Genomic DNA, 230,686 nt, shown 5'->3' on the forward strand with positions numbered 1-230,686 from the left:
ACAGGATTTGTGTGGTAGAAAGCGGCAGATCGTAGATATCGAATTTTTTCACCGAAGGTCACCAGGCTTGTGATCGAGACGAGGAGGAGCGTAGGAGGCAGGAGTAATATTCATCGATATCATCCAATAACCCTCAAAATAGTAGCGATCTTTTGTTACAGGAGTGTTACAAACCAGCCTTCCCTCCGCACCGCAAATCCACCACAAGGAGAGCAGAAGCTAGGATCTGTTAACACCTATTTCGCACCCGCGTTTTTTGTGGGCAACCCGAAGGGACGGGACGGATTTTCATCCAGCCCTTCGTTACTCACCGCTTACGGAGACCCACAGCCAACATAGCGAGTCTATTGCAGAAATATCCTCGCCTTAATCGTTTCTTGCCGAAACAGGCGAAGTGTGGGTCTCAGATCTGCTTGCTGCAGTGGGTTTGATGGTGAGCACCGGGCAGGGAGAGTGTCTGACAACATATTCCGCAATGCTTCCCATAGTTAAATGATTCCACCCCGTATAACCATGCGTACCGAGGATTAGAAGATCGGCATTCTGTTCGGCAGCCACCCGTACGATTTCTTTACCAGGGTCGCCTTCGATAAAAATGGTTTCGGTGTGTGTGCCGAACGATTCGGCGAGTGTTTTGAGCGCCTCCTTTCCTTTTTGCCGGGTGTTTTCAATACTTGCATCCACCCAATCTTCGAATCCGGGCGTGTAATAGTAGGGTGAAGGAACCATCCAGCCGCCGGGTTCAAATACATGCAGAATCTTGAGTTCCGCCGCAAGCGATCCAGATATACATTTAGCATATATGATGGCATCCTGAGAAGCCTCTGAGAAATCAGTAGCTAGAATGATTTTTTGAATGAGTGGATTCATACATCCTTCCTTTCCGGGTAAAGATCCGTCCATGGTGGTTGAAGACAATACACTGAGTAAGCCAACACAGCCTTTCTTCTGTGACTTCATCCCTTTATGTCATAGCACTACGCGAGGCGAGCAGGCCAAAACTGGCATCGAAGATGAAGCCGAAGACGAAGGTATATGCCGGAAGAGCAAGAGTAGACTTAGTTCCAGCAAAAAAGATATGCTGTCCTCGCGATCCGCTTGTGTGCCGTCACTTCGCCCCTCGCAATGCGGTTGAGGTTTGAGTTCCTTCTACTCCGTTGTTGTTGCAATAATTGCGGACGGGTGGTCAGAGTCCTTGATATAACCGGCATTGCGCCGATGGACAGGTATTCAGAGTCCTGCTACTGGACAGATGCGCAGAGTCCTAAGATGACACGTAGAAGTAGTTAATGTAGCCCAGAATGATTTATTAACTCTCTCAATTACAATTATTCCACAAAAAAACGGTAAATTGCTACCGCTATAGCAAAAAAATTGCATTCAAAGCTTCATCTTGCCTTTCGCTATCTCTGCCGTCTGCTCCTCGAAGTGCCGCAAGCAGGCAAAACGTGTAATCATTTTCTTGCGTACAAGAATGTTGCCAAACGATAACTGCTGGATGGATGGTCAGAGTCCTTGGTATAAACCGGCATTGCGCCGACGGACAGGTATTCAGAGCCCTGCTACGGACGGGTGATCAGAGTCCTAAAATGACAGGCAAACCTGTATGCTTGCTGATGCATCCGAGTTTGCCTTGCCAAGTGCAGCCTGTATCAGTTACTTCCTGTTTGTGGCATTTGGCCGCCATGAATCGCGTAATCTGGCTTAGATTGTTGCGCCATTTGGCGATGAGCCATGGCTTCCTTCATGTTGGCCCGCGCAGCTTGCTCATACTTACGTATCAAAGCTGTGGTATGCGATTTCAAATTGTGCGCTTGCCAGCCATACAGACGCGTCTGCTCATACTGTTCAAGCAGTGTCTTCTGCTCATCCGCCTTTGCCTGCATTTCGTGGGCGGCGCCTTCAAAACGCCTCGCCAAAACGCTATGCTCACTTGGGGCTGTTGCAGTCTGAATTGCTGATTCAGGAAGATTTTCTGCTTTTACGGTGCTTATGGGCGCACCCACAGCCAATAAACCAAGCAGGGATAAAACCGCAAAAGTATCTTTTGCTTTTATGCCGAGTGTCGTTGCCATTTTGATTCTCCTGTTCCATTTGATTAAAAATCAATATTGGACGGATGGTCAGAGTCCCTTTTGCTACCGGACGAATGGTCAGAGTCCTTACACTGGACGGATGGTCAGAGTCCTAAGATGTGACTTCATATTAAGTCCCTTACCATCAAAATGGTATTGGGGAAACCCTGATTCAATACTAAGGAAATTCCTGATTTTGTACTAAGTGAAACCCTTAGATAATGGATTGAATTCAAGGATCTGGACTAAGGCGCTGGAAGCAGAGAATAACAAGCATGCAGCGTTGAAGGACGCGGTCTCATGAAAGTGGTAAGCCCACAAGCCCGGCGGGAAGTGGTGGCGGGTCTTAAAGACAGCGTGGTAGTTGTCTGAGTGCTGGGCTTGTGGGCTGATGAACATTTTCACCCCCGTGTTGCGCTATCGCGCCCGGCCAGACTCGAATTGTCAGCTACGCGAGTGCATTGTCTTGCTTGCCGACAGAGGCGGCACGCCCGCTATTCTTCAGATCGATACTGATCTGACGGCGTTGAAACGCACGGATCTATGCAAAGGCTTCTTAATTCATCATGGCTTGCAATCCGCCAAGCCAGCCCGCCGCGATAGTCAGCAGCAATCCCGGAATAACCTGCAATGCGAAATGGCTGCCGCCATTGGATGCCGCCAATATCATTTTAGTCGCGGTGTTTGTGCTCATTGCGAGAAGGATGGGCAATATGGTTTGGGTCGCCTCAAGCTTACCCCCGGCTGCCAGCGACGCTACCGAGACCGCAGGGGAATGCGTATCGGCGAAACCGGCGATTGCGGTGCCTGCGATCAGCCCCGCGCTGCCCAGCCAGGCATTGAGTGCTGCCGCGACCAGAAGCACGGCCCCCATCGTCGTGGCGAGGATGAGCGCAGTGCGAAAGCTGAATGCCCTGCCCATCTCGATTGTTTCAGGGATTTTCTGCCGGAGCGCCTTCATAAAAAACCATGCTCCGTAGGCCACCGCCATGAATCCCGCCGACAGGAGTGGCACCGCCATGGCGGCAAGTGTTGCGGGATGGGTCGCGCCGAGTACGATAGCCATCTGAGTAATAGTGGCCACAGTTGAGAGAACAGCGCCCCCTACCGCCGCTGGCATGAGTTCCGGCCTCTGTTTAGCAAGCGTACCCATGGAGGCTATCGTCGCCGAACTGGATACGAACCCCGAGGCCAGTCCGGCAACAGGCAATCCATAGCGCGGACCAAACAGGCGCAAGGCGATATACCCCCCAGCGCTGATCGCCATCATCAACACCACGATGATCCACAAGGTATGCGGATTGATCGCATTGAAGGGGCCCATGTAACGGTCCGGCATCAAGGGCAGCACCACCAGCGCCGCACCGGCAAGCACCAGCGCATCGTGCAACTCGGCTTCGGTCAGGGTTTTGCGTACGAAGGTGTGGATGCGAGTTCGTGCCGCGAGCAGGAGTGCCACCGTAACGCCGAGACTGGATGCGAGCAGCGGTTCGCGCATGGCAAGCGCGCCGAGCAATAACGTCAGAAGCTGTACAAATTCGCTGGTAAGGCCCGGATCGCGTTGACTGCGTGTGCGAAAATAGCCCAATGCGATGAATCCGGCTACCGAGAGCGTCACCACTGCCAGTAACGGAATCCCTCCCAGTTCGAAAGCAAGCGCGCCAAGCAGGGCTGTGACGGCATAGGTACGAATCCCCGCCGGCGCACGGTCCCGCCCTGCGCCTTTTCTGCGCTCGCGCTCGACCCCTATCAGCAAGCCGATCCCCAACGCCACAGCGATTTTCATCCAGTTATCGGAGAGAAAGGTCATCGCGGCGATCAGTTCCTCTATTGTTATGGAGTATATGTAGGATGAAGCGTAGCGCAACCCCTCCTACGGAAGCCAGATTGGAAACCATAAAATTATTATAGTGTACTCATTACCCCTTTCCTGAATAAGGCTCCGAATGCCATTTAGACACTTTAAACATGTTTATATTGACAAAGTCATGGATGACTGATAACCTGCATTCACGTGCCGCACTTTGCCCACGCGTTTCTCTCATCGCAGTGATGAGATTCTCCAAGCAGGTGTTGTCGTATGAAAGTAATCCGATTTGTAGCGCTGCTATCCATGCTCGGTTTATTGGCGTCGTGCGCGCCGATGAGCCATCACGAGGCAATCAGTAGCCCCGCTCTCCGTAAAGCGGTTCAAAGCGCAAGAACCCGCAGCGATCATACCGCCTTATGGAAGCATTTCGAGAAGCTGGCTCTGGAAATGCGGGTAAAGGCGGAGGAGCAAAGGCAATTGCTGGAACACTATCAGGAAAAAAGCTATCTCTATGGCCGGCAAGCGCAAGACCGGCAATCGCACACATGGGCTTTGTTGAACAGATATGAACTGGCTGTGGAACAAAGCCTTGCCGAGGCGGATGCTCACCGGCAAAAAGCAGCAAGCCTCGCGCGGGAGGATCAAGGCGTCTTTGTCCGGCAAACGGCTGATACTCCCGCTATCGTAAAGTACAAGCTGCGCTCGAACGACATTACGGGTAGTAATTAACCTGAATCCGGCGGCGGATTCTATGAAGTTAGAACCATGATTAATAATGATGTTTCTTTCAATTTTGACCATTTCCGCACGTCCCGCTGCCGGATTCAGGATTGAACAGAGTAACCATTCAGAGAAAACAACTCACGGCTGATTTCTTTCGCAATTTCATCGCTGGATACGCAATCAAACCAGGCCTTGGTGCAAAGGGTGAAGTGTCCCCTTCTTTAATCTGAATCAAACAGAACATCTCAAAGGGAGTCAATGCAAATGCAGACAGATTTGGGATCGATGAAAAAAGAAGCACGCACGAAATGCGATACCGTATTGATGGAAGCCCATGCGCTGATTGACTGGGAAGGGCTTCGTACCGAGCTTATGGAGATATATAGACGCGAGATTAGTCAGGGCGAAGGACAAAAGCTCATAGACCCGCTGGTCATGTTCAAGACAGTGCTGTTGGGCCAGTGGCACAGCCTGTCGGATCCGAAGCTTGAAGAGGCACTGCGCATGCGTACCGACTTCATGGATTTTTGCGGCGGTTTCTCTGATGATGCGCCGGATGAAATCACGCTATGCCGTTTTCGAAATCGCCTGATTACATCGGGCAGGCTAGCTGGAATGCTCGCTGGCGTGAATGCGGAATTGCAAGCTCATGGCCTCATGATAAAGGACTCGCACCCTGCTGTTACTGACGACGTGCGTGCGCAATCGCCCGCTTGCCCCAAGCAAGACACGATTGATAATCCGGATACCACAGGTACGCCCGAGGCCAACGAGGTTGGCAACAAGCAAGGTGGCATTCCAGCGAAATATCCCAAACTGGTTAGCTACATTAAAATCCGGCGTCCCGAACCGGACGCTACCTGGATAAGAAGAAATAAAAAGAAGTACTTTGGCTACGTCGGTTATGTAAACGTTGCTAACGAGGATAACTATATCCGCAGGAGTGTGCAGGGTGGCCAGCAAAAGTAAAATCATTACGGCGGCTATCGTGCACCAAGGAGGTGATCTATTGGTAAAAAAATGGTTCCCACTGATACTTCTTATTGTCTTTATAGTCATCAGCGTGGCTGCGTTAAGCGGATTAGCCAGGAATCTGGCCCAGAAAACGACCGTTCTCAGTGATCCGTTATGCAAAGTGGTATGGAAAAAGAAAAAGCCGTATCAGTTTGCAAACCATGGCCCAGGCAAGGAGGTTGCAAACCACTGAGAAGCAATTCTCGATAGATTCTTCTTTATCACAGTGCTACCAGTGAGTGCGCCAGGTACACCAGGGGTACGATAAAGCAGGCAGGTGTCGGTGCCGACGGAGTCCTCATGGGGGAGGCATCAGGCTTCCCCGTCGGCGATGACAGGCTAGCGGTGATCGCTTCGGCGGCATCGCTAGCCACTTGCGCTCGTGTAGCTTATTGAGAATACTTTTCTATTCCGAAAAGAATCAGGATCAATAAGGGCACAAAACAAATTATGAAGATTGCAAGCCGCGTTCCCATCAGGTCGGGAAGCATGATTCTGCCGCGGTTGCCCCACTTCAGAATCGTCGAATCCAGGTAACCGGACAACTCCGCATAGAGATAACTACCTACCAGCAGGCCCATGATGCCAGCAATCGCATCGTAATTGCCCTGCCCCAGCGCCGCGGCGCCAGTACCCGGGCAGTAGCCCAGCAGTGCGAAGCCGATACCAAAAATCAGCCCCCCGATTATGTTTGCGGCATAGCGCGTGGGTTTCACATGCAGTTGGACAAGCCCCAGGCCATACATTGAGAAGATGCCGATCATGCCGACGGCGATCGCGGTGAGCATGATCTTCATTACCGTAAAATCAGTCAGAAAAAGTGCCCCCAGCAGTACATCGTATTTGGCAACACCGCCCTTCTGAAGCAAAAAACCGAATGCGATACCAAAGATCAGCCCGAGTACAAGTTGTTTGGGCCCATCTGCTTTTCCTGCTGATTGCTTTTTTGATGCTTCCTTTTCGTTTTTCCGCTTCTTTTGCGGGATCGGGAAAGCAACGGATGAAGGCATTTCCTGTGTTGCTGGCGTAATGGGATCCATAGCGTCCGGTGCCTTCCCTATATGCTGAACATCAGTTTTGCGGTAACAACACCGCCTGCAAAAAAACACATCAGCGCGATCCACGAACCCACCGAGAGTTGCAAGGCTCCGCTAATGCCGTGCCCGCTCGTGCATCCACCCGCGAGCCGTGCGCCAAACGCCATAACCGTGCCGCCGATAAATGCAACCCCAAGACGTAGTGCGCGACTTGAGCCAAAGTGTTCTTCCCACAAGGGCGGTATCCATTGCGCGGTAATTTCTCCCCCTGTATAAGCGGCCAGAAAAGCACCCAAAATAATGCCGACCATGAGCATGACGCCCCACTCGATCTGCGGCTTTGTTTCCTGAAAAAATTTGAGGGATTCGGTATGGCCTTTGGAAAACAGGTTTCCTATGAGCCCGGCAATACGCGCGAAAGATGTTGAAGCGCCAATCGGTTGATTGGAAAAATAGAATGTCGCCATCGAGAGCACCCCAATGAGCGCCCCGACCAGATAAGGAGACCATGCACCACCGTCATGTTCCATTGATGCCTCGCATCAAGGTTACGTCGGCCATCAAATAGGGAGCATCGTCTTTCCCGCGAAAGCGGGAATCCAGAGGTTTCCTCTAAACTATTTGATGACTGATTCCATAGCTGAGCTTACCCAGCATCGCCCGTCTTTTCCAATGGCAGGTCCAGCGCTTTCCACGCACAGAGACCTCCCAGCATGTTATAAACTTTAGAAAAACCATTCCGTTCCAGGATGCTTGCAGCCAGCCCGGCCCGATGCCCGACACTGCAGTGAACCACCAGCTCGCTGTCTTTCGGAAGTTGAGGAATACTGTCCTCAAGATGGCCCACAAAGGTATGGAGGGCGCCCGGTATGTGTTCTTTTGCCCATTCGTTATCATCCCGCACGTCGAGTACGTTCGTCTTGCGGTCCTGTATCCAGTTGGCGCATTCCTCGGCACTGATGGTGCCCAGCCCGTAAATGGGCAACCCCTGCTCCCGCCAGGCTTCCACGCCGCCCGCCAGCATGCCTTCTACTCTGTCGATGCCGATGCGCGACAGGGACGTCACCGCCTCCTGAATATGGCCCGGCTCATCGAGCACGAGAAGTATTGCCGTGTGTTCGTCCGCCACCCAGCCGCCGAAGGCCGGCAGCCCTTTCAGCCAGATGTTGTAGGACAAGGGAATATGCGCGGCCGCAAAGGTATCTGGCGAGCGGCAATCGATCACGATTGCGTCCTTCATCTTTTCCCGGAACTCTCCGGGTTGAAAGACGCGGAACTCCGCCGATAACCCGGGCGGTCTTCCCCCCATCAGATTGACCCGTTCCATATGAGAAAAATAGGGCGGGCGCGGCAGTTTCTCGGCCACCTTGTGGTCGACGAATTCCATGCGGCTCACCTTGAAGACGAGATTGGTTTCTTTTTCGATACCCAGCGTGGAGTCATCGCGCTTGGAAATATTCCCGCCACATGCCGAGCCGGACCCATGTGCGGGAAAAAGCAAAGTCTGATCACCGAGCGGGGCAATCTTTTGGTGAATGGAATCATAGAGAATGCCGGCGTTTTCACCGGTTTGGTCCGGGTCCGGCAAATCGGTGCGCCCAGTCTCGCTGACAAAAAGCGCATCGCCGGTGAAGGCACCCCAGCATTTATCCTTGGTATCCTGTGGATAGACGGCATAGCTTACGCTTTCCGGCGTATGGCCCGGCGTTGCAAGCGCTACGATACGCGTAGTACCCACCTTGAGCTCTTTTTCATCCGCAAGCTTGACATCCGAGTGGCCAAACAGCTCGTGCGTACCCGTCACGATTCGGGCGCCCGTCATCGCCGCCAGCGTTCGCGAACCGAATTCAAAATCTTCCTGACGGTGCGTTTCGAGTATATAGGCAATACTCAGATCGTTTCTCCGAGTGAGCTCCAGATATTCGTCGATATCGCGCCGCGGATCGACCACTACGGCAAGCCCTTCCCCGCACCCAAGCAGGTAAGAGTTCTGCCCCAGGCCCGAGGCTTTCAGTCTTTTGAAAAACATTCGCTACTCCCTTCCCGATTCGGCGCAATTTCGCTGGTTTTGATTGGATAAACGTACGGCCATGAAAAATAGCATATTGCCAGCGCAAAGGCTGGTCAGTGCGTTGGGACACATAATCCGGAAAGTGCGCGTAAGCCCAGGAATAAACTCGCGCGAACGACTGCCCGGTTCAATCCAGCGGAATTGCGCCCGTTTGATTGTGTTCAGGCCGATGTGCGTTTTGACTGCCCCTGTGAATAGGCTGGCATGGGGGCGAACCGGTCAGTTTGGCCTACTTGAATATCGGCAACGATTTATTGATCCCTCTCGGTAATTTTTTATAAGGCAATACGTATTGGATTTGCTATTTCTAAATATGCCGTCTATAAAAAAGTGGAGTTATACCGATGCGCCGACGGAGCCTGTAATGGGTAGATATTAAATTTCTTTTTGTAGCCATTGAACCAAAATCTGGCAGTTAACCACTCTATCTTTATCCTAACACTATGATCCACAAAGACTGTTTGCATTACTTGACCCTCACCTTTTTGGTAAGTTCGCTACAGGGCAGATTAGGTTAAAGCTCAATTAAGCCGGCATACAGCCGATCAAATGAGGAATCAGCTATGGCAACCAAGTATCTCAGCAATTATTACAGTTACAAAGTCATCCCTCAGGTTTTCGGTTTCCAGCTGACCGAAGTTGATCCGAAATTGGCGCTGGAAAAACAAGTACAGGGACATCTCGCGAATGGGCACCATTATTTTTTCCAGGACGAGTTCCAGAACGCCCTGAGCGAGTATCAGACAGCCTATGCCCTGCTGCACAAGTTCCTTCATCCCTATTTCCCGGTTGACGTTACTGCAATCACTACCTCTGTGCTCAAGCAAATGCAGTTGACCGATATGATGGTTACTGCCACTGCCCAGGTTGCAAAATACCGATCTGTCGTGGGGGAGCGTCCAATAGTATCGCTCGATAGTCCGTCGCAGGAAATCTCGTCCATCGTGCAGAAGTTCGGTGGCACGGGCAGCACCGTGGTGGCATCGCCCGCAGCCGTTCTTTATGAACAGGCTTCGACGTACCTTCAGGCTGGAGCTACTGCCGAGGCCCGACCCATTATTCGCCAGGCGCTCGAACTCAATGGCGGAAGGGACCGCGAACTGGAATCGAATCTCATGGTGGCCTCAGGCATCGCTGCCGTGCAGCAAAGCGAATTTGATAATGCCCGCGACAGTTTCGTGAAAGCATTCGAGCTTGCACAGCGCACAGGCGCGGGTATCGGGCCGGCGATCATACCCGGCGTCGTGGGTGCAGCCGGAACGCCTGGCGCAGCTGCCGCACCTGCAGCCGCAGCGCCCGGGCAATCTCCGCAAACGCCCGGACTCGGGGCGATCAGCAGCAACCTCGGGGTTGTGGCGGCCTTGACCGGGGATGCGCGCAGTTCCGGCGCCGCTTTCCAGGTGGCGGGAGACTCCGTGCCCCTGTCGTTTGGGCGCACGCTTTCGCAACCGCTCAACCCCGGTACGGCTACCGCAATGCAGAGACCGATGGGCAGCGAGGGACTCGGCCTCATTCTTAATTCGCCATCAGGTTCCAACCAGTATATGAGCCTGTCGCCCGCCGTTTCTCCATCTAGCGGCGCCCAGCAATTCGGCATCTTCAAAGGCGATCAGGTCGTCAGCGTCGATCTTCAGGTCAATGCAGCCGCAAACCTGACGGCAAGTATCTACCAGCCGCGAATCACCGCAACCTCGCTTGCGGCACTCGCGACTTTCGAGATCATCGACACCAATTTCATTGCCTATATTCCCCACACCTACGGCTTCACCATTCCGTTGAGTCTTGGCGATTGCTACCTGGAGCTGGGCGATTATGAAGAAGCCATCACCTGGTACGAAAAGGCTCGCGACTATCAATACCTGAACCAGGCCATTGAAGCGCCGATGGTCTGGTTGAAGCTGGCCAATGCATACGCCAGATGGGGTAATTTTCTGTTCGAATCCGGTGAAAAGGCCGAAGCCAGAACGAGGTACGAACAGATCGTGCGTCTCACCGATCCCATTCTGGATCCGGCTTCTGCGCTCTACAAGTCGCCGGTGTTCGACGGGCTGACAGCGCAGGTACAAGCCATTCTTGCGGCACCACAGCCGCTGGATGCCGAGGTGCACAACCCGTCCATCGCTGCCGTGGTATTGCTTGCCAAACTCAACATTCAAAACATCGAGGACGGGATCGATTTTCCATTGCTCAGCATGGCTCGCGAACAGGTTCCAGTGTTTCGCTTTGACTACTTGCAAAATACCGCGCGCTACTTCGCCGAGAATGCGATTCAGGCGGAGCGGACATACATCAATTTCAAGACCAGCGCCGAGCAGGAGCAGTTCCAGCGGTCGATGCTGGAGAATGCAGTTGACCTGGAGACCGCAAACGAACAACTCGAAATCAAGAAGGTAGAAATAGCACAAGAACAGAAGGAAGCAATCGAAGCGAACCAGGCTTATGCAAACACACAGCTTGAGAACGCCAGGGATTTGAAAACGGAATACGAGGATGTGAGCCTGGAAGAGATGGCCTTGGACTCCGAGATCACGTATGTGGGCGCTCCTACGACCGAGTACGATTTTTCCGGTTACGAGGAATATGGAATCTCGAACGGAACCCACCGTGTCGACGAAGTGCTCCGTACGTTGACACAGCGGCGCAGCGAGATCTCGCGCGAATTCGAACTCAATAACATGGATCGCCGGATCAGCGAACTGGAGGCTGCGAAGAAAGTCGCGGATGAACAGGTGGATATCGCGAACAAACAGAAAGAGGCCGCCGATATCCAGAAGAATATCGCCACGCTGCGCAAGCAGCAGGCCGAGCAGCAGTTGGCGCTGTTCGACTCGCAGGAGTTTACGCCTGATCTCTGGAATCGCCTGGCGAACGAGATTCGCCAGATTTCCAAGTCATATCTCAACCAGGCCATTGTGATAGCCCGGTTGATGGAACAGGCTTACGAGTTTGAGGTCGGCAAGGCGGTCAATATCATCAAGCCATCCTATGTCCGGAACGACCTCGCTGGTCTTCTGGGCGGCGACTTTCTACTGCGCGACATCGATTCGTTCACCTTCATGCGGATCATTCTCGGTGAGAAAAAACAGCCGATGAAGGAAATCATCTCTCTGGCGGATCGCTACCCGGTCCAGTTCCTGCGTGATTTTCAGCGGACGGGGACCATGGGTTTCCGTACCGAGCTGAGCGATTTCGACCGGAACTATCCCGGCGCCTACCTTCAGCGCATCAAGCGCGCCGAGGTACTCGTCGAGGGGTTGATCGGCCGCGGCGGAATACACGCGAGCCTGACCAACACCGGCCTCTGCCTGTCGCGAATGCGCGATGGGGGCATCCAGATGCGGCTGCTGCAACCAGAAACGCTGCTGCTGTCGCAGTACCGCATCGCTGCGGATGCCGTGATCTTCACGCCCGATGTCGAGATGCTGGCGATTTTCGAAAACAGCCCGGTCTCAACCTCATGGGTACTCGAGCTCAATCCTGCGGCAAACGACATCATCCTGAACTACATTACCGACATAAAGCTCGTGCTTTATTACGAGTCGTTCTTCGATCCGAACCTGAAGCCGAAGGTGCTGGAAGAACTCGCGGTCGAGCAGCTGAATGCCGGACGCCGCACCGTCGCACTCCGGTATGAGCTTTTCGACGAGTTCTTCGCGTTCCAGGATACCGGCGAGGTGACGTTCACGCTTCGATCGACCATGCTCCCTTTCTATCATCTGGACCCGCGCGTACGCGAACTCACGTTCCTGATCGAAACGGACGAAGGCGTAACCTCCGAGAACCTGGTCGTCAAGGTATCCACCGCCGATGGCACTGCCGCCACCCAGACCACGACCAGCGACGGCGCGCTTTCCACGGGTGGTTCGAACCCGCTCAATGCATTCATTGGCAAGCCATGGCTGCAGGAGTGGAAAATCACTGTCCCGATTGCGGAGAACCAGGCCCGGTTCGATGCCGGCTTCGAATGGTCGCAAGTGGAAAATATCGTGATGACCACGGAGTACGAGTTTACCCCCCGCCGCATACTCGGCCAGCCTTACCTGCTGCTGCTGGATCGCTTTGATGCAGATACACTCGCGAACTTTGACGTTGTTGATGATCCGCAGGCCACCGTCTCCGCGCCATCGGAGTGGGTCTTCAATGCCGAAGCGCAGCGCATCGATCAGCTGTCGGATATACACGGCGGTCCATTCGGAGCCGGCGCGACCGGACCTGAAAAACCCGGTACCTACCTCGTTCGGAAAACGACGGCCGAACTGCCGGCGGTCCAGAATTTCATCCTGGTCGTCGACGTCACTTCGGAAGATGACGATGGTATCGGTGTGGTGTTCCGCTGGCAGGATGTGGACAACTTCTATTACTTCCTGATGGACCGGCAGCGCAACTATCGCCGCATGGGCAAGAAGGTCGTCGGCATATTCCAGGAACTCGATACCGCCGCGCTGGATACGACTCGCGGATACAACGCCGGTACGAGTTATTCGTTGAAGGTACGCATCAGTGGAACGCAGCTGAACGCGTACCTGAATGACGAACTGGCATTGTCGGGGCAGGATGCGTCGCTACCCGGCGCAGGACGTGCCGGACTTTTCAGCTGGGGCAGCGCGGGAGTGCACTTCGACAACTTCCGCATCGTGGATCTCTGAAACGGAAAGAGGATAGCCTGTGGCCAATAAATCGCCTGTCAATCGCCAATCTGCCTCCAATCCTGGAGGCGGCGGCGACGTTCGCGGTCTCGGCGAAACATTTCAGCCGGACCTGAATTCCGGAGTCGGCAACTATCGGGTTCCTCTCGATCTGTTGCCGGGCATACGGAATTTCCAGCCCAGCCTCGCCCTCGGCTACAGCACCGGCGCCGGCAATGGCGCCTGGGGTCTGGGCTGGTCGCTGCCTTTTGCCGCCATCAGCCGCCGTACGTTTCGAGGCACGCCCTCCTACACGGAGGATGATACATTCCTGTTCGCCGGACAAACGGAACTCCTGCCCGTGGGCTCCGATACCTTTCGGGCATCCATCGAGAACGGATTCGAGCAATTCAGCCGCATGGCGTCCGGATGGCAGGTCACGGAAAAGTCCGGCATACGCCACACCTTCGGGACTACGGCTGAAAGCAGGGTCGAATTCGATGATAACGGGACGACCCGGGAGTTCGCCTGGCTTATCGAACGCACCGAGGATACCGCGGGAAACACCATCACATACCGGTATCGAACGGAACAAGGCCAGCGCTATATCGAGGAAATTCGCTACGCCGTCTATGCGGTCCGGTTCGAATATGAAGCCCGCCCGGACTCGTTCTCGGATTTTCGCAGCGGCTTTGAGGTGCATACCGCCCTTCGTTGCTCGCGTGTCACGCTTCATGTCGAACCGCTGGGTCCGGCCGCTGTGCGAACGTGGGCACTGGCGTACGATACGGAGCCTTACTCCGGTTTGTCGCTTCTTCGGTCGGTCACATTTTCGGGTTTCGATCCGGAGACGGGAGAGTCGGCGTCACTTCCGCCGCTGGAATTTTCTTATACCGGATTCTCCCCCTCAAGCCGCCGTCTGAGGAAGTTCGCAGCTGAAGCGGGCGCCGCGCCTCCCGGCCTCGACCAGCCGAATCTGGAACTGATCGATCTGGAGGGTCGCGGTCTGCCTGGTATTCTGTCGATTGAAAACGGTGCGGCGCGCTACTGGTCCAATACGGGCAAGCTCAGGTGGAGCCCGCCCCGCTCCTTGCCGCAGTTCCCGGCCGTCTTCTCCACAGGGGAAGACCGCGTGCAATTTGCCGACATGGATGGAAACGGTGCGGCGGATGTGCTCGTCGGCAGCGGCACGCTAAGCGGCTTCTACCGCAATGAGGGAACCGGCGCGTTCGCCGATTTCAACCGGTACGTCCGGCAACCGCAGCTCGCTTTTGAAACCGGTGGCCTGCAGTTAATGGATGTCAATGGCGACGGGCTTGTTGATGCGGTGCACGATGGCCGCACCGGTCTTCAGGTATACGACAACCTGGGTTCCGCGGGGTGGGCACCCCCACGGCTCGTCCCGCGTGACGATCTGCCGGCACCGGTGCCGAATCTTTCTTCGGGAGATCCCCGCGTCCGTCTCGCCGACATCAATGGTGACGGGCTTGCAGATGTGGTGTTATTCAGCAGCGGTTACTTCGAATACTGGCCTTCGCGGGGCGGAGGCCGCTTCTCCGAATCGCGCAAGATGACGGCCGCGCCGAGATTCACATATCCGTTCGATCCGGCGAGAGTGTTCCTCGTCGATATCAACGGAGATGGCCTGGCCGACGTCGTTTTTGTCGGCTATGACGAGGTAACCTACTGGATCAACCAGTCGGGAAATTCATTCAGCGCCCCGCAGACGATTCGCTACACGCCGCCAACCTCGCGTGCCGATACCTTGCGAATCGCGGACATGAGCGGAACCGGAACGGCAGGGATTTTGTGGACGAGCCCGTATCCGGACTATCGCTACCTCGATTTCACCGGCGATGTGAAGCCCGGCCTGCTTTCGCGCATCGATAATGGACTTGGCCGCATCACGGCCATCGAATACTCGACCTCGACCGGAGAAGCAACGCGCGACCGGGAGCAAGGGAATCCATGGGTATCATTTCTTCCGTTTCCGGTGCAGGTGGTTTCGGCCGTCACCGTCGATGACTCGATCAGCGGCCTGCACAACGTGACCCGCTATCGTTATCACGAAGGCCACTACGATGGGTATCGGCGGGAATTCGACGGATTCGGCCGATCCGAGCAGATTGAAGAAGGCGATGATTCGATTCCCTCCTGTCGAACTGTCTTTTACTATCACACCGAAGCGTCGGGCCGGCCGGCGGTTCCCGATCCGGAGCTTCGGCGCAGCCTGAAACGCAAGCTTTTCCGGGTAGAGGTATTCGGAGAAGATGGGGGTCCGCTGGCATCGGCTCCATATCGTGTGGAGGAGAGCACGTGGACCGTGCGGGTTGAGCAGACGCTTGCGGATAGCCGGCGGGTTCTGTTTCCCTTCATCGGGGAGACAGCCATATCGACATTTGAACGGACGTCCGATGCGCGTATCGAGCGGCGCCTGTTCACGTTCGATATATCCGGAAATGTGACCACCGAAGAGCGTCGCGGAGAAGGCGGATCAGGCGCACCCGGCATCGTAACGACCCACGCCGAGTATGCGCTGGACCCCGCAGGACGCGTCCGTGACCGCGTTTCCCGCATTGTCCAGCGTGACGGTGACGGCAATCTGCTCAACGAAGTGCGTCATTATTACGATGGCCCCGCATTCCAGGGATTGGCGCTCGGCCAGGTCACGAATGGACTGCTCACCCGCACCGAAAGGGTGGCGCTGCACAAGAATGCAGCCACGTCCATATACGGTGCGCATGAGCCTGATTTTTCAGCATTGCAGTATCACGATGGAGTGGATCAAGATGGCGAGCCAGCCTGGCTGTACAATCATAAACGGGTCAGTCTGGATGAGCGCGGCAACGTCCTGGTCAGCCGTGATGCACGCGGCAACGATACGACCTACGTCTTCGACGAATTCGGTCTGTTCGCCACGTCGATCACTGATGCAAAAGGCTTTGTCGCAACGGTCGAGCATGATCTCCGGGTAGCGAGGCCCAGGCGGATGGTGAACCCTAACGGCGGAGTGACCGAGTCGCGCTACGACCCCTTGGCGCGCATTGCCCTGGTAGTGGCCCCCGGCGATACGCTCGCACTCCCTACCGTCGCCTATTCATACGAAACCGCGACGCTGCCAGCGCTGCGTGCTGCCCATTATCTCGTTCTTTCGGGTGATTCCCGCACCATTTCCGTCAATGAGTACCTCGATGGGGCCGGAGCCCTCTTCCAGCGCCGCACCGAGCATGACGGCAACAGGGTATCCGTCAGTGGACAGGTCGTTTCCAATGCCCGGGGTAAGACAGCCGAAAAATTCGAGTCCTTCTATGCCGAAGGATTGGGGTTCGAGCCGTATTCAACCGATCCTTCCGCGCCACGACGCAGCTTCTTCTTCGACCCATTGGGCCGCGCGATCCGCACCTTGCATCCGGATGGCGGCCAATCCGGCGCGGAATATCGAACGTTCGACACGCTATTCTCCGATGCCGGGGATAACGACCCTGCCCTGGCGGATTCGTTCGGGACACCGCGGCGCGAGATCTACGACGCATGGTACCGTCTCGTAGGAGTGGAAGAGCGCGACCAGGCATCGATCCGCACAACAAGCTACGAGCTTGATGCCACCGGCCGTTTGCAGCAGATTACCGATCCCCGGGGAGTGATCCTTAGCCGCATCACCCGCGATCTGACGGGTCAGGAGATTTCGATCGAGCATGTGGATGCGGGCCATCGCCTGCTGGCTTATGATGCTGCAGGCAACCTCGCACTGCAGGTGGATGGGGCCGGCGAGCCCATCAATCGCAGCTTCGATGAACTGAATCGCATCACCGGGACGACTTATGGGGGTGCCGAGCCGGAAACATACTTCTACGACACCGGGACAGGCGCGAATCTGACGGGTCGTATTGCACGCACGATCGATCCCGCCGGCGAAACCACTTATAGCTACGATTCCCGCGGCAATGTCATCGAGCGCTCGCGCCTGGCGCCGGGCCAGACCGAAGCCCTGGCACTGAGCTACTCATTCGACCGCATCGGCCGTATAACCCAGCTGACCTACCCCGATGGAGCGGTTATTGATTTCGAGCACTATTCGGGATTTCTGCTTCGGTCCATTCCTGGAGTTTTGAACGCGATCGAATACACAGCCGCCGGTGTGCGAACGGGGATGGATTATCAGAACGGGGTCCGGACTGAATACAGCTATGATCCTGCCTCTCTTCGATTACGGGAAATCCGGACGTTCCGGCCCGATACGGGAGACGTATTCTTTCATACCCGTTACGACATCAATACGGTCGGGAACGTTGCGTCAATCGAGGATCTGCGGCCCGGTACGCCGGGATTTCAGCGGACGCAGGGTTTCGCATACGATGCCTTCTACAATCTGTTGGAGGCTTCCAGTCCCGATCCGGCGGCAGGATATTCGCATGTCTACGAATATGACGCGGCGGCAAATTTTATTCGCAATCCAATGATCAGCTCCAATCCGCTCTTTTATGAAAACGGCGGCAATAGTAACCGGCTGAGTGGTTACAACGATGGCATAAACCCCGTTAGCCTGTTCGGGTACGATCCGAACGGCAACGTCGTATCCATGCCGGGGCGCACCCTGACTTTTGACGCCAAGCAGCAGCTTGCGCGCGTGCAACTGGACAGCGGCGCCGATGTGGCTTTTTTCTATGACCATAAAGGTGTGCTGAGCCGGCGCGAAGCGACCGAGGCCGGTTCGACGGAGGTGACGCACTACGTTGACAACCTGTTCGAATCGGGTGATGGTTCAGACACGCGCTGGGTGTTGGCGGGAGACCTGCCAGTCGCCCGTATCTCCGAGGGGACGACTGTATTCATCCACAACGATCATCTGGGCAGTGCGGTCATCTATACCGATGCGGATGGCGGCCTTTTGACCGAGGCCGCGTTCCACCCTTTTGGAAGTGTGCTCATTGCACCGTCCGGTACCCTGCCCCCCGCATTCGCGACGAAAAAACTCGATGCGGAAATCGGCTTGTACTATTTTAACGCGCGCTGGTACTCGCCGACGATGGGCCGCTTCATTTCACCGGACCCGCTCTACCTATATCAACCGGAACAGGGGCTCCAGGAACCGAAGCGTCTGAACCCCTACGCGTACGCTGGCAATAATCCAGTGCGCTATGTCGATCCAAGCGGCCTCGGCTTCTGGGACGTGCTGGGTGCGATCGTCATCGCCATCGCCGTGGTGGTGGCCGTTGTCGCCGTTTCGGTGCTGACCTTCGGAGTCGGGACCGCGATCGGGTTCGGCACGCTCCTGGCCTATGCGGCAGTTGCGGGACTTGCGGGCGCTGCAATTGGCGCTGTCGTCGGAGGCATTGCCTATGGTAGCTGGGAAGGCGCCCTGCGCGGCGCCCTGATCGGATTTACTGCAGGCGCCAATGCCATGATCGGCGGCATGATCTTCGGGCCGATTATCGGCGCTGCGCTTGGGGTCATCACCTTCCTCTCGGTCATCCCGCCAGTGGCAAAGAGTGATGTCTATCAAGGCATACTCGGCTGGACCAGTTACCTGATGCCGATGAGCTGGCCGGGCCATGCCATTGGTCTTACCTTGTTCGCCCTGAACGTCGTCGGCTATCTGGTCACGTTCGGGCAAGTGGATGCGCTGCGGATCCGGGATATGCAGGTTGACTGGAAAACGGGAAACATTTTCACCGTGGGCGGATGGGTCGGTCAACTGGATGGGAGAGCATTCAACTTCGGCGCATTCAGTTTCGTAAACACATCCCGGTATGTCGGCGGAGAAATCATCCCCGCCACGTTCGAGCATGAATCGGGCCATATGCTGAGTAACGCGGCATTCGGCTTCTTCCAGGCAACACGCGTTTTCGAAGGAAACGGGCTGGACAGCTTCTGGGAGCGTATTGCCGAAAGCAATGTGCCTCCAGGGCTGCGCGGCAGCGACCCCGTGACACCAGAACCCGATCGTCCCAAGATCCCGCAATGGGGCTGATGTAGCCGTCTGCTGCTATCCTGGAATATGAGCTATAAGATGTGAGTTAGTGCTAATCTGCGCGTAGCAACTCAGCCGTCACTTCATTCTGGCATACCCCGCCACGCTCGAACACACTGATGTTTTGCAGAGTAGTTTGCGCAATGCTGGACAACGCTTCAGCGGTAAAGAATCCCTGATGTCCGGTAATCAGCACATTTGGAAAAGTCAGCAGGCGTTCGAATACATCATCCTGCCGCACTTGATCAGATAGATCCTTAAAGAACAAGTCGCCTTCCTGCTCATACACATCCAATCCCAGACAGCCGATTTTTGAAGATTTCAGCCCTTCAATCACCGCCAGCGTATCAATCACCGCACCCCGGCTGGTGTTGATCAGCATTACGCCGCGCTTCATGCGCGTAATCGCCACCCTATCGATTAAATGATGCGTTTGCCAGTTGAGGGGACAATGAAGGGTGATGATGTCGCTGTCCGCATAAAGTTGCTCCAGCGGAACATATTCCACACCCAGACTGATGCATTCCGGACTTTCTTGCGAATCATGGGCGACCAGGCGGCAACCGAAACCATGCAGTATTCGCGCGACTGCGGCACCGATGCGCCCTGTACCGACAATACCGGCGGTTTTGCCGCGTAATTCAAAACCGAGCAGCCCTTGCAATGCGAAGTTGCCGTTGCGCACACGATTATAGGCCTGGTGAAGATGCCGATTGAGCGCGAGCATCAGCCCCACACTATGCTCCGCTACCGAATGCGGTGAATAGGCGGGAACCCGTACTACATGAAGCCCCAGGTTATTGGCCGTCTGGATATCCACATTATTGAAGCCCGCACAGCGCAGCGCGATCAGGCGTGTGCCCTGCGCCGCCAATGTTTGCAGCACCGCTGCATTCAGCGTGTCGTTGACAAATACACACACGGCGGGAAAATCTGCCACCATCTGGCGCGTTTCCTCGCACAGGTGCGAATCAAAAAATATCAACTCGTGCCCGATGTCATGATTGGCAGCCAGCAAAAATTGACGGTCATAGGACTGTGCATTACAAACAGCGATCTTCATCTAGGCTCCTTATTAGTTCCTCTCGCCCGCACCGAACAATTAGCGCTGAATGCCTCAGCCGGACTTTGGGGGAAGGCTGCCTTATCCGCAGCAGCCCGATTGTGCCTGAACCGGCGGACATTTGACGGTCCCGAAGGAACAAAACACACAGCAGTCACCGTGATGAGGACGCAGCAGCACCTTGCAGCCGTTGCACTCATAGAAGAACAGACAGGCATCTATCGGCATTATTTCCCGTTTGGCATATCCACAGCACGGGCATGTCAGCACTGATTCAAGGAGAGGCGCATCAGGAATGCACGTGTCAGGTGGTAAGGATCGATCCTGGCGGGGATCAGCAAGTGACATGAAAAAGTCCGATGGTTGAGCCTTTAGCCTTGTTCCAGTGGTGAATGGCTTCGGGGGTGGGCCAGAGATCAACCCGGACCTCCTCTTTCTTGAAATACTCGGATGCTTCTTTAGAGAGCGTTACATTGCCATCGTGGCCTGAGCCAATGATCAGCCGTTCTGCTCCCTTTTCGAATATATGCTCAGCTTCGTCGAGTGAGATTGTATGGGATGTGCCGAACACTGCCTTGGATAGCTTTTTCTTTCTCTTCTTGATCTCCCCTGAAAGCCGGATGAGAACATCATGCTCGATATCTGACCCATCTATGGTGATGGAGCCAAATTTGGTACCGCCAATTCTAGGTTTCATGATGACTCCTTCTGTTATATGCGTCTAATGTTTAACATGAGTGGGCCGCAGAGGCCGCAGACCGAAGGAAATAGGGGATAGACCACGTTTTCCTGTTACATATTTTTCTAAGTCTTCTGAAAAATATTTGCTGCCCCTCCCCCGCCGAAGTTTTAGAATTGGAAAACATACTGTGCCTAAGATCATCGATCGTTAACATAAATATGTTACGGAGGCACATATTAGTCAGTGCGCTGGGGCACATAATTCAAAAGGTCCTGAAATAAAACTAGCGATAGTAATCGACCGCCATTAATCGAGAAACAAGCGCTACTAGCAGTAGCCCGATTGCCCCTCACATCGGTGGGCATTTGACGGTCCCGAAGAAACAAAAGACAGCAGTCGCCGGATGGAGGCGCAGCAGTGCATTACAGCCCTTATACTCATAGAAGAACTGGCATGCATCGGCTAGCATCGTTTTCTGTTTGGCATATCCGCCGCGTGGGCATGTCAACACCGATTCCAGGATTGGCACATTGTGAAATCATAAAGAACTCCAGTGAATGACATACCCGTTTTATCACGCCAATAAGACGGGGCTATGGACCTCTCCCAATCGGCAAACTGTCTCGCAACCTGCCTCGCCATCATTCCGGTCCTAATGGATTATCTGAGTTGAATAACCACACTAATCCTCAGGTGTACCTTGGTCCAATGGGCAATACATTCAATGCTTGTAAGATGTAATCACGCAAGCGATAGCGTTGGATGTTGAGTTATGGAACATAAAAATGAAAAAATTAAAACGATTGTTGGTTGAATCTTTATAGCTTCCTTAACGTCTCCCGCGCTAGATAAATAAGGATGCGGTTAAACCTTGGATTGGGGTAAGTATATGCTTAGACGCCGTATTCAAAAACCGTCTGAATCGTTTAGTTCGTTACCTCTACCTTTCAATCAGTGCTTGGCTAAGTCACGCAAAACGGATGAAAACGCAGTATTGCCCGGGCGACTGGTTCTTAGTCACTGCCAGATTGTTGGTGAAGTGGCGTGCGCGATGATGAGGCGCATGCCGATTGGCTGCGCGCGGAATTATTTCCTGTCGGCGCTGAATTGATTGCTGCTACCCATGATATCGGAAAAGGTCAGCCTGACTTTTCAGAAGAAAATCTATATCGCGCTGTCTCAAAAAGATGAGCTGTGCTTTCATCACTGAAGGGATTTAATGCCGAAGCCAAAAAATATTGGGAAGGACATGGCGGCGTCAGTCAGGCAGCAGCGCGAAGAGAAAATTTTTTGTAACAAAGAAAAACATGAAAATGGTAAATGATGGATGCGTTTAATTTAGGTAACTAGGAGAAAGTTTGATGAGAATAGCTTTCGTTGAAATTCAGAATTTTCGGAAATTGAAATCTATCAGGATTGATTTTTCCAAAGACAAAACGCTATTTGTTGGAGCCAACAACAGTGGAAAAACAACCGCAATGATTGCGCTGCGACGTTTCCTGATCGATCAGAAGCAATTTGATGCTCATGATTTCACGGTTTCAAGTTGGAAGAAAATAAACCAAATCGGACAGACGTGGGAGGCGCCCGGTGCAATTCCGTCCGATTTGGCAGAATGGGAAGGTACCCTCCCCGCAATGGACGTATGGCTGGAAGTCGAGCCGGACAAAATTCATTATGTCCGACATCTACTGCCGACACTGGACTGGAATGGTGGATTGCTGGGTGTCAGGCTGCGCCTTGAGCCTAAAGAATTGGAAGCGTTGCACAAAGAATATGTCACCGTCCGTCAACGTGCGGTAGGCACGATTGCCGCCGCTATGAAGAATAAGGATGGCCATGATTATAAGGTTTCTCTCTGGCCTTCTTCTATAAAGGACTTTTTGGAACGTGGCTTTAGCAGCAAGTTCTGTGTCCGCGCTTATATCCTAGATCCCACCAAGAAAGTCTATCCGAAAGGTGGGCTAGCACAACCGCAAACACTGTCATCAACCGCGGAATATATCGAAGGAAATCCGTTCGCGGGACTCATCCGTATTGATGAAATCAACGCACAACGGGGCTTCTCTGACGCCGGCAACAATCAGGATGCATCGTCTGAGAAGGGTGAAGAAAACACCGGGCGTGGCGATAAGCGCAAATTGTCCGATCAGCTACGATCTTATTACGCCAAGCACCTTGACCCGTCCGAAATGCCAGAGTTGAGCGACGTTGACGCACTGGAAGCCATTCACATGGCGCAGACGCTCTTCGATGAAAAGCTAGAAATCTGCTTCGCGGAAGCATTGAAAGAGATTCAAAATCTTGGCTACCCGGGCATTAGCGACCCAACACTGACGATTTCGACGCGCATAAAGCCGATGGATGGCCTCAACCATCCTTCGGCTCTGCAATACGAAGTCCTTTCCAATCGCGAAAATCCGCAAGACCTGCCGCCGAGGTTGCCAGAGCAATATAACGGTTTGGGTTATCAAAACTTGATTTCAATGGTGTTCCGTTTAATGAGTTTCCGCGACGAGTGGATGCAAGTCGGGAAAATTGGCAAGAGAGTGGTCGCCAAGACCGGCGAAACTTTCTTTCCCCCACCTTTACATCTGGTTCTTGTCGAGGAGCCTGAGGCGCACTTGCATGTGCAAGTCCAGCAAGTTTTCATTCGCCGAGCCTATGAGATACTAAGGAATCATGCAGATCTAAAAGGTAACAAGGCGCTAACGACGCAACTGGTTGTTTCGACGCATTCAAGCCATATCGCGCATGAATGCGAATTTGAATGCTTGCGGTATTTCCGACGCAAACTCGCAGTCAACGCCGGCGACGTTCCGACATCCGCGGTGATTAGCCTTTCGGAAGTTTTCGGCAAGCAGGACGACACCGCTAAATTCGTTACCCGCTATCTTCGAGCGGTGCATTGCGACTTGTTCTTTGCCGACGCCGCCATCTTTATTGAAGGCGCTGCGGAACGGATGATGATTCCTCACTTCATCCGAGAAAACTTCCCTGAACTGAACTATCGTTATCTAACCTTGTTGGAAGTCGGCGGCAGTCATGCTCACCGTTTCCGGCCACTTATCGAGCATCTTGGGCTAACGACGCTCATCATTTCCGACATTGACGCAGCGGCAAACACGAGTAACAAGCCTTCCCAGTCAATCGCGCATGGCTCAAGCCAGGTTACGCGCAATGCGACTTTGAAAACCTGGATACCGGAGAAACAAGCGATTGATGAACTTCTAGGCTTACCACCGTCTGCCAAGATAAAACATTACGCCGACGAAAATTTCTCGGTGCGTGTCGCCTACCAGTTACCAGTTAAGGTCGTCCTTGATGCCGCTGTAGGGCAAATCGATATAGCGGCCAACACTTTTGAAGATGCATTGGCATATGAGAATATCGACCTTTTCAAAACCTTAGACGGAACTGGTCTAATTAAGAAATTCAGTGAGGCTCTTAACCAGTATAAGACGCCCGCCGACCTGACAAACGATATATTCGAAGCATTGAAATCGGGGGGCAAGGCAGAATTTGCCCTTGAATTACTATTCAAAGACCCGGGTGAGTTCAAGATTCCAGCTTATATCAGTGAGGGGTTGGAGTGGTTGCAAGATCAGGCATGCAGGAAGGAAAATGAATCTCCGGGCGCGGGGCAGAAAAAAGCCAATCCACCATCGCCTCCTCAGAAGGAGGCAGCGTGCTGGAAGTCGCTCTTGCCGTAGATGATGGCAACAATATCGATGCGAAGGTAGACACTGAAATATCTACCTGCCTTGGTCAGAAACCGCCTAAAAGCTTTTTCCTGTTCGCTGGGGCGGGTTCAGGAAAAACGCGCTCTCTGGTTCAGGCGTTGCGATTTATTCAGAAAAGCCATAGTAGGCGTCTTCGCCTTCATGGGCAGCGTGTCGGGGTCATCACCTATACAAATAAAGCGTGTGGCGAGATTACGCACCGCATAGGCTTTGATCCTTTGGTGGAGGTTTCGACTATCCATAGCTTCGTCTGGACTCTAATTCAGGGATTTGATGAGGATATAAAAGCGTGGCTCAAAGTCGAATTGGAAAGCGAAATTGCCGATCTGAAAGATAAGCAGGCCAAAGGTCGCGGAGGCAAAGCCAACATTGACCGAGAGAAAAGCATTGAAGCCAAAACGAGGCGCTTGGCTACGCTGCCGGATATCCCTAAGTTTACTTACAATCCTAATGGCGACAACCGTGGTCGCGATTCACTTAACCACAGCGAAGTTGTCAAAATAGCATCAGCTTTTCTTTCCGAAAAACCCACCATGCAACGGCTTCTGATCACAAGATTTCCCATGCTCCTGATTGATGAAAGTCAGGACACAAATAAAATGTTGATGGAGGCCTTTCTATCGGTTCAGGAAAAATATTCCGCAGAATTCCAGCTCGGTTTGTTTGGTGATACGATGCAGAGAATTTATGCGGACGGCAAAGTTGATCTCGGCCATAATCTCCCCGCAGACTGGGCAACACCCACCAAGAAAATGAATCATCGTTGCCCTAAAAGGGTAATCACACTGATAAATAATCTTCGCGCCGATGTTGACAATCAAGAACAAATACCACGAACAGATGCAGAGGAAGGGATTGTTAGGTTCTTTATTTTGAGGGCCGATATAGCCGACAAAATGACTGCTGAGAAACTAATTGCAGAAAAGATGGCAACAATCGCCAATGACGCAACATGGAACAAACCAGAAGAGGTCAAAACACTTATTCTTGAACATCACATGGCGGCAAAGCGCATGGGTTTTTATGAAATGTACGAGCCGCTTTACAGGGACGATACCCTGCGTATCGGCCTTCTCGATGGTACTTTGAGTGGATTAAAATTCTTCGTGAATCGTGTCTTACCTTTGGTTGAAGCAAAAAAGGGAAACGATTCTTTTATAGTGGCGTCTATTGTAAGAAAACATTCCCCGCTTCTGAGTAAAACCACGCTCAAAGCTGCTGGTGATAAACAGTCTATGCAGATTCAAAAGGCACGAGAAGCCGTGGATGCACTTTGGAGCCTATGGAAAGAAAATAAAACTCCAAGATTTATAGACATTCTTCGCAATGTTACGGCAACTGGGCTTTTTGAAATTCCGGAAAGCTTGCAGCCTATTGCTGTTCGGAGTGATGAAGAACAAAAACTTGCTGAGGCTGAAATTGCAAGAAAAATGGCGGCAAATGACAGGGAAGACGAAACGATTTTGGATAACTGGGATCAATTCCTTCTTACTTCGTTTGAGCAAGCCAAGCCTTACGTCAATTATGTGACCGGAAAGGCGAGCTTTGATACTCACCAAGGCGTGAAGGGATTACAATTTCCAAGAGTCATGGTCATCATTGATGACAGCGCCGCAAGGGGGTTTCTTTTCTCCTATGACAAGCTTTTCGGAGTCAAAGAGAGAACAAGAAACGATTTTGACAATGAAAAATTGGGAAAAGAAACAGGCATAGCTAGGACGCGACGGCTCTTCTATGTTACTTGCAGCCGTAGCGAAGAAAGCCTGGCGATTGTGGCATATTCTGATTATCCACAAAGAGTGAGTGAAAATGTTATTAATCGGGGCTGGTTCGCAGAAAGTGAAGTCGAAATTATCTCAGTTTAGCTTTTCAAATAGGGATACTTTGTGCCCTTAATATAAAGCTAAACTTTTAAAAGTGCATCTCCCCCAGGATAAAGAAGAAAGATTTATTGATTGAAAATACGCCTCGATCAAATTACGATGCAAGGGGGTACCAGCTTGAATATTATGTTGCAGACTCACCATGCTTCAACCATTTGGCATTGCTAATCAATGTGGATTGGTAAATCTTTATTTTCGAACAACCGTCTATACGTTTGATGAGTGACCTAACTTCGGGAACCAGTGATGGATGAAGCCAAGGACTAAGGGTAATTCTGGATATGGCGGAAAGCGTAATTGGAACACCCAACGAGGATTGATTTTTATTTTTTGATTCCCATAGTAACCGCGCCTCGCGCTCAGGATAAAATGGATGACGTTTAAGGAATGGAAGTCTTTCTTTGTCGATTCTTTGCCCTTTAAGTGAATCAACAGTAAGGTATTCAACGTCCTGAAATTTTAGTTCAGGAACATTATCGATTGAGTTTCTTAGTCTATCCTCATCGAACTGTATACGTACGCCTGACGCCCCTGGCGCAAAAACACGCCAATGATGATAAGTCTCTTCCGATCGGGCGAAGCAGAGAGCAAGAACAGATTTCAGATTACACTTTTCACGATAGAACGTAATAAAGCTCGAATCGTTCTTGTCATCCCAAGAAAGTGGGTCGAGAAGTGTCAGTTCCCGACGAGTAAGTAGATGAATTAGGGAGGGTAACTCTGTATAACGATACACTATTTGGCTAGCCATGCAGGCCCCTCTGCAACATAACGCCCCCGTTCAGGTTCATGCGTCGAAAGCAACAACGATTCGTAGGTTTCAATTTTTTTGATAGCACTGCCTCAAGACTCCAAAAAATCCATGAAAAAGCCGTTTCTGCGCCACTGCACCTCAGGTGTTTTGTGGCCTCGTGCTTGGTCTTGTCGCAGTGGAAAATAGTGTGTTTCTATGTTGACCACATGCAGCCAATTCATGATTACGCCACTTCATTCAAGGGCGGAATAGTTACCAACTCCTTCATCCTGTCAGTTACAACCGATGGATAAAATACAACCCAGCATTATTCCTTGGTCTGTTCCGCCATCTGGCGATGGGATTTCGCCATACTCGTATTAGCGTCCGCTGCCTCCTGATAGAGGCGTGCCAGGGCTTGGGTATGCTCTTTCAGATCTTCAGTTTGCCGGCCATAGTAAGAACCATGTGCTTCATACTCCGCGAGCTGATTTTCTTGTGCTTTTGCCTTTGCCTGCATTTTTTGTGCCGCATCCTCATAGTGCTTCGCCAGCGCATTATGGTCTGCTTTAGTTTTGGCGTTCCGAACGGCACTTGTCATGTCCATCGGGTGATGGTCGATATTCGCACAGGATGCCAGCAAGCCTAGAGTAGCCAGTATTACGAAGACGTTTTTGACTTTCATGATGTACCTCCGTGATGGGATTGGTATGAAGAAGTAAGAATCCTAAATCCAGCAGTTGACCGCTTATCTTTCAATTTAACGCTATGATCGACAAACACCATTTTCTCTACTTGACCTTCACCTTTATGGTGGGTCGCTACAGGGTGGATTGCGCGGTTCTTGCGGCACATGGCTGCGTTGCAACTCCTTGGAATGGAATGACCATTCCGCGTCGTTGCGCCTTGCCCTGCACCCCAAAAACCGCACACTCCACCCTGTCCAACTGCTGGGTCTAGGATAATACAATGGAATTTATGACGGTATTTCATAACTTGATGCGATTAAGGCGCAAAGCATTGGTGACAACGGATACCGAGCTCATTGCCATGGCGGCGCCAGCGAACATCGGCGACAGCAGCAACCCGAAAGCCGGGTACAGCACACCGGCGGCCAGCGGGATGCCAAGCGCATTGTAGCCAAAGGCAAAGGTAAGGTTCTGCCGGATGTTGCGCATGGTGGCGCGTGACAATACGATAGCCCGTTCGATGCCGCGCAGATCACCTTTGACCAGCGTAATCCCCGCGCTTTCCATCGCCACGTCGGTACCGGTGCCCATCGCGATGCCGACTTCGGCCTGGGCTAGCGCGGGCGCATCATTGATGCCGTCGCCCGCCATCGCTACTGTGTGCCCCTCAGCCTGGAGTCGCTTCACATGACTGGCTTTGTCCTCGGGCAGCACTTCAGCCAGTACCTCATCAATGCCCAGTTGCCGCGCAACCGCATCAGCGGTGCGCCGCGAATCGCCGGTCAACATGACGATATGCACGCCCAGATTTCGGAGCCCTGCGATAGCCTCCGGCGTGCTTTCCTTGATCGGGTCGGCCACCGCGGCGATGCCGGCGGCAATACCGTTGATGGCGAAGAACACCACGGTTTTGGATTCCATGCGCCAGGTTTCCGCGCGCACTTCCCAACCCTGTGTATCAACACTATGCTGTGCAAGAAAATTGCGACTGCCGGCCAGCACGCGCTTGCCGTCGATATCGGCTTGCACGCCAAGGCCGTTGATGGCATCGAAAGCTTCCGCCGGGCGCGGTGTCAATCCACGGGCTTTTGCTCCCTCGACAATTGCAAGCCCGATCGGATGCTCGGAAGGCTGCTCCACGCTTGCGACGAGCGCGAGCGCTTCGTCGTGCGCAAACCCCTCGGCGATAAAATCGGTCAGCGCGGGGCGCCCCAGCGTCAGCGTGCCGGTCTTGTCCACTACCACAGTATCGACATCACGCATGCGTTCGATGGCGTCGGCATTGCGGAACAGGATGCCCACCCGCGCGCCCTGCGCCATCGCAACCGTCATCGAGATGGGGGTGGCAAGGCCGACGGCACAGGGGCAGGCGATGATGAGAACCGCAATGGCATTGAGAAACGCATAGGCAAATCTCGGTTCCGGGCCGAGAAACCACCATGCAAGCGCTGTGACGATTGCAATGGCGATGACAGCCTGGACGAAGTAAGCGGCAATGACATCCGCAAGCCGCTGGATGGGTGCGCGCGTACGTTGTGCTTCCCCGACCATGTGAACAATGCGCGCCAGCAGCGTATCCGCGCCCACGCGCTCGGCACGGATAATCAGCGAACCATTGCTATTCATGGTTGCGCCGGTAACCTTGTCGCCCGGTACTTTAGCCACCGGCACCGGCTCGCCGGTAATCATGGATTCATCTACCCGGCTTGAGCCTTCGAGCACCGTGCCGTCTACAGGAATTTTTTCTCCCGGTTTTACGCGCAACCGGTTGCCTGCGGTTACGGTCTCGAGCGGGACTTGTTCCTCCATCCCGTCGTCGCTCAATCGCCATGCCTGGTTGGGCGCGAGCTTCAATAATTGCTGAATTGCCCGGCTGGTCTGGCCCATCGCCCGCGTCTGCAGGTAGTCGCCGAGTGTTACCAGCGTGACGATAACCGCCGCCGCTTCGAAATAGGTGCCCACCGCGCCATCGTGCGCGCGAAATGCCTGCGGAAACCAGTCAGGCATGAGCACGGCCGCGAGACTGAAGAGATAGGCAAACCCCACTCCCAGACCAATCAGCGTATACATATTGAGTGCGCGATGCGCGAGCGAAAGCCAGAACTTGCGCAGGATCGGCCAGCCGACCCACAGCACCACGGGCGTACCCAGCGAGAATTCGACCCAGCCGCGTGAATGCGGCTGGAGTCCAAACGGTTCATGAATGCCGATCATGGGCGCCATCGCGAGCATCACCAGCGGGAGCGACAAGGCAATGCCGGCCCATAATCGGCGTGCAAGGCTACGTAGTTCGGAATCATCGGCTTCCCCGCCGCCTGTGCCTGCGACAGGCACCAGGGCCATGCCGCAGATGGGGCAATCGCCCGGGGCATCCCGCAGGATTTCGGGGTGCATGGGGCAGGTCCATTGGGCTTCCGCCATCGCCTTGGTGGGGGCTGGAGTTGCGGCATCCGTGTGCAGGTGACCACACGGCAAATGGTCGTGCCGATGGTCGTGAGCGTGTGATGGGTGGGTAGGATTCATGCCTGATTCATTTCTGAATTTCGGTGAAATCGCGTTATAAAATAGAATTTTGAGCTAATCTAATTCATATTAGACCAGCTTTTACTATTTGGACAATTTTCGGAAATTATTGTATTGCCAGCAAGTTGATGGGTTGCGCGTTGCTCCACCCATCCTACGCCTAGAGCCATCCGAGAAAATCGCCCAATCGTTTGCTGATTGATTCCACATGCGAGCCGACGTATTTCTCCAAGGTACGTTAGCGACACAGCAGCATGCTCATTTAGACATATCATATTTCCTCTTGCTTGCGCAGACTCCATTCCTTCACCAGCGCGTAGATCGCGGGGATGACGATCAGGGTAAGCAAGGTTGAGGACACCATGCCCCCGACCATGGGCGCGGCTATGCGCCGCATCACTTCGGAGCCGGTGCCGCTGCTCCACATGATTGGCAGCAGTCCTGCCATGATCGCAACCACGGTCATCATCTTTGGCCGCACGCGCTCGACCGCGCCTTCCATGACAGCAGCGTACAAATCGGTTACCAACGGCTTACTGCCCGTGGCCGCGCGTTGCTTCCTGATGGCTTCCCAGGCATGATCGAGATAGATCAGCATCACGACGCCCGTCTCGGCGGCGACGCCTGCGAGCGCAATGAAGCCTACGCCTACCGCGACGCTGAGATTGTAGCCAAGCAACCACATCAGCCAGACGCCACCCACCAGCGAAAAAGGCACCGACAGCATGACGATGAGGGTTTCGGTAAGCCGCCGGAAATTGAGGTAGAGAAGCAGAAAAATGATCGCCAAGGTAAGCGGTATGACCACTTTCAGCTTTTGCTTGGCCCGCTCCATATACTCGAACTGGCCGCTCCAGGTAGCGTAATATCCTGGCGGGAATTTCACCTGCTCTCCCACCGCCTTTTGCGCTTCGGCCACGTAACCGCCGATGTCGCGATTACGAATGTCGACGAAGATGTACGCGGACAGTAGGGCGTTTTCGGTGCGTATGCTGGGCGGTGCCTTGACTGTTTTGACGCTCGCCACCTGTCCCAGCGGGATCATGCCGCCGTTCGGGAGGGGCACCAGCACCTGGGTAGTGATGGCTAACGGGTCTTGCCTCAGTTCGCGTGGATAGCGCACGGCGACGCCGAAGCGCTCGCGGCCTTCCACCGTGGTCGTCAGCATCTCGCTACCCAGCGCCAGCGAGATCACTTCCAGCAGATCGCCGACCGCCAGGCCATGGCGGGCAAGCGCCATGCGATCAGGCTCGATATCAAGGTAGTAGCCGCCGGTCGTGCGTTCCGCATAAGCACTGGTGGTTCCCGGTACCGTTTTTACGACAGTTTCGATCTGCCTGGCGAGGTCCTCCATTTCGCCCAGATCCTTGCCGAACACTTTGATGCCGATCGGTGTGCGGATGCCGGTGGCGAGCATGTCGATCCGGTTCTTGATCGGCATGGTCCAGGCATTGCTCACCCCCGGTATTTGCAGTGCCTGGTCCAGTTCGGCAATCAGTTTGTCGATGGTCATGCCGGCGCGCCATTCATTTTCCGGTTTCAGGTTGATGACCGTTTCGGCCATCTCCAGCGGAGCCGGGTCAGTGGCCGTATTGGCGCGCCCGGCCTTGCCGAATACCGACTCGACTTCGGGGAAACTCTTGATGATCTTATCCTGGGTCTGCAATAGCTCCGCAGATTTGGTGACCGACAACGCCGGCAGCGTAATCGGCATAAACAACAGGCTTCCCTCGTTCAACACCGGCATGAACTCACTGCCCAGTTTCAGCGCTGGGAATATCGAAAGTGCAAGCGTGAGCAGGGCCATGACAACGGTAAGTTTCTTCCAGCGCATGACCCAGGCGATAACGGGGCGATAAATCCATATCAGAAAACGGTTAACGGGATTTTTCCGCTCGGGCATGATCTTGCCGCGGATGAAAAGAAACATCAGCACCGGCACCAGGGTGATCGACAATAGCGCCGCACCCGCCATCGCGAAAGTTTTGGTATAGGCCAGCGGAGCGAACATGCGCCCTTCCTGAGCCTCCAGGGTGAACACCGGCAGGAATGAAACTGTGATGATGAGCAGGCTGAAGAACAACGCGGGCCCCACCTCGCGGCATGCATCAATCATGATTTGCAGGCGCGGCGCACCTGGCGGCGCGCGCTCCAGATGCTTGTGGGCATTTTCGATCATGACGATAGCGGCATCCACCATGGCGCCGATCGCAATGGCGATACCGCCCAGGCTCATGATGTTGGAATTGAGTCCCAGCATATGCATGGCGGTGAGCGCAATGAGCACGCCGATCGGCAGCATGACGATAGCCACCAGCGCGCTCCTCGCGTGCATGAGAAATATCATGCAAACCACGCCCACCACGATACTTTCCTCGACCAGGACTCGTTTCAGATTGTCGATGGCACGATGGATCAGGTCTGAACGGTCGTAAACCGTCCGCAACGACACGCCCTCCGGCAATCCGCTGGCGATTTCCGCCATCTTGCTTTTCAGGTTGTCGATGACGTCAAGTGCGTTCTGGCCATAGCGTGCGACGGCGATCCCGGCGACCACTTCACCTTCACCATTCAATTCCGCAATCCCGCGCCGTTCGTCCGGCGCCAGTTCGACCCGCGCCACGTCGCGGATCAGCACCGGCGTGCCTTGTTCCGCCTTGAGTACCAGGTTCTCAATGTCGGCTATGCCGCGCAGGTAACCCCGGCCACGTACCACATATTCGGTTTCCGCCATCTCGATCACCCGCCCGCCTACGTCCCGATTGCTGGCGCGGATCACTGCGGCGACCGTGTTGAGAGGTATGCCGTAAGCCTGCAGCTTGCGTGGCTCCACCGTAACCTGATAGGTTTTGACGAATCCACCCACGCTCGCCACCTCTGCTACGCCCTGAGCCTTGGTCAACTGATAACGCACGAACCAGTCCTGTATGGTGCGTAGTTCCGCGAGCGTATGCTGGGCTGCGACGACCACATATTGGTAAACCCAGCCGACGCCCGTGGCATCTGGTCCAAGGGTCGGCGTAACACCACGCGGCATACGTCCCGCCGCAAAATTGAGGTATTCGAGCACCCGGCTCCGTGCCCAGTAGATATCGGTGTTGTCCTCGAAAATGACATAGATAAAGGACGCACCAAATACCGACAGGCCGCGCACTACCTTGGATTTCGGCACGGCCAGCATGGCCGTGCTGAGCGGATAGGTAACCTGATCCTCTACTACCTGCGGTGCTTGCCCTGGATACTCGGTATAGATGATGACCTGCACATCCGAGAGATCGGGAATCGCGTCCAGTGGCGTGCGAATAACGGCGTAGATGCCCACGCCGATGACAAGCGCTGTCGTCAGCAACACGAGGAACACGTTGCGTGCGGACCATTCGATTATCCGGCCCAGCATGTCAGTGCCCCCGCTGATTGCTGGGAGCGGCGTTGGCGCTCGCCGGTTGAATAGCTTGGCTGGATTGGATACGAACGATGACATATTCGCCATCCGGCCCCTCAACCATCTCGAAACCGACCTTCTGCCCGGGCTTCAATGGCCGCAGCAATGCTGGATCCCCGGCACGGAAGTCCATGGTCATTGCGGGCCAATTAAGGCTGGTAATCGGATCATGCGCAATGGTTACCGTCGCATGCGCCCAATCCATCGCTTCAATCCTGCCCTCGCCGCGATGCGTCGCCTGTGCAGATGCTGCCGCAGACGTTGCCACGGACGCGGCGCCGGACCTGGCCTGCTCATTTTCGCCAAGCGTAGAACCCGAGGGATGATGGCCGAAGCCGCCGAGCGCCGTCCCGAGGTTGCTCTCGGCATCGATCAGAAAGTTTGCGCTGACCACAACTGCGTCCCCGGCGGCAAGTCCCCCCAGCACTTCAGCGTAGCCATCGGCATGCATGCCCAGTTTTACCGTGCGCGGCTCGAAGCGGCCTTCGCCAAGAGCAACCAGCACCAGCCGTCGCGTGCCGGTGTCAAGCACTGCCGAGTCGGGCACGGTAAGCACTTTATCTTTGCGGTGGGATGAAGAGAACTCGACTCTTCCGTACATGGCTGGCTTGAGCAGACCTTCGTTATTGGATAGCTCAATACGCACTTTGGCGGTGCGGGTCTCCGGCATCACCGTGGGATAGATGAACGTCACCTCGCCGTTAAATATTTTTTCCGGATACGCATCAATCCTGATGGTGGCTGTTTGCCCGCGATGCACCATGGCCAGATCCTGTTCAAACACGTCTGCCAGCATCCATACCCTGGAGAGATCGGAAATCCGGTACAGCACCTCTCCGGGCATGAAGCGCATCCCCTGGATGGCAGGCTTTTCCAGCACCACGCCGCTCACTGGGGAACGCAAGGTAATGGTCTGTCCGATTTCACCCTTCTGCTGCAGGGTTTGCAGGTCGGACTCCGAAATGTCCCAGTTACGCAGCCTCTGCAAGGCACTCTCGGCCAGCCGTTGTATTCCACCCTGGACGTCCGGGCTACTATCCTCGACCGACTTCAATCCCTTCCTGGCGATAGAGTATTCATGTTGTGCCGTGATCAGCTCCGGACTGTACACATCCATCAACGGCTCCCCTTTTTTAACTGCCTGGCCGGTGGTATTGACGTAGAGCCGCTGGATCCAGCCCTCGAACTTGGGCGCCACGGTGTATAGCCGGCGTTCGTCCGCCTGTACTGTCGCTACGGCCCGTACGGTACGAGTGAGCTCCCGCAGCGCGGCGATCTCGGTTCTCACCCCCAGCTTTTGTATTTTTTCGGTACTGATCGTCACTACATCGGATGGGGCCGCTTCACCCTCGTACACCGGCAGGTAGTCCATCCCCATGGAGTCTTTCTTTGGCACCGGCGAAGTATCAGGGTGGCCCATCGGGTTGCGGTAGTAGAGAATCTTGCGATCGGGTATCAAGGTTTTGGGCGGATTAGCCGCTGAAGGCCCGGATTGGGTGTTACCCCACCAATAACCTGCGGCCAGGATTGCAGCGGCCAAGGCGATAACCGCCATCAATTTGGCAGTTGTTTTCATAGAGGCTCCGCTGATAGGGGTAGGCTGCCTGGTGACGGCGGTTTGCCAATGAGAAAATCGATTTCCGCAAGCGCCTTGTTGTAGCTGGCCATGGCTGTCACTAAACTGATTTCATAGTTGAACACCGTCATCTGGCTGTCGAGCAGCGTGAGGAAGTTGACGCGATTGACCCGGTATGCGGCCAATGCCGATTCAACCGTCAGCCGGGCCTGCGGCAGGATGGCGGTCTGGTAGAGCCGCGCCGATTTCAGGCTTTGCTCAGCCATCGCCGTCTGCTGGCGCAGGCTGGCGGTCACTTCATTGCGCTGCGCCTCATACAGGCTCTGGGCCTGATCGCGCTTCGCCAGGGCTTCGGCGACGCGTGGTGCGAGCTTGTTTTCGCGCCACACCGGCAAATTGATCGCTACCGTCAGGGTAACCATATCGGGGCGCCGGGTGCCGTCCAGCATGTTGTCGCGCTGGCCGTATGCCAGGCGTACGTCGAAGTCGGGGTAGTAATTTCTGCGGGCCAGGTCCAGCGCTTTTTCGTTACGTGCCACGATACTTCGCAGCGCCAGCAATTGCGGCCGCTGCGAAAGAGCGGTTTCGCGCAGCGATTCCAGCGTCAAGGTCTCTTCCCGCAGTTGCGGCGGTTCCGGTTCCGGCGCTGCAACCGCTGCGTTGCGGCCAAGCGCGCGAATGAGTTCTGCTTCGATCGTCGGCCGTTCGCGCGTGAGCCTGAGCAGTTCGTCCAGCATTCTGGATACCTGTGTCTGCGCCTTCAGTGCATCGGCCTGGTTTCCCAGGCCTACCCCGTAGTGTTTCTCGGCAATATGCAGAAGATCCTCCAGGATCAGCTTGTTTTTCTCGACCAGCCGGGTCATTTCGAGCGTAAGCCCCAGATCGAAATAAGCGATCTTGATGTCGCGTGCCACCCGGTTCATGGTTTCCTGGTAACCGTAGCCGACGCTCTGCGCGTCCTGGGCGGCGACATCCTTGCGCAAACCCCGTTTACCCGGGAATGGCAGGCGCTGGGACAGGCCAATCATTTTCATGGTCATGTCTTCGCGGTTCAAAGTCGACGATGTCAGGGGCGCGTTGACCAGCCCTGCTTCGAGTACCGGGTCATCGAGCGCTTCCGCAGGTGCAATCCGCTGGCTGGCGGCGTCGCGTTCCCGTAGCGCGGCCTGAATTTCCGGGTTGTTCTCCAGGGCTTCCGAAACCAGGGAAGTCAGGAGGGTGGACTTATGGGTACTGCTCGTTGCAGAGGCTTTTAGCGGAGCGGCAGCGAAAGTCCGTGACCCTCCTTCCGTATGGGCATACCCTGGATCTTCGGCTTGCGCATTGACTGAAATCATTGCCCCGGCAGCCAGTGCCAGTTGCAATACAGCTGAGAATGGGATATTCATCCTGACCTCTTTAAAAAATCTCGTAACACTGCACTATCGGTTTAGTTATGTTGAATAGCGGGTCCAGTGTGCCGCCTGGCGAACTTATGCAAAAAGCATGACACCGGGCGTCGGGCTAATACGGATAAGGCGATTGATTGCCCTTGCTACAGGCGGATTTCTTCTGTCGAAGAATTAAGCGAGAGGGGGATGCTGCGGTTGCTGCAGGATGGCGGAAGTAAAGCGGGAATCAAAAGCGACGGCATAAGAGGAGCCGCCGGTGGAAATCAACGAGGCGTATGTTGCGGGAAGCAGTGTGCTGAAACTTGCGTAGCAAGGGAGGCTCTCACACGGAAGATTGGAGGTCATGTTATCGGGCGCGCTGTGCGTCGTCGAAACCTCCTCGCCATCATCATGAAGGTCGCAAGGGGCAGTAACCGCTGGAATATCAAGGCTGGCACCCATTTGTTTCGCTTGCACGCACAAAGGCATGATGGCGGCGATCGCACCTTGCAGTGGGAGCCACAGCATGATTGAAACCAGTAAAAGTTTTCGTCCGGACACCATGATTGGCTCAGTATAGGTGACTTTTCCTGTGGGGGGCAAGCTGTCTGTAAGAGGGGATCGTTCTATTTTAGTTCCGGCGCCTATATTCCCTTTTAGTCATCGGGAGTACAAAATTGGATAAATACAAGATCTTGCACTATCATGGCACCCATTGTCTCACCCTCCTCCATGCCTGATATCGATTCATTTTTTGCTTCCACTGGTCCGCTTGCCAGAGCTGTACCAGGCTATCGCATGCGCACGCAGCAACTCGAAATGGCACAGGCCATCGCGGGCACCATCGCCACCAATACCATCCTGGTTGCCGAAGCGGGTACCGGTACAGGTAAAACCTTTGCCTATCTGGTGCCGGCGTTGCTAGCGGGGGGCAAGGTGATTATTTCCACCGGCACCAAAAACCTGCAAGACCAGCTGTTCAATCGCGATATTCCCACCGTGCGGGCTGCGCTCAAGGCACCTGTCACCGTGGCGTTATTGAAGGGGCGAGCCAACTATGTCTGCCACTATCATCTGGAGCGCACATTGCAGGATGGGCGCGCAAGCTTCGCCAGCCGCGAGGAAGCGAAGTATTTGAAGCTGATCGAGCGTTACGCGGGTGTTACCCGAAGCGGCGATAAAAGCGGTTTGAGCGAAGTGCCTGAAAACGCGGAGGTCTGGCAACGGGTGACTTCAACGCGCGACAATTGTCTCGGTTCCGATTGCCCAAACTATAAAAATTGCTTCGTCATGGAGGCGCGCAAACAGGCGCTTGCGGCGGATGTGGTGGTCGTCAACCATCATCTCTTTTTCGCCGATGTGATGTTGCGTGATGAAGGATTGTCGGAACTACTGCCCGCCTGCAACACGGTGATATTCGACGAAGCTCACCAGTTGCCCGAAACCGCCAGCCTGTTTTTCGGCGAATCGGTGAGCACCAGTCAATTGCTGGAGCTTGCTCGCGACACGGAGGCCGAAGCGTTGTTGGGCGCGAAGGATTTCACCGCCCTGCCCCCGGCCATTGCGGTAATGGAGAAAGCGGCGCGTGATTTGCGCCTGACTATCGAAGGCGAGAATACACGCATGCCGCTGGCTGTGGTGATGCAAAACGCGAAATTTGGTGGCGCGTTGAATGAGTTGCTGGATAAGCTGGATGCGCTGGCGGCAATGCTGGAAAGCCAGGCGGAGCGCTCGGAGGGGTTGGAAAATTGCTGGCAACGCGCGCGTGAAATCGCCGGCAATATAAAGCGCTGGCGCGATCAGGCCGAATCCGAAGGGTTCGTGCGCTGGGTGGAAGTATTCAGCCACGCGCTGCAACTCAATGCCACCCCGCTCTCCATCGCGGAAATATTCAACAAGCAGCTGAGCGGTTCACCACGCGCCTGGGTTTTTACCTCAGCCACGTTATCGGTGAAAGGTGATTTCTCGCATTACAACAATGAAATGGGTTTGAGCACGGCGTCGAATGCCGCGCAATCCGCCTGCTGGGAAAGCCCGTTCGATTTTGCAAATCAGGCCCTGCTTTATGTGCCAGCAGGTTTGCCAGAACCGAGCAGCCGGGAATATACGCAAGAAGTGGTGAAGGCGGCTCTGCCGGTATTGAAAGCGAGCCGGGGTCGCGCATTTTTCCTGTGCACCAGTCTGCGAGCGATGCAGCGCGTGCACGAATTGCTGATGGCGGCATTCGAACGCGAGAAACTTGATTATCCGATACTGCTGCAAGGCCAGGGTTCGCGCTCCCATATGCTGGAACGCTTCCGCAAGATGGGCAATGCCGTATTGATCGGCAGCCAGTCTTTCTGGGAAGGTGTGGATGTGCGCGGTGAGGCGTTGTCGCTGGTGGTGATCGACAAACTGCCTTTTGCTCCCCCGGATGACCCCGTACTCTCCGCGCGCATCGAAAAAATCAACAAGGAAGGACGCAACGCCTTCATGGAGTACCAACTGCCGCGCGCCGTCATCAACCTCAAACAGGGAGCGGGACGGTTGATCCGCGATGAGACCGACCGTGGCGTGCTGATGATCTGCGACCCGCGTCTCATCACCAAAGCCTACGGCAAAAGGATCTGGCAAAGCTTGCCACCGATGAAGCGTACACGCGAGTTGCTGGAGGTGGAGGAATTCTTTACGAGAAGTGATGAGTTCGCTCGAAGTGAATGACCAATGCAAACTCGAACTGACCGTAGACCGCTCATTTATTAGAATGGCGTCATGATCCACACAGACTTCTTGGGTCACGTCACCTTTACCTTTAATAATGAGTTCGTTACAGGCTGGATTTAGGATAAACTTGGCAACTTAGTACTCTCGCGACGATGCTTTGGTGAACGAGACCAGCGGATGATTGCGGTTGCGACCATGGGCCGGGCGAAAAACATCAGATTGATCGAACGATAAAAATCCTCAATGGCCTGCAAAGATAAAAGCTCCACAGACGCGGTCCGTCCTGCGACAGAAGAGCCTGCAAGCGCGGGTCAGGCACTGCGCGAGCGTCTCAAGGAGATCACCTGTCTCTATGAGATTCGCCGTGGCATGGGGTTGGAATTATCGGTGGAGATTGTCTGCCAGAACATTTTCGAACACCTGATACCTGCCATGCAGTTTCCGGAGATTGCCACCGCCATGATCGAGCTCGATGGCAGGCGCTTTACCTCCGAGAATCATGGTCAGGGCCTTACGCACGAGCTGCAGTCGAAGATTAGCGCCAACGACGAATTACGCGGTCAATTACGCGTGTTCTATCCCGAAGACAAGCCATTCCTGGTGCCGGAAGAGCAGCGGCTTATCGACACTGTCGCGAGCGATCTGGAAAAGTGGCTTGAGCGCAAACAGATCGATGGGGCGCTGCGTGAGCGCCTGAAGGAAATCACCTGTCTCTACGAGATTCGCCGTGGCATGGGGCTGGAATTATCGGTGGAGAATGTCTGCCAGAATATTTTCGAACACCTCATACCCGCCATGCAGTTCCCGGAAATTGCCACCGCCATGATCGAACTCGATGGCAAGCGCTTCACTTCCGAAAATCACGGCCAGGGCCTTACGCATGAGCTACAGTCGAAGATTAGCGTCAACCACAAAACCTGCGGGCAGTTGCGCGTGTTCTATCCCGAAGACAAGCCGTTCCTGGTGCCCGAAGAGCAGCGGCTCATCGACGCGGTCGCAAGCGATCTGGAAAAATGGCTTGAGCGCAAACAGATCGATGAGGCGCTGCATGAGCGTCTGAAGGAAATCACCTGTCTCTACGAGATTCGCCGTGGCATGGGGCTGGAATTATCGGTGGATAATGCTTGCCGGTATATTTTTGAATACCTGATACCCGCCATGCAATTCCCGGAAATTGCCACCGCCATGATCGAACTCGATGGCAGGCGTTTCACCTCGGAGAACCATGGCCAGGGCCTTACGCACGAGCTGCAGGCGAAAATTAGCGCCAATAATAAACCCTGCGGGCAGTTGCGCGTGTTCTATCCCGAAGACAAGCCATTCCTGGTGCCCGAAGAGCAGCGGCTCATCGACGCGGTCGCGAGCGATCTGGAGCGATGGCTCGAGCGCAAACGCCTGGAGCAAGCACTGGTTTCCATAGCGGAAGAACAGCAGCGGCTGATCGGGCAGGAATTGCACGATAATCTCGGGCAGCAGATCGCGGCGATCAGCTATCAAGCCAAGGCCCTGGAAAAAAAAATAGCCACATCGTCGTGTGAGGATGCGGCAACGGTCGCCGCTTCCATCGCGACACAGGCACAGGTCGCCGTGATGCAATGCAAACAGATCGCACAAGGGTTGCTTCCGTTTGAACTGGAGACCAATGGCCTGACGGCCGCGTTGCGGGCATTTGCATCGAGAATCGCAATTACCTATAAGATTACTTGTGATTTTGTATGCGAAAATAAAGTCCTTATCAAGGATAAGGACCTTGCGCTCAATCTTTACCGGATTGTCCAGGAGGCCACCAACAATGCAATACGTCATGGTGGCGCGCAACATGTGGCAATTTTGCTGGCCGTCGAAGAAGAGATGCTCCACCTGTCGATAAGCGATAATGGCAGCGGCTTTGCCGGTACGGACACAAAACATGGAGTGACGCCGGGGATGGGTATTAAAATTATGCAATATCGCGCCAGACAGCATGGCGCGATGCTGGAATTCCTGTCGCGTGCGGAAGGGGGAGTGGAAGTCCGGCTGGAAATGCGAATAGTTTAGGAGTTTCTCAGTATGTTGGCCTTGAAAGCACAAGTAATGCTGGTGGACGATCATGCCATGTTGCGGCATGGCATGGCGATGCTCATTAATCTTGAGCCGGATATGGAGGTATTTGCCGAGGCCGGCGATGGAGACGAAGCGCTGGCCACACTTAAAGCAGGGCATCATGCCGATATCGTTTTAATGGATGTGTCTCTCAAGACCCTCTCCGGTTTTGAAGTCATAAAAAGTATGCACAACCTGATCCCCGCACTACCCGTACTCGTCGTCTCCATGCATGACGAAGGCGCATATGCGGAACGTGCTTTGCGGGCCGGTGCGCGGGGCTATGTGATGAAGCAAGAGCCGGGTGAAGTGCTGGTATCCGCTATCCGCGAGGTATTAAAGGGAAATGTTTATCTGAGCAAGCAGATGCACGCCAGGCTGTTGAACCGGGTCGCGACCGGAAATTCGGAGCCTGAGCCGTTGATCAACAGCCTGACCCCCAGTGAGTTTGAAGTGCTGCATTTGATCGGATCCGGGCATAGCAGTCAGGAAATTGCCAGATTGCTTAGCCGCAGTATCAAAACTATTGAAACGCATCGCTTCAATATTCGTACCAAACTGAATTTGAGAGATGGTGCCGATTTGATACGTTACGCCACTCACTGGATTTCCGAGGCACAATAACAGCAGTGCCATTGCCTCAGCTACAGGCTGAACCCGTATTTTTCACGGGGTCTGATTTATTTCAGGGCGGCAGGAAGTCCGGCTGGTTTTCCTCATAGCGTGCCTACATTTACATTAGTCACTTTTTCCATGAAAATGTGACCTAAGGGTTTCCCCTAGTATAAAACCAGGGTTTCCCTAATTACTCAATAGTGTGGACTGAGTTAGGATAATTTTAATTCTATCCGGGTTCATTACTATCATGAAAACAAGGTTAGGAACATTTATTGCGGTCCTGTCCACGTTGGGTCTATTGGCTTCCTGCGCACAGATGGGGCCTCTCGAAAAGCAGAGTGATGATATTAACAAGGCTGCACAGAATGCCAGAACCTATGCCGATCATGAAAATTTGGCAAAGCAATATGCAAATACGGCCAAAGAAATACAGGTAAAAGCGGAAGAGCAAAAGAAATTGCTGCAGCATTATGAAGAAAAAAGCTATCTCTATGGTAGACAGGCGCAAGATATCCAATCACGTACCTGGGCCTTGCTGAACAAATATCAGCAAGCCGCGGAGGAAAACATACATCAGGCTGCTTTTCACCAGAGAATGGCATCCGAGCTTGCGAAGCGCGATTACGCCGCTCCCGCGGAAACACCGGGCCAGCGGAATCGGGAAAACAAGGCCAAGGTCGGATCAGATCCTAAAGACCGAATTTAACTAATTCGGCGGTTGACCACACTGATCAGACAATCTCGTACTATTTGACTCTCACCTTCCGGGTGAGGCAGCTACGAGATGAATTGTACAGTTTTTGTGGTACATGATTTCGTTGCTCACAACGCCTTGAAATGGAATGGGCATTCCGTGACATCGCACCTTTCCCTGTACCCCAAAAAATCACACACCTGCTTCACCCTGCCCAATTCCCGAAGTTAGGGTTTGCGGAGGAAATCACACTGCATCGCAGAATATATTGCCATGCGAAGAAGTGCCGTTATTTCTTTTCTGAGCACGATACCCGCAAAGCGTATTCATTTCGACAAAATTCGATAAATGCTTGCGCAGCGGGTCAGCGTCTTGAAGTGAGGCGAGCAGTTTTTCCACCGCGCTTTGCTTTTTAAATTCGTATTCATTAGCCCTGAGTGCTTCACCCCGCAGATGGTAAAATTTCGCGGCTGTGGCATATGCGCGCCAGGCAGCAAGCGGAATTTCCGTGCTCTCCACAATAGCGAGTGCCTCCGCAATTTGTGAATCCGCTTCATCCAGCACATTTTCCTTTATGGCGATTTCGGCAAAAAGGGAATAGCTGAGCGCGAGATATGTGTTCTCTGGCGCGCCAGCTGAAAGGTCGTGCAGCCGCTGGGCGTAATAACGCGCTTTTCCGAATTCTCCCAGTGATAGCCACGCTTCACAGGCTCCCTGACAAGCTGGGAAGGAGTAGTTGCGGGACAGGGGCAACGATTCGTTTTTCTCCGCCTGAAAAAAAATTTCAAAACATCGAATCGCTCCCTTGTAGTCTCCAAGTCCGAGTAATGCCCTTCCCCGTATGGCCGAAAAATGAGCCGAGATATAGGTAGCCCAAGGTCCGGAATTCTCCGATGGGGCTTCTTCACAATAGGTTTTGGCACCTGCAAAATCGCAGGCCTCTACATGCAGCCAGGCCATCATGATCTGACGATGCAAACGGAGCGGTAAGTTTGCATCGTTGCAGTTGGATTCGAATGCACGCCTGCTCTCCTCCGCAACCTTGCGCAATTTTTGCCATTCACCCAGATGCAGCAAAGCCAATCCGCAGTAGTAGTGTCCAACTATAAACATGTAACCATCACCCAGTGTGCGCGATAACGCCAGGGCTTCTTCAGCTGTTGCCCAGGCACTCCTGTAACGCGAAGCCAGCAATTCGATATAGATATGCTGTGTCAGCCGGGCGTGCAGTAACTGAGGATTTGCGCTGGCCCGGGCGACATCCATGGCTTCGCGGCACGCGCTTGCACAGTCGTCGCGCCATTGACCAAATAATAAATTCAGTCCACCCCACATGCCCTTGACCACCGATTGAAGAATCTTGTCATCAAGATCTTTACTACGCACCAATGCTTGTTCCGCCAATTCCAGACATTGACGGCGGTCCAGCCATACCAGCACACGGCTCAGTTCGATAAGTGCCAGAACCTCTGCCCGGGAACTTCCCGAGGTTCTGGCCGTGGCAAGCATATTTTCCAGGTCGGCTTTAGCGCCGGCCATATCACCCAGCGAGCGTCTTATTGCTGACGATTGCTTCAGGAGGTCTATGCGTGTTTCCACCTGCTGTCCTGCCGGCAACTGGTCAATCATGCCCAACGCACGCACCAGGTAGTCATAGGCCTGGTGATTGGCGAAACGATGCGCGGCGTTAGCGGCTGATAACGTCAGATAGTGAACCGCTCGAATCCAATCCCACCCTTTTTCAAAATGCAAGGCCAATTCTGCGGCATGTTTCAGGTTCAGCCTGCCATGCACCTTCTCCAGACATTCACCAATACGCAAATGTAATCGGATGATCTGGCCAGGAGCAAACCGCTGATAGAGCACTTCGACGTACAAGGCATGGCGGAACGCATAGTGGCCGACAACATCGCCCTGCGAATCCTGCTCCATGCCGTCTGGAATCAGGATCTGGCCGCGCCTGACCAAGGCATCGCAGCAGCGGTCTACGTCGGTAATCTCCATATCGAGCACCGCACCGAGCAATATCACCGAAAAGTGCGACCCTATCACGCTGGCGACATCCAGCACACGCCGTTCATCAGGGCTTAATCGTTCAATTTCGCGTTCGATCACACGCCGGATAGTATCCGGGAGTGCCTTATCCACCATTAGCTCTCGTGCAGAAGGCCAATGCTGGTGCTGATTTACCAGATATTCGATCAGATTGGAAACGAATAGCGGATGCCCGCCCGTCCTGACAAAAAGGGCCTGACTCACCGAGTCGGGCATTTCCATGGCGGGGAAACGCCGGGTAAGAAAGTCTTTAACCTCGTCCGCAGAGAACGGATCAATGGCAATCTCATAACTCATCTCCCGTAACTGCAATTCACGATGGACCAATGCGACGGAATGTGCCTGCAAGGCAGCATCGACCGGCCGATAGCTCGCCAATACCAGCAGGGCTGCGGACTCGCTTCGCCGTGCCAGCAAACCGAGAAAGTCCAATGTTGCGTGATCGCTCCAATGGAGATCCTCCAGCACGAGAATCAAGGGAGCATCCTTGCTCAAGGTTTCCAGTAGCTCGCATCCCTCGCGTATCATGCGCTCCCGGCTCGCGCCAAAGATTTCACGTTGAAGAGCTTCTCGTTCTTCGGGTTGCAGTACCGATGGCAGCTGTGCAAGCCAGATCGGCGCATGACGATGCAATAGCTCGATCATTTTGACGCCTTCCGGTGCGCGACAATGCTTTTCGATGGCTTCAATCATTGGAAGCAGTGCCTCACCCTGACCAAAATGTTCCACGCAGCGCATGCGTAAAACCAGCGGGGCATCATTGCTTATCTCGTTGAGAAACATCTCGATCAGGGTCGTTTTGCCGATTCCCGGTTCGCCTGTCAGGAAAGCAATCTGGCGCAGACCCTTCAGCGAATGCTGCCAGATAGCCAGCAATTGGGCCTGAGCCGTTTCACGGCCGATCCACCAGTTTGCTCTGTTACCTGGCGGAGTTGCGCGGCGAATGCCGGCAGGGGATTTTTCTGCAAATTCTCCCGTTTTTTCTGATGGGTTGATCTTGGTAACGGGGGCGATGAAGCGGTAGCCACGTCGTGCCACCGTTACGAGATAGACTGGCGCACGGGCATCGTCTCCGAGGGCCTGTCGCAACTCATTGATGCACACTTTCAGCACCGATTCGCCGACATGGCGATGCTGCCACACGCTATCCAGCAACTCGTCCTTCGTCACCAGTTGCCCATGCCGCTCAATCAGGTAGCATAACGCGGCAAAATTCTTGGGCCGCAAGGGCACGACTTGATCATCATGCCAAAGTATGGCGTTGGCCTTATCCAGCTTGAAGGAATGGAACTTCCAATAGCTTGTCTGAATTCCGGTATCCATATGGGTATTATCCTAAATCCGGCAGTTGACCGCTTATTTACTAGGTTAGTAGTTTGATTAATAACAATACTTTTTGATATCTGACCCCTATCTTCGGGATGAGCCCTACTACAGCTACTGGATTTTGCATGGTTTCTCTCCCAATGACTGGCAGAAATTTAACCAATATTTAACTGTTCTTTTACGACTCCCCGCGTGAGTTTAGGTATTGTTCGGTCATACCTGTGGTGGTCCGAATGATCATTTCAGGTCAAGCATTGAACGTTTATCTATCCTGGCGGCACTTCAAGGAAATGGATAATGAAAAAATCAGAATTGATAGATATGTTCGGCTTAAGGGGTGATTCATCAAGTAATGATCAACTGGATGATCTACTTTTTCGCCTTGAATCAGACATTCCAAATGTACTTGAAACACACTCGAAAGTCACCTGCTTGTCATCCCTTACGACGATAACCATTGCAAGTTTCGGGTCCGATGATGTTCTTGCCATTCCTGAAAGACGGAACAGAGTGGCATGTCCCGAGAAAGCCGGAGGTTTGTTGTATGAATCTCTATCGACCTCGATGAGACTGACGGTAGCGTCGTGATGATCTGCAACCCTAATCGAACAATCATTGAGCGGTTCCCGCCGCTTCAGGCGATTCCATCGGCCGAACTTCCTGGCCATTCAGCATCGATACAAATGCTGATTGAAATGAGTGGTGTGCATGCCACGGATACCGTGCTTGACGTTGCCTGCGGTCCCGGCCTGGTTGCATGCGAGTTCGCTGCCCATGCCCGGTTTGTAACCGGTATGGATATTACATCCAGGATGATCGCAGCAGCCAGGGAAAGACAGGCTGAAAAACAACTCCATAATCTTGCCTGGCAAATTGGAGACGTTTCTCTTCTACCTTTTTCATCGAATAGTTTTGACATCGTCCTGGCTCGATACAGCTTTCACCACTTCGAGAAACCGGAAATGGTTTTGTCGGAAATGATTCGGGTTTGCAAGCCAGGAGGACGTGTTCTCGTGGCCGATGTGGTCATGCCGTCAGATAAAGCGGAGTCCTATAATCAACTCGAAAAAATTCGCGATCCATCACATGTCAAGGCGTTGGAAATATCTGAAATCGTCAGGCTCATCCATAATTCGAGGCTTCTGGATTTGAAGATCCAGCAACATAAAGTCGAGGGTGAAGTTGAGCAGCAATTAAATATTTCATCTCCTGCTCCCGGCGACGCAGACAAGATCCGTAGGTTGTTCAGATCGGATATCGATAAGGATCACTTGGGAATCAATGTCCACCTCGAAGGTGAGGCGATGCGCTTCGCCATTCCAATTGTGGTTCTCGCCGGTACAAAAGCCCGGTGCTTATACGGATTGAAACGACCGCCTGTGGCCATTCCAGATCCTTCGTTTGCCGGTTAGACGCGACGCGGTCCGCACTCCCCGCCGGATCGAGTCGCGTCCTTTCTTTAACAGAACTCTTCCCGTGGCATACTTCTTGAACCCTCATCAAATTTTGGCGCGCTGCAGGCGGATGTAAATACTCAGCCCTTCGTCCGGTTCGTTTCTTGCCATGATTTCGCCGCCATATAGCTGAACAGCGCGTTCGGCGATGGCTAACCCAAGCCCATGCCCACCGCTTAAGCGATCCCTGGCCTCCTCTACCCTTACGAATGGCTCAAACAGATGAGGCAGCATTTCTTCGGGCGCTCCGGGTCCGTGATCGCGCACCTGAACAATGATGCTGTCCGGATTTCCGGCGTCTTCTCGCATGCTTATTTCAACTGCCGTATCCCGTTTTGTGTACTTGATAGCATTGCGAATGACGTTTTCAATTGCACTGTGAAGCAGCATGGCGTTTGCTTTCACCATGACCGGAAAGGCTTTCTGCAATTTCACTTGGCAGCCCCTTGAATCCGCCTCAAATTGCGCATCCTCAATGAGGTCTTCGAGCATCTCCTGCATGTCAATCCGGTCGATATGTGCCGCGTCCACCCCCGCTTCCAGACGGGAGAGCGCGAGAAGCTGGCCAATCAACTCATTCAGGCGCTCTATTTCAAGCTCGATGCGGTCAAGCTCTTTTTCAGCCTGACCGTTTGATCGCTGCCTGGCAAGACCCAATGCGACCTGCAAGCGTGCGAGCGGGGAACGCAGTTCATGAGAGGCATCACTCAGCAATTGCCGCTGCGCGCCGAACACTTTCTCGAGCCGTTCGGCCATCTTGTCGAATGCACCTGCCAGATCGGCAATCTCATCCCGGCGGTTGCCCATGGATGGGACGACCCGCTGGGTAAGGTCTCCGGCCGCAATGTGCTGGGTGGCGCGCCGCAGCCGCTCAAGCGGAAAAGTCAGGTAGCGGCTGAGGAGCAGGCAAATCAGCGCACTTACCAGTGCTGCGACTGCCATGGGAAGCCCAATGACCCTGGGGCGTTGCAAAATCCTGAGTAAGGTAATGCTCTGAAAGTCAGGGATCATGCGGTAGGCGCTTCCATCCGGTAACCGGATAGGCTGCTGGTGAGGCGGCCTTTTTCGTTCTCCGCGTTCCGCATGCTCCCGCCTTCGATCCAGCCTTGCGATGATGTCGGCTGGAATCTCCCGTTCAAGCAGATCCTTCCCCGCCTCATCGATGAGGAAAATGGGTATGGCTTCACTGTGGTCCAGGCGATCCAGCCACTCTTTAAGGCCTTCGATACCTTTCTGTTTTGCGACTGTTTGACCCTGATTAAAATATTCCGAGAGACGTGTACGTATGCTGCCGATATCCTGTTGCGTCCGGATATGTTCGAGATAGCTCGAAGCCGCAAACATGAGCAATGCGGCAAAGATGATCAGCGTGAGCCAGAATGACAGAAATATTTTCCAGAATAGTCTGTGCACCGTTAGCAGCCTGTCGGACTTGAAGAATTGAAGCGAAAAAGTGACTGGGCGAGCATAGATTTTGACGATTTTGAAGGCCAGTAGTTGTTCTATTGGTCAAGAAAGTGGCTAGGTATTGACCGGCCAGATGCTTTTGCAGCCGATTTCCTTTAAGTCCGACAGGCTCCTAGGTCCGCGAATAAATGTAACCAACACCGCGGACAGTTTTAATCCGCTCCCGGCCATCGGATAACGTCCCCAGTTTTTTACGCAGGTTGCTGACGTGCATGTCGAGACTGCGGTCATAGCGGCTCAATTTCCGGCCAAGCGCCCGCTCGGACAGATTCGCCTTCGACACGACGTTGCCGGCTTCGCGCAGCAATATGTCCAATACGCTGAATTCCGTGCTGGTCATGGATACGGGATTATTACCGCACACTACCATACGTGAGCCCATGTGCATGACAAGATCATCCAATGCAATCTGATCGGGCCGCTCACCGCCATTTTGCAATTCGCCTTTTGTCTCCACTCTTCTCAGGATTGCGCGAATCCGTGCTACCAGTACGCGAGGACTGGATGGTTTGGCCAGATAGTCGTCCGCACCGAGCTCAAGCCCGACAATACTGTCGATGTCATCTCCGCGTGCCGTCAACATCAGCACGGGGAGTAAGGATCGCACACGCAGTTCACGCAATACGTCGAAACCGCTCCGGTTGGGCATCATGACATCCAGTATCAGTAAATCATATGGGTTGGCCAGCGCCTTGCGCAGCGCGGCATCGCCATCATGAGCCGCATCGACATCGAAGCCCTCTTTGCGGAGGTAGTCGACCAGCATATCGCTCAATTCAATGTCGTCATCTGCCAGTAGTATGCGCGCCATCCGTTTTCCAAAATCAAGTTGTTGTGAACCATCAGGTGATCCATTTGTTATGGATATTGCCAAATTACGGCAAACAAATACAGCGGGCTCTGACTTCTTTACACAAATTTACGCTTTCATCACCCACCTTGACATGGCTTGATCTTATTCTTTGCCCATATCGTGTGGGCCGTGGGGGCTCATCGCGATATTCGTAAAAACCTACTAAGAGGAATCAGCTAATGAAAATCATCACGAAAATTTCGCTAATCGGTTGCTTATTGGCAAGCAGCATTGCTCTGGCAGGCACACAAGCTGACACGGGCTCCAAAAAAGCATCGCAGGAATGCCACCATGGTGCGCATTCCAGGATGGGGCAAGGCGCGGACGGCGGGGAACGTTTCCTGAACCGGATGACGGATCGCCTCAAACTGACTACCGAGCAGCGTTCATCGGTGGAAGCCGTTTTGCAGAAATCGAAATCTCAAATGGCGAATTTAAAAGAAAAAATACAGACAAATCGCAAGGCATTACGTGAACTCAAGCAAAATGGCGGTGGTGACGGTAGCCAGGTACAAGTGCTGGCACAAGAGCGAGGTAATCTGGTGGCCGCATCAATTATTCAGCGCAGCAAGATACGCAACGAGATTCAGCTGGTGCTGACGGATACTCAGCGGGAACAAATGAAACAAATGCGCGAGGAGCATAAGCACGGGCATCACAATAAAGGGTAAAGTGCAGCTAAACAGCGGTTTGGCATATGTCAAACCGCTGTGGTGCTTTACTGTGATAATCCCGCCGGGTTCCGGTCCCAGGCACACCGGTCGTTCAGAACTTTAGCGTCCAGCCTGGATTACGTGCCTGCTCTCTGGTGTAAGCCACTCCATCCACGCGCAGGCCGCGGTCATTCAAAAGGGTAATGATTCCTCCCTTGTTGGGCAGAAAAACCGGTGGAACAAGTTGTATACGCAGCGCCTCCGCAGCCGCGATAGTCCCTGTCAGGGACATCTTGTTCTTGTCCCGATCCGCGATCATCCAGCCGTCAAGCGAGAGGGTCTCGTTGGTGGTGTTCAGAAGCGTTACGAACTCCACCTCGGGTGATTCGATGCTATTGACGAGCGCTGCGACAATGCGGATTGCCCCGTCCGGCATTTCCGGACTGGGTTGTCCCCCCGGGGTGAACGGATTTGTGACAACACTCGCATCTGATGGCGGGCCGCTGGTTTGGGTATGAATTCGATGTCCTGTCCTGTCATCGGTATGCCAGGTCTGGGACTGGAATTTCAAAAATACCCCAACCCATTGGCTGGTCCGGGGGAAATGAAACAACAGGGCCCCATCCTGGTATACCCCGTCATCGCCGGTAAAGCGTCCCACATTGCCCTGGTTCATATGGATGTCATGGACACCATTGCCGGGGATAAAGCCGAATATCTTGTCGGTCGTGTTGTTCTCCGGTCCCCAGCGCTCGCCGAAAGCATAAACATGTGCCTCTTCGTCGGCCATCGCACGTTGCACGAACTGATCGATTTTTTCGTTCAGATCATTGTCCGGACCTGGGACATTGAAGGGAAGCACGCGCATATTGCGCGGATCGAACAAGTTGCTACGAATAAAGTCCAGCGCCACGCCGCCTGGACGGGATTGCAGCGGAAGCCATCCGAGAGGTTGATCGATCAACTCCGCCAGAATCGGATGATCGAATCTTGAATCCACAAGAAATTCAAGCTCGGAAGGAGCGAGTTGTGAAGCCACGTTTACCGCGATGCGATAATGAGTCGTATCATCGACGATGTGAATCTGGTAGTGCGGATTGGAGCCCGAGCCGAGTTGGCGGTTAACAGGGCGACCCTTTAGTACGCCATAAGAATTCAGTGGCATTTTTTGCTCCTCCTATAACGGTGTATTGTTGTGGCTCCTTGAATATGGAGCTTTTTGCCTCGTCCGCTTCGTTGGGTTACGGCTTCGCCTAACCCAACCTACGAGCTCTGCTCTTGACCGGCATATTGGTGACCAGCAGTTCGCTGGGCGCACTAGCATCAACGTATCATGCCGGATGACGAATGCGGGCCGGAATCTTTTGATGCTATACGCAGCCTGATCCAACGTGGGATGCGAACATCCAGCGGAATACGCTATCGTTATTCCGCTCTGCGCAGCTAGGCAATCAGGAAATCAGTAAGCCGCCGATAGTGAAGGGAGGTAGCCCTCCAAAGAAACGGCATATGAGCTCGCCTCCTCCATTCGCCCTGCATCTCAGGTAGGCGCCCACATCCGGATCCGATTGGAAACGAAGTTGCGGTATAACTCCTCCACCCCCTTCCGAGGAAGTTCCGGCAAGAGCGGCCTTCCCGCGATATATGCCCATGGTTGGAGCAAGCGATGCCTCGGCATTAAACTGTGGTATGTTCATTTTCAAATTCTCCTCATCAAAATCTTAAAGTCCGGATGATCAAAACGCTCTGTTAATCAGGGTGCGGAGCAGGATCTCTGACTTCCTCGATATCCCGGTGACCACATGCGAATCCGCATTATGCATACCGGCTTAGGATATAGTTGCGCGGGTCAGTCCCCAGCGAAGAGTGGGACATAAGGTAGCGTCACAGCTACACGCTCCTGACGCATCGTTGCAATCACAAAACAGTGTACATCCCTGATCCACGTCTAGCGTTCTTATTCGTTGTGGCGTGACCGCGGAGGTGTTGGTCATGGAAACATCCTGCGCACTCATAAGGTAATTCTTACCTGTTTTGTAGATTGATGCTTCCGCAGTAAAACCTGGCATGTTCATGATATCTCTCCTTTTGGGTGGTTAGGTTAATGATCATAGTATGGCGACATCTTGGTGACGAGGAATGGAAACTCCTCGGTCGCATCGACGCGCACAAAAAACTTCTCGGTAAAATCCGTGTTGCGGTGGGTGTAAGAAAAAATGGCTTTAAAGATTTTCCGGGTGCTGCTTAATGATGAAGGAATAACTTCCACTCCGGTCATTGAATAGTCACCGCCATATTTCTCCGCCGCCTTGGCATAAATAGCGGGATAGCGCATGGCCAGATAATTCAATACACGGTGCTCATCGGTTGCCCCGGCGTTATCAGTCATTTGCATGATCCTGTCGAATAATTCCTCGGCCGCCGGACCGAATTGCTTGTCAGTCAATTTCTCCGGTTTCGGAATAGCCTTGATCAGTTCGTCGCGTCCGAATGAATAAATCTGATCGAAGACGATAATGGGCACCATCAAGCCGTTGCACATATCCGGCGGGGCAATGGGACCGCGCAGACCGATAACGACATCGATATCATTGGGTGCGGGCATGGGCCGGATCGCATCCACCAGCATATCGATATCCGCCGGGTCGCGCGGCTGCAGGAGGTAAGTTTCCAGCCCCTGTATGGTTAGCACCCAGCATAATTGGCGTACCAGATAGCGATTCTGACGTTGGGACAGAACCGCATGAAAAGCCTGTTGATCGGTTTTACCGGCCGTTTCTGTCCGCCCGGTTGCCTGGGCAAATTCCTTTTCCGCGGCGAGATTCGGGAAACGGGCTTCGACCCGGCCGATGGCATAGACATATGAGATCGTCGTGGCATCATTGAGATTCATGCCCCCACCCCCGTTTCCTCCACAACTACTACAGGTTCCCGCTCCCGCTTGCGGTGAGATTGCCGTGTTTGAACGAACCTCGGAATAAGGCGCGGGTGCTCGCATGTCATTCGTTTTAACCGGCTGGTCCAGCGATTGTTCCATCGTTTCAGTTTGCTCGGTCATGTTGCGCTCCTTGAGTATGAGGTTATTCATTTCGTCCACTTCGCCTGCCCTGCTGGTTTGTGCTATGCAACCTTCGTATCCGGAACTCGTAAGCTCGCTAGGCGAAGCCGTAACCCAACGAACCGGCATGCGATAAAGCTGCTGGCCCAACCTGCGAGACTTCTTACCTCGACCGCCGAGGGGTGAAAACCAGCCAGCGATTGAGCTTGGCTGCCCGGCGTTCGCAGTCTCCGCAAGGCTGGATTCCAAGATAGGAACTCGTTCGCTTGATTGCATCACCCAAGCCGATCTCATCGCCGGTGATAAATCCAGGTAGATGTACCCGATGGGGTTGTTGCCCATTTTTATCAGGCACGCTGTTCGCATCATCCGCTTTGTTCACTTTGCTTGCCCCGGTCATGCTATTCGCCTTCTTGCATTGAGTGTCAGCAGGGTTTGCCAGGCTGTGTCTGCGTCCAGCAATGGAGGAACGACCGAAGCTCGCCGTGATCCTGTTGTGAAGGCTTGCGTGATAGCGAGTTTGATTTGTGCGTCGGTTGCGGCGGGAAATTCCGACCATAGCAGTGCAATGGTCCCGGTGACAAAAGGCACCGCAACGCTCGTACCACCAAGCGTGACTGATTGGCCGTCAGCGTTCAGACTGGTAATGTTGTCACCCGGCGCGCTCAACCCTCGCGTGCCTATCGAACTGCCCAGATTCGATTCGTTTATAGGTCGGCCGCGTAAATCACAGGCCACGACCGGAATGACCCACGGGTGACGGGTAATGGCGGAACTTCCGAGCGTGCCTTGGTTGCCCGCTGCCGCAACGATCAGCACGCCGCGCCTGAGGGCCAGATTGAGTGCCTCTTCCAGGGCATGCTCCCCCTTGGTGGAAGGCTGTGCCAGGGCGAGGCTCAGGTTAACGATGCGTGCGCCTGCACCAATGCATTCAAGGATTGCCGCTGCCAGTTCCTGAGGCGTCGAGCTGGGCATGTGTTCGCGCCCGGCGGTTTTTTCGGTAAAAATGGGACGTATGAGGAGGGTACAGCCGGGACAAATGGCGGGCGCAGGGGAATTCCGTTTCGCAGATAAGATCCCGGCTATAAAGGTTCCATGCAGGCATGCTGCGCTATTGGCCTGTGTGCAGGCTGCCCCATTGTTTCCGGGAATTTCCCGGAGGTTCTCGCTTGCCAGATCAGCGTGCCGGGTAAGGACAGGGCCATCGATGAGTCCAATCCTGATGTCAGGAATACCGCTGGTGCGTTCCATCAATGCCGAGAGCCTGACCAACTCCGTAGGAAGCATAGCGCGCGTCACCCCTTGAGCCCTTGATGGCAGATTGCCGGAAAGCCTTGCATTGGTCAATGCCAATGATCAGGCCGCTTTATTTGCGGTTAATAAGTTTTTTTGATTCCCTTTGTATAGAAATACTCTTTATCCTCGAGCCGTTCGGTGCGTTACCTAACATAGCATCCTCCAATACCTCCCTGGTTCCTGTCAGGTCATTGTATTGATTTGGAATTGACATATTATTCGCCGGAATCTATTTATTTCTCGGGAATTTTGAATCCCAGATAAGTCAGGTTGCTGATTCCCATTAAGATAAGCAAAGTCTCGGGAAATTCCGGGATAGACATGCCATCCGCCACAGAACCGACGAATACCATGCCCAGGATAAGTGTCCATATGACAACTTGAAGACGGTGAAAACTCACGCCGTTGCCGTCATCGCAAATTTCCTGCCAGAATCCCCTGGATTGCCTGCGCTGCGCCTGGTTACCCAGTTGATGGGATAGTTCCTTGATTTTTTGCGAGAGGGTCGTCAACTGGCTTTCATTATCCGAAGAAAAGCCGTCCGGATTTCTTTCTTTCAACGTTTTAAGATCCTGTTCTTCCTGCCGAAGCTTCGTGACTTCGTCCTCGGCCCCGGATTTCTTGCTGTTTCCGATCAAGACTGCACTCAATCCGGTGGCGCCACTGATGCCCAGGAGGATAAGTACTTGTTGGGGAATATATTCCATAGTACCGGTCAATATCCAGATGCCGACAAATGCCAGTGCGACCATCAATCCCCAGAAGGCCATCTGGCTCTTGCCCAGGCTGTAATAGCCGGTATCTTTGTCCTTCAGCATGTTTGTCTTATTGACGATCAAATAATAGGCAACAAATAAAAACAGCAAGGAACCACTGACAGCGGCGAGTATTTCTGATGCCGGTGCGAGATAGACGAAAAACGGGTAGGTGGATTGCACCACTAATGGCAATTCGTTACCTATCCCTATGCCCACCTCGATTGGCATGACATACTCATCCTTGCTTTTGAACACCATGTCCCATGCCTCGCGGGATTCTTTAAGCGCAGGATTGCGTTCAAGATAGAAACTGAAGCGCAGCGTATTTCCGTTATCGAATTGGGATATGGCTGAAGGCAGATTGGCCATCTTGATCCCGTCAAACAACAGGAAAAATGTTCTTGAAGCGCCGGTCTTTTCCAGCTCGATTTTCAATCTTCTGGCAACATCGCCGGTTGCTTTGATATGGACTCTTTCGCCCATTTTAAAAACGAAATCTTCCTTGTTCCTGCCCTCGTTTTTTCCGACGATAAAAAGTTCGCCTTTCTGGCTTTCCTGTTGAGCCTGGCCCCTTGCTGCGTCAGGGGGTGGGACCGAGACGGGAGTAGCAACAGAAGTTTCAACGGTTGTTTCCTGCGCGAATACCTGCGGAAAACAAGCCAGCAGCGCGGCCGTGATAATGATGGCTGAATAACGCATAAGGATTTTCTCCTTCATAGAATTGATCGCCATATTGGCATGTATCTTTCGCCCCATATCGCTTGTTGTCGAATATGTCGCAAGAAGCGCCATCCATGCTTTTTCGATGCGGCGATGCGCAAATAGGAGATATTAAGAAAATCTCATTATAAGAATAGCAGAGGGATCGTTTTGCAGCGGTCAAAAATAAACAGGTATTCGCAACCCCGCAGCCTGACGTGCGACAAAAAGGCGCTTAGGACCGAATTCCTTTATTTGAGCGATTATCGGTTTTCGGGCAAGTGAAGCATGCTGAATATGCTGGGCCTCAGGCATACCGCAATCGGTAAATCCGGTGACTCCTTAATAACAGCCTTTTTTACTGTCATTCTCAACATTCATGTAATAGATCGAGCTGTTATCAGCCTAGTTCATTTATGGTGCTGCCGATGCAGGCAGACCAAACCAGCGGTCGAACATAAAGTTAAATACGAAGGTATAGACCAGGAAAAATGCTAACAGGCCTAAATCCAGCAAAAAAGCCTACCACAAGGATACCTGTCCCATCCTGCCGGTCTGCAATATTTCATTATCACCACCTGCGCATCACGACCGGCCGACTTCGAACGAAAATCGCGCGACACGCTTCGTCCAGGGCGCAAGTACCGCAAGCCTGGTATCGGCAGGTATCTCCTCATCGTGCGTCTCCAGCCACTCGCGTAGGCGTTGCCAGCCGGGTGCGTCCTCAAGCCAGGCTTGATCCATCTCCTTCATGAGCCAACCGATATCGCGCGGAGCCTCATTTAGGGGTGCGGGACCCGCTCCAGTTTCCACCGTCGCAAAGAAATTGCGTGCCAGCATGGGCGTGCCGGTATCGACCGCGAGAAGCAGCAACACGGCCTGATAGTGGCCCAGCGGATTGCCCGGCCGCGGGAATGAGCGTTCCTCCTGCGGCCCGAGCCCCGCCTTGATCAACCGGTACACATTAACGAACCGCTTGAGCGCACGCGGCGAGCGGCCGAGTACCGGCGCAAGCTTTGTCATGAAATCAAGTTCGGCGGGAATGATTTCGAGGCTCTCGAACGTCGGGTAGACGGGTTGTTGAGCGGTGGGAATCGTGGTGGCGCCAACATTGCTCCCGGCGGATGCGGAGCCAGCCGAAGCAGTTTGAGGCACCTGCTGCTGTGCTGTTTGCGCCGCCGCCGGTGCGCTTGCCCCGGATATTGGCTGCTGCGGTGTGATCGGAATCCCTGAAGACATGTCGGCGCCCGCTACGGTCGTTATTATCTTGCCAGCTGCTTTTTCCTGCTCCCCCTCTTTCGAGTCTTGATCCGGGTGCTTCACGCTCGTTCGCAGCAGCCCGCGCACCATGCGGTCACAAGCGGCGGCATCCATGGGTCTCAGCCAGAATGGAATCTGGAAAATCTTCTCGAGGTAATCGTTGGGCGTCGCCGAGCCGACGAGCAACCCCGTGTCACTTTCGTCGTTTACCGGCCTGTTGTCGACGTGAAGCAATTCGCGATAACGTGTCTGCAACGAGCGCTTGATCCAGCGCGCATCCACCCCGACGACAACGACAAAAAGCGGGAATGCCAGTAGCAGATGCACCGCTTGCAATACTTCCACCACCTTGTTTGGCGGACAGCGGTCGAGATCGTCGATATAAAGCACAATGCGATTGATGCGCTTGTCCTTGTCTTTCTCCTCTTCAGCCAGGCTCGCATACCGCTTTTGGCCATCGGTACGGGGTGGCTCGAACGGGTCTTCGGGCGATAGCGACCAATTTTCCTCTTCGATCAGCCCGGAAAGTTTCTCGAAATCGTCGCGTACCAGCGCGAGCACGCCGAGGTGCTTGCGATAGTCGCTGCTTGCGGCGCGGTCGGTGATGAAATTGGCAAGCAGGCGGCCGGCCGTCGCAGCCTTGAGCTCGGCGTCGGCGGCGGCCTCGCGCGCCTTCGCTTCCGCATGCCTCTGCAGCGCAGAATCGAGAGCCGCTGTCAGCTCGCGCAGCCTTTGCTCGGCCTGTGTGACCTTCTGCACATGCGTGGCAGTCTCCTTCGCCATCTCCTCGTCAAACTTCTTCTGCGCGGTCTCTGCTTCATCGAGCCGTTGCGACATCCACTGGGCCTGTTGCTTGAGCCAGGGAACACCTGACGCGATCAACGTCGCCAAACCGGTGGCGTAGGCGTAGATGTCGGTAACGCTCGATCCCAGCATCTGCAATACAAGGCGCACAACAATCGCCACGACCGGCGCCCCGAGAAGGCTAAAGAGTAGCCAGTTGAACCGGCGATTCCGATCCTTCGCATGCATGAGCGGGGCGAGAAATCGTTGTCCGCGGCCGAGCACGCCATGGATCTGCCGCAGCGCGCCCTCGAGCTCCACGGCGCTCCGGCCGACTGCCCCGAGATCAAGTTGTTCCAGCGCATTGACGACCGGCTGGTGGGCGCCGCTCAGCACAAAATCTTTCCGTACGTGTTCAGCATTCAGTTTGGCCAGTTCTTCCGTTTTTTCGTTGAGACTCTTCTGCGCGGCGTCCAGAGTCACCTTCGCGGCAGTCGCCGCCGCTTTCGCACTGTCGGCGGCGTTGCTTGTTGCCTGCGAGAGCGCCTTCTCCTCGGCAAGCTTTTTGATCAGCTCCTCCTGCAATGCCCGGCTGATTCTTGGGTCTTTCTTCACATACAGGTTGTCGAGGATGTGCTCGACGAGGCTCGCCCAGAGGTTGCCTTCGACATAGTGCCAGGCGTTGAACTCGATCTGTACGATGTTTTTATAAATGGGCAGGTCGCGCTGCATCCGGTTCGCCGTGCGCGCTTCCATCGCCAGGCTGTCGATAGCCGCTCGCAACTGGCGCATGAAGAACGTCTTGCCGGAGCCCCACTCGCCGAACAAGCCGATGGAGAGCGGCGGCACGACGGTTCGCGCGGCAATCAGCGCGGCGAGCGCGCGCACATCATTCTGGATATCCAGCAGATCATCGCCACCCACGCGATCGGCGATGAAGCCGCTGAAACGGCGTACCGCCGATCGCGTACCGATGAGCAGTGCCTCCCAGGCGTCATCGTCATCCCCATGGCCGCGCAACCACTCGCATAGCGCCTCACGCACGAATACGGGGTCGAGCCCCATCTCGGCGAGACGGTTGAGCGCGCCTGAGCGCTCTTTTGTTGTATCACTGTGCAATAGGGCTGCCAGGAGATGGCGTGCATGAATTTCCGGATCGTGTGCCGTGCGCTGGGCGATGTCGCGCGACCGTTCCAGCGCCGCGAACAGGTAGCCTGTCATCTCGACGGGAAGACTGCGAACCGGACTTTCCGATCGTACTTGCAGACCTCGCGATCCGCGTTTTCTGAAATAGCGGTCCCGTATTGCCTCATACTCTTTTGTGTGCTTGTCGACCAGCTCGCGCAGGAAATGTGCTGCCCATGGGCCTCCCGTATCGGTGGCTTCGGCGATCGCGAGTAGCATGAAGCTGGTGGTCACGGCAAGCGGCGGTGTTACGCCCGATGCCATCTCTGCTGCCCGATTCATCAAAAATGGAATTGAGCTCGCGGTCTTGAACTCGGAGAGCCGTGTCAGCGGTACGGTCCCGGCGTCGGGTGGGGCGGTTGATTCCGGTGGTTGAAGAGCCGCATCGGCTAATGTTTTCCGTTCAGTCTCGCGTTCGCGTGTTTCATCGCCATTACCGATATTCGAACTACTCCAGCCTTGGGCGCGTGCTATATTTTTTAATCGGGAATCAATAGCATAGCGTAGTTGATTTAACGCGTTCCAATAGAAATCTTCCGCTCCACTTTCTCTGGGTGTGGGATAGCCGGACAAGAGGGGTGCAATCGCGTTCGGCGGTTTATACCAGAACTTCGCGTCGATCTGGTGCTTGCGAATGCGATCAATATTCGGGGGAACGCCGGTCAACTCATCGTAGGGAAAAATCTCCACCACGAAAACATCGGCGGGTTTCTCAGGATCATTCGAGTGAGCCTGAATGAAATACTCCAGTTCTTTTCCGCACCATTCGGAATCGATATAATTTTGCGAGAGGATCAATACCAGTAATTTGCTGTTTTCAACTTTTTTGATCAGATCATCGCTAAATACATCGCCCGACTTGAGATGGTGGTCAATGAAGAGGTTTTTCTTAAGGACGTTGGGACCGATATTCAGATAATGGGCAAATGAAGTCACCCAGCCAGCCTGCGCTGAGTCCGGAACTTCGTTATCCGCATCAGCATAGCTAATAAAAACATCATAGCCTTGATCTATAGACACATGCTCTCCCAAGCATTATCACCATGCTTTATCAGCATAAGAGAAATTTACGGACATTCGAGTTCGACAATGCAAATGTATTTGCACGGTATTGTTTTTCTATGCACATCCGAATGAAAATACCAACACTTTGATCTGTTACTATCGAAGCGGGGGGTAATAGATTTTAATCCAGAAGATCGTCGCCGCCACACGGCAATGAAACCGCTTAAACGGCGTACCACCGATCGCTCTTCCAGCAATATGATCTGCAACACGCTCGCGATGGACTCATCGCGCACGCAAGGGGAACCAAGCAGATCATCCGAAACAAGAAAGAGCATTACAGCCACATTCTCGACTTCGTCACGAAGCGTGTCGGGTGCGCGGGCCGACTCAGCGAGATATTCGTCGCTCCACGCTTCGACGCTCAGCCCTGCCGGAAAGCGTTCCCTGTCGTTCGTACGGACAACGAGACGATCCTCCAGCCGATGCCGCCAGTCCTCATCCCGGCTGGCATAAACCAGGATGATTCTTTTACCGGGTGCCATAATCATGATGTTTTCTTATTAGATTAATGCCTTTTGGGCCATGGTTGATCCTCGGATTCAGAACCTTGCTTTGCCCGCTTCCTGATGCTTCAATTCCGTATCGAGCCCGAAGAAATTAAATTATTATTCTTTTAAATCATATTATTTAATATAATTATCTAATGTTAAATATTAATGTGAAACATTTCTTGATCAGAGCTCGAAGTCTGCCAGACCGGATGTCGCGTCATACTTATAGAATGGGCTCAAAGTATGGGAATATCCTCGGCAATGCCATTTAATTTTATGACTTCATAGGTCAGTTCCGCACCTGCCCGTCTTATCACGCGCCCCCGGCTGTGAATCTTGATACCCACGGTTTCAAACTCCTGTCGTGCATGGCCTCCCAGTTGAACTGGCGGCAGAACCAGGGCGAAATCCAGGCCGCCGGCATCGGCATTGGGTTGAAGCGTTACTGAGATAAGCGATCCCAGAATAGTTTGTTCCTGACTGATATCGTCTCCCCGAAATACAAACTGGCCTTCCGAACCATTGTATTCAAGCTGGGCATCTGACGGTGATTCGCTTATTCCCAGGGGGCCCAATGCCTTGGGGAAAAAGATGACGCGTTTGACGCCCTCGCAGTCGCTGAAGGTATAGCGGTTGGGTTGCCCGCTGCGATCGTCCAGCCAAGTGGTTATTGAGTTTTGCGCAGCGTTTACGCGCACTCCCCTGACATCCGCCGGAAAGCTGTCCCATACATAAATCGCATGGATGGGAGAGATCACTTGCGTTGCGGGTCCCTCCGGAGGATCGGCGGCGAAATCAAAATCGTAAATTCCATCCGGTGGTGCCTGAATATTGACGAAGGGGTTCAGCCGAGGGTTGGTCCAGCCCCCGGTTGGCACATTACCCGAGGCGGTAATTTGTAATTTAGGGGGAAAACTTTCCAGAACCGCAAGCCTGACTTCCGTCACTTCACGAATTGTTTTCATGGGTTGATTTATCCTCCAGGTTTTATTACGGCTGAACTCTATACACGCTAGTTTCACTTCTTTATAGTTCAGGAAACTAAAAAAATAAATAGGGTTATTTTCAAGAGGAATGTAAATGTCATGAGTGAACGCCGGATCCTGGTCATTGGGTCACAATGCCAAGCCCTGAGCCAACTTGGTTTTTTGCCGCAGGCGGCGCAGGAGCTTTACCGGGTGATGATCGATCCGGAACGGGGGGCATGTGTTTCTGCGCTCGAGGGGGAAGGATTACTCATCGATCCCACCGTCCGGGATACCAAGGATGCCATCAAGAAAGCATACCGGCGCGCGGCAAAAGATGAGGCAACACTATTCATTGCCTATATCGGTCACGGCGAGCGCGCGGACGAAGACTTCTACCTGCTCCCGCAAGATGCGGAAAATCCCCCCGACTCCGACACGGCGGTACATCTCACCAACATAATAAAAGAGGCGCACAAGAAAGCTGTGGGCCAAGTGGATGGATTGGCTGTGCTGGTCGATGCCTGTTATTCGGGTCAAGCCGGCTTCGGCGCAGCACAGTCCTGGGTGCGGGGCCTGGGAGGTACACTTCGATTCGAGGTCCTCACTGCTGCGGCCGATCGTCCGGCGGCGGATGGCTGCTTTAGCCGAAGCCTTGTTGCGTTACTGCGTGATGGGGTTGCCACGGAACCCTCCGAACACCTGCACTGCGTTAATCTGCGTCCTCTCATTAAGAAACACTGTCCGAACCAGGAAGCGCAAAACCCCGCCTATAATCCCGACGCAACGCTGTGGCTGGCGAAGAATGCGGCCAGTATCCGCGAGCCATGGGCACAGACGCCGCTGGCGGATGAAATTCAGCGGCTCACGCTCGCGTATCAGCCCACCCTTGCCCTGGATGAAATTGTGACGCGCTCGCGGGCGGAGCGCTGTGTGGCGGTGGTGGGTGATGCAGGCACGGGAAAATCGGCGCTGGCGGCGGCGCTGGCATGGCCGAAGGCCGCGCAGGGAGCCGTCCCCGCCGGCTTCGTACATGCAATCGCTCTGCTTAACGAGGCGACGACACCACGGGAGCTGGCACGCACCCTGACGGAACAGCTTGTCCGGTCCGTGCCCGGCTTCCGTGAAGCGCAGCAAGCGTTTATGCGCGATACTCCCTACGACGAGCAGCAAAAACTGGATACGCTGGAGAAGCAATTGCTCGGTCCGCTCACGTGGCTGGGGCGGCTGGAGCAGCCAAGTCAGGTCACGGCGGTACGCATCGTCGTGGATGCGCTCGATCGCCTCGCGACCGGTGCGCGCAGCTCGGTAATGGAGACGCTGAATCAGTTGGGCAAATTGGCCTTCGTGCGCCTGCTGGTTACTGCCCGGCCAGATACGGAACTTCCACCGGGAGCTTCGTCATATTCGCTTGCTTTCGCGCCGGATGAGAAAATCCATCAATATCTCGAACGGCGCGGCACTCCACCTGCGCGTCAGGGGGAAGTTGTGCAGGCAGCCGAGGGTAGCTGGCTGGTGGCCCGTGTGCTTGCCGATCTGCTTGGCGAACAGCCCAAGGCACCCATAGGTGCCGGTGGCCTCGCTCTGGGGGATGCCTATGAGGAAATGCTTTCGCGTTGCGGCGCTGCTGACGACGAGAGCCTTCGGCGCGTGCTCGAGATTCTCGCCGCCGCCGGGGCAGGCCCCCTGCTGCCGCTTCCGCTGCTATGCAAGACGAGCGAAGCGCTTGGCGGCCCGGCCTCCCCAGTATTTGTGCGCGACCAGCTAGTGCGGCTGCGCGGCCTTGCGGTGCGAAGCGCGGCGGGTACGGAGAACGAGCACGCTGGTCTTTTCCACCAGACGCTCGTCGATTACGTTGCCGCCCGCGCGCCGCAAGAAATCATTGCCGCACACAAGGCCCTTATTGTCGGCATTGAGGCGCTCGCACCTCCTGGCGCAGGTCCAACAGACTTGAATAACGCCATACAGCGTTATGCCTTCGAGCGGGAGGCAGAGCATTTATGGACGCTTGGGGAGGCTGACAGTGCCTGGGCGAGTCTTTCCGCAAGAACCTCACCCATCCCCCGCGACAACCTGCGCCGCTGGCGGCTCTGGCTGATGCGAGTGGAGGCGGTAGTTGGCTCAGATCACCCGGTTACATTCATTGTCCGCAACAATATCGCTCACTTAACCGGCGAATGCGGAGATCCGCGTGAGTCGCTGCGGTTATTTGAGGCGCTGCTCCCCGACCAGGAGCGCGTGCTGGGCCCCGATCATCCGGACACTCTCATGACCCGCAGTAATATCGCATACTCGACCAGCATGTGTGGAAACGTTCGCCAGGCACTGTGTCTGGCCGAAGCGCTGCTCCCCGACCAGGAGCGTGTGTCTGGACCCGATTACCCAGGTACGCTCACGATCCGCAATAATATCGCCCATTGGACTGGGGATTGCGGAAATCCTCGCGAGGCGCTCAGATTGTTCCAGGAACTGCTCCCCAACCAGGAGCGCATACTGGGAGCGGATCATCCGGATACGCTCAAGACTCGCAGCAACATCGCGCTCTGGACCGGCAACAGCGGAGACGCGCGCGAAGCATTGCGGCTGGCCGAAGCGCTGCTTACCGACGAGGCGCGTGTGCTGGGCCTGGGTCATCCGAACACGCTCACGCTCCGCAATAATATCGCCCATTGGACCGGAGATTGCGGAAATCCCCGCGAGGCGCTCAGGTTGTTCCAGGAACTGCTCCCCGACCAGGAGCGCATACTGGGAGCGGATCATCCGGATACGCTCAAGACTCGTAGCAACATCGCGCTCTGGACCGGCAACAGCGGAGACACGCACGAGGCATTGCGGCTGGCCGAAGCGCTGCTTAACGACGAGGAGCGCGTGCTGGGCCTGGATCACCCGAACACGCTCACGATCCGCAGCAATATTGCTCTCTGGACTGGCGAATGCGGGGACTCCCATGAAGCGCTAAGACTATTCGAAGCGCTGCTCCCCGACCAGGAGCGCATATTGGGAGCGAATCATCCGGATACGCTCAAGACTCGCAGCAATATGGCCTACTCAATCTCCCTGTGCGGAGATGCTCGCGAAGGGCTGCGACTGACTGAGGCGCTGCTCCCTGACCTGGAGCGTGTACTGGGTTCCGATCACCCGCTCACACTCGCCACCCGCAACAATATTGCCCTCTGGACTGGCGAATGCGGAGACTCCCATGAAGCACTAAGACTGTTCGAAGCACTGCTCGTCGATCAGGAGCGCATAGTGGGACCGGATCACCCGGACACGCTCAAAATTCGGGGTAATGTCGCCCACTTGATCGCACGCAACGGCGATGCGCGCGAGGCACTCCGGCTATTACAGCTGCTGCTCGCCGACCATGAGCGTGTACTCGGCCCCAATCATCCAGCCTTGCTCATAATCCGCATCAACATCGCCTACCTGACTGCCGAGTGCGGCGACGCCCGTGAAGCACTGCGACTGTTCCAGGCACTACTCCCCGACCAGGAGCGCATACTCGGCCCTGATCATCCGAATACCCTCATCATCAAGGAATCGATTGATCATTTGACCGCAAGCTGAATCCCGGTCAACCCACAGCGTTTACGGCGCTGCCACCAAAAATCTCCCCTACTTCCCTGCCAATCTGCACCTTGCCGAGATAGAAATCCGAATTGTGAGGATCGGCACCGTTGTCTACGGTGTAGCCACCCTCGAATGATGCGCTGGCGGGTATTCCTGCACGAAACAAGTCTATAAGATCCGGTTCGGCGGCGATGAAATCATCCCGGTCGGCTATATTCACCCAGCGCCGTACAGCTGGTGGGAACCTCGGCGGCTGCGGCCGCAGGCACTGATAAACGATGGTCTGGAGCCCGAGGGGGGAACCCAGCGTCAGCAGTAAAGGAAGCGGCTTATCCATAAGGTGCGCTGCCTCATAAGCAATTACAGAGCCCAGTGAGTGCCCGATCAGTACTCTGGTTTCAGGGCCGATCAGCTTGAATACCGATTTGAGGGCTGCGGAACGGATAGTGTCGTCAGTGAGATATCGCGTCACCTGGGCGAGAGAGCGATTGACGAAGCGTTCGGCAAAACCCATGCCGAACGGTGCAAACCAGGAGATTTTGCTCAAGCTTCCGATAGCGCTGCGGACAACGCTTCCCGCGCCCTGCTCCGTACCCATCTGCCTGGTTATGTAAGCCAGCTCAAGCTCACCGGTTTCCCGGGTTTTCTGCTTCGACGCTCGCTCGACGGCGTGCTTTAGCCATTCCAGCGCCAGAACCTGTGCGAACTGCGCCTCTTCGGATGTAAATTCCGCCGGATCATCGCCCTGCTGACCTGGCATAAGGAAAAGGTTGCCATAAAATGCCATTCGCGTTTCGATGCTGCCGGGTTTCCCGGCGTTACGCCAGATCCGATCCGCTACATCCGCAAACCCGGCATCCCGCACACCACCCGCCAGCGCGGGTAACCATGCGCTTTCCAGTTTATCGGCGGATTTTTGCTGCTGATCAATGCCGTGTACGAGAACAATCTCGGCCATGCTTTTCTCCTTTCAGGATGTATATCAGTATATCTCAATCAGCATAATCCTCAATCCGGCAGTTGATTACCTTTCCTTCCTTGCATTTATCCCAATCTTTACTACTTTTAATTTTAACCCAGATAATCCATTAGGCGGCTCTCCGAGCCTACGCGAGTGCTGGTGGTCAGTTTGCGGCCATTTCCGCCGCTTGCTCGGCGTCCATAGACTAGGCTATGGACTTCTCCCAACCGGCAAAACTGTCTCGCAACCTGCCTCACCATCATCTCGCGTCCTAATGGATTATCTGGGTTTAATGTTTACGACAAATAGGAGACCGGGATCATGCAAATCAGACATATCTACCTGAAAATCGAAGCGGTACCGAATTACAGCCCCGTCGCGCCAGACGATGCCGAGCATCATAAACACCGGCTTGACTGCATGAGAAACATGGAACATGAGGACGCGACCATTCCGCAATCGGAAGTTGACCGGCGCTCGCTGAATGCCCTGGTCTACCGTGAGTACCTTGATGCCGCCTACACTGTAATGAAAAACACGCCCCTCATTGCCGCGGATATCAATGAGCCGCGTGTCGAACGGCGCATTCCGGGTACGGTCATCTATACGCAGCCGGATGAACGGCTTTATGTCCATGTGCTAAATGGCGATACCGAGCCTCATAGCTTTCACGTGCATGGGCTGCACTATGGCATCGATTCGGATGGCTCATGGCCATTTGGCGTGCAGGAATACGATGGACCAAATCGCAGCGATGCAATTTGTCCAGGAGAGCAATGGTGCTACGTCTTCGATGTCAAGGAAGACGCCATCGGCGCATGGCCTTTCCACGACCATCACATGCATATCGAGGAAGTCGTGAAACGCGGGCTCTTTGGCGGCATAGTGGTTCGCGACCCCCACTGCGACAAAACGGACCTTGAGGTACCTATCTTTTTTCATCGCCTGACAGCGAATGTTGGTGCCGCGCTGTTCGACAGCGATTCGCTCAATGCGGGCGACCAATTTGACTTTACCTTCAATGAGGAAGGCACTTTTGAATACTACTGCCGTTTTCATCCGATGCAGGGGCGCGTGCGCGTCACGATGGCGGGTCCCCTCACTGCAACCATCAATATCCTGGATACACCGGCACGCTTCGAACTCGACGATATCACGGTGGGAGTGGGTGCGACCGTCACCTGGAACCATGCCGGGAATCAACCCCATACCGTAACCGAGCGCAGTGGCGCCGGTCTGGAGTCGTTCGCCATCAACGGGCGCACATTCGTGGGGAATACGCCGACTATCGTGGCGGAATATGGCACCCGCGTGCGCTGGTATGTCTTCAACCTGGACTTGAGTATGATATGGCACAACTTCCACCTGCATGGGCAGCGCTGGCGGTGGGGCAATGAATGGGTCGATACGCGCTCCCTCGGGCCCGCCGAATCGTTTGTCGCTGATACAGTCGTGCCGCCGGTTATTCTTCTCCCCTTGCCGCTCGAATGTGAATGCAAGCCTCATGAGGGGCATGAAGGTCCTCATCCCACCCTGCCCGAGGATGAAGGCGGGCATGATGCACCTCACCATGGCCGTGAGGCGCGCCCTCCCTTCCGGCCGGAAGCCAGACCTGACCACGAGCATGAACATGGACATGGACATGCTCATGAACACTTCCTCCATTCTTCCTCCTCAACGTCTGCGGGTGAGCAGGGACACCCATCGAAAGATGCCTATCCAGATCAATGCGGGGAAAAGCGCAAGAAATACCGCTTGCAGGGCGATTTCCTGATCCACTGTCATGTGGAAATGCACATGATGGAAGGCATGGCCGCGGTGCTTCGCGCTACGCAGGAAGTCGAGCTGAGCGATAAGGAGCTCGACAAGATCTGTTACCAACTGCCAACCGTGCGCGTGCATGAATGCCCCGAGGTAGAGCACCATCCTTGCGGCGGGGACGGCGAAGACAGTTGGGAATTGCTGGAACCGTCACCGATTTTTGTGGTGCATGGAGCACTGTTGAATACGGGGCATGTCTTGCTATTTTCCGGCGCAGCGGAAAGGAATTATCCGCTCGAGGCCCGTATCTGGGACCCCGCAACCAAACAGGTCATGCCCGGCGTCATTACGTTGCCGGAGGATTTTTTCTGCTGTGGACATACCTTCCTGCCTGACGGCCGCTTGCTTGTCATCGGCGGCGACACAAATGGGGCGGGACACACCAATAATCGCTGCTTCATTTTTACCCCTGATGCGGTAACCCCTGACAATGGCACGTTTGGCCCAACCGTCAGCATGGCGCACGCGCGCTGGTATCCGACAGCACTGAGTTTGAGCGATGGACGCATACTCGCGTTTTCCGGGGGGCACCCCATCGCGGCGGAAGTCGAAGTGTTCGACGGGGGGGCGTGGACGCCGGTGGCCGGAGCAAACCGTTCATTCGATGAACTGTATCCCGGCATGCATCTCCTCCCCTCGGGGGAAATTTTCTATACCCGTGCCGGGTGGGCAGGTGCAACGGGGACCCAGACTGCTTATCTGACCATGACGGGGCCGAATAATGGCAATTGGACCGACTATGGGCAGCAGCAGTTTTATGACCGCCAGGAAGGCATGAGCCTCCTCATGATTGACACGACCGTGAACCCGGAACACACGAGCCTGTATGTCTTTGGCGGCGGTGTATCCGGCCCCGCCACGGCGCGTAATAACGCTACCGCCGAGGTAATCGAATTCAGCGGCGGTATCGCAGGCTCGGCATGGGCGCGTATCGCCGATATGAATTTCGGCCGGACAAACGTCAATGCGGTGGTGTTGCCCACCGGCAGGATACTCATCATAGGCGGTCACAGCAATGGCCAGAAATGGTCACCTACCCCCGTGCTGGAAACGGAAACCTACGATCCGGCTACGAATACATGGACATTGGGCGCTCCGTTAAACTTTCCGCGCCAGTATCACTCGGTATGCATTCTGTTGGCGGATGGAAGGGTCGTGACAGCGGGCGGCGTTGCGCCGGGTACGGCGGATCCCGACCAGCATTCGGTGGAGCTATACTCGCCCGGCTATCTTAGCCTGGGTGCGCGCCCGGTGATATCGAATGCACCGCCCGCTGTCACCTATGCGAGCGCTTTTGTGATTGAAACGCCACAAGCCGCGAATATCAATGCAGTGGTGTTGATCGCGCCGATTGCGGTGACGCACCACACCGATGCCGGACAGCGATATATCAAGCTGCCGATTGGCTCCCGTACCGTCAGCACCTTGGAAACCCAGGCGCCAGCTCATGGCAATATCGCACCACCGGGTTCCTATATGCTGTTCGTGGTCGATAATCAGGGCGTGCCGTCAGAGGCGAGGTTTGTGGCGATTTCCTAGGAATCTCTAAATAGGGATTACTGAAATTGTTATGTGGTTTCATCGGGGGACTCTTTTTGCCCCCGCTTCATGCGTTTGCTGTGCCGCTGCAAATTAGCGTTCAACTGATCAATGATATCCGACGCAACATTGATGACCTGGCCTGAGCCGAAGCCCAGGCGGGTCATTTCCTTATAGAAAGATTTTGCCATGATTTTTGCGATCTGATCCGGATTATGCAAAGTGCTTCCCAGTGAATTGTTCATGTTTTTTTGGGTTTCCTGTATCAGCGCCAACTGGGCGAAACGTGAATTCAGTATGCTCTGAAGCTGTATCGTCTGAATCGATTTGCCGATGAACAGGGCAATGACATCAAGCAGATTCAGGTCGCCCGGTTTGAAGGATGCTTCGTTATCGCAACCCGTGACATTGACCACGCCTGCTATGCAAGTGTTGATTCGTATTGGCGAGCAAAGCAGACTTTTATGGGGATCATTGGTGCGCCGCGCCCGATTGGCAAACTCCGATTTATTGATATCCTCGATAAATAACGATTTTCCGGTGGCGACAACATGTCCCGCAATGCCCTCCCCCTTGCGTACGGATTCCTTGTACGCAGCTGCCGGTAGCGGACCATAGCTGGCGCAAACTCTCATGCGCGGATTCTGGGATTCGCCATCATTTAAAAGCATGATGGAACAATTGCTGGCACCAAGGATTTTAGCGGTCTTCTCTGCGAGCTGTAAAAGATTGTCGTCGAAATTCCCTTCTTCCAGAAAGCAGGATATATCCTGGAGTTTGATCAGCTGATTTTCAATATTTCCAATGATGTCCATTCACACTCCATCACTATGACTACAGCCTCTTTATAGCAGTGGGCCGGCAATATGGCAAAATTGAGAATTTTCGGGCATGTTGCGTACCGGTATCGCCAGCCCTCGATGACCCCCTCGATGTAAGCTGTGGGGGGACCGGTCGTGCTGGAATTGCGCGCACGCCCCGGGGCTCATCATGATTAAGGAACATGACACGATTATGAGAATGCCCATTCACTATTCACAAAAGACGATTGCGAAACAGCCAGGCGGCCAGGGGCAGCGTAATAGCTGAAATAATTAGCAGGGGAATCAGGTCATGGATAACGGTGAGCAGGCCGACTCCTTCCAGATAAATGCGTTGCACCAGATCGATAGCAAAGCGCAGCGGATTGGCGAGGGTGGCGATCTGGAGGATTTCAGGCATATTGCGCACCGGCGTAGCCAGCCCGGAGAGCAAAATCAGCGGCATGATCAGTACAAATGTATAGAGCATGGCCTGCTGCATGTTTGCCGAAACCGCCGAGATCGCCAGCCCGATACCGACGCTCGCAATGGCGAACAGCCCCAGCCCGGTATAGAGCGCCAGTAGCGAACCGGCCATCGGTATTTTGAACCAGAACAGCGACACCGACAGCACGATGGTGGATTGCACCATGCCGATCATGATAGTCGGGATAGCCTTGCCGATCATGATCTCGATGGGCGAGTACGGTGTCACCAGCAACTGGTCAAACGTGCCGTTTTCACGTTCACGGGCAACCGACAATGCGGACAGCATCATCATCTGGATCATGCTGAGAGACGCGATCAAGCCTGGCAACAGGTTCCATCGTGTCTCCAGATTGGGGTTGTACCAGGCCCGCGACTCGACGGTGAGCGGTGGCCCGGCACCGCTGCGCAATGTGGTGTTGTATGACTCAATGATCAATCCGAGGTAGGCGGCAGCGGAACCCGCCGTGTTGGAGTTGCGCGCATCGAGTATCAGTTGTATCGGCGCGGATTCACCCGCATTGAGCTGCTGCTCAAATCGCGGTCCGATCTGGATCACGATCAATGCTTGCTGCGAGTCGATTACCCGGGCGATATCAGCCGGCGTTTGCAGATTCGCGACGCGGTGAAATATACCCGTACCGTCCAGGCGCGCGACCAGCTCGGCCGAGATGGCCCCGCGATCCTGGTCAAGCAGGGCGTAAGGCACATCGACCAGGTCATAGGTTGCGGCGTAACCGAATAGAAAACTCTCAATCAGCGATGGAACGACGAGGATAACCCGATTGGCGGGATCCTTGAAAATGGCAAGCAACTCCTTGCGGCACAGGCTGGCGATGCGGTGCAGAAAATCGAACATGGCATCAGTCCAGCGTCTTTCGGGTAACAAACCGCGCTAGCCCCAGCAGGAGAACGGCGTAACCAGAAAGAATCGCGCAGTTCTTGAAAATCAGAGGCCACACGTTGCCTGCCAGAAACAGCGTCCTGATCAGCTCCATGAAATAGGTGGCCGGCAATATCTGACTGACAAGCTGAATGACCGGCGGCACGTTGCGCAGGTCGAACAGGAAACCCGAAAGCATCAGCGCCGGCATGAAACTTGCTAGCAGCGCGATCTGGCTGGCGAGGAACTGGTTTTTGGTCACCGAAGAAATTACCAGGCCGAGACCCAGCGCCACCAACAGGTAGAGCATTGAGCTGATCAGCAGCATCACCAGCGAGCCGTACATCGGAACCTCGAACAGAAAGTGCGCGGCGAGCAGACACAGCCCGAGGCCCACGAGGCCAACCAGGAAGTACGGTATGATTTTCGCCAGCAGGATCTCACCGGGCCGCACCGGCGAAACGAACAGTGCTTCAAGGGTACCGCGCTCCCACTCCCGCGCCATGACCATCGCGGTGAGGAAGGCACCCACCAGGGTCATGATCAGCACGATCAATCCTGGCACGAGATACCAGGTACTGGTATTGGCGGCGTTGAACCACATGCGTTCAATCACCGTAACCGTACCTGGGCGGGAAGTGCCTGTCGCTGTTCCACGGTCTGCCTGACGCTGCATCCACTGACCCACGGCACCGATGATATAGCTGCGGATAATCAGGGCGCGGCTGGCCTCGGAGCCATGCACCAGGAGTTGCACCTGCGCATCGCCTGCTGTGAGGCGGCGGGAAAAATCATTGGGTATGCGCACGATGCCATCCACCTCGCGTGCCAGCATCAGGCGCTCGGCTTCGCGCATGGAGGTGACCGTTACAGGAGAGATATAGGCGGAAAGCTCGAGGCCTGCGATCACATCGGCTGCCAAGGGCGAAGGATCTTCCAGCACAATCGCTATCGGCGCGTTCTTGACATCGAGCGAGAGGCCGTAGCCGAAAATCAGTATCAATACCATCGGCAGACCGATACCAATGGCAAGATTGCTTCTGTCGCGCAGCAGTTGGCGGATTTCCTTGCGAGTCAATGAGATCAGGCGCAGCCAGAAACCCTTATCCATCATCATCTTTCTTTTTCGGCTGGTTTGTCCCTGCCCTTGCGTTCATGGCACGATTTCCCTCGCAGCCATTTCGCTGTCTCTCCGCCGGCCTTGCTCGACGATGCTGATAAACGCTTCCTCCATATTCAACCGGCTGTCTTTTCCACCGGCTTGCGTCCGTACCTCACGCGGCGTTCCGAGCGCCAGCAGCTTCCCGGCATCCTGTATAACGATACGGTCGCAATACTCGGCTTCTTCCATGAAATGGGTCGTAATGACAATCGTTGTGCCTACTTCCGACAGCGCGGCGATACGCCGCCAGAATTCGCGGCGCCTCTGCGGATCAGTTCCACTGGTAGGTTCGTCAAGAAACAGAATATCAGGTTCGTGCAGCAGCCCTACCGCCATCGCGAGGCGCTGCTTGTAGCCGCCGGGCAATTGCTTGCTCGGTGACTTCTCTTTATCCTTCAGGCCGAATTGCCGCGTGACAATACCGATGCGCTCGCGCAAGCGCTCACCGCTCAAGCCATAGGCACTCCCGAAGAACTCCAGGTTTTCCATCACGGTGAGATCGCCATAGAGAGCAAATTTCTGTGATACGTAGCCAATCTTGCGGCGTGCGATTGCACGCGCATGGTGCAGATTAACACCAGCCACCTGAAGGAAACCGCCACTGGCCGGCAAGAGACCGCAAAGCATGCGAAAAGTCGTCGTCTTGCCCGCACCATTTGGTCCCAGCAGGCCGAAGATTTCTCCGCGCCGGACCGAAAACGAGATATGGTCCACCGCGGTAAAATCACCAAACTTGCGCACCAGATCGCGCACCTCGATAATCACGTCACCGGCATAATCTTCACCTTCCCCCTGCCTTTCACTTGCAACTACTTTCGGATGCACGGCGGTTTCCCGCGCAGTGGCATCCAGTGGATCAGCAACGTACTGTTTGCTTAGCAGCGTCATAAACCCGTCTTCCAGGCGTTCTTCTACCGCCGTAACCGGAGCCCCGTCAAGCATGGCATCAAGATGCCGCTGATCGCTTCCCGGGCGGCGAATGAAACGTACGGCCCCGCCCTGCGGAACCGCGTCGATGACGTTCTCAGTATTATCCAGCAGGCGTGTCTGCAGGAAACGCGGTGGCTGGTCTTGCGGCGGCGTCGCGACAAAACACAGGTTGCGGGCATGATGGCGGATTTCAGCCGGGGTTCCCTGGGCCACGAGTTTGCCTTCATGCAGCACGAATACCTTGGCGCAGCGCTCGGCTTCATCGAGGTAGGCGGTACTGACGAGGACGGTCAATTGCTCATCATCTATCATTTGCTGAACGATTTCCCACAACTCCCGGCGCGATAGCGGATCAACACCCACCGTCGGCTCATCCAGCAGCAGTAATTCCGGCAAACGCACTAATGTGCAGGCCAGACCCAGTTTCTGCTTCATCCCCCCGGAGAGCTTGCCCGCAAGGCGTGCGGTAAAGCGCGTCAGATTAGTCATTTCCAGAAGCCGTGCGTAGCGTTTCAGGCGCATTGCTTGCGGCACGCCATGCAGATCGGCATAGAGATCGAGGTTTTCCTGCACGCTGAGATCTTCATACAGACCAAAGCGCTGCGGCATATAGCTAATGCGATCCTGAACCGCCTGCGGGTCGGCCGCAACATCGATACCCAATACATGAAGCTGCCCTTCATCGGCTTTCATCAATCCAGCCATCATCCGCAGCAAGGTGGTTTTACCCGCGCCATCGGGACCTACCAGCGCCGTAAGCGAGCCTGCCTGTACGTCCAGCGAGACGTCGGTGACAGCGTGAACCGTCTGGCCGGATTCCTTGATCAGAAAACGCTTGTGGAGTCCGCACGCGGCTACCGCCGTCGTGTATGGGCGCGTCACTGCGCTGCTCCGGCCACATCACGATGATTTTCCAGGAATATACGAACGGTGGCGGGCATGCCCAGGCGCAAGCGGTCTTCCGCATCTTCAACAAAGACACGAACTTCATACACCAGGCTGGTGCGCAGCTCTTCAGTCTGCACCATTTTTGGAGTGAATTCGGCTACCGAAGAAATGTAACCCACGTGACCCCGAATCGACTGATCCGGATGGCTGTCAGTAGTCACGCGCGCGCTCATACCCGGTTTGATCCGCCCCAGATCCACTTCCGTGACATACGCGCGCACCCATTTCGGGTCGGTGATCGCGAGCGCATAGACCGGCCGTTGCGGTGAGGCCATATCGCCAGGCTCCAGCAGGCGTGAGCGTACAACGGCATTGATGGGCGCCTTAAGCTCGGCCAGGCTGAGCTGATGTTTGAGTAAAGCCAGTTCAGCTTTGGAAACATTCAGTTGTGCCTCAGCCTGGGCGATGTCTTCCTTGCGTGGACCGATCACCGCCAGCTTCAGTGCCTTTTTGCGATTTTTCAGCAGTGCCTTGAAAACTTGGCGGCGCGAACGCGCATGGTCCAGATCCTGCTGGCTGATCGCCTCACCAGCCGTTTTTTCCACATTCTGCAGCCGTTTGAGCTGTTGCCCGGCAAGATCCGCCTCGGCCTGGGCGGAGGCAACGTCAGCTTTGGCCTGATCCACCTCTTCGGGGCGGGTACCATTCTTCAGCCGCAACAAGACCTGCTCCTGTACCTCGATCCCCGCTTGGGCCTGGGCAATCTGCAGCGCCAGGGTACGTGTATCGAGCGTGGCCAGCACTTGTCCTGCCTCGACCCGATCGCCTTCCTGCACGCGCATTTCAGCGATCCGTTCACTGCCATTGAAAGCCAGTGAAACCTGGCGGATGTCGACGTTGCCGAACAGTTCCAGCGTATTCGTATCGCTCTCCTGGCGGAAGAAAGACCAACTCGCCAGCGTTACAACGGCGACGGCCAGCATAATGGCGACTACGATACGTCTCTTATTCATGAGTAGATGGGAAATTGTGGCATTGCGACACTGAAATCAATAATAAAGGTCTACCGGCGAACCAGCGAAAAACCGGAACGTCATTGCGAGAGTCATGAGTCTGCCAGTTTCAGATTGTCATGATTCCGAATCGGAGGATTCGACAATAGCCGCGGCGGCATCTTCCAGCGCGACGACTGCGGCGGGAATTCCCGCGACGTTGCCGGATGTCACCGCGCCGGCGAAGAGAATGAGTGCGGACGCGAGATCAAGCGCTTGTTTAAAGATTGCAATGCGCCGCATCGCCGACTTTGCTTTTTTTACGCTGGACTGCAGGCGAGCAAGCGGTGTCCTGCTCTCGGCCAGTACCAGCCCTATCGCGTTAGTATATATGCTGGACGCGGCGTTCAAAAGCGTGATTTCGCGGTCATCGAGCTCGGTCCATTGGCTTGGGGTCAGACTGGCTCGATTTTGGATGCGCCAGTTTCCGAGTGCAATTGCGGCATCGCGAAACAGGTTACCCAGCTCAAAAGCATCATCCGGCGTAAGTTTTTCCATGCCCTGTCCTTCTTTCCTTCTTTTTATCGTGAAACGTCAAGCAAGTTCCGGTAGGCGGTCCGAAGTTCGTCGATGGCTGGCTTGAACTGCCGGCCAAAATCATCCTGACCGATCCTGTTCCGGTGATCGTAAAGATATTGATGGCCTCCCGCGATTTTCTCCAGCACCGCATCATAGCGCTGCGCACTCCGGATGCGATTGTCCACGCGGTCCAATGCTTCCACCCTGGCTTCTTTTGCGAGCGCCATTGCGACAGGCTCCACGGGATTATCCGGCGCCAGCATAAAGTTATCATAGTATCGCCCGGCCAACGCAGATTCTGTCTGTAAATCAGCCACGATGCCGCTCTTCACAATCTTGCGAGTAGCCGCTATCACGTCCTGAAGGGGTTGATTGCCATCATGGATAAGTCGTTTCATTTCATGCTGCCGGTATAGTGTCGTAACAGTACGTGCGAGCAGAGTCGAGAGTGCGCCGATAGCTTCTTTCTCGTTACGGTCCAGTAATGTTGCCTCATTGAGGCTGGAGCTGAGATCGTCAAGCGATCTGTCGAAGGTTCTGATATCGCCTGCGGCAAGATTGCCTAGACCCTGCATATAGTCTGTCACGGTTTGCTGGAGTAAATTCAGGCTGGCGCGCTGTGCCTCCCGGCGAATTTTCATCGTCTCCAGATCGCCGTGGAATTTTTGCGGCTGATACTGCTTGCGTCTATCAAGCGCACCGATATAGTCTCTGGTGAGCGTCTCATAGCCGGCGGCATTCACGGAAAGTGAAGCAAACGTCCTGACTTCCTTGAAACTGGCGCATCCAGAGATGCCCGCCGTCAGTAGTACGGCGGCGACTGTGACTACGGTCAATCGGAAACCACCGCTTATCATTCGTATATGAGAGATGCTAATCATACGTCATTTTCTTGTGAGAATCATGCGAACGGCAGGCCGTGACAGCTGATGGTTATCCGCTACGCCGCAATATAGCCGGAATTCCAATGTGGGTAAACCTGCTTATGATCTCCAAGGAATCCATGCTTTTGCCAGCTGGGGCACGATGCCGCCTTGGAGGATGAGAAATCCCAAACTTGAGAGAGTGGGCGACTCGAAAGTAAGCACCGGAATAGGTAACAGTCGTGTGCTCAGCGTATATTTCCCACGCTTAAGGAACTTCACGGTAGCGCCCGATGACTTCTGATAAAGTCCCGCTCATGAAAATAATCATCAATCCGTTTCGTGGCAGCAAAGGTCGAATGGCGAAAAAACTCCTTGTGGATCATTGTCTTAAACTGAAAAATAAGCACCTGACCGCCGGATTCAGGGTGGTTGTCGCCGCGGCTTTCGCCGCAAGCTGTGCCGCTTGTATTCAGGGGACTGGCCACGCCGCTGATTTCAGTTTGAGTTATATAGGCCAGCAAATCGTACCCAACAAGACAAGTTTCCTCGATACCAGCGTCGGCGGTTTGTCGTCGCTGGATTATAACCCCTTCACCGATCGTTACCTGGCTATCAGCGATGACCGGAGCAGAACCCATCCGGCGCGTTTCTACGAGCTGTCTCTCGATCTTGCCCGGTTTCAGCGTTCCAACACGCCTGGCATGGCTGGCGTGACATTTCACGCCGTGACCACAATTCAGCGGCCCGGTGGCGGTGCGTTCGAACGCAGCTCGGTGGATCCGGAAGGCCTGCGTTTCGATATCGCGCGCAATAAGATTTATTGGAGCAATGAGGGGTACCGCGGCATTCTTGATTTTCAGAACCCTACGGTGCGTGAAATGAATCCCGATGGCAGCCACAGCCGCGATTTTGAAGTACCCGCTCGTTACTATCCGAGTGGTTCCAATATGGGATTATTTCCGGGCGACAAAGGCATTTACAACAATCTGGCGTTCGAAAGCCTGGCGCTATCGGTTGATGGCGATACTTTATACACCGCCACCGAAAACGGCTTGATCCAGGATTCCCCGCCTTCCAATATTTTCACGGGTTCGCGTGCGCGCATTCTTGCATTCGACATCGCCAGCGGAAAACCCGGTGCCGAATATATTTACGATGTCGGACCGGTTGTCTTCGCTCCCGCATCTTTCATCGGCTTTGCCACCAACGGGCTGACCGACTTTATTGCCATTGGAGACCGCCAGTTCATTACTATCGAGCGTTCCTTCACGCGTGGTGCAGCCACGCCCGGCAATACGGCGACGGGCTACACCGTCCGGCTTTATTATGCCGATGCGCGCAATGCTACCGATATTACAGGGATGGAATCCATTGCGGGTAGAAGCATCCAGCCCGTAAGAAAAATCCTGCTGCTGGATTTGTCGGATCTGAAAAACACGGATGGCTCGGCGCTGGCGGTCGGCAATATCGAAGGCATTACCCTGGGTCCGCGTTTCAATGGCAAACGTACCCTTGTGCTGGTAGCCGACAATAATTTCACCTGGAATCAGCTTACGCAGTTCATAGCGCTGGAAATCAATCACCTTCAAGGCGATTGATAGCCTTATCGAGCCGACCGTTCGACCGTTGGTGAAACATAGCCGTTCTCCAAGAGCGGCTATTATTGCCCAATCCCTCGAAAAGGTTAAATTGGCTTTAATTTCTACTCCGGCTCGTCATCGCCCTCTTCCTGCATAGAGCGGCCAACTGTTGCTGGATTTAGGTTTAATACTTTATGCTGGTCGAGCGGTGACAACCAGGATATCGCAAGAAGTCTGATCAATCGCATGCCGCGTGACGCTGCCAAGCAAAAATTCCTCGAAACGCGATTGCCCATGTTTTCCCAGCACGATCAGATCCGGCTCCATCGTCCTGGCATAGTCACAGACAACATGCCCAGGATTACCGAAAATCACCGTGCGAGAGTGCGGACGGTTTTCGATCTGAAGATCGGTTATGAATTGATTCAAATCCCGTCGGGCATTTCCATGCGCCTCGATATCATATTGGTTGATCGTATCCGTGGGAACATTTATGTATCGCATTTGCTCTTCGACCACCACGTCAAATACATGCAAAAAAATTACATGAGCATCAGGCGCGATCTTCAGTGCCATCCACGCGGCGCGCCTCGAATTTTCCGAGAAGTCGACTGGAACCAATACCAGGCGATAGGCGCGCTTGGCCTGGTTTTTTACCACCAGCAAAGGAGTTTTAGTCATACGCGCCAATTTATCAGCAGTGTTGCCGATAAATAAATCAGTAAAAAAATTGCCTCCGTGCATACCTATCACCGTTAAATCCGCAGGCAATTCATCTGCCCGGTCAATGATTTCTTCCTCGGGCTGCCCGAATTTGACGGTAGTAGTACAGGAAATTCCGTAATCGTCATGCAATTGGCCGGAGATAAGCCGCAACTCGCCCAGGGTACGCTCTACCAGCATGGACTCCGCTACTGCCGGTGTACTTTTTAGTACAAGCCCAAGCGCGTCGGGCAACCTGGCTTCCTTCACTGTCAATAGGTCGACTGTTTCGCACTTCAGTTCAGCACATAACATGGCGGCCCGTGTCGCGGCGCGGGAGGAATCACCGGAAAGATCGGTTGCGACAAGAATTTTTTTAATGTTAACCTCCGTCGTGCTTATGGGTTCAGCGTCGTGGTGATCCCAAATCCGGCAATTGACTGCTTATTTGTCAGATTAATATCATGATTAATAGCAATATTTTTTACTATTTGCGCCCTCGCCTTTTGGGTGAGCCCGCTACGGGCAGATTGCACGGCTTTTACGGCGCAGGGCGGCGTTGCGTTTTGCCCTGTACTCCAAAAACTACATATTCTGTCCCGTACAACTGCCGGATACGGGATAATCTGTGGTCAGCAGCCAGATGGCTGGAATATGAGCGAGAATGTCCGCCCGGCCAGGTTGCATCCTGCTACGTATACGTGCAAACTCCAGCAGAATTCTATATGGCATTATTATACCCTGCCGGTTAGCCAAAACCGGGGTTATCAAAGACATGCCACGCCTTTGCATTCCATTCTCTAATTCCCTTAATCATCCACTGCGATTCTATTTATGAAGCATACTTATGCCGTTATTGGACTTGGTGTCTTTGGCTCAACGATAGCCCTCGAACTTTCACGCCTGGGCAATGAGGTTATCGGCATCGATCTCAATCCCGGTCTCGTCAGTGAAATCGCCGATAGAATCACCCAGGCCGTGATAGCTGACGCGCGCGATGAGAAGGTATTGCGTGACCTCGGCGTGCATGACTGCGATGGCGTCGTAGTCGCCATCGGCGAAGACATTGAAGCCAACATTCTCGCCACCTTGATTGTAAAGGCCATGCCGAAACCCAAAGTGTGGGCAAAAGCACTTAATCCCAACCACCATCGAATCCTCGAGAAGCTGGGCACCGATCATATAGTGCACCCTGAGCATGAGATGGGCTTGCGGCTTGCCCGCGGCATGGTCTACCCTGAGGTCATGGACTACATCAGTCTCGGACATGACCAGTTTACTGTCGAGGTGCGCGCTTCGGAGCGGCTTGCGGGGCAGAACATGGATGCATTGCATTTGCCGGAGAATGATCTTCAGTGTTTGCTGGTCAAACACCTGAATGAGGTAATGGTGCCGCCCCCACCTCGATATGAATTCAAGCTCAACGATAAAATCCTGTTACTCGGCACTCTCGGCAATCTGCGTAAAATCACCAAGTATCTGTAATGCGGCCATCGTCGCTTTCGCAATGGTTTCAGCTGGCAAAGAAGCGGTTCCTCAGCCTCACGCCACCGCAAGCCCTGATCTTATCCTATGCCGGGCTAGCCATTCTCGGTACCTTGCTGTTGAAACTGCCGGGTGCCAGCCATCAGCCGACATCATGGCTGCAGGCGCTATTCACGGCTGTGTCCGCTTCGACGGTTACTGGGCTTGCCGTGGTGGACATCGGCACGCACTTTACATTGTTCGGGCACTGGATATTGCTGTTTCTGATGCAATGCGGCGGCCTGGGGTTAATGACATTTGGCATTATCGTCATTCATCTGACACGAGGTCAACTGGGCGTGAAACAGCGTGCGGCTTTGCGCGAGACATTCAGTCACACCGGCCAAGGTGATGTATGGCGCGTATTGCTATGGGCGATCGGGTTTACTGCGATCATGGAACTGCTCGGGACACTTTTGCTGGCCTTGCAGTGGGTACCGGAAATGGGCTGGGGCAAGGGACTGTTTTACAGTTTCTTTCATACCCTCTCGGCGTTTAACAGTGCCGGATTTGCGTTAGCGGCGGATAGTCTGACGACTTATGCAGGTAATCCGCTGGTGAATATTGTTATTTCTCTGCTGTTTATTTCCGGCGGCATTGGATTCGTTGTTATCGCTGACATCATAGAAAAAAGACGCTTCAGGCAATTTGCTTTGCATACCAAATTAATGCTGGTAGGCACGCTGATTATAAATGTGATCGCCATGATTGTAATTCTGGCGCTTGAATACGGCAATCCCGCTACGCTAGCCGCGCTGCCCGACTGGAGCGCGAAACTCTGGGCCGCCTGGTTCCAGGCTGTTACTCCGCGTAGCGCTGGCTTTAATACGCTGGATACGGGAGCGCTATTCCCTTCCACCGCATTTTTCATCATGGGGCTGATGTTCATTGGCGGCGGCAGCGGCTCGACGGCTGGCGGGATAAAGCTCGGCACCTTCATTGTGGCGTTGCTGGCAACATGGGCGTTCTTGCGCCAGCAGGAACGCCCCACCATATTTGGCCGCAGCATTCAACTCGATACCATCCGTAAGTCACTGGCAATCATCGTTATCTCCCTGCTTTGCGTCAATATAGGTATATTCTTGTTGACCATAACCGAAAACGGGAATTTTCTTGACTTGGCGTTTGAAGCGGTATCAGGCGCCGCCACGGTGGGATTATCGAGAGGAATAACCGCCGATTTATCCACCCCCGGACAATGCATTATCATCGTACTGATGTTGATTGGCCGGGCGGGGCCGCTGACTATCGCATTTACGCTCTCTCATGCACGCGGAGAAAGTATTCAATACTCCGCTGGCCATGTGAATATCGGGTAATACAAAAGGACCGGCCGGCCAATAACCTCACCCAGTCCCGGCTTACCTGTTCGGCGGCACATTTAATGAAACGGGTTAAAGCGGCCTGCCCATATTCCGGTTTCAAGGTATGCTTTCAGGATTTGGAGACCCCGTTTGGGAGCTGATTTACATGGAACTCAGTGCAGCTAACGGCTGCTTACCGCAGCCTAGCGGAATAGAATTTTCGCCCATCCGGGCAATGTTAATAAAAAAGCTGGATCGGCCGTTTCATTAAACAACCCTTCCACCTTGCCGCGAGTCGTTTCGTTATTACGTGTATGTCTCACCAATTTATTGGTCAAGTACGGCCACTTAAACAAGAATTCGGCTTTACGGTAGACTTCAAACTTGGGCTGGAGGGCGTCCACGCTCCGTGTGTAGGCTTGCGCCACTGCGGCACGGCCCAACTGGCATTTCGCGATAATGGCGTCCGCGGCGAGAATGCCTGTTTCCATCGCTTTCCCGATACCCTCGCCAGTAAGGGGAAATGTCGCGCCAATGCATTCCCCAATGCCAAGCAAACCGCCCTTGGCAAAACGCGTACCGGATAAACCCGTGCGAAGTGGCGCGCCTTTGAGGGGGCTAACGATCTCGCCATCACACATCAGCTCTTGCAAGAGAGGCAGCTTGGCAATAAAATTTTCATAGTTGCGGCGGGGGTTATTGTGTTTGTGCGCGGACCCGAAGAATCCTATTCCGATATTGAATACTGCGTCCGGGCCTGGGAAAATCCAGCCATAGCCGCCTTTGACGGTGGTGTCGAAAACAAATACCAGTTCATTGAAATCTTTTGCCAGCCGCTCGTTACGCACATACTGGCGAACGGCGAAACTCCTGCATTCAGCGCTCAGTAATAAACCCGCACGCTCGATCGGTGCCGGATGAGCACCTGTTGCCAGCAATACCCATGATGCACGAGTGGTGACAACTCCAAGGCCTGTATTGAATTCGATCCGGTAATATTTTCCATTCTCGTCCAACACGCGGATGAAATCATGTCCGGGTGAAAACATGGCGCCGGTTTCGATGGCGCCATTCAACAACAATTCATCCAGCTTTAGACGCTGTATGCATGCGCCGTGCGCACGGACCAGAACGTCACTGCCATCGGAGCTAATCAGGCGCATGCCGTCAACGGCATAGGATATCCCGGCTATGCGCTGGGTCAGCCCGAGTTTGCTCAGTGCGTGAAATGCATCGGGAATTAAGGCATCTCCACAGGTTTTGTCGCGGGGAAATATGGCCTTATCAAATAGGCCAACCGATAACCCAGCGCTGCACAAAGTGCGCGCAGCCGCACAACCCGCAGGACCCGCACCAATGATAATGACATCGTAAGCCTGTTCCATTTGAATTCTGTCAAACATAATCCATTAGAGCAAAGCAGTATGCGTGTTGCTCCTGCAGCAACCGGGCCATACATTATTGTATGGCAGCATGAATCATGACATTTGGCCAAATGGAGCTAGAATCCAATTTGTCCCGTCAGCCTGCGATCCAGTATCTTCGGGTTAATCTGGCCCTCCTCCTCCACCCGAGGAAAATTTTTGCAGGTATTTTTTAATAATAGTTTTGCTGGGCATCTTGTCGGCCTGATTGAGAACAATATAATTAATAAGACCATGTACCGTCATGGCGATCAGCAAGCCTTCGAAAATGCCCACTTTATAGACCAGCAACCCACAAAGGGTGGCAAGAATCATGGCGTATTGGCCGTGACTCGCTACGTGCCACAGTCCCATGATCATTTTCCAGCCGGAGAAGATCATGATGGCCGCCAGCGAAAATTTGGGAAGAAACTCAAGATACTGTGAGTTCATGACAAAGAATGCGACCACGATGCCTATGACAAGAACGGAGAATTTGGTCATGGCGCCAGCCAGTTTATTGGTGGTGCTTTTTGCCAGACCGTCCAGATTGGTCATGCCGCCGAAGAAGCTGGAACCCATATTGGCTATCCAGATAGCCAGCAAGCTGTTATTGGTGTTGCATTTGCGTTTTAGCGGATCTATTTTTTCGATGGCGGCGTTGCTCATGACCTGCTCTATCACGTCGATCACCGCCAGCATGGCAGCAAAACCTATTACGTACATCCAAGTCAATGCACTGTCGAAGTGTGGTATCGGCAGATCGAGACGAAGCTCCACATCATCCACGTGCAACATGGACATGGGCACGAATTGTGCGAGTACTATACTTGCCCCGATCAACAGGAAATAAGGGATCGCTGGTTTCGTGTCCTTGAATTTCGAAAACAGGTAGACAAACATGGCGAAACCAGCCAGCGATATAAGCGCTATCTGGATACGCGCGCCATTCCAGAATGTATCGGTTGATTCCTGATCAATAGGCAGTTCATAGGTAAATGTCAAAAACTTGAGGGCGATCTTCAAGCCAACCCCCGCCAGCAGTCCTTCGACAAGGTAGCTGGGCACCGCCAGCAGAATATATTTCTGCCAATCGAATTTCCATATCAGGCTTTGCATAAATGCAGTCAGGAAAATGACAAATGCCATATTTTCCATGCCAAAACTATGAACTCCCATCGCCAGAACCGGCGCCAGGCCCGCCGCGACGCCAGGTGCGCCAATATAGTTGCCCGGCCTGATGAAAGCATTGATCCAGCCGATAAAACAGGCGAACGCAACGGTTGCCAAAGCGACCTTGATGGGATATTCAGACATCAAGGCAATGCCCACAGTCAGGGGAATCGCCATGGCCCCGGTTATGATCCCGGCCTGGACATCGCGGGCAATATATTTAATCTGAAATGCCGCCGATGCTGATGGATCGGCTGGCGAAGAAACTCGTTCCGTTTCTTGATCGTGTGAAGGTGTGGGTGGTTCGCGATGACTGGATGACATGAATCATTGTCTCCAGGCAAGGGATACATTGGATCGCAATTCATACGACAGACTATTTAAAAACGGAATAATCATTACCTCATTCCGTAAAACTGCCCTGGCAGCCCTTCTTTGTAAAGACGGGAATTCGTTCAAAAATTCCTTAAATTTCACCATTCTTTTTCCTGCCTTTAAGATAATTTTTTGGGGATATGGCAGATTCGGAAATCCGGCGAGAGCGGGTCCTTTTCTGTTCTTCATGGTCGGTTTCAATTCCGCTGTGTGTATCCGGGGAAGCGTGCTGGTGCGGAGTACCTGGCCGTATCGTATCCACGCTTGCCCGAAACTGTATTGCATCCATCCCGCTGCCCAGAGTGAAATCCATCTGACTCGAAGGTGCAAAAGGGGCCAATGACTTCAAAGATGAGGGCATACTATTTTCACGGCCGGATCGCAATTCGGAAAACATTTCGATTATGCGCTGATGATCCGACTCCCTGTCTTGCCTGAGTTGCTGGAAAGCAGCGGCCATGCGCTCGAGCGCTGGTTCCGCGACCACCATGAATTCCGAGACGATTCCACTCATGCTTTGACCGCCCGCATCGCTAATCCTGCGCAGGAGCGCGTGCTGATGATCGGTAAGTGTGATGGTAATGCGCGGCTTTGACGTGGGCATGGCAAACACTCCTGAGGTGATGCACCTGATGCTAGTGCATCACCTCAGGAGTGTCAAGCCCGCCATAAGATCCATCCACGTGATAGGGAGATGAAACCGGCTATAACGGGGTCTGGGGAGCAATGGAACAGTGAAACGACTTAAGGATTTCCGGCAGGGCTTCGAAGCGGATGCAGCTTGCCCCGAGCGACCAAGATAGAATATTTACGCACGTTCAGGCTGCATTTCATTAATTTACGGGCGATTAGTAGGTAATTTATATTATTACTTGGTTCAGGTGGGCAAATTCCTGGGCTGGGTTCCGGAAGCGAATGAAGCCATCGCGCTGACGGTAGTTATAAATTAATCGACGCTAGTTATACATTAATCTCACTTGCGCGCGGCCTATAGACACACCTATAGTTGAAACATGCCTACTCATTGGCGACATATAGGTAAAAAAACTTGATTATGGAGACTAATAGAAACGTAGGTTCCATTACACCTATTCCTCCTCTGGTCGGGGAAACCCCCGATAAAGTCCGTCCTACCAGCGCTCTTCAGGAGTTAAGTGAGTTCTACGAATCCGGATACCTCGAAGATGATGAGGAAATCGAGGTGGGACTAATGATTCACCTAAGCGGCTTCCTCTATAACAATAGGGAGAATAAAGATTAAGATTTACAGGAAAATATTCGGGAGCGGTGCTCTCCTGACCTGCTCCCCGTAATCAGCTACATAGCGCGGCAGAATCCTAGGTTGCAAATTGATGTTGCCGTTCCAGCAGCGTGAAATTGCCAAGGGAACTATGTGGTTGTTGTGAACTGCAATCCTTTCACCGACATCATGAAGCTAATGAATGGGGCGGGTCATCAGCCTCTCCGCGTTCCATCTGGTATGTTCCACCGTCAGGCAATTTTTTGCTGATGATAATCGTTAATGGCAGTGAAAGACCTTCCGGATGGGAAGTCAACTCCTATGCGGATCGCACAGAAGGGTTTTCAGAGAAAAGGATGATATATCAACCGAATGCCAAGGAGACCGATATGAACGACACTCTTTTGTTTTGGGGAACTTTCATTCTTATCATTGTTGCTGGTTTGGGAATACCCGGAATAAATTAAATCTTTTGCAGATAAACACCTCTCCGCATGGGGCGAAAATGCGATCAAAATAGTCGTTGCAATGTTGTAAGGCAAAATTCCAGCTTATTCAAACTAAGCCAAAATATAATTGGCGGTTTTCCCGATTATTTCAAGAGAATTGGTGTCCCCTCTCTATAGCGCGGGCTGCAACTGTGATTTCCAGGCCAAAACGGCGCAGGATAGACTGCGAGCCGACTATTGGGGCAAGAGGTCCGCATCCTCATAATCACCATGGCATGACACAAACGAATGAGTCGTAACAAGGGTTTTCTTATAGCTAAGGAGTATTTTGCGTATGTAAGCCACACGAAGCGCCTCCCATCCCAACGACATACCAAGCCAATACATCCCGATACCTGTGCCAAGCAGGTTCATATCTTCATGGTCGCTCTCGATTGCCCGGAGCATCTTGAGTAACGTTTCATCCTCTTGTCTTACTGAACCCTTGTCCCCTGAGTCGTCCGACATGCTATTCTTGTGCGTCATTTTCTCTCCTCCGCATTTAGTTTTCTTGGATATTTCAAGTATCCACAGGAATTGTAGAATCCTCTTATTACACCTTGCGACGCCAACGACGGCATCTTGACCTGCTGGTCGACTTCAAGGTAGCGATTTTTAATTAGTATCCTATGACAAAACATGAATAGCGTCGGCTGCATACCCACCGCGATCTGAATTGCGCGGAAGAAGCGCGCTCATACCATGTTGGGTCTATCCATTAATTACCTCAAAAACTAACCAAAATCCAGGCAATATTACGCAATTCCTGGTCAGCATTTTCATGACCTTCCTCCATTCATGTTCCGCGGCGTCCAGTTATGAAATCATTTCATCTCATCATTCAAATATGTTGTTTTCATTTATAAGAATCTCCCTCTAGGATGCCATTGCAGTTTGGTTACTTCATGTAATTGAAATTAAGGACTGCTGCCAATTTCCACGCGGCAAACAAACGAGCCCCATCTTCCGTAGACATGATGTCCGGCATGTATTGCTGATAGCGTGTCCGGGGGCCGACTTCTTTTCCCATATTGTTCCGTTTGATGATGACTGGATATAGCTGCGTGGCATTTGCGTAAGTCAATCTATGGAGTGGAAGAAAAGAAGATTTTATTTGAGCAGTTTATTGTGTAATTAACCTGGAGAAATATGTTATGAGGGAATCATATATTTATAAAGATTTACAGACGGCGGGAATAGTGGCGGTTCTTGCTTTTGGGATCAGTTCGCAGGCTTTCGCAACTACAACTTTTACCGTCGATCCGAATGCCGCTTTTGGAGCAGCCGGCGGACCTCACCCCGGTCCCTTCCAGGCAGATCTCATCACTGGCAACTCGTCAACGCTCGTGAAACTGGATACCACTGGACCTTTTCCCGTCGGCACGACCGCTAACGGGGCAGGATGGGTCAATTTCTCGTCCTTCGTCGATGAGAATTCCAATAATGTACTTGGGTCTGTTAGCGGTTTAAATAATAATTGGCAACTGTGGGCCGAATACAGTTATACGATCGCGCTGGATAGTGGCGCCTATGCAAAGCCCAATAGCAGCTACATAGTCACTGGACTGCATGCTGATTTGTGGGTCGATCCTTCAATTGCTTCAGCTACCGCCTTCATTGCCGCGACCAACGGCGGCGCAGCCGCATCGGTCGTCCATGGTGCAGACAGCTTCAAGGTTGCCACTGTAGACTTGATCGAGGGGGTTGCGAACATTAATAGTCTAGGCGGAACCGGTTTTAACTCGACAACAAATTTCACACTTCTTGACCCTCAGGGGAGCGCCCTGTTTACGGCGCCTGTCCCGTTTTACACTGTGCAGTTCCAGAACTTTAACAATACCAGCCAGGGCATTTTCATAGCCAGCGATCATATAACGATCAATAAGGCTAGCGGCGGTGTCGATTTCCTGTCACCCGTTCCAGAGCCAGAAACCTACGCCATGCTGCTGGCTGGTTTAGGGGTAATGGGTTTCATTGCGCGTCGCAGAAGCAACACGATTAACCTGATATAACAGCGTTTCAGCCCGTTTCGCCCCAAAAGGGAACGGGCCAATGGCCCGATAGCGGCAATAATCCAATGGACTACGAATTAATAGGCAGACGAAAAATGATAGCCATTAAAAATCCTTCTTCGGAAGATCAAAATAATGCGAAGTCGTTGCTCCAAGACGACATGGGGGATAGGCGTAACATTTGCACGGCTAGGGTTAGCGGCAAGATGATCCCATTTTCCATTGACCATCTCCAGCGATATTCGCGCATTATTCAGGAAGCGATAGCGGTGCGGCGGCACCTTGACTTGCTAAGATGGTTGCAGGGAGAAGTCCAGCAATATCTGCCCCATGAAATCATGCTGGCCGCCTGGGGAAATTTTGGCGCGAATTTAATTCAGTACGACATTGTTTCCACCCTGCCCGGCGTCAGGACCGCTCATCTGGAACCCGAGCGCCTATCACCGCTGCTACGCGGCCTCTATCAGCGCTGGGGCGACATGGGCAGGATGCCTTGCGCATTTAGGAGCTGCTCCGATACCCTGTATGAAAGCAGTGGCGCGCAATGCGCCTTTGGAGGCATCCTGCAAGGCATGCGCTCATCCCTGCTGCACGGCATCCGCGATAGGCGCGAACACCATGATCGCCTTTACGTAATTTTCAGCTCGCACGATAAACTCGACTGTTCCACCCTGGGCACAATGGCAATTCTGATGCCTCATATCGACGCCGCATTTAGCCGGGTAGCACCCTTGTCCCGCGCATGCCAGCAGATATCGTTCCTGGCAAATGAACTGGCAGGTTCGGATACCGCCCGGAGCGAGAAGGAAGCCGAAATGAGGAAAGACCACGGACGGAGCAAGCACGAAGTCGCAACATGGGTTGAGTAAGATGGGCAAATCCAATACCGGAATAAACAGCACCGCTTCCAGCTATGACACATGGCCTATACGGACCAGAATTTTGGTACTTTCATGGACTGAGTGCAGTTTCGAGTAGCTTGCAAACAGGGGGTGGTGGAAATTCGGCAATCGCTGCCGTCAAGTGGGCGTGCGACCTTCCATGGGATCGATTGGCGATGCATTTGATAAGGCCATGGCGGAGAGTTTCTTTGCTAGCCTGGAGTTGAACTCATTGACCGCAAAACCTTCAAACCCGTACCGAAGCGCCTCGTAGTATTTACCTGGATCGAGAGTTGGTACAACCCCAGGCGACGTCATAGCGCGCTGGGATACGATGCGATGACTTGCATTACTAATCCAAAGGGTGTCGCTGCTTGCGGAGGATGGGCTACGAGCTGTACCACCGATCCAGTAACCGGTGAGAAGGTTTGTGGAGGGGCAAGGTAATATTCTGCATTTGATCTTCGCGAACCAGGAATGATTGCAACTGGATTTACCCTTGATAACCCGTTTCTCTTTCTGGGGAGCATGCAGAATTCGGATTGTAAAATATGTTAGTAGAGCGTAAGGTAAATAATTGCAACAACTTACAGAACTTGTTTGATACGGAATCTGGTTTAATTTTTCAATTAGCTACCTTGATGCCAGTGGGCTGTGGGCAGCAATAAAAAACCCGCCAAAGCGGGTTGATCCGGGGAAGCCCAGACGGTTTACGCTGGCCTCCTATTCATTCGGGTCATTCCAACCCTCAGGAAGCCAGCCCCACCAATGCGGCTAACAGTCCGATCAGGACCAGTTCAAGCATGTTATCATGCTTGGTGCTTTCATCCTTACTGTTTTCCGGTTTCATCTTTGCAGTTTCCATCTTACCGCTCCATATTGATTAATAGCAAAGCTTACGCTTGCCTTGTTAGGTGATTGTTAAATAGTTGTGAACTATTTGTGAAGTATATGTGAAGACCATAGCTTTGTAAAGGAGATTGATTCATGGTGGTCCTCTATTTGGGAGGACGCAGAGTTCGGGATTTAAAGTACGTTAGTAGAATGTAAAGCAAATGATCACAGTGGCTTACAAAACTTGATCGATGCTGATTCTGGTTAAATATTATATTAATCAGTATCTTGTAAAATCCTGACGTACTTTAAATTCCGAATTCTGCAAGACCACCTAAAGTGGGACTCACTAAATTACGTAGAGAAGGACAAAACCGATCAGATCAGTACTAAATGTACAAACAAGTAATGAGACTGTTATGTGCTGGTGGATTGCAACGATGTTAATATTACCCGCCCGAAGTATTTCTAGGATAGGCCGTAGTTGGTTTTCGAGCACTGCGAAGTCACCATCGACTACTGTTTCCATATCAGAACCGGCAAATGCCAACCTAGGCGTTAATCCCCATTTCCTTGTCGACCTTTACGCCATGATGAAAATTGTTCCGGTCTACTTCGAAGGTGATGCCCCCGCTGCTGAAGGAATTTCGACCCTCACCCGCAATCCCGAATCGCCCGCGGCCGTGGCCAGATGGATCCGTCCGCTATGCAGCGAGATAATTTCATGGGAAATGGCCAGTCCGAGGCCGCTGCCTTCAGTGCCAACATTGATGCCACGGTAGAAGCGTTCCAGTACTCGCTGCCGTTCCGGTGCGGGAATACCAGGCCCGTTATCGGCGATAACAAAGACCACCCATCCATCGGCCTGCTGTACATCGACATTGATCCGGCCAGCTGCTGGGGTATAGCGGATGGCGTTGTCAACCAGATTAGCAAGCATTTCACCCAAGAGTTGCCGATCCCCGCGTACCGTCGGCAAAGCGTCCGCGATATCGACGCTGATATCGATCTGCTTGCTCAAGGCGGTGGGCACGAGTCTGGCGACCACATCCTCGATCAACTCAGCGACACCGAAGCATGCTAGATCCAAGGAACCCGTGAGAGCCGCCTCGGCGCGGTTCAGGTTCAGCAATTGATTAGCGAGCCGAGCGAGGCGGATCGTAGCGGAATCCAGTTTCATGACGAGGGCGCGCAGTTGGGCTGGATTGTCGGCGCGCAAGGCCAGCTCTGTCTGAGTCCGCAGTACCGTGATCGGCGTGCGTAACTGATGCGTGGCATCGGCGATGAAGCGTCTCTGGGCCGTGATGGTCCGGCCCAAGCGGTCCATTAGGGCGTTGATGACGTGTACCTGCTCGTGGACCTCCGCCGGTAATTCCGTTTCGTCCAGGGGGCTCAAGTCCTCGTGAGTGCGCCGGGAAATGGCGTCACGAATCCGGCTCAGGGGCGCAATGCCGCGACCCACGCCATACCACACTAGGACGACGATGCAGGTGAGAAACAGGAGTTGCGAGGCCATCATGTAGACAAGAACTTCCTTGGTCAGGATTTCTCGTTTGTGCAGCGTCTCGGCCACCCGAACAAAAAGCACTTCGCTGGCCACCGTGCTTGGCACCGTGTATTCGACCAGCCGCAGGGGCTGGCCGTCCGCTTGGCCGTCGTAAAACCGGGTCTCCTTGTGCGCCCCGGCGCGGGAAAGGTTCGGCGGGAGGATACGGTTGCCGACCAACTGCTCGCCATGCGCGTTTGAAATGCTGAAATAGATGTTATCCACCTGATCAAATTCCAGCATGCGACGTGCTGCCGGTGGCAGGTTGACATTGATCTTGCCTTGCTTAATCTGTACTTGGCCGGCCAGGGTATGGACCGTATCCTCTAGCCCTCGGTCATAGGCCAGATTGGTGAAATACAAAACAATCGCGTAGGCGACCCCAATCCAGACACCGGTCAGGAGCACGATAGGCGGCAACAACCAGAGCAGCAGCCGCTGCCGGAGCGACCAGCGCTCAGAAGTTATCATGTGGTTCCAGCAGATAGCCGAGGCCATGGATGGTCCGGATGCGCACGCCACAAGGTTCCAGTTTCTTGCGCAGTCGGTGAACATAGACCTCGATGGCATTCGCCCCAATCTCTCCATCCCAGTCGCTGATCTGCTGAGCGAGCCGCGTCTTGATCACGACCTGTCCGACATGCTGCATGAGAGCCTCGAGAATGGTCATCTCACGCACCGAAATGTCCATCGGCTGGCCGTGCAGCGACAAGACGTGACCGGTCGAATCCAGTTCCAGCGGACCGTGTACCAGCCGCACCAATCCCCCCGAAGCGCGGCGAATCAACGCCCCAATGCGGGCTTCCAGTTCCGGTAAGGCGAAGGGTTTGGTCAGGTAGTCGTCGGCACCAATCTTGAGCCCTAGGATGCGCTCGTCGACGCCGTCGCGGGCCGTCAGCACAAGGACAGGTGTGCGATCCTGGCGACCACGTAATCGCCGCAACACTTGGATGCCGTCGAGATGCGGCAAGCCAAGATCCAGCACCACCAGATCATAGACACCTACCGCTAGAGCATTATCGGCAGTGCAGCCATCCGCCACAGGATCGACGCCATAACCGGCTTGGCGTAGTGCTTGGAAGAGTGTATCGCGAAGGGCGTTGTCATCCTCAACTAGGAGAATTCTCATCGTGTCTGCCTATGCTTCGAATTGATGAAAGAACTTTGTAAGAATTCCCTTGCTATGATACGCGCCCTCATAGTTTTGAGGAAAGCGGTCATTCTTTAGGTGAAATTCATTGCAAAAGATGAACAATGTACTTTGCTGGCTCGGTCGTGCCGCCGGCCACGGTGCTCGGGGCAGCATCTTGCCCGCCCCCGTTAGTAGTGTTGGGGCTAATGTCGATGCTGTGGTGCCTGGCGGTAAAGTGATTATTAACTCCTTCAATGGCATGCGCACAATGCGTGCCATTGAAGGAGCTGAAGCTCATCGAACTGGGTAGGTTAATGTTAGCCTCGATCGTACGCCTCATGCTTCGACATCGCCTGGTAGTGGTAGTGGTGTCGCTTGCGCTGTGTGCCGGAGGCATTTTTGCCGCGAAGAATCTCTCGGTCGATGCTTTTCCCGATGTGACCAACATTCAGGTGCAGGTCGCCACGGTGGCGGTCGGGCGCAGTCCGGAGGAGATCGAGCGCCTGGTTACGGTCCCCGTGGAAATCGCCATGACTGGCCTGCCTGGGCTGGTGGAGATGCGCTCCCTGAACAAGAGCGGGTTGTCGCTTATCACCCTGGTATTTACCGATAAGACCGACGTTTTCTTTGCGCGCCAACTGGTGATGGAACGCTTGATCGAGGTTTCTCCCCGGCTCATACCGGGGATTACGCCGGTGCTTGGGCCCGTATCCACCGGTCTGGGTGAGGTATACCAATACACCATCGATCATCCCAACGACGGCCAGCGCGCGCTAACCGTTGAGGAGCTGACCGAACGGCGCACGGTCCAGGATTGGGTGGTGAGGCCGCTGCTGCGCTCGGTCCAGGGTGTGGCGGAGATCAATACCATCGGTGGCTATGCCAAGGAGTACCAGGTGCTGGTCGACCCGAACCGGCTGCGTCACTATGACCTGACGCTGGCAGCGGTCGACCGGGCCATCGCCAGCAACAATGCGAATTCCAGCGGCAACATACTGCCCTTGCACGCGGAGCAATACCTGATCCGGGGCGTCGGCCTGATCCGCACACTGGACGATATCCGCAATATCGTGCTCAAAGAGCTGGACGGCATACCGGTATACGTGCGCGACGTGGCTGATGTGCAGTTCGGCGGGGAGGTACGCCAGGGAGCCGGTATAAAAGGGGGCTATACCGAGTCGGTAACCGCTATGGTGATGATGCTGCGCGGCGGCAACGCCAAGGACATCGTTGGGCGGGTGAAGGAAAAGGTTGCCGAGATCAATGAGCGCAACCTGTTGCCGGGGGGGCTCCAGATCGTGCCTTTTTATGACCGGACCGTTATGGTGGATGCCGCGCTGGAGTCCGTGTACCGTGTATTGATCGAGGCGCTGGTCTTCGTGATCCTGGTAATGATTATCTGCCTGGGTAATTGGCGCGTGAGCCTGGTGGTGTGTGCGACACTTATCATCACGCCGCTGGTCACGTTCATGATCATGAACTATCTGGAAATTCCGGCCAATCTGATGTCGCTGGGCGGGCTGACGATCGCCATCGGGCTGATGGTCGATCCCACCGTAGTCGTAGTGGAGAATATCTTTCTGCGCCTGAGCCACGCCACCGGTGACGAGCCGAAGAGCGAGACGATTGCGAAGGCAGCAGCCGAGGTGGGGGCTCCGGTCATCTACGGCATCATCATCATTGTCCTCGTGTTCCTGCCGCTGATGTCGCTGCAGGGCATGGAAGGCAAGATGTTCAGCCCGCTTGCCGTCACCATTTCCATCGCGCTGCTGGTGGCGCTGGTCGTCTCGGTGCTACTGTCGCCGGTGCTATGCGACTATGCTTTGAAAGGCGGCAGCGAGGAGGACACCAAGATTGTCTCTATTCTCAAGACTCTTTACTTGCGCCTGCTCTATTTAGCGTTGAGGAATCCCAAGGCCACTGCCATGGTATCGGTAGGCTCTCTTTTGCTGGCGGTCGGCCTGTACCCGTTTCTTGGTAAATCTTTCATTCCAATCATGCAGGAGGGCGCGGTGACGCCCGTGATTATCCGCGCACCCTCGATTTCGCTGGATAAAGCGATTGAGTTGGAAATGGAAGCAACACAATTAATTGCCAAAGTGCCGGGTGTGGTATCGGTGGTATCCAAACTCGGGCGGGGTGACTCGCCCGCCGACCCGGCGTCGCAGAATGAGTCTGACCCCATTGCGTCTCTGGACCTGGAGGGATCCGGCCGCACCCAGCAAGAGATCGAGGAGGATATCCGCAAGGCGCTGTTGGTGTTGCCTGGCGTGAATATCGCGTTGTCGCAGCCGATCGCGCAGCGGGTGGACGAGATGGTGACCGGGGTGCGCTCGCAGGTCGCGGTCAAGATCTTCGGCGACGATCTGGAAGAGTTGCGCAAGTTGTCCGAGCAGGTGGCACGGATCGTCAAGTCGACGCGCGGTGCGCGCGATCTCCGCATCGAACGCCTGTCAGGACAGCAGGAATTGACCATCGATATCGACCGCCGTGCCATTGCCCGCTACGGTCTCAATGTTGCCGATGTGAACGAGCTCATTGCAACTGCCATCGGCGGCAAGGCGGTTACCCAGGTATTCGAGGGTGAGCGGCGTTTTACGCTCCTTCTGCGTTTTCCCGAGCAATTCCGCAACGATGTGGAATCTATCCGTGCACTGTTACTGCGGTCACGGGGGAGTGCCGGGCCCGAGGGCATAATGGCGCGCGGCGGTTTATTGGTGCCGCTGAGCGCTGTGGCGGATATCCGGGTCATCGATGGCCCGGCAATCGTCTCGCGTGAGTATGCCAAGCGCCGCGTGGTGGTCGGCGCTAATGTGCATGATCGTGACCTTGGCGGTTTCGTTGCCGAACTGCAGGAGCGTACCGCGAAGGAAATCAAATTACCCTCTGGTTACTATTTTGTCTGGGGCGGGCAGTTCGAGAACATGGAGCGCGCCATGGCCACTCTTGCGGTGATCGTGCCGATTACCTTCGCCGCGATTTTCTTCCTGTTGTTCATGCTGTTTGGTTCGGTCAAGCTTGCCGCGCTTATCTTTACGGCTTTGCCATTCGCTTCCGTCGGCGGTGTTGTCGGCCTTTTTATCACCGGCGAGTATCTATCGGTACCGGCATCGGTGGGTTTCATCGCAGTATGGGGTGTAGCCATATTGAACGGTGTGGTATTGATTTCTTTTATCAAGGAACTGCGCGAACAGGGACTCAGTGTGGCCGATGCGGTGAAAACCAGTTGCGAGGCGCGCTTCCGTCCCGTGCTGATAACCGCCGCAGCCACGATACTGGGCCTGGCGCCATTCCTGATCGCTAGCGGCCTTGGTTCCGAGGTACAGAAGCCGCTGGCCATCGTGGTGATCTGCGGACTGATTACTGCGACGGTGATGACGAAGGTGGTAGTGCCCATGTTGTACCGCTATTTCGACCCGCTACCTGATGTCGCTGACAAGGATACCGCTACGCCACCAGCTGATGTACCTGACAAGGACATCGCTCAAGAGACCAGCCATCGCCCCAATTTACTCGCCAGAATACGCGCGAGATTCACGAGAAGTTCACAAGCTCCCGGCGCATGATTTGTCCCGTATTCAAGGAGCGGAGCTTTCCCGGACTGGGATTCCGCATGAATTTTAGTTAGCGTCCTAGCTATTCACCAGCTTATACATTCTGATTTCTTATCCTTTAATTACTAGACTAAATCATGCCAATTGATATTAACGCGATACTTAACGAAACCCGAGGCAAGAACTTCGAACTTTATGAAGAGTATGTGAATCCGGTATTCGTCAAGGTATTGCGGACACTCGGATTCAATCGCTCATGGGTCAGGGGAGAGGGTTCCTATCTTTGGGACGAAACGGGTACACGCTATCTTGATTTCCTTACCAATTGGGGCGTCTTCAATTTTGGTCGTCGTCATCCAGCCATTCGCGGCGCATTACAGCAAGTGCTGGACTCTGACTTTCCTGGATGGGTTGGTTTCGACGCTCCACCACTTGCCGCCGTTTTGGCTCGTGAACTCGTAAAGCGTATGCCGCCGGGGCTGGACACTGTTTATTTCAGTAACTCCGGAACTGAAGCCATCGAGGCCGCGATCAAATTCGCGCGTGCACATACCGGGCGACCTTGCACGGTTCATCTTGCAAAAGCATTCCACGGTCTGACCATGGGCGCCTTGTCACTGAATGGAGAAGCAAGTTTTCGTAGGGGTTTTGACCCGATGCTTCCCGATAGTTCAGAGGTGAAACTTGGTGATCTTGCTGGTCTTGAAGCACGTTTTGCCGTGGGCAACGTTGCTGCATTCGTCTTCGAGCCAATACAAGGCAAGGGTGTCAATATCGCCAGCAATGAATATCTTCTCGGCACACAGGAATTGTGCCGGAAGTATGGCACCCTGATGATCTGCGACGAAGTACAGACAGGCATGGGACGTACTGGGCGCTTTTTGGCCACACAGTGGATTGATGGTCTGCGCCCTGACATTATTTGTCTTTCCAAGGCATTGTCTGGCGGTTACATTCCAGTGGGTGCAACGATTACACGTCGGGCGGTATACGACAGTGTTTACGATAGCATGCACCGTGCGATCGTGCATGCTTCTACCTTTGGTATGGGTAATATGGCGATGGCCGCGGCACTGGCTTCGCTGCGTATTCTGGACGACGAGAATCTCATTGTACGTGCCAATGAACTCGGGGCACGTTTCCGTATTGGTATCGAGGCGATGATGCCACGCTTTGAATTCCTGAAGGGTGTACGCCAGCGTGGTCTCATGATCGCCATCGAATTTGGACAGCCCGAGTCAATGTCGCTAAGAGCAGCATGGGCCATGGTGAACAAGATGGATGAAAATCTCTTCGCCCAAGCCATTGTTCTCCCTCTTCTGGACGACCATCACATCCTTACCCAAGTGGCCGGTCACGCTATGCCCGTCATCAAAATTTTGCCACCCCTGAACATCAGCGAGAGCGATGTGGATTGGTTTCTGGAAGCGCTTGAGGACGTATTAGTTAAGTTACACAAATTTCCCGGACCGGCTTGGGAGGTGTTAAAGAAGCTAGGCACCCACGCCCTTACTGCGAAACGGCGCGAAGGCCGCTCTTAGATATCCCATGACCTTTCTCACGGATGATGTGGGTCGATCATGGACTGGAATTCATCAGCTGGCACTGGATGCATGGGCTCATGCCAGAGCGTGAAGCTGGCTTTTATCCAACCGGGCAAGCCCACCCAGAATGCTTATATCGAAAACTTTAATGGTCGATTCTGAGTGAGTGCCTGAACAACCGTTGGTCCTTGTATGAAGCGCGCGTTCTGATCGAAGCATGGCGAAAGGATTACAATTCAACAAGGCCGTATAGCTCGCTTGGCAATTACACGCCAGCCGAATTTGCAGCCCAACATCAATTTACAACCCAGGATTCTACTGCACCGTATAGCTAATTAGGGGGAGCAGGTCAGCGACATGTCTCACCGCAGGGGCCAGGAAGATCAGTTGAGCGCGTTGGGGCGAGTTGTAAATGTAGTCGTGTTGTGGAACACGATCTACATGGATGCTGTACTGACACAACTCCGGAAAGAGGGGCATCCCGTTCTCGATGAGGATGCTGCCAGGCTTTTACCTCTTGGTCGCGAGCATATCAACATGCTGGGTCACTACTCTTTTGCGGTTCATGATTCGGTCGCTCGGGGCGAACTGTGTCCGCTTCGAAGCCCTGCCGAGAATCATTGAGTCGGTTCACTGTTCCACTGCTCCACTGCTCCCAAGACCCCATAAACGAGGAATGAACAACGGAGCGCGTTGATGGTTTTACTTATATGCTCATAGCCCGGGGATCATGTTAATGGTGGTGAATTCACTTCCCGCTCTGAAATAGGCTAAACTCAAACCTTGCGGCACGGCGCCCGCGAGTGATGGCGAGGCAGGTTGCGAGACAGTTTTACCGGTTGGGAGAATTCATCGTTTGGTCTATGAGTGCCGGGCAAGCGGCAGAAATGGCTGCAAAACAGCCCATTAGCACTCGCGTAGCTCGGAGGGCCGTCTAATGGATTATCCGGGTTCAAATAAATTTATTCGCGCATCCACGGTAAATGAAGAAACTTTGTTCCGCCACGAATCTGATGGAAGCTCATATCATGCTTGATCTTCTCGGGCATGCGTATATAGCGGCGAGGTTATTCAATGAACATGCGCAGGGCGGTATGGGAGACATCCCGTTTACCCATGCTTATCCCGAGGTGTGGGTTGTCAACGATAGCGATTTTGCTCGGGGACAGGCGATCGTAAGTGCTTTTGAAAAAGCTCCAATCGAAACGCGCGTGGTATTTTGCCGCGCATGTGGCGAAGAGAATCCGCACAATTTTCAATTGTGCTGGCAGTGTGGCGCCGGGCTGGAGGCGATATCCTAGCAGCCTGCCGGACTGGCGGGATTGAAGCCAGGAAAATATAGCTGCACCACCTGAGCGCCGCCGCCCGCGGCCATCCCATCTAGGAGTATTGCTTAGCAATACTCCATACTAATAGAGGTCGCTTCAAGAAATGGAAATTTACGCACGCTGAGGACGCAGCACAGCAAGTAGGGGCTTTGAGGGGAAGGGACTTTATGCGCGCCGTGGCCGAATTTGACGATCTATCCCGCCTCGACCCTTGCGCCGTACGCCGCGATGGTGCGCTTCCACGCGGGTCGGGCCAGGCACCGATCTCGATACGACGCGACTCGCGGATACGGCACGATTAATCCCTCGTTCTTGATGCCCGAGAGCAGCACGTGCGCCATCAGGATGTCGGCGACCGTGAAATCTTTTGTTGCGACGAAGTCGCGGTCGGCGAACCAGCGCTCAAGGTTCGTCAACACCCGATTGATCCAGCCGATCAGGAAATCGCGGGGCTTGCTGCAACTCCCATCGGCTGTCCAGTCGTGCACCATCAGACTAAGCAGCGGCGGTTCCACCGAGTTCATCGCGGTAAAACACCAGCGTATTACCTGCGCCTCGCCCGCGTGGTCGCCGGGAATCAAGCGGCCGGACTTTTTCGCCAGGTAGACGACGATGGCGGCGGATTCGGACAGCACCAACCCGTCATCATCGATCGCCGGAATCTGTTCGAAAGGGCTCAGCCGGCGATAGGCGTCTGTGGTCAGGTCGTGTGCGGGGTGGTCCATGCCGACCAACTCGAAAGGCAGTTGCATCTCTTCGAGCGCCCACAGCACGCGCAGGTCGCGGGTGTGCCCGCGTGCGTAAGCGTTGACCTTGGAAAAACCGTAGAGCTTAAGCATCATGACGTTCCTTCGATTCGTCTGTTTTGATTACCCAACCGCGCATTCAGTTCCACATGTTGCGAGTCTTGGTGCAATTGCGCAAACGGCCGTTTGTGCAACGATACTTCACGCCAGCACGAAACCATCGACGAAACGCTATTACCGCACGTCCCGCCTCTAGGCTGGGAGCACATCAATCTGACTGGCGACTACGTTTGGCACGCCAACAGGCGGGCCGCACGAGGTGGGTTCCGTCCTTTGTGGCCAGTCAAATCGGCGTTACCAAAAGCTTAGCCTACGTAAATTTCCGGTTCTTGAGGTGACCCCTAATAGTGCTATCAATGATCGCGCACTATCTTAGAAGGTGTAAGTCGCGCTTACCCCCACCATATAATTACGCCCCGGCGCGGGCTCATAAAAGCGGCCATTGCCTTCATTGATGATCACCGATCCACTGTATTTTGTATTGGCGATATTATCCATGCGAACGAATTCAGTGAACTTCCAACCACGGAATTGATGCGAATAGGCGACGCGAATATTTGCCATCGCATACTGCTTCGCGGCTTCGGTATTGGTATCGTTGACAAAGATTTTGCCCCGGTAGATCGCCTCTACCGCCGCTGAAAAACCTGGTTGGCCACGCCGCCAGGTTAACTCCGCATAAGCCGTGTTGCGTGGCACGCCAGGCAGAAAATTGCCTTCAGCCACAGTTACCGTACGCGGCGCCGCGGTCGGGCGATAAGTATAGGCATCCTGGAAAATTGCATCGAGATAAGTGTAGGATAGAAATGCGGAAAGATCTGGCCCGAAACGTGAATCAAGCGAGAGTTCCACGCCGCGCCGTGTCGTATCGGCCGCGTTCTGGAAGGTGGCCCGGCCGCCGGAATTCGTGGCAGGCAGGATTTCACCGGTAACGAAAGCCTGGAAAAGCGCAAGATTGATGCGCGTGTTGTTCGCAGGCAGCCACTTGAGTCCCGCTTCCACGTTAAGACTCCGGCTTGGCCGCAGCGCAAAATTAAGGCCGCTGGCGCCGTCCGGCCGATAGGCGAGTTCAGCGAAGGTGGGCGTTTCGAAACCGCTGCCGGTGCTGACATACAGGTTGAGGCTGGATGTCGCCTTGTACAACAGCCCCAGCACCGGATTCACATTCTGGAAAGTGATGCCGCCGCTGTCATCGGGGTTGCCCGTACGCGTGTAGAAATCCTCGGATTTGAATTTCACCTCCGTATGGCGTACCCCGGCGGAGAGAATCCAGGATGGCACGAATTGCCACTCGGCCTGCACATACTGGCCGAAACTGGTGACCGTGTTGTTCTCGTTGCGGCGCAGATCGCCGCGCACGCCCAATGTTGCACCGATGAAGTTTTCGAAACCTTTTCGCCTTTCCTTAGAGCTATCGTAGTCGATCCCCGCCGTCAGCGTTAACGGCCGTGGGCCGCTGGTGCGATGCGTCCATCGCAAACCCAGCCCGCCAAATTGGCGATCCAGATCGACCACGCCTCCGGAACTGGTAACCGGAATCTGCGCGCCACGCGGTATGGCGAGAAATTGCAGAATCTCCCGTGTTCCCGCATAGCCGATCAGCTTGATCGTGTTCGAGGGAGAAAGTCTATGTTCATAAACCAGGCCGCCCTGCGTATTGTCGATACTTTTACGGGTATTGAAAGTGGTGGCGCTTGCGTCCGCCTGGCGTGGATCAGCGCTCATCTGGACGCGCGTCAGGCCAAGCGGGTCCTGTGTGTTGCCCTGGTGCAGTTCGTTGGTCACCAGTGTAAGCGTGGCGTCATGAGCGAACCGATAGGTCAGCTTTGCGTTTGCCTGGTAACGGGTAGCTGCACTGTGATCGCGATAGCCATGCGTCTCGAAACGGGAAATATCCACCACGTAATTGAACGGACCTGTTCCGGTTGCCTCCGTTCCGCCGAGCGTACCGCCAAGCTTGAGCTCTCCGCGAGTGGTGCCATAGCTGCCTCCCAGAAACATGGCGGATAACACTGTGCCCGGCGGGCCATCCTCGGTGAACGCCTGTATCACGCCGCCTGGGGCATTGCCATAAATAGCGGAAAAAGGCCCTCTCAACACTTCGATGCGCTGGATCGATCCCAGATTGATGGTGGCCGCCTGGCCCTGGCCGTCCGGCATGGTGGCGGGAATGTCATCGACGATCATCCGTATGCCACGAATTCCAAAAGTGGAGCGTGCACCGAAGCCGCGGCTGGATATTTGCAGATCCTGGGCGTAGTTCTGTCTATTCAGAATTACCAGGCCGGGAATACGGGTCAATGCCTCCGAAAGATTGACAAGAGGCCGCCCGTCCCGGATGACAGGCGCTTCCACCACGTCAATGGACATGGGCAGTAGAAAGCTCGACTGGTCAACGCGGGTACCCGTGACGACAACCGGGTTGAGCGTGGGCGTGGTGTTCGAGGATGAAGCCGCCACAGCCTGAGGACTTTGCTGTGAGGGAGACTGGGCTGAGGAGAAGCCGGATGCAAACGCCAAAGTAACCAGGCTCACTACCCGGCAACCATCTGGTATGGGGGTCTTCAAACCTGAATCAGGTAGTTGAATGGGGTGAAGTACGCGTTTTTCCGGGAGATGAGGCAAGGTATTGCCAGCAACGTGGCCATACGTCGTAAAAACATGCAGTCCGCCCTATTATGCTGATCCACCGGAAAGGCAAAATCCAAATGACGCGGAACATATACGTAGATCATAGCGCTACACTGAAAAACGAGCGGTCAATTGCATTCATTAACTTCCGACTTTTACTTAATCATGCGCAATGATAGCGATACTGCCGGTCATCAATCAACCTGCGCCGCATATCCGAAATATTGTCGCAGTACCGTCAGGATGAAATCTGCCAATTTCCCCTTCGATATTTGAATCCAGGCCTTTACAGTCCATCATGGTTGAGATAGGATTGATTCTCATTCACATTTATGGAGGCAACCATGACAACCTTGACGCGTGCTGATGCCCAGGTTCTTGAAGCGTATACCGATGCCTTGAGAGCGCTCGTTACCGCTCTAGGGTGGCAGATCGACCCCGTACGTTTACATTCGGACCTTCAGTCGATCGCGGGTGTCGCGCGGAAGGATGGCCAGGGCGCGTCGGCGGGGCTGATAGATGAACTTGCGCGCACTGTCGAAGCCAGGCTTCTGACAACGAAGGTAAGTATTGAGCGAACGGTCATTCCCTTTCGCTGACAGGGAGCGTTTCAGGCCCCCAACACACGATAATTTGACTGAATTGGTGATCAGTCAATCTCTGAGCGGGTCTTCCATGGAGCACATTGCTGGCAAAACCGGGGTATTCCGGAATGCTTCGGCGGCCTTTCGACTTGAAGGAAACCGGCTGCAAAAACGTCTGGCTGGCGATATTTCACCGCCCTATCGGGGCTCCCCCATTTTTAGTGCAATAACTGACGGTGCGCAAAGCTGGCAACGACACGGGGTCAGCTCGGTAAGGTATTACGCATGGATCGCCTCTTTCTTGATATCTTTCAAGGTCAGAACCTTGGCCAGCGTATTTTTAGGCTCAGTCTCAGCCATAACAAGGTCATAGTGCGTTTGGAGATTCAGCCAGTAATTGGGCGTCATGTCAAAAAAGTGGGCCAGGCGCAGGGCCGTATCAGCGGAAACGCCGCGTCGTGCTAATACAATGTCGTTCAAGCGTGTGCGGGGAACACCTATGGCATTTGCCAGGGCGTATACGCTAATACCAAATGGCTCAAGAAACTCATCCTTGAGTATCTCGCCAGGATGAGAAATCAGGTTCCTGCGGTTGTCTTTTGCGGTCATTACCTAGCTCCTAGTGATAGTCTTCGATTTTTACATCGTGCGCATCACCATCTTTCCAGATAAAACAAATGCGCCATTGTTTATTTATACGGATACTATGCTCAGCCCTCCGCTCCCCTTTCAGTTTTTCCAACTGATTGCCGGGAGGAACGAGAAGATCCTTGATATCTCCGGCGGCATGTAGCGTCTGAAGGCGGGCATAGGCTCTTATTTTAAGAGCCGATGGAAGTTTTCGGCTTTTACCTGTAAGCCAGAACTCTTCCGTTTCTTTATCTTTAAAACTAAGTAGCATAATAAGCGTAACGAAAAACGTTACGTCTGTCAAGAAAATTGGTACTCAGGCCCGGCGAAAGGCCGACTGAGCTATTTTAAGCGGCTTTCTGTTTGCTTCGGTTGCCTTCCACTAAAGCCCATGATGCCACACTGCGTGTATCGATAGGTTACTCTGTCGCCTTGAGGGTGACCCCTTGCTTTTTCAGCGTGGACATGATCTTTGATGCTGCGCGCAAGGCGGTCGATCTGCGTGACGACCAGCGTATCTTCAGGACTCAGGAAATCCAGCAGAATCTGAAGTTCAGTCCGGCCCTCCCGGCCGGCTCCACTCACTTTCTCGGCCCAGACCACTTCGCACCCGGCGACGCGCAGCGCTTGTTCCCGCAGCGCGAAGTCTTGATCGCTGGTCGAAACACGCGCATATCCGTGAAGCGCCATGGATCAGAATCCGTCTCGTTAGCCTTTAGAGCCTCAGACAATATCATACCGAAAATAACAAAAAATCCTATTGAGACACAAAAAGCGTCTCATTATGGTGACCCGACTTGGCCGGGCGGTAGGTCCAAGCTCTGCTCCGCATTCGTCTTTGCCACTCCTGGAAACAGCGCTCGCACGCCGGGGCTGGTAATCAAGGCATTTGTTGAGCCGTGTGCTTCACTCTCAAAATTTCGACGGTGCGCGCCTCATCTAGCACGCGGTAAAAAACGATGTAGTTCCGATGGGCGACTAGCTCGCGCAGGAGGGCCGGCAGGCCGGGCCTGCCAGTACGGCCGAGCTTGGGATGCTGCGCAAGCGGCAAAGTTTTGTCGCGCAGCTCTTGGCCGAACGCCTCCGCTTTGGTCGGATTGTCCTGGGCAATGTAGTCAATGATGCTGTCTAGGTCGGCCTCAGCTATCGGTCGCCAGACGATGCGATAAGGGGTTTTTGCCTTCGTCATAAGTCAGTCGGCCACCTCATGCTGCTGTAACTGCTGGTTTATGCGCGCTTCCGTCCTGCCGCCTTGTGTCGAGCAATCCGGGCATCCATCCGCGCCATGACTTCATCGTGCGGAATGCTCGGCCGGGGGTCGTCAATAGATGCCTGAATCTCGGCAGCCAGCCACTGGTTATAGGCGGCGGCTTCGTGCGCTTCACGCATGGCGTCTGCCCTGCCCCGGTTGCCTGCGTCCGGTTCCTTGTCCGCGGGGTCGTATTCGCTCGCGTCGAACTTGCCTACCGTGATGCCAATATCACGCAACACCTTCAACGCGGCCAGCGGATTGCCGAAGCGGCGCGGCTCGGTGCCGCGTGCCTTCGACAGCACGGCACCGGAACCGCTGCGGGTGGCAATCTGGACAAGAAACACCCCGCCCTGCCCCTTCAAGGTCACGCCTGACACGCCGCCGGCATTACTTGCAGCGCGTAGCTGCTCTATGGTCATGCTTTGCATGGTCGGCTCCTTGTTAATATTCCAATTAAATTGGATTTATTGTGCATGATTTCAAGGAGACATGCAACGGTAGATAAAAATAAAGGGGGCATATGCCATCTACCGGTCACCGGAACATTACCGCTGAGCGCTGGCACTTAATTATTCCTGGTCGGCCTCAATGGAATGTAGGCCGACCCGCTTGAATGCAGGTAAATGCAAGCCTGGCCGTTTTCAAATGCGAGCCGTTACACTTAAGATCTAGACTGTATGGTGGCGGAGGTGCTTAAATTACTCGCTAATTTTTTGGGGCGGTTTGGATCTGCTTGCCAACAATTAAGTTAAAGTGCGGGTTGTTCTAATTAATGGTGGTAGGAAGCCTGAAAAGGCCGCTACCGTTCTCAGGAGAAAAAGATTATTAAGATCATTTTGTGTAGCTACCAGAAACATGCGGATAAAATTCTGGATATATTTAACGATGAAATTCTTAATTCAACGGCACTCTACGAATATAAGCCGCGTACACCTGAAAGTATGGTTTCCTGGTTCAGAGCAAAACAAGAGGGAAATTTTCCAGTAATAGGACTAGAGGATGAGGGCGGCGAGCTGTTAGGGTTCGGAAGCTACGGAACCTTTCGAGAATGGCCAGCATACAAATATTCCGTGGAACATTCTGTTTACGTTCGTAAGGATCAACGTGAAAAAGGTTTCGGCCTGCTAATAATGAATAACATGATCGAAAATGCAAGGAGTCAAGGTTATCATGTTCTCATTGGGGGAATCGACGAGTCAAACATGGCAAGTATTTATATGCATACCAAGCTCGGCTTCGTTCATGCAGGAACCATCAAACATGCGGCATTCAAATTTGGACGTTGGCTTAATCTCAGCTTTTACCAACTGATACTCGATACGCCAGAGAATCCAGTTGATGGGTAACTTTATATCGGGATCCCCTCGTTTTTAGTGCAATAACTGGCGCTTGGAAAACCCTGCCCAGCCTAGAAGGGTTTGTGCAAGGCATTGAGTCTAAGAAGGTTTCTGTTTCATGATTTTATCGGCTGGAAACCTGCAGCGCCACCCATCTGCAGTGCTACAAGGATTTCTGATCGACCGACTATTCCAGGTCGGCAGGACACACGAATTTTACCCCTACTGTTGGCAGAGCCGCTCCACTGGTAGATATTGTTGCTCCAGGCATGGTCGGTCACTTCCTACGGCTGGTTGCAGGTTTAGGTCCAGTTGTTGTCCTGCGCAGTGCCCGCCAGGTTATGGGTCAGGGGATGGTCGTTGAGAACCCTCCAAATCTATACTACCCAGCCATTTTTCACTTCGGTTTCTTAAGCCGGCACGTTTCTAGTCGTAGGTGGTTAGTTGCTCGCCCGTCGGGGTGATAAGCGTGGCTAGAAGGCGCGCTGGTACGGTCCGACTGGGATTCTCCATGAACGAGTGCACCGTTCCGGGTGGTTCACTCCAACTTTGTCCGGGATGAAATTCGATTATTTCGCCGCTGTTAAGCTGCGAACGAACCGTACCCTCGAGCACATAGACAAACACCATGCCTCCATGGCGATGGCTGCCGGTTTTAGCCTCGGGTGCGAGGTTCACTACAACTGTTGTCAGAGTAGTTTTGGGATCATCCGGAAGAACCTGCGACGTGACGGGTGTAAGGGTTATCCCGGTTGATGTTACGCCGGCCCGCGCGTCGGGCGCACCGGTTATCCATCCCATCCATAGCAAACTCGCCATAAATAAAATCGAAAATACTTTAACAATATTTGGTAATAATATAATTGAATTGAATTTCACGTCATCTCCTTCGGTTGATCATTCTCGCATAAACAGATGTTTCACCCGGCACACAGCAGGCCCGGAAAACCATCTAAATGGATATTCAGCAGCATATCCGACTTGAAGAATCGAGACGAAAATGCGAGTGGGCAAGTACAGATTAAACGATTCTGAAGGCTAATAGTTATTCTATGATCGGACAAGCGGTGAAATAGGGACCCGCCTGACGCTTTGCAGCAACTTTCCTCCAAATAAAGGGTAGACCCAATGGTCATGCCACAGCCGCCATTTCCATCACAATAGAGTCAATCGTACTTCACGTCCAGAATATATTGGTTTTTGGTTCCATTGCTGTCCACGCCTTATACAATTTTTCTGATATAAAATGAAAAATATACTTGAAAATATCAAGACTATTAAATCAGCGGGAGTAGTCAGCCATGCAACAGATCCCAAAACTACACACTCAAAATCACCGTCAAGATGCTTAGAATCATACCCCCGCGTCCCGGTTGGGTGCCTGCCTGGGACATTCCCAAAGTGCAACCCCATCAGGCGGGTGACATGGTGCTATGCGAGGTGGCGCGGCGGGTGACGGAGATGCTCAGGCCTTATGATTCCTTTGGCGGTTATGGCGGAGAAGAATTACTAATTGTGTTGCCCGAATGCGATGCGACTGATGCGTTGACGATAGCAGAGAGGGTGCGATCAGGGATTGCCGATCAACCGATAACGACTAAATTTGGCTTGATACCAACCTCGATAAGCCTGGGGGTGGCAATGGCTGACAAGGAAACTTTACTTTTCGATGAACTCATTCGGCGCGCTGATGATGCACTTTACCAGGCTAAAAAAGAGGGACGCAACCGTGTGGTGTTCGTAAGCGCAAATTTGCGTGGTGAAGTAACCTAAAATCTCCCGTTCGGGGGGTAATCCCACGTGTCATTTATACCAAATCTCTTAAGTCACAATTCGACCCCGCGTGGGGGACAGCCCTGGAATAGGCCTGAACCCCGCCTCGTTGGTGCTACTGTGATCGAAATGGCGGTTTCGCGCTCGCCGTACTTCTCCTATGCGGCTGCATCCACCTTAATCCGGCGGGCAACCCGCTAGATAACGGGTTCCGCCATCGCCACGTTGAGAGACGCCGATAGCAAACGATCGAAACTTGATCTATGTTAATGAATATCCGGAGCCATGGGTCTTTTGATTAACTGATAGGCGTGAAGGAGGAGCAACCATGTGTGGCAGTGATAGATTTACCGTCATCTTGTCCCATTTAACATGCCGGTTCTGTTCCTTGACGAGGTTCCTGGTATCGGTGGCAACTCTGTTCGCTACGGCGAATGCGCTCCTGCCCATGCCCAACGCGTATGGATTCGCTTTTCTCAGCGACCAGCGAATGGTGAATCCGGATTTCGGGGCGAGGATTGGACCGAGGTTCATACCAGTCCCGGTCCACTGGACGAACGCGACCCTGATGCCGTCACCTGTTCCTGGGGCCTTCGCTCAACGTACGCTCAATATCACGTTCAACACGGCACCGGGATTCATCGTCCCTGTGACCGACCGGCCCGCGCTCGCCAACGCGGTTACTACTTGGAGCAATCGAAACCCGCTGGCTGCGAACAACATTGTTGCGAATCCCGATGGCTTTCCCGCCGGAACCCCTGTGAAGGTGTTGGGAGGGCAGAACTATGATCTCGAATCGATCCTGCTGCACGAATTGGGGCATGCCTTCGGGCTCGACCATCCAAATCTTGCAGACCGCTCGACGCCAGAGCTAGATCGCGCCACCGCGAGCACCAAGGGCAACAACGGCATATTTGACCTTGGCACGGTCGATGGCATCCCAGGGAATTTCAATGACAACCGCGGGGATGATCTATCGCTTCACCTCGTCGATCAGGATAACAACCCGTTTAGTGGCTTGCCCGCGTTGGCCGGCAAAGAAGGATTTTTTCTGGATGGCCCCTTCGTAACCGGTGGGTACGCTCAGGCACCGACCCGGGTGGTCGCCAGCGCGGGCCGCATTGCAACAGGATTCGATGCCATCGCTAATCTGGAAGCAGTCATGGTTCAGGGACTTCCAGCGCTTGAGTCCCATCGCGCGTTGGCATTAGACGATGCGCAGGGCCTGTTCTACCTGGAAACCGGCGTTGATCAGCAGAGCCGCGGTGATCGCAGGGCCACCCTTCTGGATAACTACATGTTCAACTTCGTTTTTAACCCCACGGGTGTGGCCAATGCGGGGGGTGCTCCTCCGGCGGGAACCCAGATCCTTGTAAACAACACGAGGGTGGCGCCACGACTGGGGGAGACCGTGTTCCAGCGACCACTTGCCAACGCCGTCGTCCGATACGATATTGATGCCGCGACCAATGCCGCGCTTGCGCAGACAGATATCTGGCTTGATGGGCCTATCGAGAGCTTGGGCAGCCAGATCCAGTTCGTGGATATCACTTATTATGACACCCTTGGCCCTATCGTTGCCGTCCCTGCACCTGCGACGCTCTCGCTAGTTGCCATAGGTGGCTTGTTGCTTCTTGGCGCTATTCATCGAAAGCGGGTTGATGGCCATCCAGGATCGGGGCGAGGTGCGGAATCGCGCCCGCTACCTCTCCCCACCACTGGCCAAGCAGGTCGGCAGGACTATATGTCTCCCACTTGGACTATCCAAAGTATTTTCCGATGATCATGAAATGTTCAGGCACAGCAGGATAATGTATGACGTCTTGTAATGAATGACGGCACCATCGCCGGGCAGAAACGCACAACTGTCCGCCTGCGAATAGCCTGATATTTTCCCTCTCTAAGGAGGTACCGCATGCCGCACTCTCTTTTCCTACAACATTCGATACTGGCTACTGCGCTGATCTTTGGTTTGGCAAGCGCTCATGCAGCTGACACACCGGCCGTGGATGCTGTCAAGATTGAACAGATCACAGGCCTCAAAGGTAAGTTATCTCAAGAAGAAAATGTCTTCAAGGTCTCCAAGCCGCGTACCGACGTCAAAATCCAAATCGATAAGTGGACGATGGTGCCCTTCATGGGATTGACTTCCTGGGCCGGGTTTACACCTGCCCAAAATGGGCAAGTCGTGATGATGGGCGACACGGTACTGTTCGAGGATGAAGTAAACCCGGCCATAAGTGCTGCATTCGATGCCGGCCTGGAAATCACGGCCCTGCACAACCACTTTTTCTTTGACCAACCGAAAGTGTATTTCATGCACATCGGCGGTATAGGCACTGCGTCGCAACTCGCCACCGGCATCAGGAAAATTTATGACAAAGTGACTGAAATCAGGACAGCAAGACCCGCCCCTGCGACAGAGTTTCCTAAAGCGATTGTCCAGGAAAGTAAGATTGCTGGAGGGCCATTAGAAACAATCCTTGGCATGAAAGGAGAGCTGAACAACGGCATGTTCAAGTTCACGATAGGCCGTGACGCTACCGTACATGGCGTAAAGGTCGGTAAGGAAATGGGAGTAAATACCTGGGTGGCATTTGCTGGCTCTGATACCCAGGCCGTGGTCGATGGTGATTTCGCAGTACTCGAAGACGAGCTGCAGCCTGTTCTAAAAATCCTCCGGGCGGGTGATATCAACATTGTTGCAATCCACCAGCATATGACACATGACCGGCCCCATTATTTGTTTATACATTATTGGGGCAAGGGCAGCGCAGAAGATTTAGCCAGAACTGTCAAAACCGTCTTGGATTTTCAAGTTAATTTCCGTCAATAGCATCCCTGCATTCTCCGGGAATTTCTGGCTTAGCGTTTTCCAGATGTTCAATGAAATAGGTTCGATGCCATGCCCAGGATGCCGCAACTCAGGATAACGGGTATGACTCCTACTTTAAAACGAAATAAGGCAATCAGGGCTATAGCAGTAATCAGAACAGGAAGCCAGTCCACAGGCTGATCCAAGCCCGAAGGCCAGAATACATGATAGGCGAAGAACAGGGCAAGGTTAACGATCACTCCTACCACTGCGGCAGTAATGGCTGTGAGGGGTGCTGTCAGCTTCAGATTGCCGTGTGTGGTTTCGATAAAGGGACCTCCTAGCAAAATAAAAATAAAACTGGGTAGAAAAGTAAAAAAAGTGGCGATTGCAGAGGCAACAAAGGCTGATGCAAAGATGGCATCAGGGCCAAAGACTTCCTTGGTCCAGCCGCCGACAAAACCCACAAAAGTGACCACCATGATGAGAGGACCAGGAGTGGTCTCGCCCAGAGCAAGCCCATCAATCATCTGGACCGGGGATAACCATTGGTAATTTTCCACCGCGCCTTGATAAACATAAGGCAGAACTGCGTAGGCTCCGCCGAAGGTGAGTAATGCCGCCTTGGTGAAGAACCAGCCGATCTGCGGGAAAGTACCGTCCCATCCATAACGGAACGTCAGCGCACTTATCATAGCCACCCAAAGAACCACCCCCACAGCTGTGATACGAGCCAGTTTTACCCAACTAAACAAGGCATGGGCGGGCGTGGGGGTATCGTCATCAATGAGAGCGGGACCGAATTCTTTTTGAACACTGCCATGTCCCCCGCCTGGCTTGAAGTATTGAGGAAAGATGTTTCTCCCCACAAAACCAATCAGACCAGCCGCAAGTACGATAGCGGGGAACGGCAGTTTAAAAACAAAGATCATAAAAAATGCGGCGGCAGCAATGCTCCAGGTTACGGGATTTCGTAATACCCGCGAGCCAATACGATAAGCAGCGAACAGGACAATAGCAACCACCGCCGGCTTAAAGCCGTAGAGCATGCCCGCCACTGCTGGGAGTGAGCCGTAAGCCATATATACCCATGCAAGCCCTACCAGAATAAAAAATGAAGGCAGGACAAACAATCCGCCTGCTATGATTCCGCCCCAAGTACGATGCAATAGCCAGCCAATGTAGGTAGCGAGCTGCTGAGCTTCAGGCCCAGGCAGGATCATGCAGTAATTCAATGCATGCAAGAAACGCTTTTCCGAAATCCAGCGTTTCTCTTCCACCAAATCGTGATGCATGATTGCGATTTGCCCAGCTGGGCCGCCAAAGCTGATGAATCCAAGCTTTAACCAATACAGGGCAGCTTGTGCGAGCGTGATGGGCGTAGGGGACTTCGGGATTTGTGAGGTCTTGCTATGGTTACTTCCGACGTCCATGGATTCTCCTCTGCGGGGCAATCCCCTAAGATTGGAGCAGGCCTTGGACGCAAGCGTCTTGAATGGGGAGGCTGCGAAATCCCCGATTTAGTACCGGATGTTAATTTTTTACGGTGAAAAAAACAAGAGGTCGACCAAGTCTATATGTTGCCAAGATGGTCAGAAAAAGGCGGGAAACTGTTTTTGGCATTGCTGAGTTGCTGAAGGTGGATCGCACTATCCTAAACGGTACGCTGAATTGGAGATAATAAGCCCTGGAAGTTTGGCCGCTACGGGGGCTCACTGAAGCTTATCGTACGATTTTTTCTGAATTCTGCGTGCTCCCCAAAAACCTGCGCGCTGTCTGTCACTACAAGAAAAATCTACGCAGGCCTCTCGCACGCCCCAAGACTTTTCTTGCTGCTCTATATGTTTTTTTATAATTATTTTTCAATCGCTTGTTCTTATCATAGGCGGGGTCCAAATAAGGCCAGTATGCGTTCTCGCCAGGCGTGCCATGAACCCAGGTACCGCCACCGCCACCCCAGGTTTGTGCCTCATCAGACGCGTTCAGCAGCCTGAAATATGTGGAAGAAAGCCACCATGCACCGAAACGTGCCCTCGCGAGATCCACATAGCCGCTCAGATAATAGAGTGCCCATGAGGCTGCCCATCCAATCGTTTTACGCATGATTCCTCCCCGGGTTTGGAACCTGCCCTAGGCAGGTTATCCATGGGTCATCTTACGAGCATGGCGGATATTGACAATTGGACTCAAGTACTAGCAGGACGGGGCAATACGGTACGGTGCCCTAAATCAGCCGATGCGTCCGCTTACTTGTGCAGGAGTGAGGCCGACCGTGACAGAGGATTTTCAGAAAATGCGGGGATGCGCCAAGGGGCCTCAGCGGCGGCCCGCCGCTCCTGCGGTGCCAGCGGCACCGCAGGAGTGCTGCGCCAACACAAACTCCAGATCCTCCTATCATCTGTAGTAGTCAAGATTTGATCTGACACTGGTTGTCAGGTTCGAGTTACTGGAACTTGTTGCTATCAAGAATATATCTGCTATAAATAAAATGAGATAAGTTATAACCGTCGTTATAGAGCTATTCCCTTCACCGGAGATTTCTATGAACCCGTTAAGCCGCGTCATGGTTTGTTTGTTTGCTATAGTCGCCATTGCTGGGTGCGCGTCAAGCACCGTCAAGGAACGACAGGAATACCGGGGTGGAAAGATAGCTCGGCCCGATCACATCATCGTATATAACTTCGCAGCCACCCCTGCCGATGTGCCAGCCGAGTCCCCTCTTGCCGGCCAAAATCTTGAACATAGTACGTCACAAACGGCGAACCAGACCGCTACCGGACGTCGACTGGGCGCCCAGATCGCAGCAGGTCTGGTCACGAAAATTCGTGCCATGGGACTGCCAGCGCAGCAGGCTTCGACCAAAACTTCGCCACAAGTTGGCGACCTTGTGATCAGAGGTTATCTCATTTCAATCGAAGAAGGCAGCACTGTCAAACGTGTCTCAATCGGCTTGGGGTCGGGTGCTTCCGAGTTAAAAGCAATGGCGGAGGTCTATCTGATGACAGACAGTGGACTCCAAAAACTGGGTTCCGGCCGTGTAGATTCCACTGGAGGTAAAGCACCGGGAGGAGCGATGGGGGTTGCTGCCCTCGCTGCGACAGGCAATCCAGCCGGTCTCATCATTGGCACGGGCATGAAAATGTACGGGGAGACCACTGGGAGCAGCAAAATCGAAGGCAGGGCCGAGGATATGGCCACGGAAATCGCCAATATCTTAAAGGTAAAGTTCAAAGAACAGGGCTGGATCTAATCGGGGAAAATCGGGTTGGGACCATTTACCTGGTTGTCAAAACTGACGCTTGAGTTGCAGCACTTCATTGCTTCCCCAATAAACAGACATTAGACGATACCACCGTCTGCTCTTGGGCTTTAGCGTTAGTGCGAATCTGACATTGTCTGCCTGATTAGATCCAAATTAATACACATCATCAATACCGTCGATGCCCGGCTGGTCACGATTTTCTATTTGTCATGGGGTGCTTGCGGGATATTGAAGTTCAGCGTGGCGCGGTGGCGAAATGCTTCAAATTTTTGCCCTTTAAATTCCCCTGGCTGCCTTTCCAGGTGAATAACCTCCAGAACATACTGGCCAGACCACGGCGTGGTGATGCTGACCCTGCCATTTTCGTCGGTGTGGCGCTCCTGCATCCAGAAATTTGGGGCGTAGACCATGAGCTTGGCTTTTGCGAGCGGTGCGTTCCGTAAATAAACGATGAATGCGTTAGGCGATCCACTCTCCGGCAGAATGTCGAGTACAAGTTCCGGCTTGGGCGTTGAGCGCCGCAGCAGCGGACTGAAGCGGGTATAAAACATCGGCTTTACAATGCCAATACCGTGCTCGGTCCAGTCCTTGACTTCGTAACCGAGCTCCTCGGCGATCAATGGGAATGTGCGGTTCGAGGTCATCCCCAAATCAAAGTGATTCCCCTTCCGGATCACTTTCAGCTCCTGCCGCTTGCCGTTCGCATCAAGCAGCCATGCCTGCGGTCCTTTTATCTCATCCAGCCTGCCACCGGTGACTTCTTTTTCCTGATCCTGGTATTCACCGAAATAAAGGCGCGCATGATTCATCTCATCCCGTTCTATCCAGATATAATGCGCGGCTGCGGGGAGCGTGTGGAATAACCCTGTTAAAACAAGGGACATACGGATAAGCAGCATCTTAAGCATGGTGTATTTCCTTAAAATATGAAATAACTCCGCTTGGGAAGCGGGCGCAATAGAAGCGGCAGAGAGGATGATCTCTATCGCAGTTTATCACCCCCCTATCATTTGCCGGTGGTCATTCTAGTCCATTAATCATTCCTGAATGACCCTGCCCAGCGCGGATACGGGAGTTCTGGAGAAAACATTGATGTTCTCGATTTTGGCTATTTGACCTGAAACGCAATCCACTCACCTGACGCATGGCAGACTTGTGCTGATATCCGAACGAAGCTAAAGCAGCCGCCGGGTAGCAGCTCATTTCGGCAAACACTGTACGGCAGCATACAGACGGCTATATTACGCAATGCGTATTATTATATGGCATCCCTGTATGGTATCTGCATCGTCGGCATCTCCCTTGAGATCCAGGCTTACGTGCCGCTAAAAATCCAAATGATAACGGGAATCTCAAGCAAACATGAGTTCTGAATCAGAAACCCGCAGTCCGGAAGATTGGATTCGCCAAAACCCCGTCGCCTCACCCAGGCAGACGCCAAGCACTTTCGATTGGCGCGATGTGCTGGCAATATCCGCACTATTTTTTTTCGGTATCGCCTTATGGAGCAGAGGGCTGAGCCTCTATGCCTATTATCTTCTGGTTCTGGCCTGGCTCCTGGACGGCGGCCTGGGCAGAATCAGGGAGACGATTAAAGAACCTCTTGTATTGGCAATGCTTACCCTGTGCATGGTGCTTGCGCTTGGAATTTTATGGAGTGAATATCCTAAACTTGGATTAAAGGTGTGGAATAGATACTTTGCATATTTGATCTTTATTCCCTACTTATCCCTTCTAAGTAAAACACGAGTGTCTTGGGCGATTAGCGGCGCGCTTATCGGTTATTTTGGTGTGCTCCTCATCGGCATATACCAGTGGATAGTTATAGGCGCACAGGGTATTCCCCCTCTTGGAATAACTTACCTGGACTTTTCCACAATGCTCGGGATCGGGGTCATATTGACGCTTTATCTGGCAGGCAGCAGCAACGGTAAAAAAGCAAGAACTTGGTTATGGCTTCTGGCGGTTTTTCTGCTGTTTATGCAGTTTAACCAGAATGGACGTGCACTACTTATCGCCACTCTCGTTTCATCGGTGTTTTTGCTTTTCCTGCTGCACAGAAAAGAAATCAAAAAACTCCTCGTTGCTACGGCAGCATTACTCGTTGCGATGGTATTTTTTGCATACGGCAGCGACAGTTTCCAGCAAAGGCTCGTTCAGGCCAGGAGCGATATTGAATTATCCAAGCAGGGAAAATATGACTCCAGCCTCGGATACCGCTTTGCCATCTGGGACGTCGGCCTGTATGGGATTGGGGAACGACCGGTACTGGGTCATGGCACGGGGATGGCGGCTCCCTACTTTGATAAGACCGTCGAGACCTACAAGGGAGGGCTTTACAAGGATCTACCGAATTTTCTCAAAACCTATCACTACCACAACGACTGGATCGAGATCGGAATGCAGATGGGCGCACTTGGCATGCTGACGTATGCTTTCTTCTTATGGAGCTGGCTTCGAACGCTGAAAGCATACCAGTTAGGCATTCCAGGGGCAGCCTTTACGTGTTTCATCATTCTTTTCGGATTAACGGATGTGCTTGTAATATTCAGACAAAATCTTTATCTGCTTCTTGTCATCACCGCCATTGGGGTCGCGTGGCAGAAAGCATATGCGACACGATTTCTCTCCGAATGAAGAATGTAAACCAAAAATCCATTGCTGACTAACGTCATGTATATGTCTACAATGGCATTTACGTGGAGGAGCTTACATGAAACTGGTGCGTGCACGAATTCAGAATTTCCGAAGCATTGACGATTCTGATGAGTTCAGTTTTGATGAACATATCACTTGCTTCGTCGGGAAGAATGAATCGGGCAAGACTACTCTGCTGACGGCTCTCCACCGCCTCAATCCAATCTTCGATGATGCCAGATTTGACCGGCAGAAAGACTACCCGCGCCGCCATCTATCAGATTACGAAGAACGCCACGAAGGTGAAGACGCGGCCGTGGTCACGACATGGTGGGCCATCGACCCAGCCGAGCAACAAGCGATCACCGATGTGTTTGGAGCTGGAGCACTGGCGAGCGACAAGGTGGTGGTGCAGAAGGATTACAGCAACCGGACCCGCTGGACGGTGAGCTTCGATGAAGCTGCGATCGTTCAACATCTTATCGATACCAGCGGCTTTCATGATGATGAGAAGGCGCAGATCGGTACGGTCCGCACGGTGGCGGAACTGAAGGCGCAAACGGAATCGCTTCATGAAACATCACCAGGGCGGACACATTGCCTTCATCGAATCGGGCGGGATTTTCCCGAAGGCTCGGTTTCACAGGGCATTGTGCAGCTGCTGGATTTGCCGAAATTCATGCTGTTCTCCCAGTATCAGCGGATGCAAGGTCAAGTGAGCCTTGAGCAGATCCGGGAGAGGGAATCGAGCAATACGCTTGAATCCTCCGACCAGGTGTTCATCGCGCTCTGTGACATGGCCTCCACAACGGTTGAGCAGGTTGCCTCGATCCAGGATTTCGAGAGCCTGGTTTCACGCTTCGAAGGCGCCTCCAACAAGATTTCGGCTGAGATGTTCCGTTATTGGAGCCAGAATAAATTCCTCAAGGTGATTTTCCGGCTCGACCATGCGCTGCCGGGCGACCCGTCTCCCTTCAGCAGCGGTCGCATTTTCCGGACACGCATTTTAAACAAGCTTCATGACGTGACGGTTCCATTCGACGATCGCAGCACGGGTTTCGTGTGGTTTTTCTCGTTTCTCGCGCTGTTCTCACAGGTGAAAAAGCGGAACCAGAGGAAGATAATCCTACTGCTGGATGAACCGGGGCTGAGTTTGCACGGTAAGGCGCAGGCCGACCTGCTGCGATACTTCAGGGAGCGTCTGGCGCCTGACCATCAAGTCATTTACACGACACATTCACCGTTCATGGTGCCGGCCGATGATCTTCCTTCCGTCCGCACCGTGGAGGACGTGGTGATTTATCATCAGGATGAAGCGCCTGAGGTTCGAGGCACCAAAGTGGGCGGCGATGTGCTCAGTACGGACCCGGACACGCTCTTCCCCTTGCAGCATGCGCTGGCCTACGAGATTACCCAAGCCCTTTCCGCCAATGAGCATACGCTGCTGGTGACCAGACCGTCCGACCTGCTTTATTTGAGAGCCATGTCGGAAGTATTGCGCTCGCATAAGCGCACTCCGCTCGACCCGCGCTGGACCATTTGCCCGGCCGGTGGTATCGAGAAAATTAGCGCTTTCATGAGTCTTTTCGGGGGTAATCGATTGCAGGTGGCAATACTGACGGACTTGGCTTCAGACCATGAAAAGGTCGAAGACCTGCGCCGCTGGAAAATTCTGCGTGATGGCCATATTTTCACGGCGGGCGCGTATGCCGGTCAACGCGAGGCGGATGTTGAAGACATGCTCGGCGCGGGGCTTTATGCGGAGATCGTAGGCGCAAGTTTCGGTCTCAAGGGAAAACAGGCCGTCGCCGCCCTGCCCGCCGGATCACGCATTGTAACTCACACGACAGAGCGTTTCCGGACACAGCCAGAAACGGCTCTGAATACGGCTCCGGAATTCGATCGTTACGTGCCCGCCGTCTATTTCACGGAACATCAATCCGACATCGTCAAAAAACTGTTTGGAGCGGATTTAAAAGTGACGCTTACCCGCTTTGAGCAGTTATTCAGCGACTTGAATGCGCTGTTGCCGGAAACTAGATCGGCTTCCTAGCCCGCGATCTTAATTCCGAATTCCATTGATCCGGCGAGAGATCCCACGAATTCCGTCGTTCCGGCCTGATCCCGGAAACTGGATACCGACTACCTAGCCCATACTAAACTTTAGATACTGCCCGTCGTTTTCAGTCATCTTCGAGCCCATCAAGCGTAATATCCGGAAAAATGAGATTTTCACTGCTTAAATTCTGTTCAATATCCATGTTCTGGTGCAGGATACCGATAATCTCGATTACACTTCCCGCCACCCGGTAAAAGATTATGTGGCTGCCTTCATTGAAACTGCGGTAACCTTCCTTTACTTCATCTCTTGACTTTCCAAACATTGGATTGTCTGCCAGACATCGCATCCGTTCCCGAAGGTGCGAACTATATTTATCTGTCTGGGCTTTGCCCCATTGCCGGGTTGTATATTTGCGTATATTGATAATATCCGTTTTTGCTTCTGGTGAGAGGATATAGCGTTTCATGCTTCATTTAACAGCTCGGCAAAAAATATTTCGCCGTCCACCCCTTCCCCTCTATCCAATTGCCCCTCGCCTATGGCGAGCTTTGCCCGTAACCTTTCGAGCTTCATTTGCCGGTACGCTTGCGCTGACATGACTACGGCAACCGCCCGGCCATGTTTTTCAATAGAAAGAGGTTCTCGTTGCACAGTATCCAGCATTTCCCCAAAATTATTTTTTGCATCTTTAGCGGCTATGGCTTTCATGGTGAGCCCTCCCAAAAATAGCTCTTATAGACATAGTAGCTATTATAACCACTAAATACAGACTAAAAGTGACTGATCGTTCAAATGCAGTGAGTAATCTGGCGCTGTTGCAAGAAATAAGAAGCGTGGCGCACGATTGTGTTTTTCAGGGCAGATCATCAGCGCCATATTTACATGGCACGATGCATTTTCATGCCTCTATCGTAATCAGGTAAAAAAGGGTTAACGTGCCCGTAATTTACCCAACTTACTCACAAGGTTTTACAGGAATTCTGTGGACTACCTGGCGGAAAAAAGGGTCGCGTGGCGATTATGAACTTCATATTGACGCCGGGGCGCCGTAGCGGCCCCTTTGCGGATTTCAGCAGTCGCCTGAATACGCCTCGAATGTGGTAAAAAAATCCGCAGTGCTATCAGCCACCCCATAAAAATAGAGAGCTGCAGCCTGTGCATACTGCCAAGCATCGGCATAGCCCTCTACCCTGATCATCGGGACGAAGCGCAACAACTTCTCAGGCATGCGGACAAGGCTATGTATTTTGAGACAAGGAACGATTTTCCAGTAGTCCATCCTGAAATGCCCCGCCCACCCCGATCTATCGGGAAAGCATGGAAGAAGGAAAAAACCGGATCGCCAATTCCTTCAAGTTGACATCCTGTGCAGCGCCATCCTCGAACCTGAATTTCCAGCTGCTTTGCGGATCATCCGGATTCGCTGGTATTGGATCATCCGCGAGATTTATGCCCCCCTTCTTCAGAATTGCCCTGGCGCCTTTGGCATCACCGCTTAGTAGCAAGCTCAAGGCATCGGGAATGCGCTTTTTCTTTGCTTCCCAGGCTTTGTTCATCCATGGCGCCATTTCCGCCAAGAGGCCATGTTTTTTGTAGATGCCTGCCATTCGCGTCAGTTCATCCGGGTCATCCAGGAGATTGCCGGTCAGCATGCGTCGGGCGATCATCTCGTCGGCCGACGCCGGTGCACCGGGACGGTTCTTTTGACCAGCGGATTCCTTGTGCAGGCTCATCAGGCCCGCACCATGATCCGCCGGGGCCGCGGGAATCTCCGATTGAAGCCCGCTCACTGAATCTCCCCCGGTGGATTGCCGGGAAATGGGGTTTGCCTCGAGAAGCGCATCCGGGCCGGAGCTTGGCAGACCCGGTTTAAGTATGGCGGATGGCTGCTGCATCGTTTCCTCCCAACCCGCGGCTATTTCATCATTGGCTGCTCTTAGCCGGTCGCGCGTGCCCTTATGATAAGCAGCCTTATCCATTCTTGCGCCGTGAATTTCCGCTTCGCGCTCATCCGCTCTTGCTATTCGCGCCGCCTGTTTCTGCCTGAGCGCCATATTCTGGCCGCTACGTGCGCCCTCCGCCAGCCCACCCGCAAATGCACCAAAGTTAAACATGTGTTCCTCCGTTCATGGTTCCCTTCATTCGCTATCGCACTGTTTCAGACTGGCGCTCCATCACAAATTATTTGAGCCGCTTGAATTCGCTTGCCCGCATGAGCAGTTCCAGTGTTGTTTCGAGTTTGATCACGCGCTCTGTCAGATTTTCAATCTTGTCCTGCTGGGTTTTGATTACCTCGCTTTGGCGAACGACCCTGTCCTCCAGCTTTATCATCGAGGTCAGGGCACCCCATACGCGATCCGTCACGCCCATCAGATAGCCTTGCCCATATTTCCGGATGCCTCGGCTTCCATTGCAGCTATCCGCTTGTTGCTGGCTTCCACGAACGCCAGCACTTCGTCGATTGACTCGGATGCCCGGTCCGCGGCGGCCTTGGCCTTATCGGCAAGGATACCTAATTCTTCATCCGCCGCGGCGGATTCATATGCCGTGGCACCGCGACGCATCAATTCCGCGACAGGAAGCCCCAGTTTCTTGGCCTTAAGCATGATCATTTCTTTTTCCTGGGGCGTGGCTTGCACCACAATTCTTTCAATCGCTGTTGCCATGAAAACTCCTTTAGTCTTGAATAAGCTTATCCTGTACATGTACAGTATATGTACATCTAACGGCTGTCAATGATAATCTCCAGCATGTTCTCATCTTAATGAAAAGGAGTGGGGCGTGAAAAGGCCCATTAACGGGCCGGGCGGGCATCAGCCCCTTGGTGTCCATGAGCCGGATTTTGCATGGATCCGCCAGTGGCATGTACGAATGGTAGTCCGCATTACACCGCTTTTTCACAGCTTCTTTGTGATAGCGGCCGAACCGAGCTGGCCAAGCAGGCTCCCGAGCCCCGCAGCCCCCAACGCTGAATTCTGGTTCGCTTGCCGCCACGCATCGAGTTGCCCCTGGTATTGCCCCAGCCCCAGATTGCCGGCGGACGCATTTGCGCTGGTTGCACCGCCAAACCAGTTTTGCGCGGCATTCATCCCCGCGTTGTGCAGTTCCGCGCCCGTCGCGATATTGCCGGTGGCGGAGTTGGCGGCATTAAGCGCTGCGGCATCGGCGGCAAGCCCCGTGTTCGGCATGTTGCGCCCGAATTTCGCCGCCCCTTCGCGCATTGCCATGCCCTGCAATTCCGTATCTCGCCGCGCCTTATTCATTGCGCCGGCAGTATCCCTGGCCAGCCCGAGGTTGATATCCTGCGTCAATGCCTGGAATCTGCCCGAGTTCGGGTTGACGCCCAATCGCTCCAGCGCCCGCTGGTTCGACTCCAGCGCTCCCTGATAGCCGCGCGAGACATCCGCCGCCGCTTCCCCGGCCATTCTTTCCTGGCGGCCGGGGGAGTCGAATTCGCTGGCATCCCCGACCATGCGCGCTTCCAGCGGGGCGAAAAGATCGCGATAGATTTGCCACTGCGATTCGGCACGGCCGGCATTGGCATCGCCCAGGGCAATCTGCTGGTCGACGATTTTTTCCATCAGGGGATCCTGCCTTGCGGCGCGATTTTTCTCCCAGGCCAGCTGATCGCGCGCGACCCCGGCCATTTCCCTGGCGAGTTCCGCGTTGGACATGGCGGCCTGGCCGATAAGCGGATCGGGTTTCGGCGGTTTTGCGCTACACATTTTCGACCTCCAGTATTTTGGTTAAACCATTCTCGACATGACAGTACCCGGAAGCCGGAAGAATCTTCCAGCCTTGTCCACTGTCTTCACCGAAATATTGATTTCGCTGATTCCCAGCAAAAATTCCGTATCACGCCGCGCCTTGTTCGCTGCGCCGGCGGTACTTGGCAGGCCCAGGCTGATACCCGTCTCCATGCCTGGAATCTGCCGAGTTCGGGTTGACGCCCAACCGCCCTAGTGCCCGCTGGTTCGACTCCAGCGCGCCATGAGAACCACGCGAGACATCCGCCGCCGCTTCTCCGGCCCTTCTTTCCTTGCGTTCGGCGGAGTCGAATCCGCTGGCATCCTCGACCAGCGCGCTACCAGCGGGGCGCGATTTTTCTCCGAGGCCCGCTGATCGCGCGCGACCCCGGCCATTTCCCTGACGAGTGCCGCGTTGCGCATGGCGGCCTGGCCGGTAAGGGGACCGGGTTCCGGCAGTTTTGCGCTACACTTTTCGACCTCCAGTATTTTGGTTAAACCATTTTCCACATGACGGTAGCCCAGAAGCCGGAAGAACCTTTCCGCCTTGTTCACCGTCTTCACGGAAATATTGATTTCGCTGACTCCCAGCAACCGCATTGCATTCTCGACATACGCCACAAAACAGTTTGCAACCCGGCCCTTGCGTGCCTCCGGTAACAGATAAAGCGTGTCTTCCGTGGCGATGAGTGTTTGCGTATGTGCGCTTTTGTCCAGGTACAGGGCGCAGTTACCCAATAATCGCATTTCGCTTCTCAGCGTGAAAAGCACGTAGCGCCCCGCACGCTCGTAGCGGATGAATGTGTCGTAATCCGGGTTGAAGGGCAGCTCATGCCGGTATTCTTCGGTTTCAGCCCAATGCGCCCGGTGCAGGGGTTCGATTTCATCGGTAATGCCTTCAATGCGCTCAACAGAAAAAACAAGGCCTCCGTGCCGTGCCGGTTCGATCTGTTGAATATCTTCTGCAGGTACCAAGGTGGCAAGATGGTCTGCGGCGAGACAGATGTCGGCCGCCAGTTCGGGCGTGAGAGGCAGGCCCAGGTTATCCTTAAGGAGTGCAAGCAATTGATGATTGGTCATGGTCATTAGCTATCCAGTCTCGCAAGAATATTTTCAACCGATGCACGTATATCATTGGTGTAAGCGTAAAGCGCCTCACATTCCGCCTGGGTCGGGGCTGCCGAGAAGGTTAATGTTTGAAATTCAGGCACCTCGATCGCGTTACCCCGCCGTCCGATGACAATTTCCAAAAGGGTCTTGAGCCATTCCGGCGTTCCGGCAGGTATGCCCGGCTTCTTGACACGGATGATTCTGTCCATGCCGGTCATGAGACCGGGTTCTAAAACCGTTCCGATTTGAGCGATTACACCCGTTCCGCCAGGATTCACCTGCATCGATGGCGCGGCCGCCAGATTCCCGCTGCTGAGGCTCATTGCGCCAGCCTCGCCCGGATTGGCCTGCGCGGATGCCGCTCCGGTCAGTACATGGATTTGCGTAACAGCGACAGCGGTTGATGGATTGACCTGCATCGATGCAGAAACAGCCAGCACATGGGGCTGATCTATGGCTGCCACGCTGCTGACATCGGCCTGAGCGGCGTTGGCGGCAACGAGATCATTGACTGCGCTCAGTGTGATAGCGCCGGTGCTGCCGGCATTTACCTGGATCGAACCCGCTGCGGCAAACGCATGCGCCTGGGTTATCCCCGCCGTGCCGCTGGTGTTAGCCTGGGCGGAGTTCGCACCGGATAGGCTGTGTCCGGTGGACACCGTTTCATTAACGAATGCGCCACCGGGTATCTGTGCTTGCCGCGTGCCGGTTTCGTTAACGAAAGGCCCGCCCGGTATCTGCCGTTGGGTCATCTATGCGACCGTTAAGAGCGGATCGGCGTATACCGTATAGCTTGCCTTGCCCATGCACACGTGCGCATGAAGGTAACCTTTCTCTTGCGGGGTGAATGTCACCGATAGTTTCTGTTTGTTCGGGTTTGCCAGGCCGGCCGTTGTCCATGTGACCGAACTTGACGACTGCGCAGCCGCCGAGGCCAGAACATCCGATTTTGAGTCGCTGATTATTGAACCCAGCGGGAATCCCGAGGTTCCCAAGTACTGGACTTCCAGCCACACCTCATCGTCATTCAGCGCGGCCGTGCCGTCATGGACAATCTCAACCGTTGCGGTTAGTGGACTTCCGACAGTATCGTTCCAACGCACAATCTCCGGCGTGCAAAACCGGCCCGATAAAAAATTGCAATTTGCCGTACTCGTCAGCTTCCACGACAGCGAGGTCGTGCCATCGCTCGCGCCGCCAGACCTGACTATCATCGTTTCCTGAATCAAATCTCCGGCGAAGTCTGATATCCATATCCGGTAATTCGTATCGGTTGCATCGCAGTTGTACATTGCCGCTCTGAACGTTGCCACTCTGGTACCTGTTGCGAGCAGGCCGGACCACGAAGCGGGTAGCTTGCAGTTGATAAAGATGATATCCAGACCATTCGCTATCAGGCACAGATTCGCAGTAGAGGAAAGGCCGGACAGATCAACATTCTTCACAATCGCGGTGGCGGCACTCGCGACCGCGTTCGTAAACAACGACGTTATATCCGTGCCTCCGGCAACGATGCTTCCGCCGTCCCACTCAAAGAATCCGCCATTGACGGATATTGCTTGACTCGCATGTGCGAATTTAACTGTGCAGTCTTTCCACCTCACAGTAGCAATGGTGGAACCCGAAGCGTTTACGGCATATATACGATTGCCGCTGGACGAACCCCCGAGCCGGAAACTGCAATTTTCGTAAAATTGAGAATCCCCTCCTGCATTGCCAAGACGGAAAATGGCGCTGCTGGCGCCGTTTCCCGCCGTGAAGACAATCCCGTAAAAACGGGCATGTCCACTAATATTTATGTCACTTGCACCCGTAGTGGATAGTGTTGCGGTAGCGGCTAGCGAAGCAGGCGGCTCTGCCGCATCGTTGCCGCACAGCACCTGTACCGGATTGGAGATCGTTCCTGCAAGCGTGATTGTCTGCGCGGTGGCCGGGGCTTCGGCATGCGCCTGAGACAGAAATATCCTGTCTCCAGCGGTATCCACAGCCGCAACCCCGGCGAGTGTCGCTTTGGCTAACGGCCATGTTGCGCCGCTATCCCCATCACTGCCATCGGCAGACCTGACGTAACGGTCTGTCATGCGACACCTGTCATCGCAGGGCGAGCGGCAGGCACTCCATCCGTATCCAGCCCGATAGCGGCGAGATGCTCGTGCCCATGCGCAACCCCCGGGTAACCGGTATGGCGCTCACGAGCTCGTGTGCGACCATCATCAACCTGTACCGATGACGGGATGACCCGGCTAGCTATGGTCTGCATGGCTATGTCGGCTGATTGCTGGTGTAAGTGAGTGCCGGAAAGTTGACCGTGTTGCCGCTGGTCACCACCTGATCGCTGGTTTCATCCGTCACCCAGAGCACCTTGCTCACGTTATCGGTGAAGGCAATGTGCAGGTCCGGTGTTGCGCCCGAGTTTGCGGATGCCGTGCCGCTCTTCGCGCCCGTCGTGCAGACGCGCGGGTTATTGGCCGAGCCTGACAACGTATAGTCGCCGGAAGCCATCGTGACCGTACAAACCGCATTTGCGACGACCGTGGCGTAACTGTCTCCCGCCGTATAGGCCTTGATCAGGATCATGCGGATAGCATTGTTCCTGATTGCGTTCAACCCGCCGTCAAGAACATCGGAATGTGCCCATTTAGCCATTTGAATCCCCCAATAAAAAACCGCTCGAACGAGCGGTTTGGTTAAGCATCCGGTTCATTTGTTTCTTGTGCCCGGCAGCAGGCTTGCTTCAACAACGAAAAGGAATAGCAAATTTATCAATACGCATGTTTTCGTGGAAATTTCGGTCAAGCCTGCTTCAGCCCATCCATGCTCTCAGCGAGTACCACTCCCGTCACTTTCACATTACCGGATAATGCAATCTCCACGTTATCGGACTTGTAGCCGCCCGGGAGCCGGAAAGCACGGCAGTTCTCGACCTGCCTGGTAAACTTCAGCACGCCATCCGCCCACAACTGGAATTGCAGCGAGTCAATGGAGAGGGGCGGAATCGCCTGCATTTCATCACCGTCAATCTCGTATTCGCCCAGGTAAGGATCGGCAATTCCGTCATTCATTATGCCGGCGGCAACAAGCGCCTGGTTTGCGGCAATCGCGGCGGCATATGATGCGCTGGCGGAGCCGGATTCCTCCTCCGTCATCTCGAAATCCGCATCGACCTTGGCCGCGCCGTAGTTCAGCGGCGGCTGGCTGATAAACCTCTTGCTCTTCCATTCATAGCCAAGCTTGGTGCCCGCATCCCCTTCCCATCGGTATATCTTTTTATCCGCCGCCACGTAGAGTTTGCCGGTCCATGGATCTGCCCATATGGCAGTTATTTTCTGGTTCACCTTGACGAATGACGCGTTCTCGGCCTTATCAATCACGAACATGAGCGAGCTGTCGTCAGCGGTGTAGCCAGCGTAATACCGGTTATCGGCGGATGCGGCAATGAATGTTTCGGGGTTGAGCTCAGCCCACTCTTTCTGCGTGAACAGGTCCTTGGTAACGATGTCCGTATTCATTCCGGCGATCACCAGCCCTTGCGGCGCCGGGTATCCTACGCCGAACGCGAAACTCGCCATGCCGCGCTTTGCCATGCACGGCCACGCCACGCCCAGCTTTTCCATACCGCCGCCCATGGTCATAGGCTCAACGCCGGTGATGGTGAAAGGGTTGCCCCGGGTCATGCCTACCAGGGTCGTGCCGGCGATCCCTATTGCAATGATGTCCTGATCGTAGGTTTGACGATAGGCGGCCGGCCATGCGTAAGGCTTGAACGGTTCCGAAAAATGCACCTCGTTTCCGGTGAAGCCGGCTGCAATCCCGTTTGCCAGAATGACAATGCCCTTCATGCCGGCTGGCGGCATGGCCCAGGACGCGGAGGGAAGCACTTCTCCCAGTGCGGCATTGGTATCGGAGGTCGTATCGTTGTATGTCGAGGTTATGGCAGTGAGGGTGGCAATGTAGTGGTACTCGGTGCCCGCCGGGGTCGTCAGCGTGCGGTAAATCCGCTTGTTCATCCCGATGGTATTGTGTGGCGCCATGCGTGCCCAGGTGCCGCCTGCAATAAAAGTTTGAGTGGTCGAGAGCGATACGGCTACCTTGCGTGTTGCGGGGTCCACGCTCACGAGGATGAATGTGGCGTTGAGGTCCGTCATGCCGGTCACAGCCGCAAACGTGACGGTTTCACCAGCGCGCAATCCAAAAACTGAATCAAGCGTCACCTGGGCATATCCGGCCGACGGCGTATCCTTCACCGCGGCTGATACCGCACCGGAATTCGGCGGCGCGGCATCCATGGCGGTCAGCGCCCAGGTAGCGTCAACCTTTCCGGTTGTGACAATCGAAGGGGGAGATGGCGCAGACTCTTCTCCCCATTGCGTAACGAAAGTATAAACGTAGGAGCGGGTAACACTGGCCCCCGCACCGCCGGAAGGTGTCACGGCCGCCGCGGTAACCGGGGGCGTCACCCCCAGCACATAGCAACCGGACGGATAAGGCCCGGCACCCACGGTCGCCATGTCGTAATCCGATGCACGCGGCTCGCCGTCGCCGGTGTAATAGAACCGTCTGGCGGTATTGCCGGCAACAGGGGAACGCGCCACATCCACATCCTTATCCCATGCCAGCCATTTTTCGTTACCATCCTTCTCCATGCGAAACATGGACTTTATGTCATTACCGATGACGGGCGAGAATACATGCAGCGGGCCATTCCCTGGGCGCAGGTCGCCGGATGTCAGGTTGCAGTTCGTCGCAACCTGCGCCTGATTCGGCGCAAGCAACTGCTTTGCCAGCCTTGGCACAAGCCCGGAAAACCCGGCGATTCTGAATGCGGTCATTATCCTAAATCCGGCAACTGGACGCAGCGGAGTGCAATCCGCTCAAATGAGCGGTCAGCCACTGGATTCGGAATTCATGCCACCCAATGATTGGAGCGATTTTTTCCCCTCGCATATGGCTCGTTCCTCCGCTCGTCTTTTTACCAGGCCCGGCAATACTTTCCTGCCTGGTCCGTATTTGAACGCCTCGATGCGCTTGCAGGCTTCCGCATAGTTCCCGGCGTTGATCAGATCAATCAGATTGGGCGGCTTCCCCGGCTTTGCCTTCTTGCAGAATGTGCCGACGCCGATGTTATAGGCGAGCGACACATACGCCTCATACTCATGCTGATACAGCGGCGCGGTCACGCACTTTTTCACCCCGGCTGCGTAGACGCCCTCGACTTCGTCGAGCAATCGCACCAGCGAGCGTGTGGGCGTGGTTCTGTCACCCATCCTGACACCGGCGGTCGTTCCAAAGCCGATAGTGGGCACATCGCCGGGTGCGGGGATATAGGCCTCGTCCTTGTAGTCTTCATGCAAGGCGATCCCGACGAGGGTCGACGCCGCCAGTACCATGACCGCAATCGTGGAACGAACCTGCGTGGGAGACGGATTAATCATTTGGCATTCTCCTGGAGGCAGTCAAGTTTCGCCTTTATGGTCGCCTTCAAATCGCCGGCATCGAGATTCGCGCAGGGCGAGACGTCGGATGTGGATGGCGCCACCGGCCTGGGTTTCAGCTTGCGCCCCTCGGCCCGGCTTTCCGATGCTTCGGGATTTGCCTCGGGGGTTTTCACGGGATTTGCCACCGGGGGAGTGGACTGTTCAACAGCATGATCATCTATGGGTGCAGGCGTGAATATGGTGCAGGACGCCAGAAACAGGACAGCGACGAGGTACCTCATTGTTTTCTCCCGCGAGGCCACTGCTCGATGATTCTATCGAGCTTTTCGTTAAACTCCTTCATCGTTTCCCGCTGCTCGACTCTCACGGATTTGATCTCGTCACTGAGGCGCTCATTGGTTCTCTCCTGATACAGTTCTCCGCGTTTCAAACTGGCGATATCATTCTGCACCGCGTTGTAAGTCGCCACACCGGACGCAAGCAGACTGGCTATTGCGATAATCCCGCCGAAGGATAGCGTGGAGGTGGATGGGCCGCGCCGCCGCTCGGGTTTGTGATCGCTGTCAGGATCCTGGCTTGCCATGTCAGAACAGATCCCACAAGACTACGATCACTATTACCGCAGCGACGGCGAGCAGGATCGCGCCCGTCCACTTCGAAGCCCGCAGCTTGTCGAGAAATCTGTCCGCGCCCGCATCAACCGCCGCATTTTGCTTCTCGATTTCTTCCTTGATACGCTTGCGCTGGAACTGGGTCATCATGAACCTCCAATAAAAAAGGCCGCATATGCGGCCTTGTTGAACATCGTTTAAAAAGCGTCTTTAATCTCTGCCGCGATGGGTAGTGGACGGCACAGACGGCTGCGATGCTGCTGCCCAGCGATCAACTATCCACTGGAAAGCTGTAATGGCTTCCAGAGAGGCGTTTGCCGCATTGTCGTACTCGATATGCCCGCTCTCTCCATTCCACTGTATCGCACGAATTTCCGGCGGCAATGCGGACAGATCGACCTGCCGGAACAACCCATCCACCCCGACCACGCCATCGTCCCGAATGATCGTTATTCGCATGTCTTGCCCTCCCCTTGCAATAGCTTTTGTTGTGTTGCCACGAATAATGCCTCCTGCATCTGTTGCGACTGCGCGCTCCGCTTCACCATTTCATTGCGGAATGACTCGGTGGCCGCCGCCCCCTTGCGTGATTCGTTGGCCGTATTGATCATCAACGCGGGCATCCAGGCAATGGCGCAGCCCCAGTTGCCGGTTTCCTCGCCGGTATTCATATCGACCCCGCGTACCTGCACATACCAGGGGCAGCGGTAAAGCATGGGTTTTCCCGCCTCGATCTTGATCTCCTCGCACTTTGCCCCAAGCGGACAATCGGCAATCCGGGTCTCCATTAATTCTTGCTCGCTAGGATCATGTCGATATATTGCACAGCAAGGTTAATGGCGGTACCCGTGAATGCATGATTATGGGAACCACCGCCACCGGTACCTCCATCTGTCGATGGGGTTCCCTGTACGGACCCCCCGCTACCCCCACTAGGGTTCGCCCCTGCGCCAGCAGTGTTATACACAGGCAGTCCATGCGTATGCCAGGGTATTTGGGCCGCCGTCAGTGTCGTTGCACTATTCGAACCGGTAACCGGCTGCAAGGCGAAAGCGCTGGTAAACGCCACCGATCCGCCCGATCCGCCCCCTGTCCCGCCGACGATCCGCATTGCCTTGTTGTGGTGCGTGGTTACCTGCGTCCAGCCGACGGGTGCCGCAGCCTGAAAAAATGCCATGACAGTGCCGGATGGAATCAGCGTAGCCGCGGCAGCCCCCAGCGTCGTACGCGCCGCCACCGCATCCGTATCATCCAGCAAGGTTCTGGCAAACTCGCTCAGGCTGGTCAGCGCGGCGGCGCCCGCACCGGAAAAGTACGGCAGAGTATCGGCGGATGACGCAAGCCCGCCCAGGGCGATGAGGTTGGTATTGGATAATGACTCTTCCAGCGCCGCGCGGGTGATGCCCGCTACAAAATAATCGCCTGCCGCCCAGGTTCTGGCCGTGGTGCCGTCCAGTCCGCGTCCGCCTGCGGCGATGGTGAAGCTGTCAATGCTGCGGATGTCGATTTTCACGATTTCCCGGTTACCGGAAGCATCCTTGAAGGTTCCATAGAAATAATCGCCCGCACCGAGTACCGGAAAGAAAATACCTTTACCCGCCTCCACCGTGAAGTTCAAGCCTGCCGTTCCATCTGGGGCGGAACCGACTTTCGCCTTGCCGAAATTTGAAAACTTGAGTCCCATTCCCATCCCCCGTTTTACTTATCTTCTGGCCATGATCGTGGTTCGCAGCGGAGCACGCGTGTAGCTTCTGGCCACGCGCATGCCCGCCGCCGCCGTGCTGATGCCGAATTGCCGCTGGTGGTGGGTGGCGAGTTGCGCATTGGTATAGGGCTTTTCAGGCGAAAGCATAAGCTGCGCCAAGGCGCCATGAATAATGGATTCCCGGAATTCATTGAATAACGCATCGTCGATTCCCGTGCTGCTTGCGGATGGTTTGAGGGCTACCACCATAGTCAGGATTCCGGCCGTATCGGGGATCGGCACCAGTGTGGCCGCCGTTGCACCGCCCAGAACATAGAGCGGCGTACCTGACTGATTGCGCCAGTTCCAGACGGTTATGCCGGATTCTCCCGCATGGGTCTCGATTTCCTCTCCATTCAGTACCGCATGGGTAACGCAATGCACGGCGGCGCCCGCCGGTGGAAGGAAGGCGTACTCCGCTGTTCCGGCTATTACCGGGATATCGGGATGATTAAACCGCCAGGCCAGCGATTGTTCGCAAAACACCATGGCTGATTGACGCAGGGCGTTATCAACCATCACGAACGGGCAACCCGGCAGACCCGGCATGACCAGGTCATAAAAATCACTCCATGGCTTCATATTGCCGCCCCTGAGGCAAAGAGCTGCATGAACATGGCCGCACGCCCGGCGTTAATGTATTCATCGTCAGTCATCTCAGCTCTTGCCGTGACATAATCCGCCAGGATTTGCACGTACTCGCCGGAGAGCGGGAATACATCGGTGAGCAAGTGTTCGCCGTGGGGCGGGTTGTCAAATCGACCTGCGAACAGATCCGGGCGCCGCATGAAGATTTGCAGCATTCCGTGATTGGCAAACGATAATAAAGCGGCATCCGGATACCGGTCCTTACCCGCATCGTTGAGCGGAATTCGCGCGAGATCGACGGCGGACTGATAGGTAAAGGCCATCATTCACCCCATTCAACCTGATGGTGCCTGGCAAACAGGTCGATGAGCTTGTGCCGGATAACGCCTTCATTCTGGCGTTTGTCCAATCGTTCGTTGTAATTACGCGCGGCGTACTCGACCATGGCTTTTTTGTCCATGGCATGGAAATCAACCACCGGCAGCGGCTCTTCAACCGATTTCTCCTCCGGCGCCAGTCCGATTGGTTCGTCTACTTTAAGCGCGCATGGTGCCTCTTCCTTTTCCCGCGCCCAGGTATCGGAAAACGCTAAAAGCCTTTCGGCGACCTCGGCGGTTACGTTTCTGACTTGTCCCGGTTCCCAGTGCAAACCAACGTTATTGATGCTGTCTTTTTTAACGCAGGCGCCTACGTATTTCACTTGAGGCATATCAGGCTCCATAAAAAAAGCGATCTAAAGATCGCCTCATTACTGCTGTTTGCTATTAAGGTCGCTTTTCAGCGTTGTGTGATTGCCAGATACTTCCTGGTGACCGACAAATCATCCACCGCGCCAATATTGGGCGGATTATAAAACTGCTTTCCGTAAAAATCCTTTCCTCCCACATAAGTTCCCGTCCTTTTGACGGTTACGGTCTGCGGTCGATAATGCGCGTCGACTTTCGCATTGCCGTCAAGATGGGTGTAATTTGTTGCTTTGGCATACGCGAGGACAGGGGTGGAACCAGCGGACTGTATGAGATTGTTCATTGCCACATTTTTGGTACCGAGAAGCTCTATGGCTCTCTGATGCGCCATGATCGTATTCTGCCTTGCATTAACCGTCGCACCCGATGTGCAGCCTATCCCTATCGTATTGCCACCCTGCCCCATCACAATATTGCTGTCGATATCCGCGGTACTTGTAGCACCCAGGATATAGATGCCTTTATCCCCGATGAGCTTATTCCTGCGGATCTTGACGCCAGTCACAAAATTCACCGATAACGCTCCCGCCCCTTCCGCATTGCCGATCAATTCGCAATCTTCGACAACAATATCGCTCGCAGGAATCAGAACACCTGTTCCGAGCACCATGGGCTGCTTCTGGGAATTATTTGAATGATCGAGCAGGCATCTGCGCCAGCGGGAATTAGACCTGCAATAATGATGCGCGATGCAATCGCCCAGACCTCCATTGGTATTATTGATTCTTCTGACTACGATATCTTCGCCTGTTACACTGCCGGCATGGCATATCCCATCGCCAGCGCAATCCTCAATCAGAATATTGTTATATCTCACGCCTGACCCTTGAATCCAGATTGCAGCCAGGTCATACGCATAAATATGATGAATATACAGATTCTTTAACTGGACAGCAGTTACAAAATCCGCTTTCTGATCGACGGTTCCGGTGGAGTGCCCCTCATAAATTCCATAATTCTGGCAGTTGTAAACCTCGAAGCCATCCATCAGAACGTTATAGCGATCCTGCATGTTAATGCCTATGCTATTCCCATTGCCATTGACCCTTGCCGCACCCTGAATGCCGGTGATGCGCTCACCTGTCTGGGCACGGTAAACGCCCATTATTATCGGCGCCGTAGCGCTTGCGCCATTCCTGCTGCATCCGATGGTCCCGGTAAAAGTAGTACCCTGTTTTTGCAAAAGAACATCGCTGCTGCCTGCGCCTGCAGCGGCCCACGCGCTGCTCCAGGTATTGAACGGAGAGGCAAGGCTGCCCGTACCATTCGTTGATGCTGTGGGATCTACACAGTATGTAGCCATTATTCAGTATGGTTCTGTAATTGAGGAAATACACCGCCAGTGACCTCGATTTCTTGACCCGATTTCCCGAGAAATCGAGCAAACGGAGGAGTTCCAGCAAAATCTTGCAAGAACTCCCCGTAAAAATCATATGACAGTCATTGTTGGATTCCCCGGGAGGAGCCGATTATCCCCATTGCGGGTTCAATTACTTCGTGGCAAACGATAGCTCATCCACCGCTCCGATATTGGGGGGATTGCTAAAGTCACCACCGTAATAGTCCTTTCCTCCAAGATAAACACCGGCCCCTTTCACTGCGGGCGTTTGCGGGCGGTAGAACAGATTGAGCGCGGGGTCGCCCTCGACATTGGTATAATTATTTGCTTTGGTATACGCGATAATCGGCGAAGGACCGGTAGAGTAGACGATGTTATTTTTCGCCATGTTGTTAGTCCCGGTAAGCTCTATGCCCCTTTGATGGCCGATAATAGTGTTATGCCGTGCATTGACCGTTGCCCCTAATGTGCAACCAATGCCAATGGTATTTCCACCCTGTCCGATAATGATATTGCTGTCGATATCGGCAGAACTGGTGACTCCCAGAACATAGACCCCCTTGTTCCCGGTGAATTTATTCCTGCGGATCGTAACCCCGGTTACAAAATTTACCGATACCAGCCCAGCCCCTTCCGCACTGCCAATAAATTCGCAGTCTTCAACAACAATGTCGCTCGCAGTAATCAGAACGCCAGTTCCGAGCACCATGGGCTGCTTCTGGGTATTATTGGAATGATCAAGCGAACATCTGCGCCATACGGAATTGGATCTGCAATATTGATGCGATATGCAATCACCCAGACCTCCTGCGGTATCGTTGATCCTCCGGATAGTGATGTCTTCGCCGATGGCGCTGCCGGCATGGCATATGCCATCACCGGCACAATCCTCGATCAGAATATTGTTGTATTTAACGCCTGAACCCTGGATCCAGATTGCGGCCAGATCATATGCAAATATATGATGCACATATAAATTCCTGAACTGGATAGCGGTCACATAGTCGGCCTTTTGATCCAGGGTTCCCGTGGGATGTCCTTCGTAAACCCCATAGTTCTGACAATTGTAAATCTCGAAGCCATCTATCAGTATGTTGTAGCAATTTTGCAGGCTGATGCCGATGCTACCGCCATTGCCATTGATCTTCGCTGCCCCTCTTACCCCCACGACACGTTCTCCGGTAATGGCGTTATAAACGCCAACAACAATTGGAGCGTCGGCGTTTGCGCCATTTTTACTGCATCCGACGGTGCCGGTAAAAGTCGTGCCCTGTTTTTGTAAAAGCACATCGCTGCTACCCGCACCTGCCGCGTTCCAGGCACTGCTCCAGCTATTGAAAGGTAGGGCGAAAACACCCGTGCCATTGCATGGAGCAGTCGGATCTACGTAATATGTGGCCATAATTTTTATTCCTATAAAAGAATTTAACAACGAATAATAAGCTGCCGTCCTTAACTGAATTGCATATAGACGGCTAACCTGCTCAGTCTCCCAGGAAATGCAGAGCCCGGTAGTACTCCAACACCAAACTATCCCCGCTACTCGCCCTCTGCCCGATGAGTTCGACAGTGTTGGTCAGGGAGAAATCGATTGTTGCAACTGCTGGAAAACCTGCTCCGGCAGCGAAATAACCAGAATTTGCAGAGTACGGAAGAATCTGCGAATTCAGGGAATTCCGGTTTATCATTACCCACAACGGGGCCTCCGCCATGGCGGTTGTGCGCGTCACGTTAAACAGCACGGTCCCAGCTATGGCAATTCTCAAAAACTTGTTGTTCGCGCTGCTGGTGAATGTCCATAGCGGTTCAATCTGCAGGATACTGTTAACCCCCAGCGTTCTGGCTGGAATGGGAAATGATGCGAGTACCTCATTGATACCGGCTGAAGTGCATGGTGCCGCAACCGCCGTACTGGACAATACTTCGATCGAGCGCGAGATTATCGGGTAGGTATCGCCGGCGTTTCCCACCAATCCACCGATGTCGCCGAATGAATCCTTGGTTAGCCATACGTCAGAGGCCGCCACTACCCAGGAGTCCGGATATGCCAGCAGTCTTTCCGCGTCTCCAAGGGTCATATTCCGCGTTTGGCCCGGTTCCCAGCTCATCAGCGACCCGGGTATGGAATCCACCTTACGAACCGTTCCGATATACCTTACCAGTGGCATTTCGCCTCCTTAGACGTACCAGGCAGCCTCTTTTCTGCTTTTGCATAGACGCCACCTGGTATTGTTTGCGATGATCCGACTTACTTGATTCCTGCCGCATCACCCTTGACGATTGCGGTTACCTTGCCGGCTGCGAATGTTGCCGCTGCCGCCGAAAGCGTGATGGTTAGAAATACCGGTTTCTCGAACTTGACTGGCTGAAATGCCAATGAAGTACGCCCGGCTGTATTGAGAAAGGTTTTTCCTGCCGCGGCAAAATAGTCATCGACGGCTGCAGGTCCATCCGCCGCATTGAGCGGCGCATAGCCTACCTTGCAGGCGATAGTTGGGGAAACATTCGTATCGAGATCATCATTGACGATGTCAACGTCAGTCACATCCGTGCCGGCTGGAATGATGACGGAACGGTAGATGTCACCCACGGCGCCAGCGGTCGGTGTCACCGAGCCATAAACGACGGTCGTATTGCCATATCCCCCCATGTGACGCGATTTGCTATACAAATCCGGTGCATTGAAAGTAGCCATGGTAAAAAACTCCTTGAGAATGAATGGACGTGAAGGCAGCGGAGCGTTGAAAAGACTCCGTTTATCTGTCCTGGATTAAAAAGCTGCGGGATTAAAGAGAAACGACGGAATCGACCGCAATTACGCCGAAGTCGGTCGGTACCTTCGTGCCGGTACCATCATTGATCGACAGGCGTACTTTGCCCTTGCCGCATACCCGCTCACCCATGACCTCCAGATTGCTCTCAAAGTTGTACCAGTGTTCCTTCCAGCCGAACTGCATGCCGCTGACCCCTGTTTTGCCGTAAGCCACCCCAAGTGCTTGCGCACCCAGCAAAAGGCCGCGCTCGACGGCATAACCGGCGCTCAGCGAGGCGTTGATGGCCTGGTCGGTTTCGGCTGCGGTCGCCGCATTGGCGGCGGTGACGACTTTTGTGTTTTCGCCGGGCAGAAAACGAATGGCCCGCTCGTTTTTTATTACCAGAATACCGTTCCACATGCCGGCCTCACCGGCAAACAACGGATGGCGGGTATCCAGATAGGCGGCGCGATTCACGGCATTCTGCTGGAATGCCCGCAGAGAGCCTTCGGCCAGCAATATCGAATACTGGTTCGGCGTGGCGAGAAATACCCACATTTTCGACGTCTGTGCAGCCCGGTCGCCGGCAAGCTTTACTGACTGCAAGGGCTGGTCCATGTCGTCCAACCGCTTGCGCAGATTGTCCAGATGCATCAATTTGAATTGATCGGTGGAAACGATGGACCCCAATTGCTGCCCACCGGCGGTGAGATTGGCGCCGTTCACCACGAAATGCCGGTTATAGGTCGGTGCCTTGACCGGGTTTACCATAACCGAAGCGAAATTGGCGCTGCTCTGGAGCGGTATCGCCCAATCCGTGCCGATCTGCGACCCGCGCGAGCCCGCCAGATGCACCAGCGATTCCTGCGTATCGAAGCGCGGGAAATAACCGGATAGCTGCGCCAGCGCGATCTCACGCAGGTTATGCTTGGTGCGTTGCTGCGACATGCTGCCGCCCGCATCGATCACCTTGCTCGCCAGATCGATCTTGATTTCCATCGAAGAAAATGACAGCGTGTCGCCCTTGCCTTCGCGATTGATATCTCCCATCAACGGTTCTCCGCTGACGGTATCGACCAGATCGAGCGTAACGATATCACCGGCATTTTTCATCAGATTGTCGATCCTGACGATCGGCATGCCCGGTTGCGTCTGCCCGGCGATCTTCTCCATCGCGGCGGATGGTTCCACCGGCCCAGCCAGATTCTCCATCGCCGATGCGCCCTTCAGGGTATTGGCAAAAAGTGCGGCGCTATAATGTTTCACCGCAATCGAGCTGCCGCTTGCTACATTAGTTTCAGCCATTTCATATATCCTTAGTCAAGTTCGGATCTCAAGGCTGCCGCCTGTTGCGAGGGCATCTTCATCAATTGCCTGGCCAGTTCATGCGGACTCAGGTTCTCGAGTTGCTCACGCTCGGAAGCGGGGTTTGCGCCTCCTTGAATATCCGATAGGGTTGTGGGTTTCCTGGCCGGCGCGCGCTCAAGCTTTGCTTTTGCTTCGGCTTTTGTTTGCTCGGGATCGGTTTGTTTCTTTGGTAATGAAGCTTCTGGCATAATCGCCCTGACACGCCGGACAACTTCCTCAAATCTTTCGGAATAAGGTTTTGCAGCCCACTTGCCGCTCGTTCTCAGAATCTCATCCTGTTTGATGGCTTCATCCCACGCTTGCGGATCGTTGCTTTCCCAGTACACCAGATCAGAGTTATTGTCCTTGGCCTCGGCTACCTGCTCTTCAATGCGGAGCTGTCTCGTACGATCGGATTCCTCCTTTTCGCGTTTCAGTTCCGCAAGTGTTTTTTCAAGCTTTTCGCCTTGCCTGCGGCTTCCTTCAAGAACAGCGCTAACCACCTGGTACAGCTCGGGCATGTCTTCCTTGATACGCTCCAGGTGCGCGTCGATGGCTTTATCGGCCAAGGTGATGCCGGCACCGGTTGCGTTCTCCTTTTGCTGCAGAAGCGCCTCCAGTTTTTCAGCCGCTTTATTGCTTTCCAGCCGTGCGGCCTGTAACTGTTCGCGTAGCGCCGAGTTCTCCACCCGCAGTTCCTTGTGCTTCTCATAAGGGATCACGCCTTTGCCGCTCTTGTTCAGAACGACCGGCATATCCTCCCCCACGGCGGACAGCACGCCACTGGTCGAGTCATTGAGCGCGTCCCGCTTCTCCTCCTGTCCGGGCTCGTCTTTTGCCCTGGTTTTTTCCTCCTCCTTCTGATTGTCCAGAATTTCTGAGAGACGGTCCGGGTCGCTCTCCAGCATCTCGATCTGTTCCGGCGTCAGATTTGCAATTTGTTCATCCGTAAGCTGATCTACTTCCATCGCCGTTTTCTCCTACTGCTTAACCCAGTGAGCGGGCCGCCCGGGTATGAGCGGGTTGATAAAACTTCGGTATTGCCGTAAGCGCGCTTGAGTTATCCGGAAATCCGGATAACTGAGTCTGGCAGTCCGGGAACGAAAAAGCCGCTCGAAAGCGGCTGGTATAGGCTGGATATAGGATGGGCGCGTTTGATTCTCCGGCTTGCTATCTTGAGCAGGCCCGCGGAATCCGTATCAATTGATAATCTCTTCCGCCACAGAGCCCTTTATATCGGTATCCAGTAGCGCCGCATGAAAATCCCTTCTCTTCCTGATCATAAGATAATCATTTAACATTATTAAATATCTTCATGTTTAATATAAGGTTATTCATATTTAGATCGGCATTCGGATGACTCTTTACCGCCTGAGTCATCACTTGGGGCTATTGCTGCGTGGCAGCCTGGAATGGTTGGCGCATGACGGGTGCTTGCTGGTCCTCTTCAACTACACCACCCGCCCTGCGTAACTGATCAGCCAGCTCATGCCGGTTCGGCACATCGGACAGTTCCAGCATGGCCGGATACAGCACGGCCTGGTATGCAGGCGGTGCCGCCTGCACGATCTGGGTGAAAGCTTGCAGCTGCTGTGCCCTGAAACTCGGCGTAGCCGGTATGTCTTCCAGCACGACCCTGACCTGGGCGGTCTCGATATCGTTCTCGATCACAGGGCCGGAATGGGTCATGACTTCGCGGTTGAAATAAACCGTCCTCTGTTTGTTGCCCCGCTTCACCGCTATGGCCGTCTGCCTGCCCAGTAAGTCGTACTTGATGAATGCCAGAAGCTGTTGTCCCACCAGCCGCCGGGCATAGCGGAAATTATCGTTGGGTTCCGCCAGTACGGTGGAGCCCTGCTCCACCAGATTGTTGATGGCAACACCGCTCGCGGCCTGCGTCGATGCGCCGAGCATTGCCCGGTACACGCCGCTCACCGCTTCAATCCTGTGCTTGCGCTCTTCCACCAGTTGGAACACCTGCGCGGCCAGCGCATGCTCGCGCGTCACCTTGAATCCGCCCGCATTCCTGCGCTGGGCATTCAGAACGGTCATCGAGCGCAGGCTGCTGATGTTGTGCGCAACCTCCTGATAGGTATTCTGGCTCAAATCGAGCGCATCGTTATCCACCTCGACTTTTACCGAATTCAGGACTTCATACAGCAAAATATCCAGATCGAGGATCTGATCCTGCGGCCCCCGCATATCGCGGATCAATCCATACGGTACCCGGCTGCGGTCCTTGCGGAAGCACCAGAACGGGACATAGGGAAAATCACGATGCGGCAGCGGGCTGGGTACATCCATTAATTTGTGCGGTCCCAGCCAGATTGCCACGCGCATTCTCGGCAGCATGGATCTCTGAACGTGCACCAGGCCAGCGCTGAGTGCTGCCTCATGGTAGGGATTATCTTCGCGGTATTCAATCGCCTTGCCGTCGGGCAATACCAGAACGTAGGCATCCTCGAAATGCCGGTACCACAGCTCGGATAAACGTACCATGCCCGAGTTGCGGTTGAGGTAATCCTCCTGGCTATGTCCCCACGTCTGGCCCCATGCCTGCTCGATTTCGTATGCTCTGGCCATGCCCGTATCGGCACCATCGTATACGTCCAGATTATTCCAGCCGTTCCAGCTATTACCGATAAGCGCCTGCTGTTCCGGAAACATCCTCGCAGCCTGCGCACGGTCAACCCACTTATCGCGTCGTAAATAACGCGCGTCCGATAGATCCGGCTCCTTCGACGTCCAGTCCCACCAGATTTCGTTGCGATGAATCTCCCGCACCCGGTACGGATACCTGAGCGGATCGAATTCGCGTGAGACCTCAACCCATCCGACTCCTGCCCGGATCATGCTGGAATAAGCGTCAGACATTGCCCTGTCCGCCCTGGATTCCGCTTCGACCTCCTTGATTTTCGCAGAGAGCCCCTCGGCAATCTCGGCCTGCTGCTCATCGTCGGACGTGATCTTGTAATCCGTGCGGCTGCGCGCCTCGATCCCCAGCACGGCATTGATGGTCGGCTTGATCAGATTCGAATCCTGCGGTGGAATACCCGCCTCTTTCAGGCGCCGGATTACCTCGACGCTGGTCTGCGCGCCGTCGTAATAATCGCAATCCGTATCCGAATCCAGACGCCACTTCGGCTGATTGCGAATATCCCGGCAGATCCCGCTGTATGCCTCGACTGATATGTCTGACGCTATGTCCGCCATATCCACTGTGTCCACCCTGCCGGTATCCAGGATCATGCGCGCCAGCCTTTCATGCTGATGCCGCGCGCACTACCGGCCGGCTTGTCGTCTTCGGTGGACACGGCAAAGTAGCGGAATGCGTCCGCGGCATGGCTATGGTGATCGTGCAGCGGCCTGCCACTGAGCTGCCTTGTGGCCGGATCGACATCGAACCGGTAATGCCGCAGGCTCTGCAGTCCTTCCGCACACTTCGCTTCATCGAAATAACAACGGTTGAATATCGTTCTGGCGGCATTGATGCCATCGGAAATCGAAAGATTCGGCACTATCCTCACCTTGCGCCCGGCCGCGATCATGATTTCCTCCACGCTTCGACCCGTGGCCAGCGTTTTGGCCCTGGCATCGTGCGGCAGCCAATCCATGCCATATAAATATCCCCTATCCTGCAGCACATTGATGTAATGTTGTATTGGCATCTGATTGTTGCTGTAATAATCGATTAATCTGAGTTCGCCGCCGACAGTTTGCGCAAACCATATGCTGGTGTTGTCCGCCCAGCCCAGATCGAAGAACGTATGCACCGGTTTTGCGGCGTCGTAAGGTACATGCCTGATACGGCCTTCTTCCTGGGCCAGCCTCAACTCCCTGGCGTAAATCGCACCGTCCAGCGTCACACGGCAATGACCCTCCCAGACATTCAAGTACGCGTCGGGATCCCTGATTTTCAAGTCGTCCTTCTCGCGCAGCAACGTATCCGGAAACCACGGATTGTCATTCCAGTTAATCTTTACAACAACCGCTCCCGCCGGCGGATTGATAACAAACCGCTGATGCGTTTCGTCGGTCTCCAGCTCCGGGTTGTAGGTCACCCAGATTTCCGAACCTTGCTTGCGGACAGTGGGAACAAGCGTGTCCCAGCTTGGCTTGCTTACCGCCTGAGCTTCTTCCACCCAGACCCGGTCAATGCCCTCGAACGACTTTATCCGGGTGATGTTGTTACGCAACCCGGCAAACAGGAATTCGGAGCCGTTTCTACCCAGAATGATGTTGTTCTGCACCTCGTAAAATGATTCCAGGCCGATTTCAACAATCTGGGACTGCAACAAGTGATGCACCGACTCGGTGATTGAATTCTGAAACTCACGTGCGCAGAGTATGCGCAGCGGTGCGGCGGCGGCTTGTATCAGCAATGCCCTGGCCACACTCCATGACTTTGCGCCGCCACGGCCGCCATATAAAATCTTGTACCTTGCCGCTTCGAACAGAAATCGGAGTTTTTCAGGAAATTCCGCCCTGTGCGCGGTCATGCCGCTATCGAATAGTCAGGAATCATGAGACCCAATACCTGGCTACTTGCCGGCGGCAAGCATTGCGACAAAGGCTACTTCGACCTTATGCACAATCGGCTTGCCCGTATCGCCGTCTTCTCGCGTATTCAGCAATTTGTCGCCGTATTTCTTGGGCGCGAGCCTCGCCGCATACCACTTGCGTGCGTCGATACGCAGCTGGGAGCGTGCGATAACCTCGCGGTTCATCACTTCTTTTCCCTTCTCGTCGGTATAGGTATCTTTTGACCCGTCATCCGAAATTTCTATGATTTCTTCGGCATAGGCATCCACGCAAAGCTCCTTCGCACGCAGGTATTGCTGCATGAGCGCCGCATCGCTCGCCAGCCAGTTCCATAAGACCCGTTGACTGATGCCAGTCTCCACACACATCGCCCGTGCCGATTTTCCCAGCGAAATACCGGTACAGATTGCGTCCACCAGTTCACGGGTTTTTATGGTCGGAGCCCCTCTTTTGCCGTTTGGGGCCGCGTTTATCGGTTCCTTCGCTTTTTTCCGGAGTCTATGCTCATTCATGATCTGATTCTTTTAGCGGCAGACTGTTGCACCCCTTTACCGCCGCAAGCAATTTAATCTCGCATGCCCAGCGTTCTTCTATTTCGGCACGCAGCGCACGATTAATAGTCAAGGAGTCATCCTTTGCGGATATGCGATCAACCGCGTAAGCTGATTTGCACTCTGCCGGTGTTTCAACCTGGCATAAAACGGCAACCGGCTTTTCGACCACCTGTGTCTGAATGACAGGTTTGCCTGCGCAACCACTCACCATTAATGCAAATAATGGCATCGCCACGAGGCTAATGTGATAAGTCATGGCGTTGGCGGCTTTGCACATACTGTATTTGTTCCGTATTTATCATCTCGCATTGTTTGCCAGGTGTCGCTGCCGGAACTGGCCGAAGAGAGCGTATTTTTTTTGCGTTGCCGGTATGTGTCGCCGCAGCGATTGCGGCTCCGCGCATCGCCTTGATCGCATCTTTTTCTCTTTTAGCGGTGGCTACTGTCAGTGCCTCCAGCGCCATGCGTACGGACTGAATATCAGTAGCGCATCTATCATTTGCCGCCGATAACATTGCATTGTTGGTATTAAGCCGCTGTATCTGTGCTGCCGTTCGCCAGTCGCTAAGTGCGAACCCGCCACCGAAGGCAAGCGCGGCAAGGACGGCAATCACTATTGCTGTAATCGCTGGACTAATCATTTACGTTACCTGTGAAAAGAACCCCGCTCTGGGGCAGAAATAAAAAACCCGCGCATGGCGGGGCAGACAAGGAAAACCGCACGAAGCGGTTTCTGGATACAAGGCAAAAAAATACCCGCATAAGCGGGTTTGGGTGCTACATAAACGCCCACACGGGGCAGGCAACAAAAAGCCCGTTTTGAACGGGCGGATAAGTGGATAAGCGGAAAATAAAAAACTCGCCTGAAGCGAGTTTTGAATATTGTGTTTGGACACAAAAATCCACAATATAGATGCGTATTATATAGCGTTACCGGCATTTGTCAAGCTATTTGTTGCCAAGATTTACGGTATTAATCCCATTCTGTTCAAAAATTGATTTTTCCCTCATCAATGCTATAAATAGCTGTATGTGAGCAGGCTAAGCTATAATTATTTGAAGTTGTCTCATGGTTTTGAAATTCCTGAGTATTTTTAATACTTGAGCAATTCTGTGATCAAACATTTTGCGAAATATCTCGTGACCGTACTCGGTGTGGCCTATTCGAGCTATCCAGGCTACACAGCGGCGCAGGAAGCAAGCGGCATGGACGCGAATATGGGCGCATTTCCGGCGGAGATGCACCAGGGCATGGTTCAGAACAGTCCATTCATCTCCCCGGGAACCCTCCCGAATCCTAACCCCTATACTGACAATCGTGTCCTTGGCGGCCCTACCCGCGGCGCTCAGCCCGGCGCTCCGTTAATACTATTGCCGGTACCAGCCAATAGTATGTCCGGGATCAACACTCCGTACGGAACCCAGTTCCCCGGCAGCTACATGCCTGGTGGCACCCCCCTCCATCGATACAATGGTTATGTGGTGTGCGATCCTCCAGACCTGAACAAGGGGACAGCCACCGGGGCAGCGACGGGTGCAACGGCACAGCGTATCGTCAAGATTACGACAACAAGGTCTCCCTCTGCCCCTAGTCATCAGCAGCCATGCCCCGTCTACACGGTAAATGGCGAGATCCAGCCGCCAAAAGGCTACACGACTACGACTACCACTACACCATCGATTCGAAGTGCGCCCTAATAAAAAATAATTGACTCATCAAGGAGTGCGGGAATGGTTTTCATGACGATGACAATTTCCGGAATAATAAAAAATGCCTGCTTCACATGTGTTGCCCCCCACAGCACAAGTAGCCTTTTGGTCTTGTCTGCCGCAAGCTTCATCCCACAACATTGTCGTGCTCTCGACGATGCCACTGTACAGGTGCCTTCATGACTCGCCTCTCCATTCCGCTTGAGAATCTGAAACCTCATTACGATGTTGTCGTCGTCGGTTCCGGCTACGGCGGTGCGATAACGGCCTCCCGTCTTGCACGTGCTGGAAAGCATGTTTGTCTGCTGGAACGCGGCAAGGAGTTTCAGCCGGGTGAATATCCCGATACACCCGTTGAGGCTGCTGCTGAAGTTCAGATGGATTTGCCCGGCAAGCATATAGGTAACGTGACGGGCCTGTATGATTTTCGCATCAACAGCGACATGAACGTTTTCATGGGCTGCGGTCTCGGGGGAACCTCACTCGTTAACGCCAATGTATCACTGCCGCCGGAGCCTCGTGTCATGCAGGATACCGCGTGGCCGCTGGCGCTTCGCACGGATGCCGATGAGCTGTTAGAGAAGGGTTTCGATCTTGCGCGCGAGATGCTGAAGCCGGTGCCCTACCCTGCGGATTTCCCGCCGCTCGCCAAGCTGGACGCGCTCGAGAAATCCGCGAATTCGTTTCTTCAGAATACGCCCAACGCTAAATTTTACCGTCCTCCCATCAATGTGAATTTCGACATCGACGGGATAAATCACGTGGGTGTTGAACAACATCCCTGCAAGCTCTGCGGCGACTGCGTCTCGGGTTGCAACTACAGCGCAAAGAATACGATTCTGATGAATTATCTACCCGATGCGCGCAATTTTGGTACGGACATTTTCTGTGAATGTGCCGTACGATGGGTGAAGCGCACCGGCGATAAATGGATCGTCCATTTCGACCCGATCGGCGACGGCCGCGAAAAATTTGATGCCCCGACGCTGACAGTCAGCGCGGATGTGGTCGTGATTTCCGCCGGGACGCTGGGCTCCAATGAAATCCTGCTGCGTTCGCGCGAAAAGGGTCTAAAGGTTTCCAATCGGCTGGGTGATCGCTTTACGGGCAATGGGGACGTGATGGCTTTTGGCTACAACAGCGATACGGATATCAATGGAATCGGCTACGGCCCCCTGAAGCCGGAAGGCCGCGATCCAGTGGGACCCTGCATCACCGGCATCATTGATCTGCGCGAGCAATCCCTACTGCAGGAGGGCATGGTGATCGAAGAAGGCGCCATTCCCGGCGCATTGGCATCATTGATCCCAGCCACACTGTCTGCCGCCGCGAAAGCGCTCGGCAGGGACACCGACACTGGCATCGCCGACAAAATCCGCGAAAAAGCGCGCGAGAATAGAAGTCTCATACTGGGCGCCTATCATGGCGCGACCCGCAATACCCAGACCTATCTCGTGATGGCGCATGACGACAGTGCGGGACGGCTGGAACTGGAGGATGATCGCGTGCGTGTGGTGTGGCCCGGGGCGGGAAAGCAACCCGGCCTGAAGAAGATCAACGACAATCTCGGCGAGTGCACCCATGCAAATGGCGGGACATTGGTGCCAAACCCTATCTGGAGCAAGCTGTTCGGCCACGATTTAATCACCGTGCATCCGCTTGGCGGCTGCATATTGGCCGACGACGCGGCTGAAGGCGTTGTGAATGAGCGTGGGCTGGTGTTCGCGGACACACACGGTACAGCCACCCATAAAGGATTATATGTTTCGGATGGATCGGTGATCCCGCTGCCACTCGGAGTCAATCCGTTATTGACCATTTCAGCGGTGGCTGAGCGCTGCGCCGCGCTGATTGCGAAGGATTATGGCTGGCAAATTGATTACAAGCTGCCTTCCATACCGCCGGCGGCTGGCCCGGCACCCGCCGTCGGCGTGCAATTTACTGAAACCATGCGTGGTTTTTTCTCGGTGGAGGAGAAGAACGACTACCTTCGCGCCGAGGAACAAGGACGCAAGAACAACACGCCATTCGAGTTCACGCTCACGGTCACGGCGGATGACGTCGACCTGCTGGTGACAGACGACCGCCATCCGGCCCGCATGGTTGGCACCGTGACGGCCCCTGTGCTGTCGGAGCAGCCGCTCACGGTCACGAATGGCCATTTTTCGTTACTGACCATAGACCCGGATCAGGTCAATGCGCACAAGATGAGCTATCGCATGAACATGACAGCAGAGTCTGGAAAAACCTTTCTTTTCCTTGGCTTCAAGCAGGTTCACGATGAGAAAGAGCTGGATATTTGGCCCGATACGACGACGCTTTACATTACGGTGTATGACGGAACGGATGATACCGCACCGGTGCTGGGCAAAGGCATTCTGCACATTCTGCCGGTGGATTTTGCCAGGCAAATCGCCACGATACGCGTGTTGAATGCACCTGATGCAAAAGCGCGTTTCAAGGCATTGGCAAAGTTCGCCAAATATTTTGCGGGGGTCCTGGCCGATACATATGGCGGCATTGCTGCGCGCGATAGCGTATTCGATCCCGAGGCCCCGCCGCGCAAAAAGCGCCCGTTGCGTGTGAATGAGCCTGAAGTCCACTTTTTCAATACTGACGATGGCGTGACGCTGAAGCTCACGCGCTACCGCGGCGGCGATAAAGGCCCTGTGATCCTCGCGCACGGGCTGGGTGTGAGCAGTCTGATTTTTAGCATCGATACCATCGAGACCAATCTCCTGGAGTTCCTTTTTAGTCACGGGTATGACGTATGGCTACTGGATTTTCGGGCGAGTATCGATCTGGTTTCAGCTAAGACTCAGTTCACGGGGGATGATATCGCTTTGCATGACTATCCCGCCGCTATTGCGAAGGTACGGCAACTCAGCGGCGCGCCGAGCGTGCAAATGGTAGTCCATTGCTTCGGTTCGACCACATTCTTCATGGCAATGCTTGCGGGCTTGCAGGGTGTGCGCTCGGTCGTTGCATCGCAAATTGCCGCCCACACTGTCGTCACCGGCATAAACAAGTTGAAAACGGGCCTCTATCTACCGGATCTTCTGGACAACCTGGGTATAAAGTCGCTCAACGCATACGTGGATAGTAATGCCGACTGGCAGGACAAATTATTCAATGCGGTACTGAAACTATATCCGGTGGAATTCGAGGAGCGTTCCCGCAGCCCGGTGGATAGGCGGATCATGTTCATGTATGGCGTGCTGTATGAGCATGACCAGTTGAATACGGCAACATTCGACGCATTGCATGAGATGTTCGGCATCGCCAACATGAGTTCATTCGATCACCTCGCACGTATTGCCCGCGCCGGCCATCTGGTCAATGCAAATGGCGACGAGGTTTACCTGGGGCATTTCGATCGACTCGCGCTTCCCATCACGTTCATCCATGGCGCCGAGAATGAGACGTTCCTGCCGAAAAGTACGGAGTTAACCTATAACGCACTGCGTGAAGCGAACGATCCTGATGGAGGCAAGAAACTCTACAAACGCCATGTCATTCCTGACTATGGGCATATCGACTGTATCTTTGGTAAAAACGCGGTTGATGATGTATATCCGCTTATCCTTGATCATCTGGAGTCCAATTGAACCGGAATGTGAGACAAGGGAGAAGTCAGTACAAAATAATTTCTGGGGAAGACCACAATGAATGCCGCAACGACGACAAGTAGCCGCAGTAGTTTTCGCTCCACCTGTCTTGCTGCCTGCATGGCCGGATTTCTGGCCCTGTCCGGCTGCGCCAGTTTTCAGATCACCATACCGGATTCCGATCCCATCAAGCCCAAGGGCCATACCGAGGGGTATCTGAAGAAGACCATGCACGCCTACTTCTGGGGACTGGTGCTTGATCCCCAGGTTCTTTCGGCGGAATGCGAGGGCCAGGGCATCAATGACGTTATTGTCTACCGCTCATTGGCGCATGACCTGGCGGGTGTTGTAACCCTGGGTTTATGGATGCCAACGGAGGTGTATTACCGTTGCAAGGCGCCCCCGACGAGGCCGGGTGTGCTGCCATCACCATCCAAGCGATCAAAATCACGGCACCTTTCCTGAGACAGATCATTGAATAAGGGGAAATAAATCATGCCCAATGGACACGGACGCAGTTTCTTCAGGCCGCAGACGCTCGAAACGGGGCGGCATCAATCTTATGAACAAACGCTTGAGGGAGAATACGCTTTTAACATAGACCGGGGCGGTAAGCCGCCCTTCGAAACCTACAACGATGCGACCAGGGAATTGCGGGGTATCATCCAGACCTGTATTCAGGATGGCGCGTCGCTGCGGGCGCATGGCAGCCTCTGGTCGCTGAGCACGGTCGCTGTCACGGATGGCCGCCTGATCGATACCACGGCCCTGCGGCTGGCATTCGAAGTGCCCAAGGACCTGACGAATCCCGCTTATAAGGGCGATGCAGCGAAATTGCGCTTCGTCGAGTGCGGCAACTCGGTTGCCGCATTGAACGACTATCTCTTTGCCGCCGGTTTGTCGATCAAGGGCTGCGGCTCCAACAACGGCCAGACCATTGCCGGTGCCCTGTCAACCGGGACGCATGGCGGCGCCTATAGGTTTGGCGCCATGCAGGAGATGGTCGTCGGCCTGCACCTCATCACCGGGCCGGACAAGCACGTCTACCTGGAACGAAAATCCTTCCCTGTCATGCAATCTGCCTTCGCCGAAAGTATCGGTGCCGATTTCATCCAGGACGATACGTTGTTCAATGCCGCGCTGGTTAGCTTTGGCTCATTCGGAATCATACACGGCATCATGATCGAGACGCGCGAGTTGTTCCTCCTCAATGCCATGCGCTTCCGGCACCCTTACGATGCCACACTCAAAGCGGCGATTGCCGCTTGCGATCCGACACACATTCCCCTGCCGGCGGAAGCCAATGCCGTCCCCAGGGACAAACCCTATCATTTCGAGATCTTCTTCAACCCCAACGAAGGCACGCCCCCTGACGAGGCCATCGTTCTCATCATGTATGAGGGAGTTTACGACCCGGACAACTACAATCCGCCGGAATGGAACACGGGTGAGCCAGGTTTGGGCGCATCGGGATTGGATATCATGGGAGCGGTGGTGGGCAGGATACCCAGTCCGCTCAATAAATTAGCCGTGCCATTGCTGAACAGCCAGGTGAACCAGCAGTTCGCGCCCTACTTCAAGCAGGCGCTCATTCGCGACCTCTTCCGTGGCGAAAAAACGCTGGGCAAGACCCTTGCCTGCGGCGTCGGCATGCCGGTGGCGCGCGCGGTCGAAGCAATGGAAATCGCCTTCAGGGTCTACAAGGATTCAAACACCGTTTTGCCGGTCATCCTCTCGCACCGTTTCGTCAAGGGCACCAGGGCATTGCTGGGATTCACCCGCTTCGACAACACCGCGGTCATGGAAGTGGATGCCGTCAATACACCGGAAACCCGCGCGTTCTACAACCGGATCTGGGATGATCTGGATGCGGCGGGTATCCCCTTTACGCTGCACTGGGGCAAATATAATGATTTCCTCACGCCAGAGCGCGTACGCAACCGCTATGGTGATGCCGCCGTCGCTCAATGGATCGCCAGCCGCGGAACCCTGCTGGAAAATGCGGCGGTGCGGCAGATCTTCAACAACAGCTTCACCACCCGCGTGGGGTTGGCGACCTGACTCTCAATCCCGTTTCACAGCAATCCAGGAAGTGACATCACCCGCCTTGACCCGGCCATTGCTGTGGAGAACCGTGCGTACCACGGAACCTGTTATGGCAGGACGCTGATTGATCCTCACCTAAGGGGTCCCTGCCAGATTGAAACTGAAGGAAATAAATACGATTACTGCACGGGCGTAAGCCGTATTACCCGCGGGTCGTCGGCAAACTCCAGCAGCAGGCGCCGCACACGCTCCTGCCATGCTTCGGCGAAGGCGGCACGCTGGGAATCATCAGCGCTATCCTGCAGGATGGCGGCTAAACGCCCCCCCTGCGCCGGATCGTTCGGCACCAGAGAAACATCCAGGCTCACTGCCACGCTGGCGCCGGTATCGAGGCGCTTGAAGGTAATCGCATCACCGTCGCGGTGATCGGCGAAACTGAGCAATCCTCTGCGTTTGAAACGTCCCTGGATGCCATGAAAGCCGTTATCGGCGGCCGCGCCGGTAAGCAAAGTCAGCACCTGCGCGACGACACCGGTGGTACCTTCCTTTTCCGGTGCGGGCATATGCACGGCAATGGCACCACGCTCGGCAGGTTCGTCCGGATAAAGCGCCGCCAGCGCCGCGCGTCCCATCAGAAACGCACCGGCGACGGTGGGGCAGGAATGACCAGCCAGGCGCACCGCATCCTCATAGTGATATTCAAGCACGCCATCACGGGAGGCGCCCAGCGTAGCGGCAAATGGATCATGGGTAAGTACCACCGGCGCCTGTTCATAGAAATCGGGAAAATTCATGCGGATCTCCTTGCTGAGTTGATTGAATGAGTTGAAGTTGATCGGAAACGCCGCTTAAGGATCGGCATCGGTAACACAGGGATGGGACTGTAATTGTGGAAAAAGCGTGCGTTCCTCATAGCGCACGTGTGCGCTGATAAGGTCGGCGAAGCGCCGCAGGCGCGCAGCAGGTTCAAGCGCGCACGGACCAGCGGCAAGTATACGCAGTTCGGCATGTTCAGCGAGCACACGCGTCACCGCCCGGGGGTCGAGTGTATCCTGCGCGATCCGTATCAGCCGTTCCTCCTTCTCGAAATGCGCAGCCATCAGGGTATGCCAATGCGCCTCGATGGAGGCCATCGCCGCGGTCATCGCGACCGCACGGGCCATCACGTTGTTCTCATTTTCATTAGCCGCACGCCGTGCGGTACGCGCCATGACCAGCGAGGTATGATGTTCGCGCGACAACGAAAGCAAAGCACCAGTCCGGGGCATTCAGAAATTAACCACAATGAAAGAATTCGTGGATCGGACGGCTCATTCCCTCATGGTTTTCAGCGCCTGCGCCCATTTGTACAACTCATTCAGCAACGTCGCACCCGAATTCTTGTGATGCTCGCCCGGCAGAAAATTTTCGTTGTCATCGAGGTGGCTGGAAACATTCTGTACTGTGACAGCCTCCACCATCGGCATCATTTTCAACGTGGTCAAAGTGAGTTTTTCTATCAGTGCGGAACGCATGCCGCCCGAGACTCCACCATAACTGACAATCCCGGCCGGCTTGTAGTTCCATTCCTTGTAGACGTAATTCAGTGCATTCAAAAGCGAAGGTGGCGGTCCGAAGTTGTATTCCGGCGTCACGAATACATAGGCATCGGCGGCATTGACGCTGGCGGCCCATTTCTTGGTATGCGCGTGGCGGTAGTTCTGGCGGATGGGATGTTCCGGTTCATCGTATACCGGAAGATTGAATTCGGCGAGGTCGACCAGCACGGCGTCAAACTTGCCATCCAGCATTGCGAGTTCGTGAAACCAGTTGGCGACGGGAGGTCCGACACGGCCCGGCCGCGTGCTGCAGATGATGGTATGAAGTTTAAGAGTCATGATTTTCCTTATTAAACCTGAATCTGGCGCGTTTGGACAGGGTGCTTGGTTTAACCCGCCAAATTATCTTCACCCAGTCACTTTTTCGCTTCGATTAACCCCTGAATACGATATCGAATTCCGCCACCATGAAATCGGGCTCCTCCGGCAATGGCGGGCTCAGTTTTACGATCAACGCTTTCGGATTGGGCGCGCTCTGAAGGAACGCGTCCGTCTTGTGGTAGGGATCTCCCTCGAAATACATTTGTGTTACCAATTCATCATGGCGGCCCCTGACGTCGAAATGAATGTGTGCCGGGCGCGTTCTGGTCGGCGTGATGGGATAAGGCGGCGGTTTTATGGTCTTGAACTGATAATGCCCATCGGCGCCAGTGGTCACCGCGCCGAAACCTTCGAAGTTCGGGTCGAGGGGCGCCGGGTTCGTGTCATCCGGATGGGCATAGCGCCCCACGGAATTAGCCTGCCAGATTTCGACATCCGCTCCCGCAACTGGCTTCCCGGTGGGGTCGATCACGCGGCCCTTGACTATGAGAAGCTGTCCCTTGGCGCGCCGTGAGCCTCCGGGCACCTGCGTCAGGTCTCCGGTGCGATTGGGCTTGCTCATAATGGGATAAAAAGGCCCAAGGATCTGATCCTGCGTCCGGTTCAGAACCCTCTGCGCAAAAGCGGAACCAACTAGTGGCAGTATACCCGCAGCGAGCAATGCTGCTGATGCTTTCAGAATAGTGCGGCGACCATGCATTGGTCTATCAGACTTCATATTGAGGCTCTCTTTTTAAAATCAGCCATAATATATATAATTTATTCATAAATAAAATGTTATTAATATAATCCGAGATTCTACATTAAGAATTTGAATAGATCACCGCCCAATGGTAATACCGGCGGACATACTCTTCCATCGATATCCAGCTGTGGCCTTGGTCGTCGACGAGAAGCTGGTCGCCACCGACCCGATAGGTGCCGGGGTGCATTCCGGCCAGCTTGGCGCGCTGGGAGGATAAAGATTAACTAGCTCGGTATTGATGTAGCCTGGCCCCACCGCGTTGGCGCGAATGCCCTGCCTGGCATAGTCCAACGCAATCGTCTTCGTCAGGCAATGAAGGGGGCAGGCGTTGCTCGCTCATCCGCCTAATGAATAAATTTGAATCCGGCGTTGGTGCCGTTGCCCAGAACGTATCCAAGCTGGATATTGAGATATCCTAACGCCTCAAGCTGGCGCGCGTTGGCAAGGGGACCTGCATCGACCGCATCGAATCCGATTGCCCTGCCAAAATCCAGCGCCATGCTACGGGCTTGCTGGTCATCGCTTGCGGCAAACAGAGTGAGCTGCTGCCCCAACACGCTGCCTGTATCCATATGTTGTGCAAAGACGGTATTGAAGGCTTTGACGACGCGTGCCTTCGGGGCTTTCCTTTGGAGTGCTTCAGCGCCGCTGGTTGAAAAACCCAGTGCCAGCCGCATGTCTTGAGTCAATGCATTGGTCACATCCACAACCACTTTCCCGTCAATTGCATCTGCCAGCTCATGCAGCACAGCGTCGATCGCAGTGTAGGGAACCGCGATCATCACGGCCTCGCCCCAGTTTGCGGTTTCCTTTACCGTTTCCTTGCGGCTGTTACGAACCTCATAGCCGGCCCGGACCAGGCCCCGGTTAAGTGCGCCGCCAACATTTCCACTTCCTATAATCGCGATTTTCTGTACCATATCATCCTCCTTATTGTCCGAATACGATTTGACCTGCCGTCCGGCAGGCCGGGCTAGACACCGACTCTCGTTGCCAATTCCATTGCAAGCTTCCTGAGCGTTTGGCCTTCTTCCAAGCCATCCAGGAAGCGTTGAGGAATGCCAGCCAGCCCGGTTTGGGCTCCGGCTAACGCTCCGGTCAAAATAGTGCGCGCTTGGTTTTGCCCTCCGCCATTCAGGGCGTGCAGCACAGCCGATTCAAAGTCTTGAGGGAAACGGGCAGCCAGGTAGTAGGCTGCGGGAAGCTGGTGATAGATGGCGCAAGGCATGCCGTATACAAGCGACACCTTCCACGCGGGTTCTATTGCGATGGCGGGATCTGTCGCGGCGGTGGCAACATACGATGGCGTCAGCAATGCGTCAGGTGATGCAAACCTTCCCGCGCGGGGAGGGTCCGGATCACCGGGGCGCGGCGGTTGCAGATCCGAGTGCGTCACTGCGTGAAAAGGCAGTTGGCCCGTTTTCACCAATTGCATCATTATGCCGGAGAGGTTTTTGTCGAGCTTGTGCCCCTGGACCAGAAGGCCGAGCACGGCTCCGTAAGCGACCGTCATCGATAGCACAACATCGTCGATCTGGGTAAGGCGGGCATTATTCGAAATAACGGTGGCCAGTTCATGGGGCTGCATCGCATAGCGAACGGCCAGGGCGAGCGTGCGTTCGATGGCTTCGGTTGTATCGGCATTGCCGCCTGTTTGTCCCCATGGTAGTCCTTCCTGGACGCGCTTGCGCCAGGCGTTGCGGATGGATTGGCTGGTGTATCCGCCGGGTCCGTTCGCCGGAGTGCCGTCAAGCAAGGGAAAGAGCTCTTCGTCCATCCGCCTGCAGAAATCCGCTTCGTCATAACCACCTTGATCGACGAGCGAGCGGAGCATGAGCCTGAGAATAATGCCTGCCTGCGACAACTGGCCTGCTTTCAGGCCTTCATGGTAACGGCCGGGCTCGGGATCCGTATAAGTTGTGATCCAGTCACCATAGTCACGGTGAAGCTCTTCCAGGTCATAGTACCAGTGAGGCCCAACGCCCAGGGCGTCTCCGATAAAGGCACCCATGATGGCGCCGGCAGCACGATCTTGAAGGGCGGCGTCGGTCATGTTCTGATCCTCCCAGGCAGCGCGCTTGTCACCCGCAAGACACCGGTCCACCCAGCCTTGCAGGAATATTTTGCTGCGCTCATTTCCGATATTTCCAGCTTCATCATAACGACTCTCCTAAGTTGGGGGTGATTGCAGTGCCTTAATACGTATGCACGTATGCAGACCGAAGGCATTCGAGATCGATGTCCCTGATGGGACGTATCCCAGCCAGCGCTCGGTTAGTCTGGTTTCAAGGCGAACCGGCCGCTGCCCAGAAATATGATTGCTAGCCCTGACAAAAGGAAAAACCCCTGCAACTCCAATGCCCAGCCACCCATATTTGTAAGCGTGAATATCTGCGCCCGGTGAGCCAACGCTAGCGCAAATAGCATGTTGCCGGCAATGAGCAAACCCCCAATCCGTGAATAGACTCCAAGGATAACCATCAGGGCGCCCACTACCTCGCCAAAATAAACGCCATAGGCCAGCAACGACGGCAAGCTGATGGATGCGAGCATGTTGCGGATTGAGTCGAGAGATCCGGGATTCAGTATCTTGTGTAAACCATGAAGCAGCATCAGGACGCCAACCATCATGCGTACGATCAGCTTACCTATATCATCAAAACGGGATTGATTAAGCATGGAATTCCACCTCTCTTGGTTCAGTTATAGGGAGCAAGGTTGCATCCCCTTCAATATGTAACCTTCGCACCCGTTACTTCTGGTCCACCACCAATACGTCATGCCGATCGGTACCTGTCACCAGTCCCGGCGCGTTCCGAATCAGTCAGTGGTAGATATATGCAAGGTCTCGGACAACCAAATGCGCGTCCGGCTCGCTCGCACGCCACGCGGCGACAAACTGATCGGCGAGCTGACTGGATTGGCCACCGGAAGAAAAGATGCTTGAATTGAGTTGCAGGTTTCTCATGGAATTTCTCTCCATCAATGAAAGTAATGATATTTAACTTCTTATCGATCAGATAAAAAAGTACAATAATCTGGTATAGATCATCTATTTATTAGATAGGTTACGATGGCGCCTCATATCACCCTGGAGCAATGGCGATCATTGATCGCGGTCGTGGACGCTGGCGGATACGCCCAAGCAGCGGAAACGCTGTTCAAAAGTCAATCCGCCGTTACCTATGCGGTGCAAAAAATAGAATCGCTGCTTGGGGTGAAGGCGTTCGAGATTCAAGGGCGCAAGGCGATCCTCACGCCGACCGGACAGATGCTCTACCGGCGTGCGCTGGCGCTGGTGGATGAGGCAAATGATCTGGAGCGGGCGGCCCACACGCTGTCGGCCGGCTGGGAAGTGGTCATACACATCGCTGCTGAAATCCTCTTTCCCTCTAGCCTGCTATTGGCTTGTCTGGAGCGTTTTGGCCAGGAAAGCCCCCGTACGCGGGTCGAGCTGATCGAATCCGTGATTGGCGGCACTTCGGATGCGCTACTCAAGGGGGAGGTGGATCTGGCGATTCTGCCGCAGCTGCCACCCGGATTTCTTGGCAATCTCTTGATGCGGATACGATTGCTCGCGGTGGCTCATGCCGATCATCCCTTGCATCATCATGGCCGGGAATTGACCTATCGGGACCTGCGCGCCTATCGCCATCTGGTGGTACGGGATTCGGGTGCCAAGCGCGATCAACGTGCGGTAACCGTCGAAGTGGATCAGCGCTGGACGGTGGGTCAGGTCGCCACGTCGATTCAGGCAGTCTGCATGGGATATGGCTTTGCCTGGCTGCCGGAGGAGCATATTCGCGAGGAATTGCGGACAGGAATGCTCCGGCCACTGCCGTTGCGGGAAGGTGGGACGCGCGAGGTACCGCTCTACTTGGTTCTGGCCAATCCGGACTTTGCCGGTCCCGGGGCAAGACGTCTGGTGGAGATCATCAGGAAGTCGGTAGATGAGGAATACGTATCTGAAAAATCAGAATCCTCAGTTCAGTTGTACAGAGGTTTTTTCTCGAAATAGTTTTTATAAATATTCAAGCTGAATATGAGTTTCGAGAAGGAAACTACTGTCGCTAGCTGAGATAGACCACGTATTTACGCTCTAAAACTCGCATTACAGAATGAACAGAAAGCCGCGAATCGTGTCTTCACCCCCTTTTTTCAGAATCAGGCAGCGAGAGATATAATATATTTATTAATATAATGTTACTGGAACAACCTATATTTTACATTAAGAGTGTGAAGCTATCATCGCTGCGCCTGGCGCAACTGATAATACTCGGCAGAGCGGATGGCATTCAGGACTCCGCTAAGATACCAGCCGGATAATCGGTTTGATGGTGACCCCCTTCTCGCTGTCTTCAGCCGCCTGATTGATCTGCTCCAGTGTATAGAATTTCACCAGTTTGTCGAACGGAAAACGTCCCTGCATATAAAGCGCGACCAGAGCGGGGATAAAGAGATCCGGCTTACTGTCGCCCTCGATGATCCCGATAATACGCTTGCCTGTCGTCATTACGCCATTCACATCGAAACTCGCCTCGGTCCCCAGGGCTGGTGCCCCCACGATGCCGCAGGTGCCACGTATGGCGAGCGCATCGATGGCCTGGCGCAGTACCGCCGGGCGGCCGCTCGATTCGAGCGTAAAATCGACACCGCCGCCGATTATTTCCCGTACGGCTTCAACCGGATCGGTCTCGCGGCTATTTATGGTATGGGTCGCCCCGAGTTCCATGGCCAGCGCCAGGCGAGACGGCACCACATCCACCGCGATAATGATAGCGGCACCCGCCACGCGTGCGGCCATCACGGCGCTCAATCCCACCGCGCCGCCGCCGAACGCCGCGAAACTGCTGCCTGGATTGACTTTAAGCGCGTTCATCACGGCTCCCGCGCCGGTTTGAATACCGCAGCCAAGCGGGCCGAGCAGTTCCAGCGGAGCATCCTTTGGCACCTTGATGACGTTGCGCTCGTGGATCAGCGCAAAAGTGCCAAACGATGACTGTCCGAAGAAATGGTCGTGGATCGGCTCGCTTGCATCTTGGGTGGCCGTGCTGCCGTCTTCACGGGTGCCGCCGAAATTAAGCGCATAGAAGTTTTCGCAATAGGTCAGATCGCCGCGCAAGCAGGGTTTGCAGTGGCCGCACCACATATAGGTCAGCACGACGTGATCGCCTACCGCCACTTTCTTCACGCCGCCGCCGACCTGCTCTACCACGCCCGAGCCTTCGTGTCCGAGTACGATGGGCAGAGGCACGTCATAGAGCTGGTCGCGTGCCACCATGTCCGTGTGGCACATGCCGGCTGCAACCACCCGTACCAGCACCTCGTCGGGGCGCGGCTCATCCAAACTGAGCGTCTCGATCTGGAAAGGACCGCCCTTCCGGCGTATCGTTGCCGCCTTGATTTTTCTCATCCCTGGCCTCCGATATTTGTCATTTAATTAGTTCCGGAAAATGATCTCTGGCGCGGCGCGGTCATGAGCCGTGGTACCCAATAGGTATTCGGCGGTACTCACTGGCAACAGTTCGGCGTCACCCCGAGTAAAGGAAAACTCGATAAGCGCGCGCCCCCTCTAAACCTCCAGCGGCTAAATTTCTACAGCCGAATGCCCGATTTCCCCGGAGCGAGGATTCCGTTGGGGTCCAACGCCTTTTTAAGAATCTTGTTGACGTTGCGCTGCACCGGGCCGTAGGTATCAGCCACCTTGTCCATGAACGCAGTATTGACCCGATAGATTCCGTATCCCTGCGCTGAAAACGTCGTCACCAGCTCGTCGAAGCACTGGTAGGCCGCTTTCACCTGTTTCGGGTTGGTCTTATCGTACAAGACATCGACGACATGATGCATGTCACGCATGCCGACAATGAATTCGCCGGAATAATCCAGTCCGTACTTGCCGAGAATCTGCTTGGTCAGGGACATCTGCTTGAGCGTCTCGCTGCCGCGCGCCTGGGAAACCGGCGCGAACCACATCGAGCCGCCGCCGCCGCGCCAGTTGTAGAGGGAAAATTCCGTCAGCGTCATATCCCCGCGCATGAGCTTGGCGCGGTAAACAAATGCGGGGTCCTCAGCCGCTTCTTGCTCGGTCAGGATCTTTGCTTTGCCGGATTTGCTGAATGCCTGCGTCACGATCTTCCAGTTCACGTCGATCTGTTCCTGTGTGCCGTAAAGCGCCGCATACACGTTCCAGATTCCCAGCTTGTGGTCCTTGGTGATCTTGCGCACCGCCTCGTCCGTAATCGATCCGGCCCCGCTCACATAGTCGCTGCGCCGCGCCTTCACCGGCGCTTCGTACAACGCATGGGCGATGACGACCGCGTTGGGAATCACGCCGCTGATGCGCAGCGGCCGGATGATTTCCACGATCTCCACGATGTCTTCCTCATGCTCGTACTGGATAACGAACGGCTTGAAAGCGGGTGGAGCGGGCATGAGCCAGAAACCGAATTTGGTGACAATGCCATAGTTGGACTGGGTGAAGATTCCATCCAGATAAGGACCGTATCCCCACTTGAAAACCTGCCAGGTGTTGGAGTTCGGCATCGATCCCATGCCGGTGCGCAGCACTTCGCCATTCGCCAGCACCACTTCCATGCCGCAGGCAAACATGAAATGCTCGCCATAGGGCGTATAGCCTACCCCCCGGTCCAGCGTATTGCCAACCGGTCCCGCGATCGCCGAGGGAGCCGGCATGGATAGCCATAAGCCCAGCTTGTGTTCGGCGATATGGTCGTAGAGCTGTTTATAGGTGACCCCGGGCTCGACCAGGGCATAGGCCAGGTCTTTGTCGACTTCGAGAATGCGGTTCATCCGCTTGAGATCGAGTACAACCTGGCCGCGTTCGGCCGGCGCCGCGGAACCATAACCCAGATTTTTGCCGGTTGAGATGGGCCAGACAGGTACTTTGTACTGGTTGCAGATACCCACAATCTTCTGGATCTGCTCCACCGTTGTGGCCATGAGCGCCGCGGAAGGGGCATGTTCGGAGTCCGGCACCGGCATCATGGTTTTGATGTAAGGTGCAAGCTGTTCCGCGCTGGTGAGAACGGATGCCTTGCCAAGAACACCGCGAAACGCCTTGATGGCGGCATCAAAGGTTTGTTCGGATACCCCCTTGGGCAGTGCAATATATTTACCGGCCATTATTTGTTCTCCCTGGCGCTACGCTAAATGTCGATTACGAATGAGGTGAACCGCTCTGCCGGGCCGATTGGTTCACCGCGTCCGTTCACTTTATCCTTACTTGGCCGGTGCACGAACGCGCGGCTGGAGCAGGATTCCTGAAACGCACTCGTGCCTAACGCCGCAGCCATGACGGCATAACCCACCGATTCCATCCAGCCAGCGGATTGAGGTTGCCCAGCCCCCCTCCTTGCGCCTGCTTCGCGGGTGGATACCTGCCGGGAAACAGAGGTCCATCCTCCTGCTGTGTTCCAGCCAAGCGATTCGCATCCGTCTGAAGGCGAAAGACCGGAACAATGGAGATGGATGGCATCCGGTCCATCGAGCCGGTAAGCCAGGAAGCCTGGCCAATAGGTAAAAGAACCGGGGTTAGGCCCGCTTGCCGCTATGCTATCCGCCCGCATCTGCGTGGAAGAATGCTCTGCGGAAAGAAAATTCTCTACGATGGAAAAACTGCCCTGATTCTCGATGAGCCGAGAGGCAAGAATACCTCCCGCGCTGTGCATCGGCGATGCGGCGGCCCATACGTGGCGAAGCTCGGGAATACCGGGGGAAATACCGTGCATGAAGGCGTCATCACCGGAAGACGCGTGTGAACCCAGCAAGATCAGCCTGGCGCCGGCATTGCGCGCCAGTTCCATGAAAATCGCCGCGCTGCCATCGTCCATTACGGCAATCCACCGCGTATCGCGGGATTTTTCCAGCAATCCGGTCACTCTCTCATAGTCATTGAGCAGCCCGCCTGTCAGCTTTACCACCTGGGGTGCGTCGAGTCCCGCCACCCCTGCCCCAGTTGCCCCGCTCTCCATACCATCGTATCGGGCATTGGCGGCATAGGCCGTGCGGATGCCGGCGGCAAACTCAGCATCCAGGGGCGTGTTCCCCAGCAGCAACCCGAACCTTCCGGCCCTCCCGGCGGGTGCGCTAGCAAATGCTCCCGGTGGGATGCCCAGCGCCAGCAGCGTGCCACCCGTCAATACACCTTTCATGAGATTGCGCCGGTTAACGTCCATTGATCAAGCCTTCCTTGCCAGTCTATTAATTCTTCGAAATATATTCAGCCAGTTTTATGAGCGATTCATCGTCGATTTCGGAGGAACGAAAAGCTGGCATCGCCCGGTGTCCATTCCGCACGATGGTACGGATATACGCTGCGGGAAGGCTGCGGCCACGGATCTGCGGACCGATCTGTGCATCGTGGCAATATCCGCAAACCTTGGCGTAGACTTCGGCCCCATCTTTCCAGACGAAGCCGCGAGAGGGAACGTCCTGCGGCGCTGCCCAAGCACTATTTGCCGTAATAACAATAACGGTCGCTATCGCCAGCATCAAACCGGATGTTGCGCCTCCCGGTCTTGTAGTTTTCATATCGCGCCTCCCGGAAAGATTCATAGTGAATACCATACCGCACGGTTTATCTGCCAGCGGCCAATGAGGGCTTGATAAACGGATTGATGAGTTTAATTAGATTATTACAGAATGGTGGTGTTTGTCTATCCAGGTCTCTTTATAGACGCTTCTTTTATATGGAATTATTTTCTATTTATAGTACAATGAGAATGGTTCGTATTATTGGCAACATTGGTATTGTCATTGTTATTTAATAACGGGAAAGCGGCAAGCTATCTTAAATAAATAATTGATTTAAATAATGATAATCTAATAAAACTTAGAAATTTAACCATATAAATAATTGTAATGGGAGAAGAATACTGTGTCACGCAATAGTAGATATCATTCAAAATTAGCAGACAATCGCGCCATAAAACTCAAAGAATCCGCTCTAACCAAACAAAAACACGACCGTAATTCGTTTACAAAAACGCTTAATAGTGGATTAATCTGCTTCAGTATGGGCATCGCCATGGGGCTTCCCCATAGCGTTCTGGCCGAGCCTTCCGCCGGCACCGAGATTCCTGCCGGCACCACCGTTCACGCGTACGATATTTCTTCGGGTCCACTGGAAACAGCGCTTAATCAATTTGCAAATCAGTCAGGCATCAATATTTCATTTGACGCTGCTCACGTAAGCGGAATAAGCGCCCAGGAACTGAAGGGCAGCTTTACTGCTCAAGCCGGGTTGAACCGCCTTCTGGCGGGAAGCGGTCTGGAACCGGTAGTGCAAGCGGGCGGGTATGTCGTCAGGAAACCCGTTACCACAACCAATCAGCCCGCGACGCTGTCACCGGTTAATGTAATCGCGCAGACCATCACCGACCCGACGGATGGCTATATGGCCACGAAAAGTTATAGCGCGACCAGGACCGATACACCCTTGCGCGATGTCCCGCAATCCATCACCGTGGTGACGCGGGATCTCATTAAAGACCAAAACATTCTGAGCATGAGTGACGTGGTGCGTTATGTGCCGGGTGTAGGCATATCGCAAGGGGAAGGCAATCGGGATGCGGTTATTTTCCGCGGCAACAATTCAACGGGAGATTTTTTTGTGGATGGACTGCGCGATGACGTTCAGTATTATCGCGATATCTACAACATTGACCGGGTTGAAGTTCTGAAGGGGGCCAATGGCATGATTTTTGGCCGTGGCGGAGGGGGTGGCGTGATCAATCGCGTAACCAAGGAAGCCGGTTGGACACCGATTACAGAAATTTCAGCCCAGTATGGATCTTACAGTCAGAAGCGCGTGGCGGTCGACATCGGCCGGGCCATAAACGACATAGCTGCGTTTCGTCTCAATGCCATGTATGAGCATTCGAACAGCTACCGTAACGGAGTAGACCTGGAGCGTGGCGGCGTCAATCCAACGTTGACCATCAAACCCAGCGCCCAAACCAAGATTGTTTTGGGCGGCGAATACTTTACCGACAACCGCGTAGCCGATCGCGGCGTGCCGTCATTTGGGGCCACATTCGCAAGCGGGAGCATACCTGGGCTCGTGGCTTCAGGCCGCCCCTCCGACACCCATCGATCGACATTTTTTGGCAATGCGGCGAACAGCCCGACCCATACCAACGTCTGGGCATTGAACTCGCTGTTCGAGCACGCGTTCGACAATGGGCTTACCGTCCGTAATCGCACACGCTATGCCAGTTACGACAAGTTTTATCAGAATGTTTTTGCCAACGGGCCGGCGACGGCACAGGATGCCACGGGAACGGTAGCCATAGGGGCGTATAACAATGGGACTCAGCGCGACAATATCTTTAATCAGACGGATTTCCTGTACACGCTGAATACCTGGGGAGTAAAGCATGAGTTCATGACCGGCGTGGAATATGGCCGACAGGTGACGGATAATCTGCGCAATACCGGGTTTTTCAATAATACCGCTACCAGCGTGAATGTTCCTTTTTTCAACCCTCTGGCCTCGACTCCCGTCACATTCAGACAAAGTGCCACTGATGCCAGCAATCACGGCGTGGTGGAGGTAGTAGGTGTCTATTTACAGGATCAGATTACGCTCCATCCCCAGCTCAAAGCGGTTCTGGGCTTACGCTACGATAATTTTGAGACGAATTTCCTCAACAACCGTAATGGCCAGCGAGTCCATTCCAATGATAATTTGCTCTCACCCAGGGCGGGACTGATTTACAAGCCCATCGAAACGATGTCGATTTACGGTAATTATAGCTTGGCCTATGTACCGCGCGCCGGTGACCAGCTCGCCTCGCTGACGCTGACGAATGCAGCACTCAAACCGGAACAGTTCATGAATCTGGAGCTGGGCGCCAAATGGGATATCCGCCCTGATCTGGCGCTGACCGCAGCGTTGTACCAGCTGGAGCGCAACAATGTCATCGTTCCCGTCCCCAATGATCCTACCCGAACAATGCTGGTCGACGGTCAGCGTTCCAGAGGTGCCGAAGTCGGCTTGATGGGTCGCATCACCCCGCAATGGAGCGTCATGGGGGGTTACGCCTATACGGATGCGGAGATCACCAAGACCCAATCAGTCACTGCCCAGGCGGGAGCGGTCGTGGCGCAAGTCCCCAAACATACCTTCTCGATGTGGAATCGCTATGATTTCGCGCCTTGGCTGGGTTTAGCTCTCGGGGTAGTTCATCGCAGCCACATGTACGCCGCGCTGGATAATACCGTGTTATTACCGGGTTTCACACGACTGGATTCAGCCATGTACGTTAGGCTCAACAAGACCCTCCGCGTCCAGGCGAATATCGAAAATATCGCCAATATCGATTATGTTGCGTCCGCTCACAACAACAACAACATCCTGCCGGGCGCGCCGCGCATTTATCGCTTGACGGTTGTCGCCAACTTCTAGGCTCATTCACGGCTAGAACTCGAACTGGCAACTTCCGATAGGATGGGTGGAGCATCGCTTCCCCATCCTATCGAAAACCATACAGCGGTATTTATGTAGATGATCTGCCCTGCACCTCCTCCGAATGCATGGGAAATATCACTCCTTCCTGCCGTGTTCTTCTATCAACGCCAGCAATTGTTTGAAATCGATGGGCTTTGTCATGTGGACATCGAACCCGGCCTCTCTTGCCAGTTTCTTATCCTTTTCCTGGCCCCATCCCGTGGCCGCAAACAGACGCATATTCGCACCCCAGGGTGCCGATCGAATTTGGCGCGCCACTTCATAGCCATTGAGATAAGGCATGCCGATATCCAGCAATGCGATATCGGGCAGAAATCGTGCCGCCGTCTCCAGCGCCGCACGGCCATCGTGAACGGCAGTTGTTTCATGCCCGCCGCGTTGCAGCAACATCGAGATTGCGGTGGCCGCCGACGTATTGTCGTCTGCAACAAGAATCCGGTATTTTGCCTTGAATGCATGAGCTCCAGAATCCGGAGCTGGCTGCGTCATCCCTGAAGGAGATATCTGCGCGGCGATCTCCGTCGGCTTTGCCAGCGGCAGCCCGACGCGAAAAGTACTGCCCTGCCCAAGCCCCCTACTCTCGGCACGGGCCCAGCCACCATGCAGCGCGACAATAGCGCGCACCAAGGCAAGTCCAATGCCCAATCCGGCGGTGGTTCGATCACTTGTGGATTTTCTCTGTGAAAACATACCGAATATTTCCTCGGTAAACAACGGATCGATTCCAATACCGTTGTCCGTAACGCTTACTACGATGCCTTCGGCGGCTGTATTGACATCCAGGGTGATCCTGCCTCCGGGGTTGGTATATTTCGCGGAATTGGCCAACAGATTGGTGAAAACCTGGGTAAGCCGCATCGGGTCGCCATAAACCACTACTGATGAAGGGGGCTTCGTTACCGATAATATGTGATGGGCCGTATCGATATGAGGCCGCATGACCTCCACAGCGGCGTCTATGATCGAAGCCAGCGTCACGCACTGCTTATGAAGCGTCATTCGTCCCAGCGACAAGCGCGAAATATCCAGAAGATCATCCAGGAGAACCTTCATGGCCCTGCATTGACGCTGTACGATCCGTATGGCTTTTTCGCGCTCCCTGCTGCCCAGATTGGGTGATTCCATTAACATGGCTGAGCTGTCGATCGCTGCCAAAGGATTGCGCAACTCATGTGAAAGCGTGGCAATAAACTCGTCTTTCCGCCGATCCGCCTCCTGCAGTTGCTCGGTTATGCGCAGGCGCTCGATAAAATCGGAGGCCTGCCGCGCATAGAGATCAAGCATACTCAATTCGTGTTCGGCCGGGGTGCGAGGCAAACGGAAATGTGTGGTGAGCATGCCGAGCGGCTGACCATCGCGGCTAAACAGGGGTGTGGACTGGACAGCCCTGTAACCCGCCTTATCGGCGGCTGCGCGGTAACCCGCATAGCGTTCGTCCGCCCGGACATCCTCGATCATCCACCGTTGCCGGCTGGCCAGCGCGCGGGAGCAAGCGGCGTCTCCATCCGCATCGACAGTTTTGAATTGATCGAGAAAATCCTGTTCAAAGCCGTGGTGAGCAGCAATGGTCAATAACTTGTTTACCGGGTCATACAACTGAACAACACCCATGTCGGCGCCAAGCAAGACCACGGCCGCTCCCAATATTTCTCTCAGTGCGGCCGGCAAATCGGAGGTATCAACCAGACGCGAACTGAGCTCGTGCAGACAATTAAGGGAAGAAATCTCGGCTTCAAGCTGGTTCTGGGCGTTTCGCAGCGCCTCCTCGATCTGCCCCCGTTCCCGGATTTGACGCCGCAACGTTTTATTGACATGTGACAACGCCATGGTGCGCTCGTCCACTCGCTTTTCAAGCAAGTCGCGCGCATCCATACTCTTATTAATGGAGCACATAATGTGATAAGCCGCAGAGGCAAAGCGCGACAGGCTGGTCATCAGACGAACATCTTCTCTGTCGAATTTGCGCTCGATTGAGTGCTGCATTACCCAAACGGTACCCACGGGCTTGTTCCCATCATGGAACGGCAGGATCAAAGCTTCCATTATCAGTGGGTCCATGCTCTTCAGCGGGGTGAAATAGCTGCCCGGTTCCAGAAACAGAATTGGCGAATTCTGCTCCAGGACAATACCGCACGGGCTTTCGGCATAAGGTATCCGGGCTCCCGCATTTTCCGCGAACGACCCGGCACAGGCATGCCAACGGAAGGCTTTACCGTCGGATTCGAGAATACTGATGCCGGCGGACCCGGCATGACACAGCTCAAGGGCGATCTCCGCCAGTTTCTGCAAAAGATTGCGGGGCCGGTTCGCAAGCTCATCGGCCAAGATCACGAGCGCGCGGTTTTCAGCCTCGAAATCTTTAGTACGAGATGGGCGCTTCAACAGAAAATCCATTCCGAAGGCTAGCTCCGGTGGAAACCGGGATGAATCGAGCGGCGGCAAATCACTACGATCATTGTTAATCAATTTTCACCTCCTGGCCGAATATTGCCCGTTGGGAAATACTATTTTTTACAATGTCGCCCTTTTTGTATTTTGTCAGTTTCGTTATATACCCAGGCTGAGGCTCGCTTCTGTGCGGAAGCGCGCATAATAAAAGCCGAAACGGAGAGGCAATCAAAGAAAATCTGCCTTGGCCAGATGGCTTCGGTATCTACAGCGGCGATCTGCCGGTGGGTGGTTCAGCCGACGGCAGCATTGTGATATTCGACTTCGCTACCTCTACTGCGATCGATTATTTGCGCGACATAAAACCCGATGTCATATCGATAGACGGATTATGGGATTGCAATTCGGCAATGGCACGAACCTTGGCGAGGCCGATGCATTTTATTTCGTGGTGGGGCAGGAATCTGACTAACCTGGCTATGCCGCTTGGTAGCTTTGAGCGGCGATAGACATCCGGCTGCAACATTTAATCATGCGCATGGCTTAGGTCAGTAGTATTTCGGGCTTGAAGGGTGATTAATGCGCAGCATGCCATCAATTCAATCCTAATCCCTGCTTTATCAATGGTTCTTTCTAAGGGAAACACTTAGTAAAAAACCAAGGTTTCCCTAATATACGGCGGGTATTGACTAAGCTAGGATGCAATCATATTAATCCTAATAGGATTTGCAATCATGAAAACAAAACTTGGAAATGTCTTCGCAACGTTGTCCATGATTGGTCTGCTGGTTTCGGCAAGCTCATCGGTCGTTGCAGAGCAGTCGATCGACACTCCGGAAATTCGCGCTGCCGCTCGACATTCCGTCACCCGCGGCGATCATGAATCTATTGCAAAATACTATGAGAATACCGCTGCGCAGATGCAGGCAAAGGTAAAGGAACAAAAAGCGCTGCTGGAGCAATATGAAAACAGGAGCTATCTCTACGGCCGGCAAGCTCAAGACCTTCAATCGCACACTTCGGCGTTGATCCGCGATTATGAAAAAGGCGCGGAAGACAGCATACGAGCTGCAACCCTGCATCGACAAATGGCTGCCAAGATAAATCAAAATCATGCAGCCACGCAGCTGACTGAGTCCGCTACCGGGTTGTAACACTCCGGTAGGACCAATCGATCACGCTCTTGACCCAAGAGAGATTTCCGCAAACGAGTCAATTGCCCGGTGCTTTATGCGCCGGGCAACTTTTTATGCCTGCTGCGGTACCGCATGCTCGGCTTTCTTCCTATCCTGCCTGATGCTCGCATCCCAAAACGCATTGCCTAAATATCGATTAAATCCTTGAACACCCCGAATTAAGATAGTTTAAGGGAGTTATCCACAACCTTGTCCAGCTGAGATGTGGATACTCCAAAATGGGAATTCTCACGGCTCCATATAAATCATCCATGACACGCCAAAACGGTCGGCTACCATACCGAAGCGTGGCGAATAGAAAGTTTTAGCCAACGGCATCTGCACCTGCCCGCCCTCGGCCAGCGCAGCGAATAGCCGGTTGGCCTCGGCCTCGCTGGAGACGATGAGCGACAATGAGAAACCCTGGAAGCTCGGCTTTCCCTGGCAGTGACCGTCGGAAGCCATCACCGTGGTATCACCGATGCGGAAGCTCGCATGCATTACCTTATTTTCGGAACCAGCAGGAGGCATACAGGATTCACCGGATTTTCCGGCTTCGCTGGATTCGGCTGGTGCGGGAGGCGCGTCCTTGAAGCGCATGAGCATCGTCACCTCGGCACCGAGTGCGCCACGATAGAACTCCAGTGCTTCTTCGCACCGGCCATCAAAGAATAGATAGGTTTGAACTTGCATGATGTCTCCTTTCAAGGTTGTAAGTAAACTTAGGGAACGTCCATTCAGCCGTGATGCGACTACTGTCTGCCGGCTATCTGCGCACGCATGCGCTCTTCCGACTGCCTGAGCTCGGGCGTGAATTCGTCACCGAAGTCCTCTGCCTCGAATACCTGGCGAATCTCGATCTCGGACTCCCCTTCAAGAGGATTGGGACAGCGCTTGACCCACTCGATCGCCTCCTCCTTCGATTTCACCTGGAACAGCCAGTAACCGGCAATCAGTTCTTTCGTCTCGATGAAAGGCCCGTCAATTACGGTGCGTTTGTCTCCGGAAAACTTGACACGGGCACCCTTCGAGCTCGGCTGAAGCCCTTCGCCCGCGAGCATCACACCGGCCTTCACCAGTTCCTCGTTGTACTGCCCCATGTCCGTGAGTAGCTTCTCGCTCGGCATGACGCCTGCTTCTGTGCTTTTGTCAGCTCTGATCATTACCATGAATCGCATTGTTGCACCTCCATTTGGTTTCGGGTTGGGAGCCAGGCTTCCCGGACGAACTCGGTGGGATAAACCAGGGCTCTATCTCTATGTCGAACGAGGGCCCGCGAAATCGACAAGCCGAACGGTTCTTTATTATGAATTGTCCGGGTAGAACCCTGCCATGGCTTATCGAGGCTGATTTTCACCGTCTTGCAAAGATAACTGAGTTCAGCCGCTTCTCACTTCATTTTCCGTGTCTCGACACCTGCACCAGATAATCGGCAAGATTATCAAAGGACTCGTTCCAGCCTCCCTCATGCGAATCACGATTTTCGACCGATTTGAAGATTGCTTGACGGAAGACTTGCGTTGTCTTGCCGTCGTGCTCGGTGAGACTTACCGTCACCAGCGTTTCATGATCGGGTTTGCCTTCCGCATCCTCCCAGGTATGAGTAAAGACGAGCTGCTCCGGTTCCACAATCTCCCGATAGAAACCTCGAACCCAATAATCTTTGCCCTCCGGAGAACGCATGCAGACCCGCCAGGCGCCTCCCGGCCGAATGTCCGACTGGTGGAAAGGCGTGGTGAAACCGCGCGGACAGCACCAGTGTGCGAGATGCTCAGGCTGAGTCCAGGCCTTGAAGACCAGGCTGCGTGGTGCATCGAAGATGCGAGTGATGACGAGTATTCGTTCCGCCGATGCCGCGGCGGGCTCATTTTTTTCGCTCATATTTCTCTCCTTTATCTTGCAACTCGAGTAAGTAATCGTCGAGGCGGTGAAAACTCTGCTCCCAGAAGAGCCGGTAGTGCTCGAGCCAATCTGTCGCTTCCGCGAGCGGCTTTGCCTCCAATCGGCAAGGTCGCCACTGTGCCGAGCGGCCACGAACGATCAACCGGGCGCGCTCCAGCACTTTGAGATGCTTGGAAACAGCGGGCAGGCTCATTTCGAAAGGCGCGGCCAGCTCCTTGACGGAGGCCTCACCCATGGCGAGGCGAGCCAGGATCGCCCGCCGGGTAGGATCGGCAAGCGCGGCAAAGGTATTGCTGAGTTGATCAGGCAGCATAAATATTAAACCGGATGGTTAATTAACCTGATAGTAAAATAAACTTTTGGAAAGATCTTGTCAAGCCACCATTCAAATATGCGGCATATTTGCCGGAAGGATCACTGTTTACAAAAAGGTATGAGCAGAGAGCGGGTCCCATTCCTACTTGGTCCACTCAGGGACGCGGATTAACAATACCTGTAATTTCTTACAGCTATTCAAGAAATACATTTTATTGTCCAATGGCTTGGTCGTTCAATCTCTGACTCGGCACATGGGTGGAGAGCGTGCCGATGCCGCTATCGTTTGTTTAGCTGGCTCACTCGCTTGGCTTGCTGATCGGCTTAATGGCGGCTGCGATAGTCCGGGGTGTTTGAGGTTGAAGTAGTAGTAATAGGCTTGGAGGAAGAGGAAGAACCCAAGAAGAAATAACCGGGTCATGGCCCTGCCTGGTTTTAGGCCAGACAGGGTCTTATGCCTTCCAGTTCGAATACTTGCCATGAATTTAGCCGTTATCAAATACGATACCGAAAAATATGATTTTCGCGCATGGGCTTCGTCTGTGCTGGGCTTTGAACCGCTAGAGAATATTCATGAGCGAGCCGATTTGAAAGCTTATGAGGATGTGGCCGCGCAAATCAATACTTGCCGTGACGAATTGACCAGCGGCTTTGGCCATTGCAAGCCAATTTATATGGATTTCATTCAATCGGTCATCGCACCGTTTTACGGCGGCATCAATTCATACCAGATTCCGCCGTCTTTCCGTTTTCATTTCAGCGGAAAGGGGAGTAGCGCCTTTCACCGGGATAGGGATTACGGTGTCAATCCCGGTCATCTCAACGTCTGGATACCGTTGACACAGGTCCGAGGCTCCAACAGTATCTGGATTGAAAGCGAAGAGGGTCTGAGCGACTTCTCACCAGTCGAACTTGAATATGGCCAGGCACTGATCTTCGACGGCCCCAATCTCTGTCATGGTAGCGTCTTCAATGACACCCCTTCCTCTCGTGTCAGCATGGATTTCAGATTTTCTCCATGCCGCGCTCGGGACTAAGGGAACGTCATATTTTTTGCCTATGACAAGGTGATCTATCTGTTCAGGTCGATCACTTACTGGCAGTTGGCAACACGTCTTTGGCTATCTGGAATTAAACTGCGGTTACACCAGCTCGATTTGTATTTTGCGCCCTACCAGGGTGGCGGCGCGTTGCAGGCTTGATAGCGTTACATCGCTGGCCGGATTGAGCAGGCGATCCACCTGCGAGCGGCTGGTTCTCAATAACGTGGCCATCCGGCTTTTGGTAAGCGACTGCGCCTTCATTGCCTCCACGAGTTGCCAGGCGATAACTTCTTTGATGGCTCTGGTTTGGACTTCCTCAAGAATGCCTTCCTCTTCCAGGAAATCATTGAGGGTTGATCCGATATGCGTGCTGTTCATTTTTCCAGCTCCTTACTTTCATCGATGCTCATCACCATAAGTCTTTTTCCGGATACGAAGCATAATCCGCCGCTTCCGCCATGGTCGCGCTGGCAGGCACCAATCCGTCCAAGGAAGCGGCCTCACCATCAAATTGAAGGTCAAGCGAGGGTAAAAAGTATTTGTAGATCATAACGCTAAACTAAAAATGAGTGATCAGCCGCTGGCTTCAGAACTATGAACGACAGGACTCCTAAATAAGCCATCGGACTCCGGGAATAAATTTCTGCAGAAATTTCATCGTTTAATGAAGACTTGCCGGAATGCCGGAAAAGCGTGCCATCAGTCCGTTGGCATCGATACCCGCTCTACCAGCCATATATAACGCCGCCTGGATATCAAGACTATCGGATGCGGGATGCAGGACAAGCAGATGAAGGTGATGGGCGATTGCCGACCGTGTGACAGGATCGGGAGGGCACCGCCGTTTGGCGGTAAGCCATGACAAGGCTGCTAACAGCAGACTGACCGAAGGTTTATGCTCGTCTTTGGAATTTCGCATATTCGAGTGATCTGAGGCGCATATCCACCGGTTTATCAATGGTTAAAGTCTGGCGCACGGCCAAGAACTGGGTTACGGATCATCCTGCCGTGAGACACAGATCTTCAATTATGACCCGTGAATTTATTGCCCGAACCATGCTATCAGCAATACTAAACGATAATGATAATGATTGTCAATTAGATTAATGCTGCCCAGCTCAACCCTGGATAATCCATTAGGTTGCGAAATGATGGTGAGACGGGCTGCGAGACAACTTTGCCAGTTAGGAGAAATCTATAGTTTGGACTATGGACGCCGGGCAAGCGGCAAAAATGATCGTAAACTGACCGCCAGTGCTTGCGTAGACTCGACGAAGCTGCCTGATGGATTCTCTTTGGTTGGATTCAGCCTTGGTAACTTCTTATGCTGGTTTCCGCACAGACCTGGGTATGAAGGGGAAGTATATTTTCCACTGGGGCGGACCGCTTCGCTGTCTGGCTTCTAGCGAAGCCAGACAGCGAAATCGCCAATCAATCAATAAGGAGATCCCATGAATACTGAATACGATATGCAATCATGTATTGAGGCGTGCACGAATTGCCACCAGACCTGTCTGGAAACAGCCATGAACCATTGCCTCGAAACAGGCGGCAAACACGTTGAGCCCGGGCATTTCCGTCTAATGATAAACTGCGCCGAGATTTGCCAAACCTCGGCCAATTCCATGCTGAGTGGCTCGGATTTCAGTAATCAGGTCTGTGCAGTTTGCGCGGATATCTGCGAAGCCTGTGCCGACAGCTGCGAGGAAGTCGGCGGCATGGATGACTGCGTTGCAGCCTGCCGCAAATGTGCCGGGAGTTGCCGTGAAATGTCCGGCACAAGCTGATCGGACGTAGGGCTAGGGTGATAATGCAAGGTCGCGCCAATAGGACTTTTACAGCATATCCTTTGAACATGCACGCCTAGAAAGTGAAATCGCGGGTGCCCTGCACTGCCCAAAAATCTGACTTACACAGTCCCCTAACATCGGTCAAGTGGCGCGGTCCCTCTCCCGAATGTTCGTTCGTAATGTCTTTATGCGGCGCGGACCCGATATAGGGCCTTCACCTTTTCACGAGTCTCCTGTATTTTGGTAGCATGATCTTATATTTATTTTTCGGACCTTTTTCTCTGCGTCTCGTGGGCGACGATCCCACCTTCATCACTTATCGATTCGCTGGCTGTCGGGATATTGATCTGCTTTACTTTCCAGGGAATTCTCCATGACGACTCTCAGTTTTAATCATCAATCTTGATAAGTTTGCCATTTTCACCAACCTCAATCTCCAACTCCTTACCATCGCGCCTCTTTACCTTGGCTTCGTAAACGGTCACCAATTTTCCATCTTTTGTCTCCGTTTCCTTCTCGATCTTCTCAATTTTTCCCCCACCCGCGTGTTTGGTTATTGTCTTTTGAACAGCGGCAGGAACCTGAGACCATTTTATCTTCTCCTCCTTTTTGATAAGTTTGCCATTTTCACCAACCTCAATCTCCAACTCCTTGCCATCGCGCCTCTTTACCTTGGCTTCGTAAACGGTCACCGATTTTCCATCTTTTGTCTCCGTCTCCTTCTCGATCTCCTCAATTTTTCCCCCACCCGCGTGTTTGGTTATTGTCTTTTGAACAGCGGCAGGAACCTGAGACCATTTTATCTTCTCCTCCCCGCCGGCGAAGCTGGAGGTGGCATATGCCATTGTGATCGGAAGAGCGATTAATAAAAGCGCTTTCTTCATGGCGGCCTCCTGAATAGTCAATATATGTATTAAAAAATATCTACAAGTCATGCAAAGTTGTGGCTTGTGTAATTTTTAGCGTAGCAAGCTGACAGCGCGCTGACATACTATACTATGCATCTTTCCTGACGGAGCACGGACGGTAGCGGGTGGTTCAAGCATCAATAACGCTTTACTCACTTCGCTGTTGATTTTCGATTTCTCAAAAGGTACATATACCAGGACAATGACCGCAGAGATAGCGTCTGGTGAACTCTCCTTATTTCTCTGTACGTCAGCCTCAAGTATCCATACATAACAAGGAAAAATTTAAACCAGATCTAACAAGAATGCCTCAGCGTGACTTGCTTGATTCGGCATAGTAAAGAATATTTCAAGTCAAAGCAGCAGAAGCAGCCTGTTTACGCCCTCTATGGGCTCCCCTAAGCAGAAGGGGGCAGGACGATATGTAACGAAGGAAGTTGAGAAGCAACGCTGTTCTTGCCTGCCTCAACCGGGCTGGTAACCCTACCTCAGGGACAAGGATGATCCGATCCTGGAGTCTTCCTCCCATCGCTCGGGATTTTCTAACATGATGCGGTGAAAATATCCAGGCTCGACCTTGCTACTGCCCCTATAGTGAAGCAATCAACTCCTTCAGGAGCTTGAAATCCACCGGCTTCGTCAGATGATGATCGAAGCCGGCCTCCTCAGACTGACGGCGATCTTCTTCCTGGCCCCAGCCAGTCAGGGCGATCATCTTGATATCGTCATATTGTGGTTGCTCGCGAATACGGCGCGCCACCTCGTAACCATTCATTCCCGGCATACCGATGTCCATCAGGATCACATTTGGCTGGTAATCGGAGAGCGCCGCCAGCGCCGCCAGGCCGCTATTGACAACCCGGACGTTAACGCCTATTGACTCAAGCAACATGGAAAGAACTTCGGCCGCGTCATGATTATCATCGACCACCAGTACGCGCAGGCCCTTCGGCGGAAGAGCCGCTTTCTCCGGCTCGGCACTTTTTCCGCGAGCGGATACCTCCGACAAAGGCAGACGCACAATGAATTCGCTGCCTCGATCCTTCCCTTCACTTATGGCCTCAATGGCGCCGCCGTGCATTTGCAGAAGGCGGTAGACCAGGTTGAGTCCGATACCCAGACCTTCCTGCGCACCGATACCGTTGCGGCGCTCCTGCGCAAACATATCGAACAGCCGAGGCAGCATGCCGGCCAGAATACCGATACCGTTGTCGCGCACGGATACCACGGCACTATTGCCTTCCTGGCGGGCAGTCAGCCAGATCTGTCCACCCGTTTTGGTGTAACGGACCGCGTTGTTGAGTAGATTGGTAAACACCTGCTCCAGGCGTACGATATCAGCGAGAACAATTAAAGGCGCTTCGGGAATAAATACGCTCAGTTTATGCTCCTTTTCGTTAATCAGCGGCATGCTCGCTTCCACCGCATTGCGCAGTACAACAGCCAAAGCGGTTGGTGTGGGCCGCAGCTCGATTTTTCCGCTGGTGATGCGTGATATCTCCAGCAGATCATCTACCAGCCGGATCATATAGTTGACTTGCCGGTTTATGACTGGCAGCAGGCGGGGAAGCGCCGTAATCCCGTCCGGCCGCGCGATGAGCGCCAATGCGTTGGAAATTGGCGCAAGCGGATTGCGCAGTTCATGTGCCAGCGTGGCCAGAAACTCATCCTTGCGGCGGTCGGTTTCGCGTAAGGCCGTTTCCGCATTGACGGTATCGGTGATGTCTATCGATATGCCGACATGACCCGCATACTCATCGGTAGCGGTAAACCAGGGCAGCGCGTAGGATTCCAGCCAGCGCCATTCACCCTTCGCGGTCTTGATCCGCACCCGCTGCCGAAAACGCAAGCGATCGCACAACGCCTGTTCGAACGCCGCCACATAGCCTGTTACGTCATCGGGATGAATAATCGAATGCCAGCCGGTATGCATCAAATCTTCCGCAGCGACTCCAATTATCTCCACAAACCGCTGATTAACATAAACATTATTCCCCTGCGCATCTACCTGCCAGATTAGCGCTGGCGAAGCTTCCGCCATGGCGCGAAACCGTGCTTCGCTCTCGCGCAGACTCTGTTCGACGTGCTTGCGCCTGGTTATGTCAATCACATATTCAACACCCTCATGTTTGCTGATCTGCTTCGCGGCGAGCAAGGCCCACCAGCGCGAGCCATCCTTACGGAAGAATTCCTTTTCATAGGGGGTGGTGCGCCCCGTAGCCTTGAACTCCTCGATAGCCCGCAGCGAAACCGAAATCCATTCCGGCGGTGTCATCTCATCGCAGCGCAACCGTCCCGCCCTCTCATCCTCGCGGCTGAAGCCGCTCATCGTCAGAAACGCATCATTGGCTTGGGTAATCTGGCCTTCCGTATCCAGGAAAATGATGCCGACCGTATCGATTTCCAATGCGCAGCGAGAACGTTCCTCGCTTTCACGCAATGCGTTTTCGGCGCTTTTGCGTTTTTGCACGTGTGCGGTAACGTCAATGCCATGGCCCAGAATGTACTGGCAGGCGCCATGTTCGTCGAAAAGAGGCAGGTAGCTGACGTCGACAAAGCGCTCTTCCGATTGTCCGCCCGGTGTGCGTATGACTTTCACCGGCTGTTCGAATCCCACGAATGGCTCGCCGGAGGCCATTACCTGGATGAGGCTGTGCTGGATACCGTCGTGCGCCGCCTCCGGAAGCGCTTCGAAGGCCGGGCGGCCGATCAGCTCGCGGTGGCCGACAAGTTGATAGAACGCCTCATTGGCAAACTCAAAAACGAACTCCGGCCCCTTGAGTACATACAGGAATGATGGCGCGTTACGAAATACTTCCTCGAACAACTGAATCCGTTTTGCCTGCAGCGCTCCATACAGACGGATACGCTCCGCTTCGAGCGCGCGCGTACGGACCAATTCGGTCGTCTCGTTTATCGTTACCAGCACCCCCCCCGGCATACTTGTACCCATGCCATCTCCATGATTGGAGACGTCGCCAGGGATGGGGCTGTAGGTAAGCCTGAAAAAACCCTCTTTAAGTATCCCGCTGCGTTTAACGGTGAGTGGTTGATCATCGAAAATAAACGATTCGCGCCGCTGCATCACCCCTTCGCAGATCGGCGCGAGGAAATCTCTCACTTCCGGCCAGAACTCGGTGACTGGCTGGCCCAGGCAGGCAGGATGCTCGGTACCCATCCAATCCCGGCAACGGTCGTTATAGATCTGTACGAGTTTCGGCCCTAAAAACAACATGGCGGGCGACGGTAACAACAGTACAATGTTGATCGCAAATTTGAGATTTGACGGCCATGTCTGGATCGGCCCCAGGCCTGATTCAGTCCAGTCATGGGCATGGATGATCTCGCCCATTTCGCTGCCGCGCAGCCAGTCCGGGATTTCCGGCTTATTCATGAATATTCATTCCTGTGCTTCTGATGAAAAGTTTCTGGTGATGGTTATGACACAGGAGATAATGCTTCCGTGAACCGTTCTCATTTCCTGCTCAGATTAACACAATTATACGTAATATCCCTCCTCGATCGTGCGGAGAAACGCCGGCTACGATGCCTCATTGACCGGAATGTAAATAGGGTTATACTCCGGGAAATAGTTAAGGATAGGGATGATCCTAAATCTGGTAGTTGACCGCTTATTTAAAAGATCAGTTTATGATTAATGGCAATATTTCGTATTATTTTGACTCTCGCTTTTTGGGTAGGGCCGCTACGGGGTGAACTGTACAATTCTTTGCAGCCCAGGCTGCGCCGCAACTTCTTGGGATGGAACGGCCATTCTGCGTCGTTGCGTCTTGCCCTGTACCCCAAAAACCGCGCACTTCACTCTGTCCAACTACCGGATTCAGGATGATAGACGATAACGAAGAAAAACTGCTGCGCTCCGTTGCGTTGCAAACCTGCAATACCATACTCCTCGCACGTCAACGGGCCGAGAACGAACTCAAACAAGCCAAAAAATCGCTGGAGGAGAAAGCCAGACGGCTCGATCACTCTCTATCGATCCTGCGCGCCACCATAGAATCCACCGCCGATGGAATTCTGGTGACTGACCAGGATGGCCTGGTACTTCGCTTCAACGAACTGTATCTGCAAATGTGGCAGATCCCCCGGGATATCCCAAACTTGAGCGACCACAGGCAATTGCTGAAATTTTGCTGCAAGTGTGCGAAAAATCCTCAATGGCTTATGGAAGAGATAGAAGGCATTTACACATCCTGGCCCGCGGATAGTTATGACGTACTGGAACTCGCCGATGGCAGAGTATTCGAGCAGTTTTCCAAAATTCAGTATATTGAGAATCAGAGTATTGGCCGTGTCTGGAGCTTCAGGGATATCACTGCACGCAGGCATGCTGAAGATGCGCTACGGGAAAGCGGAGAGCGGCAGCACTTCATGGCCGAATCGATGCCCCTGAAAATATTTACCGCCCGGGCTGACGGTGTTGTGGATTATTTTAACCAGCAATGGAAAGACTACACTGGACTGCCCCTTGAGCAGATGGAATGCTGGGAAAACACAAAACTCATTCATCCCGATGACCTGGATGAGAATACCCGGCGCTGGCGCCACTCTCTTGCCACGGGAGAACCTTTCCAGATGGAAATCCGCCTTCGGCAGGCGGACGGCGGCTACCGCTGGCATCTGACCCGGGCCCATGCCAAGTGCGACACACTGGGAAAGGTATCGATGTGGGTGTGTTCGAGCACCGATATCGACAGCATAAAGCGGGCGGATGAAGAAAAGAAACAGCTTCTTGAGAGCGAACGGACCGCAAGGAACGAAGCCGAGCGAGCCAACCGGATGAAGGATGAGTTTCTGGCCACACTGTCTCATGAGCTCAGAACACCGCTTAATGCGATTCTCGGATGGGCGCAGCTCATTTCGCAAGGGACAATGAATCAGGAAACCGTTCGGCGGGGGCTCGAGACCATCGAAAGAAATGCGCGCATGCAAAATAAGCTTATCGAAGACCTTCTTGAGATGAGCAGCATCATCTCCGGGAAAATAAGACTTGATGTGCAACAGCTGAATCTTGCCAGCATAGCCGAAGCGGCGTTGGAGTCGTTGGCCCCGGCGGCGGAGGCCAAGGATATTCATCTGATAAAAAAGATTGATCCCGCCGCCGGGCTGGTCTCGGGCGATTATAACCGGCTCCAGCAGATAATTTGGAACCTTCTTTCCAATGCGGTCAAGTTTACGCCAAAGGGTGGCAATATCGAGGTTATCGTTGAGCGGGTGGCTTCATATCTTGAAATTACGGTAAAAGATTCGGGCATAGGCGTAAAGCCCGAGTTCCTGGCATACATTTTTGACCGGTTCCGTCAGGCCGATTCCTCGCTTACCCGGCACTACGGCGGCCTCGGTCTGGGACTCTCCATTGTGAAGCAGCTGGTAGCGCTTCATGGAGGAACAGTCCATGCGGAAAGCGCCGGCGAGGGGTTGGGCGCATCGTTTATCGTGAGCCTGCCGCTTGCATCCGCCGGCGGCAAGAGAGATCAACCTACGGCGGCATCGGCGGCATCGGCGGCCCCGGCTCCGCGCAACCGATACATTACGCTCTCCGGCATAAAAATTCTGGTCATTGACGACGAGTCGGATTCCCGCGAGCTTATCAATGAAGTGCTGACGGAATGCGATGCCAACGTAATCACCGCCGCCAGCGCCGCGGAAGGATTGGAGCTCCTGCAGAGCAGGAGGCCGGATGTCATCATCAGTGACATCGGCATGCCGGAAAAAGATGGATACCAGCTCATTCGCGAAGTGAGGAATCTTCCCGCAGCTCACGGCGGAAAAACGCCCGCCATTGCCCTTACCGCGTTTGCCCGGTCCGAAGACCGGACCCGGGCGATGATGGCCGGATATCAGATGCATCTTTCCAAACCTGTCGAATCGCATGAACTGATTGCCACCATCGGGAGTCTGAGCAAATGGACGCGAAAGCCATGGATAGGGGGGGAAACTTGAAGCCTCGGAAATCATGATGACGATCATACCTACCGAGCCCATCGGCAGCATCCCGAGACCGCCTGAATTAATCGAGGCGTTCGCCAACGGTGACCCCATGGACCCGAAGCTGGAGTCCCTCTACGAGATCGCGATACGGGATACCATCCAAAGATTCGAGGCGACGGGGTCGCCAGTCATTACCGATGGTGAACAGAGGAAATACCACAATTTCATCACTTACTGCGTAGATGGGCTCGAAAATACGACTCCCGATGGTTTCATCATTCCGTTCGAGGCAGGCCACCACCGTCGTATGCCGCAGCTCGCATCAGGACCGTTTCGTTACCGGATCTATGCGGACCGCTTTTTGGAAAAAGCCATGCGGTACACGCGCGTTCCCGTCAAACAGGCGGTTATTTCACCTTCCGCCTTGAGCCTTATGTATCCGGCCGAAGAGATTCCCGGATATTCGCGCGCGGAGTTTATTGACGATCTTATTCGCGAGCATGAAACCGAAGTTCGTCGCTGTCTTGATAAGGGTGCGCACAAGGTTCAAATCGACTTCACCGAGGGACGGCTCGCGCTGAAACTTGATCCCACGGGGAGGCTCCTCAACAGTTTTATCGATCTGAATAACCTGGCGCTCTCGCGTTTTACCTCCGCAGAACTTACGCGGATTGGAATACATACGTGCCCGGGTAGCGACCGGGATTCGACGCACAGTGCCGATGTCGATTATGCCGAGTTGTTACCTAGTCTGTTTCAATTGAAAGCGGGAAATTTTTATATCTCGCTGGCGCGTGAGCGGGATTACGTACGGGTGCTGAAGATCATTCGCGCCCATATGAAACCGGACCATCGGATTTTTATCGGCGTCGTCGATCCCATCAATCCGCAAATCGAAAACCCGGAACAAATCCGGGATCGCATTCTCGAAGCAGCCGGATATATTCCCATCGATCAGCTAGGCACGACGGATGACTGTGGTTTCTCGCCTTTCTGCGATGACACCTCCACAAGCCGCGACACAGCCTTCGAGAAGATACAGGCGCGCGTGCTCGGCACCGCCCTCGCATCAAGGGTACTGACGAGTGGTCAACATGGCTGATGAGAAGTGGATGGTATGACGGACCCCTGCAGCAGAAGTAGATCGGGCTAGTGTAGCGTAACCCGGCCATTCACTCACTACGTGGCAAAATAAACGAGTTTATTTTGCCATCAACCCACCTCAAAACCTATGCGCCGCTGGATTCTGACCGGAGTATCCGCCTGCGTAGCCGCCATCATACTTGGCGCGATTGGCGTGGGCGAATTGCTGAGCGGCGCGGCGCCCACCGCCGTGGATTCCCTGTCCGGCCCGGTGTCGTCCGATTTTCCGGTCGAATCCGTGCAGATTCCCCTCAATGCCGGCTCCCGTGACGCCGGTTTCGGCGTGCACGGCTGGTTGAGACGCGGCGCACACGGCGGCGGCGTGATATTGCTGGTTCATTCGATCCGCAGCAATCGCGTCGAGATGCTTAGCCGGGCCAAATTCCTGAATGCGCGGGGATACAGTGTTCTTCTCATCGATCTTCAGGCGCATGGCGAGACACCCGGCGAACGGATCACCTTTGGCGCGCTTGAATCAGAGAATGTGGAGGCCGCCGTGGCCTTTCTGCGAGAGAATTTCCCGTCTGAAAGGATTGCCGCCATTGGCGTTTCGCTGGGTGCGGCCGCTATCGTGCTGGCGAGCCATCCGTTAAGGCTTGACGCCGTGGTGCTCGAATCGCTGCACCCCACTATTGAAGAAGCCGTCGAAAACCGGTTGAGACTCCACCTTGGCGAGCTGGGACCGGCGCTTTCCCCGCTCCTGCTATGGCAACTAACGTTTCGCCTGAATATTTCGCCCGAGGCGTTGAATCCCATTACCCGCATAGGCGACCTCGATACGCCTTTGCTGCTGATATCCGGCACCGATGATCGGCATACGACTGTCGCGGAAACCAGGCGGTTATTTGAGGCCGCCCGGCAACCAAAAGAAATGTGGATAGTACCGGGAGGCGGACACTTCAACATGCATGCCTATGCAGGCAGGGAATATGAAGATCGCATACTGGATTTTCTTGATTCTTATATACGTGAACGGAAGAAATAACCGTCTATCTATTCAGGATTTCCGCATATTGTTATGCTATGCTTAATTATGTGAATGTTCTGGCACCATGGGCCTGTGCGGGATGGTTAAGCATAGCGTCACCCATCGAAGCCAGTGACGCGATTCAGTTTGGAGAAGTGTGGAATTAACCAATAATGGGGTTGCATCTGCTCTATCCCATCCTACCGAAAATCGTATGGAGGCACATGGTTTATGGATATGGCATTACAATTCCTGCCTTTGATCCAGGCTTGACCTCATGAATTTCCCGGCACTACGAGGTTTTTGGGCATGAAGATATCCCTCGTGCCTCGTGCCGCGCCCAGCAGCTGTCTACGCATATGGGTTGGAATTCTTGCTTCCCAGGCGCCCTCCCTCACCTGGTTTCTTGACGGCAATCCTGTTGCCGCGGCCCGGATACACCCGCTTCGGCCGCTTGCAAGTGCCATCCCGGTGGAGTTTCGCGGTGCGCTGCCGGCGGATAATTTTACTGGCGTATTCGAGATCGATGGCCTCCAATCGGGCACCGCCTATAAAATATCCCTCAGTGCAAGCGCCCTTGGCACGACAGCGAGCGCCGAACTGCGCACGAGAACGCTTCCCTCCAGCGTTCCCAGCGTCCTTGAGAGTACGTTCAACGTCCTGCTGGCCTCATGTTTTTACCAGGGAGAAGACAAAGCCGGGCTGGCTGGTATTTTCGCGAATCAGCTGAACGGCGCGGTGCGTCCTGATTTGACGCTGCTGCTAGGCGATCAGGTTTACCTGGATTTGCCCACGCTTGCGAATTTCCCAAATAACAAGGCCGCGCTTGCACGCAGGTTTGAAAGCAGCTACCGCGCAAACTGGCAGAAAGAAGAGGGTTATTCGCAATTATTCAAGGTTGCGCCCACCGCGGCCATACCCGATGATCACGAATACTGGAATAATTTTCCGCACTCCAGTCCGTTTATACAAAATAGCTGGACACAATCCGGACGCGATAACTGGACCGCGGCTGCGGCTGCATTGTATAAGGCTTTTCAATTCTCCTACGAACCCGATACCTATCATCATGGAGGCCCGGCCGAGTTGGGCGACGCATCGGTCATCAATGTTGAGCCGCTGTCATTCTTTATGGCGGATGGAAGATCGAAGCGCGACCCCAATCTGGCTACGATACTGACGGCTAGGGCGAGAAAACAGCTTGATCATTGGATTTCCGATACGATACAGCAGCGGCGGATAGGAGTGTTCATTACCGGGCAATCGATGCTCGGTTTGCCGGTAGGGGGATTGAGAGGCAGGGTCGCCGATTACCAGTTGGCGAACTATGGCGATTTCAGTGACCTCACGAATGCGCTGGGGCGGCTTGCCGAGGCCGGTCTGCCCGTCATTATGATCACCGGCGATGTGCACTGGGGGCGGCTCGCGGCAGCCCGGGACGCACGCACCGGACGGGAGTCGATATTCGAAATTATCTCCTCTCCCACGTCGCTTGTCAGTACCGTGGCAAAAGATCAGCTGCTCGCCCTCCGGGGAACGATTGCCGGCCAAACCGAGGCGTGGCCGCGCCATTCCAGTCCAGGGCCGGTACCGGAATTTCTGTGGTTCAGCGATTTTGGTTCACGATTTGTCTGCTCTCGGGGTCACGAGCAGCGTGGCAACCATTTTGTATTGCTTTCGTTCACGCGCAGCGGTGCCGGCATAAATTTGCGCACGACTTACTATCCGATTCACCAAGACTTCAGCCAACGCAGGCCGCAAGCCGTGCGTGAAATCTCACTCATCCCCGCATAAGGAGAACAGATGCCTACATTATCTTCCAGAGCCAAGTCGATCAACAAGGAATTCAAAGAGCACAAGAGGGCACGCGGAAAAACCAACATAGACTGGTTGCGCGCTCACTGGCGAAATGACAGGGTAGCGATATTGCTGCTGGGCGGCACGGGCCTGGTTGACTTCCGTCTCAGGGTTGCGCAATCGCATTTTCGTAATGATCTGACGCCCAGCCACTGGTCGCATGTGGCATTGCTGGGGCAAGGCGAAGCCAAAGCCCTGGCCACGGCACCCTTGTATGAAATCTCCCTGATGCCCGCCGAGGGCTTTGGTTTTCCTCCGGCAAGCAATGGCGTGCAAAAAACAGTTCTCGGCCGATATGCTGATCCCAAAAGCTTTCCCAACATCGCTATTCTTTATCTTCCGGCTTCAGTGACACCGAAAAAGCTCATGGATACGCTTGAGCAATTCCAGCAACAGCGTATCGTGCTTGATGCGGTGCAACTCCTGCTGGCGTGGCTGGGATATGTATGGGGCGCGGGGCGCACGGGAAATCCGCTACTGGACGGTATGGGGATTCCCTCGGCCGCCATGCTCGAAACCGTAACCGGCGCTGAGGGATTCGACCTCACCCCGGGCCTCGAAAGCCGCGCGAGCTGCCCGGAAGCCATCTGGCAATCGGCGCGCTGGTGGCACGATTATCACAAGGAAAACAAGGAAGGCGCAATTACTGGCGCTTTTTGTACGACCCACTACCTGCCGACTTAAAAAATACAGTTTCCGGTAGGATGGGTGGAGCAAGGGGCAACCCATCATTGTGCACACTCAAACAACCACATCAAGCGCCTGAGCGATATCCTCAATGATATCGTCGATATGCTCTATGCCCACCGATATCCTGACAAGACCCTCCGACACCCCTGAGGCCCTCAGTTCATCCGGGTTCAGTTGCCGATGGGTGGTTGATGCGGGATGACAGGCGAGTGATTTTGCATCGCCAATATTAACCAGACGCAAGATCATCTTCAACGCATCAATGAACTGGCCGCCTGAGGCCGCCCCACCCCTGATCTCGAAGCTCAGTATCCCCGAGGCTTTTCCTTTGCTTAGCTTATTACACAGCTCATGATATTTGCTGCCGGGCAATCCCGCATAATTGACCCGTTCCACTTTTGGGTGGCCTTCCAGATACTGCGCGACTTTCAGGGCATTCTCACAGTGCCGTTCCATCCTCAAACCCAGCGTTTCCAGGCCTTGCAGTATTAAAAATGCGCTATGCGGTGACAAAGCCGCACCGGTATTACGCAGCGGCACGACCCGGCAGCGGCCGATAAAGGCGGCATTTTCAAATGCTTCCGTATACACCACACCGTGATACGAAGGATCGGCTTCATTCAGCAAGCGGAAGCGTGCCTTGTGCTGAACCCAATCGAATTTTCCCGAATCAACGATCATTCCTCCTACAGTCGTGCCATGCCCCCCAATATATTTCGTCAGCGAGTGCACCACTATATCCGCCCCAAACTTGAAAGGCTGGCAAAGATAGGGGGTGGAAACCGTACTATCGACGATGAGCGGCACCCCATGCCTATGCGCAATGTCCGCCAGTTTTTCGATATCGACGATATTTCCCGCGGGATTTCCGATGGACTCGCAAAAAACCGCCCGGGTATTACTGTCGATATTCCGCTCGATACCCTCATAGTCATCGTACGACACCATGCGCGACGCAATGCCTTGTCGGGGGAATGTATGCGCAAACAAATTGTAAGTACCCCCATAAAGCTGACTGGTACTCACAATATTGTCGCCGGTGCTGGCGATACATTGAATCGCATAGGTGATTGCCGCCATGCCCGAGGCCACGGCCAGCGCACCAACGCCCTCCTCCATCTCCGCGATGCGCTGCTCCAGCACCGCGTTGGTGGGATTCATGATGCGAGTATAAATATTTCCCGGCACCTTTAGATCAAATAGATCGGCGCCATGTTGCGTGTTGTCAAACGTATAGGATGTTGTCTGATAAATGGGAACCGCCGCAGCTCTCGTCGTCGGTTCGGATTTGTATCCATGGTGCAATGCCAGCGATTCCAGTTTCATACGATCCTCTCCTGTTTAACTATAGCGCGCAATACTACGAATTTCGTCATTCGGGTTTGATCCGGGATCGGGGCCAAACCAGTGGTGGGCAGGCTATGAACGCTACCGGATACTTACCTACCATTTCTCCGCGTAAGGCCGAAGGTCGAGTTCGAATGTCCAGGCTTGTTTGTCCTGCTGCGTGAGAAAGTAGACGGATTCCGCAATCCGGAAGGGTTCCATAAAGAATTCATCCAGCTTGTCAGGCATCAGCTGCCTGGTTCGCGGCAGATTCACGATCCCGTCGAGTATGACATAGCTGACGTGAATATTCTCTGGCCAGAGATATCTGGCCAGAGACTGGACGAGTCCCCGTTGACCGGCCTTCGCGGATGCGAAGGGAACAAAATGGGCTCCGCCCTTGATGGATGCGGTCGCACCGATGGCGATGATATGACCGGCTCCCGCAGCGCGCATATCGGGGAGCACCTCCTTTACCGCGAGAAACAGCCCCCTGCAATTAACTTCCCAGGCAGACTGGAAATCCGCCAGCGTGGCGTCGTCGATATTGGCAAAAGCGCCTGCACCCGCGTTGTACACAAGAACGTCAATCGAGCCAAGTTGCTGCCGGATTTGAGCAAAAACTTTGGGTGCGGCTTCGGGGTCCCGGACATCGTACCCGAATGGCCTGGACCCCTTGATAGTCGCCGCAATGTCATTCAATTTCCGTTGGTTACGCGCGCAAAGGGCTACCTGGTAACCATTGGCAGAAAACTGGCTTGCGATCGCGGCACCGTTACCCGGACCCACCCCAACAACCACGCAGACACCTTTATTCATATCAGAAGATCTCCGAATGAGTCCTCCGCGGAACGCGCTGCCATGGAATCGGGATGATCATAGGCGTTTGACACAGACGTTTGATATAGGCGGTGGAAATCGTAGCTTAGTCTACGGCGCCAGGGAGCGCAACATGGCGCGTACACCAGTTTACTGCAATTTGTATACCCCTTGCCCCTGTACGGCCCCGGTCAACCGGGGGCCGTACAGTGTTTCTTAGAATGGGGTCAGGAAAGACACTCCGCCAATACCCACTGCTGAACCATCCCACAGGCGCTGTGCAAACCGGTCTCCCTGCGTCTCGCTATCGTCGCCGAATACGCGTGCGACCCTGTTCTTATGGAAGCTTGATAATTGCTTCCAGAACGGAATGACAACCGACGTATCGTTCCCATACAGCGTCTGATGCAACGTTGGCAGCAGGTGCCAGGGCGTGGTGGGCCTGGCGTGATGCGCATTGTGATACCCGAAGTTGAGAGTGAGCAGATTCAGCCACGGATGCTTGATCGAAATCAGGTTGCTGAATGTGTGGGATTCCTCATAGTCCCGGTCGCCCCTGTGCTTGATCAGCTCCGCGCTGTCCGCAAACGCCAGGACGCCATAGTTATGCTGGAATGCATCCATGAAACGCAACACGGTCAACAGGATGGTATAAGCCAGCAGATAGCACAGATAGGCCATCGGTGAGTAGAGGAACAGCGCCAGAAGCAGGCTGAAGCGGATCACTGCTACCCGCATTATACGCAGCCGTTGATCCTTCTTTTCCTTGAAGACGAATGGAGCAAGGATAAGCACGCCATGCATGATCAATTCCACGGCGGGCACATATAGCCACTCCAATACCTCTACCATTTTGCGTTGGGCCGGATGCCTGGCAAGATAGCCTCTGTAGTCGAGCGTCCCCACATCCGCATTATCCACATGGTGCTGCATATGCGTCATACGCAAATCCGCGTACGTGCCGTAACAGCCGCCGCTAAGCCAGTTTAACGCCTTCCCCACCACGGCATTGTGACACGGCGACTTGAACAAGGTATTGTGCCCGCAGTCATGGATCAAATACGAAGCGATCACCATGCCATGCGCCATGGCGAGCGTGCCGGCCGCCATCAGGATCGGATTCAACGATAAAATAAGCCCGGCGCCGCCAAAATAAGCCAACTGGCAGTAAAACAGCGCTGAAATGTTCGGCAGCAGTCCGCCTTGATAGCGAAACCAGGTTTTCTCGATCCTATTAATCATTGTCGTCACCCCTCTTTTCCGGGTACTGCTATGGAAACTTCAGCGATCCATCCAGCAATACCCCTATAAAAGTAATTATACATGTAAAATTACATGTATAAAAGAGATATAATAATATCTACGGATAATTAAGAATTCTGCAAGGCGCAACCAAGGGATATGAGAATGAGCAAACCCGATAGACCCGCGAATGCAAGACGCCGTGAGTTTATTCAATTACTGAACAGCACGGATCAATACTGGATGGATGTCCTGGGAGACAAGCTCTTCCATGACTTGAACTACTACGATCTTTTTACGCAGATGTGGTTGCGGCTGGACGGAACGACACGAGACACTTTTTATAAATCCGAGCTGCATCAACTCATGCCGAACATCAGTCAACGCACTGCCATCAAATATATTCAGATTGCAATCGATCATGGCTTGCTCATCGAGCACATGGATCCGGAAGATCTCCGCTCCAGACAAATAACCATGTCCGCCGGTCTCAAGAAAAAAATCGAGCTTTTTCTGGATTATTCCATTTCGGTATTCGAAGTGTTCCCCTTGCCGGTTTCCCGGCGACACAATTCTTGAAGTGGGTGATGGTGATGTGCTTGAAACGCAGGTACCCGCAGGCCGAGTTAGCATAGTGCCGGCCGGCATCCGGCAAGCACCCATGACATAATCTATACATACGTATACCATAGTGCAGCGATATCGCGTGTGGCCGCTTCATTCCCAGTCAGCCGTCACAGCCCTTTGAGAATCCCATAAGCCGGGCCATATTGTCTTGCAATACTTTTCCGGTTACATTCATCAGACGCGATTCAGAAAAGTCCCTGCTTGATTTCCTGAAGATCTTTTCTATACTTGTACTCGTCACGCCGATTAATGTTGATGTCATTCCATTTCAAAAGGAGATAATCATGGCGAAGGAAAAAAGATCAGAAAACGTCACTACGCTGGTTCTGGGTGAAGAAAACATACTGACAACCAGGGCGGTGGGTGAGGAAGCGCCAATGACCACACTCGCGATAGGCGAAGAGGACAAGAGCTTGAAGGAAAAGGACCAGTTTACAACCCTGGTGCTGGGTGAGGAAAGTCCGGCCACCAAGGTTCCCAAGGGAACCAAAGCCAGGCTGCTGCCGACAACGAAACCTAAAGGTGAAGAGGGCCCAACGCCCACGACACTCGCGATAGGTGAAGAGGGGCCTACCACGCTGCTTAAAGGTGAGGAGAATCCGACTACCAGGGCAAAAGGCGAAGAAGGTCCTCAGACGACCTTCGCTCTCGGTGAGGAAGGTCCATCCACCCTCCTGAAAGGGGAAGAGAGTCCGTCGACCGGGGAAAAGGGTGAAGAAATACCCGCCCCCACTACCAAGCTAAAGGGTGAGGAAGGTCTTACAACACTGGTCGTTGGAGAGGAAGGCAAGGGTACCAAGGGAGGGCCCGGCGAGGGCAATCCGTTCGGCGAATTCTGATGCTGCTTATTTCGGGCGGGGAACATGACCCCAATATTGCGCATCTGCTCAAGATCACACGCAAGCGCAAGATACCTACCTCGAAAATCTTGTTTGGACCCAATACGCATCCCTCGATACATTGGGATATTCAAGCCAACCGGTTGCTGCTTGACGGCATGCAGCTTGAGCCGGGTGCGGCATTTCTACGCTATGACGTATTCAATCATATGGCAGACGCCCGCGAGCAAACAGCTTTTCGCGCTCATGCCTGGTACGCCGCGATTGCGGGCTGGATTGCCTCGCGGATCGATATACGCGCCTTCAACAGAAATGGAGAACCCAATGTCCTGAAGCCCGCCATTCTGCGCATGGCGTTGGAGTCAGGCATGAACGTTCCGCGTTCGCTGATATCGAATGACATTGAAAGAATTAATGAAGAAACCGGCGGTGACTTCACGAAATGGATCGGCAAGCCGGTTTGCGGGGGCGAATACACGCAGATACTGGACGATTTGATAGGGAAAGTCGCGCAGCGCGGAGGCGCGGCGGCGGCACCCGCCATTATCCAGGAGCGGCTGGTCTCGCCTGACGTCAGGATATTCCGTGTGGGCAAGGAATTCATGGCGTTCGGGATTGAATCAAAAGAAATCGATTACCGGGTGGATAGCGCCTGCAAATTGTCAATGATCGCGAGCCCGCCGAAACAACTGACCCGGCAATTGAAACGATTAACCGATCGCATCGGCCTCAATTTTGCGGCGGCAGACTATAAAACGTGTGGCGACACGGGAAAATTGAAATTTCTTGAGGTGAATACCGCGCCGATGTTCGTTGCATTCGACCGTGCGGGAAAAGGCTCAATTACGGACGCAATGTTGCATTTTCTTCTGCACCCGTAAAACATTTGATTCATGAAGCACCTGCAGGGCGGGTTAGCGTCGCGTAATACGATAATCCAGGCAGGTGGAAAACTGTTCAATAACACCTGTCTGCCCGCTTCAGCAATGCCGGCACTCCAGTATGGAAAAAAAGAACACCATGGAACAAGAAGACGACCCGCTTTGGTACAAGGACGCCATCATCTATGAGCTGCACGTCAAGACGTTCTTTGACAGCAATGGTGATGGCATTGGAGATTTTCCGGGCCTGATCTCCAAACTCGACTATCTGCAGGAGCTGGGCGTCAACACGCTCTGGCTGCTGCCGTTCTATCCCTCGCCGGGGCGCGATGACGGCTACGACATCGCCGACTATCACAACATTCATCCCGCGGTTGGCGAGATGGCGGATTTCCGCAAGTTTATCGACGAAGCGCATCTCCGCGGCTTGCGCGTGATCACCGAGCTGGTAATCAACCACACTTCGGATCAGCATCCCTGGTTCCAGGCGGCGCGGTGTTCGCCGCCGGGTTCAAGCAAGCGGGACTTCTACGTCTGGAGCGACACCGATTCCCGATACAGCGGAACCCGCATCATCTTCAATGACACGGAGAAATCCAACTGGACGTGGGATGAGGAAGCAAAGGCTTATTACTGGCATCGCTTCTTCTCGCACCAGCCGGATCTGAATTTTGCCAATCCGCATGTATTCAAGGCAATCATGCATGTGATGAGATTCTGGCTCGACGCCGGGGTGGATGGTATGCGCCTGGACGCGATGCCCTATCTATGCGAACGCGAGGGTACCAGCAACGAGAACCTGCCGGAAACCCACGCGGTAATCAGACGCATGCGCGCCGAACTGGATCAACACTACCCCAACCGCATGTTCCTGGCGGAGGCGAACCAGTGGCCGGAAGATGTACGCGAGTATTTTGGAGACGGCGACGAATGCCATATGGCCTTCCACTTTCCCCTCATGCCGCGCATGTACATGGCCATTGCGCAGGAAGACCGGCATCCGGTCGTGGAAATCATGGAGCAGACGCCGGACATCCCGGACAATTGCCAATGGGCGGTGTTCCTGCGCAATCATGACGAACTGACCCTGGAAATGGTCACCGATCGCGAACGGGACTATCTCAACCAGACTTACGCGATTAACCCTGACGCGCGCCTCAATCTGGGCATCTGCCGCCGCCTCGCGCCGCTGCTTGAAAACGATCGGCATCGTATTGAGCTGATGAGCCTGCTGCTCATGACCATGCCGGGCTCGCCGATCCTCTATTATGGCGATGAGATCGGCATGGGTGACAATTTCCTGCTTGGCGACCGCAATGGTGTCCGCACACCCATGCAGTGGCGCGGAGAGCTTAATGGCGGCTTTTCCACCGCTGAACCTGATCGTCTGTTTCAACCGCTCATTGTCGATCCTGTCTATGGCTTCGGCGCGGTAAACGTGGAGTCGCAACAGCGCAACGCTTCCTCACTGCTCAACTGGATGCGCCGGTTGATTGCCATGCGCAAGGCGCAACGCGCCTTCGGTCGCGGCACGCTCAGCTTTCTGCGGCCGGGCAATCGCAAGATACTTGCCTATCTGCGCGAATACGAAGATGAAATCATCCTGTGCGTGGCCAATCTGTCACGCGCGCCACAGGCGGTAGAACTGGATTTGAGTCCTTTCAAGGGCCGGGTGCCGGTGGAATTGATGGGCCGCAGCAAGTTTCCCCCCATCGGCCAATTGCCGTATCTGCTCACCTTGAGCGGCCACGGGTTTTATGCCTTCCGTCTGGCCACGGATGTGGAGGCGCCGGCCTGGCACGAAGAGCGCCCGGTACCCCCGGATCTGCCCGTGCTGATACTGGTAGACCTGGGATGGCACACCCTTTTTGGGCACACTGAGGACCGTGAGGGTGTGAACCAGCTGATGGTGCGCCGCGCGCGGGACCAGCTGGAGCGGCAGATCATTCCACGCTACTTCCGCTCCCAGCCATGGTTCCTGGATAAAGATGCGGCGACGGAGAAATTCGAGCTTGGCGAGATGAGTGAGTGGTCCACGGAATCCGGCAGCTGGCTGCTGGCCACCGCGGTGTTGACACTCACCAATGGTGAATCGCATCGCTACGCCATTCCGCTGGCGCTGGCGTGGGAGGATGAGGACGAGAACCGTATCAGTGCGCTGCTGCATGCTACGCTGGCTAAGGTACGGCGGCGCGCGCGCATGGGGATCCTGTTCGACGCATTCTGGGACGACGCATTCTGCCGCACGGTGGTATCGAGCATGGAGTGTGGCTCAACCGTGCCGTTTGGCGGCGGGCAGTTGCAGTTCGGGGCGACTCTTGCCTTCCCCGGCTTCGCCTATCCAGCGGATACGGCGACGGTGACGCGTACCGTATCCGAGCGCGGACGTCTGGTGGTGAACCTGGGTGATCACCTGGTGCTGAAGGGCTACCGTTGGTTGCTTCCAGGGGTGCACCCGGAGCTGGAAGTATCGCGATTCCTCACGGAGACGGCGAAGTTTACCCACATGACCCCACTGGCGGGCACGGCGGAGTACTCGGACGGCGGCGAGGGACATCGTTCAACGCTTGCGATCCTGGAGCGCTACGGCGAGAACCAGGGCAATGCCTGGACTTATACGCTGGACTACCTGGAGCGTTTCCTGGACGAGTGTCTCGCACGGCCGGAGCACCCTCCGGATGCGCGCCATGCCGTTTACATGGATCTGATCAGGACCCTGGGCCTGCGCACGGCGGAATTTCATCAGGCGCTCGCACTACCCGGCGCCGCCGGTGCTCCTGATGCCATCGATGCCATCGATGCATTTGGCAGCGAGCCCATCACAGCGGACGACATTGCCGCATGGGTGAACAGTGTGCACATACAGATGGGCGCGATGTACAAGCTGCTGGAAGCGGAATTGCCGTGGCTGCCTGAGCCGGTGCAGCCGACAGGCAACGATCTGGTGGCGGCCCGGCCCAGGCTCTACCGGCGCATCATGCACGCGGCAACCCTGCATCCCGAGGCAACTGGTGCCGCCAAGGCACGCTATCATGGTGACTACCATCTCGGCCAGGTATGGCTTTCAAGTAACGATTTCCTGATTACCAACTATGGTGGCGAACCTGGACGGGACTGGGCGCAGCGCCGCTGGAAACACACGCCGCTGCGTGATGTAGCGGGAATGCTGTATTCATTTTCGGAGGTGGCGGCAGCGGCGCTGGATCATGTGGCGGCTGATTTGCCCGAAACGGGCGTCGCGCTGCGGCAGCAAGTGGATACCTGGCAAGCGCAGGCAAGCCGGAATTTCTTCAAGAGCTATCGCAGAGCGATGAAGGGACACGCCTTGTTTCCTTCCGATACACGGATCGCGGATGCGCTGGTCACGCTGTTCATGGTGGAAAAGGCTGCCGCCGGCGTAAGTAACGCGCTCACGCAAAGTTCAAAAACAGCAGTCACCGCCATGCGGCGGCTGATCCAGCTCGGCCAGCGGAGATAGGTGGTGAAGAGAAACAGTAAAGACAGGAGCAGGCTTGCTCACACGATCCCATGATATGCCCTTCGGAGCACAGATCGCGGAACAGGGTGTCCGCTTCCGTCTGTGGGCGCCCGGTTGCGACCGGGTAGCGTTGTGCGTCACAGCCGGGCAGGACGAACGGGCATTTTCGATGGACTCGTGCGGTGGCGGCTGGTTCGAACTCATTACATCGCACGCCAGCGCAGGGACACGCTATCGCTTCGAGGTGAACGGCGGCCTGCGTGTCCCGGACCCGGCATCGCGTTTCAACCCGGACGATGTGCATGGCGCAAGCGAAGTGATCGACCCGGCGGACTTTGACTGGCGGGACGCGGCATGGCGCGGCCGCCCGTGGGAAGAAGCCGTGGTCTATGAGTTGCATGTGGGTACTTTTTCACCCGAAGGGACCTTCACGGGAGTGCTGGAACGGCTCGACTATCTGGTGGAGCTTGGCGTGACGGCGATTGAATTGATGCCGGTGGCCGATTTTCCCGGCGCGCGCAACTGGGGCTATGACGGCGTCCTACCCTACGCGCCGGACAGCCGTTACGGCCGCCCGGACGATCTCAAGGCATTGATTCGGGCTGCGCAGGCAAGAGGCCTGATGGTGTTGCTGGACGTGGTGTACAACCACTTCGGGCCGGAAGGAAATTATCTTCACGTTTATGCAAAAGAATTCTTTACCGAGCGCCACCATACCCCCTGGGGCGCGGCGATCAATTTCGACGGGCCAGGCAGCCGGGATGTGCGCGAATTTTTCATCCACAATGCACTGTACTGGCTGCACGAATATCACCTTGATGGCCTGCGCCTGGATGCGGTGCATGCGATCGTCGACGGCTCTGAACCACATATTCTCACCGAACTGGCAGAGCGCGTGCATGCAAGCATCGGCGGCAAACGCCGGGTGCACCTGATTCTGGAGAACGACGCCAACGCGGCACGCTATCTCGGACGCGGATCTTCCGCCGCCCCCTATGTCACCCCCTATCTTGCCCCGCGTGCCGCCCCGCATGTCACTCAATATGCGGCCCAATGGAATGATGACATTCATCATGCGCTGCATGTCCTCACAACCGGCGAGACAGATGGATATTACACGGACTACGCTGATGAGCCGATCCGCCACCTCGGGCGCTGCCTGGCGGAAGGATTTGCTTACCAGGGAGAAGTGTCAGCCTATCGCGGCCATGCGAAGCGCGGCGAAACGAGCGCGCACCTGCCGCCGCAAGCCTTCGTGTCTTTCCTGCAATGTCACGACCAGGTGGGCAACCGCGCTTTCGGGGAACGCATTGCACATATTGCGCCAGCGGCGGCCGTGCGCGCGGCGGCGGCTGTCTATCTGCTGGCGCCGGGCATCCCCATGCTGTTCATGGGGGAGGAGTTCGCCGCGAAATCGCCGTTCCAGTTCTTTTGCGACTTCAGCGGCGAACTGCGCGCAGCGGTGACGCAAGGCCGGCGGCGCGAATTTGCCCGGTTCGCGCGCTTCGCCGATCCGGCGATGCAGGCGGCCATACCGGACCCGAATGAGATGCAGACCTTTCTTGCGTCGAAGCTCGACTGGAGCTTGCTCAAGGATGCACAGGCGGAATGGCTGGCGCATTACCGGAACCTATTGAAGCTGCGGCGGGACGTGATTGTGCCCCGCCTGCGAGGGATGAGTGGGCGTTCGGCGAGGTTCGAAGTATTCGCGCCGGAAAGTCTGCGGGTGCAGTGGCAGCTGGGTGATGGTTCGACGCTGCGGCTGCTGGCGAATTTTTCGGGTGAGAGAATTCACGCAGACATTCCAGCCGGACAGACTGTGTTCGCCTCGTCAACAGAGGCGGGGCAAGGCATGCTCGATCCGTGGTCCGTGGTGTGGACGCTCGAAACATAGCCGGGGCCCGAAAATTATCGTAACCCGCATGAATAATGGCATTGAACCTAAATCCGGTTTGTGCCGCGTACTCTGGTGAAGTACCCGACCTAAAAGGAAATACATGAGCAATACGCTGGATCAACTATGCGACCGGTATGGTGTGCTGCCGTGGTACAGCGATATCTGGGGCAATGCCCATCACATCTCCGAAGCCGCGAAACGCGCCCTGCTCGGCGCCATGGGAATAGCGGCAAACACCGAGGAAGAAACCTCCGCGTCCTTGCAGGCTTTCGAGCGGAGCAAGTGGGAACGGCCGCTATCACCGGTACAGGTGGTGCGCGAGGCGGTGCGGCCGCACCATATCGCCATCGCCCTGCCGGTAAGCGAGGATACGCGGGCCTACCGCTGGTGTCTGCGCAGGGAATCCGGCGCCGAGGACAGGGGCGAATTCACCCCAGCCGCACTGAACGATGTGGAGTGCGCTCATTTCGGCGGCCAGGAATTCGCGCGCGGAATGCTGTCGCTGGATCTCGCTGTGGAACCGGGCTATCACTACTTCTCGATTGAGCCGGTGGATGGGCATGGCCTCACCGGTGAGATGCCCATTATTGTCGCGCCCGCCGCCTGCTATGAGCCACCGGCAATTAACGGCGAAGGACGGGTGTGGGGTTTCGCGGCACAGCTCTATGGCATCCGCTCCGAGCGTAACTATGGCATTGGAGACTTCGGCGATTTGCGCCGTCTGGTCGAATTTTGCGCCGAGGCGGGGGCAAGCACGCTGCTGCTCAATCCGCTACATGCGCTATTCCCGGATGCGCCTGAGCATGCGAGCCCGTACAGTCCTTCCAATCGTGCCTGGTTCAACATACTTTATCTGGACGTGGAAGCCATCACCGATTTTTCAGAGTGTGCAGAGGCGCGCGCGCTGGTGGCTACGCCCCGATTCCAGGCGCAGCTGCGCGCGCTTCGCGCCGCGGAACAGGTGGATTATCGCGGTGCCGCGGAGGCAAAATCGAAAGTTTGCGGGTACCTGTACCGGCATTTCCGCACTCATCACTTGACCCGCGACACCAGCCGGGCACGGGCTTTTCGCACCTTTCAGGCCGAACGCGGCGACAGCCTGCGCAAACAGGCGCTGTTCGAGGCGCTGCAGGAGCATTTTCACGCGCAGGACAGCGCAATGTGGGGCTGGCCAGCGTGGCCGGAAGCCTATCACGAGCCGCATGCACCGGAGGTGGCGGCATTTTGCGATAATCGCCTGGATCGGGTTGAGTACTTCGAATACCTGCAATGGCAGGCTTCCGCACAACTGGGCGCTATTGGCACCTGCTCGGCGGCGTTGGGGCTCGGCGTAGGCATAATGTTTGATTTGGCGGTCGGCGTAGCGGAAGGCGGCGGCGCCACGTGGGCCCGGCGCGAACTCTATGCGTTGCGTGCCAGTGCCGGCGCCCCTCCGGATGATTTCAACCGTCTTGGTCAGGACTGGGGACTGCCGCCATGGATTCCCCATCAATTGACTGCCGCCGCCTACGCACCTTTCATTGAGCTGCTGCGCGCCAATATGCGCGATTCCGGGGGGCTGCGCGCGGACCACGTAATGGGTCTGTACCGCCTGTTTTGGGTTGCGCACGGCCTGCCCGCTACGGAAGGCGCCTACGTGCGCTATCCATTCGAAGATCTGCTGGGTATTCTCGCTTTGGAGAGCCAGCGCAATCGCTGCCTGGTGGTAGGCGAAGATCTGGGTACCGTTCCGGATGAAGTGCGCCGGGCCTTGCAGCCCATGAACGTGATGTCGACGCGACTGCTGTATTTCGAGCGGCGCGGCGACGGCCGGCTGAAGCCGCCACAAGAGTATCCGGTGAATGCTGTCATAGCGGTTACGACGCACGATCTGGCAACTTTGGCTGGATTCTGGCAAGGGCTGGACATTGATCTGCGTCAGGAGCGGCATCTGTTTCCCGACGACGAGGCGCGGAATCGGCAGATCGTTGAGCGCGCCGCGGACCGCGCGCAGATATTGGTGGCACTGGAGAGAGAAGGCATGTTACCAGCAAGCGGTGGCCTGCATCAGGTTGGTTTCCCCGAGATGGCGGCGGAGCTGGCGGCGGCTGTGTATGCCTGTCTGGCGCGGGCACCGTCCAAACTGCTGCTGGTACAGATGGAAGATGGTTTCGGCGTGCGTGAGCAGCCGAATTTGCCGGGCACGGTGGAACCGGCCTACCCTAACTGGCGGCTCAAGTTGCCGCTCAACCTGGAGGAATGGCATGGCAGTGCCTTCCTGCAAGGGTTAACGCTCGCCCTGCGCCGGGAGCGGCCGGTCTCGCATGCGCCCGCCCCTGCCGGGAGCGAAATTGCAAACGGTGTGAAATTGTGGATCCCCCGGGCGACTTACCGGCTGCAATTGAATCGGGACTTCAACCTGAAGCAGGCAACGGAGCTGATTCCGTATCTGGATGAGCTGGGGATCAGCCACTGCTATCTGTCATCGCTGCTCAAGGCCCGCCCCGGCAGCCGCCACGGCTATGACATTACTGACCATCACAGTCTCAATCCGGAAATCGCCAGCCCCGAAGACTTTGAACAGTTTGTTGCCGCTTTGAAACAGCATGGGATGGGCCAGATCATGGACGTAGTGCCCAATCACATGGGCATCATGGGTGCCGACAACAATTGGTGGCTGGACGTGCTGGAAAACGGTCCGGCATCCAGATTCGCCGGCTATTTCGACATCGACTGGTATCTCATCGCCGGGGATCTGCCGGGCCGGGTATTGCTGCCGATACTCGGCGACCACTATGGCGCGATTCTGGAAAATGGTGAGCTCAAGCTTGCATTCGATGCCGCGCAAGGCGCATTCAGTGTGTTCTACTATGAGCATTGTTTCCCGGTAGATCCGCGGGAATATCCGCGCATTCTGGGTCACGGCCTGGAGCGCCTGCGAACACGGCTGGGGGATGAGCATGCAGAGCTTCTGCGGTTCCAGTCCCTGATCACGGCCTTTAGCCATTTGCCGCCGCGCGACGGCGCGTCTCCCGAGGCGGTCGGGGAGCGTGCCCGCGACAAGGAAATGCACAAGCATCACTTGGCCTCGCTATTTGCGAATAGCGCCGACATTGCCCAGTTCATTCAGGAAAATGTGGCGGCTTTCAACGGCACAGCAGCGGACACAGTGAATTTTAATCCGTTGCACGAACTGCTGGAGGCCCAGGCCTATCGTCTGGCTTTCTGGCGCGCGGCGGCGGATGAAATCAACTATCGCCGCTTCTTCGATATCAATGATCTGGCGGCGCTACGCATGGAAGATCCAGGGGTGTTCGAGCATACCCATCAACGGGTGCGCGAGTGGCTGGCGCGTGGTGATGTGAACGGGTTGCGCATCGATCATCCGGACGGTCTGTACGCGCCGAAGGAATATTTCGAGCGCTTGCAAGCGATGGCGGTGGCGCTTTCTCCCCAAACGGCGGGAGAAAACCCCAAGCCGCTGTATATGATCGTGGAAAAGATTCTCGCGTCCCACGAGCATCTTCCGGAGTCTTGGCCGGTCCATGGCACCACGGGCTATGACTTCGCGGCGGCGTGCGGCGGCCTGTTTGCCGACGGCGCCGCCGCCGATCATTTTACCCGGCTCTATCAGGGCTTCATCCGGGAACGGCCGGACCTGGACACGATCATACGGGCAAACAAGCACCTGATCATGGAAACCTCACTGGCGGGCGAACTGCAGGTGCTGGCCACCCAACTGACGCGTATCGCGAAAGGCAGCCGCCGCACCTGCGACTTTACCTTCAACAGCCTGCGTGGCGCGCTGGCCGAGATCGTGGCGAGCTTCCCGGTCTACCGTACCTATGTCGCCGATTGTGAGGCTTCAGCGGAAGACATCCGTTATGTGGATTGGGCGGTGGGCGTCGCGAAGAAGCGAAGCCAGGCGGCGGACACCAGCATTTTCGACTTCGTGCATGACGTGCTGCTGGCGCTGCATGCGCAGGGAAAGAATGAAGCGCAGCATGATGCAGTGTGCGCCTTTGCCATGAAGTTTCAACAGTACACCAGCCCGGTGATGGCCAAGGCGGTGGAAGACACAACCTTCTACCAGTACAACCGGCTGGTATCCCTGAACGAGGTCGGTGGCGAACTGCAGCGCTTCGGCACGTCGCTCGCGGCATTCCACCGGGAGAATCAGGAACGTGCACGCCGCTGGCCGCACGCCATGCTGGCTACATCAACCCACGACAACAAGCGTTCGGAGGACGTACGGGCGCGCATCAGTGCGCTCTCTGAAATACCCGACGAATGGAGTCGCGCGCTTTCCCGCTGGAGCAAACTCAACCGCGGTAACCGTCGTAAGCTGGAGATGCGGCTGGATACCGGGTACGCGCCGAGCCGCAACGACGAGTATCTACTTTACCAGACGCTGCTTGGCATATGGCCCGCCAGTCTGGCCCCACCACCCGGCCCACCGGATGCGGCGGCGTTGGCCGGGCTCTCCGAACGCGTGGAAGCCTACATGCTAAAAGCCGGGCGCGAGGCGAAGGAACATAGTTCGTGGATCAATCCGGACACCGGATATGAGGAAGCGACACGCGATTTCGTGCGCGCGCTATTGTCTCCCGAATCCACCAACCTGTTCTTGCGTGATTTTTTGCCGTTCCAGGAGCGTATTGCACGCGTGGGCACTTTCAACAGCCTGTCGCAATTGCTGCTCAAACTGACTTCACCGGGTGTGCCGGACATCTATCAAGGCAACGAAGTATGGGACTTCAGCCTGGTGGACCCGGACAACCGGCGTGCGGTGGATTACGCGGCGCGGCATGCAGCACTGCGGACGATCAAGACGATGTATGCCGAAAAGGGTGCGGCTGCGTGCGCGCAACAGCTGATCGAGAGCCCGGGGGACGGGCGGATCAAACTCTATCTCACCTGGCGGGCGCTGACATTCCGGCGCGAATGCGAACTGCTTTTCCGTGACGGCGACTACCTGCCGCTGAAAGCGCATGGCGGCCATGCGGAGCAAGTATGCGCCTTCACCCGGCATCTTGGGGACGAAACCTTGCTGGTTGTGGTACCGCGTCTGCTTGGCGGACTCATGGGAGAACATGATCGGATCCCGGCCGGCAAACTCGTGTGGGGCGACACCTGGCTCGAATTGCCGCCGGAACGCAAGCATGAGAGTTGGACTAACACCTTGACCGACAAGACCTTCAGCACGCAGGCGCTCGGCGAAGCGCATGGACTCGCGCTGGATCAACTCTTCGATACATTTCCCTATGCGCTATTGCGGGCGCACGGGACAGGGGCCGGTTCTCGACCATCATCCGGTTTTGCCCCAATGGGATGAGGGTGGCTGCACCGCGTTTGAGGCTACGATGAATTCTCTCTTACAACTGATCGAGCAATATGGCCTGACTGTCGTATTCTTCAATGTGCTCATTGAGCAATTGGGTGCCCCGCTGCCGGCTTACCCCACGTTGGTCATCACCGGCGCCTTGTTGGAGCGCAGCGGCTATTCGGCGCCTTTGCTACTGTTCATCGCCGTACTTGCCGCATTAATTGCCGATTTCACGTGGTATCTGGCGGGAAGACGTTATGGTAGAAAGGTAATGGGGATACTTTGCCGTATTTCGCTATCACCGGACTCATGCGTGAGGCAAACTGAATCGGTGTATTTGCGTTGGGGAGCTTCGTCTTTGCTGGTTGCCAAGTTTATTCCTGGCTTCGCTTCGATCGCCAGTGCGCTCGCGGGCGCCCTCGGGACAAGGCGCATTAGTTTTATTTTCTTCGACGGCGCAGGCGCTGCGCTTTGGGCTGGATCGGCGATTTATCTAGGTTCGCTATTCAGCACGACGATAGATGACCTGTTGAACGTGCTCGAGCATATGGGAACGTGGGGTTTGGTCTTGATCGGCGTAGCGCTGCTCGCGTTTATCGCGAGAAAATGGTGGCAACGTGATCGCTTTCTGAAATCGTTGTACATGGCGCGTATATCGGTCGATGAACTTCACCAGTTGCTGCAGCAAGGCGCGGCTCCCACCATCGTTGATGTGCGCTCCCCGCTCTCGCAGGATGAAGGTCGTATTCCGGGCGCGATGGCGATGTCCGTCGAAGACCTGACCCTCTCTACCCTCGACACCACGTATGACGGTGAGGTTGTTGTGTATTGCTCGTGCCCGAATGAAGCGTCTGCCGCACGGGTCGCAAAGCGGCTTATGAAAATGGGCTACAGCCACGTGCGGCCATTGGCTGGCGGCATCGATGCATGGATTGCTGCCGGATACTCTGTCGAATCAGGGAACATTAACCCCCAATGACCGGTTATGGCACGTTCGAGTCATTGATTGAGTTTAACCTCTGAAGAGTAGATTCACCCCATCAGCGCTCGAATTTGCCGCGTTTCCTTTAGTCGATCGGCCATGGCATTGCCTTCGGCATAGTGACCCCCCTCTTTGCGTCAGGCCCTGATTGGCGCCCGACTGCGTCGATATCGCGCCACCACGGTTCAACTTGTTCCGCATGCGCTGGCTCAATCGGATTTCCGAGGCGCGGCATCACCAGTTGCACGCCCGCTTTCGGTCCCAGCTCCAGCAAGGTTTCCGGGGGCTCGTCCCAGGCGTGCATCGCCAGGTTGAACGTTCCCCAGTGCACAGGCAGGAAAGGACCGCCGCCGAGCAGTTTCAGTGCCTCAAGCGCGTTTTTCGGGCCCAGGTGCATGTCGCCCCAGGCAGGATCGAAAGCACCCACTTCCAGCATCACCAGATCGAACGGCCCAAACCGTTCGTGGATAGTCTGGTATTCCGTCGTGAGGCCCGTATCGCCACTGAAGAACACCGTGTGACGGGGTGAGCGAATCACGAGCGAGGACCATAATGTGGTGTTGCGGCCGTGGAGCAGGCCGCGTCCGGAAAAGTGCTGCGACGGTGTGGCGGTCACCGTCAGTTCGCTGTTCGGCAAGCGGTGCGATTCCCACCAGTCGAGTTCGACGATGCGCTCAGGTTGCACGCCCCAGGCTTCAAGGTGCGCACCGACGCCGAGCGAAGTCACGAACGGCACGTCGCGCTTGGCAAGTTCGCGGATGGTCGGATAGTCGAGATGGTCGTAGTGGTCGTGCGAAACGATCACCAGATCTAGCGGCGGCATGGCGCGCAACGGGACTGGAACGGGCTGGAACCGCTTGGGGCCGGCAAGCCGCGATGGCGATGCGCGCAACCCCCAGACCGGGTCGGTAAGTACACGGATGCCATCGATCTCGATCAGAAGCGTGGAATGTCCGAGCCAGGTGGCGCGCAACCCGCTGGCCGGCCGCCTGGCCCAGGTATCCAGCGGGTTCATTGATGGCAGCGGCCCCCGTGGTACACGCCGTTCGCCGCCGCAGAGAAACTCGCTGAGCGTCGGCATCGCGGCGTTCGGATCCCGCAAATTCGGAATAATCGGATGTACGTTCCGGAATTGGTCGCCCGCCCATAGCAGGGATGCGCGCATACGCTCCAGCCGCGCGCCCTGCGATCTTTTGCCCAGCGATTTCATGTTGCGACCTCCGATCGCATGAAAATCATTCAGTCCTGGCGCTGCAACAGTACCATAGACCGTGGCGCCACCGTCAGCCTGGCGCCAGCCTGAAGCGGGATGGCATCTTCAACCCAGCCTTGAGTGGTATTAAGCACAGGCAGCCAGCTTTGACCCCAGCGGGCCGCAGGTAGAGTAAAGTCCAGCGCTTCGTGATGAGCATTGAAGATCAGGTAGAAACTATTGTCGGTAACCGGTTCGCCACGGGCATTGGGGTTGGGAATGGTTTCGCCATTGATGAAAATTGCCAGGCTTTTAGCGAGCCACCCACCCCATGGCTCCTCGCTCGCCTGCTCGCCTGCGGGACTGAACCAGGCAATATCGCTATAGTCCGCACCATGAATGGCCCGCCCCTGGAACCAGCGGCGGCGGCGAAAGGCCGGATGGGCATGGCGGAAAGCGACAAGGCGCCTGGTGAATTCGCATAAATCCTGGTCAATGCCGGCCCAGTCAATCCAGGAAACTTCGTTATCCTGGCAATAGGCATTGTTGTTACCCTGCTGCGTACGGCTGAATTCATCCCCGGCGAGCAGCATGGGCACGCCTTGCGACAACATGAGCGTGACCAGAAAATTGCGCTGCTGCTGGGCACGAAGAGCAAGCACCCCGGCATCGCCGGTGGCACCCTCGACACCGCAGTTCCAGGAACGATTGTCGTCGCTCCCGTCGCGGTTATCTTCGCCGTTGGCCAGATTGTGTTTGTCATTGTAAGACACCAGATCGTGAAGCGTAAAACCGTCGTGTGCCGTGATGAAATTGATGCTGGCAAAAGGATTGCGCGAATTGCCGGCGTAAAGATCCGGGCTGCCGGTGAAACGGTGCGCGAACTCGCTGAGCGTCTCTTCATGGCCGCGCCAGAAGTCGCGCAGACAATCGCGATACTTGCCGTTCCACTCCGACCAGCCCGGCGGGAAATTGCCAACCTGGTACCCCCCCTCGCCGAGATCCCAAGGTTCGGCAATCAGCTTGATCTGGCTGATGACCGGATCCTGCTGAATGAGGTCGAAGAAGGCGGACAATTTTTGCACTTCGTGCAGTTCGCGCGCCAGTGCGGAGGCCAGATCGAAACGGAAACCATCCACGTGCATTTCCAGTACCCAGTAACGCAACGAATCCATGATCAATTGCAGCACGTGAGGCTGGCGCATATTGAAGGAGTTACCGGTGCCGCTGTAGTCCCTGTAGTGGCGGCGATCATCCGCCATCAATTGGTAATAATAGGCATTGTCGATGCCCTTGAAGCACAGCACCGGCCCCAGATGACTGCCCTCGGCGGTGTGGTTGTAGACCACGTCGAGGATGACTTCCATGCCGGCCTGGTGCATGGCCTTAACCATCTGCTTGAATTCGGCGCTGGCGGCACCCGGACGTTTATCAGCCGCATAGCCGCTGTGCGGCGCGAAATAGGAAATGGAATTGTAGCCCCAGTAGTTGTGTAACCCCTGGTCGATCAAGTGTTTCTCATGCACGAAATAATGCACCGGCATCAACTCGACAGCCGTGACGCCGAGCTGTTTCAAATACCCGATCGCGGCGGGATGAGCGAGGCCCGCGTAGGTGCCTCGCAATTCAGGCGGTATGTCCGGATGCTGTGCCGTGAATCCCTTGACATGCATTTCATAGATAATGGTTTCGTGCCAGGGCCGTTGCAGCAGGCGGTCCCCCGACCAATCGAAGAAAGGCTGCTGGACGACGCACTTGGGCATGAAGGGTGCGCTGTCCTCGTCATTGCGCACATTGGGGTCTGCGAACAGGTAAGGGAATACCGCTTCGTCCCAGCGAACGTCGCCATCAATGCCCTTGGCGTAGGGATCCGCCAGGAGCTTGGCTGGATTGCACCGATTCCCTTGCTCGGGCGCCCATGGCCCATGTATGCGAAAGCCATAGCGTTGCCCCGGTCCGACATCGGGAAAGTAGCCGTGCCAGCAATGACCCGCGTTCTCAGGCAGATCGGTCCGGATTTCGCAATCCAGTTCATCGAACAGGCAAAGCTCAACACGCTCGGCAACCTCCGAAAACAGCGAGAAATTTGTTCCCGCGCCATCGTAGGTAGCGCCGAGCGGATAGGGATTTCCGGGCCAGACTTTCACCGGAAGCACCGGCTATGCGGCGATACCCTGCTCCCTACAGGCGGTTGGAGCGTATGAAGGACAGGAACGATAGGCATGGATTGAGTGAAGGAACGCAAATTTTTTCTTTTTGGGCCTGCTGTTTCTCACTCTAGCAGAAAACCGCAGTAATATGGGCTATAACTAAACCAGCGTGTTGACCAAGAGGTAAAAGGTGGACAACGATATGCGGGAAAGAAGGTGCCGGAAAAAAGTCATGGCTTTTGTCATGGCGGGCGGCGAGGGTTCACGCCTGCGGCCATTGACGGCAGATCGTTGCAAGCCGGCGGTGCCGTTCGGGAGCCGCTACCGTATCGTAGATTTCGTCCTCACCAATCTGGTGAACTCCGACATTCGTTCAATCTATCTTCTGGTGCAGTACAAGCCGCAATCTCTCATCGAGCATATCCGCAAGGCGTGGACGGTTTCCACCCTGTTTTCCGAGCAGTTCGTCACCGTGGTGCCGCCGCAGATGACATCGGAACGTGCACTCTTCGGCGGCACGTCGGATGCCGTATATCAGAGCCTGAACCTGATGGACATGCACCGGCCGGACCTGGTGGCGGTATTTGGTGCGGACCATATCTACCGCATGGATGTTCAGCAGATGGTGCGCTTCCACCGTGAGAACGACGCGGATATCAGCGTGGCCGCACTTCCCGTACCGCTGGAACAGGCTTCGAACTTCGGCATTATCGAAACCGATACGTCGGGGCGCATTACCGGCTTTCAGGAAAAGCCCGAACAAGCGCGGCCAATGCCGAATGATCCGCAACGCGCCTATGCGTCCATGGGCAATTATCTATTCAATGCGGATGTTCTGAGGGCGACGCTGGAGAATGCGCACAAGGATGGCGCGACTGATTTCGGCCATCATGTGCTTCCACGCCTGTCCCAGTCCCATCAGGTGTTCGCCTACGACTTTGCGACCAATGAAGTGCCTGATACCAAGCCCTATGAGGAAAAAGGCTACTGGCGCGATGTGGGAACACTCGATACCTATTTCGAAGCGCATCGGGACATGCTCGGCCTGGAGCCGCGCTTTGATCTTTTCAATCCGCAGTGGCCAATTTTTTCCAGCTATTACCAGGGACCGACCTCCTGGGTGACGTCTGGCGAACTCGACAATGTTCTATTGGGGGCGGCAAACATCATAAGAAACGCAAAGATACGCAATTCGATCCTCCGGCGGGAAGTCATGGTTGAGCCGGGGGCGCAGATCGAAGACTGCGTTATCATGGATTATGTACGCATCGGGCGCGGAGCGAAGCTGCGTCACGTGATCGTTGACCGGCACAATGTGATTCCCGCTGGTGCAGAGATCGGCTTCGATCTTGCACGCGATCGAGAAAAATATCACGTCACCGAAGGCGGGCTGGTAATCGTGCCGTTGGGCGACGTGCGCTATTACTCCAGGGAAGAAAGGAGGATAGGTGCCGGGTATTCCGATTAGATCTAACCCCGGCAGTTAATTTCTCATCTTGAGACTTTCACCTTATGGTGAGCTCACTATGGGGCGGATTCCGTTGAATGTGACAAGCCGGCCACGCACCATGGCTCCTGAAGTGGTAGGTTGGGTTAGCGTAGCGTAACCCAACAATTTCATCGCCGGAAAACCGCTCAAGAAAAAACGATCGATCCCGGCGAACCCAACCATGACAATTCCCCACTTCTTTGCATGTCTTGGAGCCCCCGCAGAATCATTTGCTCAAGCATTCGTCCAAACGCTTCGTTCGAAGGAAAAACCTCAATACCCTCGGGGATCTCCATATTGCCGAGCGCCGTGTGGAATGCGTGTTTTATGCCGGTTCGCCTGATCGTCTTTCCTTTTATGGTGATGGCCATTGACATGGTATAAGCGTCGGTAATGGTTTTTCCAACCATCCACAGCGGAAACCCCGAGCGAGACGCTTCCGCGGCAACGGTGCCGCTATCTGCAATATTATTCAGGACTATCCGGATGGCACCCTCCCCCTGATCGTCAGCTGCGGAGACCGCATCAATCGGGGTAATAACACCTGTATCGCCAAGTATCTTTGCGGCATAATCCCGCAAGGGAATGTCTCCCCTGGGGAAGGGATCCCCATTTCGCTGAAACTCGACAATGAGCTGCAAACGAAGCGGTATCTCTCTCTTTTTGACATCCTCATATTTCATCTTGGGTAACGAAGCGCCCAGAAAAGATCGGGGAGATGCGCATCCCATCAATACGGAGGAAACGATGACAGATGCCAGTATTACGCGGGGGCCGAGGTTCATAGAGACTCCGTATGGGTTCACGGTGGATGACATGCGCTCCAAAAAATGGTACCCAATGACTGTTTTATGACTAATTCTTTACTATTCTATGTCATCAACACCGGAATTGCTGAGGGTAGTGCATTATGCTTTACGCTGCAACCTGCAGGATGCCGTCATCTCTTGAGAATCGCCCTGTCTCTATTGGAAACCTCCATGGGAACCTATGAATGAGCGCCACGCTCCATATCTGATGGACACTAAAGCCACATTCGATTGCGCCACATTTGGATTTGACAACGCGCGAATCCAGGAGGCGCTGTCGGTACTGGGGCTGCATGCCGAACATGCCAAACTGGCGGAGCGCATACGGAGCGAAGCCACGGAGGGAGAAGCCGAGGCGCTGGTGCATTCCTGCTGCGTCGCGCTTGCGCGCGAGCGAAGTTTCGCGTTGATCGAGCGGAGTATGGGTATCGAATGCTTCACGCAAACATGGACCCGGCATTTACGGGACTACGGCCAGGACTTCGATACCCCGAAGTATTTTGGAGAACGGCTGGCCATCGCCGCCGCTTTCGTTCGCGCAAAAATTCCCCTGGGGATTCTGCAGCTACAGCATAGCCTCACGCAGCAAGCACTGATAAACAATCTATCGGTCAAATTCGCGGACGATACGGCAACCCTGCGCCCCCTCATCGACTGCATTTTGAAACTCAACTCCCTGGACGTCTACCTCAGTGCCGAAGGTTATCGTCTTCCACAAATTGACGAACTGCGAAAGGCGCTCACCAGGCTGCGCAAGGAAACATCCCACTGGCATCAGGAAGCTTCGACTGATCAACTCACGGGCTTGATGCGCTATAACACGCTGATGGAGACCCTTGATCACCATATCAATATGGCGCACAGGGGGCACGATGGCCGGAGCGGCAGCCCGCTGTGCGTGGCGATGATCGATCTCGATTTCTTCAAGAAAATTAACGATACCCACGGGCACGTGGTGGGCGACTTCGTCCTCAAGCATGTGGCGGGACGGATTCAGGCGGCGGTGCGGGACTTCGACATGGTTGGCAGATTCGGCGGGGAAGAATTCGTTATTATCATGACGAGCACCCATCTGGAATTGGCAAAGGTCATCGCGGAGCGGATACGCAAAGGGGTGATGGAAACGCCGTTGCATCTGAAGGAACTCAGCATCCCGGTAACCATCAGTGTTGGCGTGGCGATGTTGAGGCCAGGCGAGCGCAAGGAAACATTGATTGAGCGTGCGGATAAGGCAATGTACAAAGCAAAGGAAGCGGGGCGCAATCGGGTAATGCTCGCCAAAGATACCGGCGGCACTGGCGATACCGGCGATTCGGAAACGCTGCCCGAATTGTAGCTGTAAGAATACCGCCTATCCGGTACTCCCATCCAGACTCAAGCGGATCGTCCGGAGCGTGTCGGCTCTTTCGCAAGCGCTACTGGAAGCGGAGACCAGCACAACCTGATCGCCGAGTTCCGCCAGACCCTGCGAGACCAGCCACTCTCCGGCTTGAACCAGACAAGCCTGCGGCCCGGTTCCAGTGCGGGTTCCAGTACCAAATACGGCAGCGGAAAGAAGCGGCGAAACCCCGCGCACCAGCGCCAGGCTCCGATACAATCTCATGGAACTTGCCACGACGATAAGCGGCGCCTGAGGGCGGAAACGGGCAATCGCCAGCGCCGCTGCCATGGTATGGGCGGGCACGATGATGGCCCGGGCGCTGAGCCGCGCAGCAAGCTGGCAGGCGGCGAAGCTCAGGGCATTGCCCGGCTGATCCGGGGAACTGGGCATGTCCGTCGCCCGCATCCGGTCATGTGCCATGCGCAAGCTATATCCCTTCTCCGTCGCCGTGAGCACGCGGGCAAGAAACCGTACGGCGGCGATGGGAAATTGACCGATGGCTGTCTCGGCAGAGAGCATCACGGCATCCGTTCCATCGAGTACCGCGTTGGCCACGTCGGTGGCTTCGGCCCGTGTCGGATGTTCGCGCTCCACCATCGACTCGAGCATCTGCGTGGCGGTGACTACCGGGCGCCCGTGCGCATTGGCCGCCGCGATAATACGCTTCTGCACCACCGGTATCTCGGCGAGATCGGTCTCGACTCCCAGATCACCGCGCGCGACCATCACGCCGTCGGACGCTTCCACAATCGCATCGAGATCCGCGAGTGCCTGGCGCTTCTCTATCTTGGCCATCAGCAGCGGCTGCGCCCCCGGACCCGGTCCAGACGGCAGGCATGCCCGCACCCGCGCAAGATCGCCGGCCGATTGCACAAACGACACGCCGACCCATTCAATCTCTTGCGCCACCGCGAATGCGAGATGACGCCGGTCATCATCGGTAGGCACCAGCTCGCTCAGAATTGATTCGGGAACGTTGATCCCGGAGCCGGAGCGCACAGTGCCGCCGATGATCACTTCGCACTGGACGCAGGCGGCAGTCGTGGTTCTGACGCGCAGCTCGATCGAGCCATCGGCCAGAAACACCGACTCTCCCGCACGGAGCGCCTGAAGCAGCTCCGGGTCTCGCACTGGCAAAAGAGTGTTGTACTCTTCCGCACCACCGCCCTCCTCCGCGATGCCGCCTTCCGCAGTCAGCCTGACTATCGCACCTTCGGTCAGCTTGCGAAAATCATCCGGCAGATCGCCAATGCGGAATTTCGGACCCGGCAGATCAATGAGAATAGCCACCGGCTGGCCGAGCGCATGAGCTGCGTTACGCACCCGCTCAATGCGCCGCGCATGATCGGCATGATCGCCGTGCGAGGCATTCACGCGCGCAACATCCATGCCGTACTCGATCAGTTGCTCGATAACGCCGGGGGAGTCCGTCGCAGGGCCCAGCGTACATACGATCTTGGTTCGCTGCCAGCTGTGGGGAATCATATGGCTATTGTCTCTATATAATTCAACAGATTTCAGATATCGTTGTCTTTTGATTTAAATAAGGAGACACCATGCCCAAACTGACGGACTACGTCAAGATGGCGGCAGAGGATTATCTGGAAGAAACGGGGAACACCGAGCTGAATGCTCGCTGGATAGCCGAATTCTTTCAGGACGGCGGCGTGCAGGATGCCTACCCTCGACAAAATCTGGTCGCGTTCGCGGAAATGGTGCAGAAAGAGTTGACTAAACATGAAGAGCGAGCCGCCAAAAAAACGCGTTTGCTTCTGGACAAAACCATCCGCGGAATAAAGTATCCACGCAAGTCTTAGTAAGCCTGCTCACCGGTTTAGATGCTCCCGGGCAGTGACGCCTGTTATTTCCACCGTCTTGTTGGCGGAACCGGATTCATGTTGCCCGCATCCTCCATCGCTGGATGGATTTCCTCCACCATTTGGACGAGCAGGAACGCAGAACTAAAGTTTATTCTCTTCATACCTGTAAGATCTTGCAGGTAGTCACGATCTCAATTCTCCTATCTAATACTTTCATCGTTAACAACGATGAAAGGAGGCATTGGGAATGGAAGCACCGCTTGCGTAACACGGTCAAGCGCAACCCGCTTGACACATTCACACCCATCGTGGAACTGGCTCGTATACCGGCAAGTTGAGGTATCCGGGCTGGATTCTATTCATTTAGCCTGGATATTTTATGGCTTCGTGCGATCATCGCGCAGGGCTTTTGACTGGTAGAAGCTTTTGCAAGGCAGGGCACAGCAGTTCATGCATTCGGCCGGGACAAAATCTCTGATATCAATCAAAAGGTGGGCGAAGATGCGAGCCAATTCATGAAATATGCCGGTTAGCTCATAAGGAGAATAACAAGTGAGAAACGGATTTGCATTTTGGATCGGCAGCATGGCGTTCACGTCCGCTATGCTCGCGCCGCCGCCTTCATCCGCGGCGGCTCCGCTACCCATTGATCAGGGAAAGGAGTGGACGGCTTCCGCCCAAAAAGACTTCTACAGCCGTGACCAGGGTTCACGGATCATGCCGCTTAGCTGGATCGCGGCGTTGAAACAGCCGAATGGCGAGCCTTTTATGGCCGATAGTCTTAGCCGCTATGGTTATTTGCCCAACAAGGCGAGTCACCCACCCGGGCTGCCGGTCGGCTTTACCGTCGGCAGCGGAAGTAACGGCCAGGAGATTGGCATGAATTGCTCCGCATGCCATACGCGCCAGATTGAAGTCAATGGCAGTCTCTACCGGATCGACGGGGGTCCGGGTATTGTCGACTTTCAGAGTTTCCTTGCCGATCTTGATAAGGCGGTAAACACCGTGCTGACGAATCAACAGGCATTTACGGAATTTGCCCGTGCCGTGCTGGGTCCGTCGCCAACTTCGGCCGACAAGACGAAGCTGGGCCAGGCGCTGCAAGCCTGGTATCTGCCTTATCACACGTTAATGAAAGGCGCGCTGCCCACCCCGCCCTGGGGACCGGCACGGCTCGATGCCGTAGCGATGATTTTTAACCGGCTCACGGGGCTCGACATCGGTCCGCCGCCCACTTATATGATCCCCGAAAATATCAAACCCGCCACCGCGCCGGTGCGCTATCCATTCCTCTGGAATGCCGCGATTCAGGACAAAACCCAGTGGCCCGGCTTTGCCGGGAATGGCAATAATATCCTGGGACTCGCTCGTAATCTGGGTGAAGTTTACGGGGTTTTCGGCGTTTTCCATCCTAAGAAAGATGCGTGGCGACTGCTTGGAATCGACTACCTGCATAATAATTCAGCCAATTTCCAGGGACTCGACGCGCTGGAGGACCTGATTCGTAAAATTGGACCGCCCAGATGGCCGTGGAAAGTAGACCAGGCGCTTGCCACCAAGGGCAAGGCAATCTTTGCACGCAAGACTGATCAAGGCGGCTGCGTCGAATGCCATGGAATCAGCCCTGGGCAGACCCGGTTCTTCGAGCAGAAAACCTGGGCCACACCGGTTCTGGATGTCGGCACCGATTCCAGGGAATATGACATTCTTGGCTGGACCGTAAAGACCGGCGTGCTTGAAGGGGCAAAAATCCCCTTTCTCGCCCAGCCTCTCAAACCGGTCGACACGGCCTTCAACGTTCTGGGATTATCGGTAATCGGCTCCATTCTCCAGCATTACGTTCCGGTATTGATGAAGGCGGAAGATCAGGCACAGGTGAAGGGCATGCAATCGCCATTTACGCCCGAAACCGAATCTCTCAAGGATGCATTCAAGGCACCGGCGCCCACAACACCCTCCTATGCCTATGAATCCCGGGTACTTGAAGGAATCTGGGCAGCTGCTCCCTATCTGCACAATGGATCGGTGCCATCGCTGGCCGAATTGCTGAAGCCTGCAGCCGAAAGGGTCAGTTCATTCAAGGTTGGCCCTGCTTACGACCTGGTCAATGTCGGCCTTGCTGTCGATCAGACCAAGTTCGACTATACATTGCAGACCACGGATTGCAGCGACCGGAATTCGGGAAACAGCCGCTGCGGCCACGAATTCGGCACCACGCTTTCGGCGGACGAGAAAAAAGCGTTGCTCGAATACCTCAAAACGCTTTAACAACTCGATATGTGACAACGGCTTTCCTCTCCCGATTGTTGAGAGAGGAAAGTCGCTCCGGGCTGACGCCAGATGTCGAATCCAGATTCGATTTCTCCCCCTTTCCCCTCTCCCACGCGGCCCTATCGTCCACCTTTCATTCATCAACCAACGCAGCAAGCATTCAAGAACTGCATGACAACGCCGAGCAACCCGGTTTGTTGCGCGCCCATTCAGGCCGGCGGTCCGCGAGATCGTCATGCCCGGGCTGCTCGTCATAAGGATGTTTCAATACTTCCATCAGCCGTGTAATGACATAAGCATCACCCTGCTCCAGCGCCTCGATGGCCTGCTGCGCCAGATAATTGCGTAGCACATATTTGGGATTGGCATATCTCATGCGCTCCAGGCGCACATCCGCAAATTCAGGCAAACTGGTAGCCTCCGCATCCAGGCGCGCGCGCGCGATATAGCGGCGCAGCCAGCCAGCCAGCCTGGCCATCTGCGCGGGGGCCAGTTCAGTATAGAACGCCCGGTGCAACGGCGCAGCCAGCGTAGCGTCATCCATGGTAGCCGCCGGATTGTCACCCTGAGTATCCACCGGCATGGCCATCAGTCCACGAAAGAACAGGGTCATATCGGTCTCAACCTGCTGCAGCAGATCGAACAGGCCGCTCACCAGCGTGTCATCCCCGTCCTGCCCCAACGAAACCAGTCCGAGTTTGTCCGCCAGCATGCCACGCCATGCATTCTGAAAAGTCTCACCGAAGACCGACAAGCCATACTCCAGCGCCGCGTGGTCCTCGATCAGCGGGGCAAGGGCGTTGGCGAGCCGGGTCAGATTCCAGTGCGCAATCTCTGGCTGGTTGCCGAAGCAGTACCGCCGCCCCTGCGCATCCGTGGTATTGGGCGTCCACTGGAAATCGAAACCCTCCAGCCAGCCATAGGGACCATAGTCGATCGTCAGCCCCAGTATCGACATATTGTCGGTATTCATCACGCCGTGGACGAAACCCACCCGCATCCAGTGAGCGGCCAGCGTCCCGGTACGACGGCAGATTTCTTCGAACCACCGCGCGTAAGTTGACGGTGAAGGCGCGCCCAGTTCAGGGAAATGCTCGCGTATCACGTAATCGGCCAGACGCCGGAGCGTGTCCAGTTCATTGTGCGCCGCAAGGATTTCGAAATTGCCGAAGCGCACGAACGACGGCGCCACACGACAGACGATGGCGCCCGTCTCGGGACGCGGATTGCCATCATAAAACATGTCGCGCACCACCATTTCGCCGGTTGCCACCAGACTTAACGCCCGGGTAGTCGGCACCCCCAGAGAATGCATGGCTTCGCTGCACAGAAATTCGCGCACCGACGAGCGCAGCACCGCACGACCATCCGCGGTGCGCGAGTACGGTGTCTTGCCCACCCCCTTGAGCTGCAATTCCCGGCGCTTGCCATCCGGGCCGAGTATCTCGCCCAGGGTAATGGCGCGGCCATCGCCGAGCTGCCCCGCCCAGTGGCCGAACTGGTGTCCACCATAACGTGCCGCATACGGCTGCATACCAGGCAGGACGCGGCTGCCGCCGAGCACTTCGACCGCCGGACCCACCGGTGAAACCGGGCGTGAAATACCGAGCAGTTCGCCCACCGGCTCCACCCAGGCCAGCAGCCGGGGCGCCCGCACCGGAGTTGGATCAACGCGGGTATAGCAGGCGTTGCGCACCGCACGGGGAATGTTGTGGGTCTCCGGGTCGCCTGGCAGCTCGCGCACGAAGCTGTTGTCGAATTGCAGATCGCATAGATCGGCGAGACCGGAACTATCGGCGACAGGGATGATAGCAGCCGTAGCGCCGATATCGTGCGCCGTCATGTCGCGTTTAAGATGGGTTTGACTCATAATTATCTTCAATCCGGTTTTGGTAGGATGGGTAAGCGTGGCGTAACCCATCGGGACATCGGCATATCAAATCATGCCCGGGTACTGGCTAACGTCAGACGATGGCGCGCAATGTTCAGATCGGATGATAATCTTTTCTTCAGGGGTGGTGCGGCCCGTGTGATTCTTGTTGAAAAAACGCCCTGTCAAAGTGGGCCACCTATTCAAACGCAATCGCATCACCCGCACGCTGGCAGCCGCTTCATTGCGGAGGCGGGGGCGGAGGATTGCCGGGCGGAGGAGGCGGAGGATTGCCAAGCGGAGGCGGGGGCAGATTGGCACCAGGCGCCTGGTTGCGATAGCTGTCCATGATCTGGCCTGATACGGGGACACGATGACCCTTGGCATACATGCATTGGATATAACCCATATCGTAGCGCTGCTGGATGACATACCCCGAAGTTCGGGCGGTACCCGTTCCCATCAGTCCTCCCACCAGCAGGCCGCTACCCGCGCCAATCGCGGCACCCGTTCCTCCCCCCAAAGCGGCACCCGCCGCCGCGCCAACCCCTGTACCGATTGCGGCGGTTCCAGCTCCGCTGGAAACGGCTGCCTGATTTGGTGTCGTTCCCCCTGCCTGTTCACTGGCATACTGTTTACAGTAGGAATCATCTCCCCGGAATTGATCAAAAGTCTTGCCGGACCCCGGCAGGACCATCACGCTGGGGCCGCTCGGTATGCTCGCACATGCCCCCAACAAGAACACCAGCAGCAACGGAAATCGTCTATGGTTTTTTAACATGGCCACTCCTTATTGGGCGGGCTGAGGAGCCACTTGCAGCCAGCCATCGGGGCATTTTTTTACATAGGGATAATACCCCTCCGGGTTTCTGCAATAATGCCAATAATTGGCGGGTGCTTGTGGCGGCGGCGGTTGCACCGCTGCCTGCGGTGGTTGCTGCTGAATATACACCGGTGGTACTTGCGGTACAGCCACTACCGGGGGGTACCCGTAATATGGAGAGTAATAAGGCATTCCGAATCCATAGCCGCCATAACCATAGCCATAACCGCCATAATAACCCGGACCGTATCCATATCCACCGAAGCCAAAACCGGGATAGAAACCTCCTATGCCAATGAAACCTATTCCCCCATGATGGTGGTGCCCACCCCCGCCATGATGACCCCCACCGTGGTGACCTCCACCACCGTGATGACCTCCCCCATCACCTCCGCCCCCGCCTCCATCTCGCGTCCACGCTGAACCGGTGGAAACTGGCCCAAGCATAACGAGAACAAGCCACATTAATCCGATCTTTTTCACATACGCTCCTGTTCCGCAACCGCGTGTCCCGCATTGTTCCGATTGCCTTCGCCCAAAGCACCATTTCCTTCGTTACCGGAAAAAAAACGGCAATTGCACATAAGACAAGCGTCACGCTGGAAAATGCCCTATAGCGCTAACATTTTCTGTAGTGCATCGCCAACGAAGCGATTGTCACAAAGGAGAATTAAAGGTTATGCTTACCTATACTTCTTCATCGTATCTCGTTATCGCTGATCGGAACAATAGATGGAATTCAAGGACTATTACAAGATAATGGGTGTTGCGCGCAACGCATCGCAGGATGATATCAAGCGCGCCTACAGAAAACTCGCGCGCAAATATCATCCGGATGTGAGCAAGGAGAAAGACGCCGAAGTCCGCTTCAAGGAGCTGGGGGAAGCCTATGAAGTGCTGAAGGACGCGGAAAAACGAACAGCTTACGATCAACTCGGCACAAATTGGAAAGCGAATCAGGAATTCCGCCCGCCACCCGAATGGAATACCGGTTTCGAGTTTTCCGGACAAAAATTTTCCGGTGGCGACACGTCGCAGTACAGCGATTTTTTTGAATCCCTGTTCGGCCAGGGTTTTGGCGCCCGCTTTGGCGGCGGCCAGGGAGCCGGCAGGCATGGCACTGCCGGGGCAACATTCCATCGTCCAGGCGAGGATCATTATGCCAAGGTACTGATCGACCTGGAAGACTCGTATACGGGCGCAACCCGTACCATCACCCTGCAGGTGCCCGGGGTCGATACGCAGGGACATGTATCGACGCGCGAACATGCTCTCAATGTAAAAATTCCCAAGGGTATTCGCGCCCGGCAGCAGATTCGTCTGGCGGGACAAGGTGCACCGGGGCATGGCCAGGGCAAAGCGGGAGATCTTTATCTGGAGATCGAATTCCGGCCCCACTCATACTACCGCGTCGATGGAAGCGACGTGTATCTCGACCTGCCGGTGGCGCCATGGGAAGCCGCCCTGGGCGCAACAGTCAAAACACCCACCCCGGATGGAACCATCGAACTCAAGATACCCGCCGATTCGTCCGCCGGACGGAAATTGCGATTGAAAGGCCGTGGTATTCCCGGCAAGACGCCGGGTGATTTTTTTGTGGTGCTTCAGATCGTGGTGCCACCCGCTGACAATGACAGTGCCAAAGATTTCTACCACAACATGGCCGTGCAATTTAAATCTTTCAACCCACGAGCCAGATTGGGAGTGAAAACATGACAAATGCCAATCCCCCCTCCTCTCCACGCGATGTGCCGCTGGATAAACCACGAGATTCGTCCAATGAACCGCTACAAGATGAGCCGCTACAAGAATTGAGCGGAACGCTTCTGGATGAACAAAATCTGCTGACCATTGTTGAAATCAGCCGTGTCTGTGCGGTGCAAACCGAATACATTGTTGAACTGGTTGACGAAGGCTTGATCGCGCCGGAAAAACTCCCGGAAACGTCTATGGGAGACAATGAACCTCATGCCTGGCGCTTTACGGGAACCCACATGCGCCAAGCCAGGATAGCCGCGCACCTGCAAAGCGATCTCGGCGTCAACGCCGCCGGGGTGGCGCTGGCCCTGCAGCTGCTGGACGAGGTGGAAGTCCTGCGGGCACAGCTGGAGGCAATGGAAACGATGGGCGGCCGCTGATATTGGCGTAGGCCGTAAAGACACTCATTGACATCGCCGGTCTTATGCCCCCAAAACGATTCAACAGCCGACTCAACAATCTTCTGACCGCTGCTATAAGTTCGGTAAGCGGCGTTGGAAGCAGATCCCATAACCGAGCGCGCAATCCTCTCCGGTACATACTCGCCACAACCGCCTGCGGCCTCTCCACCTGCCACACCAATTCACATAATTCGAATAGGCGAAATTATTAAAGTCGGGATCAAATGCCGATGCACCGTCCGATGAAATGCCTCCTTCGTGATTAAATATGAGCCTGTAATCCAGTATTTTTCCACTTTCGATGTTCCGAAACACGATACTTGAAGTTTTCTGCGACGCATTCAATAATTCAACGACATAAAAACCTGTTCGCGGCCGGTCTCCGGTTGTTTCGAGATACACCAATTCCAGGGGAATTGGACACCCTTTTTCCAATACTTCAGACAATTCCAGCGTGTCCTCTTCTTCAGTGGATACAATGCGGGAACGCAGGGATTTTATGTTGCCAATAGCAACCTGGGCGATATCTTCTCTGGCAATATTTATCGCACTCGCCTGGGCTTTCTTTAAAAAATATTCGATATCCATGATATATCTCCATCAGAAAATAAATACGGCCGCCACCTGCTCTTTCTGCCGGGACGACACTTTCCTGGTCAATCCCCCCGGTTCCCTCTTCCGAAAAGGACAATCTTCGAATCGGTGATCGACAACAGGTTTTCGTCCTTGTCGCCCGAAGTGTAGTAAATGCGGCTGCTGACGCCGATTTCCGGGAACATTGAGCTGACGATAGCGCGGCCTTCGTCAAAGATCAGCTCCGGATTGCAAATAGCGTTGCATACGGTGAGTTCACCGGGAAGGTTGCGTGAAGAGAAATCGACGGTGAAATCGGGTGGAATGGCGAAGACCGCCACGCCAACCGGTGAGGTATTGTCGGTGAACCCTTTAAAGTACGACACGAAAACGCGATTAATCTTGTCTGACTGGTTCGTGACCGACACCACCGTGGCGGATCGAATCCGGCTACCGGTCTGCGAGTTCATGTAGGTCACCAGGTAGCGCGGAGTGCTCGGAATTCCAGCGGTCTGGCCATCATTGAATTCCCCGAGTTCGATGTACCTCTCGAGCCGCTTCAAAGCACGCGGTTCAGTCGGCATATTCGGTGTTTTTTTGTTAAGTCCATTCGCCATGAGATTACCTCCAGATTGGATTGAGTTGATTGAGAAATGGAAGTGTTAATACGTCCACAGGTTACATAAATTCACAGGCAAACTTGAGTTTCCGCGTTTCGGAATACGATCAAAGCGCGGATCATCGAATTTGCCCGTGCATAGTAAGGGCACCAAACAGGGTTTCCTGTGCGGTACCGAACATATCAGCGCATTGAGAGAGATTTGAGAAAGAAATTGGTGTTGCCCGCTACGGATGACAAATCCTGGCATGGAAAATGCCAGCCTTCGCGGAGCATCGAGGTAGCGAGACAGCCACCGCAACGATTCAGCAAGATCCGATAACGCCTTACCGGCAGCCGGTTGATGAATCGGAAAAATCCGGGCGTAAAAATAAGTTACCCCGCTCCAGGGCGGGGTAACTTATTACTCATGCTTACTCAATTTTCGATACCCCAAGCGGCAAGGCATCTGATCTGGAAAGATCAACCCATGATTAACATCCTAGCATCCTAGAGCTCATCCGCAGCACTAGCCGTTTGAGTGCCGGACACAGCATGATTTTCCTCAAGTTTAGAAGCCATTTGACGATGCAAAGCGGCTTCCTGTATGTGTGTTTTGACGGTCTTCTCGTAATGACGTACTAACGCCGTGGTATGCGATTGCAGATCTTGTGCCCGCCTGCCATAGAGATAGCTTTTATCCTCATAATGTTCAAGCAGTTGCTTTTGTTCTTCCACTTTTGCCTGAATTTGCGTAGCCGCATCTTCATAATACTTTGCTACCGCCTCATGGTCACTCCGCGTTGTGGCATTCTGGGCGGCTGCGTGAATCTTGGAGGTCTCGGAGGTGTCATCGGACTGAGCCGCAAATGCAGAAGGATTCAGCGAAGCCAGCAGGCCTACTATCGATAACGCCGCAAAAACTTTTGCCAGTTTTGTTTTCATGATAGTAATGAACCCAGTTAGAATCAAAGTGGCTTCATCCTACCTCAGTCAATATTATGAGTACATTGGGGAAACCCTGGTTTTACGCTAAGTAAAACCCTTAGGAGCGGAAATGGTCCCAGGCGAACCTGAATGCGGCAACCGGAGGGAGCGAAGTGCTTTCTGGCATCCGGCGCCGGGCACCATGAGCCTGCAAATACTCAATACCTGCCCCGGGGACTTATTCCCACTATCTGCAGCGTGCTCTCCGTCCGGATCGGAAATCCGGGAATTCATGGATCTGGCATAATCAAAGCATGGATTTGGCCTGATCAAGTATTCTTTGACATACCTCTTTGCCTGCCTTGGCCTTCAGGCCGGCCATGCTCAAATCCACGCTCTGACCATCACTGCCGCTCAAGATTCCCTTCACGCCATTGACATAGTCAGGGTTATCCGTGGCCGGTTGATCCTGGCTACTGGAGAGCTTTCCCATCAGTTGATCCTTGACCGGAGATGCTTTGCTATCGCTCAAATAACTGTTCTTGACGCAGTAATCGAGAATACCCGCAGCATTGCCTATACTTCCCGGCGCTATGGATGACAGTGATCCCAGCGACCCCAGCGAGGAGGCTGCGCCGCTAGCCCCGCTGCCGCCCATGATATCTTTCAACTGACCGAAACCTTGAGCTGCAATGGAACCGGAAAATATCGCCATTGCAATACTGCTGCTCAATAACAGTGAATAACGTTTGGAAATATTCATTCGATTCTCCTCCAGACTGTTGAACGAATTGCGACTAAACGAATTACACAAATCGATACTGCGCATGGCTGGCCGCAACAACCCGCCGTATCAAATTTACCTTTTCTAATCAGGACGAATTCCTATCCTGTTTGAGACGCCACCTTGGCGCCTCAGGATCGCGCGGAACGCCCCGTTACTTATGATATGTCTAAACTCACTTTTTTAATTGCAATTTTAGTTATTTTTACCTCTCCCTACGTGCAGCAGGCTGAAATTGTCATCGAAACCCACAGCCGCGCGTTAATTCAATTGGATCAGAACTTGCATCCCACCTATAACCGGAACGCAAGAGTCGGTAATCCGTGGACATCATTGCGAAACCATCCGCATCAAAGCCCCCGATGCTGCTATAGCCAGGATACGCCAGGAAACAAGGATAAATCCGATCCAGACATGGCAAAGAGTCTCCACCGCACAATGGTTAACGTGGAAAGAGTTACATGAAAAAGATCCGGCTACTATGCCTCACATGCCTGCTGGTGCTGATTCCTGTGAACCCGGCATGGACGTTTGATGGCGGGGGCGACGATGGCGGGTCTGATGAGGGGGGATTTGATGACGGAGGATCTGACGATGAAGGGGATGACCCGGGCGAAGGAGGAAATCATGATGAAGGAGACCGCCATGATGGAGAAGATCCCCATGGGGGAGGTCACCATCATGACCACCGGGTAGGCCACCATCATCATGGCGGAGGGATGATGGGACCGGCCTTTGGACTACTCGGTTTCGGTCCCGGTTTCGGGTTTGGCGGAGTCGGCTTTATGCAGCCTTTTTATCCATTCCCCTATTACGCGTATCCGTCTGCGATGGCTAGGCCCGCTCCGCCCGTATACATTCAACAACAGAATGCCGGCCAGCCCGCTCCTGATTCACAAACCAGTTTCTGGCATTATTGCCGGGCACCGGAGGGCTACTATCCGGAGGTCAGGGATTGCCCTGATGGCTGGCAGCAGGTAGCACCCCAACCCGCTCCCCAGCCGGCCCCTCAGGCGACCCCTGAAGCAACCCCTACGGCGGCCCCGCAGTTGCCGCAAGATAATCAGGGGTAGCTATCTAATTCTCTACCAGGAAATCGATAAAGGGGTTGAAATTGTCCGGGTACCCCACGGTGCGCGCCAATGGCAAGATCTACCGTAGAGGACAACACGAAACGGAATTTTACGTACGCTAGGCTGTTTTGTTTACCGCAATCCGTTAGAGGCAGTTAGCTTGGCTCGTTCACGTTTCACTATTTCCAGTACAGTATTTTTGCTCAAGTCCAATTGCCTGCCGATCTGGCGATAGGATTGCTCAGCAGCTACCAGCGCCAATACCTTCGGCGTCAACTTGTCAGATTTTACTCGCCGTCCAAGGCGCCGCCTGAACACCACACCACGAGCCTGCGCCGCGATTAAACATTACGAATTGCGAACAGATGATAATCAGAGGCTTACAAAGCATTAGCGTACTTTAATTTCCCTTTCGTCAAACGCCCCCATAAACAATACCTGCCCTCGTCAATGGTTTTGGCGTACGTAAAGCCGGTTTACCCCATTTCATTGATGCTTGGTTGATGCATGGCGGAATACTGTTAAATATTACTTGATAAAGCTATTCCGTAAGCATGGTGGCGCATAGCGGTTGCAAGGCAATCGGAGTCCAACCCTCCAAACGCATACACCGGCATAGGCAACTTATTTGTTAGGTCAGCAAATTTTTTCCAGCCCATGCCGGAAACATTTGGATGTGTTGGCGTGGAACGTACTGGTGATAATGATACGAAATTTGCACGCAAGGTAACAGCATGTGCGAGCTCACTTGCATTATGACATGAGACTGACAATAATGGTATGCAAGGTCGGGTACGCATGTTCATTAGCTGATTGGCTGACAGATGGATGCCGTCAGCACCGGACTTAAGAGCAAGCGGCTCGTTTCCATTCACTAAGATTTTTGCACCATACTTATGCGCCAAATTGACGATAGGACGCATAATCTGTATATGTTGGTCGGGGTTCATGCTCCGTATGCGTACTTGCATCAAACGTACCCCTTGTTCCAACAAATAAATAAGGCGCCTCATAAGTTTCACCTTAATACCAGGGCAAGGGCCAGCATTGATAATGGCATATATCAGGGGCAATGCAATTGCTTGAAGGATTTTTTCATTCGCTGGTAACAAGGGCGTCACAGTAACTGAACTTGGATTCTCCCAGGATATACGTTGACCTTCCCGGCCCGAAGGCGTCCCTTCCCAGGAAAAAATACGGTAGACGTGTAACTTAACAATTTTGTCGGGATAAATGTGGCTGTAGCTTATCCATGGATAAGCTACTTTTAATCTAATACCCAATTCTTCATATAATTCCCGTGTGATAGCTTGGTCGGCACTCTCTCCCGACTCAAATTTACCCCCCGGGAATTCCCAGAAACCGGCAGATTCCTTTCCATAAGGACGCTCTGCCATAAGTACATGTCCATCTTCTCTTTGTACTACAGCAAAGGCTACATTTATCGATGGCAAATTTTGCACTGTATCTTGCATAGTTATTGACGCTTTTTCAACTTCCGTACCTCGGCCGCAGATACCACCGCATCGTCACTGCGCATCTCCAGCGCCTGTGGCGCTCGATCCCAGTCATTACTTCAATGCGTTCAACACCAGAAGCACTATGCATAGTATCAGGCATACGCCTATCTCCTATTATCAGTGCGTCCGTGTCCGGTTCAATTGGGGGTTACTACATCCTGACCATTGAGTTAACAAACCATTGTTCTACCTACATTTAGCCAGGGCAGGCACATACCGAGTATTTGTTCTTCAGAAGATTTCCAAATCAACAGGGTTCAGCTAATTTTTCCATAAACCCGTGAGTTAATATGTGGACTTTGGTATAGCTTTTGGAATTATCTGCCCGAGTTCCGGGCATTATTATGACAACCCTGGCGCTGTGCCTTCACCATTAGAAACAATGGCATCAATTTGTACCAATGCATCCATGGGGAGAGTTGACACGCCAACTGTTGTTCTTGCAGGAAGATCGCTTCTGAAGAATGTTGTGTAAACTTCGTCTACAGCACCGCTATCCGCGATATTTTTAAGGGCGATATTTACTTTAACTATATCATCCATACCGTGATCGATACTTTCCAGGATCGCCTCGATATTCTTTAAGCACTGTCCAGCCTGCTCTTTTACCCCGCCGGCTACCATTTTGCCGGATCTGGGATCGATACCTAATTGAGCCGAAATATGATTGTAATGAGAAAAAGCTACCGTTTGAGTAGCTAGAGAACTTTGTGGTGCATTTTCCGTATTGTTTGCTTCTATGACGATTCTATGTCTGTCCTCAACAGCTTGCGGGGGCGTGCCGTCTCCGTGTGACACGACTGCTTCAATTTGCACTAAAGCATGCATGGGTAAACCTGAAGCTGCAACCACTGTCCGTGCAGGAAAGTATCCTTCCGCCCTGGCGATAGCCGAGTCCGGGAAAAATGTTGTATAGACTTTGTTTACGGCTTCAATATCCGAGAGGTTTTTAAGGAATATAGTGGTTTTAACAATATCGTCGAAAGGAACGTTGATATTTTCTAAAATGGCCTTGATATTTTTTAGGCATTGTCCAGCCTGTTTTTTTACATCACCCGCTACCAATTTGCCAGATTTAGGATCGATGGGTAATTGAGCTGAAATGTTATTGTAATGAGAAAAAGCCACAGTTTGAGTAGATGCAGGACTTTTAGGTGCATGCTCAGTATTTCTTGCAACTTTTCCCGGCTCATTTTCCGTGTCTCTTGCAGCTTCTCCGGTCTGTTCACCAATCGACTGATGGAAAAAAACTTGCTCACCCGTTCTCATCTGATCACGCATAAAATTCCGTGCCTGACTGTGGAATGCCATCTCACGCATAAAATTTCGTGCCTGAGGGATGCTGTCATAGGTAGGATCGCGGCGAGACTCTGGCGAAGGTGTACCTTCTCCGTTTGAAATAACTGCGTCAATTTGAACCAAAGCATCACCCATAGGTAAAGCTGCAACTGCGACTGTCGTCCTTGCAGGAAGATAGCTTTGGAAGAATGTTGCATAAACCGCATCTAAAGCGTCAATATCCAGGATATTCTTAAGGAATATAGTGATTTTAACCACATCGTCCATAACGTGGTCGACGCTTTCTACAATTGCTTTAATATTTGCCAAGCATTGCTTTGCCTGCGCTTTTACACCACCAGCTACTATTTCCCCAGATTTTGGATCGATACCTAATTGAGCTGAAATATGGTTGTAATGAGAAAAAGCTACGGTTTGTGTAGATACACAACTCCTTGGTGCATTTTCCGTATTTCTTGAAAGCTTTATAAGATTGCCACTCATATCAATAATCTTCCTTTTTCACTCACATTTCAGTCAGGCCAGATTCATGTCAGACATAACCGAGGCGAACCACCAATCAATAAGTACCTCGGTCCGGTAGGATCGATTGCAGCAACTCGAAGAAAGCATTTTGATTGCGTTTGCCGGGCATCCTTGCACAGCGCGTAGCGCAAGCCGCGTATCGAATTTCCATGGGCTATGCTATGCCCCGCAGCCCCCCATTCAGCAAGTCCGAGGTGCGGAAGCGAAGCCCCTAGCAGCCTGTCGGACTTAAAGGAAATCGGCTGCAAAAGCGTCTGGCTGGTCTATATTTCGCCGCTTTTTCGACCAATAGAACAACTATTGGCCTTCAAAATCGTCAGAATCTAGCCTCACCCAGTCGCATTTTCGCTTCGATTCTTCAAGTCCGACAGACTGCTAGTAGAGATTGTCGCTCATGAAGTCGAGTGACATCCGGCGGGTTTGCATCAGCTACAACTCAACTTCCCGGACGCTTCAATCAACAGCGATATTCAGTGCCAGGTTGTCTTACCAATTCCTCCGTTTTTGTTTGCAACTACAGTTACTCCTATATCCAATATGCTTAACCTAGGTGGGATCAATTAGCTCATCTACTCGTTGTGCAAATGCTTTATCGTCTTCACTTAGTACTTTCTCATTACTAGCGTATACAGTGATATTTGCATAGTTTAACCCAAAACTAATATCCGGATAATATTCTGTTTCTTTAGATAAGTCAGCCAGACGATCGAGAAAGATACGAAGACTGTTATAACCATCAAATTGGAATCGTCTGAATAGGCTGGGCGGGTGGTCTTTGCAAATCCAGAGCTGTTCTGCGTTTTCATCCATCACTATCTCCTGATTCCTCAAAAATACAATATGTATAATACTATCAGAAACTTGGATGGAACCGCATTGGAATAATGCTGCAACCGATCCGCATGGCGTCCAAGATGACTCCGAGAGATAGTTTTTGGCGTTAGTAAACCGGGGCGGGTTTGGTACGGGTTTTGAAGATCTTACGATCAGTTCGTACTCGAAGCTGATGAAGAGACTCTAAGCCATAGCGTTTTCAAACGCATCGCCGACCGTTCCCAGGGGAAGCCCTTTGGAGTTTGAATTGCCCCGTTTCCAGGAGCGATTCAGTCTATTGGTGAGCAGATGAGCACTGGCTTGGTGCTGACTGCACTGAATATGGCTTTGCAACAACGCCACCCCTAACAAGTTATTCATCATAGCGACCAAGGGAGCCAATACACCAGCATGGCCTTCGGCAATCACTACCGCCAGATGGCTGTGCTGTCTTCCATGGGAATGGTGGGCGATGCGTTTGATAATCTCATGGCGGAGAGTTTCTTCACCAGCCTTGAGTGCGAACTCATTGACCACAAGACCTTCAAAACCCGTAGCCCGCCTGGCGGTATTTACCTGGATCGAAGGCTGGTACAACCCCAGGCGACGTCATAGCACGCTGGGATACCTGTCACCTGTTAATTTCGAAAGGATATCGCCGACCTCTATTTCTGAATCTGATGTCGAGTGTAAGAAGCCCCAGCTAACAGCAATGAGCGCTTGGGAATCAAGTCCGTAACCGTCCACGAGAATGGGTCAACTCCATGCCTCTATCCCCCTGTCCCGAGAATCCAATGATTTTTTATCCGAAAATCATCTCTTCCCGTCCATTCTTTTTTACGAAAAAAGAACTCTTAGTTTCCCCTGACACATTTTATTGCCAGCGCATCAAACACAGTAACATCAACAAGGCACATCACTTTGGTTTTAGTGAATATCACTACCGCCTCCACCAATTACAACTGTTCGGGCCTCGTTACGTCCGATGATTTAGCCGGTAGAATCTGTTCAACTTCAGAGTGTGGGCGCGCAATAATATGTGCGGCAGCTAGACCGTCACCCACACGTTCACACGCATCAGCACCGGCACGAACTGCTGCGTTGACAGCACCCGTCTCGCCGCGAACTAAAACAGTGACATAGCCGCCTCCAACAAACTGCCGGCCAATGAGACGAACCTCTGAAGCCTTGGTCATGGCATCAGCTGCCTCAATCGCTGGAACTAAGCCACGTGTTTCAATCATTCCTAACGCTATGCCCATCCTTTCGTTTTCCATGTATTAACTCCTGATAAAATTCCTAGTATTCAAATGCAAATGAAGCTTAAAGTATTTGTTCAACTTCCGTATGCGGACGCGCAATAATGTGGGCAGCAGCTAAACCGTCACCCACGCGTTCACACGCATCAGCACCGGCACGAACTGCTGCGTTGACAGCACCCGTCTCACCGCGAACTAAAACAGTGACATAGCCACCTCCAACAAATTGCCGGCCAATGAGACGAACCTCTGCAGCCTTGGTCATGGCATCAGCCGCCTCGATTGCTGGAACCATGCCACGTGTTTCTATCATTCCTAAAGCTATTCCCATTTTTTCGCTTGCCATTTTTAACTCCTGATAAAATTTAATCGCACCAAAGCAAATGAAGCTTAAAGTATCTGTTCAACTTCAGAGTGTGGACGCGCAATAATATGTGCGGCAGCTAAACCGTCACCCACGCGTTCACAAGCGTCAGCACCGGCACGAACTGCTGCATTGACAGCACCCGTCTCGCCGCGAACTAAAACAGTGACATAGCCACCTCCAACAAATTGCCGGCCAATGAGACGAACCTCCGAAGCCTTGGTCATGGCATCAGCTGCCTCAATTGCAGGAACTAAGCCACGTGTTTCTATCATTCCTAACGCTATTCCCATTTTTTCTTTTGCCATTTTTTGTTCTCTTACTGTTAATTTAAAATCGTTAAGTCACTTGCTGCTGATTAAAAGTCCCGGGGTGTTGCGGGGTACTCCATTTTCTATTTCACCAATCGTCCTCAGACCAATGATCGATAATTCCCCCGATAGTCAGATCGGTGGTGATCTTAGGATTATCAGTGGCCAGCCTTGCAGCCGTTCCTTCCACAGTGATGACAAAATCTCCCGGCTTGCAGCCAATAGGATCGAGTGCAACCTCCAACTTACCTGAAGCGTTCTCCACTACACGCAACGATTGAGTAGTTAACCAAAAATGACGTTTGGTTGTAACCAAGTTTCGTACAACACGCTGTATATTCATTTAGCCTGCTTCTTTACACCCTTTGATTCATCTTCCCAGTAATCGATAATGCCAACAATAGTGAAATCACTGGGATAGTCATTGCTGCCTGCTGCGGATCGGGCAGCAGAACTCCCAACGATTATCACCCAATCACCTTCCTTACAGCCGACCGGATCAACGGCGACCTGCCTGCTAGAACTCTCTCTCTCCCTAACTACCAGCAGACGACGGGTACCCAGCTGCCCAATTCGTGAAGTAGCTACTAATGTTTTTTCTACTTGGCAGATTTTCATTATATCGATAAAAATGACTTGATTATCTTGTTGACGACCATAATATATTAACCCCGTCCTCCGCCAGACACAGTAATGGGAGCGGAAGCTGCGGGTGACCAACCCACCATTCCT

201 protein-coding genes and 5 pseudogenes (1 of these 206 running past the window's edge) are annotated in these 230,686 nt (G+C 54.2%); 67 read left to right on the forward strand and 139 right to left on the reverse strand.

The window, feature by feature from the left end:
• Window positions 1-366: 366 nt before the first annotated feature.
• The 3 genes from BLR00_RS09615 to BLR00_RS09625 form a co-directional block, all read right to left on the reverse strand.
• On the reverse strand, window positions 367-870 hold the full coding sequence (locus tag BLR00_RS09615; RefSeq protein WP_074632145.1) for a universal stress protein: 504 nt from the start codon (window positions 868-870) through the stop codon (window positions 367-369).
• Window positions 871-1,652: 782 nt separating this feature from the next.
• On the reverse strand, window positions 1,653-2,075 hold the full coding sequence (locus tag BLR00_RS09620) for a hypothetical protein (protein WP_074632146.1): 423 nt from the start codon (window positions 2,073-2,075) through the stop codon (window positions 1,653-1,655).
• A 556-nt stretch (window positions 2,076-2,631) separates the two neighbouring features.
• Window positions 2,632-3,942, reverse strand: a complete 1,311-nt coding sequence (locus tag BLR00_RS09625; protein WP_371130373.1) for an MgtC/SapB family protein — start codon at window positions 3,940-3,942, stop codon at window positions 2,632-2,634.
• A 213-nt stretch (window positions 3,943-4,155) separates the two neighbouring features.
• On the opposite strand from BLR00_RS09625, the gene BLR00_RS09630 reads away from it, so the two are divergent.
• Both BLR00_RS09630 and BLR00_RS09635 read left to right on the forward strand, forming a co-directional pair.
• Window positions 4,156-4,614, forward strand: a complete 459-nt coding sequence (locus tag BLR00_RS09630; RefSeq protein ID WP_256324100.1) for a hypothetical protein — start codon at window positions 4,156-4,158, stop codon at window positions 4,612-4,614.
• Between the two features lie 258 nt (window positions 4,615-4,872).
• Complete coding sequence (locus tag BLR00_RS09635) at window positions 4,873-5,577, forward strand: transposase (RefSeq protein WP_074632148.1); 705 nt, start codon at window positions 4,873-4,875, stop codon at window positions 5,575-5,577.
• A 434-nt stretch (window positions 5,578-6,011) separates the two neighbouring features.
• Here BLR00_RS09635 and BLR00_RS09645 read toward each other — a convergent pair whose 3' ends face one another.
• From BLR00_RS09645 to BLR00_RS09655, 3 genes are all read right to left on the reverse strand, one after another.
• On the reverse strand, window positions 6,012-6,746 hold the full coding sequence (locus BLR00_RS09645; RefSeq protein WP_256324101.1) for a YeeE/YedE thiosulfate transporter family protein: 735 nt from the start codon (window positions 6,744-6,746) through the stop codon (window positions 6,012-6,014).
• Entirely contained in the window at window positions 6,680-7,189 is a 510-nt protein-coding gene (locus tag BLR00_RS09650) for a YeeE/YedE thiosulfate transporter family protein (protein ID WP_074632151.1), read from the reverse strand. The genes BLR00_RS09645 and BLR00_RS09650 overlap by 67 nt, the downstream gene beginning before the upstream one ends.
• A 116-nt stretch (window positions 7,190-7,305) precedes the next feature.
• Window positions 7,306-8,688, reverse strand: coding sequence for an MBL fold metallo-hydrolase (locus BLR00_RS09655; RefSeq protein WP_074632152.1), 1,383 nt, complete (start codon window positions 8,686-8,688; stop codon window positions 7,306-7,308).
• A 605-nt stretch (window positions 8,689-9,293) separates the two neighbouring features.
• Here BLR00_RS09655 and BLR00_RS09660 point away from each other — a divergent pair.
• Window positions 9,294-13,376 (forward strand): Tc toxin subunit A-related protein, encoded by a 4,083-nt coding sequence (locus BLR00_RS09660; RefSeq protein WP_074632153.1) that lies wholly within the window; start codon window positions 9,294-9,296, stop codon window positions 13,374-13,376.
• A 19-nt stretch (window positions 13,377-13,395) separates the two neighbouring features.
• Window positions 13,396-19,326, forward strand: coding sequence for a toxin TcdB middle/N-terminal domain-containing protein (locus tag BLR00_RS09665; protein WP_074632154.1), 5,931 nt, complete (start codon window positions 13,396-13,398; stop codon window positions 19,324-19,326).
• Window positions 19,327-19,378: 52 nt separating this feature from the next.
• Here the strand turns inward: BLR00_RS09665 and BLR00_RS09670 are convergent, their stop codons facing one another.
• From BLR00_RS09670 to BLR00_RS17140, 4 genes are all read right to left on the reverse strand, one after another.
• Window positions 19,379-20,389 (reverse strand): 2-hydroxyacid dehydrogenase, encoded by a 1,011-nt coding sequence (locus BLR00_RS09670; RefSeq protein ID WP_074632155.1) that lies wholly within the window; start codon window positions 20,387-20,389, stop codon window positions 19,379-19,381.
• Between the two features lie 81 nt (window positions 20,390-20,470).
• Window positions 20,471-20,737 carry a GDCCVxC domain-containing (seleno)protein gene (locus BLR00_RS17015; RefSeq protein ID WP_074632156.1) on the reverse strand — a complete coding sequence of 89 codons (267 nt, stop codon included), beginning with the start codon at window positions 20,735-20,737 and terminating at the stop codon, window positions 20,471-20,473.
• Window positions 20,724-21,086 (reverse strand): MTH938/NDUFAF3 family protein, encoded by a 363-nt coding sequence (locus BLR00_RS09680; RefSeq protein ID WP_074632157.1) that lies wholly within the window; start codon window positions 21,084-21,086, stop codon window positions 20,724-20,726. Before BLR00_RS09680 ends, BLR00_RS17015 begins: the two co-directional genes overlap by 14 nt.
• A gap of 334 nt (window positions 21,087-21,420) precedes the next feature.
• The gene (locus BLR00_RS17140) at window positions 21,421-21,600 is read right to left on the reverse strand and encodes a GDCCVxC domain-containing (seleno)protein (RefSeq protein ID WP_074632158.1); all 180 of its coding nucleotides are present in this window, start codon (window positions 21,598-21,600) and stop codon (window positions 21,421-21,423) included.
• A 515-nt stretch (window positions 21,601-22,115) separates the two neighbouring features.
• On the opposite strand from BLR00_RS17140, the gene BLR00_RS16675 reads away from it, so the two are divergent.
• The 3 genes from BLR00_RS16675 to BLR00_RS09695 all read left to right on the forward strand — a co-directional run bounded on the left by BLR00_RS16675 (window position 22,116) and on the right by BLR00_RS09695 (window position 26,679).
• Window positions 22,116-22,262, forward strand: a complete 147-nt coding sequence (locus tag BLR00_RS16675) for a hypothetical protein (RefSeq protein WP_176759963.1) — start codon at window positions 22,116-22,118, stop codon at window positions 22,260-22,262.
• Window positions 22,263-22,432: 170 nt separating this feature from the next.
• Window positions 22,433-24,784: an ATP-dependent nuclease gene (locus BLR00_RS09690; RefSeq protein WP_074632159.1), complete on the forward strand. Its 2,352-nt coding sequence runs from the start codon at window positions 22,433-22,435 to the stop codon at window positions 24,782-24,784.
• A complete protein-coding gene (locus BLR00_RS09695) occupies window positions 24,760-26,679 on the forward strand; it encodes a UvrD-helicase domain-containing protein (RefSeq protein WP_081346710.1) in 1,920 nt (639 codons plus the stop codon). The genes BLR00_RS09690 and BLR00_RS09695 overlap by 25 nt, the downstream gene beginning before the upstream one ends.
• 142 nt (window positions 26,680-26,821) lie before the next feature.
• Here the strand turns inward: BLR00_RS09695 and BLR00_RS16345 are convergent, their stop codons facing one another.
• The 7 genes from BLR00_RS16345 to BLR00_RS09730 all read right to left on the reverse strand — a co-directional run bounded on the left by BLR00_RS16345 (window position 26,822) and on the right by BLR00_RS09730 (window position 37,558).
• A complete protein-coding gene (locus BLR00_RS16345; RefSeq protein ID WP_074632160.1) occupies window positions 26,822-27,448 on the reverse strand; it encodes a hypothetical protein in 627 nt (208 codons plus the stop codon).
• Between the two features lie 310 nt (window positions 27,449-27,758).
• Complete coding sequence (locus tag BLR00_RS09705; RefSeq protein WP_074632161.1) at window positions 27,759-28,115, reverse strand: hypothetical protein; 357 nt, start codon at window positions 28,113-28,115, stop codon at window positions 27,759-27,761.
• Window positions 28,116-28,419: 304 nt separating this feature from the next.
• Window positions 28,420-30,642 (reverse strand): copper-transporting P-type ATPase, encoded by a 2,223-nt coding sequence (locus BLR00_RS09710; protein WP_074632162.1) that lies wholly within the window; start codon window positions 30,640-30,642, stop codon window positions 28,420-28,422.
• Window positions 30,643-30,913: 271 nt separating this feature from the next.
• Window positions 30,914-34,039 (reverse strand): efflux RND transporter permease subunit, encoded by a 3,126-nt coding sequence (locus BLR00_RS09715; RefSeq protein WP_074632163.1) that lies wholly within the window; start codon window positions 34,037-34,039, stop codon window positions 30,914-30,916.
• Between the two features lies 1 nt (window position 34,040).
• Window positions 34,041-35,660, reverse strand: a complete 1,620-nt coding sequence (locus BLR00_RS09720; RefSeq protein WP_074632164.1) for an efflux RND transporter periplasmic adaptor subunit — start codon at window positions 35,658-35,660, stop codon at window positions 34,041-34,043.
• Window positions 35,657-37,048, reverse strand: a complete 1,392-nt coding sequence (locus BLR00_RS09725) for a TolC family protein (protein WP_074632165.1) — start codon at window positions 37,046-37,048, stop codon at window positions 35,657-35,659. The genes BLR00_RS09720 and BLR00_RS09725 overlap by 4 nt, the downstream gene beginning before the upstream one ends.
• A gap of 174 nt (window positions 37,049-37,222) precedes the next feature.
• Complete coding sequence (locus BLR00_RS09730; protein WP_143007639.1) at window positions 37,223-37,558, reverse strand: hypothetical protein; 336 nt, start codon at window positions 37,556-37,558, stop codon at window positions 37,223-37,225.
• Between the two features lie 204 nt (window positions 37,559-37,762).
• Here BLR00_RS09730 and BLR00_RS09735 point away from each other — a divergent pair, with 204 nt between their 5' ends.
• The 4 genes from BLR00_RS09735 (at window position 37,763) to BLR00_RS09750 (ending at window position 43,139) form a co-directional block, all read left to right on the forward strand.
• Window positions 37,763-39,730: a DNA repair helicase YoaA gene (locus BLR00_RS09735; RefSeq protein WP_074634245.1), complete on the forward strand. Its 1,968-nt coding sequence runs from the start codon at window positions 37,763-37,765 to the stop codon at window positions 39,728-39,730.
• A 246-nt stretch (window positions 39,731-39,976) separates the two neighbouring features.
• Window positions 39,977-41,770 carry a sensor histidine kinase gene (locus BLR00_RS09740; RefSeq protein WP_074632167.1) on the forward strand — a complete coding sequence of 598 codons (1,794 nt, stop codon included), beginning with the start codon at window positions 39,977-39,979 and terminating at the stop codon, window positions 41,768-41,770.
• A 12-nt stretch (window positions 41,771-41,782) separates the two neighbouring features.
• Complete coding sequence (locus BLR00_RS09745) at window positions 41,783-42,439, forward strand: response regulator (RefSeq protein WP_074632168.1); 657 nt, start codon at window positions 41,783-41,785, stop codon at window positions 42,437-42,439.
• 241 nt (window positions 42,440-42,680) lie between these two features.
• Window positions 42,681-43,139: a hypothetical protein gene (locus tag BLR00_RS09750; RefSeq protein ID WP_074632169.1), complete on the forward strand. Its 459-nt coding sequence runs from the start codon at window positions 42,681-42,683 to the stop codon at window positions 43,137-43,139.
• A 234-nt stretch (window positions 43,140-43,373) separates the two neighbouring features.
• Here the strand turns inward: BLR00_RS09750 and BLR00_RS09755 are convergent, their stop codons facing one another.
• Complete coding sequence (locus BLR00_RS09755) at window positions 43,374-46,505, reverse strand: AAA family ATPase (protein ID WP_074632170.1); 3,132 nt, start codon at window positions 46,503-46,505, stop codon at window positions 43,374-43,376.
• Window positions 46,506-46,805: 300 nt separating this feature from the next.
• On the opposite strand from BLR00_RS09755, the gene BLR00_RS09760 reads away from it, so the two are divergent.
• Window positions 46,806-47,096, forward strand: coding sequence for a hypothetical protein (locus tag BLR00_RS09760; protein WP_074632171.1), 291 nt, complete (start codon window positions 46,806-46,808; stop codon window positions 47,094-47,096).
• Between the two features lie 95 nt (window positions 47,097-47,191).
• Window positions 47,192-47,920: a class I SAM-dependent methyltransferase gene (locus tag BLR00_RS09765; protein WP_218124321.1), complete on the forward strand. Its 729-nt coding sequence runs from the start codon at window positions 47,192-47,194 to the stop codon at window positions 47,918-47,920.
• Window positions 47,921-48,007: 87 nt separating this feature from the next.
• On the opposite strand, the gene BLR00_RS09770 is transcribed toward BLR00_RS09765, so the two are convergent.
• Window positions 48,008-49,375 (reverse strand): ATP-binding protein, encoded by a 1,368-nt coding sequence (locus BLR00_RS09770; RefSeq protein ID WP_074632173.1) that lies wholly within the window; start codon window positions 49,373-49,375, stop codon window positions 48,008-48,010.
• A 166-nt stretch (window positions 49,376-49,541) separates the two neighbouring features.
• Window positions 49,542-50,240, reverse strand: a complete 699-nt coding sequence (locus BLR00_RS09775) for a response regulator transcription factor (protein WP_074632174.1) — start codon at window positions 50,238-50,240, stop codon at window positions 49,542-49,544.
• A 221-nt stretch (window positions 50,241-50,461) separates the two neighbouring features.
• On the opposite strand from BLR00_RS09775, the gene BLR00_RS09780 reads away from it, so the two are divergent.
• A complete protein-coding gene (locus tag BLR00_RS09780; protein ID WP_074632175.1) occupies window positions 50,462-50,953 on the forward strand; it encodes a Spy/CpxP family protein refolding chaperone in 492 nt (163 codons plus the stop codon).
• Window positions 50,954-51,047: 94 nt separating this feature from the next.
• Here BLR00_RS09780 and BLR00_RS09785 read toward each other — a convergent pair whose 3' ends face one another.
• The 10 genes from BLR00_RS09785 to BLR00_RS09825 form a co-directional block, all read right to left on the reverse strand.
• Window positions 51,048-52,100: a DUF2278 family protein gene (locus tag BLR00_RS09785; RefSeq protein ID WP_074632176.1), complete on the reverse strand. Its 1,053-nt coding sequence runs from the start codon at window positions 52,098-52,100 to the stop codon at window positions 51,048-51,050.
• A gap of 286 nt (window positions 52,101-52,386) precedes the next feature.
• Window positions 52,387-52,632, reverse strand: a complete 246-nt coding sequence (locus tag BLR00_RS09790; protein ID WP_074632177.1) for a hypothetical protein — start codon at window positions 52,630-52,632, stop codon at window positions 52,387-52,389.
• A gap of 404 nt (window positions 52,633-53,036) precedes the next feature.
• Window positions 53,037-54,023, reverse strand: coding sequence for a cyanobactin maturation protease PatG family protein (locus tag BLR00_RS09795; protein ID WP_256324102.1), 987 nt, complete (start codon window positions 54,021-54,023; stop codon window positions 53,037-53,039).
• A 133-nt stretch (window positions 54,024-54,156) separates the two neighbouring features.
• Window positions 54,157-54,393, reverse strand: a complete 237-nt coding sequence (locus BLR00_RS09800; RefSeq protein ID WP_074632178.1) for a hypothetical protein — start codon at window positions 54,391-54,393, stop codon at window positions 54,157-54,159.
• A complete protein-coding gene (locus BLR00_RS09805) occupies window positions 54,390-55,346 on the reverse strand; it encodes a S8 family serine peptidase (RefSeq protein WP_256324103.1) in 957 nt (318 codons plus the stop codon). Before BLR00_RS09805 ends, BLR00_RS09800 begins: the two co-directional genes overlap by 4 nt.
• 176 nt (window positions 55,347-55,522) lie before the next feature.
• The gene (locus BLR00_RS09810) at window positions 55,523-56,746 is read right to left on the reverse strand and encodes a hypothetical protein (protein ID WP_143007640.1); all 1,224 of its coding nucleotides are present in this window, start codon (window positions 56,744-56,746) and stop codon (window positions 55,523-55,525) included.
• A gap of 414 nt (window positions 56,747-57,160) precedes the next feature.
• Window positions 57,161-57,262 (reverse strand): chlorhexidine efflux transporter, encoded by a 102-nt coding sequence (locus BLR00_RS16355; protein ID WP_217628006.1) that lies wholly within the window; start codon window positions 57,260-57,262, stop codon window positions 57,161-57,163.
• 69 nt (window positions 57,263-57,331) lie between these two features.
• Window positions 57,332-60,994 (reverse strand): P-loop NTPase fold protein, encoded by a 3,663-nt coding sequence (locus BLR00_RS09815; protein WP_074632181.1) that lies wholly within the window; start codon window positions 60,992-60,994, stop codon window positions 57,332-57,334.
• 47 nt (window positions 60,995-61,041) lie between these two features.
• Complete coding sequence (locus BLR00_RS09820; protein ID WP_074632182.1) at window positions 61,042-61,530, reverse strand: hypothetical protein; 489 nt, start codon at window positions 61,528-61,530, stop codon at window positions 61,042-61,044.
• Between the two features lie 239 nt (window positions 61,531-61,769).
• A complete protein-coding gene (locus BLR00_RS09825; RefSeq protein ID WP_074632183.1) occupies window positions 61,770-62,498 on the reverse strand; it encodes a hypothetical protein in 729 nt (242 codons plus the stop codon).
• Window positions 62,499-62,618: 120 nt separating this feature from the next.
• Between BLR00_RS09825 and BLR00_RS09830 the strand changes: the two genes are divergently transcribed.
• The gene (locus BLR00_RS09830; protein ID WP_074632184.1) at window positions 62,619-66,065 is read left to right on the forward strand and encodes a tetratricopeptide repeat protein; all 3,447 of its coding nucleotides are present in this window, start codon (window positions 62,619-62,621) and stop codon (window positions 66,063-66,065) included.
• A 7-nt stretch (window positions 66,066-66,072) separates the two neighbouring features.
• Here BLR00_RS09830 and BLR00_RS09835 read toward each other — a convergent pair whose 3' ends face one another.
• Window positions 66,073-67,026 carry an alpha/beta hydrolase gene (locus BLR00_RS09835; RefSeq protein WP_074632185.1) on the reverse strand — a complete coding sequence of 318 codons (954 nt, stop codon included), beginning with the start codon at window positions 67,024-67,026 and terminating at the stop codon, window positions 66,073-66,075.
• A 324-nt stretch (window positions 67,027-67,350) separates the two neighbouring features.
• On the opposite strand from BLR00_RS09835, the gene BLR00_RS09840 reads away from it, so the two are divergent.
• Window positions 67,351-70,389 carry a galactose oxidase-like domain-containing protein gene (locus BLR00_RS09840; RefSeq protein ID WP_074632186.1) on the forward strand — a complete coding sequence of 1,013 codons (3,039 nt, stop codon included), beginning with the start codon at window positions 67,351-67,353 and terminating at the stop codon, window positions 70,387-70,389.
• 29 nt (window positions 70,390-70,418) lie between these two features.
• Here BLR00_RS09840 and BLR00_RS09845 read toward each other — a convergent pair whose 3' ends face one another.
• The 7 genes from BLR00_RS09845 to BLR00_RS09875 form a co-directional block, all read right to left on the reverse strand.
• Window positions 70,419-71,204: a GAF domain-containing protein gene (locus BLR00_RS09845; RefSeq protein ID WP_074632187.1), complete on the reverse strand. Its 786-nt coding sequence runs from the start codon at window positions 71,202-71,204 to the stop codon at window positions 70,419-70,421.
• Window positions 71,205-71,424: 220 nt separating this feature from the next.
• A complete protein-coding gene (locus tag BLR00_RS09850; RefSeq protein ID WP_074632188.1) occupies window positions 71,425-72,534 on the reverse strand; it encodes an ABC transporter permease in 1,110 nt (369 codons plus the stop codon).
• Between the two features lie 4 nt (window positions 72,535-72,538).
• Window positions 72,539-73,675: an ABC transporter permease gene (locus tag BLR00_RS09855; protein ID WP_218124322.1), complete on the reverse strand. Its 1,137-nt coding sequence runs from the start codon at window positions 73,673-73,675 to the stop codon at window positions 72,539-72,541.
• A gap of 36 nt (window positions 73,676-73,711) precedes the next feature.
• Window positions 73,712-75,532 (reverse strand): ATP-binding cassette domain-containing protein, encoded by a 1,821-nt coding sequence (locus BLR00_RS09860; RefSeq protein ID WP_074632189.1) that lies wholly within the window; start codon window positions 75,530-75,532, stop codon window positions 73,712-73,714.
• Window positions 75,529-76,551, reverse strand: coding sequence for an HlyD family secretion protein (locus tag BLR00_RS09865; RefSeq protein ID WP_074632190.1), 1,023 nt, complete (start codon window positions 76,549-76,551; stop codon window positions 75,529-75,531). Before BLR00_RS09865 ends, BLR00_RS09860 begins: the two co-directional genes overlap by 4 nt.
• 117 nt (window positions 76,552-76,668) lie before the next feature.
• The gene (locus BLR00_RS09870) at window positions 76,669-77,088 is read right to left on the reverse strand and encodes a hypothetical protein (RefSeq protein ID WP_074632191.1); all 420 of its coding nucleotides are present in this window, start codon (window positions 77,086-77,088) and stop codon (window positions 76,669-76,671) included.
• A 23-nt stretch (window positions 77,089-77,111) separates the two neighbouring features.
• The gene (locus tag BLR00_RS09875) at window positions 77,112-77,990 is read right to left on the reverse strand and encodes a hypothetical protein (protein ID WP_143007641.1); all 879 of its coding nucleotides are present in this window, start codon (window positions 77,988-77,990) and stop codon (window positions 77,112-77,114) included.
• Window positions 77,991-78,331: 341 nt separating this feature from the next.
• Between BLR00_RS09875 and BLR00_RS09880 the strand changes: the two genes are divergently transcribed.
• Window positions 78,332-79,573: an esterase-like activity of phytase family protein gene (locus BLR00_RS09880; RefSeq protein ID WP_074634248.1), complete on the forward strand. Its 1,242-nt coding sequence runs from the start codon at window positions 78,332-78,334 to the stop codon at window positions 79,571-79,573.
• A gap of 174 nt (window positions 79,574-79,747) precedes the next feature.
• Here BLR00_RS09880 and BLR00_RS09885 read toward each other — a convergent pair whose 3' ends face one another.
• Together BLR00_RS09885 and BLR00_RS16680 are read right to left on the reverse strand one after the other, a co-directional pair.
• Complete coding sequence (locus BLR00_RS09885; RefSeq protein WP_308811290.1) at window positions 79,748-80,686, reverse strand: universal stress protein; 939 nt, start codon at window positions 80,684-80,686, stop codon at window positions 79,748-79,750.
• A 156-nt stretch (window positions 80,687-80,842) separates the two neighbouring features.
• Window positions 80,843-80,989, reverse strand: coding sequence for a hypothetical protein (locus BLR00_RS16680; RefSeq protein ID WP_176759964.1), 147 nt, complete (start codon window positions 80,987-80,989; stop codon window positions 80,843-80,845).
• A 102-nt stretch (window positions 80,990-81,091) separates the two neighbouring features.
• Between BLR00_RS16680 and BLR00_RS09890 the strand changes: the two genes are divergently transcribed.
• The gene (locus BLR00_RS09890; protein ID WP_074632194.1) at window positions 81,092-81,742 is read left to right on the forward strand and encodes a potassium channel family protein; all 651 of its coding nucleotides are present in this window, start codon (window positions 81,092-81,094) and stop codon (window positions 81,740-81,742) included.
• Window positions 81,742-83,100: a TrkH family potassium uptake protein gene (locus tag BLR00_RS09895; RefSeq protein WP_074632195.1), complete on the forward strand. Its 1,359-nt coding sequence runs from the start codon at window positions 81,742-81,744 to the stop codon at window positions 83,098-83,100. Before BLR00_RS09890 ends, BLR00_RS09895 begins: the two co-directional genes overlap by 1 nt.
• 188 nt (window positions 83,101-83,288) lie before the next feature.
• On the opposite strand, the gene BLR00_RS09900 is transcribed toward BLR00_RS09895, so the two are convergent.
• From BLR00_RS09900 to BLR00_RS09925, 4 genes are all read right to left on the reverse strand, one after another.
• Window positions 83,289-84,488 carry an NAD(P)/FAD-dependent oxidoreductase gene (locus BLR00_RS09900; protein ID WP_074632196.1) on the reverse strand — a complete coding sequence of 400 codons (1,200 nt, stop codon included), beginning with the start codon at window positions 84,486-84,488 and terminating at the stop codon, window positions 83,289-83,291.
• Between the two features lie 144 nt (window positions 84,489-84,632).
• Complete coding sequence (locus BLR00_RS09905) at window positions 84,633-85,985, reverse strand: SulP family inorganic anion transporter (RefSeq protein WP_074632197.1); 1,353 nt, start codon at window positions 85,983-85,985, stop codon at window positions 84,633-84,635.
• Between the two features lie 142 nt (window positions 85,986-86,127).
• Complete coding sequence (locus BLR00_RS09910) at window positions 86,128-86,640, reverse strand: hypothetical protein (protein ID WP_074632198.1); 513 nt, start codon at window positions 86,638-86,640, stop codon at window positions 86,128-86,130.
• 1,319 nt (window positions 86,641-87,959) lie between these two features.
• On the reverse strand, window positions 87,960-88,250 hold the full coding sequence (locus BLR00_RS09925) for a hypothetical protein (RefSeq protein WP_074632201.1): 291 nt from the start codon (window positions 88,248-88,250) through the stop codon (window positions 87,960-87,962).
• Between the two features lie 668 nt (window positions 88,251-88,918).
• Here BLR00_RS09925 and pepA point away from each other — a divergent pair.
• The 3 genes and pseudogenes from pepA to BLR00_RS17020 all read left to right on the forward strand — a co-directional run.
• The gene (pepA, locus tag BLR00_RS16030; protein WP_081346713.1) at window positions 88,919-89,776 is read left to right on the forward strand and encodes a flocculation-associated PEP-CTERM protein PepA; all 858 of its coding nucleotides are present in this window, start codon (window positions 88,919-88,921) and stop codon (window positions 89,774-89,776) included.
• Window positions 89,777-89,871: 95 nt separating this feature from the next.
• Window positions 89,872-90,645 (forward strand): transcriptional regulator EpsA, encoded by a 774-nt coding sequence (locus BLR00_RS09935; RefSeq protein ID WP_107797664.1) that lies wholly within the window; start codon window positions 89,872-89,874, stop codon window positions 90,643-90,645.
• 133 nt (window positions 90,646-90,778) lie between these two features.
• A pseudogene (locus BLR00_RS17020) lies at window positions 90,779-91,104 on the forward strand (integrase core domain-containing protein); the annotation flags it as partial.
• A 736-nt stretch (window positions 91,105-91,840) separates the two neighbouring features.
• Here BLR00_RS17020 and BLR00_RS17200 read toward each other — a convergent pair.
• The 3 genes from BLR00_RS17200 to BLR00_RS09950 form a co-directional block, all read right to left on the reverse strand.
• The gene (locus BLR00_RS17200) at window positions 91,841-92,020 is read right to left on the reverse strand and encodes a DUF1259 domain-containing protein (protein ID WP_081346714.1); all 180 of its coding nucleotides are present in this window, start codon (window positions 92,018-92,020) and stop codon (window positions 91,841-91,843) included.
• An 81-nt stretch (window positions 92,021-92,101) separates the two neighbouring features.
• Window positions 92,102-93,508 carry a sensor histidine kinase gene (locus BLR00_RS09945; protein ID WP_074632204.1) on the reverse strand — a complete coding sequence of 469 codons (1,407 nt, stop codon included), beginning with the start codon at window positions 93,506-93,508 and terminating at the stop codon, window positions 92,102-92,104.
• Entirely contained in the window at window positions 93,495-94,166 is a 672-nt protein-coding gene (locus tag BLR00_RS09950; protein ID WP_074632205.1) for a response regulator, read from the reverse strand. The genes BLR00_RS09945 and BLR00_RS09950 overlap by 14 nt, the downstream gene beginning before the upstream one ends.
• A 317-nt stretch (window positions 94,167-94,483) precedes the next feature.
• Here BLR00_RS09950 and BLR00_RS09955 point away from each other — a divergent pair, with 317 nt between their 5' ends.
• The 5 genes and pseudogenes from BLR00_RS09955 (at window position 94,484) to BLR00_RS09980 (ending at window position 100,568) form a co-directional block, all read left to right on the forward strand.
• A complete protein-coding gene (locus BLR00_RS09955; RefSeq protein WP_256324104.1) occupies window positions 94,484-97,735 on the forward strand; it encodes an efflux RND transporter permease subunit in 3,252 nt (1,083 codons plus the stop codon).
• Between the two features lie 125 nt (window positions 97,736-97,860).
• Window positions 97,861-99,264, forward strand: coding sequence for an aspartate aminotransferase family protein (locus BLR00_RS09960; RefSeq protein WP_074632206.1), 1,404 nt, complete (start codon window positions 97,861-97,863; stop codon window positions 99,262-99,264).
• Window positions 99,265-99,325: 61 nt separating this feature from the next.
• Window positions 99,326-99,602 (forward strand): annotated as a pseudogene (locus BLR00_RS17025) (integrase core domain-containing protein); the annotation flags it as partial.
• Between the two features lie 28 nt (window positions 99,603-99,630).
• Window positions 99,631-99,891: pseudogene (locus BLR00_RS09975) on the forward strand (Tn3 family transposase); the annotation flags it as partial.
• A gap of 359 nt (window positions 99,892-100,250) precedes the next feature.
• Complete coding sequence (locus BLR00_RS09980) at window positions 100,251-100,568, forward strand: putative signal transducing protein (protein ID WP_074632208.1); 318 nt, start codon at window positions 100,251-100,253, stop codon at window positions 100,566-100,568.
• A 221-nt stretch (window positions 100,569-100,789) separates the two neighbouring features.
• Here BLR00_RS09980 and BLR00_RS09985 read toward each other — a convergent pair whose 3' ends face one another.
• Both BLR00_RS09985 and BLR00_RS09990 read right to left on the reverse strand, forming a co-directional pair.
• Window positions 100,790-101,437, reverse strand: a complete 648-nt coding sequence (locus tag BLR00_RS09985; RefSeq protein WP_218124323.1) for a glutathione S-transferase family protein — start codon at window positions 101,435-101,437, stop codon at window positions 100,790-100,792.
• Between the two features lie 336 nt (window positions 101,438-101,773).
• A complete protein-coding gene (locus BLR00_RS09990) occupies window positions 101,774-103,969 on the reverse strand; it encodes a TonB-dependent receptor family protein (RefSeq protein ID WP_081346718.1) in 2,196 nt (731 codons plus the stop codon).
• A gap of 407 nt (window positions 103,970-104,376) precedes the next feature.
• On the opposite strand from BLR00_RS09990, the gene BLR00_RS09995 reads away from it, so the two are divergent.
• Window positions 104,377-104,631 carry a hypothetical protein gene (locus BLR00_RS09995; protein ID WP_074632211.1) on the forward strand — a complete coding sequence of 85 codons (255 nt, stop codon included), beginning with the start codon at window positions 104,377-104,379 and terminating at the stop codon, window positions 104,629-104,631.
• A gap of 264 nt (window positions 104,632-104,895) precedes the next feature.
• On the opposite strand, the gene BLR00_RS10000 is transcribed toward BLR00_RS09995, so the two are convergent.
• From BLR00_RS10000 to relB, 5 genes are all read right to left on the reverse strand, one after another.
• The gene (locus BLR00_RS10000) at window positions 104,896-105,225 is read right to left on the reverse strand and encodes a HigA family addiction module antitoxin (protein WP_074632212.1); all 330 of its coding nucleotides are present in this window, start codon (window positions 105,223-105,225) and stop codon (window positions 104,896-104,898) included.
• Between the two features lie 10 nt (window positions 105,226-105,235).
• Complete coding sequence (locus BLR00_RS10005; RefSeq protein WP_256324105.1) at window positions 105,236-105,550, reverse strand: type II toxin-antitoxin system RelE/ParE family toxin; 315 nt, start codon at window positions 105,548-105,550, stop codon at window positions 105,236-105,238.
• Window positions 105,551-105,588: 38 nt separating this feature from the next.
• On the reverse strand, window positions 105,589-105,936 hold the full coding sequence (locus tag BLR00_RS10010; RefSeq protein WP_256324106.1) for a recombinase family protein: 348 nt from the start codon (window positions 105,934-105,936) through the stop codon (window positions 105,589-105,591).
• A 190-nt stretch (window positions 105,937-106,126) separates the two neighbouring features.
• The gene (locus BLR00_RS10015; protein ID WP_074632213.1) at window positions 106,127-106,435 is read right to left on the reverse strand and encodes a type II toxin-antitoxin system RelE/ParE family toxin; all 309 of its coding nucleotides are present in this window, start codon (window positions 106,433-106,435) and stop codon (window positions 106,127-106,129) included.
• A 38-nt stretch (window positions 106,436-106,473) separates the two neighbouring features.
• Window positions 106,474-106,926 carry a type II toxin-antitoxin system RelB family antitoxin gene (gene relB / locus BLR00_RS10020; RefSeq protein WP_074632214.1) on the reverse strand — a complete coding sequence of 151 codons (453 nt, stop codon included), beginning with the start codon at window positions 106,924-106,926 and terminating at the stop codon, window positions 106,474-106,476.
• 408 nt (window positions 106,927-107,334) lie between these two features.
• Between relB and BLR00_RS10025 the strand changes: the two genes are divergently transcribed.
• On the forward strand, window positions 107,335-107,844 hold the full coding sequence (locus tag BLR00_RS10025) for a GNAT family N-acetyltransferase (RefSeq protein ID WP_256324107.1): 510 nt from the start codon (window positions 107,335-107,337) through the stop codon (window positions 107,842-107,844).
• Between the two features lie 417 nt (window positions 107,845-108,261).
• Here the strand turns inward: BLR00_RS10025 and BLR00_RS10030 are convergent, their stop codons facing one another.
• Window positions 108,262-108,654, reverse strand: coding sequence for a cupin domain-containing protein (locus tag BLR00_RS10030; RefSeq protein WP_143007642.1), 393 nt, complete (start codon window positions 108,652-108,654; stop codon window positions 108,262-108,264).
• Window positions 108,655-109,179: 525 nt separating this feature from the next.
• Between BLR00_RS10030 and BLR00_RS10035 the strand changes: the two genes are divergently transcribed.
• The 3 genes from BLR00_RS10035 (at window position 109,180) to BLR00_RS10045 (ending at window position 112,444) form a co-directional block, all read left to right on the forward strand.
• Window positions 109,180-109,608, forward strand: a complete 429-nt coding sequence (locus tag BLR00_RS10035) for a GGDEF domain-containing protein (RefSeq protein WP_074632217.1) — start codon at window positions 109,180-109,182, stop codon at window positions 109,606-109,608.
• Between the two features lie 388 nt (window positions 109,609-109,996).
• Window positions 109,997-111,391, forward strand: a complete 1,395-nt coding sequence (locus tag BLR00_RS10040) for a zinc metalloprotease (RefSeq protein ID WP_146159990.1) — start codon at window positions 109,997-109,999, stop codon at window positions 111,389-111,391.
• Window positions 111,392-111,523: 132 nt separating this feature from the next.
• Window positions 111,524-112,444: a DUF1259 domain-containing protein gene (locus tag BLR00_RS10045; protein ID WP_074632219.1), complete on the forward strand. Its 921-nt coding sequence runs from the start codon at window positions 111,524-111,526 to the stop codon at window positions 112,442-112,444.
• Between the two features lie 47 nt (window positions 112,445-112,491).
• On the opposite strand, the gene chrA is transcribed toward BLR00_RS10045, so the two are convergent.
• Window positions 112,492-113,856, reverse strand: a complete 1,365-nt coding sequence (chrA, locus tag BLR00_RS10050) for a chromate efflux transporter (RefSeq protein ID WP_074632220.1) — start codon at window positions 113,854-113,856, stop codon at window positions 112,492-112,494.
• Between the two features lie 349 nt (window positions 113,857-114,205).
• Window positions 114,206-114,526, reverse strand: coding sequence for a hypothetical protein (locus tag BLR00_RS10055; protein WP_074632221.1), 321 nt, complete (start codon window positions 114,524-114,526; stop codon window positions 114,206-114,208).
• A 439-nt stretch (window positions 114,527-114,965) separates the two neighbouring features.
• Between BLR00_RS10055 and BLR00_RS10060 the strand changes: the two genes are divergently transcribed.
• Complete coding sequence (locus BLR00_RS10060) at window positions 114,966-115,673, forward strand: DUF4410 domain-containing protein (RefSeq protein ID WP_107797587.1); 708 nt, start codon at window positions 114,966-114,968, stop codon at window positions 115,671-115,673.
• Between the two features lie 212 nt (window positions 115,674-115,885).
• Here the strand turns inward: BLR00_RS10060 and BLR00_RS10065 are convergent, their stop codons facing one another.
• Complete coding sequence (locus tag BLR00_RS10065) at window positions 115,886-116,593, reverse strand: hypothetical protein (RefSeq protein WP_074632223.1); 708 nt, start codon at window positions 116,591-116,593, stop codon at window positions 115,886-115,888.
• Between the two features lie 454 nt (window positions 116,594-117,047).
• On the opposite strand from BLR00_RS10065, the gene BLR00_RS10070 reads away from it, so the two are divergent.
• Both BLR00_RS10070 and BLR00_RS10075 read left to right on the forward strand, forming a co-directional pair.
• Window positions 117,048-118,322 carry an O-antigen ligase family protein gene (locus BLR00_RS10070; RefSeq protein ID WP_074632224.1) on the forward strand — a complete coding sequence of 425 codons (1,275 nt, stop codon included), beginning with the start codon at window positions 117,048-117,050 and terminating at the stop codon, window positions 118,320-118,322.
• 76 nt (window positions 118,323-118,398) lie between these two features.
• A complete protein-coding gene (locus tag BLR00_RS10075; RefSeq protein WP_074632225.1) occupies window positions 118,399-120,375 on the forward strand; it encodes an ATP-dependent nuclease in 1,977 nt (658 codons plus the stop codon).
• A 130-nt stretch (window positions 120,376-120,505) separates the two neighbouring features.
• Here the strand turns inward: BLR00_RS10075 and BLR00_RS10080 are convergent, their stop codons facing one another.
• Window positions 120,506-120,850 carry a type II toxin-antitoxin system RelE/ParE family toxin gene (locus BLR00_RS10080; RefSeq protein ID WP_074632226.1) on the reverse strand — a complete coding sequence of 115 codons (345 nt, stop codon included), beginning with the start codon at window positions 120,848-120,850 and terminating at the stop codon, window positions 120,506-120,508.
• A complete protein-coding gene (locus tag BLR00_RS10085) occupies window positions 120,847-121,092 on the reverse strand; it encodes a type II toxin-antitoxin system Phd/YefM family antitoxin (protein ID WP_074632227.1) in 246 nt (81 codons plus the stop codon). The genes BLR00_RS10080 and BLR00_RS10085 overlap by 4 nt, the downstream gene beginning before the upstream one ends.
• 454 nt (window positions 121,093-121,546) lie before the next feature.
• On the opposite strand from BLR00_RS10085, the gene BLR00_RS16365 reads away from it, so the two are divergent.
• Complete coding sequence (locus BLR00_RS16365; protein ID WP_371130401.1) at window positions 121,547-121,744, forward strand: hypothetical protein; 198 nt, start codon at window positions 121,547-121,549, stop codon at window positions 121,742-121,744.
• On the opposite strand, the gene BLR00_RS10095 is transcribed toward BLR00_RS16365, so the two are convergent.
• The 32 genes from BLR00_RS10095 to BLR00_RS10235 form a co-directional block, all read right to left on the reverse strand.
• The gene (locus BLR00_RS10095; RefSeq protein ID WP_074632228.1) at window positions 121,689-122,498 is read right to left on the reverse strand and encodes a hypothetical protein; all 810 of its coding nucleotides are present in this window, start codon (window positions 122,496-122,498) and stop codon (window positions 121,689-121,691) included. The two genes, BLR00_RS16365 and BLR00_RS10095, sit on opposite strands and share 56 nt — an antisense overlap.
• Window positions 122,499-122,565: 67 nt before the next feature.
• Window positions 122,566-122,754, reverse strand: a complete 189-nt coding sequence (locus BLR00_RS10100) for a hypothetical protein (protein WP_074632229.1) — start codon at window positions 122,752-122,754, stop codon at window positions 122,566-122,568.
• Entirely contained in the window at window positions 122,754-123,050 is a 297-nt protein-coding gene (locus BLR00_RS10105; protein WP_074632230.1) for a hypothetical protein, read from the reverse strand. The genes BLR00_RS10100 and BLR00_RS10105 overlap by 1 nt, the downstream gene beginning before the upstream one ends.
• 231 nt (window positions 123,051-123,281) lie before the next feature.
• A complete protein-coding gene (locus BLR00_RS10110; protein WP_074632231.1) occupies window positions 123,282-124,109 on the reverse strand; it encodes a hypothetical protein in 828 nt (275 codons plus the stop codon).
• Between the two features lie 21 nt (window positions 124,110-124,130).
• The gene (locus BLR00_RS16685) at window positions 124,131-124,304 is read right to left on the reverse strand and encodes a hypothetical protein (protein ID WP_176759965.1); all 174 of its coding nucleotides are present in this window, start codon (window positions 124,302-124,304) and stop codon (window positions 124,131-124,133) included.
• A gap of 39 nt (window positions 124,305-124,343) precedes the next feature.
• Entirely contained in the window at window positions 124,344-125,216 is an 873-nt protein-coding gene (locus BLR00_RS10115; RefSeq protein WP_074632232.1) for a hypothetical protein, read from the reverse strand.
• The gene (locus BLR00_RS10120) at window positions 125,216-125,992 is read right to left on the reverse strand and encodes a hypothetical protein (RefSeq protein ID WP_074632233.1); all 777 of its coding nucleotides are present in this window, start codon (window positions 125,990-125,992) and stop codon (window positions 125,216-125,218) included. Before BLR00_RS10120 ends, BLR00_RS10115 begins: the two co-directional genes overlap by 1 nt.
• Entirely contained in the window at window positions 125,993-127,321 is a 1,329-nt protein-coding gene (locus BLR00_RS10125; protein WP_074632234.1) for a hypothetical protein, read from the reverse strand.
• The gene (locus BLR00_RS16370; RefSeq protein ID WP_143007644.1) at window positions 127,318-127,500 is read right to left on the reverse strand and encodes a hypothetical protein; all 183 of its coding nucleotides are present in this window, start codon (window positions 127,498-127,500) and stop codon (window positions 127,318-127,320) included. Before BLR00_RS16370 ends, BLR00_RS10125 begins: the two co-directional genes overlap by 4 nt.
• A gap of 2 nt (window positions 127,501-127,502) precedes the next feature.
• Entirely contained in the window at window positions 127,503-127,886 is a 384-nt protein-coding gene (locus tag BLR00_RS10130; RefSeq protein ID WP_074632235.1) for a hypothetical protein, read from the reverse strand.
• A 146-nt stretch (window positions 127,887-128,032) separates the two neighbouring features.
• A complete protein-coding gene (locus tag BLR00_RS10135) occupies window positions 128,033-130,069 on the reverse strand; it encodes a hypothetical protein (RefSeq protein ID WP_074632236.1) in 2,037 nt (678 codons plus the stop codon).
• A gap of 54 nt (window positions 130,070-130,123) precedes the next feature.
• The gene (locus BLR00_RS10140) at window positions 130,124-130,672 is read right to left on the reverse strand and encodes a lysozyme (protein ID WP_074632237.1); all 549 of its coding nucleotides are present in this window, start codon (window positions 130,670-130,672) and stop codon (window positions 130,124-130,126) included.
• The gene (locus BLR00_RS10145; RefSeq protein ID WP_074632238.1) at window positions 130,669-130,956 is read right to left on the reverse strand and encodes a hypothetical protein; all 288 of its coding nucleotides are present in this window, start codon (window positions 130,954-130,956) and stop codon (window positions 130,669-130,671) included. The genes BLR00_RS10140 and BLR00_RS10145 overlap by 4 nt, the downstream gene beginning before the upstream one ends.
• Window positions 130,953-131,258 (reverse strand): hypothetical protein, encoded by a 306-nt coding sequence (locus BLR00_RS10150; RefSeq protein WP_074632239.1) that lies wholly within the window; start codon window positions 131,256-131,258, stop codon window positions 130,953-130,955. Before BLR00_RS10150 ends, BLR00_RS10145 begins: the two co-directional genes overlap by 4 nt.
• A gap of 1 nt (window position 131,259) precedes the next feature.
• Window positions 131,260-131,436: a hypothetical protein gene (locus BLR00_RS16690; RefSeq protein ID WP_176759966.1), complete on the reverse strand. Its 177-nt coding sequence runs from the start codon at window positions 131,434-131,436 to the stop codon at window positions 131,260-131,262.
• Window positions 131,437-131,496: 60 nt separating this feature from the next.
• Window positions 131,497-131,745, reverse strand: coding sequence for a hypothetical protein (locus BLR00_RS10155; protein WP_074632240.1), 249 nt, complete (start codon window positions 131,743-131,745; stop codon window positions 131,497-131,499).
• Window positions 131,736-132,074, reverse strand: a complete 339-nt coding sequence (locus BLR00_RS10160; protein ID WP_107797585.1) for a hypothetical protein — start codon at window positions 132,072-132,074, stop codon at window positions 131,736-131,738. Before BLR00_RS10160 ends, BLR00_RS10155 begins: the two co-directional genes overlap by 10 nt.
• Window positions 132,074-132,970, reverse strand: a complete 897-nt coding sequence (locus BLR00_RS10165; RefSeq protein WP_074632241.1) for a hypothetical protein — start codon at window positions 132,968-132,970, stop codon at window positions 132,074-132,076. The genes BLR00_RS10160 and BLR00_RS10165 overlap by 1 nt, the downstream gene beginning before the upstream one ends.
• Before the next feature lie 18 nt (window positions 132,971-132,988).
• Window positions 132,989-133,612: a phage adaptor protein gene (locus tag BLR00_RS10170; protein ID WP_074632242.1), complete on the reverse strand. Its 624-nt coding sequence runs from the start codon at window positions 133,610-133,612 to the stop codon at window positions 132,989-132,991.
• Window positions 133,609-133,944: a hypothetical protein gene (locus tag BLR00_RS10175; protein ID WP_256324108.1), complete on the reverse strand. Its 336-nt coding sequence runs from the start codon at window positions 133,942-133,944 to the stop codon at window positions 133,609-133,611. The genes BLR00_RS10170 and BLR00_RS10175 overlap by 4 nt, the downstream gene beginning before the upstream one ends.
• The gene (locus tag BLR00_RS10180; protein ID WP_254773281.1) at window positions 133,941-134,327 is read right to left on the reverse strand and encodes a hypothetical protein; all 387 of its coding nucleotides are present in this window, start codon (window positions 134,325-134,327) and stop codon (window positions 133,941-133,943) included. Before BLR00_RS10180 ends, BLR00_RS10175 begins: the two co-directional genes overlap by 4 nt.
• A 68-nt stretch (window positions 134,328-134,395) precedes the next feature.
• Entirely contained in the window at window positions 134,396-135,667 is a 1,272-nt protein-coding gene (locus BLR00_RS10185) for a hypothetical protein (RefSeq protein WP_256324109.1), read from the reverse strand.
• Window positions 135,668-135,854: 187 nt separating this feature from the next.
• Window positions 135,855-137,105, reverse strand: a complete 1,251-nt coding sequence (locus BLR00_RS10190) for a right-handed parallel beta-helix repeat-containing protein (protein WP_074632244.1) — start codon at window positions 137,103-137,105, stop codon at window positions 135,855-135,857.
• Between the two features lie 82 nt (window positions 137,106-137,187).
• Complete coding sequence (locus tag BLR00_RS10195; RefSeq protein ID WP_256324110.1) at window positions 137,188-137,871, reverse strand: hypothetical protein; 684 nt, start codon at window positions 137,869-137,871, stop codon at window positions 137,188-137,190.
• 80 nt (window positions 137,872-137,951) lie between these two features.
• The gene (locus BLR00_RS10200) at window positions 137,952-138,398 is read right to left on the reverse strand and encodes a hypothetical protein (RefSeq protein WP_074632245.1); all 447 of its coding nucleotides are present in this window, start codon (window positions 138,396-138,398) and stop codon (window positions 137,952-137,954) included.
• 91 nt (window positions 138,399-138,489) lie between these two features.
• Entirely contained in the window at window positions 138,490-139,761 is a 1,272-nt protein-coding gene (locus tag BLR00_RS10205) for a phage capsid family protein (protein WP_074632246.1), read from the reverse strand.
• 11 nt (window positions 139,762-139,772) lie between these two features.
• Window positions 139,773-140,771 carry a hypothetical protein gene (locus BLR00_RS10210; RefSeq protein WP_074632247.1) on the reverse strand — a complete coding sequence of 333 codons (999 nt, stop codon included), beginning with the start codon at window positions 140,769-140,771 and terminating at the stop codon, window positions 139,773-139,775.
• Between the two features lie 421 nt (window positions 140,772-141,192).
• Entirely contained in the window at window positions 141,193-143,052 is a 1,860-nt protein-coding gene (locus tag BLR00_RS10215) for a portal protein (protein WP_256324111.1), read from the reverse strand.
• The gene (locus tag BLR00_RS10220; RefSeq protein WP_074632248.1) at window positions 143,049-144,302 is read right to left on the reverse strand and encodes a PBSX family phage terminase large subunit; all 1,254 of its coding nucleotides are present in this window, start codon (window positions 144,300-144,302) and stop codon (window positions 143,049-143,051) included. Before BLR00_RS10220 ends, BLR00_RS10215 begins: the two co-directional genes overlap by 4 nt.
• Before the next feature lie 42 nt (window positions 144,303-144,344).
• The gene (locus tag BLR00_RS10225; protein ID WP_074632250.1) at window positions 144,345-144,857 is read right to left on the reverse strand and encodes a terminase small subunit-like protein; all 513 of its coding nucleotides are present in this window, start codon (window positions 144,855-144,857) and stop codon (window positions 144,345-144,347) included.
• Window positions 144,850-145,155: a hypothetical protein gene (locus tag BLR00_RS10230; protein ID WP_074632252.1), complete on the reverse strand. Its 306-nt coding sequence runs from the start codon at window positions 145,153-145,155 to the stop codon at window positions 144,850-144,852. The genes BLR00_RS10225 and BLR00_RS10230 overlap by 8 nt, the downstream gene beginning before the upstream one ends.
• Entirely contained in the window at window positions 145,139-145,540 is a 402-nt protein-coding gene (locus tag BLR00_RS10235; RefSeq protein WP_074632254.1) for a hypothetical protein, read from the reverse strand. The genes BLR00_RS10230 and BLR00_RS10235 overlap by 17 nt, the downstream gene beginning before the upstream one ends.
• Before the next feature lie 472 nt (window positions 145,541-146,012).
• Here BLR00_RS10235 and BLR00_RS10240 point away from each other — a divergent pair, with 472 nt between their 5' ends.
• Window positions 146,013-146,597: a hypothetical protein gene (locus BLR00_RS10240; protein ID WP_074632255.1), complete on the forward strand. Its 585-nt coding sequence runs from the start codon at window positions 146,013-146,015 to the stop codon at window positions 146,595-146,597.
• Here BLR00_RS10240 and BLR00_RS16695 read toward each other — a convergent pair.
• The gene (locus tag BLR00_RS16695) at window positions 146,594-146,740 is read right to left on the reverse strand and encodes a hypothetical protein (protein ID WP_175443818.1); all 147 of its coding nucleotides are present in this window, start codon (window positions 146,738-146,740) and stop codon (window positions 146,594-146,596) included. The two genes, BLR00_RS10240 and BLR00_RS16695, sit on opposite strands and share 4 nt — an antisense overlap.
• A 48-nt stretch (window positions 146,741-146,788) precedes the next feature.
• On the opposite strand from BLR00_RS16695, the gene BLR00_RS10245 reads away from it, so the two are divergent.
• Genes BLR00_RS10245 through BLR00_RS10255 form a run of 3 tightly spaced genes read left to right on the forward strand, consistent with a single transcriptional unit; the run spans window position 146,789 to window position 152,278 of the window.
• Window positions 146,789-150,217, forward strand: coding sequence for an alpha/beta fold hydrolase (locus BLR00_RS10245; protein ID WP_074632257.1), 3,429 nt, complete (start codon window positions 146,789-146,791; stop codon window positions 150,215-150,217).
• A 57-nt stretch (window positions 150,218-150,274) separates the two neighbouring features.
• A complete protein-coding gene (locus BLR00_RS10250) occupies window positions 150,275-150,682 on the forward strand; it encodes a Bor/Iss family lipoprotein (protein WP_074632259.1) in 408 nt (135 codons plus the stop codon).
• Window positions 150,683-150,712: 30 nt separating this feature from the next.
• Entirely contained in the window at window positions 150,713-152,278 is a 1,566-nt protein-coding gene (locus BLR00_RS10255) for an FAD-binding protein (protein ID WP_074632261.1), read from the forward strand.
• A gap of 164 nt (window positions 152,279-152,442) precedes the next feature.
• Here the strand turns inward: BLR00_RS10255 and BLR00_RS10260 are convergent, their stop codons facing one another.
• The 9 genes and pseudogenes from BLR00_RS10260 to BLR00_RS10300 form a co-directional block, all read right to left on the reverse strand.
• On the reverse strand, window positions 152,443-153,057 hold the full coding sequence (locus BLR00_RS10260) for a hypothetical protein (protein WP_074632262.1): 615 nt from the start codon (window positions 153,055-153,057) through the stop codon (window positions 152,443-152,445).
• Window positions 153,058-153,111: 54 nt separating this feature from the next.
• Window positions 153,112-153,531, reverse strand: a complete 420-nt coding sequence (locus BLR00_RS10265; RefSeq protein ID WP_074632263.1) for a hypothetical protein — start codon at window positions 153,529-153,531, stop codon at window positions 153,112-153,114.
• Window positions 153,532-153,573: 42 nt separating this feature from the next.
• On the reverse strand, window positions 153,574-154,140 hold the full coding sequence (locus BLR00_RS10270; RefSeq protein ID WP_074632264.1) for an NADPH-dependent FMN reductase: 567 nt from the start codon (window positions 154,138-154,140) through the stop codon (window positions 153,574-153,576).
• 94 nt (window positions 154,141-154,234) lie between these two features.
• A complete protein-coding gene (locus tag BLR00_RS10275) occupies window positions 154,235-154,900 on the reverse strand; it encodes a dioxygenase family protein (protein ID WP_218124324.1) in 666 nt (221 codons plus the stop codon).
• A 258-nt stretch (window positions 154,901-155,158) separates the two neighbouring features.
• Window positions 155,159-155,236 (reverse strand): annotated as a pseudogene (locus tag BLR00_RS17205) (SDR family oxidoreductase); the annotation flags it as partial.
• A 35-nt stretch (window positions 155,237-155,271) separates the two neighbouring features.
• Complete coding sequence (locus BLR00_RS10285; RefSeq protein ID WP_074632270.1) at window positions 155,272-155,847, reverse strand: NADPH-dependent F420 reductase; 576 nt, start codon at window positions 155,845-155,847, stop codon at window positions 155,272-155,274.
• Window positions 155,848-155,900: 53 nt separating this feature from the next.
• Window positions 155,901-156,980, reverse strand: coding sequence for an ADP-ribosylglycohydrolase family protein (locus BLR00_RS10290; RefSeq protein ID WP_074632272.1), 1,080 nt, complete (start codon window positions 156,978-156,980; stop codon window positions 155,901-155,903).
• Between the two features lie 221 nt (window positions 156,981-157,201).
• Entirely contained in the window at window positions 157,202-157,606 is a 405-nt protein-coding gene (locus BLR00_RS10295) for a DoxX family protein (protein WP_074632274.1), read from the reverse strand.
• 145 nt (window positions 157,607-157,751) lie between these two features.
• Complete coding sequence (locus BLR00_RS10300) at window positions 157,752-157,895, reverse strand: NADPH-dependent FMN reductase family protein (protein ID WP_218124325.1); 144 nt, start codon at window positions 157,893-157,895, stop codon at window positions 157,752-157,754.
• A 105-nt stretch (window positions 157,896-158,000) separates the two neighbouring features.
• Between BLR00_RS10300 and BLR00_RS10305 the strand changes: the two genes are divergently transcribed.
• Window positions 158,001-158,945: a LysR family transcriptional regulator gene (locus BLR00_RS10305; protein ID WP_074632275.1), complete on the forward strand. Its 945-nt coding sequence runs from the start codon at window positions 158,001-158,003 to the stop codon at window positions 158,943-158,945.
• A 288-nt stretch (window positions 158,946-159,233) separates the two neighbouring features.
• Here BLR00_RS10305 and BLR00_RS10310 read toward each other — a convergent pair whose 3' ends face one another.
• The 4 genes from BLR00_RS10310 to BLR00_RS10325 form a co-directional block, all read right to left on the reverse strand.
• Window positions 159,234-160,340 carry an NAD(P)-dependent alcohol dehydrogenase gene (locus BLR00_RS10310; RefSeq protein ID WP_074632277.1) on the reverse strand — a complete coding sequence of 369 codons (1,107 nt, stop codon included), beginning with the start codon at window positions 160,338-160,340 and terminating at the stop codon, window positions 159,234-159,236.
• 182 nt (window positions 160,341-160,522) lie between these two features.
• Window positions 160,523-162,070, reverse strand: coding sequence for an FAD-binding oxidoreductase (locus tag BLR00_RS10315; protein WP_074632279.1), 1,548 nt, complete (start codon window positions 162,068-162,070; stop codon window positions 160,523-160,525).
• A gap of 23 nt (window positions 162,071-162,093) precedes the next feature.
• Entirely contained in the window at window positions 162,094-163,122 is a 1,029-nt protein-coding gene (locus BLR00_RS10320; RefSeq protein ID WP_074632281.1) for a hypothetical protein, read from the reverse strand.
• Window positions 163,123-163,147: 25 nt separating this feature from the next.
• Window positions 163,148-163,477, reverse strand: a complete 330-nt coding sequence (locus BLR00_RS10325; protein WP_074632283.1) for a c-type cytochrome — start codon at window positions 163,475-163,477, stop codon at window positions 163,148-163,150.
• A 484-nt stretch (window positions 163,478-163,961) separates the two neighbouring features.
• Between BLR00_RS10325 and BLR00_RS10330 the strand changes: the two genes are divergently transcribed.
• Window positions 163,962-166,355 (forward strand): TonB-dependent siderophore receptor, encoded by a 2,394-nt coding sequence (locus tag BLR00_RS10330; RefSeq protein WP_256324112.1) that lies wholly within the window; start codon window positions 163,962-163,964, stop codon window positions 166,353-166,355.
• 138 nt (window positions 166,356-166,493) lie between these two features.
• Here BLR00_RS10330 and BLR00_RS10335 read toward each other — a convergent pair whose 3' ends face one another.
• The gene (locus tag BLR00_RS10335; protein WP_074632288.1) at window positions 166,494-168,884 is read right to left on the reverse strand and encodes a hybrid sensor histidine kinase/response regulator; all 2,391 of its coding nucleotides are present in this window, start codon (window positions 168,882-168,884) and stop codon (window positions 166,494-166,496) included.
• A gap of 206 nt (window positions 168,885-169,090) precedes the next feature.
• Between BLR00_RS10335 and BLR00_RS16380 the strand changes: the two genes are divergently transcribed.
• A complete protein-coding gene (locus tag BLR00_RS16380; RefSeq protein ID WP_143007645.1) occupies window positions 169,091-169,315 on the forward strand; it encodes a hypothetical protein in 225 nt (74 codons plus the stop codon).
• A gap of 225 nt (window positions 169,316-169,540) precedes the next feature.
• On the forward strand, window positions 169,541-169,960 hold the full coding sequence (locus BLR00_RS10340; protein ID WP_074632290.1) for a hypothetical protein: 420 nt from the start codon (window positions 169,541-169,543) through the stop codon (window positions 169,958-169,960).
• A gap of 270 nt (window positions 169,961-170,230) precedes the next feature.
• Here the strand turns inward: BLR00_RS10340 and BLR00_RS10345 are convergent, their stop codons facing one another.
• The 4 genes from BLR00_RS10345 to BLR00_RS10360 form a co-directional block, all read right to left on the reverse strand.
• Window positions 170,231-170,674 (reverse strand): VOC family protein, encoded by a 444-nt coding sequence (locus BLR00_RS10345; RefSeq protein ID WP_074632292.1) that lies wholly within the window; start codon window positions 170,672-170,674, stop codon window positions 170,231-170,233.
• Window positions 170,675-170,733: 59 nt separating this feature from the next.
• A complete protein-coding gene (locus BLR00_RS10350; RefSeq protein WP_074632294.1) occupies window positions 170,734-171,159 on the reverse strand; it encodes a YciI family protein in 426 nt (141 codons plus the stop codon).
• Between the two features lie 217 nt (window positions 171,160-171,376).
• Complete coding sequence (locus BLR00_RS10355; protein ID WP_074632296.1) at window positions 171,377-171,862, reverse strand: SRPBCC domain-containing protein; 486 nt, start codon at window positions 171,860-171,862, stop codon at window positions 171,377-171,379.
• Window positions 171,846-172,196 carry an ArsR/SmtB family transcription factor gene (locus tag BLR00_RS10360; protein WP_074632298.1) on the reverse strand — a complete coding sequence of 117 codons (351 nt, stop codon included), beginning with the start codon at window positions 172,194-172,196 and terminating at the stop codon, window positions 171,846-171,848. The genes BLR00_RS10355 and BLR00_RS10360 overlap by 17 nt, the downstream gene beginning before the upstream one ends.
• 481 nt (window positions 172,197-172,677) lie before the next feature.
• Here BLR00_RS10360 and BLR00_RS10365 point away from each other — a divergent pair, with 481 nt between their 5' ends.
• Window positions 172,678-173,235: a phytanoyl-CoA dioxygenase family protein gene (locus BLR00_RS10365; RefSeq protein ID WP_074632300.1), complete on the forward strand. Its 558-nt coding sequence runs from the start codon at window positions 172,678-172,680 to the stop codon at window positions 173,233-173,235.
• A gap of 105 nt (window positions 173,236-173,340) precedes the next feature.
• Here the strand turns inward: BLR00_RS10365 and BLR00_RS10370 are convergent, their stop codons facing one another.
• Window positions 173,341-173,619, reverse strand: coding sequence for an XRE family transcriptional regulator (locus tag BLR00_RS10370; protein WP_074632302.1), 279 nt, complete (start codon window positions 173,617-173,619; stop codon window positions 173,341-173,343).
• A 283-nt stretch (window positions 173,620-173,902) separates the two neighbouring features.
• On the reverse strand, window positions 173,903-174,160 hold the full coding sequence (locus BLR00_RS10375) for a hypothetical protein (protein WP_074632304.1): 258 nt from the start codon (window positions 174,158-174,160) through the stop codon (window positions 173,903-173,905).
• 532 nt (window positions 174,161-174,692) lie between these two features.
• Between BLR00_RS10375 and BLR00_RS10380 the strand changes: the two genes are divergently transcribed.
• Window positions 174,693-175,028: a four-helix bundle copper-binding protein gene (locus BLR00_RS10380; RefSeq protein ID WP_074632306.1), complete on the forward strand. Its 336-nt coding sequence runs from the start codon at window positions 174,693-174,695 to the stop codon at window positions 175,026-175,028.
• Window positions 175,029-175,420: 392 nt separating this feature from the next.
• Here BLR00_RS10380 and BLR00_RS10385 read toward each other — a convergent pair whose 3' ends face one another.
• Window positions 175,421-175,915 carry a PepSY-like domain-containing protein gene (locus BLR00_RS10385; RefSeq protein ID WP_074632308.1) on the reverse strand — a complete coding sequence of 165 codons (495 nt, stop codon included), beginning with the start codon at window positions 175,913-175,915 and terminating at the stop codon, window positions 175,421-175,423.
• Between the two features lie 613 nt (window positions 175,916-176,528).
• Window positions 176,529-179,333 (reverse strand): hybrid sensor histidine kinase/response regulator, encoded by a 2,805-nt coding sequence (locus BLR00_RS10390; RefSeq protein WP_074632309.1) that lies wholly within the window; start codon window positions 179,331-179,333, stop codon window positions 176,529-176,531.
• 452 nt (window positions 179,334-179,785) lie between these two features.
• Here BLR00_RS10390 and BLR00_RS10395 point away from each other — a divergent pair, with 452 nt between their 5' ends.
• The 5 genes from BLR00_RS10395 (at window position 179,786) to BLR00_RS10415 (ending at window position 186,542) form a co-directional block, all read left to right on the forward strand.
• Window positions 179,786-181,903, forward strand: coding sequence for a PAS domain-containing hybrid sensor histidine kinase/response regulator (locus BLR00_RS10395; protein WP_074632310.1), 2,118 nt, complete (start codon window positions 179,786-179,788; stop codon window positions 181,901-181,903).
• Between the two features lie 13 nt (window positions 181,904-181,916).
• Window positions 181,917-182,993, forward strand: a complete 1,077-nt coding sequence (locus BLR00_RS10400) for a cobalamin-independent methionine synthase II family protein (protein ID WP_218124326.1) — start codon at window positions 181,917-181,919, stop codon at window positions 182,991-182,993.
• A 129-nt stretch (window positions 182,994-183,122) separates the two neighbouring features.
• Window positions 183,123-184,019: an alpha/beta hydrolase gene (locus BLR00_RS10405; protein ID WP_074632312.1), complete on the forward strand. Its 897-nt coding sequence runs from the start codon at window positions 183,123-183,125 to the stop codon at window positions 184,017-184,019.
• Between the two features lie 291 nt (window positions 184,020-184,310).
• Window positions 184,311-185,795: an alkaline phosphatase D family protein gene (locus tag BLR00_RS10410; protein ID WP_074632313.1), complete on the forward strand. Its 1,485-nt coding sequence runs from the start codon at window positions 184,311-184,313 to the stop codon at window positions 185,793-185,795.
• 9 nt (window positions 185,796-185,804) lie between these two features.
• Complete coding sequence (locus BLR00_RS10415; RefSeq protein WP_074632314.1) at window positions 185,805-186,542, forward strand: hypothetical protein; 738 nt, start codon at window positions 185,805-185,807, stop codon at window positions 186,540-186,542.
• A gap of 57 nt (window positions 186,543-186,599) precedes the next feature.
• Here BLR00_RS10415 and BLR00_RS10420 read toward each other — a convergent pair whose 3' ends face one another.
• From BLR00_RS10420 to BLR00_RS10430, 3 genes are all read right to left on the reverse strand, one after another.
• Window positions 186,600-187,874, reverse strand: a complete 1,275-nt coding sequence (locus tag BLR00_RS10420; RefSeq protein ID WP_074632315.1) for an O-acetylhomoserine aminocarboxypropyltransferase/cysteine synthase family protein — start codon at window positions 187,872-187,874, stop codon at window positions 186,600-186,602.
• 117 nt (window positions 187,875-187,991) lie between these two features.
• A complete protein-coding gene (locus BLR00_RS10425) occupies window positions 187,992-188,693 on the reverse strand; it encodes an SDR family NAD(P)-dependent oxidoreductase (protein WP_074632316.1) in 702 nt (233 codons plus the stop codon).
• 216 nt (window positions 188,694-188,909) lie between these two features.
• Entirely contained in the window at window positions 188,910-189,935 is a 1,026-nt protein-coding gene (locus BLR00_RS10430) for a fatty acid desaturase (protein ID WP_074632317.1), read from the reverse strand.
• Window positions 189,936-190,100: 165 nt separating this feature from the next.
• On the opposite strand from BLR00_RS10430, the gene BLR00_RS10435 reads away from it, so the two are divergent.
• The 7 genes from BLR00_RS10435 (at window position 190,101) to BLR00_RS10465 (ending at window position 203,941) form a co-directional block, all read left to right on the forward strand.
• The gene (locus tag BLR00_RS10435) at window positions 190,101-190,514 is read left to right on the forward strand and encodes a MarR family transcriptional regulator (protein WP_256324113.1); all 414 of its coding nucleotides are present in this window, start codon (window positions 190,101-190,103) and stop codon (window positions 190,512-190,514) included.
• A gap of 332 nt (window positions 190,515-190,846) precedes the next feature.
• A complete protein-coding gene (locus BLR00_RS10440) occupies window positions 190,847-191,401 on the forward strand; it encodes a hypothetical protein (RefSeq protein WP_107797582.1) in 555 nt (184 codons plus the stop codon).
• Window positions 191,401-192,282, forward strand: coding sequence for an ATP-grasp domain-containing protein (locus tag BLR00_RS10445; RefSeq protein WP_074632319.1), 882 nt, complete (start codon window positions 191,401-191,403; stop codon window positions 192,280-192,282). The genes BLR00_RS10440 and BLR00_RS10445 overlap by 1 nt, the downstream gene beginning before the upstream one ends.
• Before the next feature lie 139 nt (window positions 192,283-192,421).
• Entirely contained in the window at window positions 192,422-195,760 is a 3,339-nt protein-coding gene (gene treS, locus BLR00_RS10450) for a maltose alpha-D-glucosyltransferase (RefSeq protein WP_074634255.1), read from the forward strand.
• A 55-nt stretch (window positions 195,761-195,815) separates the two neighbouring features.
• Window positions 195,816-197,654 carry a malto-oligosyltrehalose trehalohydrolase gene (gene treZ / locus BLR00_RS10455; RefSeq protein WP_074632320.1) on the forward strand — a complete coding sequence of 613 codons (1,839 nt, stop codon included), beginning with the start codon at window positions 195,816-195,818 and terminating at the stop codon, window positions 197,652-197,654.
• 103 nt (window positions 197,655-197,757) lie between these two features.
• Window positions 197,758-202,971, forward strand: coding sequence for a malto-oligosyltrehalose synthase (locus tag BLR00_RS10460; RefSeq protein WP_074632321.1), 5,214 nt, complete (start codon window positions 197,758-197,760; stop codon window positions 202,969-202,971).
• Between the two features lie 28 nt (window positions 202,972-202,999).
• A complete protein-coding gene (locus BLR00_RS10465) occupies window positions 203,000-203,941 on the forward strand; it encodes a DedA family protein/thiosulfate sulfurtransferase GlpE (RefSeq protein WP_074632322.1) in 942 nt (313 codons plus the stop codon).
• An 88-nt stretch (window positions 203,942-204,029) separates the two neighbouring features.
• Here BLR00_RS10465 and BLR00_RS10470 read toward each other — a convergent pair whose 3' ends face one another.
• Both BLR00_RS10470 and glgX read right to left on the reverse strand, forming a co-directional pair.
• Window positions 204,030-205,154, reverse strand: coding sequence for an MBL fold metallo-hydrolase (locus BLR00_RS10470; RefSeq protein WP_074632323.1), 1,125 nt, complete (start codon window positions 205,152-205,154; stop codon window positions 204,030-204,032).
• Between the two features lie 29 nt (window positions 205,155-205,183).
• Entirely contained in the window at window positions 205,184-207,283 is a 2,100-nt protein-coding gene (glgX, locus tag BLR00_RS10475; protein ID WP_074634256.1) for a glycogen debranching protein GlgX, read from the reverse strand.
• Between the two features lie 235 nt (window positions 207,284-207,518).
• On the opposite strand from glgX, the gene BLR00_RS10480 reads away from it, so the two are divergent.
• Window positions 207,519-208,754: a glucose-1-phosphate adenylyltransferase gene (locus BLR00_RS10480; protein ID WP_256324114.1), complete on the forward strand. Its 1,236-nt coding sequence runs from the start codon at window positions 207,519-207,521 to the stop codon at window positions 208,752-208,754.
• Between the two features lie 167 nt (window positions 208,755-208,921).
• Here BLR00_RS10480 and BLR00_RS10485 read toward each other — a convergent pair whose 3' ends face one another.
• The gene (locus BLR00_RS10485; protein ID WP_074632325.1) at window positions 208,922-209,560 is read right to left on the reverse strand and encodes a hypothetical protein; all 639 of its coding nucleotides are present in this window, start codon (window positions 209,558-209,560) and stop codon (window positions 208,922-208,924) included.
• 205 nt (window positions 209,561-209,765) lie between these two features.
• Here BLR00_RS10485 and BLR00_RS10490 point away from each other — a divergent pair, with 205 nt between their 5' ends.
• On the forward strand, window positions 209,766-210,920 hold the full coding sequence (locus BLR00_RS10490) for a GGDEF domain-containing protein (RefSeq protein ID WP_074632326.1): 1,155 nt from the start codon (window positions 209,766-209,768) through the stop codon (window positions 210,918-210,920).
• A 15-nt stretch (window positions 210,921-210,935) separates the two neighbouring features.
• Here BLR00_RS10490 and pyk read toward each other — a convergent pair whose 3' ends face one another.
• Window positions 210,936-212,450: a pyruvate kinase gene (gene pyk, locus BLR00_RS10495; RefSeq protein ID WP_074632327.1), complete on the reverse strand. Its 1,515-nt coding sequence runs from the start codon at window positions 212,448-212,450 to the stop codon at window positions 210,936-210,938.
• Window positions 212,451-212,521: 71 nt separating this feature from the next.
• Between pyk and BLR00_RS10500 the strand changes: the two genes are divergently transcribed.
• The gene (locus BLR00_RS10500; protein ID WP_074632328.1) at window positions 212,522-212,782 is read left to right on the forward strand and encodes a hypothetical protein; all 261 of its coding nucleotides are present in this window, start codon (window positions 212,522-212,524) and stop codon (window positions 212,780-212,782) included.
• A 380-nt stretch (window positions 212,783-213,162) separates the two neighbouring features.
• Here the strand turns inward: BLR00_RS10500 and BLR00_RS10505 are convergent, their stop codons facing one another.
• Window positions 213,163-213,381: a hypothetical protein gene (locus tag BLR00_RS10505; RefSeq protein WP_143007646.1), complete on the reverse strand. Its 219-nt coding sequence runs from the start codon at window positions 213,379-213,381 to the stop codon at window positions 213,163-213,165.
• On the opposite strand from BLR00_RS10505, the gene BLR00_RS10510 reads away from it, so the two are divergent.
• Window positions 213,371-215,053: a di-heme-cytochrome C peroxidase gene (locus tag BLR00_RS10510; protein WP_074632332.1), complete on the forward strand. Its 1,683-nt coding sequence runs from the start codon at window positions 213,371-213,373 to the stop codon at window positions 215,051-215,053. The genes BLR00_RS10505 and BLR00_RS10510 overlap by 11 nt on opposite strands.
• A gap of 163 nt (window positions 215,054-215,216) precedes the next feature.
• On the opposite strand, the gene BLR00_RS10515 is transcribed toward BLR00_RS10510, so the two are convergent.
• From BLR00_RS10515 to BLR00_RS17210, 3 genes are all read right to left on the reverse strand, one after another.
• Entirely contained in the window at window positions 215,217-216,926 is a 1,710-nt protein-coding gene (locus BLR00_RS10515; protein WP_256324115.1) for a protein adenylyltransferase SelO, read from the reverse strand.
• Window positions 216,927-217,167: 241 nt separating this feature from the next.
• The gene (locus tag BLR00_RS10520) at window positions 217,168-217,707 is read right to left on the reverse strand and encodes a glycine zipper family protein (protein WP_074632335.1); all 540 of its coding nucleotides are present in this window, start codon (window positions 217,705-217,707) and stop codon (window positions 217,168-217,170) included.
• A gap of 344 nt (window positions 217,708-218,051) precedes the next feature.
• Window positions 218,052-218,207, reverse strand: a complete 156-nt coding sequence (locus BLR00_RS17210) for a hypothetical protein (protein WP_176759967.1) — start codon at window positions 218,205-218,207, stop codon at window positions 218,052-218,054.
• A gap of 274 nt (window positions 218,208-218,481) precedes the next feature.
• On the opposite strand from BLR00_RS17210, the gene BLR00_RS10530 reads away from it, so the two are divergent.
• Window positions 218,482-219,465 carry a DnaJ C-terminal domain-containing protein gene (locus BLR00_RS10530; RefSeq protein ID WP_074632340.1) on the forward strand — a complete coding sequence of 328 codons (984 nt, stop codon included), beginning with the start codon at window positions 218,482-218,484 and terminating at the stop codon, window positions 219,463-219,465.
• Window positions 219,462-219,887, forward strand: coding sequence for a chaperone modulator CbpM (locus BLR00_RS10535; RefSeq protein WP_081346720.1), 426 nt, complete (start codon window positions 219,462-219,464; stop codon window positions 219,885-219,887). The genes BLR00_RS10530 and BLR00_RS10535 overlap by 4 nt, the downstream gene beginning before the upstream one ends.
• 93 nt (window positions 219,888-219,980) lie before the next feature.
• Here BLR00_RS10535 and BLR00_RS10540 read toward each other — a convergent pair whose 3' ends face one another.
• The 4 genes from BLR00_RS10540 to BLR00_RS10555 form a co-directional block, all read right to left on the reverse strand.
• Window positions 219,981-220,496, reverse strand: a complete 516-nt coding sequence (locus BLR00_RS10540; RefSeq protein WP_074632341.1) for a hypothetical protein — start codon at window positions 220,494-220,496, stop codon at window positions 219,981-219,983.
• A gap of 68 nt (window positions 220,497-220,564) precedes the next feature.
• Window positions 220,565-221,098, reverse strand: a complete 534-nt coding sequence (locus tag BLR00_RS10545) for a hypothetical protein (protein WP_074632342.1) — start codon at window positions 221,096-221,098, stop codon at window positions 220,565-220,567.
• 491 nt (window positions 221,099-221,589) lie between these two features.
• Entirely contained in the window at window positions 221,590-222,024 is a 435-nt protein-coding gene (locus BLR00_RS10550; RefSeq protein ID WP_074632344.1) for a hypothetical protein, read from the reverse strand.
• Window positions 222,025-222,313: 289 nt separating this feature from the next.
• Window positions 222,314-222,769, reverse strand: a complete 456-nt coding sequence (locus BLR00_RS10555) for a DUF2501 domain-containing protein (RefSeq protein WP_074632347.1) — start codon at window positions 222,767-222,769, stop codon at window positions 222,314-222,316.
• A 482-nt stretch (window positions 222,770-223,251) separates the two neighbouring features.
• Between BLR00_RS10555 and BLR00_RS16390 the strand changes: the two genes are divergently transcribed.
• Together BLR00_RS16390 and BLR00_RS17215 are read left to right on the forward strand one after the other, a co-directional pair.
• Window positions 223,252-223,863, forward strand: a complete 612-nt coding sequence (locus BLR00_RS16390; protein ID WP_143007647.1) for a hypothetical protein — start codon at window positions 223,252-223,254, stop codon at window positions 223,861-223,863.
• Window positions 223,850-223,951 (forward strand): hypothetical protein, encoded by a 102-nt coding sequence (locus BLR00_RS17215; RefSeq protein ID WP_371130402.1) that lies wholly within the window; start codon window positions 223,850-223,852, stop codon window positions 223,949-223,951. The genes BLR00_RS16390 and BLR00_RS17215 overlap by 14 nt, the downstream gene beginning before the upstream one ends.
• 433 nt (window positions 223,952-224,384) lie before the next feature.
• Here BLR00_RS17215 and BLR00_RS10575 read toward each other — a convergent pair whose 3' ends face one another.
• The 3 genes from BLR00_RS10575 to BLR00_RS10590 form a co-directional block, all read right to left on the reverse strand.
• Complete coding sequence (locus tag BLR00_RS10575; protein ID WP_081346722.1) at window positions 224,385-225,338, reverse strand: Nudix family hydrolase; 954 nt, start codon at window positions 225,336-225,338, stop codon at window positions 224,385-224,387.
• Between the two features lie 387 nt (window positions 225,339-225,725).
• Window positions 225,726-227,165: a Rid family hydrolase gene (locus tag BLR00_RS10580; RefSeq protein WP_218124327.1), complete on the reverse strand. Its 1,440-nt coding sequence runs from the start codon at window positions 227,163-227,165 to the stop codon at window positions 225,726-225,728.
• Between the two features lie 588 nt (window positions 227,166-227,753).
• The gene (locus tag BLR00_RS10590; RefSeq protein ID WP_074632354.1) at window positions 227,754-228,017 is read right to left on the reverse strand and encodes a 4a-hydroxytetrahydrobiopterin dehydratase; all 264 of its coding nucleotides are present in this window, start codon (window positions 228,015-228,017) and stop codon (window positions 227,754-227,756) included.
• 297 nt (window positions 228,018-228,314) lie between these two features.
• Here BLR00_RS10590 and BLR00_RS17035 point away from each other — a divergent pair.
• Window positions 228,315-228,759 (forward strand): annotated as a pseudogene (locus BLR00_RS17035) (IS3 family transposase); the annotation flags it as partial.
• 217 nt (window positions 228,760-228,976) lie between these two features.
• On the opposite strand, the gene BLR00_RS10600 reads toward BLR00_RS17035, so the two are convergent.
• The 6 genes from BLR00_RS10600 to BLR00_RS10625 all read right to left on the reverse strand — a co-directional run.
• Window positions 228,977-229,297: an alpha-carboxysome major shell protein CsoS1 gene (locus BLR00_RS10600; protein ID WP_074632359.1), complete on the reverse strand. Its 321-nt coding sequence runs from the start codon at window positions 229,295-229,297 to the stop codon at window positions 228,977-228,979.
• Window positions 229,298-229,343: 46 nt separating this feature from the next.
• Window positions 229,344-229,625, reverse strand: coding sequence for an alpha-carboxysome major shell protein CsoS1 (locus tag BLR00_RS10605; RefSeq protein WP_074632362.1), 282 nt, complete (start codon window positions 229,623-229,625; stop codon window positions 229,344-229,346).
• Between the two features lie 44 nt (window positions 229,626-229,669).
• Window positions 229,670-229,951: an alpha-carboxysome major shell protein CsoS1 gene (locus tag BLR00_RS10610; protein WP_074632365.1), complete on the reverse strand. Its 282-nt coding sequence runs from the start codon at window positions 229,949-229,951 to the stop codon at window positions 229,670-229,672.
• A 91-nt stretch (window positions 229,952-230,042) separates the two neighbouring features.
• On the reverse strand, window positions 230,043-230,297 hold the full coding sequence (locus BLR00_RS10615; protein ID WP_074632368.1) for a carboxysome peptide B: 255 nt from the start codon (window positions 230,295-230,297) through the stop codon (window positions 230,043-230,045).
• Complete coding sequence (locus tag BLR00_RS10620; RefSeq protein ID WP_074632370.1) at window positions 230,294-230,572, reverse strand: alpha-carboxysome shell vertex protein CsoS4; 279 nt, start codon at window positions 230,570-230,572, stop codon at window positions 230,294-230,296. The genes BLR00_RS10615 and BLR00_RS10620 overlap by 4 nt, the downstream gene beginning before the upstream one ends.
• 47 nt (window positions 230,573-230,619) lie before the next feature.
• A protein-coding gene (locus tag BLR00_RS10625; RefSeq protein ID WP_176759969.1) for an alpha-carboxysome scaffolding protein CsoS2 crosses the window boundary here: on the reverse strand, window positions 230,620-230,686 show its 3' end. Its footprint extends 2,057 nt past the window's final position; only the last 67 of its 2,124 coding nucleotides appear in the window; its start codon lies beyond the right edge, outside the window — the gene reads right to left on this strand; it ends in the stop codon at window positions 230,620-230,622.

Origin of the sequence: Nitrosospira multiformis, assembly GCF_900103165.1 — a bacterium.
Taxonomy (GTDB): Bacteria; Pseudomonadota; Gammaproteobacteria; order Burkholderiales; family Nitrosomonadaceae; genus Nitrosospira; species Nitrosospira multiformis_D.

Excerpts from the sequence above, each read along its gene's own strand:
- BLR00_RS16390 (WP_143007647.1), top strand. The coding sequence starts at position 223,252 with ATGAAAAAGATCCGGCTACTATGCCTCACATGCCTGCTGGTGCTGATT.
- BLR00_RS09795 (WP_256324102.1), bottom strand. The coding sequence starts at position 54,023 with ATGAATAACCTCATACTCAAGGAGCGCAACATGACCGAGCAAACTGAA.
- BLR00_RS10030 (WP_143007642.1), bottom strand. The coding sequence starts at position 108,654 with ATGGCGAGTTTGCTATGGATGGGATGGATAACCGGTGCGCCCGACGCG.
- BLR00_RS10410 (WP_074632313.1), top strand. The coding sequence starts at position 184,311 with ATGAAGATATCCCTCGTGCCTCGTGCCGCGCCCAGCAGCTGTCTACGC.
- BLR00_RS10250 (WP_074632259.1), top strand. The coding sequence starts at position 150,275 with ATGAATGCCGCAACGACGACAAGTAGCCGCAGTAGTTTTCGCTCCACC.
- treS (WP_074634255.1), top strand. The coding sequence starts at position 192,422 with ATGGAACAAGAAGACGACCCGCTTTGGTACAAGGACGCCATCATCTAT.
- BLR00_RS09835 (WP_074632185.1), bottom strand. The coding sequence starts at position 67,026 with ATGGCCGAGATTGTTCTCGTACACGGCATTGATCAGCAGCAAAAATCC.
- BLR00_RS10390 (WP_074632309.1), bottom strand. The coding sequence starts at position 179,333 with ATGAATAAGCCGGAAATCCCGGACTGGCTGCGCGGCAGCGAAATGGGC.
- BLR00_RS10375 (WP_074632304.1), bottom strand. The coding sequence starts at position 174,160 with ATGCGAAATTCCAAAGACGAGCATAAACCTTCGGTCAGTCTGCTGTTA.
- BLR00_RS10395 (WP_074632310.1), top strand. The coding sequence starts at position 179,786 with ATGATAGACGATAACGAAGAAAAACTGCTGCGCTCCGTTGCGTTGCAA.
- BLR00_RS10420 (WP_074632315.1), bottom strand. The coding sequence starts at position 187,874 with ATGAAACTGGAATCGCTGGCATTGCACCATGGATACAAATCCGAACCG.
- BLR00_RS10430 (WP_074632317.1), bottom strand. The coding sequence starts at position 189,935 with ATGATTAATAGGATCGAGAAAACCTGGTTTCGCTATCAAGGCGGACTG.
- BLR00_RS10010 (WP_256324106.1), bottom strand. The coding sequence starts at position 105,936 with ATGGCGCTTCACGGATATGCGCGTGTTTCGACCAGCGATCAAGACTTC.
- BLR00_RS10285 (WP_074632270.1), bottom strand. The coding sequence starts at position 155,847 with ATGGTACAGAAAATCGCGATTATAGGAAGTGGAAATGTTGGCGGCGCA.
- BLR00_RS10055 (WP_074632221.1), bottom strand. The coding sequence starts at position 114,526 with ATGCGTAAAACGATTGGATGGGCAGCCTCATGGGCACTCTATTATCTG.
- BLR00_RS09650 (WP_074632151.1), bottom strand. The coding sequence starts at position 7,189 with ATGGAACATGACGGTGGTGCATGGTCTCCTTATCTGGTCGGGGCGCTC.
- BLR00_RS09820 (WP_074632182.1), bottom strand. The coding sequence starts at position 61,530 with ATGATTATGGCACCCGGTAAAAGAATCATCCTGGTTTATGCCAGCCGG.
- BLR00_RS10205 (WP_074632246.1), bottom strand. The coding sequence starts at position 139,761 with ATGGCTGAAACTAATGTAGCAAGCGGCAGCTCGATTGCGGTGAAACAT.
- BLR00_RS10615 (WP_074632368.1), bottom strand. The coding sequence starts at position 230,297 with ATGAATATACAGCGTGTTGTACGAAACTTGGTTACAACCAAACGTCAT.
- BLR00_RS10215 (WP_256324111.1), bottom strand. The coding sequence starts at position 143,052 with ATGATCCTGGATACCGGCAGGGTGGACACAGTGGATATGGCGGACATA.
- BLR00_RS10320 (WP_074632281.1), bottom strand. The coding sequence starts at position 163,122 with ATGGACGTTAACCGGCGCAATCTCATGAAAGGTGTATTGACGGGTGGC.
- BLR00_RS10345 (WP_074632292.1), bottom strand. The coding sequence starts at position 170,674 with ATGCAAGTTCAAACCTATCTATTCTTTGATGGCCGGTGCGAAGAAGCA.
- BLR00_RS09865 (WP_074632190.1), bottom strand. The coding sequence starts at position 76,551 with ATGAATAAGAGACGTATCGTAGTCGCCATTATGCTGGCCGTCGCCGTT.
- BLR00_RS09730 (WP_143007639.1), bottom strand. The coding sequence starts at position 37,558 with ATGCTGTGGCTCCCACTGCAAGGTGCGATCGCCGCCATCATGCCTTTG.
- BLR00_RS10035 (WP_074632217.1), top strand. The coding sequence starts at position 109,180 with ATGCTTAGAATCATACCCCCGCGTCCCGGTTGGGTGCCTGCCTGGGAC.
- BLR00_RS09715 (WP_074632163.1), bottom strand. The coding sequence starts at position 34,039 with ATGCTGGGCCGGATAATCGAATGGTCCGCACGCAACGTGTTCCTCGTG.
- BLR00_RS10550 (WP_074632344.1), bottom strand. The coding sequence starts at position 222,024 with ATGAAAACAAAACTGGCAAAAGTTTTTGCGGCGTTATCGATAGTAGGC.
- BLR00_RS10580 (WP_218124327.1), bottom strand. The coding sequence starts at position 227,165 with ATGAGTGGCAATCTTATAAAGCTTTCAAGAAATACGGAAAATGCACCA.
- BLR00_RS10415 (WP_074632314.1), top strand. The coding sequence starts at position 185,805 with ATGCCTACATTATCTTCCAGAGCCAAGTCGATCAACAAGGAATTCAAA.
- BLR00_RS09710 (WP_074632162.1), bottom strand. The coding sequence starts at position 30,642 with ATGAATCCTACCCACCCATCACACGCTCACGACCATCGGCACGACCAT.
- BLR00_RS10185 (WP_256324109.1), bottom strand. The coding sequence starts at position 135,667 with ATGGCTACATACTGTGTAGATCCCACAGCATCAACGAATGGTACGGGC.
- BLR00_RS10190 (WP_074632244.1), bottom strand. The coding sequence starts at position 137,105 with ATGGCCACATATTACGTAGATCCGACTGCTCCATGCAATGGCACGGGT.
- BLR00_RS09655 (WP_074632152.1), bottom strand. The coding sequence starts at position 8,688 with ATGTTTTTCAAAAGACTGAAAGCCTCGGGCCTGGGGCAGAACTCTTAC.
- BLR00_RS10530 (WP_074632340.1), top strand. The coding sequence starts at position 218,482 with ATGGAATTCAAGGACTATTACAAGATAATGGGTGTTGCGCGCAACGCA.
- BLR00_RS09810 (WP_143007640.1), bottom strand. The coding sequence starts at position 56,746 with ATGCGTTATTCAGCCATCATTATCACGGCCGCGCTGCTGGCTTGTTTT.
- BLR00_RS10225 (WP_074632250.1), bottom strand. The coding sequence starts at position 144,857 with ATGAATGAGCATAGACTCCGGAAAAAAGCGAAGGAACCGATAAACGCG.
- BLR00_RS10175 (WP_256324108.1), bottom strand. The coding sequence starts at position 133,944 with ATGATGGCCTTTACCTATCAGTCCGCCGTCGATCTCGCGCGAATTCCG.
- BLR00_RS10075 (WP_074632225.1), top strand. The coding sequence starts at position 118,399 with ATGAAACTGGTGCGTGCACGAATTCAGAATTTCCGAAGCATTGACGAT.
- BLR00_RS16370 (WP_143007644.1), bottom strand. The coding sequence starts at position 127,500 with ATGCAGACCATAGCTAGCCGGGTCATCCCGTCATCGGTACAGGTTGAT.
- BLR00_RS09925 (WP_074632201.1), bottom strand. The coding sequence starts at position 88,250 with ATGACGCACAAGAATAGCATGTCGGACGACTCAGGGGACAAGGGTTCA.
- BLR00_RS10610 (WP_074632365.1), bottom strand. The coding sequence starts at position 229,951 with ATGGCAAAAGAAAAAATGGGAATAGCGTTAGGAATGATAGAAACACGT.
- BLR00_RS10105 (WP_074632230.1), bottom strand. The coding sequence starts at position 123,050 with ATGGCAACAGCGATTGAAAGAATTGTGGTGCAAGCCACGCCCCAGGAA.
- BLR00_RS10155 (WP_074632240.1), bottom strand. The coding sequence starts at position 131,745 with ATGCGAATAACGATCATTCGGGACGATGGCGTGGTCGGGGTGGATGGG.
- BLR00_RS09760 (WP_074632171.1), top strand. The coding sequence starts at position 46,806 with ATGAAAAAATCAGAATTGATAGATATGTTCGGCTTAAGGGGTGATTCA.
- BLR00_RS10385 (WP_074632308.1), bottom strand. The coding sequence starts at position 175,915 with ATGAAGAAAGCGCTTTTATTAATCGCTCTTCCGATCACAATGGCATAT.
- BLR00_RS10135 (WP_074632236.1), bottom strand. The coding sequence starts at position 130,069 with ATGACCGCATTCAGAATCGCCGGGTTTTCCGGGCTTGTGCCAAGGCTG.
- BLR00_RS09880 (WP_074634248.1), top strand. The coding sequence starts at position 78,332 with ATGGCGAAAAAACTCCTTGTGGATCATTGTCTTAAACTGAAAAATAAG.
- BLR00_RS10220 (WP_074632248.1), bottom strand. The coding sequence starts at position 144,302 with ATGACCGCGCACAGGGCGGAATTTCCTGAAAAACTCCGATTTCTGTTC.
- BLR00_RS09945 (WP_074632204.1), bottom strand. The coding sequence starts at position 93,508 with ATGATAACTTCTGAGCGCTGGTCGCTCCGGCAGCGGCTGCTGCTCTGG.
- BLR00_RS09910 (WP_074632198.1), bottom strand. The coding sequence starts at position 86,640 with ATGCCCACGTCAAAGCCGCGCATTACCATCACACTTACCGATCATCAG.
- BLR00_RS10150 (WP_074632239.1), bottom strand. The coding sequence starts at position 131,258 with ATGGCAAGCCAGGATCCTGACAGCGATCACAAACCCGAGCGGCGGCGC.
- BLR00_RS10210 (WP_074632247.1), bottom strand. The coding sequence starts at position 140,771 with ATGGAAGTAGATCAGCTTACGGATGAACAAATTGCAAATCTGACGCCG.
- BLR00_RS10140 (WP_074632237.1), bottom strand. The coding sequence starts at position 130,672 with ATGATTAATCCGTCTCCCACGCAGGTTCGTTCCACGATTGCGGTCATG.
- BLR00_RS10515 (WP_256324115.1), bottom strand. The coding sequence starts at position 216,926 with ATGAGTCAAACCCATCTTAAACGCGACATGACGGCGCACGATATCGGC.
- BLR00_RS16695 (WP_175443818.1), bottom strand. The coding sequence starts at position 146,740 with ATGAAGCTTGCGGCAGACAAGACCAAAAGGCTACTTGTGCTGTGGGGG.
- BLR00_RS09755 (WP_074632170.1), bottom strand. The coding sequence starts at position 46,505 with ATGGATACCGGAATTCAGACAAGCTATTGGAAGTTCCATTCCTTCAAG.
- BLR00_RS10100 (WP_074632229.1), bottom strand. The coding sequence starts at position 122,754 with ATGGGCGTGACGGATCGCGTATGGGGTGCCCTGACCTCGATGATAAAG.
- BLR00_RS10490 (WP_074632326.1), top strand. The coding sequence starts at position 209,766 with ATGAATGAGCGCCACGCTCCATATCTGATGGACACTAAAGCCACATTC.
- BLR00_RS10405 (WP_074632312.1), top strand. The coding sequence starts at position 183,123 with ATGCGCCGCTGGATTCTGACCGGAGTATCCGCCTGCGTAGCCGCCATC.
- treZ (WP_074632320.1), top strand. The coding sequence starts at position 195,816 with ATGCCCTTCGGAGCACAGATCGCGGAACAGGGTGTCCGCTTCCGTCTG.
- BLR00_RS10315 (WP_074632279.1), bottom strand. The coding sequence starts at position 162,070 with ATGGCCGGTAAATATATTGCACTGCCCAAGGGGGTATCCGAACAAACC.
- BLR00_RS10125 (WP_074632234.1), bottom strand. The coding sequence starts at position 127,321 with ATGACAGACCGTTACGTCAGGTCTGCCGATGGCAGTGATGGGGATAGC.
- BLR00_RS10470 (WP_074632323.1), bottom strand. The coding sequence starts at position 205,154 with ATGAAATCGCTGGGCAAAAGATCGCAGGGCGCGCGGCTGGAGCGTATG.
- BLR00_RS10460 (WP_074632321.1), top strand. The coding sequence starts at position 197,758 with ATGAGCAATACGCTGGATCAACTATGCGACCGGTATGGTGTGCTGCCG.
- BLR00_RS10480 (WP_256324114.1), top strand. The coding sequence starts at position 207,519 with ATGGCTTTTGTCATGGCGGGCGGCGAGGGTTCACGCCTGCGGCCATTG.
- BLR00_RS10370 (WP_074632302.1), bottom strand. The coding sequence starts at position 173,619 with ATGAACAGCACGCATATCGGATCAACCCTCAATGATTTCCTGGAAGAG.
- BLR00_RS10360 (WP_074632298.1), bottom strand. The coding sequence starts at position 172,196 with ATGCTGCCTGATCAACTCAGCAATACCTTTGCCGCGCTTGCCGATCCT.
- BLR00_RS09840 (WP_074632186.1), top strand. The coding sequence starts at position 67,351 with ATGCAAATCAGACATATCTACCTGAAAATCGAAGCGGTACCGAATTAC.
- BLR00_RS10120 (WP_074632233.1), bottom strand. The coding sequence starts at position 125,992 with ATGACCCAACGGCAGATACCGGGCGGGCCTTTCGTTAACGAAACCGGC.
- BLR00_RS10275 (WP_218124324.1), bottom strand. The coding sequence starts at position 154,900 with ATGAAGTCTGATAGACCAATGCATGGTCGCCGCACTATTCTGAAAGCA.
- BLR00_RS09775 (WP_074632174.1), bottom strand. The coding sequence starts at position 50,240 with ATGGCGCGCATACTACTGGCAGATGACGACATTGAATTGAGCGATATG.
- BLR00_RS10555 (WP_074632347.1), bottom strand. The coding sequence starts at position 222,769 with ATGAATATTTCCAAACGTTATTCACTGTTATTGAGCAGCAGTATTGCA.
- BLR00_RS10435 (WP_256324113.1), top strand. The coding sequence starts at position 190,101 with ATGAGCAAACCCGATAGACCCGCGAATGCAAGACGCCGTGAGTTTATT.
- BLR00_RS09780 (WP_074632175.1), top strand. The coding sequence starts at position 50,462 with ATGAAAATCATCACGAAAATTTCGCTAATCGGTTGCTTATTGGCAAGC.
- BLR00_RS09785 (WP_074632176.1), bottom strand. The coding sequence starts at position 52,100 with ATGCCACTGAATTCTTATGGCGTACTAAAGGGTCGCCCTGTTAACCGC.
- BLR00_RS10440 (WP_107797582.1), top strand. The coding sequence starts at position 190,847 with ATGGCGAAGGAAAAAAGATCAGAAAACGTCACTACGCTGGTTCTGGGT.
- BLR00_RS10170 (WP_074632242.1), bottom strand. The coding sequence starts at position 133,612 with ATGAAGCCATGGAGTGATTTTTATGACCTGGTCATGCCGGGTCTGCCG.
- BLR00_RS10485 (WP_074632325.1), bottom strand. The coding sequence starts at position 209,560 with ATGAACCTCGGCCCCCGCGTAATACTGGCATCTGTCATCGTTTCCTCC.
- BLR00_RS10380 (WP_074632306.1), top strand. The coding sequence starts at position 174,693 with ATGAATACTGAATACGATATGCAATCATGTATTGAGGCGTGCACGAAT.
- BLR00_RS09825 (WP_074632183.1), bottom strand. The coding sequence starts at position 62,498 with ATGAAAACAATTCGTGAAGTGACGGAAGTCAGGCTTGCGGTTCTGGAA.
- BLR00_RS09890 (WP_074632194.1), top strand. The coding sequence starts at position 81,092 with ATGAAGCATACTTATGCCGTTATTGGACTTGGTGTCTTTGGCTCAACG.
- BLR00_RS10590 (WP_074632354.1), bottom strand. The coding sequence starts at position 228,017 with ATGGATGAAAACGCAGAACAGCTCTGGATTTGCAAAGACCACCCGCCC.
- BLR00_RS10195 (WP_256324110.1), bottom strand. The coding sequence starts at position 137,871 with ATGCCACTGGTAAGGTATATCGGAACGGTTCGTAAGGTGGATTCCATA.
- BLR00_RS09690 (WP_074632159.1), top strand. The coding sequence starts at position 22,433 with ATGAGAATAGCTTTCGTTGAAATTCAGAATTTTCGGAAATTGAAATCT.
- BLR00_RS10325 (WP_074632283.1), bottom strand. The coding sequence starts at position 163,477 with ATGAAAACTACAAGACCGGGAGGCGCAACATCCGGTTTGATGCTGGCG.
- BLR00_RS10535 (WP_081346720.1), top strand. The coding sequence starts at position 219,462 with ATGACAAATGCCAATCCCCCCTCCTCTCCACGCGATGTGCCGCTGGAT.
- BLR00_RS10260 (WP_074632262.1), bottom strand. The coding sequence starts at position 153,057 with ATGAATTTTCCCGATTTCTATGAACAGGCGCCGGTGGTACTTACCCAT.
- BLR00_RS17015 (WP_074632156.1), bottom strand. The coding sequence starts at position 20,737 with ATGTCACTTGCTGATCCCCGCCAGGATCGATCCTTACCACCTGACACG.
- BLR00_RS10070 (WP_074632224.1), top strand. The coding sequence starts at position 117,048 with ATGAGTTCTGAATCAGAAACCCGCAGTCCGGAAGATTGGATTCGCCAA.
- BLR00_RS09955 (WP_256324104.1), top strand. The coding sequence starts at position 94,484 with ATGTTAGCCTCGATCGTACGCCTCATGCTTCGACATCGCCTGGTAGTG.
- BLR00_RS10000 (WP_074632212.1), bottom strand. The coding sequence starts at position 105,225 with ATGACCGCAAAAGACAACCGCAGGAACCTGATTTCTCATCCTGGCGAG.
- BLR00_RS10465 (WP_074632322.1), top strand. The coding sequence starts at position 203,000 with ATGAATTCTCTCTTACAACTGATCGAGCAATATGGCCTGACTGTCGTA.
- pepA (WP_081346713.1), top strand. The coding sequence starts at position 88,919 with ATGAGGGAATCATATATTTATAAAGATTTACAGACGGCGGGAATAGTG.
- BLR00_RS10365 (WP_074632300.1), top strand. The coding sequence starts at position 172,678 with ATGAATTTAGCCGTTATCAAATACGATACCGAAAAATATGATTTTCGC.
- BLR00_RS10130 (WP_074632235.1), bottom strand. The coding sequence starts at position 127,886 with ATGGCTAAATGGGCACATTCCGATGTTCTTGACGGCGGGTTGAACGCA.
- BLR00_RS10340 (WP_074632290.1), top strand. The coding sequence starts at position 169,541 with ATGAAAACAAAACTTGGAAATGTCTTCGCAACGTTGTCCATGATTGGT.
- BLR00_RS10110 (WP_074632231.1), bottom strand. The coding sequence starts at position 124,109 with ATGTGTAGCGCAAAACCGCCGAAACCCGATCCGCTTATCGGCCAGGCC.
- BLR00_RS09935 (WP_107797664.1), top strand. The coding sequence starts at position 89,872 with ATGATAGCCATTAAAAATCCTTCTTCGGAAGATCAAAATAATGCGAAG.
- BLR00_RS10060 (WP_107797587.1), top strand. The coding sequence starts at position 114,966 with ATGAACCCGTTAAGCCGCGTCATGGTTTGTTTGTTTGCTATAGTCGCC.
- BLR00_RS09995 (WP_074632211.1), top strand. The coding sequence starts at position 104,377 with ATGACAACCTTGACGCGTGCTGATGCCCAGGTTCTTGAAGCGTATACC.
- BLR00_RS10355 (WP_074632296.1), bottom strand. The coding sequence starts at position 171,862 with ATGAGCGAAAAAAATGAGCCCGCCGCGGCATCGGCGGAACGAATACTC.
- BLR00_RS10290 (WP_074632272.1), bottom strand. The coding sequence starts at position 156,980 with ATGACCGACGCCGCCCTTCAAGATCGTGCTGCCGGCGCCATCATGGGT.
- BLR00_RS10065 (WP_074632223.1), bottom strand. The coding sequence starts at position 116,593 with ATGCTTAAGATGCTGCTTATCCGTATGTCCCTTGTTTTAACAGGGTTA.
- BLR00_RS16685 (WP_176759965.1), bottom strand. The coding sequence starts at position 124,304 with ATGGAGACGGGTATCAGCCTGGGCCTGCCAAGTACCGCCGGCGCAGCG.
- BLR00_RS09850 (WP_074632188.1), bottom strand. The coding sequence starts at position 72,534 with ATGTTCGATTTTCTGCACCGCATCGCCAGCCTGTGCCGCAAGGAGTTG.
- BLR00_RS10510 (WP_074632332.1), top strand. The coding sequence starts at position 213,371 with ATGGCGTTCACGTCCGCTATGCTCGCGCCGCCGCCTTCATCCGCGGCG.
- BLR00_RS10295 (WP_074632274.1), bottom strand. The coding sequence starts at position 157,606 with ATGCTTAATCAATCCCGTTTTGATGATATAGGTAAGCTGATCGTACGC.
- BLR00_RS16680 (WP_176759964.1), bottom strand. The coding sequence starts at position 80,989 with ATGCCATATAGAATTCTGCTGGAGTTTGCACGTATACGTAGCAGGATG.
- BLR00_RS09900 (WP_074632196.1), bottom strand. The coding sequence starts at position 84,488 with ATGTTTGACAGAATTCAAATGGAACAGGCTTACGATGTCATTATCATT.
- BLR00_RS10180 (WP_254773281.1), bottom strand. The coding sequence starts at position 134,327 with ATGCCTCAAGTGAAATACGTAGGCGCCTGCGTTAAAAAAGACAGCATC.
- BLR00_RS09745 (WP_074632168.1), top strand. The coding sequence starts at position 41,783 with ATGTTGGCCTTGAAAGCACAAGTAATGCTGGTGGACGATCATGCCATG.
- BLR00_RS09905 (WP_074632197.1), bottom strand. The coding sequence starts at position 85,985 with ATGTCATCCAGTCATCGCGAACCACCCACACCTTCACACGATCAAGAA.
- relB (WP_074632214.1), bottom strand. The coding sequence starts at position 106,926 with ATGCAAAGCATGACCATAGAGCAGCTACGCGCTGCAAGTAATGCCGGC.
- BLR00_RS09985 (WP_218124323.1), bottom strand. The coding sequence starts at position 101,437 with ATGATGCTTAAGCTCTACGGTTTTTCCAAGGTCAACGCTTACGCACGC.
- BLR00_RS09845 (WP_074632187.1), bottom strand. The coding sequence starts at position 71,204 with ATGGACATCATTGGAAATATTGAAAATCAGCTGATCAAACTCCAGGAT.
- BLR00_RS10425 (WP_074632316.1), bottom strand. The coding sequence starts at position 188,693 with ATGAATAAAGGTGTCTGCGTGGTTGTTGGGGTGGGTCCGGGTAACGGT.
- BLR00_RS10265 (WP_074632263.1), bottom strand. The coding sequence starts at position 153,531 with ATGCCCCGGACTGGTGCTTTGCTTTCGTTGTCGCGCGAACATCATACC.
- BLR00_RS10230 (WP_074632252.1), bottom strand. The coding sequence starts at position 145,155 with ATGACTTATCACATTAGCCTCGTGGCGATGCCATTATTTGCATTAATG.
- BLR00_RS09725 (WP_074632165.1), bottom strand. The coding sequence starts at position 37,048 with ATGAATATCCCATTCTCAGCTGTATTGCAACTGGCACTGGCTGCCGGG.
- BLR00_RS10540 (WP_074632341.1), bottom strand. The coding sequence starts at position 220,496 with ATGGATATCGAATATTTTTTAAAGAAAGCCCAGGCGAGTGCGATAAAT.
- BLR00_RS09980 (WP_074632208.1), top strand. The coding sequence starts at position 100,251 with ATGAAGAAACTTTGTTCCGCCACGAATCTGATGGAAGCTCATATCATG.
- BLR00_RS10245 (WP_074632257.1), top strand. The coding sequence starts at position 146,789 with ATGACTCGCCTCTCCATTCCGCTTGAGAATCTGAAACCTCATTACGAT.
- BLR00_RS10160 (WP_107797585.1), bottom strand. The coding sequence starts at position 132,074 with ATGGAGACCCGGATTGCCGATTGTCCGCTTGGGGCAAAGTGCGAGGAG.
- BLR00_RS16690 (WP_176759966.1), bottom strand. The coding sequence starts at position 131,436 with ATGATGACCCAGTTCCAGCGCAAGCGTATCAAGGAAGAAATCGAGAAG.
- BLR00_RS10350 (WP_074632294.1), bottom strand. The coding sequence starts at position 171,159 with ATGCGATTCATGGTAATGATCAGAGCTGACAAAAGCACAGAAGCAGGC.
- BLR00_RS10045 (WP_074632219.1), top strand. The coding sequence starts at position 111,524 with ATGCCGCACTCTCTTTTCCTACAACATTCGATACTGGCTACTGCGCTG.
- BLR00_RS09670 (WP_074632155.1), bottom strand. The coding sequence starts at position 20,389 with ATGAAGATCGCTGTTTGTAATGCACAGTCCTATGACCGTCAATTTTTG.
- BLR00_RS09765 (WP_218124321.1), top strand. The coding sequence starts at position 47,192 with ATGCTGATTGAAATGAGTGGTGTGCATGCCACGGATACCGTGCTTGAC.
- BLR00_RS10520 (WP_074632335.1), bottom strand. The coding sequence starts at position 217,707 with ATGTTAAAAAACCATAGACGATTTCCGTTGCTGCTGGTGTTCTTGTTG.
- BLR00_RS09720 (WP_074632164.1), bottom strand. The coding sequence starts at position 35,660 with ATGAAAACAACTGCCAAATTGATGGCGGTTATCGCCTTGGCCGCTGCA.
- BLR00_RS09855 (WP_218124322.1), bottom strand. The coding sequence starts at position 73,675 with ATGATGATGGATAAGGGTTTCTGGCTGCGCCTGATCTCATTGACTCGC.
- BLR00_RS17200 (WP_081346714.1), bottom strand. The coding sequence starts at position 92,020 with ATGGAAACAGTAGTCGATGGTGACTTCGCAGTGCTCGAAAACCAACTA.
- BLR00_RS09950 (WP_074632205.1), bottom strand. The coding sequence starts at position 94,166 with ATGAGAATTCTCCTAGTTGAGGATGACAACGCCCTTCGCGATACACTC.
- BLR00_RS10085 (WP_074632227.1), bottom strand. The coding sequence starts at position 121,092 with ATGAAAGCCATAGCCGCTAAAGATGCAAAAAATAATTTTGGGGAAATG.
- BLR00_RS10620 (WP_074632370.1), bottom strand. The coding sequence starts at position 230,572 with ATGAAAATCTGCCAAGTAGAAAAAACATTAGTAGCTACTTCACGAATT.
- BLR00_RS09870 (WP_074632191.1), bottom strand. The coding sequence starts at position 77,088 with ATGGAAAAACTTACGCCGGATGATGCTTTTGAGCTGGGTAACCTGTTT.
- BLR00_RS10015 (WP_074632213.1), bottom strand. The coding sequence starts at position 106,435 with ATGACGAAGGCAAAAACCCCTTATCGCATCGTCTGGCGACCGATAGCT.
- BLR00_RS09740 (WP_074632167.1), top strand. The coding sequence starts at position 39,977 with ATGGCCTGCAAAGATAAAAGCTCCACAGACGCGGTCCGTCCTGCGACA.
- BLR00_RS09790 (WP_074632177.1), bottom strand. The coding sequence starts at position 52,632 with ATGAACATACCACAGTTTAATGCCGAGGCATCGCTTGCTCCAACCATG.
- BLR00_RS10600 (WP_074632359.1), bottom strand. The coding sequence starts at position 229,297 with ATGGAAAACGAAAGGATGGGCATAGCGTTAGGAATGATTGAAACACGT.
- BLR00_RS09800 (WP_074632178.1), bottom strand. The coding sequence starts at position 54,393 with ATGACCGGGGCAAGCAAAGTGAACAAAGCGGATGATGCGAACAGCGTG.
- BLR00_RS09830 (WP_074632184.1), top strand. The coding sequence starts at position 62,619 with ATGAGTGAACGCCGGATCCTGGTCATTGGGTCACAATGCCAAGCCCTG.
- BLR00_RS10270 (WP_074632264.1), bottom strand. The coding sequence starts at position 154,140 with ATGACTCTTAAACTTCATACCATCATCTGCAGCACGCGGCCGGGCCGT.
- BLR00_RS10400 (WP_218124326.1), top strand. The coding sequence starts at position 181,917 with ATGATGACGATCATACCTACCGAGCCCATCGGCAGCATCCCGAGACCG.
- BLR00_RS09735 (WP_074634245.1), top strand. The coding sequence starts at position 37,763 with ATGCCTGATATCGATTCATTTTTTGCTTCCACTGGTCCGCTTGCCAGA.
- BLR00_RS09615 (WP_074632145.1), bottom strand. The coding sequence starts at position 870 with ATGAATCCACTCATTCAAAAAATCATTCTAGCTACTGATTTCTCAGAG.
- chrA (WP_074632220.1), bottom strand. The coding sequence starts at position 113,856 with ATGGACGTCGGAAGTAACCATAGCAAGACCTCACAAATCCCGAAGTCC.
- BLR00_RS10080 (WP_074632226.1), bottom strand. The coding sequence starts at position 120,850 with ATGAAACGCTATATCCTCTCACCAGAAGCAAAAACGGATATTATCAAT.
- BLR00_RS10575 (WP_081346722.1), bottom strand. The coding sequence starts at position 225,338 with ATGCAAGATACAGTGCAAAATTTGCCATCGATAAATGTAGCCTTTGCT.
- BLR00_RS10445 (WP_074632319.1), top strand. The coding sequence starts at position 191,401 with ATGCTGCTTATTTCGGGCGGGGAACATGACCCCAATATTGCGCATCTG.
- BLR00_RS09660 (WP_074632153.1), top strand. The coding sequence starts at position 9,294 with ATGGCAACCAAGTATCTCAGCAATTATTACAGTTACAAAGTCATCCCT.
- BLR00_RS10545 (WP_074632342.1), bottom strand. The coding sequence starts at position 221,098 with ATGGCGAATGGACTTAACAAAAAAACACCGAATATGCCGACTGAACCG.
- BLR00_RS10255 (WP_074632261.1), top strand. The coding sequence starts at position 150,713 with ATGCCCAATGGACACGGACGCAGTTTCTTCAGGCCGCAGACGCTCGAA.
- BLR00_RS09635 (WP_074632148.1), top strand. The coding sequence starts at position 4,873 with ATGCAGACAGATTTGGGATCGATGAAAAAAGAAGCACGCACGAAATGC.
- BLR00_RS10500 (WP_074632328.1), top strand. The coding sequence starts at position 212,522 with ATGCCCAAACTGACGGACTACGTCAAGATGGCGGCAGAGGATTATCTG.
- BLR00_RS09750 (WP_074632169.1), top strand. The coding sequence starts at position 42,681 with ATGAAAACAAGGTTAGGAACATTTATTGCGGTCCTGTCCACGTTGGGT.
- pyk (WP_074632327.1), bottom strand. The coding sequence starts at position 212,450 with ATGATTCCCCACAGCTGGCAGCGAACCAAGATCGTATGTACGCTGGGC.
- BLR00_RS10305 (WP_074632275.1), top strand. The coding sequence starts at position 158,001 with ATGGCGCCTCATATCACCCTGGAGCAATGGCGATCATTGATCGCGGTC.
- BLR00_RS10165 (WP_074632241.1), bottom strand. The coding sequence starts at position 132,970 with ATGGGACTCAAGTTTTCAAATTTCGGCAAGGCGAAAGTCGGTTCCGCC.
- BLR00_RS10300 (WP_218124325.1), bottom strand. The coding sequence starts at position 157,895 with ATGAGAAACCTGCAACTCAATTCAAGCATCTTTTCTTCCGGTGGCCAA.
- BLR00_RS09630 (WP_256324100.1), top strand. The coding sequence starts at position 4,156 with ATGAAAGTAATCCGATTTGTAGCGCTGCTATCCATGCTCGGTTTATTG.
- BLR00_RS10200 (WP_074632245.1), bottom strand. The coding sequence starts at position 138,398 with ATGGCTACTTTCAATGCACCGGATTTGTATAGCAAATCGCGTCACATG.
- BLR00_RS09895 (WP_074632195.1), top strand. The coding sequence starts at position 81,742 with ATGCGGCCATCGTCGCTTTCGCAATGGTTTCAGCTGGCAAAGAAGCGG.
- BLR00_RS09620 (WP_074632146.1), bottom strand. The coding sequence starts at position 2,075 with ATGGCAACGACACTCGGCATAAAAGCAAAAGATACTTTTGCGGTTTTA.
- BLR00_RS10235 (WP_074632254.1), bottom strand. The coding sequence starts at position 145,540 with ATGATTAGTCCAGCGATTACAGCAATAGTGATTGCCGTCCTTGCCGCG.
- BLR00_RS09705 (WP_074632161.1), bottom strand. The coding sequence starts at position 28,115 with ATGAAAGTCAAAAACGTCTTCGTAATACTGGCTACTCTAGGCTTGCTG.
- BLR00_RS16345 (WP_074632160.1), bottom strand. The coding sequence starts at position 27,448 with ATGGCTAGCCAAATAGTGTATCGTTATACAGAGTTACCCTCCCTAATT.
- BLR00_RS10605 (WP_074632362.1), bottom strand. The coding sequence starts at position 229,625 with ATGGCAAGCGAAAAAATGGGAATAGCTTTAGGAATGATAGAAACACGT.
- BLR00_RS10310 (WP_074632277.1), bottom strand. The coding sequence starts at position 160,340 with ATGAGAAAAATCAAGGCGGCAACGATACGCCGGAAGGGCGGTCCTTTC.
- BLR00_RS10330 (WP_256324112.1), top strand. The coding sequence starts at position 163,962 with ATGGGCATCGCCATGGGGCTTCCCCATAGCGTTCTGGCCGAGCCTTCC.
- BLR00_RS09680 (WP_074632157.1), bottom strand. The coding sequence starts at position 21,086 with ATGAAACCTAGAATTGGCGGTACCAAATTTGGCTCCATCACCATAGAT.
- BLR00_RS09960 (WP_074632206.1), top strand. The coding sequence starts at position 97,861 with ATGCCAATTGATATTAACGCGATACTTAACGAAACCCGAGGCAAGAAC.
- BLR00_RS10145 (WP_074632238.1), bottom strand. The coding sequence starts at position 130,956 with ATGAGGTACCTCGTCGCTGTCCTGTTTCTGGCGTCCTGCACCATATTC.
- BLR00_RS10095 (WP_074632228.1), bottom strand. The coding sequence starts at position 122,498 with ATGTTTAACTTTGGTGCATTTGCGGGTGGGCTGGCGGAGGGCGCACGT.
- BLR00_RS09875 (WP_143007641.1), bottom strand. The coding sequence starts at position 77,990 with ATGATTAGCATCTCTCATATACGAATGATAAGCGGTGGTTTCCGATTG.
- BLR00_RS10115 (WP_074632232.1), bottom strand. The coding sequence starts at position 125,216 with ATGACCATGACCAATCATCAATTGCTTGCACTCCTTAAGGATAACCTG.